The 211,702-nt window shown below is 63.9% G+C and carries 215 protein-coding genes and 7 tRNA genes; 84 read left to right on the top strand and 138 right to left on the bottom strand.

Translation table 11 applies throughout. The annotated features are described in order from the left end of the window. Nucleotides 1-135: hypothetical protein (locus AC4OR5_RS19000; protein WP_170870959.1), on the top strand; the 135-nt coding region annotated here is incomplete at its 5' end. A 139-nt stretch (nucleotides 136-274) separates the two neighbouring features. Here AC4OR5_RS19000 and mexS read toward each other — a convergent pair. Further along, complete coding sequence (gene mexS, locus AC4OR5_RS19005) at nucleotides 275-1,294, bottom strand: oxidoreductase MexS (RefSeq protein WP_116271258.1); 1,020 nt, start codon at nucleotides 1,292-1,294, stop codon at nucleotides 275-277. Nucleotides 1,295-1,514: 220 nt separating this feature from the next. On the opposite strand from mexS, the gene mexT reads away from it, so the two are divergent. The 4 genes from mexT to oprN all read left to right on the top strand — a co-directional run bounded on the left by mexT (nucleotide 1,515) and on the right by oprN (nucleotide 8,529). Continuing rightward, the gene (gene mexT / locus AC4OR5_RS19010) at nucleotides 1,515-2,429 is read left to right on the top strand and encodes a multidrug efflux system transcriptional regulator MexT (RefSeq protein ID WP_491952835.1); all 915 of its coding nucleotides are present in this window, start codon (nucleotides 1,515-1,517) and stop codon (nucleotides 2,427-2,429) included. A 230-nt stretch (nucleotides 2,430-2,659) separates the two neighbouring features. Next, nucleotides 2,660-3,904 carry a multidrug efflux RND transporter periplasmic adaptor subunit MexE gene (gene mexE, locus AC4OR5_RS19015; protein ID WP_031636099.1) on the top strand — a complete coding sequence of 415 codons (1,245 nt, stop codon included), beginning with the start codon at nucleotides 2,660-2,662 and terminating at the stop codon, nucleotides 3,902-3,904. Nucleotides 3,905-3,925: 21 nt separating this feature from the next. Beyond that, entirely contained in the window at nucleotides 3,926-7,114 is a 3,189-nt protein-coding gene (gene mexF, locus AC4OR5_RS19020; RefSeq protein ID WP_022580472.1) for a multidrug efflux RND transporter permease subunit MexF, read from the top strand. Then, nucleotides 7,111-8,529 (top strand): multidrug efflux RND transporter outer membrane subunit OprN, encoded by a 1,419-nt coding sequence (oprN, locus tag AC4OR5_RS19025; protein ID WP_058160307.1) that lies wholly within the window; start codon nucleotides 7,111-7,113, stop codon nucleotides 8,527-8,529. The genes mexF and oprN overlap by 4 nt, the downstream gene beginning before the upstream one ends. A 158-nt stretch (nucleotides 8,530-8,687) precedes the next feature. On the opposite strand, the gene AC4OR5_RS19030 is transcribed toward oprN, so the two are convergent. Then, complete coding sequence (locus AC4OR5_RS19030; protein ID WP_031692884.1) at nucleotides 8,688-9,203, bottom strand: DinB family protein; 516 nt, start codon at nucleotides 9,201-9,203, stop codon at nucleotides 8,688-8,690. A gap of 58 nt (nucleotides 9,204-9,261) precedes the next feature. Continuing rightward, nucleotides 9,262-10,140: a LysR substrate-binding domain-containing protein gene (locus AC4OR5_RS19035; protein WP_003089840.1), complete on the bottom strand. Its 879-nt coding sequence runs from the start codon at nucleotides 10,138-10,140 to the stop codon at nucleotides 9,262-9,264. A gap of 127 nt (nucleotides 10,141-10,267) precedes the next feature. Between AC4OR5_RS19035 and AC4OR5_RS19040 the strand changes: the two genes are divergently transcribed. Genes AC4OR5_RS19040 through AC4OR5_RS19050 form a run of 3 tightly spaced genes read left to right on the top strand, consistent with a single transcriptional unit; the run spans nucleotide 10,268 to nucleotide 12,596 of the window. Then, on the top strand, nucleotides 10,268-10,900 hold the full coding sequence (locus tag AC4OR5_RS19040) for an ankyrin repeat domain-containing protein (protein ID WP_003109549.1): 633 nt from the start codon (nucleotides 10,268-10,270) through the stop codon (nucleotides 10,898-10,900). Between the two features lie 17 nt (nucleotides 10,901-10,917). Beyond that, the gene (locus AC4OR5_RS19045; protein WP_023106585.1) at nucleotides 10,918-11,373 is read left to right on the top strand and encodes a nucleoside deaminase; all 456 of its coding nucleotides are present in this window, start codon (nucleotides 10,918-10,920) and stop codon (nucleotides 11,371-11,373) included. Further along, nucleotides 11,370-12,596: a CynX/NimT family MFS transporter gene (locus AC4OR5_RS19050; protein WP_058160306.1), complete on the top strand. Its 1,227-nt coding sequence runs from the start codon at nucleotides 11,370-11,372 to the stop codon at nucleotides 12,594-12,596. Before AC4OR5_RS19045 ends, AC4OR5_RS19050 begins: the two co-directional genes overlap by 4 nt. A gap of 43 nt (nucleotides 12,597-12,639) precedes the next feature. Here AC4OR5_RS19050 and AC4OR5_RS19055 read toward each other — a convergent pair whose 3' ends face one another. Beyond that, the gene (locus tag AC4OR5_RS19055; RefSeq protein ID WP_003089849.1) at nucleotides 12,640-12,807 is read right to left on the bottom strand and encodes a hypothetical protein; all 168 of its coding nucleotides are present in this window, start codon (nucleotides 12,805-12,807) and stop codon (nucleotides 12,640-12,642) included. A 103-nt stretch (nucleotides 12,808-12,910) separates the two neighbouring features. Further along, nucleotides 12,911-14,251 (bottom strand): leucine-rich repeat-containing protein kinase family protein, encoded by a 1,341-nt coding sequence (locus AC4OR5_RS19060; protein ID WP_015502838.1) that lies wholly within the window; start codon nucleotides 14,249-14,251, stop codon nucleotides 12,911-12,913. A gap of 117 nt (nucleotides 14,252-14,368) precedes the next feature. On the opposite strand from AC4OR5_RS19060, the gene AC4OR5_RS19065 reads away from it, so the two are divergent. Further along, nucleotides 14,369-15,622 carry an SMI1/KNR4 family protein gene (locus tag AC4OR5_RS19065; RefSeq protein ID WP_058160305.1) on the top strand — a complete coding sequence of 418 codons (1,254 nt, stop codon included), beginning with the start codon at nucleotides 14,369-14,371 and terminating at the stop codon, nucleotides 15,620-15,622. Between the two features lie 3 nt (nucleotides 15,623-15,625). On the opposite strand, the gene AC4OR5_RS19070 is transcribed toward AC4OR5_RS19065, so the two are convergent. Together AC4OR5_RS19070 and AC4OR5_RS19075 are read right to left on the bottom strand one after the other, a co-directional pair. Continuing rightward, nucleotides 15,626-16,243, bottom strand: a complete 618-nt coding sequence (locus AC4OR5_RS19070; protein WP_003089860.1) for an immunity protein Imm33 domain-containing protein — start codon at nucleotides 16,241-16,243, stop codon at nucleotides 15,626-15,628. A 251-nt stretch (nucleotides 16,244-16,494) separates the two neighbouring features. Further along, nucleotides 16,495-17,841, bottom strand: a complete 1,347-nt coding sequence (locus AC4OR5_RS19075) for an OprD family porin (protein ID WP_022580469.1) — start codon at nucleotides 17,839-17,841, stop codon at nucleotides 16,495-16,497. Nucleotides 17,842-18,203: 362 nt separating this feature from the next. Here AC4OR5_RS19075 and AC4OR5_RS19080 point away from each other — a divergent pair, with 362 nt between their 5' ends. Next, nucleotides 18,204-18,422 carry a hypothetical protein gene (locus AC4OR5_RS19080; RefSeq protein ID WP_003089862.1) on the top strand — a complete coding sequence of 73 codons (219 nt, stop codon included), beginning with the start codon at nucleotides 18,204-18,206 and terminating at the stop codon, nucleotides 18,420-18,422. A gap of 157 nt (nucleotides 18,423-18,579) precedes the next feature. Here AC4OR5_RS19080 and catA read toward each other — a convergent pair whose 3' ends face one another. From catA to AC4OR5_RS19095, 3 genes are read right to left on the bottom strand one after another with little or no spacing between them, the layout of a single operon-like run. Continuing rightward, nucleotides 18,580-19,512 carry a catechol 1,2-dioxygenase gene (gene catA / locus AC4OR5_RS19085; protein WP_058160304.1) on the bottom strand — a complete coding sequence of 311 codons (933 nt, stop codon included), beginning with the start codon at nucleotides 19,510-19,512 and terminating at the stop codon, nucleotides 18,580-18,582. 44 nt (nucleotides 19,513-19,556) lie between these two features. Then, the gene (gene catC, locus AC4OR5_RS19090; RefSeq protein WP_003089864.1) at nucleotides 19,557-19,847 is read right to left on the bottom strand and encodes a muconolactone Delta-isomerase; all 291 of its coding nucleotides are present in this window, start codon (nucleotides 19,845-19,847) and stop codon (nucleotides 19,557-19,559) included. Nucleotides 19,848-19,878: 31 nt separating this feature from the next. Further along, nucleotides 19,879-21,000, bottom strand: a complete 1,122-nt coding sequence (locus AC4OR5_RS19095) for a muconate cycloisomerase family protein (protein WP_003139111.1) — start codon at nucleotides 20,998-21,000, stop codon at nucleotides 19,879-19,881. A gap of 161 nt (nucleotides 21,001-21,161) precedes the next feature. Here AC4OR5_RS19095 and AC4OR5_RS19100 point away from each other — a divergent pair, with 161 nt between their 5' ends. Further along, nucleotides 21,162-22,034: a LysR family transcriptional regulator gene (locus tag AC4OR5_RS19100; protein ID WP_003089870.1), complete on the top strand. Its 873-nt coding sequence runs from the start codon at nucleotides 21,162-21,164 to the stop codon at nucleotides 22,032-22,034. Between the two features lie 8 nt (nucleotides 22,035-22,042). Here the strand turns inward: AC4OR5_RS19100 and AC4OR5_RS19105 are convergent, their stop codons facing one another. Continuing rightward, nucleotides 22,043-23,044 (bottom strand): AraC family transcriptional regulator, encoded by a 1,002-nt coding sequence (locus AC4OR5_RS19105; protein ID WP_003089872.1) that lies wholly within the window; start codon nucleotides 23,042-23,044, stop codon nucleotides 22,043-22,045. A 316-nt stretch (nucleotides 23,045-23,360) separates the two neighbouring features. Here AC4OR5_RS19105 and antA point away from each other — a divergent pair, with 316 nt between their 5' ends. Genes antA through antC form a run of 3 tightly spaced genes read left to right on the top strand, consistent with a single transcriptional unit; the run spans nucleotide 23,361 to nucleotide 26,284 of the window. Next, entirely contained in the window at nucleotides 23,361-24,755 is a 1,395-nt protein-coding gene (gene antA, locus AC4OR5_RS19110) for an anthranilate 1,2-dioxygenase large subunit (RefSeq protein WP_003089876.1), read from the top strand. Then, nucleotides 24,752-25,243: an anthranilate 1,2-dioxygenase small subunit gene (gene antB, locus AC4OR5_RS19115; protein ID WP_003109540.1), complete on the top strand. Its 492-nt coding sequence runs from the start codon at nucleotides 24,752-24,754 to the stop codon at nucleotides 25,241-25,243. The genes antA and antB overlap by 4 nt, the downstream gene beginning before the upstream one ends. 18 nt (nucleotides 25,244-25,261) lie before the next feature. Beyond that, the gene (gene antC / locus AC4OR5_RS19120; RefSeq protein WP_003109538.1) at nucleotides 25,262-26,284 is read left to right on the top strand and encodes an anthranilate 1,2-dioxygenase electron transfer component AntC; all 1,023 of its coding nucleotides are present in this window, start codon (nucleotides 25,262-25,264) and stop codon (nucleotides 26,282-26,284) included. Between the two features lie 5 nt (nucleotides 26,285-26,289). Here antC and AC4OR5_RS19125 read toward each other — a convergent pair whose 3' ends face one another. The 8 genes from AC4OR5_RS19125 to AC4OR5_RS19160 form a co-directional block, all read right to left on the bottom strand. Continuing rightward, nucleotides 26,290-27,051 (bottom strand): 1,6-dihydroxycyclohexa-2,4-diene-1-carboxylate dehydrogenase, encoded by a 762-nt coding sequence (locus tag AC4OR5_RS19125; RefSeq protein ID WP_003089880.1) that lies wholly within the window; start codon nucleotides 27,049-27,051, stop codon nucleotides 26,290-26,292. 25 nt (nucleotides 27,052-27,076) lie between these two features. Beyond that, a complete protein-coding gene (benC, locus tag AC4OR5_RS19130; RefSeq protein ID WP_003109537.1) occupies nucleotides 27,077-28,090 on the bottom strand; it encodes a benzoate 1,2-dioxygenase electron transfer component BenC in 1,014 nt (337 codons plus the stop codon). Between the two features lie 33 nt (nucleotides 28,091-28,123). After that, nucleotides 28,124-28,612: a benzoate 1,2-dioxygenase small subunit gene (gene benB, locus AC4OR5_RS19135; protein WP_023875245.1), complete on the bottom strand. Its 489-nt coding sequence runs from the start codon at nucleotides 28,610-28,612 to the stop codon at nucleotides 28,124-28,126. Then, nucleotides 28,609-29,976 carry a benzoate 1,2-dioxygenase large subunit gene (gene benA, locus AC4OR5_RS19140; protein WP_003139108.1) on the bottom strand — a complete coding sequence of 456 codons (1,368 nt, stop codon included), beginning with the start codon at nucleotides 29,974-29,976 and terminating at the stop codon, nucleotides 28,609-28,611. Before benA ends, benB begins: the two co-directional genes overlap by 4 nt. Nucleotides 29,977-30,092: 116 nt before the next feature. After that, complete coding sequence (locus AC4OR5_RS19145; RefSeq protein WP_003109534.1) at nucleotides 30,093-31,049, bottom strand: AraC family transcriptional regulator; 957 nt, start codon at nucleotides 31,047-31,049, stop codon at nucleotides 30,093-30,095. A 206-nt stretch (nucleotides 31,050-31,255) separates the two neighbouring features. Then, nucleotides 31,256-34,411, bottom strand: a complete 3,156-nt coding sequence (locus AC4OR5_RS19150; RefSeq protein WP_003139106.1) for an efflux RND transporter permease subunit — start codon at nucleotides 34,409-34,411, stop codon at nucleotides 31,256-31,258. 22 nt (nucleotides 34,412-34,433) lie between these two features. Further along, nucleotides 34,434-35,888 carry an efflux RND transporter periplasmic adaptor subunit gene (locus AC4OR5_RS19155; protein WP_003109532.1) on the bottom strand — a complete coding sequence of 485 codons (1,455 nt, stop codon included), beginning with the start codon at nucleotides 35,886-35,888 and terminating at the stop codon, nucleotides 34,434-34,436. A gap of 52 nt (nucleotides 35,889-35,940) precedes the next feature. Continuing rightward, nucleotides 35,941-37,227, bottom strand: a complete 1,287-nt coding sequence (locus AC4OR5_RS19160; protein WP_003113317.1) for a TolC family protein — start codon at nucleotides 37,225-37,227, stop codon at nucleotides 35,941-35,943. A 512-nt stretch (nucleotides 37,228-37,739) separates the two neighbouring features. On the opposite strand from AC4OR5_RS19160, the gene AC4OR5_RS19165 reads away from it, so the two are divergent. Then, complete coding sequence (locus AC4OR5_RS19165) at nucleotides 37,740-38,414, top strand: heavy metal response regulator transcription factor (RefSeq protein WP_003089900.1); 675 nt, start codon at nucleotides 37,740-37,742, stop codon at nucleotides 38,412-38,414. Further along, on the top strand, nucleotides 38,411-39,829 hold the full coding sequence (locus tag AC4OR5_RS19170; RefSeq protein WP_058160303.1) for a sensor histidine kinase: 1,419 nt from the start codon (nucleotides 38,411-38,413) through the stop codon (nucleotides 39,827-39,829). Before AC4OR5_RS19165 ends, AC4OR5_RS19170 begins: the two co-directional genes overlap by 4 nt. Nucleotides 39,830-39,837: 8 nt before the next feature. Here AC4OR5_RS19170 and AC4OR5_RS19175 read toward each other — a convergent pair whose 3' ends face one another. From AC4OR5_RS19175 to muxA, 5 genes are all read right to left on the bottom strand, one after another. Further along, the gene (locus AC4OR5_RS19175) at nucleotides 39,838-40,092 is read right to left on the bottom strand and encodes a hypothetical protein (RefSeq protein ID WP_058160302.1); all 255 of its coding nucleotides are present in this window, start codon (nucleotides 40,090-40,092) and stop codon (nucleotides 39,838-39,840) included. Between the two features lie 112 nt (nucleotides 40,093-40,204). Continuing rightward, on the bottom strand, nucleotides 40,205-41,704 hold the full coding sequence (gene opmB / locus AC4OR5_RS19180; protein ID WP_003120075.1) for a multidrug efflux RND transporter outer membrane subunit OpmB: 1,500 nt from the start codon (nucleotides 41,702-41,704) through the stop codon (nucleotides 40,205-40,207). Further along, nucleotides 41,701-44,811 carry a multidrug efflux RND transporter permease subunit MuxC gene (gene muxC / locus AC4OR5_RS19185; RefSeq protein WP_003089914.1) on the bottom strand — a complete coding sequence of 1,037 codons (3,111 nt, stop codon included), beginning with the start codon at nucleotides 44,809-44,811 and terminating at the stop codon, nucleotides 41,701-41,703. Before muxC ends, opmB begins: the two co-directional genes overlap by 4 nt. Further along, nucleotides 44,808-47,939: a multidrug efflux RND transporter permease subunit MuxB gene (gene muxB / locus AC4OR5_RS19190; RefSeq protein ID WP_058160301.1), complete on the bottom strand. Its 3,132-nt coding sequence runs from the start codon at nucleotides 47,937-47,939 to the stop codon at nucleotides 44,808-44,810. Before muxB ends, muxC begins: the two co-directional genes overlap by 4 nt. Beyond that, on the bottom strand, nucleotides 47,936-49,216 hold the full coding sequence (gene muxA, locus AC4OR5_RS19195; protein ID WP_003111498.1) for a multidrug efflux RND transporter periplasmic adaptor subunit MuxA: 1,281 nt from the start codon (nucleotides 49,214-49,216) through the stop codon (nucleotides 47,936-47,938). Before muxA ends, muxB begins: the two co-directional genes overlap by 4 nt. 256 nt (nucleotides 49,217-49,472) lie before the next feature. On the opposite strand from muxA, the gene AC4OR5_RS19200 reads away from it, so the two are divergent. From AC4OR5_RS19200 to ptaA, 3 genes are all read left to right on the top strand, one after another. Continuing rightward, nucleotides 49,473-50,906, top strand: coding sequence for a TldD/PmbA family protein (locus AC4OR5_RS19200; protein WP_033989200.1), 1,434 nt, complete (start codon nucleotides 49,473-49,475; stop codon nucleotides 50,904-50,906). Beyond that, nucleotides 50,906-52,231, top strand: coding sequence for a TldD/PmbA family protein (locus AC4OR5_RS19205; protein ID WP_003120068.1), 1,326 nt, complete (start codon nucleotides 50,906-50,908; stop codon nucleotides 52,229-52,231). The genes AC4OR5_RS19200 and AC4OR5_RS19205 overlap by 1 nt, the downstream gene beginning before the upstream one ends. A 196-nt stretch (nucleotides 52,232-52,427) precedes the next feature. Continuing rightward, the gene (gene ptaA / locus AC4OR5_RS19210; protein ID WP_031692873.1) at nucleotides 52,428-53,552 is read left to right on the top strand and encodes a pyoverdine biosynthesis transaminase PtaA; all 1,125 of its coding nucleotides are present in this window, start codon (nucleotides 52,428-52,430) and stop codon (nucleotides 53,550-53,552) included. A gap of 149 nt (nucleotides 53,553-53,701) precedes the next feature. On the opposite strand, the gene tpx is transcribed toward ptaA, so the two are convergent. From tpx to AC4OR5_RS19225, 3 genes are all read right to left on the bottom strand, one after another. After that, nucleotides 53,702-54,199 (bottom strand): thiol peroxidase, encoded by a 498-nt coding sequence (gene tpx, locus AC4OR5_RS19215; RefSeq protein WP_058160300.1) that lies wholly within the window; start codon nucleotides 54,197-54,199, stop codon nucleotides 53,702-53,704. Nucleotides 54,200-54,333: 134 nt separating this feature from the next. Next, entirely contained in the window at nucleotides 54,334-55,683 is a 1,350-nt protein-coding gene (locus AC4OR5_RS19220; protein ID WP_003089954.1) for an alanine/glycine:cation symporter family protein, read from the bottom strand. A gap of 154 nt (nucleotides 55,684-55,837) precedes the next feature. Beyond that, nucleotides 55,838-56,749 carry a LysR family transcriptional regulator gene (locus AC4OR5_RS19225; protein WP_003120066.1) on the bottom strand — a complete coding sequence of 304 codons (912 nt, stop codon included), beginning with the start codon at nucleotides 56,747-56,749 and terminating at the stop codon, nucleotides 55,838-55,840. Between the two features lie 118 nt (nucleotides 56,750-56,867). Here AC4OR5_RS19225 and AC4OR5_RS19230 point away from each other — a divergent pair, with 118 nt between their 5' ends. Next, nucleotides 56,868-57,863: an aldo/keto reductase gene (locus AC4OR5_RS19230; protein ID WP_058160299.1), complete on the top strand. Its 996-nt coding sequence runs from the start codon at nucleotides 56,868-56,870 to the stop codon at nucleotides 57,861-57,863. A gap of 188 nt (nucleotides 57,864-58,051) precedes the next feature. Here AC4OR5_RS19230 and AC4OR5_RS19235 read toward each other — a convergent pair whose 3' ends face one another. The 9 genes from AC4OR5_RS19235 to AC4OR5_RS19275 all read right to left on the bottom strand — a co-directional run bounded on the left by AC4OR5_RS19235 (nucleotide 58,052) and on the right by AC4OR5_RS19275 (nucleotide 70,292). After that, a complete protein-coding gene (locus AC4OR5_RS19235; protein WP_003089962.1) occupies nucleotides 58,052-58,987 on the bottom strand; it encodes a phosphatidate cytidylyltransferase in 936 nt (311 codons plus the stop codon). Nucleotide 58,988: 1 nt separating this feature from the next. After that, nucleotides 58,989-59,618: a lysophospholipid acyltransferase family protein gene (locus AC4OR5_RS19240; protein WP_023091706.1), complete on the bottom strand. Its 630-nt coding sequence runs from the start codon at nucleotides 59,616-59,618 to the stop codon at nucleotides 58,989-58,991. An 11-nt stretch (nucleotides 59,619-59,629) separates the two neighbouring features. Further along, nucleotides 59,630-60,082: a hypothetical protein gene (locus AC4OR5_RS19245; RefSeq protein ID WP_003089966.1), complete on the bottom strand. Its 453-nt coding sequence runs from the start codon at nucleotides 60,080-60,082 to the stop codon at nucleotides 59,630-59,632. Further along, entirely contained in the window at nucleotides 60,075-61,424 is a 1,350-nt protein-coding gene (locus AC4OR5_RS19250) for a phosphatase PAP2/dual specificity phosphatase family protein (protein ID WP_058160298.1), read from the bottom strand. The genes AC4OR5_RS19245 and AC4OR5_RS19250 overlap by 8 nt, the downstream gene beginning before the upstream one ends. Beyond that, on the bottom strand, nucleotides 61,424-63,184 hold the full coding sequence (locus tag AC4OR5_RS19255) for a bifunctional alpha/beta hydrolase/class I SAM-dependent methyltransferase (protein ID WP_009314144.1): 1,761 nt from the start codon (nucleotides 63,182-63,184) through the stop codon (nucleotides 61,424-61,426). Before AC4OR5_RS19255 ends, AC4OR5_RS19250 begins: the two co-directional genes overlap by 1 nt. Before the next feature lie 89 nt (nucleotides 63,185-63,273). Next, nucleotides 63,274-63,909 carry a CDP-alcohol phosphatidyltransferase family protein gene (locus AC4OR5_RS19260; protein WP_009314143.1) on the bottom strand — a complete coding sequence of 212 codons (636 nt, stop codon included), beginning with the start codon at nucleotides 63,907-63,909 and terminating at the stop codon, nucleotides 63,274-63,276. A 134-nt stretch (nucleotides 63,910-64,043) separates the two neighbouring features. Beyond that, nucleotides 64,044-67,709, bottom strand: coding sequence for a translocation/assembly module TamB domain-containing protein (locus AC4OR5_RS19265; protein ID WP_023125863.1), 3,666 nt, complete (start codon nucleotides 67,707-67,709; stop codon nucleotides 64,044-64,046). After that, nucleotides 67,706-69,445 carry an autotransporter assembly complex protein TamA gene (locus tag AC4OR5_RS19270; protein ID WP_003122638.1) on the bottom strand — a complete coding sequence of 580 codons (1,740 nt, stop codon included), beginning with the start codon at nucleotides 69,443-69,445 and terminating at the stop codon, nucleotides 67,706-67,708. Before AC4OR5_RS19270 ends, AC4OR5_RS19265 begins: the two co-directional genes overlap by 4 nt. A gap of 133 nt (nucleotides 69,446-69,578) precedes the next feature. Next, complete coding sequence (locus AC4OR5_RS19275; protein ID WP_003139068.1) at nucleotides 69,579-70,292, bottom strand: GNAT family N-acetyltransferase; 714 nt, start codon at nucleotides 70,290-70,292, stop codon at nucleotides 69,579-69,581. A gap of 144 nt (nucleotides 70,293-70,436) precedes the next feature. Here AC4OR5_RS19275 and xthA point away from each other — a divergent pair, with 144 nt between their 5' ends. Next, nucleotides 70,437-71,249, top strand: coding sequence for an exodeoxyribonuclease III (gene xthA, locus AC4OR5_RS19280; protein WP_003089983.1), 813 nt, complete (start codon nucleotides 70,437-70,439; stop codon nucleotides 71,247-71,249). Between the two features lie 109 nt (nucleotides 71,250-71,358). Here the strand turns inward: xthA and AC4OR5_RS19285 are convergent, their stop codons facing one another. Further along, complete coding sequence (locus AC4OR5_RS19285) at nucleotides 71,359-71,790, bottom strand: VOC family protein (RefSeq protein WP_003131260.1); 432 nt, start codon at nucleotides 71,788-71,790, stop codon at nucleotides 71,359-71,361. Nucleotides 71,791-71,884: 94 nt separating this feature from the next. Between AC4OR5_RS19285 and AC4OR5_RS19290 the strand changes: the two genes are divergently transcribed. The 4 genes from AC4OR5_RS19290 to AC4OR5_RS19305 all read left to right on the top strand — a co-directional run bounded on the left by AC4OR5_RS19290 (nucleotide 71,885) and on the right by AC4OR5_RS19305 (nucleotide 75,595). Next, on the top strand, nucleotides 71,885-72,799 hold the full coding sequence (locus AC4OR5_RS19290) for a LysR family transcriptional regulator (protein WP_078451349.1): 915 nt from the start codon (nucleotides 71,885-71,887) through the stop codon (nucleotides 72,797-72,799). Between the two features lie 60 nt (nucleotides 72,800-72,859). Continuing rightward, nucleotides 72,860-74,254, top strand: coding sequence for a substrate-binding domain-containing protein (locus AC4OR5_RS19295; RefSeq protein WP_079382116.1), 1,395 nt, complete (start codon nucleotides 72,860-72,862; stop codon nucleotides 74,252-74,254). 149 nt (nucleotides 74,255-74,403) lie between these two features. After that, nucleotides 74,404-75,447 carry a TerC family protein gene (locus AC4OR5_RS19300; RefSeq protein WP_003104462.1) on the top strand — a complete coding sequence of 348 codons (1,044 nt, stop codon included), beginning with the start codon at nucleotides 74,404-74,406 and terminating at the stop codon, nucleotides 75,445-75,447. Next, complete coding sequence (locus AC4OR5_RS19305; RefSeq protein WP_003089995.1) at nucleotides 75,404-75,595, top strand: hypothetical protein; 192 nt, start codon at nucleotides 75,404-75,406, stop codon at nucleotides 75,593-75,595. The genes AC4OR5_RS19300 and AC4OR5_RS19305 overlap by 44 nt, the downstream gene beginning before the upstream one ends. A 42-nt stretch (nucleotides 75,596-75,637) precedes the next feature. On the opposite strand, the gene AC4OR5_RS19310 is transcribed toward AC4OR5_RS19305, so the two are convergent. Continuing rightward, the gene (locus AC4OR5_RS19310; RefSeq protein WP_058155687.1) at nucleotides 75,638-76,867 is read right to left on the bottom strand and encodes an acyl-CoA dehydrogenase; all 1,230 of its coding nucleotides are present in this window, start codon (nucleotides 76,865-76,867) and stop codon (nucleotides 75,638-75,640) included. Between the two features lie 173 nt (nucleotides 76,868-77,040). On the opposite strand from AC4OR5_RS19310, the gene AC4OR5_RS19315 reads away from it, so the two are divergent. Then, on the top strand, nucleotides 77,041-77,973 hold the full coding sequence (locus AC4OR5_RS19315) for a LysR family transcriptional regulator (RefSeq protein WP_003090000.1): 933 nt from the start codon (nucleotides 77,041-77,043) through the stop codon (nucleotides 77,971-77,973). Between the two features lie 117 nt (nucleotides 77,974-78,090). Here AC4OR5_RS19315 and AC4OR5_RS19320 read toward each other — a convergent pair whose 3' ends face one another. The 6 genes from AC4OR5_RS19320 to AC4OR5_RS19345 all read right to left on the bottom strand — a co-directional run bounded on the left by AC4OR5_RS19320 (nucleotide 78,091) and on the right by AC4OR5_RS19345 (nucleotide 85,935). Then, nucleotides 78,091-79,218 carry an acyl-CoA dehydrogenase family protein gene (locus AC4OR5_RS19320; RefSeq protein WP_003090001.1) on the bottom strand — a complete coding sequence of 376 codons (1,128 nt, stop codon included), beginning with the start codon at nucleotides 79,216-79,218 and terminating at the stop codon, nucleotides 78,091-78,093. 28 nt (nucleotides 79,219-79,246) lie between these two features. Continuing rightward, a complete protein-coding gene (locus AC4OR5_RS19325) occupies nucleotides 79,247-80,437 on the bottom strand; it encodes an acetyl-CoA C-acyltransferase (protein WP_058155689.1) in 1,191 nt (396 codons plus the stop codon). 17 nt (nucleotides 80,438-80,454) lie between these two features. Continuing rightward, nucleotides 80,455-81,222: a 3-hydroxyacyl-CoA dehydrogenase gene (locus tag AC4OR5_RS19330; protein WP_003090005.1), complete on the bottom strand. Its 768-nt coding sequence runs from the start codon at nucleotides 81,220-81,222 to the stop codon at nucleotides 80,455-80,457. Between the two features lie 19 nt (nucleotides 81,223-81,241). Further along, nucleotides 81,242-82,909 (bottom strand): acyl-CoA synthetase, encoded by a 1,668-nt coding sequence (locus tag AC4OR5_RS19335; protein WP_023097536.1) that lies wholly within the window; start codon nucleotides 82,907-82,909, stop codon nucleotides 81,242-81,244. Between the two features lie 177 nt (nucleotides 82,910-83,086). Continuing rightward, nucleotides 83,087-84,172 carry an AraC family transcriptional regulator gene (locus AC4OR5_RS19340; RefSeq protein WP_009314135.1) on the bottom strand — a complete coding sequence of 362 codons (1,086 nt, stop codon included), beginning with the start codon at nucleotides 84,170-84,172 and terminating at the stop codon, nucleotides 83,087-83,089. Nucleotides 84,173-84,240: 68 nt separating this feature from the next. Beyond that, nucleotides 84,241-85,935, bottom strand: a complete 1,695-nt coding sequence (locus AC4OR5_RS19345; RefSeq protein WP_058155693.1) for an AMP-binding protein — start codon at nucleotides 85,933-85,935, stop codon at nucleotides 84,241-84,243. A gap of 220 nt (nucleotides 85,936-86,155) precedes the next feature. Between AC4OR5_RS19345 and AC4OR5_RS19350 the strand changes: the two genes are divergently transcribed. Both AC4OR5_RS19350 and AC4OR5_RS19355 read left to right on the top strand, forming a co-directional pair. Then, nucleotides 86,156-86,848 (top strand): MgtC/SapB family protein, encoded by a 693-nt coding sequence (locus AC4OR5_RS19350; RefSeq protein WP_003102512.1) that lies wholly within the window; start codon nucleotides 86,156-86,158, stop codon nucleotides 86,846-86,848. Between the two features lie 136 nt (nucleotides 86,849-86,984). Beyond that, nucleotides 86,985-87,131, top strand: coding sequence for a PSPA7_2676 family Cys-rich small protein (locus AC4OR5_RS19355; protein ID WP_023091698.1), 147 nt, complete (start codon nucleotides 86,985-86,987; stop codon nucleotides 87,129-87,131). Between the two features lie 39 nt (nucleotides 87,132-87,170). Here the strand turns inward: AC4OR5_RS19355 and AC4OR5_RS19360 are convergent, their stop codons facing one another. Beyond that, nucleotides 87,171-87,713: a DUF4946 domain-containing protein gene (locus AC4OR5_RS19360; RefSeq protein WP_023106557.1), complete on the bottom strand. Its 543-nt coding sequence runs from the start codon at nucleotides 87,711-87,713 to the stop codon at nucleotides 87,171-87,173. Between the two features lie 318 nt (nucleotides 87,714-88,031). On the opposite strand from AC4OR5_RS19360, the gene srfA reads away from it, so the two are divergent. Beyond that, nucleotides 88,032-88,262, top strand: coding sequence for a stress response facilitator SrfA (gene srfA, locus AC4OR5_RS19365; protein ID WP_003090022.1), 231 nt, complete (start codon nucleotides 88,032-88,034; stop codon nucleotides 88,260-88,262). A gap of 74 nt (nucleotides 88,263-88,336) precedes the next feature. Here the strand turns inward: srfA and plzR are convergent, their stop codons facing one another. After that, nucleotides 88,337-88,624, bottom strand: a complete 288-nt coding sequence (gene plzR, locus AC4OR5_RS19370; protein WP_003102510.1) for a type 4 pili assembly inhibitor PlzR — start codon at nucleotides 88,622-88,624, stop codon at nucleotides 88,337-88,339. A gap of 168 nt (nucleotides 88,625-88,792) precedes the next feature. Between plzR and ctpH the strand changes: the two genes are divergently transcribed. Further along, complete coding sequence (ctpH, locus tag AC4OR5_RS19375; RefSeq protein ID WP_073665946.1) at nucleotides 88,793-90,499, top strand: methyl-accepting chemotaxis protein CtpH; 1,707 nt, start codon at nucleotides 88,793-88,795, stop codon at nucleotides 90,497-90,499. Between the two features lie 124 nt (nucleotides 90,500-90,623). Here the strand turns inward: ctpH and AC4OR5_RS19380 are convergent, their stop codons facing one another. Next, nucleotides 90,624-91,118 (bottom strand): anti-virulence regulator CigR family protein, encoded by a 495-nt coding sequence (locus tag AC4OR5_RS19380; RefSeq protein ID WP_031639814.1) that lies wholly within the window; start codon nucleotides 91,116-91,118, stop codon nucleotides 90,624-90,626. 349 nt (nucleotides 91,119-91,467) lie between these two features. Between AC4OR5_RS19380 and AC4OR5_RS19385 the strand changes: the two genes are divergently transcribed. Continuing rightward, entirely contained in the window at nucleotides 91,468-92,955 is a 1,488-nt protein-coding gene (locus tag AC4OR5_RS19385) for a SulP family inorganic anion transporter (protein ID WP_023106555.1), read from the top strand. A 163-nt stretch (nucleotides 92,956-93,118) separates the two neighbouring features. On the opposite strand, the gene AC4OR5_RS19390 is transcribed toward AC4OR5_RS19385, so the two are convergent. Beyond that, the gene (locus tag AC4OR5_RS19390; protein WP_058151939.1) at nucleotides 93,119-93,328 is read right to left on the bottom strand and encodes a hypothetical protein; all 210 of its coding nucleotides are present in this window, start codon (nucleotides 93,326-93,328) and stop codon (nucleotides 93,119-93,121) included. 256 nt (nucleotides 93,329-93,584) lie between these two features. On the opposite strand from AC4OR5_RS19390, the gene AC4OR5_RS19395 reads away from it, so the two are divergent. Beyond that, entirely contained in the window at nucleotides 93,585-95,348 is a 1,764-nt protein-coding gene (locus tag AC4OR5_RS19395) for a cyclic di-GMP phosphodiesterase (RefSeq protein ID WP_034025959.1), read from the top strand. 58 nt (nucleotides 95,349-95,406) lie between these two features. On the opposite strand, the gene AC4OR5_RS19400 is transcribed toward AC4OR5_RS19395, so the two are convergent. From AC4OR5_RS19400 to AC4OR5_RS19420, 5 genes are all read right to left on the bottom strand, one after another. Continuing rightward, nucleotides 95,407-95,814 (bottom strand): hypothetical protein, encoded by a 408-nt coding sequence (locus AC4OR5_RS19400; RefSeq protein WP_058160296.1) that lies wholly within the window; start codon nucleotides 95,812-95,814, stop codon nucleotides 95,407-95,409. 118 nt (nucleotides 95,815-95,932) lie between these two features. Beyond that, entirely contained in the window at nucleotides 95,933-96,274 is a 342-nt protein-coding gene (locus AC4OR5_RS19405) for a hypothetical protein (protein WP_003120049.1), read from the bottom strand. Nucleotides 96,275-96,546: 272 nt separating this feature from the next. After that, a complete protein-coding gene (lecA, locus tag AC4OR5_RS19410) occupies nucleotides 96,547-96,915 on the bottom strand; it encodes a PA-I galactophilic lectin (RefSeq protein ID WP_003102492.1) in 369 nt (122 codons plus the stop codon). Nucleotides 96,916-97,330: 415 nt separating this feature from the next. Continuing rightward, nucleotides 97,331-97,417 (bottom strand) — tRNA-Leu (locus AC4OR5_RS19415). Nucleotides 97,418-97,530: 113 nt separating this feature from the next. Beyond that, nucleotides 97,531-98,943: an ATP-binding protein gene (locus tag AC4OR5_RS19420; RefSeq protein WP_024008260.1), complete on the bottom strand. Its 1,413-nt coding sequence runs from the start codon at nucleotides 98,941-98,943 to the stop codon at nucleotides 97,531-97,533. A 76-nt stretch (nucleotides 98,944-99,019) separates the two neighbouring features. Between AC4OR5_RS19420 and nosR the strand changes: the two genes are divergently transcribed. Next, the gene (gene nosR / locus AC4OR5_RS19425) at nucleotides 99,020-100,363 is read left to right on the top strand and encodes a response regulator c-di-GMP phosphodiesterase, NosR family (protein ID WP_003090053.1); all 1,344 of its coding nucleotides are present in this window, start codon (nucleotides 99,020-99,022) and stop codon (nucleotides 100,361-100,363) included. Between the two features lie 10 nt (nucleotides 100,364-100,373). Here the strand turns inward: nosR and AC4OR5_RS19430 are convergent, their stop codons facing one another. Further along, on the bottom strand, nucleotides 100,374-101,981 hold the full coding sequence (locus tag AC4OR5_RS19430) for a methyl-accepting chemotaxis protein (RefSeq protein WP_058161005.1): 1,608 nt from the start codon (nucleotides 101,979-101,981) through the stop codon (nucleotides 100,374-100,376). A gap of 111 nt (nucleotides 101,982-102,092) precedes the next feature. Further along, complete coding sequence (gene alkB1, locus AC4OR5_RS19435) at nucleotides 102,093-103,241, bottom strand: alkane 1-monooxygenase AlkB1 (RefSeq protein WP_003090058.1); 1,149 nt, start codon at nucleotides 103,239-103,241, stop codon at nucleotides 102,093-102,095. A 346-nt stretch (nucleotides 103,242-103,587) separates the two neighbouring features. Between alkB1 and AC4OR5_RS19440 the strand changes: the two genes are divergently transcribed. Continuing rightward, nucleotides 103,588-104,190 (top strand): nitroreductase family protein, encoded by a 603-nt coding sequence (locus tag AC4OR5_RS19440; protein WP_003090061.1) that lies wholly within the window; start codon nucleotides 103,588-103,590, stop codon nucleotides 104,188-104,190. A gap of 64 nt (nucleotides 104,191-104,254) precedes the next feature. Here AC4OR5_RS19440 and AC4OR5_RS19445 read toward each other — a convergent pair whose 3' ends face one another. Then, nucleotides 104,255-105,154 (bottom strand): DMT family transporter, encoded by a 900-nt coding sequence (locus tag AC4OR5_RS19445; RefSeq protein WP_019371712.1) that lies wholly within the window; start codon nucleotides 105,152-105,154, stop codon nucleotides 104,255-104,257. 132 nt (nucleotides 105,155-105,286) lie between these two features. On the opposite strand from AC4OR5_RS19445, the gene AC4OR5_RS19450 reads away from it, so the two are divergent. Further along, the gene (locus AC4OR5_RS19450) at nucleotides 105,287-105,724 is read left to right on the top strand and encodes an Lrp/AsnC family transcriptional regulator (protein WP_003090065.1); all 438 of its coding nucleotides are present in this window, start codon (nucleotides 105,287-105,289) and stop codon (nucleotides 105,722-105,724) included. Nucleotides 105,725-105,738: 14 nt separating this feature from the next. Further along, on the top strand, nucleotides 105,739-106,299 hold the full coding sequence (locus AC4OR5_RS19455) for a GNAT family N-acetyltransferase (RefSeq protein WP_057385208.1): 561 nt from the start codon (nucleotides 105,739-105,741) through the stop codon (nucleotides 106,297-106,299). A gap of 31 nt (nucleotides 106,300-106,330) precedes the next feature. Here AC4OR5_RS19455 and kynA read toward each other — a convergent pair whose 3' ends face one another. After that, nucleotides 106,331-107,197 carry a tryptophan 2,3-dioxygenase gene (gene kynA, locus AC4OR5_RS19460; RefSeq protein WP_003090069.1) on the bottom strand — a complete coding sequence of 289 codons (867 nt, stop codon included), beginning with the start codon at nucleotides 107,195-107,197 and terminating at the stop codon, nucleotides 106,331-106,333. Between the two features lie 324 nt (nucleotides 107,198-107,521). Then, the gene (gene mdaB, locus AC4OR5_RS19465) at nucleotides 107,522-108,112 is read right to left on the bottom strand and encodes an NADPH:quinone oxidoreductase MdaB (protein WP_003108797.1); all 591 of its coding nucleotides are present in this window, start codon (nucleotides 108,110-108,112) and stop codon (nucleotides 107,522-107,524) included. Between the two features lie 423 nt (nucleotides 108,113-108,535). Here mdaB and AC4OR5_RS19470 point away from each other — a divergent pair, with 423 nt between their 5' ends. Both AC4OR5_RS19470 and AC4OR5_RS19475 read left to right on the top strand, forming a co-directional pair. After that, nucleotides 108,536-109,576 (top strand): hypothetical protein, encoded by a 1,041-nt coding sequence (locus tag AC4OR5_RS19470; protein ID WP_058161004.1) that lies wholly within the window; start codon nucleotides 108,536-108,538, stop codon nucleotides 109,574-109,576. A gap of 669 nt (nucleotides 109,577-110,245) precedes the next feature. Then, nucleotides 110,246-110,761, top strand: coding sequence for a hypothetical protein (locus AC4OR5_RS19475; RefSeq protein WP_224791580.1), 516 nt, complete (start codon nucleotides 110,246-110,248; stop codon nucleotides 110,759-110,761). A 20-nt stretch (nucleotides 110,762-110,781) separates the two neighbouring features. Here the strand turns inward: AC4OR5_RS19475 and AC4OR5_RS19480 are convergent, their stop codons facing one another. The 6 genes from AC4OR5_RS19480 to AC4OR5_RS19505 form a co-directional block, all read right to left on the bottom strand. Further along, on the bottom strand, nucleotides 110,782-111,045 hold the full coding sequence (locus AC4OR5_RS19480; RefSeq protein ID WP_058161003.1) for a hypothetical protein: 264 nt from the start codon (nucleotides 111,043-111,045) through the stop codon (nucleotides 110,782-110,784). After that, nucleotides 111,042-111,410 carry a hypothetical protein gene (locus tag AC4OR5_RS19485; protein WP_058161002.1) on the bottom strand — a complete coding sequence of 123 codons (369 nt, stop codon included), beginning with the start codon at nucleotides 111,408-111,410 and terminating at the stop codon, nucleotides 111,042-111,044. The genes AC4OR5_RS19480 and AC4OR5_RS19485 overlap by 4 nt, the downstream gene beginning before the upstream one ends. Further along, on the bottom strand, nucleotides 111,407-112,036 hold the full coding sequence (locus tag AC4OR5_RS19490; RefSeq protein ID WP_058161001.1) for a glycoside hydrolase family 19 protein: 630 nt from the start codon (nucleotides 112,034-112,036) through the stop codon (nucleotides 111,407-111,409). Before AC4OR5_RS19490 ends, AC4OR5_RS19485 begins: the two co-directional genes overlap by 4 nt. 79 nt (nucleotides 112,037-112,115) lie before the next feature. Continuing rightward, the gene (locus AC4OR5_RS19495) at nucleotides 112,116-113,372 is read right to left on the bottom strand and encodes an O-antigen polymerase (protein ID WP_116271311.1); all 1,257 of its coding nucleotides are present in this window, start codon (nucleotides 113,370-113,372) and stop codon (nucleotides 112,116-112,118) included. Nucleotides 113,373-113,436: 64 nt separating this feature from the next. Next, nucleotides 113,437-115,119, bottom strand: a complete 1,683-nt coding sequence (locus AC4OR5_RS19500; RefSeq protein ID WP_071536204.1) for a glycosyl hydrolase family 28-related protein — start codon at nucleotides 115,117-115,119, stop codon at nucleotides 113,437-113,439. 39 nt (nucleotides 115,120-115,158) lie between these two features. Continuing rightward, nucleotides 115,159-117,021: a host specificity factor TipJ family phage tail protein gene (locus AC4OR5_RS19505; RefSeq protein WP_224791582.1), complete on the bottom strand. Its 1,863-nt coding sequence runs from the start codon at nucleotides 117,019-117,021 to the stop codon at nucleotides 115,159-115,161. A gap of 192 nt (nucleotides 117,022-117,213) precedes the next feature. Here AC4OR5_RS19505 and AC4OR5_RS19510 point away from each other — a divergent pair, with 192 nt between their 5' ends. Beyond that, nucleotides 117,214-117,462, top strand: a complete 249-nt coding sequence (locus AC4OR5_RS19510; protein ID WP_058160792.1) for a site-specific integrase — start codon at nucleotides 117,214-117,216, stop codon at nucleotides 117,460-117,462. 98 nt (nucleotides 117,463-117,560) lie between these two features. On the opposite strand, the gene AC4OR5_RS19515 is transcribed toward AC4OR5_RS19510, so the two are convergent. From AC4OR5_RS19515 to AC4OR5_RS19525, 3 genes are all read right to left on the bottom strand, one after another. Continuing rightward, nucleotides 117,561-117,634 (bottom strand) — tRNA-Cys (locus AC4OR5_RS19515). A 290-nt stretch (nucleotides 117,635-117,924) separates the two neighbouring features. Next, the gene (locus AC4OR5_RS19520; protein ID WP_058160794.1) at nucleotides 117,925-118,458 is read right to left on the bottom strand and encodes a ProQ/FINO family protein; all 534 of its coding nucleotides are present in this window, start codon (nucleotides 118,456-118,458) and stop codon (nucleotides 117,925-117,927) included. A 90-nt stretch (nucleotides 118,459-118,548) separates the two neighbouring features. Next, entirely contained in the window at nucleotides 118,549-121,527 is a 2,979-nt protein-coding gene (locus tag AC4OR5_RS19525; RefSeq protein ID WP_058160796.1) for a response regulator, read from the bottom strand. 830 nt (nucleotides 121,528-122,357) lie between these two features. Between AC4OR5_RS19525 and AC4OR5_RS19530 the strand changes: the two genes are divergently transcribed. Then, nucleotides 122,358-123,218, top strand: coding sequence for a fimbrial protein (locus AC4OR5_RS19530; RefSeq protein WP_224791583.1), 861 nt, complete (start codon nucleotides 122,358-122,360; stop codon nucleotides 123,216-123,218). Nucleotides 123,219-123,945: 727 nt separating this feature from the next. Here the strand turns inward: AC4OR5_RS19530 and AC4OR5_RS19535 are convergent. From AC4OR5_RS19535 to pqsH, 5 genes are all read right to left on the bottom strand, one after another. Further along, nucleotides 123,946-124,021, bottom strand: a tRNA-Gly gene (locus AC4OR5_RS19535). A gap of 68 nt (nucleotides 124,022-124,089) precedes the next feature. Next, nucleotides 124,090-124,650 carry a CDP-diacylglycerol--glycerol-3-phosphate 3-phosphatidyltransferase gene (gene pgsA / locus AC4OR5_RS19540; RefSeq protein WP_003090349.1) on the bottom strand — a complete coding sequence of 187 codons (561 nt, stop codon included), beginning with the start codon at nucleotides 124,648-124,650 and terminating at the stop codon, nucleotides 124,090-124,092. A 33-nt stretch (nucleotides 124,651-124,683) separates the two neighbouring features. Then, a complete protein-coding gene (gene uvrC, locus AC4OR5_RS19545) occupies nucleotides 124,684-126,510 on the bottom strand; it encodes an excinuclease ABC subunit UvrC (RefSeq protein WP_031638071.1) in 1,827 nt (608 codons plus the stop codon). Then, a complete protein-coding gene (gene gacA, locus AC4OR5_RS19550) occupies nucleotides 126,511-127,155 on the bottom strand; it encodes a response regulator transcription factor GacA (protein ID WP_003090351.1) in 645 nt (214 codons plus the stop codon). Between the two features lie 341 nt (nucleotides 127,156-127,496). Then, nucleotides 127,497-128,645 carry a 2-heptyl-3-hydroxy-4(1H)-quinolone synthase gene (gene pqsH, locus AC4OR5_RS19555; RefSeq protein ID WP_058160800.1) on the bottom strand — a complete coding sequence of 383 codons (1,149 nt, stop codon included), beginning with the start codon at nucleotides 128,643-128,645 and terminating at the stop codon, nucleotides 127,497-127,499. Nucleotides 128,646-129,259: 614 nt separating this feature from the next. Between pqsH and AC4OR5_RS19560 the strand changes: the two genes are divergently transcribed. Next, a complete protein-coding gene (locus AC4OR5_RS19560) occupies nucleotides 129,260-130,288 on the top strand; it encodes an AraC family transcriptional regulator (protein ID WP_019485641.1) in 1,029 nt (342 codons plus the stop codon). A 15-nt stretch (nucleotides 130,289-130,303) separates the two neighbouring features. Here AC4OR5_RS19560 and AC4OR5_RS19565 read toward each other — a convergent pair whose 3' ends face one another. The 3 genes from AC4OR5_RS19565 to vqsR form a co-directional block, all read right to left on the bottom strand. Next, entirely contained in the window at nucleotides 130,304-131,518 is a 1,215-nt protein-coding gene (locus AC4OR5_RS19565) for an MFS transporter (RefSeq protein ID WP_058160802.1), read from the bottom strand. A gap of 10 nt (nucleotides 131,519-131,528) precedes the next feature. Beyond that, the gene (locus AC4OR5_RS19570; RefSeq protein ID WP_034030657.1) at nucleotides 131,529-134,183 is read right to left on the bottom strand and encodes a TonB-dependent receptor; all 2,655 of its coding nucleotides are present in this window, start codon (nucleotides 134,181-134,183) and stop codon (nucleotides 131,529-131,531) included. 119 nt (nucleotides 134,184-134,302) lie between these two features. Next, on the bottom strand, nucleotides 134,303-135,109 hold the full coding sequence (gene vqsR, locus AC4OR5_RS19575) for a transcriptional regulator VqsR (protein WP_023106460.1): 807 nt from the start codon (nucleotides 135,107-135,109) through the stop codon (nucleotides 134,303-134,305). 152 nt (nucleotides 135,110-135,261) lie between these two features. Between vqsR and AC4OR5_RS19580 the strand changes: the two genes are divergently transcribed. From AC4OR5_RS19580 to AC4OR5_RS19590, 3 genes are all read left to right on the top strand, one after another. Further along, complete coding sequence (locus tag AC4OR5_RS19580; protein WP_031639241.1) at nucleotides 135,262-136,365, top strand: polyamine ABC transporter substrate-binding protein; 1,104 nt, start codon at nucleotides 135,262-135,264, stop codon at nucleotides 136,363-136,365. Between the two features lie 209 nt (nucleotides 136,366-136,574). After that, entirely contained in the window at nucleotides 136,575-137,147 is a 573-nt protein-coding gene (qteE, locus tag AC4OR5_RS19585; RefSeq protein ID WP_003090369.1) for a quorum threshold expression protein QteE, read from the top strand. Between the two features lie 505 nt (nucleotides 137,148-137,652). Beyond that, nucleotides 137,653-138,165, top strand: a complete 513-nt coding sequence (locus tag AC4OR5_RS19590) for a hypothetical protein (RefSeq protein WP_016852782.1) — start codon at nucleotides 137,653-137,655, stop codon at nucleotides 138,163-138,165. A 3-nt stretch (nucleotides 138,166-138,168) separates the two neighbouring features. On the opposite strand, the gene AC4OR5_RS19595 is transcribed toward AC4OR5_RS19590, so the two are convergent. The 6 genes from AC4OR5_RS19595 to AC4OR5_RS19620 form a co-directional block, all read right to left on the bottom strand. Further along, complete coding sequence (locus AC4OR5_RS19595; protein ID WP_012614041.1) at nucleotides 138,169-138,432, bottom strand: hypothetical protein; 264 nt, start codon at nucleotides 138,430-138,432, stop codon at nucleotides 138,169-138,171. Between the two features lie 35 nt (nucleotides 138,433-138,467). After that, nucleotides 138,468-138,731: a hypothetical protein gene (locus tag AC4OR5_RS19600; protein ID WP_116271305.1), complete on the bottom strand. Its 264-nt coding sequence runs from the start codon at nucleotides 138,729-138,731 to the stop codon at nucleotides 138,468-138,470. Next, a complete protein-coding gene (locus tag AC4OR5_RS19605; protein WP_491952836.1) occupies nucleotides 138,728-139,096 on the bottom strand; it encodes a hypothetical protein in 369 nt (122 codons plus the stop codon). Before AC4OR5_RS19605 ends, AC4OR5_RS19600 begins: the two co-directional genes overlap by 4 nt. Continuing rightward, a complete protein-coding gene (locus AC4OR5_RS19610) occupies nucleotides 139,093-139,527 on the bottom strand; it encodes a lysozyme (protein WP_031629681.1) in 435 nt (144 codons plus the stop codon). The genes AC4OR5_RS19605 and AC4OR5_RS19610 overlap by 4 nt, the downstream gene beginning before the upstream one ends. A gap of 67 nt (nucleotides 139,528-139,594) precedes the next feature. After that, entirely contained in the window at nucleotides 139,595-139,762 is a 168-nt protein-coding gene (locus tag AC4OR5_RS19615; protein WP_153274559.1) for a hypothetical protein, read from the bottom strand. A 94-nt stretch (nucleotides 139,763-139,856) separates the two neighbouring features. Continuing rightward, complete coding sequence (locus AC4OR5_RS19620) at nucleotides 139,857-140,189, bottom strand: HIRAN domain-containing protein (protein ID WP_019395862.1); 333 nt, start codon at nucleotides 140,187-140,189, stop codon at nucleotides 139,857-139,859. A 696-nt stretch (nucleotides 140,190-140,885) separates the two neighbouring features. On the opposite strand from AC4OR5_RS19620, the gene AC4OR5_RS19625 reads away from it, so the two are divergent. Further along, nucleotides 140,886-141,746, top strand: coding sequence for a BRO-N domain-containing protein (locus AC4OR5_RS19625; protein ID WP_031641571.1), 861 nt, complete (start codon nucleotides 140,886-140,888; stop codon nucleotides 141,744-141,746). Between the two features lie 72 nt (nucleotides 141,747-141,818). On the opposite strand, the gene AC4OR5_RS19630 is transcribed toward AC4OR5_RS19625, so the two are convergent. After that, nucleotides 141,819-142,211, bottom strand: coding sequence for a type III secretion system chaperone family protein (locus tag AC4OR5_RS19630; protein WP_123789280.1), 393 nt, complete (start codon nucleotides 142,209-142,211; stop codon nucleotides 141,819-141,821). A gap of 209 nt (nucleotides 142,212-142,420) precedes the next feature. Here AC4OR5_RS19630 and AC4OR5_RS19635 point away from each other — a divergent pair, with 209 nt between their 5' ends. Next, nucleotides 142,421-142,732, top strand: a complete 312-nt coding sequence (locus AC4OR5_RS19635; RefSeq protein ID WP_023464626.1) for a type II toxin-antitoxin system RelE/ParE family toxin — start codon at nucleotides 142,421-142,423, stop codon at nucleotides 142,730-142,732. Then, nucleotides 142,725-143,003 carry a helix-turn-helix domain-containing protein gene (locus tag AC4OR5_RS19640; RefSeq protein ID WP_031299284.1) on the top strand — a complete coding sequence of 93 codons (279 nt, stop codon included), beginning with the start codon at nucleotides 142,725-142,727 and terminating at the stop codon, nucleotides 143,001-143,003. Before AC4OR5_RS19635 ends, AC4OR5_RS19640 begins: the two co-directional genes overlap by 8 nt. A gap of 195 nt (nucleotides 143,004-143,198) precedes the next feature. Here AC4OR5_RS19640 and AC4OR5_RS19645 read toward each other — a convergent pair whose 3' ends face one another. The 46 genes from AC4OR5_RS19645 to AC4OR5_RS19870 form a co-directional block, all read right to left on the bottom strand. Further along, nucleotides 143,199-145,202 (bottom strand): SGNH/GDSL hydrolase family protein, encoded by a 2,004-nt coding sequence (locus tag AC4OR5_RS19645; protein WP_491952837.1) that lies wholly within the window; start codon nucleotides 145,200-145,202, stop codon nucleotides 143,199-143,201. Between the two features lie 59 nt (nucleotides 145,203-145,261). Continuing rightward, a complete protein-coding gene (locus AC4OR5_RS19650) occupies nucleotides 145,262-147,991 on the bottom strand; it encodes a host specificity factor TipJ family phage tail protein (RefSeq protein WP_491952838.1) in 2,730 nt (909 codons plus the stop codon). Beyond that, entirely contained in the window at nucleotides 147,963-148,370 is a 408-nt protein-coding gene (locus tag AC4OR5_RS19655) for a hypothetical protein (RefSeq protein ID WP_491952839.1), read from the bottom strand. Before AC4OR5_RS19655 ends, AC4OR5_RS19650 begins: the two co-directional genes overlap by 29 nt. Before the next feature lie 4 nt (nucleotides 148,371-148,374). Then, nucleotides 148,375-148,866 carry a DUF1833 family protein gene (locus AC4OR5_RS19660; RefSeq protein ID WP_031672236.1) on the bottom strand — a complete coding sequence of 164 codons (492 nt, stop codon included), beginning with the start codon at nucleotides 148,864-148,866 and terminating at the stop codon, nucleotides 148,375-148,377. Beyond that, nucleotides 148,850-149,329 carry a hypothetical protein gene (locus AC4OR5_RS19665; RefSeq protein WP_033936236.1) on the bottom strand — a complete coding sequence of 160 codons (480 nt, stop codon included), beginning with the start codon at nucleotides 149,327-149,329 and terminating at the stop codon, nucleotides 148,850-148,852. Before AC4OR5_RS19665 ends, AC4OR5_RS19660 begins: the two co-directional genes overlap by 17 nt. Beyond that, complete coding sequence (locus AC4OR5_RS19670) at nucleotides 149,326-151,695, bottom strand: BAR domain-containing protein (protein WP_269590602.1); 2,370 nt, start codon at nucleotides 151,693-151,695, stop codon at nucleotides 149,326-149,328. Before AC4OR5_RS19670 ends, AC4OR5_RS19665 begins: the two co-directional genes overlap by 4 nt. 49 nt (nucleotides 151,696-151,744) lie before the next feature. Continuing rightward, the gene (locus tag AC4OR5_RS19675; RefSeq protein ID WP_020989321.1) at nucleotides 151,745-152,017 is read right to left on the bottom strand and encodes a phage tail assembly protein T; all 273 of its coding nucleotides are present in this window, start codon (nucleotides 152,015-152,017) and stop codon (nucleotides 151,745-151,747) included. Nucleotides 152,018-152,022: 5 nt separating this feature from the next. Further along, nucleotides 152,023-152,382 carry a phage tail assembly chaperone family protein, TAC gene (locus AC4OR5_RS19680; protein WP_033866892.1) on the bottom strand — a complete coding sequence of 120 codons (360 nt, stop codon included), beginning with the start codon at nucleotides 152,380-152,382 and terminating at the stop codon, nucleotides 152,023-152,025. A 9-nt stretch (nucleotides 152,383-152,391) separates the two neighbouring features. Beyond that, nucleotides 152,392-152,913 carry a phage tail tube protein gene (locus AC4OR5_RS19685; RefSeq protein ID WP_012614028.1) on the bottom strand — a complete coding sequence of 174 codons (522 nt, stop codon included), beginning with the start codon at nucleotides 152,911-152,913 and terminating at the stop codon, nucleotides 152,392-152,394. A gap of 74 nt (nucleotides 152,914-152,987) precedes the next feature. Beyond that, complete coding sequence (locus AC4OR5_RS19690; RefSeq protein ID WP_033866891.1) at nucleotides 152,988-153,353, bottom strand: DUF3168 domain-containing protein; 366 nt, start codon at nucleotides 153,351-153,353, stop codon at nucleotides 152,988-152,990. Then, complete coding sequence (locus tag AC4OR5_RS19695; protein ID WP_023102128.1) at nucleotides 153,353-153,835, bottom strand: HK97-gp10 family putative phage morphogenesis protein; 483 nt, start codon at nucleotides 153,833-153,835, stop codon at nucleotides 153,353-153,355. The genes AC4OR5_RS19690 and AC4OR5_RS19695 overlap by 1 nt, the downstream gene beginning before the upstream one ends. Next, a complete protein-coding gene (locus AC4OR5_RS19700) occupies nucleotides 153,828-154,445 on the bottom strand; it encodes a class I SAM-dependent methyltransferase (RefSeq protein WP_023102129.1) in 618 nt (205 codons plus the stop codon). Before AC4OR5_RS19700 ends, AC4OR5_RS19695 begins: the two co-directional genes overlap by 8 nt. After that, on the bottom strand, nucleotides 154,442-154,627 hold the full coding sequence (locus AC4OR5_RS19705; protein ID WP_015648614.1) for a hypothetical protein: 186 nt from the start codon (nucleotides 154,625-154,627) through the stop codon (nucleotides 154,442-154,444). The genes AC4OR5_RS19700 and AC4OR5_RS19705 overlap by 4 nt, the downstream gene beginning before the upstream one ends. After that, nucleotides 154,624-155,457 carry a glycosyltransferase family protein gene (locus tag AC4OR5_RS19710; protein ID WP_015648613.1) on the bottom strand — a complete coding sequence of 278 codons (834 nt, stop codon included), beginning with the start codon at nucleotides 155,455-155,457 and terminating at the stop codon, nucleotides 154,624-154,626. The genes AC4OR5_RS19705 and AC4OR5_RS19710 overlap by 4 nt, the downstream gene beginning before the upstream one ends. Before the next feature lie 3 nt (nucleotides 155,458-155,460). Then, nucleotides 155,461-155,820, bottom strand: a complete 360-nt coding sequence (locus tag AC4OR5_RS19715) for a Gp49 family protein (RefSeq protein WP_003140666.1) — start codon at nucleotides 155,818-155,820, stop codon at nucleotides 155,461-155,463. Between the two features lie 61 nt (nucleotides 155,821-155,881). Beyond that, nucleotides 155,882-156,382, bottom strand: coding sequence for a KilA-N domain-containing protein (locus AC4OR5_RS19720; protein WP_023102130.1), 501 nt, complete (start codon nucleotides 156,380-156,382; stop codon nucleotides 155,882-155,884). Nucleotides 156,383-156,499: 117 nt separating this feature from the next. Beyond that, entirely contained in the window at nucleotides 156,500-156,856 is a 357-nt protein-coding gene (locus AC4OR5_RS19725) for a phage head closure protein (protein WP_042948808.1), read from the bottom strand. Next, nucleotides 156,857-157,177, bottom strand: coding sequence for a head-tail connector protein (locus AC4OR5_RS19730; RefSeq protein ID WP_023102131.1), 321 nt, complete (start codon nucleotides 157,175-157,177; stop codon nucleotides 156,857-156,859). After that, entirely contained in the window at nucleotides 157,158-157,562 is a 405-nt protein-coding gene (locus AC4OR5_RS19735) for a hypothetical protein (protein WP_174484884.1), read from the bottom strand. The genes AC4OR5_RS19730 and AC4OR5_RS19735 overlap by 20 nt, the downstream gene beginning before the upstream one ends. Before the next feature lie 358 nt (nucleotides 157,563-157,920). Further along, a complete protein-coding gene (locus tag AC4OR5_RS19740; RefSeq protein WP_049307217.1) occupies nucleotides 157,921-159,108 on the bottom strand; it encodes a phage major capsid protein in 1,188 nt (395 codons plus the stop codon). Then, a complete protein-coding gene (locus AC4OR5_RS19745) occupies nucleotides 159,105-159,995 on the bottom strand; it encodes a head maturation protease, ClpP-related (protein ID WP_049307216.1) in 891 nt (296 codons plus the stop codon). Before AC4OR5_RS19745 ends, AC4OR5_RS19740 begins: the two co-directional genes overlap by 4 nt. A gap of 3 nt (nucleotides 159,996-159,998) precedes the next feature. Then, nucleotides 159,999-161,390: a phage portal protein gene (locus AC4OR5_RS19750; RefSeq protein WP_449051117.1), complete on the bottom strand. Its 1,392-nt coding sequence runs from the start codon at nucleotides 161,388-161,390 to the stop codon at nucleotides 159,999-160,001. Then, nucleotides 161,383-161,547 carry a hypothetical protein gene (locus AC4OR5_RS19755; RefSeq protein ID WP_003088450.1) on the bottom strand — a complete coding sequence of 55 codons (165 nt, stop codon included), beginning with the start codon at nucleotides 161,545-161,547 and terminating at the stop codon, nucleotides 161,383-161,385. Before AC4OR5_RS19755 ends, AC4OR5_RS19750 begins: the two co-directional genes overlap by 8 nt. Continuing rightward, nucleotides 161,544-163,235: a terminase large subunit gene (locus AC4OR5_RS19760; protein WP_049307213.1), complete on the bottom strand. Its 1,692-nt coding sequence runs from the start codon at nucleotides 163,233-163,235 to the stop codon at nucleotides 161,544-161,546. The genes AC4OR5_RS19755 and AC4OR5_RS19760 overlap by 4 nt, the downstream gene beginning before the upstream one ends. Nucleotide 163,236: 1 nt before the next feature. Next, the gene (locus AC4OR5_RS19765; RefSeq protein ID WP_012614015.1) at nucleotides 163,237-163,617 is read right to left on the bottom strand and encodes a hypothetical protein; all 381 of its coding nucleotides are present in this window, start codon (nucleotides 163,615-163,617) and stop codon (nucleotides 163,237-163,239) included. 212 nt (nucleotides 163,618-163,829) lie between these two features. Beyond that, a complete protein-coding gene (locus AC4OR5_RS19770) occupies nucleotides 163,830-164,144 on the bottom strand; it encodes an HNH endonuclease (protein WP_031299274.1) in 315 nt (104 codons plus the stop codon). Further along, nucleotides 164,137-164,397 carry a hypothetical protein gene (locus tag AC4OR5_RS19775; RefSeq protein ID WP_121402077.1) on the bottom strand — a complete coding sequence of 87 codons (261 nt, stop codon included), beginning with the start codon at nucleotides 164,395-164,397 and terminating at the stop codon, nucleotides 164,137-164,139. Before AC4OR5_RS19775 ends, AC4OR5_RS19770 begins: the two co-directional genes overlap by 8 nt. A 247-nt stretch (nucleotides 164,398-164,644) precedes the next feature. After that, nucleotides 164,645-164,863 (bottom strand): hypothetical protein, encoded by a 219-nt coding sequence (locus AC4OR5_RS19780; RefSeq protein WP_491952840.1) that lies wholly within the window; start codon nucleotides 164,861-164,863, stop codon nucleotides 164,645-164,647. A gap of 117 nt (nucleotides 164,864-164,980) precedes the next feature. Beyond that, complete coding sequence (locus tag AC4OR5_RS19785; RefSeq protein ID WP_003101053.1) at nucleotides 164,981-165,265, bottom strand: phage holin family protein; 285 nt, start codon at nucleotides 165,263-165,265, stop codon at nucleotides 164,981-164,983. Further along, on the bottom strand, nucleotides 165,258-165,626 hold the full coding sequence (locus AC4OR5_RS19790; protein ID WP_023104105.1) for a putative holin: 369 nt from the start codon (nucleotides 165,624-165,626) through the stop codon (nucleotides 165,258-165,260). Before AC4OR5_RS19790 ends, AC4OR5_RS19785 begins: the two co-directional genes overlap by 8 nt. A gap of 74 nt (nucleotides 165,627-165,700) precedes the next feature. Then, nucleotides 165,701-166,915: an RNA-guided endonuclease InsQ/TnpB family protein gene (locus tag AC4OR5_RS19795; protein ID WP_491952841.1), complete on the bottom strand. Its 1,215-nt coding sequence runs from the start codon at nucleotides 166,913-166,915 to the stop codon at nucleotides 165,701-165,703. A 119-nt stretch (nucleotides 166,916-167,034) separates the two neighbouring features. After that, nucleotides 167,035-167,110, bottom strand: a tRNA-Thr gene (locus tag AC4OR5_RS19800). A gap of 4 nt (nucleotides 167,111-167,114) precedes the next feature. Further along, a tRNA-Asn gene (locus AC4OR5_RS19805) sits at nucleotides 167,115-167,189 on the bottom strand. 12 nt (nucleotides 167,190-167,201) lie between these two features. Further along, nucleotides 167,202-167,277, bottom strand: a tRNA-Gly gene (locus AC4OR5_RS19810). Nucleotides 167,278-168,093: 816 nt separating this feature from the next. Then, complete coding sequence (locus AC4OR5_RS19815; RefSeq protein ID WP_216578774.1) at nucleotides 168,094-168,672, bottom strand: hypothetical protein; 579 nt, start codon at nucleotides 168,670-168,672, stop codon at nucleotides 168,094-168,096. A gap of 67 nt (nucleotides 168,673-168,739) precedes the next feature. Further along, nucleotides 168,740-169,057 carry a hypothetical protein gene (locus AC4OR5_RS19820; RefSeq protein WP_491952842.1) on the bottom strand — a complete coding sequence of 106 codons (318 nt, stop codon included), beginning with the start codon at nucleotides 169,055-169,057 and terminating at the stop codon, nucleotides 168,740-168,742. Continuing rightward, nucleotides 169,057-169,641, bottom strand: a complete 585-nt coding sequence (locus tag AC4OR5_RS19825; RefSeq protein ID WP_491952843.1) for a recombination protein NinG — start codon at nucleotides 169,639-169,641, stop codon at nucleotides 169,057-169,059. The genes AC4OR5_RS19820 and AC4OR5_RS19825 overlap by 1 nt, the downstream gene beginning before the upstream one ends. Next, nucleotides 169,638-170,108, bottom strand: a complete 471-nt coding sequence (locus AC4OR5_RS19830; RefSeq protein WP_024007938.1) for a hypothetical protein — start codon at nucleotides 170,106-170,108, stop codon at nucleotides 169,638-169,640. Before AC4OR5_RS19830 ends, AC4OR5_RS19825 begins: the two co-directional genes overlap by 4 nt. Then, nucleotides 170,101-170,307, bottom strand: a complete 207-nt coding sequence (locus AC4OR5_RS19835) for a TraR/DksA family transcriptional regulator (RefSeq protein WP_491952844.1) — start codon at nucleotides 170,305-170,307, stop codon at nucleotides 170,101-170,103. The genes AC4OR5_RS19830 and AC4OR5_RS19835 overlap by 8 nt, the downstream gene beginning before the upstream one ends. A gap of 1 nt (nucleotide 170,308) precedes the next feature. After that, nucleotides 170,309-170,791: a hypothetical protein gene (locus AC4OR5_RS19840; RefSeq protein ID WP_174217263.1), complete on the bottom strand. Its 483-nt coding sequence runs from the start codon at nucleotides 170,789-170,791 to the stop codon at nucleotides 170,309-170,311. Nucleotides 170,792-170,930: 139 nt separating this feature from the next. After that, complete coding sequence (locus tag AC4OR5_RS19845) at nucleotides 170,931-172,331, bottom strand: DnaB-like helicase C-terminal domain-containing protein (RefSeq protein WP_023102148.1); 1,401 nt, start codon at nucleotides 172,329-172,331, stop codon at nucleotides 170,931-170,933. Next, nucleotides 172,321-173,169, bottom strand: a complete 849-nt coding sequence (locus AC4OR5_RS19850) for a hypothetical protein (RefSeq protein WP_023102149.1) — start codon at nucleotides 173,167-173,169, stop codon at nucleotides 172,321-172,323. The genes AC4OR5_RS19845 and AC4OR5_RS19850 overlap by 11 nt, the downstream gene beginning before the upstream one ends. Beyond that, nucleotides 173,162-173,908, bottom strand: a complete 747-nt coding sequence (locus AC4OR5_RS19855; protein WP_010792320.1) for an HNH endonuclease — start codon at nucleotides 173,906-173,908, stop codon at nucleotides 173,162-173,164. Before AC4OR5_RS19855 ends, AC4OR5_RS19850 begins: the two co-directional genes overlap by 8 nt. Nucleotides 173,909-174,098: 190 nt before the next feature. After that, nucleotides 174,099-174,563, bottom strand: coding sequence for a YmfL family putative regulatory protein (locus AC4OR5_RS19860; RefSeq protein WP_491952845.1), 465 nt, complete (start codon nucleotides 174,561-174,563; stop codon nucleotides 174,099-174,101). A gap of 336 nt (nucleotides 174,564-174,899) precedes the next feature. After that, nucleotides 174,900-175,244 carry a hypothetical protein gene (locus AC4OR5_RS19865; RefSeq protein WP_003140701.1) on the bottom strand — a complete coding sequence of 115 codons (345 nt, stop codon included), beginning with the start codon at nucleotides 175,242-175,244 and terminating at the stop codon, nucleotides 174,900-174,902. 32 nt (nucleotides 175,245-175,276) lie between these two features. Next, a complete protein-coding gene (locus AC4OR5_RS19870) occupies nucleotides 175,277-175,456 on the bottom strand; it encodes a Cro/CI family transcriptional regulator (RefSeq protein ID WP_023082532.1) in 180 nt (59 codons plus the stop codon). Between the two features lie 89 nt (nucleotides 175,457-175,545). Here AC4OR5_RS19870 and AC4OR5_RS19875 point away from each other — a divergent pair, with 89 nt between their 5' ends. From AC4OR5_RS19875 to AC4OR5_RS19890, 4 genes are all read left to right on the top strand, one after another. Further along, nucleotides 175,546-176,379, top strand: coding sequence for an XRE family transcriptional regulator (locus tag AC4OR5_RS19875; RefSeq protein WP_031657199.1), 834 nt, complete (start codon nucleotides 175,546-175,548; stop codon nucleotides 176,377-176,379). Nucleotides 176,380-176,507: 128 nt separating this feature from the next. Continuing rightward, on the top strand, nucleotides 176,508-176,996 hold the full coding sequence (locus AC4OR5_RS19880) for a hypothetical protein (protein WP_126585035.1): 489 nt from the start codon (nucleotides 176,508-176,510) through the stop codon (nucleotides 176,994-176,996). A gap of 78 nt (nucleotides 176,997-177,074) precedes the next feature. After that, entirely contained in the window at nucleotides 177,075-177,749 is a 675-nt protein-coding gene (locus AC4OR5_RS19885) for a DUF1828 domain-containing protein (RefSeq protein ID WP_158025314.1), read from the top strand. A 196-nt stretch (nucleotides 177,750-177,945) separates the two neighbouring features. Then, complete coding sequence (locus tag AC4OR5_RS19890; protein ID WP_033945903.1) at nucleotides 177,946-178,524, top strand: hypothetical protein; 579 nt, start codon at nucleotides 177,946-177,948, stop codon at nucleotides 178,522-178,524. A gap of 52 nt (nucleotides 178,525-178,576) precedes the next feature. On the opposite strand, the gene AC4OR5_RS19895 is transcribed toward AC4OR5_RS19890, so the two are convergent. Beyond that, nucleotides 178,577-178,903, bottom strand: a complete 327-nt coding sequence (locus AC4OR5_RS19895) for a DUF1654 domain-containing protein (protein ID WP_023120648.1) — start codon at nucleotides 178,901-178,903, stop codon at nucleotides 178,577-178,579. 921 nt (nucleotides 178,904-179,824) lie between these two features. Between AC4OR5_RS19895 and AC4OR5_RS19900 the strand changes: the two genes are divergently transcribed. From AC4OR5_RS19900 to AC4OR5_RS19940, 9 genes are all read left to right on the top strand, one after another. Beyond that, entirely contained in the window at nucleotides 179,825-180,031 is a 207-nt protein-coding gene (locus tag AC4OR5_RS19900; RefSeq protein WP_058343443.1) for a hypothetical protein, read from the top strand. A 285-nt stretch (nucleotides 180,032-180,316) separates the two neighbouring features. Then, entirely contained in the window at nucleotides 180,317-180,481 is a 165-nt protein-coding gene (locus AC4OR5_RS19905) for a hypothetical protein (protein ID WP_153574973.1), read from the top strand. 385 nt (nucleotides 180,482-180,866) lie between these two features. Further along, entirely contained in the window at nucleotides 180,867-182,000 is a 1,134-nt protein-coding gene (locus tag AC4OR5_RS19910) for a DUF7666 domain-containing protein (RefSeq protein WP_491952846.1), read from the top strand. Between the two features lie 182 nt (nucleotides 182,001-182,182). Then, the gene (locus AC4OR5_RS19915; protein WP_079456173.1) at nucleotides 182,183-182,446 is read left to right on the top strand and encodes a DUF551 domain-containing protein; all 264 of its coding nucleotides are present in this window, start codon (nucleotides 182,183-182,185) and stop codon (nucleotides 182,444-182,446) included. A 16-nt stretch (nucleotides 182,447-182,462) separates the two neighbouring features. Further along, nucleotides 182,463-182,762, top strand: coding sequence for an XkdD/Y8K6 family phage-associated protein (locus tag AC4OR5_RS19920; RefSeq protein ID WP_023106488.1), 300 nt, complete (start codon nucleotides 182,463-182,465; stop codon nucleotides 182,760-182,762). A gap of 32 nt (nucleotides 182,763-182,794) precedes the next feature. After that, nucleotides 182,795-182,971, top strand: coding sequence for a hypothetical protein (locus tag AC4OR5_RS19925; protein ID WP_023106487.1), 177 nt, complete (start codon nucleotides 182,795-182,797; stop codon nucleotides 182,969-182,971). Nucleotides 182,972-183,258: 287 nt separating this feature from the next. Further along, nucleotides 183,259-183,501 (top strand): hypothetical protein, encoded by a 243-nt coding sequence (locus AC4OR5_RS19930; RefSeq protein WP_003140716.1) that lies wholly within the window; start codon nucleotides 183,259-183,261, stop codon nucleotides 183,499-183,501. Nucleotides 183,502-183,541: 40 nt separating this feature from the next. After that, nucleotides 183,542-183,835 (top strand): hypothetical protein, encoded by a 294-nt coding sequence (locus AC4OR5_RS19935; protein ID WP_023106486.1) that lies wholly within the window; start codon nucleotides 183,542-183,544, stop codon nucleotides 183,833-183,835. Next, the gene (locus AC4OR5_RS19940) at nucleotides 183,832-184,197 is read left to right on the top strand and encodes a hypothetical protein (protein WP_023106485.1); all 366 of its coding nucleotides are present in this window, start codon (nucleotides 183,832-183,834) and stop codon (nucleotides 184,195-184,197) included. Before AC4OR5_RS19935 ends, AC4OR5_RS19940 begins: the two co-directional genes overlap by 4 nt. Before the next feature lie 34 nt (nucleotides 184,198-184,231). Here the strand turns inward: AC4OR5_RS19940 and AC4OR5_RS19945 are convergent, their stop codons facing one another. Further along, nucleotides 184,232-185,377, bottom strand: coding sequence for an RNA-guided endonuclease InsQ/TnpB family protein (locus AC4OR5_RS19945; protein WP_023106484.1), 1,146 nt, complete (start codon nucleotides 185,375-185,377; stop codon nucleotides 184,232-184,234). A gap of 130 nt (nucleotides 185,378-185,507) precedes the next feature. Here AC4OR5_RS19945 and AC4OR5_RS19950 point away from each other — a divergent pair, with 130 nt between their 5' ends. The 12 genes from AC4OR5_RS19950 (at nucleotide 185,508) to AC4OR5_RS20005 (ending at nucleotide 193,561) form a co-directional block, all read left to right on the top strand. Further along, a complete protein-coding gene (locus tag AC4OR5_RS19950) occupies nucleotides 185,508-186,038 on the top strand; it encodes a hypothetical protein (RefSeq protein ID WP_116271286.1) in 531 nt (176 codons plus the stop codon). Further along, complete coding sequence (locus AC4OR5_RS19955) at nucleotides 186,035-186,367, top strand: hypothetical protein (protein ID WP_199266414.1); 333 nt, start codon at nucleotides 186,035-186,037, stop codon at nucleotides 186,365-186,367. The genes AC4OR5_RS19950 and AC4OR5_RS19955 overlap by 4 nt, the downstream gene beginning before the upstream one ends. A gap of 106 nt (nucleotides 186,368-186,473) precedes the next feature. Beyond that, a complete protein-coding gene (locus AC4OR5_RS19960) occupies nucleotides 186,474-186,611 on the top strand; it encodes a hypothetical protein (protein ID WP_162838918.1) in 138 nt (45 codons plus the stop codon). A 172-nt stretch (nucleotides 186,612-186,783) separates the two neighbouring features. Then, on the top strand, nucleotides 186,784-187,851 hold the full coding sequence (locus tag AC4OR5_RS19965) for a hypothetical protein (protein WP_033942971.1): 1,068 nt from the start codon (nucleotides 186,784-186,786) through the stop codon (nucleotides 187,849-187,851). 8 nt (nucleotides 187,852-187,859) lie between these two features. Beyond that, nucleotides 187,860-188,474, top strand: a complete 615-nt coding sequence (locus tag AC4OR5_RS19970) for an AP2 domain-containing protein (RefSeq protein WP_023081937.1) — start codon at nucleotides 187,860-187,862, stop codon at nucleotides 188,472-188,474. A gap of 10 nt (nucleotides 188,475-188,484) precedes the next feature. Further along, entirely contained in the window at nucleotides 188,485-189,243 is a 759-nt protein-coding gene (locus AC4OR5_RS19975; RefSeq protein WP_116271285.1) for an ERF family protein, read from the top strand. Continuing rightward, a complete protein-coding gene (locus AC4OR5_RS19980; protein WP_023085147.1) occupies nucleotides 189,240-189,884 on the top strand; it encodes a lambda exonuclease family protein in 645 nt (214 codons plus the stop codon). The genes AC4OR5_RS19975 and AC4OR5_RS19980 overlap by 4 nt, the downstream gene beginning before the upstream one ends. Continuing rightward, nucleotides 189,881-190,243 (top strand): hypothetical protein, encoded by a 363-nt coding sequence (locus AC4OR5_RS19985; RefSeq protein WP_023085146.1) that lies wholly within the window; start codon nucleotides 189,881-189,883, stop codon nucleotides 190,241-190,243. The genes AC4OR5_RS19980 and AC4OR5_RS19985 overlap by 4 nt, the downstream gene beginning before the upstream one ends. A gap of 210 nt (nucleotides 190,244-190,453) precedes the next feature. After that, a complete protein-coding gene (locus AC4OR5_RS19990; RefSeq protein ID WP_031299590.1) occupies nucleotides 190,454-190,660 on the top strand; it encodes a hypothetical protein in 207 nt (68 codons plus the stop codon). Then, a complete protein-coding gene (locus AC4OR5_RS19995; protein ID WP_116271284.1) occupies nucleotides 190,657-192,177 on the top strand; it encodes a hypothetical protein in 1,521 nt (506 codons plus the stop codon). The genes AC4OR5_RS19990 and AC4OR5_RS19995 overlap by 4 nt, the downstream gene beginning before the upstream one ends. A gap of 78 nt (nucleotides 192,178-192,255) precedes the next feature. Further along, nucleotides 192,256-192,492: a DUF4224 domain-containing protein gene (locus AC4OR5_RS20000; protein WP_003116724.1), complete on the top strand. Its 237-nt coding sequence runs from the start codon at nucleotides 192,256-192,258 to the stop codon at nucleotides 192,490-192,492. A gap of 1 nt (nucleotide 192,493) precedes the next feature. Continuing rightward, complete coding sequence (locus tag AC4OR5_RS20005) at nucleotides 192,494-193,561, top strand: tyrosine-type recombinase/integrase (protein ID WP_016852955.1); 1,068 nt, start codon at nucleotides 192,494-192,496, stop codon at nucleotides 193,559-193,561. A gap of 116 nt (nucleotides 193,562-193,677) precedes the next feature. On the opposite strand, the gene AC4OR5_RS20010 is transcribed toward AC4OR5_RS20005, so the two are convergent. Then, nucleotides 193,678-193,767 (bottom strand) — tRNA-Ser (locus AC4OR5_RS20010). 129 nt (nucleotides 193,768-193,896) lie between these two features. Here AC4OR5_RS20010 and AC4OR5_RS20015 point away from each other — a divergent pair. From AC4OR5_RS20015 to AC4OR5_RS20045, 7 genes are all read left to right on the top strand, one after another. After that, nucleotides 193,897-194,565, top strand: coding sequence for a Bax inhibitor-1/YccA family protein (locus tag AC4OR5_RS20015; protein WP_003090386.1), 669 nt, complete (start codon nucleotides 193,897-193,899; stop codon nucleotides 194,563-194,565). Between the two features lie 110 nt (nucleotides 194,566-194,675). Continuing rightward, nucleotides 194,676-195,071 carry a sulfurtransferase complex subunit TusD gene (gene tusD, locus AC4OR5_RS20020; protein WP_003090387.1) on the top strand — a complete coding sequence of 132 codons (396 nt, stop codon included), beginning with the start codon at nucleotides 194,676-194,678 and terminating at the stop codon, nucleotides 195,069-195,071. Next, nucleotides 195,068-195,427: a sulfurtransferase complex subunit TusC gene (gene tusC / locus AC4OR5_RS20025; protein ID WP_003090389.1), complete on the top strand. Its 360-nt coding sequence runs from the start codon at nucleotides 195,068-195,070 to the stop codon at nucleotides 195,425-195,427. The genes tusD and tusC overlap by 4 nt, the downstream gene beginning before the upstream one ends. Then, on the top strand, nucleotides 195,427-195,732 hold the full coding sequence (tusB, locus tag AC4OR5_RS20030; protein WP_003090391.1) for a sulfurtransferase complex subunit TusB: 306 nt from the start codon (nucleotides 195,427-195,429) through the stop codon (nucleotides 195,730-195,732). The genes tusC and tusB overlap by 1 nt, the downstream gene beginning before the upstream one ends. Continuing rightward, entirely contained in the window at nucleotides 195,729-196,064 is a 336-nt protein-coding gene (locus tag AC4OR5_RS20035) for a TusE/DsrC/DsvC family sulfur relay protein (RefSeq protein WP_021264897.1), read from the top strand. Before tusB ends, AC4OR5_RS20035 begins: the two co-directional genes overlap by 4 nt. Next, complete coding sequence (locus AC4OR5_RS20040; protein WP_003108776.1) at nucleotides 196,061-197,044, top strand: glycosyl transferase family protein; 984 nt, start codon at nucleotides 196,061-196,063, stop codon at nucleotides 197,042-197,044. The genes AC4OR5_RS20035 and AC4OR5_RS20040 overlap by 4 nt, the downstream gene beginning before the upstream one ends. A gap of 87 nt (nucleotides 197,045-197,131) precedes the next feature. Then, nucleotides 197,132-198,106: a glutathione S-transferase family protein gene (locus AC4OR5_RS20045; protein WP_003108775.1), complete on the top strand. Its 975-nt coding sequence runs from the start codon at nucleotides 197,132-197,134 to the stop codon at nucleotides 198,104-198,106. A gap of 4 nt (nucleotides 198,107-198,110) precedes the next feature. Here the strand turns inward: AC4OR5_RS20045 and cysG are convergent, their stop codons facing one another. From cysG to ftsK, 5 genes are all read right to left on the bottom strand, one after another. After that, nucleotides 198,111-199,508, bottom strand: coding sequence for a siroheme synthase CysG (gene cysG / locus AC4OR5_RS20050; RefSeq protein WP_003108773.1), 1,398 nt, complete (start codon nucleotides 199,506-199,508; stop codon nucleotides 198,111-198,113). 1 nt (nucleotide 199,509) lies between these two features. Further along, entirely contained in the window at nucleotides 199,510-200,790 is a 1,281-nt protein-coding gene (serS, locus tag AC4OR5_RS20055; RefSeq protein ID WP_003097631.1) for a serine--tRNA ligase, read from the bottom strand. Between the two features lie 121 nt (nucleotides 200,791-200,911). Then, nucleotides 200,912-202,237: a replication-associated recombination protein A gene (locus tag AC4OR5_RS20060; RefSeq protein WP_003138947.1), complete on the bottom strand. Its 1,326-nt coding sequence runs from the start codon at nucleotides 202,235-202,237 to the stop codon at nucleotides 200,912-200,914. 9 nt (nucleotides 202,238-202,246) lie between these two features. After that, on the bottom strand, nucleotides 202,247-202,873 hold the full coding sequence (lolA, locus tag AC4OR5_RS20065) for an outer membrane lipoprotein periplasmic chaperone LolA (RefSeq protein WP_003090414.1): 627 nt from the start codon (nucleotides 202,871-202,873) through the stop codon (nucleotides 202,247-202,249). Between the two features lie 25 nt (nucleotides 202,874-202,898). Continuing rightward, nucleotides 202,899-205,334: a DNA translocase FtsK gene (gene ftsK, locus AC4OR5_RS20070; protein ID WP_003131123.1), complete on the bottom strand. Its 2,436-nt coding sequence runs from the start codon at nucleotides 205,332-205,334 to the stop codon at nucleotides 202,899-202,901. A gap of 227 nt (nucleotides 205,335-205,561) precedes the next feature. Here ftsK and trxB point away from each other — a divergent pair, with 227 nt between their 5' ends. From trxB to infA, 4 genes are all read left to right on the top strand, one after another. Further along, on the top strand, nucleotides 205,562-206,512 hold the full coding sequence (gene trxB, locus AC4OR5_RS20075; protein ID WP_003090421.1) for a thioredoxin-disulfide reductase: 951 nt from the start codon (nucleotides 205,562-205,564) through the stop codon (nucleotides 206,510-206,512). Nucleotides 206,513-206,549: 37 nt separating this feature from the next. Further along, on the top strand, nucleotides 206,550-207,230 hold the full coding sequence (gene aat / locus AC4OR5_RS20080; RefSeq protein ID WP_023125797.1) for a leucyl/phenylalanyl-tRNA--protein transferase: 681 nt from the start codon (nucleotides 206,550-206,552) through the stop codon (nucleotides 207,228-207,230). A 54-nt stretch (nucleotides 207,231-207,284) separates the two neighbouring features. Continuing rightward, nucleotides 207,285-207,992, top strand: coding sequence for an arginyltransferase (locus AC4OR5_RS20085; RefSeq protein WP_003108766.1), 708 nt, complete (start codon nucleotides 207,285-207,287; stop codon nucleotides 207,990-207,992). A 104-nt stretch (nucleotides 207,993-208,096) separates the two neighbouring features. Next, a complete protein-coding gene (gene infA, locus AC4OR5_RS20090; protein WP_002553999.1) occupies nucleotides 208,097-208,315 on the top strand; it encodes a translation initiation factor IF-1 in 219 nt (72 codons plus the stop codon). A gap of 81 nt (nucleotides 208,316-208,396) precedes the next feature. Here the strand turns inward: infA and clpA are convergent, their stop codons facing one another. Continuing rightward, nucleotides 208,397-210,673, bottom strand: a complete 2,277-nt coding sequence (gene clpA, locus AC4OR5_RS20095) for an ATP-dependent Clp protease ATP-binding subunit ClpA (protein ID WP_003090432.1) — start codon at nucleotides 210,671-210,673, stop codon at nucleotides 208,397-208,399. 27 nt (nucleotides 210,674-210,700) lie between these two features. Then, entirely contained in the window at nucleotides 210,701-211,069 is a 369-nt protein-coding gene (gene clpS / locus AC4OR5_RS20100) for an ATP-dependent Clp protease adapter ClpS (RefSeq protein WP_003097649.1), read from the bottom strand. A gap of 225 nt (nucleotides 211,070-211,294) precedes the next feature. Between clpS and cspD the strand changes: the two genes are divergently transcribed. Continuing rightward, nucleotides 211,295-211,567 carry a cold shock domain-containing protein CspD gene (gene cspD / locus AC4OR5_RS20105; protein ID WP_003090435.1) on the top strand — a complete coding sequence of 91 codons (273 nt, stop codon included), beginning with the start codon at nucleotides 211,295-211,297 and terminating at the stop codon, nucleotides 211,565-211,567. Nucleotides 211,568-211,702: the final 135 nt, after the last annotated feature.

Consider the following 211,702-nt stretch of genomic DNA (forward strand, 5'->3'; position numbering starts at 1 on the left):
ATGATCGAGCTGCTCAACGCCCTGACCGCCTACGCCAGCGCCGAGGACCAGCACATCCGCGCCCTCGGCAACTGGCAGACCTCGCGCCTGCGACTGGCGGCGAGCCTCGGTCGCCTGGGGCTTCAAATGATCTGAAGCCGGATTACAGATATTTTCAAGAAGAGTCGAACTGTCCCTTTGCTCTCCTAACGCGCTGGCGACCAGAGCCCAGAGACCTCTGCCCCCCACGAAAAAGCCCGGCTCGATGGCCGGGCTCTTTCGCTGCGGGTGGTCCTCAATCGGCGACGTGGATCACCACCCGGCCGCGCTTCGGACAGGTTTCCATGTAGCGGTGCGCCTCGACCACCTGGTCGAACTCGAATACCCGGTCGACCACCGGTTTGAGCAGGCGATCGCGGGTCAGTTGCTCGATGTGCGCGAGGGCCTTGCTCACCGACTCGTCGTTGCGTTCCAGGCCCATCTCCGGATGACCGGTGAAATCCATCAGGCAGTGGCGATAGAACTGCAGGTGCTTCTTGAACGCGGCGCAGGCCGGGAACGCCGACTCGTTGCCGCCGTTGCAGCCATACAGCACCAGCTTGCCGCGGGTGGCGGAGACATCGCCGAGCAGGGTCATCTGCGGGCCGCCCAGTTCGTCGAGGATGACGTTGACGCCCTTGCCCTCGGTGAAGCGCTCGACTTCCAGGACCAGGTCCTGCTCGTCGGTCACCACCACCTTGTCGGCGCCCTGCTCGCGGAGGAACTCGCGCTCCTCGGCGGACTTGGTGGAAGCGATCACCCGCGCGCCGAGAGCCTTGGCCAACTGGATCGAGACCGGCCCGTACATGCGCGCCGCCTCGGTGATCAGCACGGTCTGCCCAGCCTTCAACCCGGCCAGGTCGACCAGGCCGAAATAGGCCACCAGCAGGCCGGTGTAGTAGACGCTGGCCTCCACCGGGGTGAGTACCTCGGGGTAGACCGCCAGGGCCGCGCGTGGCGTCAGCACCACGTCGCCATAGGCCGGATAATGATCGGGGGTATGGGCGGGGAAACTGGCCACGCGGGAACCCAGCGGCAGGTCGCCGACGCCGGCGCCGACCGCCAGCACCTCGCCGGCCAGCTCGAAGCCGAGACCGGACGGCAGCGCAGCCTGCTCCGGGGCCAGGTTCTGACGCCAGAGCACATCCTTCCAGCTCACGCCGATCGCCTGGACACGCACCAGGACTTCCCCTGCGGCCGGCGCCGGGGTCGGCAGCTCTTCGCATTTGAGGACCTCTGGCGGGCCAAACTGATGAAAACGGATCACTCGGGACATCGCAAACCTCTGCAGTGCATCACGGGGTGAATAACCTCATGGGTTGTGACTGTATCCGCCCATGCCTGACAAAACCACCCGTCGTTATTGATAATGGCTATGCCTGTCAGTGATCCTATGCCCCTCCGGCACCTCGCCAGGCCCCGCCCCGTCTCGCACGCAAGGCTTGACGGCGAGCCCCCGCGGTTGCAGCCTCTAGCCCCTGGAAACGAGGAACGCCATGAACCGAAACGACCTGCGCCGCGTCGATCTGAACCTGCTGATCGTGTTCGAGACTCTGATGCACGAACGCAGCGTGACCCGCGCCGCAGAGAAACTGTTCCTCCGCCAGCCGGCCATCAGTGCCGCGCTGTCGCGCCTGCGCACGCTGTTCGACGACCCGCTGTTCGTCCGTACCGGACGCAGCATGGAGCCCACCGCGCGAGCCCAGGAAATCTTCGCCCACCTGTCGCCGGCGCTGGACTCCATCTCCACCGCCATGAGCCGCGCCAGCGAGTTCGATCCGGCGACCAGCACCGCGGTGTTCCGCATCGGCCTTTCCGACGACGTCGAGTTCGGCCTGTTGCCGCCCCTGCTCCGCCGCCTGCGCGCGGAGGCGCCGGGGATCGTCCTCGTCGTGCGCCGCGCCAACTATCTATTGATGCCGAACCTGCTGGCCTCGGGGGAGATCTCGGTGGGCGTCAGCTACACCGACGAACTGCCGGCCAACGCCAAGCGCAAGACCGTGCGCCGCAGCAAGCCGAAGATCCTCCGCGCCGACTCCGCGCCCGGCCAGCTGACCCTCGACGACTACTGCGCGCGACCGCACGCGCTGGTGTCCTTCGCCGGCGACCTCAGCGGCTTCGTCGACGAGGAACTGGAGAAATTCGGCCGCAAGCGCAAGGTGGTCCTGGCGGTGCCGCAGTTCAACGGCCTCGGCACCCTCCTCGCCGGCACCGACATCATCGCCACCGTGCCCGACTACGCCGCCCAGGCGCTGATCGCCGCCGGCGGCCTGCGCGCCGAGGACCCGCCGTTCGAGACCCGCGCCTTCGAACTGTCGATGGCCTGGCGCGGCGCCCAGGACAACGACCCGGCGGAACGCTGGCTGCGCTCGCGGATCAGCATGTTCATCGGCGATCCGGACAGTCTCTGAGCCCTCCGGCGGCTACCTGCACGAGGCGTCGCAACGGGGAAATCGATCGCGCACCGCGAGCCTGTGGCTTATTCCATCGAAAGCACTGTCCATAACCATCGACTGTTACAGAAAACGAAAAACCATGTATCACTGTTCGTGATAATCAAAATCTCATCGTTCGATTAGTTCCCTGCCGGAGCAGCCCGCAGACTTCGCCAATCCCGAAAAACCGACTGGCGGAGTCAAGCATGGAACAGTCATCCCACTTCTCCTGGCGCTACCCCCTCGCACTCGCGGCCGTACTGGTCCTGAGCGCCTGCGGCAAGGCCCCGGAAACCACCCAAGGCATGGCGGCGCCCAAGGTCAGCGTCGCCGAAGTCATCGAACAACCGCTGAACGAGTGGGACGAATTCACCGGCCGCCTGGAAGCCCCGGAATCGGTGGAGCTGCGCCCGCGGGTATCGGGCTACATCGACCGCGTGGCCTTCCATGAAGGCGCCCTGGTGAAGAAAGGCGACCTGCTGTTCCAGATCGACCCGCGCCCGTTCGAGGCTGAGGTCAAGCGCCTCGAAGCCCAGCTGCAACAGGCCCGCGCGGCCCAGGCGCGGAGCGTCAACGAAGCCCAGCGCGGCGAACGCCTGCGCGCCAGCAACGCGATCTCCGCGGAACTCGCCGACGCCCGCACCACCGCCGCCCAGGAAGCCAAGGCGGCGGTCGCCGCGACCCAGGCGCAACTGGACGCGGCGCGCCTGAACCTGAGCTTCACCCGGATCACCGCGCCGATCGACGGTCGCGTCAGCCGCGCCGAGGTCACCGCCGGCAACCTGGTCAACTCCGGGGAGACCCTGCTCACCACCCTGGTCAGCACCGACAAGGTCTACGCCTACTTCGACGCCGACGAACGCGTGTTCCTCAAGTACGTCGAGCTGGCCCGCCAGGCCGGTCGCGACACGCGCAGCGAGAGCCCGGTGTACCTCGGCCTGAGCAGCGAGGACGGCAACCCGCACCTGGGCCGGCTGGACTTCCTCGACAACCAGGTCAACCCGCGTACCGGCACCATCCGCGGCCGCGCCGTGTTCGACAACGCCAAGGGCGAGTTCACCCCGGGCCTCTATGTGCGCCTGAAGCTGGTCGGCAGCAAGACCTACGCCGCCACCCTGATCAAGGACGAAGCGGTCGGCACCGACCTGGGCAAGAAGTTCGTACTGGTCCTGGATGGCGACAACAAGACCGTCTACCGCACCGTCGAGATGGGACCGAAGCTGGAGGGCCTGCGCATCGTCCGCAGCGGCCTGAGCAAGGGCGAGCGGATCGTCGTGAATGGCCTGCAGCGGGTCCGCCCGGGCATGCAGGTGGAACCGCAGAAGGTCGAGATGGCCAGCGCCGACACCCTGGCCACCCTCGCGCGCCTGCGGCAGTCGGTCGGCGACAGCGAACCACCGAAGGTGGCGGCGTCCAAGGACAACGCCACTCGCAACGAGCCGCGCGGCTGAGCGCGGCGATAGGAAGAACCGATGAATTTCTCCCAATTCTTCATCCAGCGGCCGATCTTCGCCGCGGTGCTGTCGCTGCTGATCCTGATCGGCGGCGCGATCTCCCTGTTCCAGCTACCCATCAGCGAATACCCGGAAGTGGTGCCGCCGACCGTCGTGGTCCGCGCCAACTTCCCCGGCGCCAACCCGAAAGTCATCGGCGAGACCGTCGCCTCTCCCCTGGAACAGGCGATCACCGGGGTGGAGAACATGCTCTACATGTCCTCCCAGTCGACCTCCGACGGCAAGCTGACCCTGACCATCACCTTCGCCCTCGGCACCGACCTGGACAACGCCCAGGTGCAGGTGCAGAACCGCGTCACCCGGACCGAGCCGAAGCTCCCGGAAGAAGTGACCCGGCTCGGCATCACCGTCGACAAGGCCTCGCCCGACCTGACCATGGTCGTGCACCTGACCTCGCCGGATAACCGCTACGACATGCTCTACCTGTCGAACTACGCGGTGCTCAACGTGAAGGACGAACTGGCCCGCCTCGACGGCGTCGGCGACGTCCAGCTGTTCGGCCTCGGCGACTATTCGCTGCGGGTCTGGCTGGACCCGAACAAGGTCGCCTCGCGCAACCTCACCGCCACCGACGTGGTCAACGCCATCCGCGAGCAGAACCGCCAGGTCGCCGCCGGCACCCTGGGCGCGCCGCCGGCGCCGAGCGCCACCAGCTTCCAGTTGTCGATCAACACCCAGGGTCGCCTGGTCACCGAGGAAGAGTTCGAGAACATCATCATCCGCGCCGGCGCCAACGGCGAGATCACCCGCCTGCGCGACATCGCCCGGGTCGAGCTGGGCTCCAACCAGTACGCCCTGCGCTCGCTGCTGAACAACAAGCCGGCGGTGGCGATCCCGATCTTCCAGCGTCCCGGCTCGAACGCCATCGAGATCTCCAACCTGGTGCGGGAGAAGATGGCCGAGCTGAAGCACAGCTTCCCGCAGGGCATGGACTACTCCATCGTCTACGACCCGACCATCTTCGTCCGCGGCTCCATCGAGGCGGTGGTGCACACCCTGTTCGAAGCCCTGGTGCTGGTGGTGCTGGTGGTGATCCTGTTCCTGCAGACCTGGCGCGCCTCGATCATCCCGCTGGCCGCGGTGCCGGTGTCGCTGATCGGCACCTTCGCGGTGATGCACATGCTCGGCTTCTCGCTCAACGCGCTGTCGCTGTTCGGCCTGGTGCTGGCCATCGGCATCGTGGTGGACGACGCCATCGTGGTGGTGGAGAACGTCGAGCGCAACATCGGCCTCGGCCTCAAGCCGGTGGAAGCCACCAAGCGTGCCATGCGCGAGGTGACCGGGCCGATCATCGCCACGGCGCTGGTGCTCTGCGCGGTGTTCATCCCGACCGCGTTCATCTCCGGCCTCACCGGGCAGTTCTACCGCCAGTTCGCCCTGACCATCGCGATCTCCACGGTGATCTCGGCGTTCAACTCGCTGACCCTGTCGCCGGCGCTGGCGGCGGTCCTGCTCAAGGGCCACCACGAGCCGAAGGACCGCTTCTCGGTGTTCCTCGACAAGCTCCTCGGCAGTTGGCTGTTCCGTCCGTTCAACCGTTTCTTCGACCGCGCCAGCCATGGCTACGTCGGCACGGTGAACCGGGTCCTGCGCGGCAGCTCGATCGCCCTGCTGGTCTACGGCGGGCTGATGGTGCTGACCTACTTCGGCTTCTCCAGCACGCCGACCGGTTTCGTCCCGCAGCAGGACAAGCAGTACCTGGTGGCCTTCGCCCAGTTGCCCGACGCGGCCAGCCTGGACCGTACCGAGGCGGTGATCAAGCAGATGTCCGAGATCGCCCTGGCGCAGCCCGGCGTGGCGGACTCGGTGGCCTTCCCCGGCCTGTCGATCAACGGCTTCACCAACAGCCCGAACAGCGGCATCGTGTTCACCCCGCTGAAGCCGTTCGACGAGCGCAAGGACCCGAGCCAGTCGGCCGGGGCCATCGCCGCCGCGCTGAACGCCAAGTACGCCGAGATCCAGGACGCCTACATCGCGATCTTCCCGCCGCCGCCGGTACAGGGGCTGGGGACCATCGGCGGCTTCCGCCTGCAGATCGAGGACCGTGGCAACCAGGGCTACGAGGAGCTGTTCAAGCAGACCCAGAACATCATCACCAAGGCCCGTGCGCTGCCTGAGCTGGAACCCAGCTCGGTGTTCTCCAGCTACCAGGTCAACGTGCCGCAGATCGACGCCGACATCGACCGCGAGAAGGCCAAGACCCACGGCGTGGCGATCAGCGACATCTTCGACACCCTGCAGGTCTACCTCGGCTCGCTGTACGCGAACGACTTCAACCGCTTCGGCCGTACCTACCAGGTCAACGTCCAGGCCGAGCAGCAGTTCCGCCTCGAACCCGAGCAGATCGGCCAGCTGAAGGTGCGCAACAACCTCGGCGAGATGGTCCCGCTGGCGTCCTTCATCAAGGTCAGCGACACCTCCGGTCCGGACCGTGTGATGCACTACAACGGCTTCATCACCGCCGAACTCAACGGCGCCCCGGCCGCGGGCTACAGCTCCGGCCAGGCGCAGGCGGCGATCGAGAAGCTGCTGAAGGAGGAACTGCCCAACGGCATGACCTACGAGTGGACCGAGCTGACCTACCAGCAGATTCTCGCCGGCAATACCGCGCTGTTCGTCTTCCCGCTCTGCGTGCTGCTGGCCTTCCTCGTGCTGGCCGCCCAGTACGAGAGCTGGAGCCTGCCGCTGGCGGTGATCCTGATCGTGCCGATGACCCTGCTGTCGGCGATCACCGGGGTGATCCTGGCCGGCAGCGACAACAACATCTTCACCCAGATCGGCCTGATCGTTCTGGTGGGGCTGGCGTGCAAGAACGCGATCCTGATCGTCGAGTTCGCCAAGGACAAGCAGGAGGAAGGCATGGACCGCGTCGCCGCGGTGCTGGAAGCCTGCCGCCTGCGCCTGCGGCCGATCCTGATGACGTCCATCGCCTTCATCATGGGCGTGGTGCCGCTGGTGATCTCCACCGGCGCCGGCGCCGAGATGCGCCATGCGATGGGCGTGGCGGTGTTCTCCGGGATGATCGGGGTGACCTTCTTCGGCCTGCTGCTGACGCCGGTGTTCTACGTCCTCATCCGCCGCTTCGTGGAGAACCGCGAAGCGCGCCGCGCCGCCAACGACAAAGGCCTGCCAGAGGTGCATGCATGATTCACGCGCAGTCGATCCGGAGCGGGCTCGCGCCCGCCCTGGGTCTGTTCAGTCTGCTGGCGCTCAGCGCCTGCGCGGTGGGTCCGGACTACCGGACCCCCGACACCGCGGCGGCGAAGATCGACGCCACGGCGAGCAAGCCCTACGACCGCAGCCGCTTCGAAAGCCTGTGGTGGAAACAGTTCGACGATCCGACCCTGAACCAACTGGTCGAGCAGTCGCTGAGCGGCAACCGCGACCTGCGCGTGGCCTTCGCCCGCCTGCGCGCCGCCCGCGCCCTGCGCGACGACGTGGCCAACGATCGCTTCCCGGTGGTCACCAGCCGCGCCAGCGCCGACATCGGCAAGGGCCAGCAACCGGGAGTGACCGAGGACCGGGTCAACAGCGAGCGCTACGACCTTGGCCTGGATAGCGCCTGGGAACTCGACCTGTTCGGGCGCATCCGCCGCCAGCTGGAATCCAGCGACGCCCTCAGCGAAGCGGCTGAGGCCGACCTGCAACAACTGCAGGTCAGCCTGATCGCCGAGCTGGTGGACGCCTACGGCCAGCTGCGCGGCGCGCAACTGCGCGAGAAGATTGCCCTGAGCAACCTGGAGAACCAGAAGGAGTCGCGCCAGCTCACCGAGCAACTGCGCGACGCCGGGGTCGGTGCCGAACTCGACGTACTGCGCGCCGATGCGCGCCTGGCGGCCACCGCCGCCAGCGTGCCGCAACTGCAGGCGGAAGCCGAGCGCGCCAGGCACCGTATCGCCACCCTCCTCGGCCAACGGCCGGAAGAGTTGACGGTGGACCTTTCGCCGCGCGACCTGCCGGCGATCACCAAGGCCCTGCCGATCGGCGATCCCGGCGAACTGCTGCGCCGCCGGCCGGACATCCGCGCCGCCGAACGGCGCCTGGCCGCCAGCACCGCCGACGTCGGCGTGGCCACCGCCGACCTGTTCCCGCGGGTCAGCCTCAGCGGCTTCCTCGGCTTCACCGCCGGGCGGGGCTCGCAGATCGGCTCGAGCGCTGCACGCGCCTGGAGCGTCGGCCCGAGCATCAGCTGGGCCGCCTTCGACCTCGGCAGCGTGCGTGCCCGCCTGCGCGGCGCCAAGGCCGACGCCGACGCCGCGCTGGCCAGCTACGAACAGCAGGTGCTGCTGGCCCTGGAAGAATCGGCGAATGCCTTCAGCGACTACGGCAAGCGCCAGGAGCGCCTGGTCTCGCTGGTCCGCCAGTCGGAATCCAGCCGCGCCGCCGCGCAACAGGCGGCGATCCGCTACCGCGAAGGCACCACCGACTTCCTGGTGCTGCTGGACGCCGAACGCGAGCAACTCTCCGCCGAAGATGCCCAGGCCCAGGCCGAGGTCGAGCTGTACCGCGGCATCGTGGCGATCTACCGCTCCCTCGGCGGTGGCTGGCAACCCAGCGCCTGAACCGGCTATCCCCGGCCGATGGAAATCGGCCACTCCAGCCCCGCGATTGCAGCTCCTGGTCGCGGGGCTTTTTTATGCGCCGCGCGGGGCGGACGCTCGGTCGAGCCCCACGTCGTTTCTCGGCGATGGCGTAGAGGCTCGGCGGCCATTGCCGCGGGCTATTCCCGCCGCTCCGGCTGCGCGGAGTGGATATACAGGGTGTAGGTATCCGCCGGCCGGGGCGCGCCCGCCAGGTCGAGGGCATGACCGATGGCGCCGCGATGGTAGGTGCCATGGTTGACGATATGGAAGAGGATCTCCTGGCGCGTCATGCCGCCGTCGCGGCCATCGGCGAAGCGGAAGCGCAGCCATTCGCCGCGACGCTCCAGCGGCAGCTCGGCGACATAGCCGGCGAACCAGGCGGCCGAATCCTCCAGCCGGTGACGCAGGACGTCGTAGCCAGGCACCACCTCGCTGTTGGTCTGTTGGTGGGGCGCCGGCTCGCCCAGCAGGCGCGCCCTGAACAGTTCCTCGACGATCGCCATGTGATTGAGCTGTTGCAAGGCGAAGGCCAGCGAGGCCGGGAACGCCTCGGCGTCGATCCGGGCGATGGCATCGAGGGTGCGGCGGTCGGACCAGGCCTTGTAGTTGAAGGACTCGACCAGCAGGTCGACTTGCAGGGTGGGTCGGGACATGTGGCGGGCTTCCGTGTCCATTCGCTGAGGGAGCCGGATCATAGCCCGGAGGCAGCGCTCAGCGCTCGCCCTGCAACCCTTCCAGGCGTGCATCGCAGAGGTCGCGCAGGCGGTCGCGGAGAGTGCGCCCGGCGCTGTCCAGCTCGGGCCGCGCGTAGAGCGCCAGCTCCAGGCCAGCGATGGGCGGGAAGCCGGCCTGCGCGCCAAGCAGGCGATGCTCGGGCCCGACGCAGCCCAGCGGCAGCAGGCTGACCCCCAGTCCGGCGCCGACCGCGGCCACCAGGCTGGCCAGGCTGGCGCTGGAATAGCCGATGCGCCAGCGACGCCCGATGCTCTCCAGGGCATGGATCATCTCCTGGCGATACAGCGCGCCGACCGGGAACACCACCAGCGGCACCGGCTCCTCCGGCGAACCCTCGCCGAACGGCCGCGCGGCGCTGCCGAACCAGCCCAGCGGCTCGGCCCAGCGCGCATGGCAGTCGCTGTCGGCCCCCCACTGCTTGACCAGCAGCAGGTCCAGCTCGCCGCTGCGGTAGAGGCGCAGCAGGTGATGGCTGAGACCGCTCTCGACCTCCAGGCGCAGTCGCGGACGCTCTTCGGTGAAGCGCGTCAGCACCGGCATCAGCACTTCGCCGGCGAGGTCTTCCGGCACGCCGAGGCGCAGCACGCCGTCGCCATGGGCCGGGCTGAGGGCCTCGCTGGCCTCGTCCGAGAGCCGCAGCAGGCGCCGCGCGTAGCCAAGCAGGCGCTCGCCTTCCTCGGTCGGCAAAACCTGCCGCTGGCTGCGGTCGAGCAGGCGGCAACCGAGGTTCTGTTCGAGGCGGATGACCTGCTGGCTGACGGTGGACTGGGTCAGGTGCAGGTGTTCGCCGGCGCGGGTGAAGTTGCCGGTATCGACAACGCTGACGAAGGTACGGAGCAGGACCAGATCGAGCATGCACACTCCCACTGAAAGGCATTCCATCATTTAATTTCAGCATACATGACATCGACGCCATACTTTTCGCCAACGCCTATCGGAGCCCATCGACATGTCCCTGGCCAATCTATGCAGGAGCGGAGCCATGCTGGTCTGCGCAGCATTCAGCGGAGGCGCCGGCGCGAGCGACGCCGGAGCATTGCTCGAAGCCGCGCGTCGCGGCGATACCGCGCAGGTCGCCAGCCTGCTCGAACGCAAGGTCGAGGTCGACGCGCCCAGCGCCGACGGCAGCACCCCGCTGCTGCTGGCCACCGCCAACGACCACCTGGCGGTGGCGCGCCAGTTGATCGAGGCCGGCGCCGACGTCAACCGGCAGAACAGCCGGCTCGACAGTCCGTATCTGCTGGCCGGCGCCGAGGGCCGCCTGGAAATCCTGCGCCTGACCCTGCTCCACGGCGCCGACCTGAAGAGTACCAACCGCTATGGCGGCACCGCGCTGATCCCGGCCTGCGAACGCGGCCATGTGGAAGTGGTGAAGACGCTGCTGCAAGCCGGGGTCGATCCCAACCATGTCAACAAGCTCGGCTGGACCGGGCTGCTCGAGGCGATCCTGCTCAGCGACGGCGGTCCGCGCCACCAGGAGATCGTGCGCCTGCTGATCGACGCCGGCGCCGACGTCAACCTGGCCGATGCCGACGGCGTCAGCCCGCTGGCCCACGCCCGCCAGCGCGGCCAGGGCGGGATCGAGCGGTTGCTGCTGGCCGCCGGCGCCCAATGAAAGCGAAGGAGAAAGACATGTCCGATGAAACCTTCATGCGCGAGGCCATCGCCCTCGCCCGCGCCAACGTCGAGGCCGGCGGCCGCCCGTTCGGCGCCGTGCTGGTGCGCGACGGGCGGGTCCTGGCCCGCGGCGTCAACCAGATCCACGAGACCCACGATCCCAGCGCCCACGCCGAGCTGCAGGCGATCCGCCAGGCCAGCCGGGTGCTCGGCAGCCCGCGCCTGGACGGTTGCGTGATCTACGCCAGCGGCCATCCCTGCCCGATGTGCCTGGCCGCCATGCATCTCTGCGGCATCCAGGCGGCCTGGTTCGCCTATTCCAACGAGGACGGCGAAGCGTTCGGCCTGTCCACGGCCACGCTCTACGCCGAGATGGCGCGCCCGCCACAGCGGCAGAGCCTGCCGCTACGCGCCCTGCGTCCTGCCGGCGAAGAGGGTCTGTACCGGCAATGGCGGCAACGCCAGGCATGAGCGCGCGAATCCCTTCCGGCGGCCAGGCCGCCACCGGCGTCGGCGCGGCGGAGGTCAGTTGGGTCGGCCTGCTGGTGATCTTCTGCCTCGGCATCAACCTGCGACCGATCCTCACCGGCATCGGCCCGCTGCTCGAGGAAATCACCGCCGGCACCGGTCTCGGCTTCCAGGGTGCGTCGCTGCTGACGGTGTTGCCGGTGCTCTGCATGGGCCTGGTGGCGCTGTTGCTGCCCTGGCTCGGGCGCTGGCTGGCCGAACACCGCGGCATCGTCTGCGGACTGCTGGCCATCGCCGCGGCCTGCCTCTGGCGCCTGGAACTGGATAGCGGGCTGGCGCTGATCGCCAGCGCCGCGCTGGCCGGCAGCGGCGTAGCGATCATCCAGGCGCTGGTACCGGGCGTGGTCAAGCGCTGGTTCCCGAGGCGGGTCCCGGCGGCGATGGGCCTCTACTCGGCCTCGCTGATGGCCGGCGGCGGAACCGCGGCGGTGCTCAGCCCGCGGATCGCCGAACACTTCTCCAACTGGCAGGCCGGCCTCGGCGCCTGGGCCGTACCGGCCCTGCTGGCGCTGCTGCTGTGGATGTTCGCGCGGCCAAGGGAGGTGCTGCCGAGCGCTGGCGAGGGGCCGGTCCGGCACTTCTTCGGCAATCGCCGTGGCTGGCTGCTGGCGGTGTATTTCGGGTTGATCAACGGCGGCTACACCAGCATGGTGGCCTGGTTGCCGGTGTACTACCGCCAGCTCGGCTGGAGCGCCCAGGACAGCGGCGGGCTGGTCGGGATCATGACCATCTTCCAGGTGCTCGCCGCGCTCAGCGTGCCGCTGCTGATTCGCCGCAGCCTCGACCGCCGGCCCTGGCTGCTGGCCGCGCTGCTGGTCCAGCTCGGCGGCTTCTGCGGCCTGCTGCTGATGCCGCTGCAGCACGCGGCACTGTGGGTGGCGCTGATCGGCTACGGCCTGGGCGCCTGCTTCGCCCTCAGCCTGACCCTGACCCTCGACCACCTCCACGAGCCGCGTGCGGCGGGAAGCCTGGCGGCCTTCGTGCAAGGCATCGGCTTCATCATCACAGGCATCGTGCCCTACCTGACCGGCTGGCTGCGCGACGCCACCGGCAGCTTCCAGGCCTCCTGGCTGCTGCTCGCGGCGAGCGTGGTGGCGATGTTGCTGGTGACCCTGCGCTTCGCCCCGTCCGGCTATGCCCGGGCCATGGGCGATACGCGCGACTGAGCGGCGGACCTCCGCGCCCGCCATTGCGGGCGCGGGTGGCGCTTCAGTAATGGGTGGCGATATAGATGCGGTAGCTGATGATGGCCAGCATGCAGATCACCCCGACCCACATGAGGAACAGGCCGAACGGCGTGTCGCGCTTGGTGAAACCCGTGCCGATGAAGAGCATGCCCAGCACGATGATTGCGAAAGTGACGCCGTAGGAATCCATGTTTACCCTCGTTGGCCGCGTTCCTGACATACTTGTCAGTCTAGCTCCAAGCCCGCTAGAACTGCGTTGATATTTATCAGCCTGCGGTCAATCTCGGGCAAATTCATCGAACTTGAGGAAACGCCTGGCTGCGAGCGGCAAGGTCGCGCAAGATCGCCTGGATCTCGCCGAAGTCCGGCCGCTCGCTCACCCGTGGCAGCGCGCAACGTCGCTGCAACTCGACCAGCGCCGCACGTAGCGAGGCCTGCCCCGGCAGCGCCTCGCTGCGCTCGAGCAACTCTTCCAGCAGGCAGGCGAAGGCACGCACTTCCAGGCGCCTCAGGGCGCCGGCGAGCACGGCGTCGTCCGGGAGGAAGGACGCGGCGCCGAAATCGCCGAGCAGGCAGGCACCCTCCTCGCGCCAGAGGATGTTATGCGCATAGAAGTCGCCATGGCTGATGCCGCGTCCATGCAGATGGGCCATCAACCCGGCGAGCGAGGCCGCCAGGCGCAGCGCCGTGGCCAGCTCGAAGCGCAGTCCCGGCGGATAGACGTCGCGGGTACAGGACTCCAGGCTCGGCGGCCCCGCCAGGTTGCGATAGGCGTCGTCGAGCAGCTCCAGCACCAGCCCGTCGCGCCCTTGCGGATGCCCGGCGAGCCGGCCGAGCACCTCGATCAATTGCGCATGGCGCCCCGCCGCCAGGCAGGCGGCCATCTCGCTGGCAGGGGTGCCATCGCTGGTCACTTCGCCCTTGAACAGCTTCAGCGCCACCGTGCGCGTCGAGCCGTCCGGCTGGCGCCAGCCGGCGCGATGGATGACCCCGGAGGCTCCTTCGCCGATCAGCCCTTCCAGGCTCAGCTCGCTCCAGTCCAGCGCGGCGATGCCGCTGTCGGCCAGCGCCGGCAGGCGGCACAACGGGTTGCCGGCGTAGGCCAGCCAGGCCAGGCGCGGCAGCGTCGCCAGCCAGGCCGGCAGGCGCTGGAAACGGTTGGCGGCGATCCGCAGCAGTTCCAGGCCTTCGCAAGCGGCCATGCTCTCGGGCAAGGCCTCCAGGCGGTTGCCGGCCAACATCAGCTTCTGCAACGGCCGGCGGCCCAGTTCCTCGGGCAGCGTGGCAATCCGGTTGTCGGTGAGGATCAGCCAGCGCAGCGCTGGCGGCAGGGCTGCGGCCGGCACCCGCTCGATGCGGTTGGACTTGAAGCCGACCATGCTCAGCGCCGGACAGTCGCCCACCGCCGCCGGCAATTCGGCGAAGTCGTTGGCGGAACAGAACAGCACCTTGAGACGATGCAGCCGGCCGAGGTCGTCCGGCAGGCTGTCCAGGGCGTTGCCGCTGAGGTTGAGCACCTCCAGGGAGTCGGCCAGTTCGAAGATTTCCCGGGGGAACTCGCGCAGGCCGCAGGACAGGTCCAGGCGCGTGGCGCCGGCCAGTTCGCCGCTGCGCAGTTGCTGCAAGGTGTGCATGGTTCGACGGACTCCGGCCAGGGCGGATGGAAAGCCGCGCATGATAGCCAAGGCGTTGCGGAACGCGCACCCTCGCCGTGCTAGAGTGGCCGCCCCGAATCGACAGGACCACAGAGAATGGAACTCTCCCCCGCCGAACGCCAACTCCTGCTGGCCCATCGCCTGGCCGTGTTCGACGGCTGCGTGGTATACGACGCCCAACCGCCGGTGTCCGCCGAACACGTCCAGCGTCTTGCCGAAGGCCTGGCCGGACCGATTCCAGAAGACCTGCTACGCCTCTGGCGCACCTGTTTCGGCGGGCGCCTCGGCTATGACCTGGAAGTCGACTACGACGGCCACCGCCACCCGTTCTCTTTCAGCGAACTGTTCTATCCGGACAGCGACGGCTACCACGACCTCTGGGGCTGGATCGAACACGAGCGCGAGCTGGCGGCGGAAGCCGCGGCAGAAGAAGGCTGCGACTGGAACGGCAAGCTGGCCTACCTGCCGTTCGGTGGCTTCGAGTATCTGGAGCGGCTCTACGTCTGCGTCGAACCCGGCCCCGAGTATGGCGCGGTAATCGCCTGGAGCCACGGCCTGCCGCCGGCCTGGGCCGGACGCCTGCACCAGGATTCGCTGACGCGCCTGGCCGACGACGTCGGCGGGCTGTTCCGCCTGCTGTCCTTCGAACAGGACCCGTTCGACGCCGAGAACGCCTGCGGCGTGGCCGACGAGCTGCTGGAAGCGCTGGACGCCCTGGAGGCCGCCGGGGAGCCCGGCAAGGCGCTGAAGGGCCGCCTGGAAGTCCTGCTGCGCCAGCGCATCCTCGACTGGCGGCCGGCCCTCGCCGACGGCAGCCTGGCCGCCGAGCCAAGGCTGCGTCAACTGGCCCTGGCCGAAGCTGCGCAAGACGGCGACATCGACCTGCTGCAACGCCTGCGCGATGCCGGCTGCGACTTCGCCGAAACCTTGCGCGGACGCGGCGGCGTGCTGGAGGCCTGCCTCGCCCGCGGGCGCCTGGAGGCCGCCGGATGGCTGCTCGACCAGGGCGTCGCGGTGCACCAGGACAGCCTGCAGATTGGCGCCGCGCACCTCGATGCGCTCCTGGCCGAACGCCTGTTGCGGCTCGGCGCGATCTCCGAGCCGAATACGGTGCTCCTCGCCCTGCAATACGGCGACGCCGACGCCGCGCGGATCATGGCGCGACCGCTGCTGGAGGAGTCGCCGGCGCGGGCCAGCGCCCTGCGCCTGGCCCTCGCCAGCCGCGCCGAGCGCGAGCGCAGCGACGCCAGGCGGGTCAGGTCGGGAAAGATGGGCAGCAACCGCAGTCCCGACGACTACCTGGCCCTGGCCGAGCGCCTGGAGCGCTTCCTCGCCGAGCTGCCTGGCTGAGGCTCAACCCTCCGGTCCCTGCACCTCGATGAAGGAACCGTCGGCCAGTCGCTCGAACGCCCGTCCCGGCGGCGCGTCGAGCAGCGGCAGGATGCTGTCGTCGGCGTTCAGCACCGAGCCCAGGCTGACGTAGGCGGTGGTCCCGGCGGTATTCATGTAGTCGTCCGACTCGTCGCCGGCCATCAGCCGCCAGCCGCTGTCGTTTTCCTCTTCCGGCGCCTCGCGGTAGAGGTAGCCGACCGCCTTCCCCTCGTCTATCACCCGGCGCGTCACGAAGCAGCGCCGGGCATAGCGCGAGATCGGCGTTTCCCGCGGGTCGTGCTCGGTGTTGATGATGTGCCGCGCCTCGAAGACGATGCGCTCGCCCAGCGACAGGTCGCGGATGTATTGCGGATAGTTGTCCAGGCGGCCGCTGAAGGCGCCATCCGCCTCGATGCCCTCGACCGTCACCCAGAGCCGCTCGGCGCGCGGCGCATCGGGGTTGTCGGTATCGAAGGCGAAGATCAGCTTGACGCTTTCCCCGGCGGCGACCCGGTCGATGGTCTCCGCGTCCGGTTTGTAGAAGGTGTAGGGATGGCGGACAGCGATCGCGCTGGCGTCCACCAAGGTCCACGAGGCCATGTCGACTCCCGCTTGGCTGGCTACGCGGCGCCCGTAGCCTGGGCTGCCACGGGCACGCCGGTGCCCGGGCGGCATGGGTGGAATGGCGTGGCCGAGGTTCGGGTCGCGGCGCCCACCGGCAGGCCGAAGCCATGCCCGGCCAGGAACCGCCCTTCGGCCCGCCTACCCAGAGGAAAGTAGCAGCGCCGCCGCGCAGCCGCCAGCAACGGGCTGTCGCAGAGCGCCGCCCCGGACGGGGCGGCGGCGCGCCTTCAGAGGACTTGCAGCGGGTATTCGACGATCAGGCGGACTTCGTCGAGGTCCGACTCGAAGCTGTCGGAGCGCACCGTGGCCTGGCGCACGCGGAACGCCAGGTCCTTGGCCGCGCCGCCCTGCACCACGTACTTGACCTCCACGTCGCGTTCCCAGCGGCCCTGGTTGGTCAGCGGGTTGCCGTTGGCGTCGGTGCGCATGTAGACGCTGTTGGCATTCGAATAATCGGCGTCCCAGCCCTTGCCATAGCGGGTCATGAAGCTCAGCCCCGGCACGCCGAAGGCGGCCATGTCGAGGTCGTAGCGGAGCATCAGCGAGCGTTCCTTGGGCGAGTTGAAGTCGCTGTACTGGATCGAGTTGTCCAGGTAGATGGAGTCGGTCTGGCGCAGGTAGTCGAAGTCGTCGTCGCCGTTGTTGCGCTGGTACGACAGCAGCACCTGGTGCGGGCCGTAGGCGAAGCCGCCGCGCACGCTCCAGATGTCGTTGTCGAGTTCGCCCATCACCTGCCTGCCCTGGTCCTTGACCTTGTAGTAGTTGGCGCCGCCGAGCAGGGACAGCTTGTCGTCCAGCGGATAGTTGAAGCTGGTGCCGGCGTAGTACTGGTCCCAGGCGTCCTTCTGGCGGCTGCCGTAGAGGCTGACGCTCCAGTGCTCGGTGGCCTGGTAGTCGCCGCCGGCGTAGGCGACCCACGGCGAGTCGATGCGCCGGCCGGTGTAGAAGCTGTAGAAGTCGTCGCTGCCGCTGGTGCTGTTCGGCTGGGTCATCGAGTTCAGCTTGCCGGCCTGCAGGGTCAGGCCCTTCGCCAGGCTGTCGTTGACCAGGGTGAAGCCGCGGAAGCTGGAGGGGAACAGCCGGCTGTTGCCGTACTGGATCACCGGGGTTTCCGGGAACACGTCGCCGACCCGCAGCACGGTGCCGTACCAGCGCAGCTTGACCGCGCCGCCGGCTCGCGAATAGTCGTCCTGCGGCCGCCCCTGGTCGTCATAGGGCAGCAGGTCGACGCTACCGCCGGCGCCGGAACGCCCGCCGCCGCTGTCCAGGCGCACGCCGAGCTGGGCGAAGGCGTCGATGCCGACGCCCAGCGTGCCCTGGGTGAAGCCCGAGGAGAAGTTGGCCATGAAGCCCTGCACCCATTCCTCGGTGTAGCCGCCGCCCGCCGGGCTCGATTGGCCCTTGCGGAAGTCGCGGTTGAAGTAGAAGTTGCGCAGCAGCAGGTTGACCTCGCTGCCCTCGATGAAACCTTCCTTGCTCCGCTCGGCGTTCTCCTCGGCGACGGCCGAGGCCATCACTCCAGCGCCCAGCAGCAGTGGAAGCGTCCACAGTCGTTTCTTTCCATCCCCTTGCATGGCGATTGCTCCAGATCGGTTCATGTCTGTTTTTCTTCTGCGGCCATGCCTTGCGACGCTGGCTGTGCGTGAACTTCTGGTCGATCGCGCCCCCGCGCAGTCCTGCCGCAACCGGCATTGACCGTGGGGCTGATTCTGGAACCGGGGAAATGACGCAGACATGAGGCGGGGATTACTTTTCCGCAATCTTAACTCGCACTTAATGCGCTTCGCGCAGACTCCTTCGCCATGCAACGGAGCATCGCCGAAGTTATCGGAAACGTAATTTTCCACTCACCCTCGGGTAATCCGTCCGCTCTTACTCTTTGCTCAAACGGGACGAATACCTCGCCCCGGCGACGAGCCAACCCGAGAGGTTTGCCATGAAGATCATCCCGATGCTGCTGGCCGCCCTGCTGGCGACCGGCGCCGCCACTGCCCAGGCCCAGGACGGCAGCGAACGCTCCTGGCAGTACAACGCCGAATTCCGCGCCGCGCAGAAAGAACTGCGCGAGAAGCGCCTGCAGAAGCAACAACTGGAAGCGCAAGCGCAGAAGACCGACCGCAGCAAATGCGCCGAGCGCAAGAACGGCAACGGCTGAGCAGCCTTTCACCGAGCAATACACTTGTCCTTTTTGGGTTGCTCCTTTGGACAAGTCCTGAGGCGCCAGTCATGGCGCCTTTTTTTATCCGCCGTCGCGCCTGGCGGAAGAAGGCGGCATGGTCGCCAGCGACCAGCCGCCCTCCCCGCTCCCCGCCTTACCCCTGCAATGCCCGCGGCCGCTGGCTGCGGCGCTCGGCGGCGGGTGCCGGGCTGGCCTGGAGCTGGAAGTCGAAATCCAGTTCGGCGAAGCGTCCGCCCTCCACGCCGCGGTCGCGGGCCGCGGCGGGGTCGTCGTTGAAGCGCAGGTCGCCGATCAGCCCATCGCGGGTGGCATAGGCGAAGTCGTCCCACAGGTAGCGGTCGCCCGCCAGGTTGATCTGGGTGGTCAGGTGGCGATGGCCGGGCGCCGAGACGAAGAAGTGGATGTGCGCCGGCCGCTGGCCGTGGCGGCCGAGGCGGTCGAGCAGCTCCTGGGTCGGGCCGTCGCTCGGGCAACCGTAGCCGGAGGGCACGATGCTGCGCGCACGGTAGCGGCCGTCGGCGTCGGTGCGGATGCGCCGGCGCAGGTTGTATTCGGACTGACTGCTGTCGAAGTAGGAATAGGTGCCTTGGGTATTGGCGTGCCAGACGTCGACGATGGCTCCGGCCAGCGGCTGGCCGTCGGGACCGCTGACGCGGCCCTGGAGGAACATCACGGTGCCGGGGTCGCGGCCGTCGTCCATCCGTGCCTCGCCGTCGCTCAGCGGCGCGCCGGCGACGTACAGCGGCCCTTCGATGGTGCGCGGCGTGCCGCCGGTGAGGCCGGCCTCGGCGTCCTGGGCGTCGAGCAGCAGGTCCAGGTAATGCTCCAGGCCCAGCCCGGCGGCCAGCAGGCCGGCCTCCTGGCGGCTGCCCAGGCGGTTCAGGTAGTCCACCGCTTTCCAGAATTCGTCGGGCGTGACCTGCATCTCTTCGATCAACTTCGCCGTGTCGTCGAGGATGCGCCGCACCAGGGTCTTGGTGCGCGGATCGCCGCGTTCGTTGAGCTGGCCGCTGGCCTCTTCGAAGAAGCGCTGGACGTCGGCAGTCTGGGAAATCTTCACGGTCATGGCGTTTGCCTCTGCTTGTTGTTGTCGGGCGTGGGAAGGGAATCTCAGCGGTCGTCGGCATGGATCGACGAGGGATGCCGGCAAAGCCCGTCGATCTCGATGTCCATGTAGGGAAACAGCGGCAGCCGGGTCAGGGTGTCGTGCAGCGCCTCGACGCTGGGCAGGTCGAACAGGCTGTAGTTGGCGTAGTGCCCGGCGATTCGCCAGAGGTGCCGCCAGCTGCCCTCGCGCTGGAGGCGCTGGGCCATTTCCTTCTCCTCGGCCTTGAGCCGCTCGGCCTGTTGCGGGTCCATGTCGACGGGCAACTTCACGGTCATCTTCACGTGGAACAGCATCGGTCGTTTCTCCTCTGTCTGCGGAATGGCTTCAGCGCCGGCGGAAGCGCGCCAGGCGCTCCTCGTCGAGCGCCAGGCCGAGACCCGGCGCACGCGGCACGTGCAAGTGGAAATCCTGGTAGCGCGGCGACTCGAGGAGGATGTCCTCGGTCAGCAACAACGGGCCGAACAGTTCGCTGTGCCAGGCCAGGCGGTCGAGGGTGACGAAGGCGTGGGCGGCGGCCAGGGTGCCGATGCCGCCCTCGAGCATGGTCCCGCCGTACAGGCCGATCCCGGCCGCCTCGGCGATCGCCGCGCTACGCAGCACCGCGCGCGGTCCGCCGTTCTTGGCGATCTTCAGGGCGAACACCGGGGCGGCGCCCTCGCGAGCCAGGTGGAAGGCATCCTCGACGCTCTCGATGGCCTCGTCGGCCATGATCGGCGCGCCGCCGCGGCTGCTCAGGCGCGCCAGGCCGATGCGGTTGTGGCGGGCGATGGGCTGTTCGATCAGGGCGATGCCGTTGTCGCCGAGCGTCGCGCAGGCACGCTGGGCAACGCCTTCGTCCCAGGCCTGGTTGACGTCCACCCGCACGCTGGCGCGCTCGCCAAGGGCGCGCTTGATGGCGATCGCGTGGGCCACGTCGGCATCCACCTCACCGGCGCCGATCTTCAGCTTGAAGTGCCGGTGGCGGCGCAGGTCGAGCATCCGCTCGGCTTCCTCGATGTCGCGGCCGGTGTCGCCGCTGGCCAGGGTCCAGGCCACCTCCAGGCTGTCGTGCAGGCGGCCGCCGAGCAGTTCGCTGACGGCCAGGCCGAGGCGCTTGCCATGGGCGTCGAGCAAGGCGGTCTCGACCGCCGAGCGGGCGAAGGTGTTGCCCCTGATATGCCGGTCCAGGCGCTGCATCGCGGCATTCACGTTGTCCGCCGGCTGGCCCAGCAGCAACGGGGCGAAATGCGCGTCGAGATTGCTCTTGATGCTCTCCGGGCTCTCGCTGCCGTAGGCCAGGCCACCGATGGTGGTGGCTTCGCCGAGGCCCTCGATGCCGTCGCTGCAACGCAGGCGGAGGATCACCAGGGTCTGCCGGTTCATGGTGTGCATGGCCAGCTTGTGCGGGCGGATGGTCGGCAGGTCGACGATGATCGACTCGAGGCTTTGGATCACGGCTTGGCTCATTCTCGGGGGTCCACCAGGGTTGCGGTCGGGTTTTCGACGGTTCGCCGCTCAAGGCTCGCTCGATACCGAGCAGGTTTCGCCGTCGTTTCGGCCAAGCATCCATCGCCTTCTTCACTGGGGTCCAATATCATCTTCCTCTCGAACCATACCCTGGAGGTATCATGGAGCTTCGTCACCTGCGCTACTTCCAGGCGCTGGCCCGGACCCTCAACTTCACCCGCGCCGCCGAGCAACTGCACATCGCCCAGCCACCGCTGAGCCGGCAGATCCAGCAACTCGAGGAAATGCTCGGGGTGGCCCTGCTGGAGCGCGGCCGGCCGCTGCGCCTGACCGAAGCCGGGCGCTTCTTCCACGAACAGAGCGCGACGCTCCTGGACCAACTGGAGAGCATCTGCGACAGCACCCGGCGGATCGGCCAGGGCCAGCGCCAGTGGTTCGGCATCGGCTTCGTGCCCTCGGCGCTGTATGGCGTGCTGCCGGAGCTGATCCGCCACCTGCGCGGCGACCCGGAGCTGGAGCTGGGCCTGCTGGAGATGACCACCCTGCAACAGGTCGAGGCGCTGAAGAGCGGGCGCATCGACATCGGTTTCGGACGCATCCGCATCGACGACCCGGCGATCCGCCAGAGCGTGCTCAGCGAAGAGCCGCTGGTCGCCGCCCTGCCCGCCGGCCACCCGTTGCTCGGCCAGCCGCTGAGCCTGGAGCGCCTGTCGCGCGAGCCGTTCGTGCTCTACCCCGGCCAGCCGCGGCCGAGCTACGCCGACCACGTGCTGGCGTTGTTCGCCACCCACGGCCTGAGCCTGCGCGTGACGCAATGGGCCAACGAGATGCAGACCGCCATCGGCCTGGTCGCCGCCGGACTCGGTGCGACCCTGGTGCCGGCCTCGGTGCAGTTGCAGCACCGCGACGACGTCGCCTACCAGGCCCTGGCCGACGCCTCCCTGACCTCGCCGATCATCGTCAGCCGGCGCCAGGGCGACGGCTCCCCGCACCTGCGGCGCTGCCTGGCGCTGATCGGCCGCGAGGACGCCTGAGTGCCCTCTCAGGAGCGCCGCGCGGCGCGGCGCTGGGTCATGCTCGGGGTTTCCTCGAAGCGCTTGCGGTAGTCCACGGAGAAGCGTCCGAGGTGGCTGAAGCCCCAGCCCAGGGCGATCGTCGAGATGCTGCGGGCGCCGCCGCTGGCGAGGATCTCCTCGCGCACCGCGGCGAGTCGGTAGTGCTTCAGGTAGCTCATCGGCGATACCCCGAAGTAGCGACGGAAGCCCTCGAACAGCTTGAACCGCGAGACCCCGGCGGCGCGTTCCACGTCCTCCAGGCTCAGGGTCTCGCGGGCGTTGGCCTGGAGAAACTCGCGAGCGCGCAGCAGGTAGTGCGGCGGGCGCCCGCCAAGGCCCTGCTGCAGGGCCTCGCTGTAGTTGTTCGGCTGGGCCAGGATCAGTCCCTTGATCAGCGCGCGTTCCAGGTCGCTGCTGAAAAACGCCTGGGCGTAGAGTTCGCTGCGCGCCATCTCCTCGCTGATGTGCCGCACGGTGCGCCACCAGGACGCCGAGGCGCCGTCCAGGGCATCCATCTCCGGATCGAAGCGCAAGGGCGTATCGATCGGCCGCTGCAACATCTCCTCCAGGACCTTGCGCATCGCCGTGCGGCCGATCACCACCTGCAACTTGCGGCAGTCCCCGGCGATGCTCAGCTCCTGGCGCTCGTTGGGCGCGATGATCACCCCGCGGCGGACGTCGGAGAGCAGGCGCAGCCCGCCCCGGCACAGCTCCTGCTCGCCGCTGAGCGGCAGGCTCAGGCTGTAGGCGTTGAACGCCGCGGCATCCTCGACGGTGATGGTGACGTCGGTGCCGTAGCCGATGTAGCCGAGGGTGGTGCACATCGACTTCAGCACGTTGCCGTGGTGCTGGAACTGCACCAGTCCCGGGCTCGCCGCTTCGAGCCGGTGCGGCCCGCAGACCTTCGACATCCAGGAACGGGCGGCGGCCAGGTCCAGGTGGTCGGCATGGAGATCGCCACGATCGGCGACGGGATGGCTCCTCATCATGGTTCGGCACTCGACACGGCAAGGCTGGGGGTGCGCTCTGCTGGCGCTCTGTTTTCAGCAAAATGCAAGGCATGTGCCGGCGCAAGGCCGACTCCCCGCATCCTCCACTATCCGGATAGCGTTCGCCGACTTTCCGGACAAAGCGTCCGCCGCAAGCGCCGCTCGAACCCGGAACGAGCCCTCCGCGAGGCCCTCGGCCGCTCCTCGGCGGCCGCACATTTTCGGGATGCGCATCGTCGACTAAGCGGATAGCCCGCCCCCGCTCGCGGCCGTTGAATGGGTCACCCATAACGACAACGCACAAGGGTGAGAACGCATGAACGCTAACCGCAGAAGCCTGGAACAGTGGCGCGACTATGTCGGCGGCTGCCTCGACTTCCGTCCCGAGGAAGGCATCTTCCGCATCGCCCGGGACATGTTCACCGAACCGGAGCTGTTCGACCTGGAGATGGAGCTAATCTTCGAAAAGAACTGGATCTACGCCTGCCACGAAAGCGAACTGGCCAGGCCCCACGACTTCGTCACCCTGCGCGCCGGACGCCAGCCGCTGATCGTCACCCGCGACGGCAACGGCCAGTTGCACGCGCTGGTCAACGCCTGCCAGCATCGCGGCGCGACCCTGGTGCGGGTCGGCAAGGGCAACCAGTCGACCTTCACCTGTCCGTTCCATGCCTGGTGCTACAAGAACGACGGCCGGCTGGTGAAGGTCAAGGCGCCGGGCGAATACCCGGAAGGCTTCGACAAGGCCACCCGCGGCCTGAAGAAAGCGCGCATCCAGAGCTACAGGGGCTTCGTCTTCGTCAGCCTGGACGTCGCCGGCGAGGACGACCTGGTGGACTTCCTCGGCGACGCCCGGGTGTTCCTCGACATGCTGGTGGCGCAGTCTCCCAGCGGCGAGCTGGAAGTGCTGCCCGGCACCTCCACCTACACCTACGAAGGCAACTGGAAGCTGCAGAACGAGAATGGCCTGGACGGCTATCACGTCAGTACCGTGCACTACAACTACGTAGCCACCGTGCAGCACCGCCAGCAGGTCGAGGCCGAGCGCGGCGGCGCGGCCGCCACCCTCGACTACAGCAAGCTCGGCGCCGGCGACGCGGCCACCGACGACGGCTGGTTCTCCTTTGCCAACGGCCACAGCGTGCTCTTCAGCGAGATGCCCAACCCCGCCGTACGCCCCGGCTACGCCAGCGTGATGCCGCGGCTGGTGGCGGAATACGGCCAGGCCCGCGCCGAGTGGATGATGCATCGCCTGCGCAATCTCAATCTCTACCCCAGCCTGTTCGTCATCGACCAGATCAGCTCGCAGCTGCGCATCGTCCGCCCGCTGGCCTGGAACCGTACCGAGATCGTCAGCCAGTGCATCGGCGTCAAGGGCGAGTCGGACGCCGACCGGGAGAACCGGATCCGCCAGTTCGAGGACTTTTTCAACGTCTCCGGGATGGGCACGCCCGACGACCTGGTGGAGTTCCGCGAAGCCCAGCGTGGCTTCCAGGCCCGCCTGGAGCGCTGGAGCGACATCTCCCGCGGCCACGGCAAGTGGCTCGAAGGCGCGACGCCGAACAGCCAGGCGCTGGGTATCGCGCCGCTGCTGACCGGCACCGAGATCACCCACGAAGGCCTCTACGTCAACCAGCACGCGCATTGGCGGCGCTTCCTCCTCGACGGCCTGGAGCGCCTGGCCCTGCGCGCGAAGGAGGTGACCCCATGAACGCCGGACTGCAGTACCGCGTCGAACAGTTCCTCTACCGCCACGCCGAACTCTGCGATGCCCAGGACTGGGACGGCTACCTCGCGCAGTTCGACGAACAGTGCGAGTTCCACCTGCCGCAGTGGGAGTCCGAGCACCGCTACACCCGCGATCCGAAGCGCGAGATGTCGCTGATCTACTACCCCAGCCGTGCCGGCCTGGAAGACCGGGTGTTCCGTATCCGCACCGGCAAGGCCGCGTCCACCGTGCCGATGCCGCGCACCCTGCACCAGATCGGCAACGTGCGCATCGCCGAGGAAGGCGAAGGCCTGCTGCGAGTGCGGGTCAACTGGCAGACCCTGTTCCAGCGCCTGGACCAGACCGGCAGCTTCTTCGGCCATGCCACCTACCGCCTGAAACCCCATGGCGAGACCTGGCTGATCGCGCGCAAGCACATCGTCCTGCTCAACGACCGGATCGACTCGGTCCTCGACTTCTACCACCTCTGAACGGCGGGCCCCGTCACGATGAATCACAAAGTCGCCCTCAGCTTCGCCGACGGCAAGACCCTGTTCCTGCCCGTCGGCCACGACGACCTGCTCCTCGACGCCGCCCTGCGCCACGGCATCAACCTGCCGCTGGACTGCCGCGAAGGGGTCTGCGGCACCTGCATGGGCCGCTGCGAGGCGGGCAGCTACAGCCTGGACTACGCCGACGAGGACACCCTCTCCGCCGCCGACCTGGAGCAGCGCAAGGTGCTCGCCTGCCAGACCCGGGTGCGCTCCGACGCGGCCTTCTACTTCGACTTCGCCTCGACCCTCTGCCACGCCGCCGCGGCCCAGGCGCACAGCGGCGTGGTGCGCGAACTGCGCCTGCTCTCCGAGGACACCGCGCTGCTCCGCCTCGACGCCGGCGCCGCGGGCCGCCAGTTGGACTTCCTGCCCGGCCAGTACGCGCGGCTGCAAGTACCCGGCAGCGACTGCCGGCGCGCCTACTCCTTCGCCAACCGGCCGAATCCGCAGAACCACCTGCAGTTCCTCATCCGCCTGCTCCCGGGCGGCGCCATGAGCGACTACCTGCGCCAAGGGTGCCGGGTCGGCGACGAGATCCGCTTCGAGGCGCCGCTGGGCACCTTCTACCTGCGTCAGGTGGAGCGCCCGTTGCTGCTGGTGGCCGGCGGCACCGGCCTGTCGGCGTTCCTCGGCATGCTCGACGAACTGGCCGAGCGCGGCTGCGAGCGGCCGGTGCATCTCTACTACGGGGTACGCCGCGCCGCCGATCTCTGCGAATTGCAGCGGATCGCCGGCTACGCCGAGCGGCTTCCCGGCTTCCGCTTCGTCCCGGTGCTCAGCGAGGCGGACGCCGACTGGGACGGCCGGCGCGGCTACCTGCACGAGCATTTCGACGCCGCCCGCCTGCGCGACGAAGCTTTCGACCTCTACCTGTGCGGGCCGCCGCCGATGGTCGAGGCGGTCCGCCAGTGGCTGCGCGAGCGCTCCCTGGAGCATCTGCGGCTGTACCTGGAGAAGTTCACCGAAAGCGGCGACTGATGCGCTCAGCCGAGGTCGCCGCCAGCTACCGGCAGGGTCACGCCGGTGATGTAGGACGCCTCGTCGGAGGCGAGGAAAAGGATCGCCGCGACCTGCTCGTCGATGCTGCCGTAGCGCTTCATCAGGCTGCTGTCGAGGGTCTGCTCGACGATCTGTCGATACCAGCGCCGCTCCTCCTCGCTCTGCGCCGCGGCGTTGCGCGGAATCCTTCGCGGCGGCGCGTCGGTGCCGCCCGGCGCCACCGCGTTGACGCGGATGCCCTGGTCGGCGGTCTCGAACGCCAGGCAGGCGGTCAGCGCGTTCACCCCGCCCTTGGCGGCGCCATAGGGCACCCGGTTGACCCCGCGGGTGGCAACCGACGAGACGTTGACGATCGCCCCGCTACCCTGCCCCAGCATCGCCGGCAGCGCCGCGCGGCAACACCACAAGGTGGGCAGCAGCGAACGCCGCAGCTCGGCCTCGATCTCGTCCTCGGCGTAGTGCTGGTAGGGCTTCGCCCAGAGGGTGCCGCCGACGTTGTTGACCAGGATGTCCAGCCGGCCGAAACGCTCCAGGGTCCGCTCCAGTGCCCGCTGGCATTCGGCGTAGCGCTCCAGGTCGGCGGTCAGGCACAGGCAGGCGTCGCCGGCCAATTCGTGGACCAGCTCGGAGCGGTCCACCGCCACCACCCGCGCGCCTTCCTCCAGCAGGCGCCGGGCCACGCCCAGGCCGATGCCCTGGGCGGCGCCGCTGACCAGGGCGACCTTGTCGCGGAATCTGTCGTTCATGGGAATCTCCTTGGCTCGCTCGGGTTCAGGCCGCGCTGGCGGCGAACTTTTCGTAGTAGAAATTCGCCGGGCGCACGCCCTGCTCGCGCAGGTAGCGCTCGACCGCCTCGACCATCGGCGGCGGCCCGCACAGGTAGATGTCGACGTCGCCCTCGTGCAGGTGCTGCGCGGCGATGTGCTCGGTCACGTAGCCCTTGCGCGGATAGTCGCTGTCGGCGCTGGCCACGCAGGCGCTCCAGGTGAAGCCGGGAATCCGTTCGGCGAACGCCTCCAGGCGCTCGAGCCCGACCAGGTCGACGTCGTGGGTCACCCCGTAGACCAGGTGCAGCGGGTGCGCGCTGCCCTGCTCGGCGATCCGTTCGAGCATCGCGGTGAACGGCGCCAGGCCGGTGCCGCCGGCCAGCATCAGCAGTGGCCGGTGAATCTCGCGCAGGTAGAAACTGCCCAGCGGGCCGTCCATCGCCAGGCTGTCGCCGGCCCTGGCCGTGCCACTGAGGAAGCCGCTCATCAGCCCGCCGGGGACGTTGCGGATCAGGAAGCTGACCTCGCCATCCTTCGCCAGCGAGCTGAAGGAGTAGGCGCGGCGCTGCTCGCTGCCAGGCACCTGGAGGTTGACGTACTGCCCGGGCAGGAACGCCAGGCTGGCCAGCGCCTCGCCGCGCAGCGACAGGCCGATGGTGCTCGGCGACAGTTGCCGGACTTCGCTGATGCGCGCCTCGTAGCGCGCCTGGCCGGTCCTGCACAGGGTCGAGGACGCCGGCACGCGCAGCACGCAGTCGCTTTCGGCGCGCATCTGGCAGGTCAGCACGTAGCCGCGGGCGGCTTCCTCGGCGCTGAGGGCATCGTCGATGTAGTCCTGGCCCAGCGCATAGCGCCCGGCCTCGGCCAGGCACTTGCAGGTGCCGCAGGCGCCGTCGCGGCAGTCCAGGGGGATGTTGATGCCCTGGCGGTAGGCCGCGTCGGCCACGGTCTCGCCGGGCGCGGCATGGATGAAGCGGGTCACCCCGTCTTCGAAGTTGAGTGCGATCCGATGGTTCATGGCATGTCCCTCGACAGCCCGCCGGCGCGGGCGTCAGACGTGGTAGACGTCGATCAGCTGGCGAACGTAGTCGTTCTTCAGGATCACTTTCTTGGCCTTGATCAGCGGACTCTCGCCGCGTACGTCGAGGTCGTAGAAGGTGGTGCCGAAGTAGCTATCCACGGTCTTGTAGCGATAGCTCAGGGTGTGCCAGTTGCAGCGCGCGCGGCAGATGCCGTCGTCCTCACCGAGCAGTTCGATGTTGCTCAGGTTGTGCGAGGTGCGGGTGTCCGGCAGGGTCGCGCTGGAGCGCTCGGTGCGGATGCGGAATACCCGGTCCTCCAGACCGCCGCGGTTGCCGTACCAGATCAGCGAGATTTCCCGCTGCGGGTCCTCGGTGAGGTGGTCGCGGTCGTCCCAGGACGGCATCCAGAAACTGGCGTCCGCGGCGTACAACGCCAGCCAGGCGTCCCAATCCTTGTCGTCGAGATAGCGCGCCTCGCGGTAGAGGAAATCGCGCAGGGCGTCGTAGCCCAGGCTCATGACGCCACCTCCCGCAGCGCCACGCGCTGCGTCCGTTCGCGCTCCAGGGCGGCGAGCAGCGCCTCCTGCCAGTAGCGATGCTGCAATACGAACAGCCCTTCGTCCTCGGTGCGCACGCCGCTCAGGCGCGGCCGCAGGTCGATGGCCGCGGCCGCCGCGTCGGCGCCCTCTATCCAGTGTTCGGCGCCGCGCGACAGGTCGTTCCAGCCGACCACGCTGCCCTGGTAGCCCTGCTGGCAGGAACGGAACTCCTCCAGGTCGTCCGGGGTGGCCATGCCGCTGACGTTGAAGAAGTCCTCGTACTGGCGGATGCGCCGGGCGCGCGCCTCGGCGCTCTCGCCTTTCGGCGCGATGCAGTAGATGGTGATTTCCGTGCGGTCCACCGACAGCGGCCGGGCGATGCGGATCTGCGAGCTGAACTGGTCCATCAGGTAGACGTTGGGGTACAGGCAGAGGTTGCGCGAGTTCTCGATCATCCAGTCGGCGCGGGCCTCGCCGAAGTCGCGGGCAAGCTCGGCGCGGCGCTCGAAGGCCGGCCGGTCCTCGGGGTTGGCCCAGCGACTCCAGAGCAGCATGTGGCCATGCTCGAACGAGTAGAAGCCGCCGCCCTGCCGGGCCCAGCCGGCGGCGCTCATGGTCCGCAGCTGGTCCGCGGCGTCGCGCTGCTGGCGCTGGCTCTGGGTCGCCGCGTAGTTCCAGTGCACCGAACTGACGTGGTAGCCGTCGGCGCCGTTCTCGGCGGTAAGCTTCCAGTTGCCTTCGTAGACATAGCTGGAAGAGCCGCGCAGCACTTCGAGGCCTTCCGGCGACTGGTCGACGATCATGTCGATGATCTTCGCCGACTCGCCCAGGTGCTCGGCCAGCGGCCTGACATCGGGGTTGAGGCTGCCGAACAGGAAGCCACGGTAGGACTCGAAGCGCGCCACCCGGGTCAGGTCGTGCGAGCCCTCGCAGTTGAAGCCCTGCGGGTAGCCGGCCTCGGCCGGGTCCTTGACCTTGAGCAGCTTACCGGAGTTGTTGAAGGTCCAGCCGTGGAACGGACAGGTATAGCTGCTGCGATTGCCGCTCTTGTGCCGGCAGAGCATCGCGCCACGGTGGCTGCAGGCGTTGATGAAGGCGTTGAGCTGGCCGTCGCGGTTGCGCGCGATGACGATCGACTGGCGGCCGATCTGGGTGGTCAGGTAGTCGTTGATTCCGGCAACCTGGCTTTCGTGGGCGAGATAGACCCAATTGCCCTCGAAGATGTGCTTCATCTCCAGTTCGAACAGGCGTGGGTCGGTGAACATCTCCCGCTTGCAGCGGTAGACGCCGCGCTCGGGGTCTTCCTCGAGCAGAGAACGCAAGTAATCGCTACCCAGGGACATGGCCGGGGCCTCCGTTGTTATTGTTCAGGCCCGGTCAGGTTAGGTAGCGCGTACTGCTGGGGATATCCGTTGCCTGCGGATCGCTGGCCGATTCCTGCACGCCGTGGCGGTCGGCGCTAGGCGCGCCGGCGCAGGGTTTCCGAAGGCAGCTCGCCGAACTGCCGGCGATATTGCTCGGCGAAGCGGCCGAGGTGGGCGAAACCGAAGTCCAGGGCCAGTTCGGTGAGGTTGCGTACCCGGCAGCCGGGGTCTTCCAGGCAGGCGCGGATGCGCTCCAGGCGCAGCCGGCGAATGTATTGCCGAGGGCTCTCGCCAAGCTGGCGCTCGAACAGCGCGTACAGCGAGCGAGTGCTCATGTGCGCCTGCTCGGCCAGCGCCGCGACCTCGATCTCGCTCTGCAGATGGCGGCGGATGTAGGCATCGAGGCGGGCGAAGACGACCTGCGCATCGCCGGGGTCCTCGCGGCTGACGTTGGTCTTCAGCAGGGTCAGCAGCTTGCTGCCGAGGATCTGCTCGAAGTGGCTGTCGACCCGCGCCAGCCGCTCGCCGGACTCGGCCTCGCGGCAGACCAGGGCGAGCAGGCCGACGAAGCCTTCCAACTGGTCCAGGCGATAGCGATGTTCGAGGAAACGCACGCCGCGTGCCGGATGGCTCCAGCGCTGCTCGGCGCAGATCGCTTCGAGCAGCGCGCAGGGCAGCTTGACGATGAATTTCTCGCAGTCCGCCGAATAGGTCAGGTCGACCGGATCGTCCGGGTTGATCAGCAACAGCTCGCCCGGCGCCAGGGCGTGTTCCTGCCCGCCGCCGCGCCACAGGCAGTGGCCGCGCAGGAGGATCTGCAGGTGGAAGATGCTCTCCAGCGCCGGCGAGGTGACCCGTACCGCCGCGCCGTAGCTGATCCGGCACAGGTCGAGGCTGGCGAAGGTGCGGTGGTCGAGGCTGGCTTGCGGCCTGCCGGCGGCCGGCAGGCGTATGCAGTGCGTACCAACGTGCCGGTTGACGTAGCCGGACACCGCATAGGGGTCGGCACGTTCGAACACCCGGCTGCGCTCGCTGAGCAAGGAGGCATTCATGGGCAGGACACTCAGGCTGCTATCGTTGTTGTTATCGCCGCGCGGCGCCAAGCGCCGGGCGCGGAACGTCCACCCACACTACGCAAGCCCCCCGCCGGCGACAATCTGGGCCGGCAATCGCGTGCGGTAATCGAACGGAATCCGTCCAACGGCCAACGAAAAAGGGCCGTCAGGGTTTCCCCTGCCGGCCCGCTTGCGCGCCCGCTTCAGCCGGCCGCCGGCGTCTCCTCGCGCGGACCGGCGTCACGCCCGTGGGTCCAGCGATAGAGCACCGGCAGCACCAGCAGGGTCAGCATGGTCGAGGACAGGATGCCGCCGATCACCACCGTCGCCAGCGGCCGCTGCACCTCGGCGCCGGTGCCGGTGGCCAGGGCCATCGGCACGAAACCGAGGGAGGCCACCAGGGCGGTCATCAGCACCGGACGCAGGCGGGTGATGGCGCCCTCCCACACCGCCTGGTCGAGGCTGCGTCCTTCCTGCAACAGGTTGCGGATGAAGGAGATCATCACCAGGCCGTTGAGCACCGCCACCCCGGACAGGGCGATGAAACCCACCGCCGCCGAGATCGACAGCGGTATCCCGCGCAGCCACAGGGCCAGCACCCCGCCGGTGAGGGCGAAGGGGATGCCGGTGAACACCAGCAGGCCGTCCTTGACGTTGTTGAACATGGCGAAGAGCAAGGTGAACACCAGCAGCAGCGCCACCGGCACCACTACCTGCAAGCGCTTGGCGGCGGACTGCAACTGTTCGAACTGGCCGCCCCAGGTGGTCCAGTAGCCGGCCGGGATCTTCACCCCGTCCTGCAGCTTCTGTTGCGCTTCCAGCACGAACGAGCCGATGTCGCGGCCGCGCACGTTGGCGCTGACCACGATGCGCCGCTTGCCGTTCTCCCGGCTGATCTGGTTCGGTCCCGGCGAGAGGTCGAGGCGCGCCACGTCCGACAGCGGGATGAAGTCGATCCGCGCCAGGTTGTTCGGCGGCAGCGGGATCAGCAGGTTGGACAGTGCCGGCAGGTCGGCGCGCAGGGTTTCCGGCAGGCGGATGACGATGTCGAAGCGGCGGTCGCCCTCGAACAGGGTACCGGCATTGCGTCCACCGAGGGCGGTGGCCACGGTGTCCTGGATGTCGCCGACATTGAGGCCGAAGCGTGCCGCCTTGTCGCGGTCGATGTCCACCGTCAGCACCGGCAGGCCGGTGGTCTGCTCGACCTTCACCTCGGAGGCGCCGTCGATGCCTTGCAGCACCTTGGAGATCTTCTCCGCGGTGTCGTTGAGCACCTGCATGTCGTCGCCGAAGACCTTCACCGCGACGTCGCTGCGCACCCCGGAGATCAGTTCGTTGAAGCGCAACTGGATCGGCTGGGAGAACTCGTAGACGCTGCCCGGCACCTCAAGGGCCGCGGCCTGCAATTCTTCCAGCAGCGCCTCCCGCGACTTCTTCGGGTCCGGCCACTGGCTCTGCGGCTTGAGCATCACGTAGCTGTCGGAGGCGTTCGGCGGCATCAGGTCGGAGGCGATCTCGGCGGTCCCGGTGCGGGCGAAGACCCGCTCGATCTCCGGGAACTTGCCCATCAGCTTCTTCTCCAGGGTCTGCTGCATCTCGACCGACTGGGTCAGGCTGGTGCCCGGCACCCGCAGGCCCTGCATGGCGAAGTCGCCCTCGCTGAGGCTGGGAATGAACTCGCTGCCCATCCGCGAGGCCACCAGCGCGGTGAGCAGGATCGCGCCGAGGGCGCCGCCGACCACCAGCGCGCGGTGTCCGAGCACCCAGCGCAGCGCCGGTTCGTAGGCCAGACGCGCGCGGCGCATGACGAAGTTCTCCTCCTCCTTGACCTTGCCGGTGATGAACAGCGCGATCGCCGCCGGGACGAAGGTCACCGAGAGGATCATCGCGCCAAGCAGCGCGGTGACCACGGTGAACGCCATCGGGTGGAACATCTTCCCCTCGACCCCGGTGAGGGCGAAGATCGGCAGGTACACCACCATGATGATGATCTGGCCGAAGATCAGCGCCCGGCGCGCCTCCCTGGACGCGGCGAAGACCTCGTGGAAACGTTCCGCGCGGGTCAGCTGGCGGCCGTGGTGGGCCTGGGCGTGGGCCAGGCGGCGGATGGCGTTCTCGACGATCACCACGGCGCCGTCGACGATGATGCCGAAGTCCAGCGCGCCGAGGCTCATCAGGTTGGCGCTGACCCTGTTGCCGACCATCCCGGTGAAGGTGAACAACATCGACAGCGGGATGATGGTGGCGGTGATCAGCGCCGCGCGGATGTTGCCGAGGAACAGGAAGAGCACCGCGATCACCAGCGCCGCGCCTTCCACCAGGTTCTTCTTCACCGTGGCCACGGCCTTGTCCACCAGGGTGGTGCGGTCGTAGACGGTGATCGCCTTGACTCCCTTGGGCAGGGTCCGGTTGATCTCCTCCAGGCGCTGGCCGACCGCCTGGGCCACTTCCCGGCTGTTCTCGCCGATCAGCATGAACACCGTGCCGAGCACCACTTCGCGGCCGTTCTCGGTGGCCGCGCCGGTGCGCAGCTCCTTGCCCAGGCCGACCTCGGCGACGTCGCGGATACGGATCGGCACGCCGTCGACGTTGGAAACGATGATCCCGCGGATATCGTCCATGTCCTTGACCTGGCCCGGCGCGCGGATCAGCAACTGCTCGCCGCGCCGCTCGATGTAGCCGGCGCCGACGTTCTCGTTGTTGCGCAGCACGGCGTTCTGCAGGTCGCCGAGGGTCAGCTTGTAGGCCGCGAGCTTCTTCGGATCCGGGGCGATGAGGAATTGCTTGGCGTAGCCGCCGATGGTGTTGATCTCGGCCACGCCCTTCACGTTGCGCAACTGCGGACGGATGATCCAGTCCTGGATGGTGCGCAGGTCGGTGGGCGTGTAGGCGCTGCCGTCCTCCTTGGTCGCGCCCTCCTCGGCCTCTACCGTCCACAGGTAGATCTCGCCGAGACCGGTGGAGATCGGCCCGAGGGTCGGCGAGATGTCTTCCGGCAGTTGCTCGCGCGCCGTGCTCAGGCGTTCGTTGACCTGCTGGCGGGCGAAGTAGATGTCGGTGCCTTCCTCGAAGATCACCGTCACCTGGGAAATCCCCGGCCGCGACAGCGAACGGGTTTCCTGCAAACCCGGCAGGCCGGCCATGACGGTCTCCACCGGGTAGGTGATCCGCTGCTCCACTTCCAGCGGCGAGTAGCCGGGGGCGGCGGTATTGATCTGCACCTGGACGTTGGTGATGTCCGGGACCGCGTCGATGGACAGCTTCTGGTAGCTGCCAATGCCGACCCCGGCCATCCCCAGGACCGCCAGCAGGACCAGCCAGCGTTGCTCGATGGCGAATTGGATGATGCGTTCGAACATGCGAAGACTCCTGGAGCGGGACTCAGTGACCGTGTTCCGCCGAGCCCTTGCCCAGTTCGGATTTGAGGATGAAGCTGCCGCTGGCGGCGACCTGGCTGCCAGCGCGCAGGCCCTCGAGGACCTCGACGCGCTGGCCGTCGCTGATGCCCAGCTTGACCGGCTGGACCACGAAGCCGTCGGCCACGCGGACGAACACCACGTCCTCGCCGTCGACGTTCTGCACCGCGCCGTCGGCGACCGTCAGGACTTCCTTGCGGGTCGCCTCGGCCACCTGCACGGAAACGAACAGGCCCGGGCGCCAGGTGCTCTCGGGGTTGCTCAGGGTGACCCGGGCGGTGGCCGCGCGGGTCTGCTCGCCGAGCAGGTCGCCGATGTAGGACACGGTGCCCTCCACCTCGCTATCCAGCGCCTGGGCGAGCACCTTGACCTTACTGCCGACGCGGACCTGGCCGAGCAGTTGCGCGGGCACGTTGAAGGTGGCCCAGACCGAGGACAGGTCGGACAGGGTGAAGACGTTGGCGGTGCCGTCCACCGGCTCGCCCTGGGTCAGGTGCTTTTCCACCAGCACCCCGGCGAACGGCGCGCGCAGCTCGTAGCGGTTGCCGCCCTGCAGGCTGGGATTGCCGCCGAGCGCGGCGATCTTCGCCCGCGCGTTGTTCAGCGCGATCTCGGCTTCCTGCAAACCCTGGCGGGCGAGCAGGAATTCCTGCTCGGCGGAGATGCCCTCCTTCCACAGCTGCTGCTCGCGCTTGTAGGTGCTCTGCGCCAGGCTCAGGCGGCGCTGGGCGGCGGCGAATTCGCTGCGCTGGTCGGACAACTGCGGGCTGCTGATCACCGCCAGCAGCTCGCCCTGCTTCACCGCCTGGCCAAGATTGGCCGGCACGCTGTCGACGATCCCCGGCAGACGCGGGACGATATGCGCGGTGCGGTCCTCGTTGAAGCGGATCTCGCCGGGCAGCGAGACCACCTGGGCCAGGCTGATCGTCCGCGCCGTATCGAGGGTGATGCCGGCGGCCTCGATCTGCTCGGCATCCAGCTCCAGCTTGCCCTCCTCGCGGGTGAAGGCGAAGTCGTAGCCCTGCTTGCCGGCCATCAGCTTGAGGCGCGCGGTGAAGGCATGCGGCTCGGCGATCCCGGCATTGGCCACCAGGCCATCGCCGCTGGCCTTGAACAGCAGGTCCTCGACCTCGCCGGTGGCGCGCTCGACGTCCGCGCCGAGGACCACCTCCTGCGGCGCCAGCGCCTTGCCGCCGCGCTCGACCCAGGCCTTGAGCGGGCTGCCGTCCTCCGGCACCAGCAGTTCCAGGGTCAGGTCGCCCTGGCGCAACAACATGCCGCCACGCGGTCCGCTGCCCTCGCCCTCGGCGGCCGCTTCGCCGGCGCCGGCCGGCGCCTTGCCGCCCAGCTCCAGGTAGGCGCCGCCGCCCAGGCCGAGCAGTGCCAGTGCGGTCACCGCGATAATCGTCTTCTTGCCCATTCTGTTCTCCCGAACCGTTCGGGGGGCGCGCCGGCGGCCCGCCCCGGAAATCTCACTGGCCGAGGTGGCCGATGTCTTCGCCGAGCAGGCGCTCCATGCTCACCCGCGCCTGCGCCGCGGCGTCCAGCGCGCGCACGTACTGGGCACGGACGCCGACCAGGGTGCGCTGGGCGTCGAGCACGTCGAGGAAGTTGAACTTGCCCATCTCGAAGCCGCGGGTCATCGAGTCCAGCGCGCTCTGTGCGCCGGGCAGCAGGTCGCGGCGGACCAGCGCCAGCTCCTGTTCCGAGGTGCGCAACTGGTCGTAGGCCTGCACCGCTTCGCTGCGCAGGCGCAGCAGGGTCGCGCGCTGCAGGTCGCGGGCCTGGTCGGCGCGGCTCTGGGCGGCGTAGATGTTGCCCTGGTTGCGGTCGAACAGCGGCAGCGGCATCGACAGGCCGATCAGGTTGACCCGTTCGCCACGTCCGTCGCGGGCGGTCTGGTCGTACTTGCTGCCGATGCTGACCGTCAGGTTGGGGATGCGCTGGCGCTTCTCCAGGTCGACCTGGGCCTCGCCGCGCGCTACCTCCTGGGCCGCCAGGCGCAGGGTCGGCGACTCGTCGAGATGGCGCAGCAAGGCGCCACGAGTGATGCTCGCCGGCACCGCGTCGAGCGCGCCGCCGACCCTGGCGAAGCCTGGCTGCGGCTCGTCCCAGGTGCTCGACAGCTGCACATAGGTGCGCTGCTGCTCCAGCTCCGCCTGGCTCAGGTCGAGCTGGGCGTTGTCCGCCAGGACCTGGGCGCGAACCCGTTCCACCGAGGAGATGCTGCCGGCCTTGACCCGTCGGTCGGCGGCCTGCAGCGCGCGCCTGGCCAGGTCCAGGGAGGTCTTCGCCAGGCGCACCCGCTCCTGCGCGGTCAGCGCCGCGTAGTAGGCGCCGCGGACCTGGGCGCGCAGTTCGGCGCGACGGACTTCCAGTTGGGTCCAGGCGATCTCGCTGCCGCGTTTCGCCACCTCCACCCGCGCGCCGCGCTTGCCGCCCAGCTCCAGCGGCTGGGCGATGCTGACGCTGGTCTGGCGATTGCCCTGGCGGGTGTCCTCGACGCTCCAGGACAGATCCGGGTTGGGGATCAGCCCGGCCTGCTGCCGCGCGCCGCTGGCGATCTCGGTCTCGCGCCCCACCGCCGCCAGCTCGGGGTTGCTCCGCAGGGCCCGCTCCAACGCCTGCTCGAGGCTGATCGAAGTGCCGTTGAAACTCACCGGCGCCTCGTTCGCCAGGGCCGGCAGGCCCAGGCAGAGTCCCATCAGTAGCCAGCAGGCGCGTTTCCCCGCGCTGGCCAGTGGCCGAAGTATCGGCATGTTCCGCTCCTCGTCTGCTGATCGTCGTCGGCGACGGCGATCCATTACCGGCCCGGAACCACGCAACCGTTCATCGGCGATATCTCGCCGGCGATATTCGAAGTTGCACTTCCGGGATGCGGCAGATGTTAGGTAGCGGGGCTTATCGGCAAGGTGACGGAAGAATTACAAGTCGGTAATGAATATTCTCCACGGACAATTAGCGGTTACACTTCGGCAACCTTCGAAGAGACTGGCAATAGTTGGATGAAACATAGGGACAAAAGCAACATGCGCTTACAAAAGGCATTGCCCCTCACGCCCATCGGTGCTTGCGCCGCGGACATTTCCAAAGTTCTCAGGCGGACTCCCGGGAGAACTACCCGGTCATTCGATAATTATCATCGAAGCAGCGCAACGATATGAAATTACATTTCCAGGATTCTATCCAGGCAACGCCCGCAATGTAACTTTATAGCAATGCACTTAAACATTTACTTGCAAATGAATCCATACTTTATATAGGGGCGAACATGCGCATCCTTATTATCGAAGATGAAGTCAAGACTGCCGACTACCTGCACCAGGGCCTGACCGAAAGCGGCTACATCGTCGACCGCGCCAACGATGGCATCGACGGCCTGCACATGGCCTTGCAACACCCTTACGAACTGGTGATCCTCGACGTCAACCTGCCCGGCATCGACGGCTGGGACCTGCTCCGCCGCCTGCGCGAACGCAGCAGCGCGCGGGTGATGATGCTCACCGGGCATGGCAGGCTGACCGACAAGGTGCGCGGCCTCGATCTCGGCGCCGACGACTTCATGGTCAAGCCGTTCCAGTTCCCCGAACTGCTGGCGCGGGTCCGCTCGCTGCTGCGCCGCCACGACCAGGCACCGATGCAGGACGTCCTGCGGGTCGCCGACCTGGAGCTGGACGCCAGCCGCCACCGGGCCTTCCGCGGCCGGGTGCGGATCAACCTGACGACCAAGGAGTTCGCCCTGCTGCACCTGCTGATGCGGCGCAACGGCGACGTCATCACCCGGACGCAGATCATCTCGCTGATCTGGGACATGAACTTCGACAACGACTCCAACGTGGTGGAAGTCGCCATCTGCCGCCTGCGGGCGAAGATCGACGACGGCTTCGACCTCAAGCTGATCCACACCATTCGCGGCGTCGGCTACGTCCTGGAAGCGCGCCGATGACGCCACCAGGCCGACTGTCGCTGCGCCTGGCCCTGCTGGTCGGCGCCCTCGGCGCGCTGCTGGCCCTGGCGCTCGGCGCGATGGCGCACTGGAACCTCGGCCGCGAGCTGGAAGCCCGCGAGCGGGAAAACCTGCAATTGAAGCTGGAGCAGATCCGCCACAGCCTGGAAGACGATCTCGACCTGCGCAGCGACCCGGCCGTACAGGCGCATGCCCTGCAGGACCAACTGGTGGCCCACAGCGGCCTGCACCTGAGCATTCTCGACAGCCGCAGCGGCCAGCCGCTGATGAGCTTCGGCGACCAGGCCGCGGCCAGCGTCGCGGCCAACCGCGCGCTTCTCGCCCGCTTGCAGGCGGATGCCCGCCAGCCGGTGTTCCAGAGCTGGAGCACCGGCAACGACCAGCGCCTGCTGAGCATCGGCGCTTCCATGCGCATGAAGAACGGCACCCCGGTACAGGTGTTGCTGAGCAGCGAGCGCAACGCCGACGAGCGCCTGCTCGACGGTTTCCTCCGCGCCACCCTGCTGGCCCTGCCCTTCCTCCTGCCATTGATCGCCCTGGCCGCCTGGTGGGTGGTGCGTGCCGGCCTCGAACCGTTGAACCGCTTCCGCCGGGTGGCCGCCCAGGTCAGCCCGCAGGATCTCTCCTACCGCATCCCCGAGCAGAACCTGCCGCGCGAGCTGGACAGCCTGGCCCGCAGCTTCAACCACATGCTCGCCCGCCTCGAGGATGGCGTACGCCAGCTCTCGCAGTTTTCCGACGACCTGGCCCACGAACTGCGCGCGCCGATCTGCAACCTGCTGGTGCGCAACCAGGTGCTGCTCAGCCAGCATCGCGACAGCGCGGCATACCGCGAAGCCCTGGAGTCCAATGCCGAGGAACTGGAGCGGCTGTCGCGGATCGTCACCGACATGCTGTTCCTGGTGCAGGTGGACAACCCGGCGATCCAGGCCCAGTTCGGCTGCGTCGCCCTGCACGAGCAGGCGGCCAAGGTCATCGACCTGTACGAGATGGTCGCCGAGGACAAGGGCGTCGAACTGCGCCTGTCCGGCAGCGGCTTCGCCCACGGCGACAACCTGATGATCCAGCGCGCCATTTCCAACCTGGTGTCCAACGCCGTGCGCCACACCCCGCAAGGCGGGCGCATCGACGTGCGGATCGGGGAGCGCGCGGGGCACACCGAGGTGAGGGTCAGCAACGACGGCCCGGGCATCCCACCGGAGTACCTGCCGCACCTGTTCGAGCGCTTCTACCGCCGCGCCGGACGCCAGAGTGGAGCCCAGGCCGGCACCGGCCTGGGACTGGCCATCGTGCAATCGATCATGGCCTACCACGGCGGCCGCGCCGAAGCGGAAAGCGTACCGCAGCAGAAGACCCACCTGCGCCTGCTGTTCCCTTCGACGGGCGCTTCCTGACGCCGGTTTCAGCAACCGGCGCGGCGCCGCCACAGCCGGTACTCGCCGCAGAAACCGGCGAGGAACAGCGCCAGGCCGAGCGCCAGCAGGGTCCAGGGCATCCGCAGCGGGGCGCGCTGGAGCGGCGGATCGCCGTGCAGCAGGACGAAGCATTGCAGCAGCGCCCAGAACATCGCGGCGACGCCGCCAAGCATGGCCAGGCGGCACAACCAGCCGAGCCAGTAGCCTCGGCGCGAGGGCTTTTCCGGAAACTTCCCCGACACGTATTCACCTCCACATCCGCCGCCGCACTCTAGCCGAGACGCGGACGGCGGTGTGTCATGCAAGCGCAATAGCGGGGAAAGGCATTCGTCAGGAACAGGCAGCGAGAAGAACTCAGGGCGAAGGCGGCAGGCCCTCCTCGACCCGGCCGAGCCGCTCGTCGGTCCGCTCGATGTCGGCGCTGTCCCAGCCGCCGCCCATTGCCGCGATCAACTGGACGCTGGCGGTCAGGCGGCTGCCGAGCAGGGTCAGCACGGTGCGTTCGTTGCTCAGCGCGGTGGCCTGGTTGGTGACCACGTCGGTGTAGTCGACGGTGCCGGCCTTGTACTGGTTCTCGGCCAGGCGCAGTGCCTCGCGGGCCGACTCCAGGGCTTCGCGCTGCACCCCGCTCTCCTCGTCGAGGACGCTCAATTGCACCAGGTAGTCCTCCACCTCGCGGAAACCGTCGAGCACGGTCTGCCGGTAGGTCGCCACGGTCTGGTCGTAGGTCGCCTCGGCCTGGTCCACCTGGGAGCCGATCAGGCCGCCGTCGAACAGGGTCATGGCGAACTGCGGGCCGATCGACCAGAAGCGGTTCGGCGTGCTGATCCAGTTGCTCAGGCTGCCGCTGCGGTAGCCGCCGGCGGCGCTCAGGGTGAGGTCGGGGAAATAGGCGGCCTTGGCCACGCCGATCTGGGCATTGGCGGAAATCACCTTGCGTTCCGCCGAGGCGATGTCCGGCCGTCGTTCGAGCAATTGCGACGGCACCACTGCCGGCAGGTCCGGCAGCTTCGGCACGCTCGCCACCGGCGGCAGGTTGAATTGCGCCGGCGGCAGGCCGACCAGCACGGCGATGGCGTGCTCCAGCTGGGCGCGCTGGTACTTCAGGTCGATGGCCTGGGCCTGGGTGCTTTTCAGCTGGGTGCGGGCCTGGGCCACGTCGGCCCTGGTGACGATGCCGGCGCGGTATTTGTTCTCGGCCACCTTCAGCGAACGCTCGTAGGCCGTCACCGTGTCGTTGAGCAGGCGGATCTGTTCGTCCATCACCCGCAGTTGCAGGTAGTTCTGCGCCAGTTGCGACTGCTGGCTGAGGCGCACCGCGGCGAGGTCGGCGGCGCTGGCATGCAGGCTCGCCTGGTTGGCCTCCAGTTGCCGGCGCAGCTTGCCCCAGAGGTCGACCTCCCAGCTGACGCCGAGGCTGGTCGAGTAACTGTTGCTGATCGCACCGGAGCCACCGCCGCTGCTCACAGTGGAGCCGTCGGGAAGGCGCACGGTGCTGTCGCCGCCGCCCTGGCCGCTGCGGGTCTTGCCCACGTTGCCGGTGATCGACGGGAAGAACGCGGCTCGCGCGCCGCGCACCAGCGCCTCGGCCTGGCGGAACTGCGCCACCGACTGGGCCAGGGTCTGGTTGGAACGTTCCAGGTGCATCTGCAGGTCGTTCAGGGTCTGGTCGCCGTACAGCTCCCACCAGGCGCCGCGCTGGAACACGTCGCGCGGCTCGGCGCGGCGCCAGCCTTCGGCTTCCTTGAATTCGGCGGGCACCGCCAGGTCCGGTCGCTGGTAGTCGGGGCCGATGGCGCAGCCGCCGAGGGCGGCGACCAGGGCCAGGGCGAGCAACGAGGGGGTGTGTTTCATAGGGGTGTCTCCAGCGCACCGTCCGTGCGTACGCCGCGTTTCTGGTTGACCCAGTGGCGCAGGCGGTCGAGATAGAGGTAGACCACCGGGGTGGTGTACAGGGTCAGCAACTGGCTGCCGATCAGCCCGCCGACAATGGTGATGCCCAGCGGCCGGCGCAGCGCGGCGTCGCCGCCGATGCCGAAGATCAGCGGCAAGGCGCCGAGCAAGGCGGCCAGGGTGGTCATCATGATCGGCCGGAAGCGCATCATGCAGGCCTCGAGGATCGCCTCGCGCGGGCTCAGGCCGTGGTTGCGCTCGGCCTCCAGGGCGAAGTCGATCATCATGATCGCGTTCTTCTTGACGATGCCGATCAGCAGGATGATGCCGATCAGCGCGATCAGGCTCAGCTCGCTGCGGCAGAGGATCAGCGCGAGCAGCGCGCCGACCCCGGCCGAAGGCAGGGTCGAGAGGATGGTCAGCGGGTGCACGTAGCTCTCGTAGAGGATGCCGAGGACGATGTACACCGCCAGCAGCGCCAGGAGGATCAGCCAGGGCATCTGGTTCTGCGTGTCCTGCACCGCGCCGGCGTTGCCCTCGAAGCTGGTCTGCACGTCCACCGGGATGTGCAGCGGCTCCAGGGCCTGCATGATGGCCTCGCGGGTCGGGCCGATCTGCGCGCCCGGCGCCAGGTTGAAGGACAGCGTGGTGGCGGCGAACTGGCCCTGGTGGTTGACCTCCAGCGGTGCCCGGCTCGGTTCGTAGTGGCTGAACGCGGACAGCGGCACGCGCTGGCCGTCGTTACCGATCACCTGGACCTGGCGGAGGATCTCCGGGCTCTGCTGGTACTGCTGGTCGACCTCCATCACCACCCGGTACTGGTTCAGCGGGTTGAAGATGGTCGACACCTGGCGCTGGCCGAAGGAGTCGTTGAGCACCGCGTCGACCATTTCCACGTTGATCCCCAGGGTCGCCGCACGGTCGCGGTCGATCACCAGGCGGGTCTGCACGCCCTTGTCCTGGGAGTCGCTGTTGACGTCCACCAGCTGCGGCAGCTTGCGCATCGCCGCCTCGACCTTCGGCGCCCATTCGCGGAGCAGGGTCAGGTCGTCGCTGCGCAGGGTGAATTCGTACTGCGCGTTGCTGTCGCGGCCGCCCAGGCGCACGTCCTGGCCGGCATTGAGATAGAGCGCCGCGCCGGGCACCTTGGCGATCCGCTCGCGCAGCCGGGTGAGGACCTTCTCCACCGGGTCGCGTTCGCCGATCGGCTTGAGGGTGACGAAGAACGAACCGGTGTTGCTCGACTGCCAGCGGCCGCCGCCGATGAAGCCGACCACGTTTTCCACCGCCGGATCGGAAGAGAGGATCTTGCGGTACTCGCCCATCTTCGCGCTCAGGGACTGGAACGAGATGCTCTGGTCGGCCACCGCGTAGCCGCGCAGGCGCCCGGAGTCCTGCTGCGGGAGGAAGCCCTTGGGCACCACCACGAACAACCAGAGGTTCATGGCGATGCAGGCCAGCATGATCACCACCATCAGCCGCGAGTGCTCCAGCGCCCAGCCCAGGCTGGCGCGGTAGCGCAGCATGAAGGCGGCGAAGAAGCGATCGCTGCGCCGCGCCAGGGAAGCGCCTTCGGGCCGTTTCAGCGGACGCAGCAGACGCGCGCAGAGCATCGGCGTGAGGGTCAGGGATACCACCAGGGACACCAGGATCGCCGCCGAGAGAGTCACCGCGAACTCGCGGAACAGCCGCCCGGTGAGCCCGCCCATGAGCAGCAGCGGGATGAACACCGCGACCAGCGAGAGCGTCATCGACAGCACGGTGAAACCGACCTGGCGGGCGCCGGTGATCGCCGCCTGGATCGGCGGATCGCCCTCCTCGATGCGTCGGGCGATGTTTTCCACCACCACAATGGCGTCGTCCACCACGAAGCCGGTGGCGATGATCAGCGCCATCAGCGACAGGTTGTTCAGGCTGAAGTCGCACAGGTACATGACCGCGAAGGTGCCGATCAGCGAGACCGGCACCGCCAGGCTGGGGATCAGCGTGGCGCGACCGTTGCGCAGGAACAGGAAGACCACCAGGATCACCAGCGCCACCGAGATCAGCAGGGTCAGCTCGGCCTCTTCCAGCGACGCGCGGATCGACGGGCTGCGATCATCCATCACGTTCAGCTTGACCTGCGGCCCGAGCAGTTCCTGCAACACCGGCAGTTGCGCGTGGATGGCGTCGGTGGCCTCGATGATGTTGGCGCCGGGCTGGCGGGTGACGATCAGCAGCACCGCCGGCAGGTCGTCGGAGAAGCCGGCGTTGCGCACGTCCTCCACCGAGTCGCTGACCTTGGCCACGTCGCCGAGGCGCACCGCGGCGCCGTTGTCGGCGTTGTAGTGGATCACCAGCGGCTCGTACTCGCGGGCCTTGCGCAACTGGTCGTTGGCGTCCACCTGCCAGTGCTTGTCGTCCTTCTCGACGGCGCCCTTGGGGCCGTTGCTGTTGGCCGCGGCGATGGCCGTGCGCACGCTGTCCAGGGACAGCCCGTACTGGCTCATGGCATCCGGGTTGAGGTCGACCCGCACCGCCGGCAGCGAGCTGCCGCCGATGCTCACCTGCCCTACCCCCTGCACCTGCGACAGCTTCGGCGCCAGCACGGTCGAGGCGAGGTCGTACATCTCGCCGCGACTCTGGGTCTCCGAGGTCAGGGTGAGAACCATGATCGGCATGTCCGAGGGGTTGGCCTTGCGGTAGCTGGGATTGTTCGGCATGCCGCTGGGCAGCAGGCTCATCGCGCCGTTGATCGCCGCCTGCACCTCGCGGGCGGCGCCGTCGATGTCCTTCTCCAGGTCGAACACGAGCACCACGGTGGTCGAGCCCAGCGAACTGCTGGAGGTCATCTCGCTGATCCCGGCGATCCGTCCCAGCGAGCGCTCCAGCGGCGTGGCCACCGACGAGGCCATGGTTTCCGGGCTGGCGCCCGGCAGGCTGGCGCTGACCACGATGGCCGGGAAGTCGACGTTGGGCAGCGGCGCCACCGGCAGCAGACCGAACGACAGGGTGCCGGCGAGCAGCAACGCCAGGGTCAGCAGCGTGGTGGCGACCGGGCGGCGGATGAAGGGCGTGGACAGGCTCATCGCCCGGCATCCCCGTCGAACCCGGCCTCGGTGTTCAGGTCCAGCCCGCGCTGCTTGCGCCAGGCCGCCCAGCGACGGGCCAGGCGGTCGAAGTAGAGATAGATCACCGGGGTGGTGAACAGGGTCAGGACCTGGCTCAGCAGCAGGCCACCGACCATGGTGATGCCCAGCGGCTGGCGCAGCTCGGCGCCGGCGCCGCCGGCGAGCATCAGCGGCAGCGCGCCGAGCAGCGCGGCCATGGTGGTCATCAGGATCGGCCGGAAGCGCAGCAGGCAGGCCTGGTAGATCGCCTCATGGGGCGGCTTGCCTTCGTTGCGCTCGGCGTCGAGGGCGAAGTCGATCATCATGATCGCGTTCTTCTTGACGATGCCGATCAGCAGGATGATGCCGATGATCGCCACGATGCCGATCTCCTGCCCCGCCAGCATCAGCGCCAGCAGCGCGCCGACCCCGGCCGAGGGCAGGGTCGAGAGGATGGTCACCGGATGGATGAAGCTCTCGTAGAGGATGCCCAGGACGATGTACATGGTCACCACCGAGGCGAGGATCAGCAGCAGCGTGTTCGACAGCGAGGCCTCGAAGGCCAGCGCCGCGCCGCGGAAGCTGCCCTGCATGCTCAGCGGCAGCTCCAGGCTGGCCTCGACGCCACGGATCGCCTCGACCGCCTCGCCCAGGGAGTAACCCTTGGCCAGGTTGAACGACAGGGTCGCCGAGGGGAACTGGGCGATATGGTTGATCGCCAGCAGGGTATGCCGCTCCTCCACCTTCGCCAGGCTCGACAGGCGCACCTGGGTGCCGTCGCTGGACGGCACGTAGAGCTGCTCCAGGGCCTGCGGGCCGAGCTGGAACTGCGGCGCCACCTCCAGCACCACGCGGTACTGGGTGGCCTGGGTGAAGATGGTCGAGATCAGCCGCTGGCCGAAGGCGTTGTAGAGCACGCTGTCGATGTCGGAGAGCTTCACGCCGAGGCGCGAGGCGGTGTCGCGGTCGATGTTCAGGTAGGCCTGCAAGCCCTTGTCCTGCCAGTCGCTGGCGACGTCGGCGAGCTGCGGCAACTCCTGCAGCCGCGCCACCAGCTTCGGTACCCACTCGGCGAGCACGTCCGGGTCGGCGTCCTGCAAGGTGAACTGGTACTGGGTGCGGGCGACCCGGTCCTCGATGGTCAGGTCCTGCACCGGCTGCATGTACAGCTTGATCCCGGGCAGATGGTCGAGTTCGGGCTGCAGGCGCTGGATCACTTCGCTGGCGGTGACGTCGCGCTCGCTGTGCGGCTTGAGGTTGATCAGCAGGCGGCCGGTGTTGAGGGTCGGGTTGCTGCCGTCGACGCCGATGTAGGAGGACAGGCTGGCCACCGCCGGGTCCTTCAGCACCACCTCGGCAAGGGCGCGCTGGCGCTCGGACATGGCCTGGAAGGAGATCGACTGCGGCGCTTCGGCGACGCCCTGGATCACCCCGGTGTCCTGCACCGGGAAGAAGCCCTTGGGCATGGCCAGGTAGAGCAGCGCGGTCAGCGCCAGGGTGGCGATGGCTACCAGCAGGGTCAGCGGCTGGTGCCGCAGGACCACCCGCAGGGCCTTGGCGTATTGTGCGATCAGGCCATCGATGACCCGCCCCGCGGCGCGCGCGAAGCGGCCCTGCTGGTCCTCGTCGACGTGGCGCAGCAGCTTGGCGCTGAGCATCGGCGTAAGGGTCAGGGAGACGAAGCCGGAAATCAGGATCGCCACCGCCAGGGTGATGGCGAACTCGCGGAACAGCCGCCCGGCGACGTCGCCCATGAACAGCAGCGGGATCAGCACGGCGATCAGCGAGAAGGTCAGCGAGATGATGGTGAAGCCGATCTGCTTCGAGCCCTTGAGTGCCGCTTCCAGCGGCGAGTCGCCCTGCTCCAGGTAGCGGGCGATGTTCTCCACCATGACGATGGCGTCGTCGACCACGAAGCCGGTGGCGATGGTCAGCGCCATCAGGGTCAGGTTGTTGATCGAGAAGCCGGACAGGTACATCACGCCGAAGGTGCCGATCAGCGACAGCGGCACGGCGAAGCTGGGAATCAGGGTGGCGTAGACGTTGCGCAGGAACAGGAAGGTGACCATCACCACCAGCGCCACCGCCAGCGCCAGCTCGAACTGCACGTCCTTGACCGAGGCGCGGATGGTGGTGGTGCGGTCGGTCAGCACCTGCACGTCGAGATTGCCCGGCAGGGTCGATTGCAGCTGCGGCAGCAGCGCCTTGATCCGGTCGACCACCTCGATCACGTTGGCTCCCGGCTGGCGCTGGATGTTCAGCACCACCGCCGGCAGGTTGTTGGCCCAGGCGGCCAGGCGCACGTTCTCGGCGTCGTCCTCGACGCTGGCGACGTCGCGGATGCGCAGCGGCGAGCCGTTCTTGTAGGCGATGATCAGGTCGCGGTAGGCGTCGGCCGAGCGCAACTGGTCGTTGGCGTCCAGGGTCGAGGCGCGGGTCGGGCCGTCGAAGCTGCCCTTGGGGCCATTGAGGTTGTTGCTGGTCACCGTGCTGCGCAGGTCCTCCAGGCTCAGCCCGGCCGCCGCCAGCGCCGTCGGGTTGGCGCGCACCCGCACCGCCGGGCGCTGGCCGCCGCTGATGCTGACCAGGCCGACCCCGGAGATCTGCGAGATCTTCTGTGCCAGGCGGGTATCCACCAGGTCCTGGATCTGCGGCAGCGGCATGCTGTCGGACATCACCGCCAGGGTCAGGATCGGCGCGTCCGCCGGGTTCACCTTGCTGAACACCGGCTGGTTCGGCAGGTCGTTGGGCAGCAGGCTCTGCGCGGCGTTGATCGCCGCCTGGACCTCCTGCTCGGCGACATCGAGGTTGCTCTGCAGGCTGAATTGCAGGGTGATCACCGAGGCGCCGCCGGAACTGCTGGAAGACATCTCGTTGAGCCCCGGAATCTGCCCGAGCTGGTTCTCCAGCGGCGCGGTGATCGACGAGGTCATGATCTCCGGGCTGGCACCGGGGTACAGGGTGACCACCTGGATGGTCGGGTAGTCCACTTCCGGCAACGCCGAGATCGGCAGGAAGCGGTAGGCGATCAGGCCCGAGAGCAGGATCGCCACCATCAGCAGGGTGGTCGCGACCGGCCGCAGGATGAACGGGCGGGACGGGTTCATTCAGCGCTCCCGCTACCCACCGAGTCGCCCTGGAGGCCGCTGGGGCGGCCAGTCTGCGGTTTCTGCGGCTCGCCCTCGAGGACCTGCGGGGAGGCCTCGGCGACACGCACTTCCATACCGTCGCGCAGGCGGTCGGTGCCTTCCACCACCACCTGCTCGCCGGCCTTCAGGCCGCTTTCCACCACCACCCGCTCGTTCTCGCTGGTGCCGATGGCGACACTGCGCTGGCTGACCTTGTTGTCGGCGCCGACCACGTACACATAGATACCGTTGGTGCCGCGCTGCACGGCGTTGGCCGGAATGGTCAGCACGCCCTTGAGGGTCTGCGCCAACAGGCGCACGTTGACGAACTGGTTGGGGAACAGCTTGCCGTCGGCGTTCTCGAAGCGTGCCTTGAGCTTGACCGTGCCGGTGGTGGTGTCGATCTGGTTGTCCAGGGTGGTCAGGGTGCCTTCGGCGAGAACCTTGTCCTGGTTGCGGTCCAGCGCGGTGACCGCCAGCTTGCCGGGGCCGTTCATCTGCTCGACGACGGTGCCGATCTGCTGCTGCGGCAGGCTGAACACCACCGAGATCGGCTTGACCTGGGTGATCACCACCAGCGGCGTGGTATCGCCGCTGGTGACCAGGTTGCCGATGTCCACCTGGCGTAGGCCGAGGCGCCCGGAAATCGGTGCGCGGACCTCGGTGAAGGTCAGGTTGAGGCGGGCGTCGTCGACCTGGCCCTGGTTGGTACGGATGGTGCCCTGCAACTGGCGGACCTGGGCTTCCTGGGTATCCAGGGTCTGCTTGGCGATCGAGTCCTCGGCGTACAACCCCTTGTAGCGCTGCAGGTCGATCTCGGCGTTCTTCAGTTGCGCCTGGTTCTGCATCAGCGTGCCCTCGGCCTGGGCCAGCGCCGCCTTGTAGGTACGCGGGTCGACCACCGCCAGCAGGTCGCCGGCCTTGACCTCCTGCCCCTCCTGGAACAGCACCTTGACCAGCTCGCCGTTGACCCGCGGCTTGACGTTCACCGTGTTGAAGGCGGTGACGGTGCCAAGCGCGTTGAAATGCAGCGCCAGGTCGCCCTGCTCCACCCTGGCTACGCCGACGGTGAGCGCGTTGGCCTTGGGCAGCGCGGCGCCCGGCTTGCCGCCGCGACCGGGTCGCCCGTCGGAGGACGGCGCCGAGGCGGGCGCCGCCAGCCACATCACCAGGCCGATCACGGCGGCGAAGGCCAGGGCGGTGATCAGCCACGGGCGCAGGGTACGGAACTTGGATTTACCGGTCGTTGGAGTCATGGTTCTTCTTCAGGCTTAGAACGGAGGCGCTTTTTCCAGGCTGCACGATAAGCATTGCGGGGGCCCAGGCAAAGCCTCTTTACCCGCTATTTACCCTTGCTTTACCGATAGTTAGGCATTCCGCCCGCATGCTTCGGCGAGCCACCCGCAGCCTGGCACCAGGCTATGACAACAAACGGCTTGCTCCGTTACGGGCGAAGGCTTGAAATAGAGCGTCCTGCACTCGCCCACTCCGCAATCGGCCAGGGACGCACAGATGATCGACCCGTTGAAACACCGCTTCGCGGCGCTCCGCAGTCGCGCCGAATTCCACTCCTTGCGCTACGTCCAGCGTAGCGGCGAGTACCTCTCGGTGCGCCGCAACGTCAGCGAACCGCCGCACTTCAGCCAGGACCGCGGCGCCATGCTCTGCGTACGGCTGAACGGCGTGGAAGCCTACGCCGCCACCAACGATCTCTCCGCGGCCGGCCTGCAGGCCGCCCTGGAGCAGGCCGAGCGGCAAGCCGAGCGGATCGCCCGACACGCCCTGTTCGACGTCCGCGGATTGCCGCCGGCAAGCGGCCGCTCGCAGTATCGCTCGCCGAACCAGGACGCCCCTTTCCCCTCCCTCGCCGAGTGCTACGAACTGCTCGCCGAGGAGTCCGCCAAGGTGCCGCGCGACGAGCGCCTGGTGAACTGGAGCGTATTCCTCGAAGTCAGCCGCCAGGAACAGCTCTACCTGAACAGCGCCGGCGCCGAGCAATACCACGAGCAGCGCTTCGTCTATCCCGGCGCCAGCGTCACCGCCTACGACGGCCATGACAGCCAGACCCGCAGTTTCGGCGGCCACCATGCCGGCCAGCAGGGCGGCGCCGAAGTGATCGAGCGCCTCGGCCTGGTCGGCGCCGCGCCGCGCATCGCCGACCAGGCCCTGCAACTGCTGGCGGCGCCGAACACCCCGAGCGGCCGCTGCGACCTGCTGCTGATGCCGGACCAGATGATCCTGCAGATCCACGAGTCGATCGGCCACCCGCTGGAGCTGGATCGCATCCTCGGCGACGAGCGCAACTACGCCGGGACCAGCTTCATCAAGACCGAGGACTTCGGTCGCTACCAGTACGGCTCCAGCCTGCTCAACGTCAGCTTCGACCCGGAAATCCCCGAGGAGCTGGCCAGCTACCGCCAGGACGACGACGGCAGCCCCGCGCGCAAGGAATACCTGATCCGCGAAGGCCGCCTGCTGCGCCCGCTCGGCGGCGCCCTGTCGCAACACCGCAGCGGCCTGGAGGGCGTCGCCAACAGCCGCGCCAGCAGTTGGAACCGCGCGCCCATCGACCGCATGGCCAATCTCAACCTGGAGCCCGGTGACAAGAGTTTTGCGCAGTTGGTGGCCGGTATCGAGCGCGGGGTGCTGATGTCCTACAACCGCTCCTGGTCGATCGACGACGCACGCAACAAGTTCCAGTTCGGCTGCGAATGGGGCCAGTTGATCGAGGACGGCGAACTCAAGGGCGTGGTGAAGAACCCCAACTACCGGGGCATCTCCGCGCAGTTCTGGCGCAACCTCAGCGCGGTGGGCGACGCCGGCACCTTCGAGGTGCTCGGCACCCCCTACTGCGGCAAGGGCGAGCCGAACCAGGTGATCCGTGTCGGCCACGCCTCGCCGGCCTGCGTATTCAGCGATGTGGACGTATTCGGGGGAGACGCCTGATGCACCAGAGACAGCATTTCGAAGCCCTCGCCGAGGACCTGCGCCGACACCTGGCCGAGGGCGAGGACTTCACCCTCTGGTACAGCGCCGAGGACTCCGAGTTCATCCGCTTCAACCGGGCGCGGGTGCGCCAGGCCGGTCGGGTGCGCCAGGCCAGCGCGCTGCTCCGGCTGATCCGCGACGAACGCCAGGCGAGCCTCGACCTGACGCTCTCCGGCGCGCCGGAAGAAGACCGCCAGCGTCTGGCCGAAGGCCTTCGGCAACTGCGCCAGAGCCTGGCCTGGATTCCCGCCGATCCCTATCTGCTGCTCGACACCACGGCCTGGCAGCGAGAGAACCAGGACCTCGGCGCAGCGCCCGACAGCGGCGCGCTGCTGGCCAGCCTCGAACGCCAGGCGCGCGACCTCGACCTGGTCGGCATCTATGCCGCCGGACCGCTGTTCCGTGGCTTCGCCAACTCCTGGGGCGCCTTCGGCTGGCATGCCGGCAGCAGCTTCAACTTCGACTGGAGCCTGTTCCACGGCAACGGCCAGGCGGTGAAGGCCGACTACGCCGGCCAGCGCTGGGACGACGAAGCCTTCGCCCGGCGCTTCGAACAGGCCCGGGAGCAGCTCGGCCACCTGGGCAAGCCGCTGCGCCAGTTGCGCCCCGGCGACTACCGCGCCTACCTGGCGCCGGCGGCGCTCGAAGAAGTCATGCAGATGCTCTGCTGGGGCGGTTTCTCCGCGCGCGCCCTGGCTACCGGCGAAAGCCCCCTGCAACGCCTGCAGAACGGCGACGCCCTGCTCAGCCCGCTGCTGAACCTCGCCGAGCGCCCTGCCACCTCGCCCTCCCCGGCATTCAGCGCGGAAGGCTCGCCGCGCGCCGAGGTCGAACTGGTCGGCAACGGCCGCCTGAGCGGACGCCTGGTGAGTTCGCGCAGCGCCCGCGAATATGGCCTGGTAGCCAATGGCGCCGGGGCCAACGAGGCGCCCACGGCGCTGGACATGGCCGGCGGCAGCCTGGAGCAGGCGCGCATCCTCGAGGCCCTGGATACCGGCCTGTACATCGGCAACCTGTGGTACCTGAACTACTCGGACATGCCCGCCGCACGCCTGACCGGAATGACCCGCTTCGCCACCTTCTGGGTGGAGAACGGCCAGATCCGGGCGCCGGTCAGCACCATGCGCTTCGACGACAGCCTGTACAGCTTCCTCGGCGCCCACCTGGAAGACCTCAGCCACGAGCGCGAACTGCGCCTGTCCAGCAATACCTACGGCGAACGCCAGACCGACTCGATGCACCTGCCGGGCGCGTTGACCGGGCGCTTCACCCTCACGCTCTGAGCCCGCGCGGCGCTCCCCGGCGGTTCGCCGCCCGGGAGCGCCGCGTGCGCAATCCGAAGAACACCCGCCGATATTCTGGCGCCATTATCACGCCACCATAAACGGACCGGCTCCCTCCTCGTTCTCCACTCTGGTGACACACGCCCGAGAGGAACCCACCGCACGCATATCCCATTCGGTACACGGAGGTGAAGCTATGCCCGCTTTGAGTCGTCGTTCGTTCGTGACCCTGACCGCCCTGGCCTCCAGCAGCATCCTGCTGAGCCCGCGAGCCTTCGCCGGGAGCGGCGCGACAAGCGCCGCCGGGAAGCCGCAAGAGACCTTCCTGGATTTCAACGAAAGCCCCTACGGCCCCTCCGCCAAGGCCAGGGCCGCCATGCAGCAGGCGGCCGCGCTCTGCGGCCGCTACGACTACGACGCGCAGGACGCCCTGGTCGGCCTGTTCGCCAAACAGAACGGCATCCCCGCCGAATGCGTGCATGCCTACTGCGGCTCGCGCCAGCCGCTGCAATACGCCGTCGCGGCGTTCACCGGCAAGGAGCGCAGCCTGGTCATGGCCGACCCCTCCTACGACTCCGTGCTCGGCGCCGCCCAGGCCCAGGGGGCGAAGGTCGCTGCCGTGCCGCTGGACGCCGAGGCGGCCCACGACATCGAGCGCATGCTCGCCGCCGCGCAACGGGACGCCGGGCTGATCTATATCTGCAACCCGAACAACCCGACCGGCACCCTCACCCCGCACGAGCGGATCGTCAGGGCGATCGAACGCAAGCCCGAGCGCAGCGTGGTGCTGGTCGACGAGGCGTATATCCATTTTTCCGACGCACCCAGCGTCGTCGGCCTGGCCGTCCAGCGCCAGGATGTGCTGGTCCTGCGTACCTTCTCGAAACTCTACGGGATGGCCGGCGCCCGGCTCGGCCTGGCCATCGGGCATCCGCAGTTGCTGGCGCGGCTGGAGCGCTTCGGCGGCTACAACGTGGTGCCCTCGCCGACCGCCCACGCCGGGCTGGAAAGCCTGCGTGACGACGACCTGGTGCCACGGCGCAAGCAGCAGAACGCAGAGGTCCGCGAGCGCACCATCGCCTGGCTGCGCCAGCAGGGCTTCCGCTGCACCGCCTCGCAGTCCAACTGTTTCATGGTGGATATGCGCCGTCCCGCCGAGCTGGTCATCGCCGAACTGGAGAAACAGCGGGTGCACGTCGGCCGCCCGTGGGCCTCCTGGCCCAACTGGGTCCGTGTGACGGTAGGCAGCGAGGAAGAGATGCAGGCGTTCCAGAGCGCCTTCGCCAGCGTCAGCCGACGCCACCAGGTCGCCATGCGCTAGCGCTGCGTCTCTGCGACGCAGGGCGGATGACCGCGCTGCGATTATCCGCCCTGCTCATGGCCCGAGGCGAGCAGCCAAGGGAATCGGGTTCGCCCGTTACCAGCCAGCCTGGCCGACGGTCATGGGACGAAGCGGGTTGGCCGTGGGGCTCAGAGAACCGCCAGGGCCGCCGCGTAGTTCGGCTCGTCGGCGATTTCGCCGACCAGTTCGCTGTGCAGCACCTTGTTCTGCTCGTCGAGCACCACCACGGCGCGCGCGGCCAGGCCGGCCAGCGGGCCGTTGGCGATGGCCACGCCATAGTTCTCGAGGAACTCGCGACCGCGCAGGGTCGACAGGTTGACTACGTTCTCCAGGCCTTCGGCGCCGCAGAAGCGCTTCTGCGCGAACGGCAGGTCGGCGGAAATGCACAGCACCACGGTATTGGCCAGCTTGCCGGCCTCGACGTTGAACTTGCGCACCGAGGTGGCGCAGGTCGGGGTGTCGACGCTGGGGAAGATGTTCAGCACCTTGCGCTTGCCGGCGAAGTTTTCCAGGGTCACGTCGGCGAGGTCGCCGCCGACCAGGCTGAAGGCCGGAGCCTGGGCGCCTTTCTGCGGGAGCTGGCCATCGACGTTGACCGGGTTGCCCTTGAGAGTCACTTGAGCCATTGCGTTGATCCTTCTAGTCAGTGAGAAGCCGCCGGCCCTGTGGCCGGCGGCGGAAGCATTCGGGGCCGGCGACGATGCTAGCACGCTTTACCCGAGCGAAAACCTCGGGTTTGAGCGTCGCCGTCCCCCGAGGCTCAACTCCTGGCCTTGGCGAAATACTCCCGGGTCAGGCGGAACACCACCGGACTCAGCAGCAGCAAGGCGATCAGGTTGGGAATCGCCATCAGCGCGTTGAGGGTATCCGCCACCAGCCAGGCGAAGTCCAGCTGGGTCATGGCGCCGAACGGAATCGCCAGGGTCCAGACGATCCGGAACGGCAGGATCGCCCGGGTGCCCACCAGGTACTCCCAGCAGCGCTCGCCGTAATAGCTCCAGCCGAGGATGGTGGTATAGGCGAACACCACCAGGGCCAGCGACAGGATGTAGTGGCCGACGCCCGGCATCGCCGCCTCGAACGCCGCCGAGGACAGCGCCGCGCCGCTGGCGCCGCTGGTCCAGACGCCCGAGGTGATGATCGCCAGGCCGGTCAGGCTGCAGATGATCAGGGTATCGATGAAGGTGCCGAGCATACCGATCAGGCCCGAACGCACCGCGCTATGGGTCGTGCCGGCGGCCTGGGCGATGCCGGCGGTGCCGAGGCCGGCCTCGTTGGAGAAGATCCCGCGTGCGACGCCGAAACGGATTGCCGCCATCACCGCTGCGCCGGCGAAGCCGCCGGTGGCGGCGATCGGCGTGAAGGCGTGGGTGAAGATCAGTTGGAACGCGCCGGGAATCGCCTCGGCATGGACCACCAGGACGATCACCGAGGCGACGATGTAGCCGACGCACATGAACGGCACCAGGGCTTCGGCGACCTTGCCGATACGGCGGATGCCGCCAAGGATCACCAGCCCGGTGACGAGCATGGTGGCGACCCCGGTGACCCAGTCGGGCACGCCGAAGGAAACCTCCAGGGCATCGGCCATGCTGTTGACCTGGACCATGTTGCCGATACCGAAGCCGGCGAGCCCGCCGAACAGCGCGAAGGCCGCGCCGAGCCAGGCCCAGCGCTTGCCCAGACCGTTCTTGATGGCATACATCGGACCGCCGACGTGTTCGTTGCGCTCATCCTTCTCGCGGTAGTGCACCGCCAGCACCACTTCGGAGAACTTGGTGGCCATTCCCACCAGCGCGGTGCACCACATCCAGAACAGCGCGCCCGGGCCGCCGAGGAAGATCGCCGTGGCCACCCCGGCGATGTTGCCGGTACCGACGGTGGCCGCCAGGCAGGTCATCAGCGCCTGGAACGGGCTGATCTCGCCGCTGCTCTCGTCATCCTTGCTACGCCCCTGCCAGAGCAGGCGAAAGCCGACTCCCAGGCGCACCAGGGGCATGAATTTCAACCCCAGCATCAGGTACAGGCCGGTGCCGAGAATCAGCACCAGCATCAACGGCCCCCAGACCACGCCGTTCAGGTCGACCACCCACTTCTGCAAGCTTTCCATCAGCGATCCTTATTCTTGTTCGAATGAATGCGGCCTGGCGGCAGTGGGCATCCGGAACTCGGACGAACATCCCTGCTCGACAGGCCAAGGCTGCCGATCCTAACGAGGTTATCCCGGCGAAATCGAGAAAAATCTTCACCAGGAAGCCTGCGTCTCATTGCGTCTCGCCGGCCGCCTGGCGACCGAACAGTTCCACCAGCCAGTCGACGAACACCCTCACCCGCGGCGACAACTGGCGCTGCGAGGGATACACGGCATGCAGCGGCAGCGATGGCGGCAACCATTCGCCGAGCACTTGTCGGAGGCTGCCGTCGGCCAGGCCGGCGGCGACGTGATAGTGCGGCGCCTGGATCAGCCCAAGCCCGGCCCGGCAGGCGGCGACGTAGGCATCGGCGTTGTTGACGCTGACCCGGCTGCGCATCGGCAACGTGCGCAGGCGCCCGTCGACGCTGAACTCGAAGTCGAAGGTACGCCCACTGGAAGGCGACTGGTAGTTCACCGCGAGGTGCCCGCCGAGTTCGGCGAGCTGCCGCGGATGGCCATGACGCTCCAGGTAGGCGGCGCTGGCGCAGGTCACCTGCGGCAGGTCGGCCAGGTGCCGGCCGACCAGGCTGGAATCGTGCAGCTCGCCGACCCGCAGCACGCAGTCCGCCCCCTCGCGCAGCAGGTCGACCAGGCGATCGTTGCTGCTCAACTGCAGCTCCAGTTCCGGGTAGCGCTCGCAGAACTCCGGCAGGAACGGAATCACCCGCATCCGCCCCAGTGCGCCCGGCAGGTCGACCCGCAAGCGCCCGCGCGGGTTGTTCAGGACGCGTGGAAAGCAGCTTTCCGCCTCCTCCAGGTCCGCCAGCAGGCGCACGCAACGCTCGTAGTAGGCCTGCCCGTCGAGGGTCAGGCTGACCTGGCGGGTGGTGCGCTGCAGCAACTGCACGCCAAGGTGCGCCTCCAGTTGCTGGATCGCCTGGGTCACGCTGGCGCGCGGCAGCTCCAGGCTGTCCGCGGCCTTGCCGAAGGCGCCCAGCTCGACAATGCGGGTGAAGGCCTGCATGGCCTGGAAACGATCCATCGGACGTCCTCGATTATTTGGAAAATACGAATGGTAAAACCGTAATTATGGGCTTTATCCAGGCCAATGCGGAGCGAAGAATGACGGCGTTTTCCTTCCCTCCCGCGAGGCTCGTCCCATGAAAACCCGTCAACTCGGCCACAACGGCCCTTCCGTCTCCGCCATCGGCCTCGGCTGCATGGGCATGACCGACTTCTACACCACCGGCGGCGACCGCCAGGAGGCCATCGCCACCCTGCATCGCGCCGTGGAACTCGGGCTGAACTTCTTCGATACCGCCGACATGTACGGCCCGCACAGCAACGAGGAACTGCTCGGCGAGGCCCTGCGCGGCAAACGCGAGCAGGTGTTCCTGGCCAGCAAGTTCGGCATCGTCCGCGACCCTGCCAATCCCCAGGCGCGCGGCGTCGACGGCAGCCCGGCGTATATCCGCCGCGCCATCGAAGGCAGCCTGAAGCGCCTCGGTACCGACCGCCTGGACCTTTACTATCAGCACCGCATGGACCCGCAGGTGCCCATCGAGGACAGCGTCGGCGCCCTCGCCGACCTGGTGAAGGCCGGCAAGATCCGCCACATCGGCCTCAGCGAAGCCTCGGCGGAAACCCTCGAACGTGCCCACCGGGTGCACCCGATCAGCGCGTTGCAGAGCGAGTACTCGCTGTGGACCCGCGATCCGGAGGACACCGGGGTGCTCGCCGCCTGCCGTCGCCTGGGCATCGCCTTCGTCCCCTACAGCCCGCTGGGCCGAGGTTTCCTTACCGGCACCCTGAAGCGCCCGGAAGACTTCGCCGCCGACGATTACCGTCGTTTCAGCCCACGCTTCCAGGGCGAGAACTTCGCGAAGAACCTGAAGCTGGTGGACAAGGTCGGCGAACTGGCCGCGGCCAAGGGCGTGAAACCCTCGCAACTGGCGCTGGCCTGGGTGCTGGCGCAGAGCAATGACCTGATCCCGATTCCCGGCACCAAGCAGCGGCGCTACCTGGAGGAGAACGTCGCCGCGACGGAACTGCGCCTGAGCGCGGCGGAACTGGCCGAGCTGGATGCGATCTTCCCCGCCGAGGCGGTCGCCGGCAGTCGCTATAGCGAGGAAGGCATGCGCCTGGTCAATCTCTGAGACAGTGAAGCTGCGGTCACGTCTCCATATGCCGGAGCCTGGTTGTAGGGCGAATCACCGCTTGCGGTTATCCGCCACTTATCCGGGGTATCGGCGGATACCGCCTGTGGCGGTATTCGCCCTACGGGTCTCTATCGCTCGCAATTTCCTGGCTGCCTACACGGCGGGGAAACGGCGACGGGCGAACCTCAGGGCGTCCACCAGTAGCGCACCACGTGGAAGAAGATCGGCGCGGCGAAGCACACCGAGTCCAGGCGGTCGAGCATGCCACCGTGGCCTTCGATCATGTGCCCCCAGTCCTTGACCCCACGGTCGCGCTTGATCGCCGACATCACCAGGCCGCCGAAGAAGCCCAGCAGGTTGATCAGCAGCGCGATCAGCGCCGCCTGCCAGAGGTTGAACGGGGTGATCCACCACAGCGAGGCGCCGATGGCGGTGGCCAGGGCGATGCCGCCGACGAAGCCTTCGACGGTCTTCGACGGCGACAGGTTGGGAGCGATCTTGCGCTTGCCGAACAGCTTGCCGCAGATGTACTGCATCACGTCGGAGAGCTGCACGACGATCACCAGGTAGGCGATCAGCAGCAGGTTGCGCCCCTCGAAGCCGGGGATGTCGAGGGTCAGCAGCGCCGGCACGAAGGAGATACAGAACACCGCCAGCATCAGGCCCCACTGCACTTTCGAGGCGCGCTCGAGGAAGTGCTTGGTGTCGCCGCCCAGCGAGGCGAGGATCGGCAACAGCAGGAACACGTACACCGGGATGAAGATCGAGAACATGCTGTACCAGTCGATGTAGATCAGCAGGTACTGCATCGGCAGCACGAAGTAGAACGCCGCCACCAGCGCCGGGTAGTCGCTGCGCCGGGTCGGGGTGAGGGTGATGAACTCGCGCAGGGCGTAGAACGACACGCCATAGAACAGCAGGATCACCGCCGCCTGGCCGAGCCAGAAGGCGAAACCGATCACCAGGACCATCGCCCACCAGGCGTTGATCCGCGCGTTCAGGTTGTCGATCACCGCGTTCGGGCCGGGACCGGCGCGCCACTTGAGGACGAAGCCGACCAGCGAGGCGAGCAGCAGCAGCGCGCCGATACCGCCGAAGAGCATCCAGGTCTGTTCGTTCATCTCAGGCCTCCTCTTCCGGCGCCAGGTCCAGCAGGGCCATGCGCGCTCGTTCGAGGAACGCCTCCTTGCCTTCTTCCGCCGTGGCGACCAGCGGCTTGCCGAAGCTCAGGGTGCAGAGCAGCGGCAACGGCAGCATGCGGCCCTTGGGCATGACCCGGTTGAGGTTGGCCAGCCAGACCGGCACCAGCTCGACCTCCGGGTGGGCCAGGGACAGGTGGTAGATACCGCTCTTGAATGGCAACAGCTTGACCTCGTCGTCCAGGTTGCGGGTGCCCTCGGGGAAGATGATCAGCGAATCGCCGCCGTCCAGGGCGCGGTCGAGGGGCTCGAGCGGATTGGCATTGGCCTCGCTGCGCTGGCGGTCGACCAGCACGCCGTTGAACACCTTGTTGATCACGTAGCTGCGCAGGCCGGCCTTGTTCCAGTAGTCGGCGCCCGCCACCGGCCGGGTACGCCGCCGCACCTCCGGCGGCAACGAGGCCCAGAGCAGGACGAAGTCGCCATGGCTACTGTGGTTGGCGTAATAGATGCGTTGCTTGGGGATCGGCGTGGTGCCCAGCCAGAGGCTGCGCAAGCCGGTGATGGCGCGGGCGCCGGCGATGATGCCATAGGCGACGACTGATTCGAGCATGGGAAGACTCTTCAGGTTTGAGCGTTGAATAGAGGGATCGACAACAGGCACGACAAGGCCAGCAGGAACTGGGCGCCACAGGCCAGCGCCTGCCAGCGTAGCAGGCGCAGGGCGCCGCGGCTGCGCTGGTTCCAGGTGCGCCCCGCGGCGTCCGCGCGGGCCAGGCCGAGGTCGGCCAGGGCCCGGTCCAGGTCTTGGGTCTGCGCCTCCAGCCTGTCGCCGGCGCGGCTGAAACGTTCGAACAGTTCGGCGTCCAGGGCCACTCGCAGCGCCCAGTACTTCTGCCACAGGCCGAGCATGGCGATCGCCAGCATCGCCGCAGCGAAATAGCGCCAGCCGATGCCCTGCACGGCCTGGTACAGGCCCAGCCCGATGGCCAGCAGGGTCAGTGCGGCGGACAGCCGGTCGATCTCGCGGCCACGGCGCAGCAGCGCCGCCACCAGGGCCAGGGATTGCTCAGGCATGGCGCACCTCGCCCAGTTCCGCCGACGGCTCCGGCACGCTCCCGCTCAGCGCCGCGAGGGTCCGCCGCTGGGCCTCGCCCAGCAGCACTTGCGGTCGCGCCCGGCGTAACACCGCCACGGCCGACTCGACGTCCGCCGCGCGGCCGCTGAGCAGCAGCCAGGCGGCGACCAGCGTGGCGCTGCGCGAATAGCCCAGGGCACAGGCCACCAGCAGCGGCCCTTGCGCCAGCAGTTCGTCGATCAGCGCGGCGGCGCGCCGGCAGTCCTCGACGTCCGGCGCGACCAGGTCGAGCAACGGCAGGCTGCGATAGGCCAGCCCCTGCGGCTCGCAGGAAAGTTCGGCGGTAGCGTCGAGCAATGCGCGGAAGCGGCCGTCGGCCAGTTCCGCGGACGACGGCAGGCGCCCCAGCCAGAGGCCCGGCAGCACCTCGTCCGGCTGCGGCCGGCGACGGGTCCAGAGCCAGGCGTTGATCCGCGCGCCAAGCAGATATGGCGCCAGCAGCCAACGCGCGGCGGCGCTCAGGCGGCCAGTGCTGCCCTTCTGGAAGCCGGCGGCGCCGAACAGCAGGTAGTTCAGCGCCACCAGCGCCAGCGCCAGCGCCGGCCAGCACAGCCACAACGCCGCACCGCCGACGGCAAAGGCGACGGCGGCGCAGGCCAGCGCGCCGAGGCCGTAGCGAGCAGCCAGCCGCCGCCGTTGCCGGTCGCGGCTCAGGCTGGCGCGGGCGAACGGCGCGGGCTGCGCCTGCGGCCACAGCCAGACGCACAGCCAACCGGCCAGCGCGCCGGTGGGCACGTCGATGAAATGGTGCTGCCAGGTGGTCAGCACCGACAGCCCGATCAGCGCGAACCAGCCATGCAGCAGCCAGCGCCAGGCGCCGCTGGCGTAGCGCGCGTAGCAGACCCAGAGCACTACCAGCAGGGCGATGTGCAGCGACGGTGCCTGGTTGTACGGTTTGTCGAACCCCATCAGCACGTCGAACAGCCAGCCGAACACGCCGCCCAGTTCCGGCCGTTCGAAGGTGAAGCGCAGGGGGAACAGCAGGAAGCAGGTCACCGACAGCACCTGGGCGCTGAGCAGGCGCAGGCAGTGGGTGTCCAGCTCGCGCTTGTCCCGCGGCAACAACAGCGACAGGCCGTAGAGCAGGTCGATCGACCAGTACGGCAGGATTGTCCAGGGCCACAGCGGCATCCCGCGTTCCCAGTCGAAGACCAGGCTGCCGACGTCGCCGCGCTGGCTGGTCAACCAGTTGGCCAGGCCATAGCTGGCGAAGAAGAACGGGCCGAGGAACAGCAGCCAGAGCACCGCCCGCTTCAGTACCCCCGGCTCGCGCGGCGCCATCAGCGGGCGACCTTCTGCGCCAGCGATACGCTGAAGATGCCCCACTGGTCGACCCGCTGGGTGATCTTGCGGAAGCCGGCGGCGGCCACCAGTTGGTCCATTTCCGCCTGGGTCCGGCGCCGCATCACCCAGGCCTGGCCCTGGCGGTGGCTGGTCAGCGCGCGGGCGATCAGTTCCAGCTGCGGGTGCCAGGGCTGTCCGGTGTAGACCAGGTAGCCGCCCTCCTCCAACGCCTCGCCGAGGCCGGCGAGGGAGTCGCCGACCATGCGGTTGTCGGCGAACAGCTCGTAGAGCCCGGAAACCACCCCGAGGCTCGGCTTCGGTTGCAGCGCCGCCAGGTCGGCGCGATCGAAGGCATCGCCCTTGACGAAGCGGGCGATGCCGGCGAGGCCCTTGCTTTCGATCAGGGCGCTGCCGTCACGCACGTTGATCTCGCTGTAGTCGCGCAGGAGGATGCTTTCCGGCAGCGGCTCGACGCCTTGCAGGGCTTCGAGGATGTAGCGGCCGTGGCCGGCGGCGATGTCGACGATGCGCACCTCGCGCTGCTCCTCGCGCAACCGCTGCATGGCCAGGCGCAGCAGCTCCTCGGCGTGCAGCTTGCGCTGGCGGATGCCGCGCCAGCCGATGGAGTCCAGGTAGTTGCGGTCGATCAGGCGACCCAGCGGGCCGCTGCCGCTGGGCTGGTTGCGGTAGACATAGTCGAGGGTGCTGCCGGAATCGAAACCGGTGTCGAAGCCCAGCTTGACCCCGTCCGACCACAGGCTGCCCAGGCGCAGGCCGGCACGGGTGGCGCGCCAGTAGAGATCGCGCGGCGAGTTCTTCGGCAACGGCGCGGCCAGCGCCTCGGCCTCGGCGCAGGTATGACCCAGGCGGTCGGCATCGAGCAGGCTCGGTCGTTCGGGGACCGTGGCGAATGCCTCGAGGAGGAAGCGCCGGGCACGGCCGACGGCCAGGTGACGATCGCGCTCGCCAAGGGTGTCGTGGAAGAAGCCGGGCAGGATGTGCTTTTCCTTGCGCAGGCTGCCGAGACGCTCGAAGAAGCGCTCCTGCGGCGCACGATGGACGACGAAGTCGGCCCCGGAAATCAGCAGTTGGGTGGGAATCTGGATCGCCTGTGCGTCCGCTACCACCCGCTCGGCAGCTTCGTAGAGGCCGAGCAGGACGTTCACCGAGATCGCCTTGGCGATCAGCGGGTCGCTGTCGTAGGAGGCGATCCGCTGCGGGTCGTGACTGAGGAAGCGTGCCTTGACATAGCTGTTGACGAAGAAATTGCCGCGCCACAGGCGCATCAGTTTCAGCCCGCTGCGGGCGAACGGCACGTAGAGCTTGACCTGGAACGCCGGCGAAGCCAGCACCAGTGCGCGCACCTTCGGCGCGTAGTCGTGGGCCCAGGTGGCAACCAGCACCGCGCCGACGCTCTGCGCCACCACCGCCATCCGCTCTTCGGCGATACCGTGGACGGCCTGGATATGGTCGACGAAGGTCTGTACGTCGCGCACGCTGGTGGCGAAGCTCGGGCTGTCGCCGCGGGCGCCTGGCGAGAGGCCGTGGCCACGGGCGTCCCAGGCGAAGAAGTCGTGTTCCGGCAGGTCGAGTTCGTCGACCAGGTGGGCGATCCGCCCGGAGTGCTCATGGCCGCGGTGGAACAGCAACACCGCCTGGCGCGTGCCGTCCGGCGCCGGGCGGCTGGCCGGCCAGTGGCGGTAGAAGAGCTCTACCCCGTCGTGGGTGGTGAAACGCAATTCCTGTACGTCGCGCATGTGATGTCCCTATGTCGTTGCCCCGGCCGGGAACCCGGCGGGGTTGCTTCCTGCGGGCGCCCACCTCCATGGTGCTCGCCCATTCCCGCTCAGGCCTGGTCGTCGCGGCCCCGCCGACTCGCGGCCAGCTCGGCCAGGCCCTGGCGCACACGGTTGCCGATGGTCAGCAGCAGCAGGGCCGCGATCAGCAACATCAGCCAGTCGATCCAGGCCAGCGGCAACAGGCCGCTGGCCACCCCGGCGCCGATCACGCCGAAACACAGCGCCCGGTCGCTCTTGCCCATCGGGCCGTCGTAGCGGCGCGAAGCGCCGACCATGGTGCCCAGCGCACCGGCATATTCGCTGATCACCGCCAGCAGCACCACCAGCACCACCCACAGCGGATTGACTCCCGGCAACAGGGCGAACGGCAGGTACAGGCCGCTGTCGGCGATCACGTCGGTGAGTTCGTTGAGGTAGGCGCCCAGGTCGGATTTCTGGCCGAACTCGCGGGCGAGCATGCCGTCCACCGCGTTCAGCGCCATGCGCAGGAACATCCACAGCGGAACGAGGGCGAACAGCCAGAGATGGCTGGCGAAACCGGCGACCAGCGCGCCGACCAGCAGCGACAGCAGGCAGGCCGCCAGGGTCACCTGGTTGGCAGTGATGCCGCGCTGGTAGAGGCGCTGCACGCCGGGACGAAGAAGATTCTGAAAGCGCGGTTTGAGTTGATAGACGGAAATCATGTCAGCCAGTCCTTGTGCCGAGTTGCTTCGGGCACCGACCTGGCGGTCGGCGCCCGCTCCATTCTACGACGTCGATGCGCCGCTAAAAGTGACACACTTTTATGCGTTACGCATGGTCCGTATCAGCGCATCCGTCAGAAATCGCGCTTGAAGAACAGGTCCAGCGAACTGGCCAGGCCGCTCGCCGCTTCGAGATAGAGGCGTTTGGTCAACTGGTAGCGCAAGGCGATGGTATTTGCCGGTTCGAACACTCCAACACCATAGCGCAGGCTGAGCTTGTCGGTGATATTCCCGCTGGCGACCACGCTGGTGCTGTTGCCGGTGCCCTCGGTGTCCAGCTGGAAGTCCTGGATGCCGAGCTGCTTGGCGATTTCCCCGGTGAGCGGTGCGCTACCGGCCAGGCCCAGGGCCAGGGCCGCCTCGCCGAGCATGTTGCTGTCTTCGCCGGTGCTCATCGGCCGCCCCAGCACCAGGTAGGACAGCGCCTGTTCCTGGCTCATCGCCGGTTCGGAGAATACCGCGCTGGTCGGCTGCTCGGCGCTGCCGGTCAGGCGCAGGCCGGCGACCACATCGTCGACCCGGCGGATCGCCTCGATATCCAGGTACGGCTGGTCGATCGGTCCGGCGAAGAACAGCCGCGCCCTACGGATCGTCAGGCGCTGGCCGTAGGCACGATAGCGGCCCTTGTTCAGGTTCAGCTCGCCGCGGGTATCCAGGTTGTCGCCGATGTGCAGGTGGCCGGCCAGTTCGGCGCTGAGGCCGAAGCCGGAGAACGCCAGCTTGTCCTGGCCGACCTCGACATCGATGTCCATCTTCATCTTCAGCGGCTGCTGCTCGGGCTGCTCGGAGCCGACGATCACCGCGTCGTCGGAGACCTTGACCGTCGATGGCGGCAACTGGCGGATGGTGATGTCGCCACGCGGCACCAGGACCTTGCCGGAGATCGCCAGCTCCTGGCCAGCCATGCCGATCTTCAGGTCCGGTTCAACCTCCAGTTGCGCATAGGGATCGACCACCACCGGCAGGCGGTTGCCACGAATGTTCAGGGCGACGTTCAGCGCCTCGCCCCAGCTCAGGTTGCCGGACAGGCTGCCCTGGCCGTACCTGCCGCTGCGCCAGCCGCCGCCGAGTTCCAGGCTTTCGCCAGCGATGCGAGCATCGAGGGAAAGGTTCTCGAAGCTGGTCGGCAGCTCGCCGCCGCCGATGTTGCCGTCGCTCAGCGTCACCCGTCCGTCGACCCGCGGCGCCAGCAGGCCGCCGGACAGCCGGCCGCTGCCGTTCAGCCTGCCTTGCAGTTTCTCCACCATCGGCACGAACGGGCGCGCCACCGACAGGTCGAGGCCGGCCAGGCTGAACTCGCCGCTCAGCGGCTTGCTCGCCGGGCGCGGGTCGATCTGCGCCTGCACCCGCAGCTCGCCGAGCTTCGGTCCGCGGAAGTCGAGGGAGGTATCGACGCGGTTGGGCGCCAACCGGCTCTCCAGGCGCAGGCTGTCGTAGCCGACGTCGACCCACTGGCCCTGGTCGCGCAGGCGCAGCGTACCGCTGCCGGCGTCCAGGCTGACCACGCCGCTCGGGCCGCGGGCCGGAACGTCCAGTTGCAGGTCGCCGTTCAGCTTGCCCTGCCAGGCGAAATCCTCGGGGAACCATTGCTTCAGGCTGTCCAGCGGGAAGTCGCGCAAGGTGTAGCGCAGCCGCGGCTCGGGCAGCAGGCGCTGCTCGCCGCCGCAGAGGCTGGCAGCGCCGGATACCCAGCAATGTGCGCCGAAATTGACCTTGCCGTCGGCCAACCGCTCCAGGCGCGCCGGCTGCTGTAGCTTCCAGTCCTGGCCGCCGCTGCTCAACTCGCCGCGCGCCAGGCGACCGCGCCAGTTGCCGCGCTCCAGTTGCCCGTCGAAGGCCAGGCCGAGCTTGAGCAAGGCACCTTGCAGGTCCAGTTCCAGTTGCTGGCGGCGTTGGTCGCCGCGGGCATTGGCCTTGAACAGGCCGAGATCGGTTTCGCCGCTGCGCAGGCCGGAAGCGACCAGCGCCAGGGTGCCGTTCTGCCGGGCATCGAGGTTCGCCTGCAGGTCGAGGCCGGCGATGCGCTGCTCGGCGTAGGCGATCTGCTGTCCCTTGAGGTTCAGCCTGCCTTGCGGCGCCGCGAGGCTGCCAGCCAGGTCGAGGCGTCCGTCGAGGCGACCGAAGAGTTGCGGCCAAAGCTGGCCGAGACGGTTCAGGGCGATGTCCAGGCGGCCTTGCAGGCGCTGGTCGAGCGCCCCGCTGCCCTGCACCTTGTTATCCCCCAGGCGCAGGTCGAGGTTGCCCAGCGTCCAGCGCTGCCCCTCGCCTTCGGCGCGCGCCTGGAATAGCGCCGGCTGGCCGCGCAGGCGGCCCTTGACGTCGAGATCCACGCCCAACGCCAGTCGCTCGTCGCGAACACTTCCCTGGCTGCGCAAGGGACCGGCCAGTGAACCCGGCAGCTCGGCGACCCAGTACGCCGGGTTCAGTTCGCTGAGCTGCAGGGCGGTATCCCAAGCCACGCCATTGTCGAAACGCAACGTCACCCGGCCCTCGGCCTGGCCTTGCCCGGCACGGAGCTGCAGCGACGGCAGGTTGAGCTGGACGAGGTCGCCGGACACCGGGCTGGCCAGCGTGAAGTCGCCCGCCGGACCGCTCGCCGCCGCGCTGAAATTGCCCAGGTAGCGCTGGTCCTGGTAATGCACTTCCGCCTTGAAGGTCTTCAGCGTCACCGGCGGCGGCTCCGCCAGCGGATACAGGCGCAGCCAGGGGAAATCCTTCCAGTCCAGGGTCGCGTCGGCGGCCAGGCTTTCGCGCCAGTCCAGGCGTCCGACCAGCTCCAGGCGCTGCTCGCCGCCAGCGTCCAGGCGCAGTTGGCGGATATCCGCGCCCTGGGCGTCGACCCGCCCGTCCAGGCTCAACGCCACCGCCCCGCCCTCGCCCGGCAGGCTGGCGCCGCCGCGGATCAGGTAACCGCTCTTGAGATCGCCGCCGGCATCGAGCTGGATGGCATTCAGGGTCAAGGTGTCCGGTAGTCCGGCCGCACCCTTGAAACCGTCGGCGCGGATCAGCAATCGTGCCGGCAGGTTTTCCGCCAGCGCCTGCAACTGTCCCTCCAGGCTGCCGTCCAGGTAACCGCTGCTGCGGCCTTTCAGGGTCAGCGCCTGCTGCAGCTCACCGCCGACCTGGACGGCCAGCTTCCACGGCTTGCCTTCGGGAGCGGGCAGGCCGAGCGTGGCTTCGGCCTGCAAGGGCCAGTCGCCGCTCGGCTGCAAGCGCCCCTGGAGCGCCAGGTCCAGGCCGAAGCCCCGCGCCGTCAGCGAGTCGATGTGCAGGCCGTCGGCCAGCCAATGGGCCGCCAGCTTGAGTTCGGCGATCTGCTGGTTGCCGTCGAGCAGGAAGCTGCCGACCGCCACTTCGCCGAGTTCGATGCTCAGCGGCAGTTTCAGCGTCGGCAGGCTGATCGGCCCGCTGTCGGCGCTGTCGCCGCTCGGCGGCAGGTCCAGCGCGATCCGTTCGGCGGCCACCCGCTGCAGGCACAGGCGCAGCCCCGCCAGGCAGGCCGGCGACCAGCGCAGTTCAGGCCGCTCGACGACCAGTTGCGTACCGTCCTGCGCCCAGGACAGCCGCTGTGCCTGCCAGGCGCCACCGAGGCGACCCTCGAAGCCGCTGACCTGCAGGCCCGGCACGCGGCCGAGCAGCCAGGCGCTGCCGGCCTGGGTGCCGAGCAGCGCAGCGAGTCCCAGGAGCAGCGCGAGGAGCAGCCCGACTATGGCCAGCAAGGTGATCTTCAGCGCCTTCACAGTTCTGGCCCCATGGAGAAGTGCAGGCGGAAACCGCCGTCGTCGTCGAGCGCATGGGCCAGGTCGAGGCGCAACGGGCCGACCGGCGAGACCCAGCGCACGCCGAAGCCGACCCCGGTCTTGATCGACGGGAAGTCCAGCGAGTTGAAGGCGTTGCCCTGGTCGACGAAGGTCGCCAGGCGCCAGCGCTCGGCCAGCGGATATTGATACTCGACGCTACCGGCGATCATGTAGCGGCCGCCGATCTTGTCGCCATCGGAATTCTCCGGCGACAGCGTCCGGTAGTCGTAACCGCGCACGCTCTGGTCGCCGCCGGCGAAGAAGCGCAGCGAGGGCGGGATCGACTTGTAGTCGTTGGTGGCGATTCCGCCTACCTGCAGGCGGCCGAGCAGGCGATGGCCGCCGGCGAAGCTGGTCAGGCCCTTGGCCATGGCGTCGACATGGAGTACGTCGGCGTCGGCCAGCAGGCCTTCCTTCGCCCCCTTGACGTTGAACTGCAGGCGGTAGCCATGGCTGGGGTCGACCTTGTTGTCGGTCTCCAGCAGCGAGTAGCCGATCCCCGGCATCAGGAAGCTGCTCAGCCCGGAGTCGTCGCCCAGCTTGTACTCCTCGCGCATCCAGTTCAGCGAAACCACCCGCTGCCAGCCATCGGGCTGCTTGCTGTGCCATTCGCCGCCAAGGGTCAGCAGCTTGCTCTCGGTGTCGACCAGGTCTTCGAACTGGTAGCCGCTGGTGAAGCGCAGCTTGTCGGTGAGCGGCGGATCGAGGGGAATCTCGTACCAGGCGCCGACGTTCTGCCGCGGTGCGGAGATTTCCGACTCGAATCCCAGGCTATGTCCTTCGGCATTCACCCAATGGCGGGTCCAGTTGAACCTCGCGCGCGCCCCGACGTCGGTCGAGAAACCGAGGCCGACGCCCATGGTCCGGGGCTTGCGCGCCTCCAGCCGGACCGCTACCGGGATTGCCTGGCGCGCGCCGTCGGCCTGCGCCTGGGTCGGCGCGGCGTCGACCCGCACGCCCTCGAAGTAGCCGCTGGATTGCAGGTTCTGGTTGAGTTCGGCGATCAGTTCGGAGTCATAGGGTTGGCCGGCCTTGAACGGCACCATGCGGCGCAACAGTTCTTCCTCGATGATCGAATCGCCGTCGAAACTCACCTTGCCGAAGGTGTAGCGCTGGCCGCTGTCGTAGACCAGGTCGATGTCGGCGATGCCGGCGCGCGGATCGATGCTCAGGCGCTGGGTGCTGAAGCGGCCCTGGAAGAAGCCGTAGCGCGAGGCCTGGTTCTGGATCAGCCGCTTGGCGTCCTCGTAGACACCCTGGTTCAGCTTCGCGCCCGGTTTCAGTTGCTTGCCCGACGGCAAGCGGAAGCTCTCCAGGCTGGCGGCCTCGCCGAGCACCTGGATGTTCACCTGGCGCAGGCGCACGGGCTCGCCGGGCACTACCTTGAGCGTGAGCTTCGGCGGCTTGCCGTCCTTCACCTCGCTGTCGATCTGCGCCTGGAAGTAGCCGAGCGCCTGGGCCGCCTTTTCCGCCTGCGCCTCGGCATTGCGGCGGAAACGCTGCAACGCCGCCTCGTCCCGCTCGCCGAGGCTACCCACGTAGGCCTCGATATTGGCCTTCAGGGCGGCATTGGCGGGGGTGACGCGCACGCTAAGCTGGCTCTCCGCGAAGGCGGCCGTACTCAGGCACAGCAGCCCGGCCAGTGGGAACCGGAACAATCCTTGAGTCAGTCTCATGGCGCGGATGCTACGCAGGCGGGTGGCGCGCGTCCAGATTTGCGCGGACGCCGCCGACCACCTCCTGACATTCGGGTTTTATGACGCCAAGCGCCTGACAGGCATGGCTTTTCTCGCGCGTCCGGGGGAACGCTCAGGTCGCCGCCGGCGTCTCGCCAGGATGCAGGAGGACGTGCTCGCGCACCGCTCCCAGCGTCACCTCGCCGATCTCGCGGTAGCCGTGCCGCTGGTAGAAGTCCAGGTAGCGCGCATTGCCGGTATCCAGGACCAGCCCCTGCGAAGCGGAGTCCTCGGCGCACCAGCGCTGCACGGCCGCCAGCAACTGCTCGCCGATCTGCCTGCCCTGGTATTCGGGATGCACGCCGAGCATCGGCAACTGGTGATGGGGGCCGACCGGCAGGCAGGCCTGCACCGCCCGGTGGTAATCCAGGTAGCGCCGGGTCGCGGCCAGGCCGACGCTGAACAGCATGCGCAGGCGCCAGCTCCAGCTCTCGGTGATATCCAGGCGCCGCTGCGGCGGCGTGATCAGGGCCGCCGCGACCAGCCGATCGTCGATGAACAGGCCGATGGCCGGCAACTCTTCGCCCAGATGGCGCTCGACCATCTCCCGGACGCAGGCACGCACGCGCTGGTCATAGCCGGCGCGCTGCGCATCCATCAGGTAGGCGAAGGTCGGTTCGTGGCGGTAGGCGTGGTAGAAAAGCGAGCGGACTTCGCGGCTATAGCCGTCGTCGAGCAGACGGACATCGGTGACCTGATCAGGCATGGAACGCATTCCTTGTCGGCCGCCGGCGCAGCGACACGCACGCTTCGCCACGGCGATTGGTCGAGCGGATGGCCTGGCCATCCCCGTCCGCGGCAGACCACAGGGCCGGCAAAGCGCCAAGCCACACAGCCATCGGGTACCCGGCGGACACTAGCACAGCGCCTCCAGGGTCGCCAGGCATCCCCCGGCTGGGCTAGCATTCCTGTTTTTGCCAGGACGCCCACCATGAAAATCGTCTCTTTCAATATCAACGGTCTGCGCGCCCGGCCGCACCAGCTGGCGGCGCTGATCGAGCGGCACCAGCCCGACGTGATCGGGCTGCAGGAAACCAAGGTCGCCGACGACCAGTTTCCCCAGGCCGAGATCGAGGCGCTCGGCTACCACGTCCACTACCACGGGCAGAAAGGCCACTACGGCGTCGCCCTGCTCTCCCGCCAGGCGCCCCTGGAACTGCACCGCGGCTTCCCGAGCGACGGCGAGGAGTCCCAGCGGCGCTTCATCTGGGGCACCTTCAGCGACGCCCAGGGCAACCCGATCACCGTGATGAACGGTTACTTCCCGCAAGGCGAGAACCGCGAGCATCCGACCAAGTTCCCGGCCAAGCAGCGCTTCTACGCCGATCTCCAGTCGCTGCTGGAGAACAGCTTCAAGCCCGAGCAGGCCCTGGTGGTGATGGGCGACATCAATATCTCGCCGGAGGACTGCGACATCGGCATCGGTGAGGAAAACCGCAAGCGCTGGCTGAAGACCGGCAAGTGCAGCTTCCTGCCGGAAGAGCGCGAATGGCTGGCTACCTTGAAGAACTGGGGCCTGGTCGACAGCTTCCGGGCCCTGAATCCGGAGGTGAACGACCGCTTCAGCTGGTTCGACTACCGCAGCCGTGGCTTCGAGGACACCCCCAAGCGCGGCCTGCGCATCGATGTGATCCTGGCCAGCCGGGTGCTGCAGTCGCGCTTCAAGGACGCCGGCATCGACTACGACCTGCGCGGCATGGAGAAACCCTCCGATCACGCCCCGATCTGGCTGGAACTGGCCTGAGGCGCAGCCCAAAGTGAAGGCTCATCCCCGGATGAGCCTTCAGGCGGTCACTGCCTGGCCCGGGCGATCTCGCCGACGCCACCCGCCTATCCGGTGCGCGACCTTTCCCTCAGGCAGGATTGTCCACCCGCGGCCCCTTCAGCTCCACTCGATTGCCGTCCGGATCGAAGAAGTACAGCGACCAGCCGTCGCCCTCGGCGCCGAAGCGGATTTCCGCGGGAACCTGCGGGACCAGGCCGAACCCCTCGAGATGGGCGATCAGCGCGGCCTCGTCGAACGGCTCGATGCGCACGCAGAAATGGTCGACGTTGCGCCCTTCCCCACCCGGCGCCGCACCGCCCTCCCGGCCGAGCGACCCGGACACCGCGACCAGATCGAGCATCGACGTGCCCAGGCGCAGATGGGCCAGCTCCAGGTCGTCGCGCCACTTCACCACCACGCAACCGAGGACATCGCGATAGAACGCGATGCTGCGTTCCAGGTCGCGGACCCGCAGGACGATGTGATCGAGACGTTCGACGACGAAGGGTTGCATGGTCATTCACCTCTAGGACCGTGGACTATGGCGAGACTTTAGCCAGCACACCCCGGGTTGATAATGCTTTAATCCCTGATTCATTGATTACTGACAGTGAATTATCCCCGTGGATCACCTCACCGCCCTCAAGGTCTTCCGCGCCGTGGCCGCGAATGGCGGCTTCGCCGCCGCGGCCCGGCAGATGAATCTCTCGCCGGCCGCCGTGAGCAAGAACGTCGCCGAGCTGGAAGCGCACCTCAAGGTGCGCCTGATCAATCGCACCACCCGCAGCATGAGCCTGACCGAGGCCGGCGAAGTCTACCGGCAGCGCCTGGAGCGCATCCTCGACGACCTCGAGGCCGCCGACGCCGCGCTCACTTCGATGCAACAGGGACCCAGCGGCCTGCTGCGGGTCAGCGCCCCGCTGACCCTCGCCCTCACCTGCCTGACCCCAGCCATTCCGGCTTTTCTCCAGCGTTATCCGGACCTGCGCCTGGAACTGCTCCTGCAGGACGGCCGCCAGGACCTGATCGCCGAAGGCATCGACCTGGCCCTGCGCGGTAGCGACCGGGTTGCGGACTCCGGCCTGGTCGCCCGCCCGCTGCTAGTCTTGGAGCACGTGCTCTGCGCGGCGCCGGCCTACCTCAGTCAGCATGGCCAGCCGCTGCGGCCGGAGGCCCTGCGCGAACACGAGTGCATCCGCTTCAGCCTCTCTGGCCATGCCGACCGCTGGACCTTCCGCAAGGAGCGCGAGTGCATAGCGGTGCCTATCGCCGGGCGTTACCGGGTGTCCTCCAGCCTGGCGGTGCGCGATGCCCTGCTCGCCGGCTTCGGCTTGAGCCTGATCCCACGGCTGTACGTACAGGCGGAACTGGCCGAAGGCCGCCTGGTTGAATTGCTGGCCGGCTGGAAGGCCGACGAGACGGCGATCCACGCGGTCTATCCATCGCGCCAACTGGCCGGCAAGACCCGGGTGTTTCTCGACTTCCTGACCGAGACAATGGCGCAGGGCCATGATTCCCCAACGCTGTAACCTTAGCGTCACCCGTCTGACTTAATCTCGCCGGCAAATTCCCTTCCCCCATAGAAGACGATGCCCGCGATGCCACACCGCCAGCGCGCCAGTGACAAAGACCTCTGGAGCCGTACCCTGAGCCTGGTTTTCCTCGGATTCCTCTGTTACGCCTTCCCCTGGACGGTATTCGCCGCCCCCTTGCCGATCCCCTCGGACGACACGCCGGCGCTGCGCATCCAGGGTTCCAACACCATCGGCGCGAAGCTCCTGCCGGCCCTGGTCGAGGGCCTGATGGAAGAGGAAGGCCTGGAGGATATCCGCCGTACCCCCGGAGAACGGGAAAACGAACTCCATCTGCTCGGCAAGAGCCGCGACGGCCGCCTGGTGAGGGTGGAGCTATCCGCCCACGGTTCGAGCACCGGCTTCGCCGCCCTCCTCGAACGCCACGCCGAACTCGCCGCGGCCTCGCGCCCCGTCAAGGACAGCGAAGTTCGCGCCCTGGCCGGCTTCGGCGACCTGCGCAGCCCATATGCCGAGCAGGTGATCGCCATCGACGGACTGGCGATCATCCTGCATCCGGACAACCCGCTGGCCTCGCTGGACACCGCGCAACTGGCGGCGGTGTTCGCCGGCGAGATGCGTACCTGGGAAGAACTGGGGGGCAAGGGCGGCGCCATCCGCCTGTACGCTCGCGACGAACAGTCCGGCACCTACGACACCTTCAAGGAACTGGTGCTGGCCAGTCACGGCAAGAGCCTGGCCAGCGACGCCCGCCGCTTCGAATCCAACGATCGGCTGGCGGCCGCGGTGAGCGCCGATCCGCACGCCATCGGCTTCGTCGGCATCGCATCGGTGGGCCGGGCACGCGCCTTGGCCATCGCCGACGGCGAATCGCTGCCGATGGCGCCCCAGGAAAGCCTGATCGCCACCGAGGACTACCCGCTGTCGCGCCGCCTGTTCCTCTACCTGAAGCCCGGCGAGAAGAACCCCTGGGCCCAGGCCCTGGTACGTTTCGCCCAGGGCCCGCGCGGCCAGACGATCGTCACCCGCAGCGGCTTCGTCGCGCAGAAGATCCAGGCGGTGCAGATCGCACCGCGCCCGCAGATGCCCGCCGAATACCGCAAGCTCGCGGAACAGGCGCGGCGCCTGACGGTGAACTTCCGCTTCCAGGAAGGCAGCGCGCTGCTCGACAACAAGGCACTGCTCGACGTACAGCGTTTGCTGGACTACCTGCGGCAAAATCGGAAGTTGCAGGAGCGCACCGTGCTGGTGGGCTTCGGCGATCCCAAGTCCGACGCCGAGCGTTCGGTCCTGCTTTCGCGCCTGCGCGCCATGGCCGTGCGCCGCGAACTGGCCCGCGGCGGCGTGAGTTTCCGCGAGATCGCCGGCTTCGGCGACGAGTTGCCGGTCGCCAGCAACGACCAGGAACTGGGCCGACAGAAGAACCGACGGGTGGAAGTCTGGGTCTACTGAACGCTGTAGCACTTTGTAACTTCGCCGCTTTGCCGGCGCCCGGAGCCTGGTTTATTTTTTCCGAGTGACTGCGGGCCCCTCTGACGGTAAGCAATTGCCGCCATGTCGGAGTCACATGACCATCCGACAATTCGAAGCGAGGGGGCCCAATGGCAGCTCTGCATGCATTTCTCACCGAACCGTTCCTCGGTACGGCTACCTGGTTCTGGCTGGCCTTCCTGGCCATCGTCATCGTTCTCCTGGTCCTCGACCTCGGCGTGCTGCAACGCGACCACCACGAAATCGGCGTGCGCGAAAGCCTGCTGCTGTCCGCCGGCTACTTCGCCTGCGGCCTGGCCTTCGGCGGCTGGGTCTGGTACGCCTTCGGCCCCACCAGCGCGGTGGAGTACTACACCGGCTTCCTGGTCGAACAGTCGCTATCGATGGACAACGTGTTCGTCATGGCGATGATCTTCAGCTTCTTCGGCATCCCCCGCCGCTACCAGCACCAGGTGCTGTTCTGGGGCATCCTCGGCGCCATCGTCCTGCGGGCCATCATGATCGGCCTGGGCGCCGCGCTGGTGAAGGAATTCGACTGGATCATGTACGTGTTCGGCGCCTTCCTGCTGTTCAGCGGCGTGAAGATGCTGTTCAACAAGCACGAGGAAGAACCCGACCTGGAGCACAACCCGGTGCTGCGCTTCCTGCGCAAGCACATGCGGGTGACCAAGGAACTGCACGAGCATCACTTCTTCGTCCGCCTGCCGGACGCCAGCGGCAAGCTGGTGCGCTACGCCACCCCGCTGTTCTTCGCCCTGGTGCTGATCGAGCTGGCCGACCTGGTGTTCGCGGTGGACAGCGTGCCGGCGATCTTCGCCATCACCCAGGACCCGTTCATCGTCTACACCTCGAACATCTTCGCCATCCTCGGCCTGCGCGCCCTGTACTTCTCGCTGGCGGCGATGATCCACCGCTTCGTCTACCTGAAATACGCCCTGGCCCTGGTGCTGGTGTTCATCGGTGCGAAGATCATGCTCCACGGTGTGATCGGCAAGATTCCCGCCGGCCTCTCGCTTGGCGTAACCTTCGGCCTGCTGGCGGGCGGTATCCTGCTCTCCCTGCTGAAGACCCGCACGCCGAAAGCCACCGTCGAGGACAAGGCCGAACCGAATGCCGAACACGCTCTGGATCGAACGTCTGGACACCCACGCTGAACCTTTCTGGCGGGTCCGCCTCGGCACGCGTGGGATCTGCTTCCGCAACGAGCGGGCGGCCCGCGAGTTCGCCGCCCTGCTGCACAGCCGTCGCGCGTGGCAGCTGGAACGCAACGCCGAGGAAAAAGGGGCGGACTCCCCGGAATGAAAAAGGCCCGCATCCGCGGGCCTTTCCCCTATACCACAGCCGTCAGCGGCTGCTGCGCAGCATCTCCCTGGGCACGTACTTGCCCAGCTCGAACTTGCCGATCGCCGCGCGGTGCACCTCGTCCGGACCGTCGGCCAGGCGCAGGGTGCGCTGCATGGCGTACCAGTAGGCCAGCGGGAAGTCGTTGGAAACCCCGGCGCCACCATGCATCTGGATCGCCCGGTCGATCACCTTCAACGCCACGTTGGGCGCCACCACCTTGATCTGGGCGATTTCGCTCTGGGCAATCTTGTTGCCCACGGTATCCATCATGTAGGCGGCCTGCAGGGTCAGCAGGCGCGCCATGTTGATCTCCATCCGCGAGTCGGCGATGTGGTCGATGTTGCCGCCCAGGCGCGCCAGCGGCTTGCCGAACGCGGTACGGCTGACCGCGCGCTTGCACATCAGTTCGAGGGCGCGCTCGGCCATGCCGATGGAGCGCATGCAGTGGTGGATGCGGCCCGGGCCGAGGCGCCCCTGGGCGATCTCGAAACCGCGGCCCTCGCCGAGGATGACGTTCTCGTAGGGCACCCGCACGTTCTCGAACAGCACTTCGGCATGGCCATGCGGCGCGTCGTCGTAGCCGAACACCGGCAGCGGACGGAGGATCTTCACCCCGGGGGTGTCGACCGGTACCAGGATCATCGAGTGCTGCTGGTGGCGCGGCGCGTCCGGGTTGGTCAGGCCCATGAAGATCAGGATCTTGCAGCGCGGATCGCAGGCGCCGGAGGTCCACCACTTGCGTCCGTTGATCACCCAGTCGTCGCCCTGGCGCTCGGCGCGCGCCTCCATGTTGGTGGCGTCGGACGAGGCCACGCCCGGTTCGGTCATGGCGAAGGCCGAGCGGATCTCGCCGCTCAGCAGCGGTTCCAGCCAGGTACGCTTCTGCTCCTCGCTGCCGTAGCGCACCAGCACCTCCATGTTGCCGGTATCCGGCGCGGCACAGTTGAAGGGTTCCGGCCCGATCAGCGAACGGCCCATGATTTCCGCCAGCGGCGCGTATTCGTGGTTGGCCAGCCCGGCACCGTACTCGGACTCGGGCAGGAACAGGTTCCACAGCCCTTCGGCCTTGGCCTTGGCCTTCAGCTCTTCCATGATCGCCGTCGGCTGCCAGCGGTCGCCCTCGGCGACCTGGCGCTCGAACACGGCTTCGGCGGGATAGACATGCGCTTCCATGAACGCGCTGATGCGTTCACGCAGCTCCTGGACCTTGGGGGAATAGGCGAAATCCATGGGGGATACCTTCTGACGGGTTGGCAGGCGAGGCATCGGACAAAGGCGCTGGTAACGATGCCGGAACAGGGCTTAAGATTTGCCCAGTCTATTTTTTCCGTCCATGAACATTCATGATCCATATGGGGGTCATCCAAGCCCCCAATAACAAGAAAAGTCGCGGAGCCAGTGCCATGAACCTGAACAAAGTCGACCTGAACCTGTTCATCGTGTTCGATGCGATCTATACCGAAGCCAACCTGACCCGCGCCGGGCAGATCGTCGGCATCACCCAGCCAGCCGTATCCAACGCCCTTTCCCGCCTGCGCGAGACCTTCAACGACCCGCTGTTCGTGCGCACCGCCCAGGGCATGGTGCCGACCCCGATGGCGCAGAACATCATCGGCCCGGTGCGCAACGCGCTGCAGTTGCTGCGGGTTTCGGTGCAGGAGAGCCGCAGCTTCGATCCGCAGCAGGCGAACAAGACCTACCGCATCAGCATGACCGACCTCACCGAAGCGGTCATCCTCCCCCCGCTGTTCCAGCGCTTACGCCGCCTGGCGCCGAACGTGCATATCGAGAGCTTCCTCGCCAAGCGCCGCGAAACCACCAAGGAACTCGCCGCCGGCCGCCTCGACTTCGCCGTCGACGCGCCGCTGAACACCGATCCCCAGGTGCGCCACGTCAAGCTGATGGAGGACCGCTACGTCTGCGCCATGCGCCGCGGCCACCCACTGGCGGGCAAGCCGAAGCTGGCCCTGGACGATTACCTGGGCCTGACCCACATCCATATTTCCAGCCGCCGCAGCGGCCTCGGCTACATCGACCTGGCGCTGGGCAAGATGGGCATCCAGCGCAAGATCGCGCTGCGCTCGCAGCACTACCTGATGGCCTCCACGGTGGTCCAGCAGACCGACATGGCGATGACCGTGCCGGAACGCTTCGCCCGTCACCACGACCTGCACTACGCGGTGCTGCCGGTGAGCGACGTGCCGAAACTGGAAACCCACCTGTACTGGCACGAGAGCACTGACCAGGACCCGGCCAACCGCTGGATGCGCGAACAGATCATCGAGCTGTGCCAGCAGGTCACCGCGCGCGAGAACAAGGCGGCACAGCCGGCGTGAGCGCCTGCCAAGGGGCGTAGGGCGAACGAGGCCACAGTCGTTTGCTTCCGAGGTGCCTCAGCGCGCCCTCTCCCTGAAGGGAGAAGGCGCCGTTGCGGAAACGACGGATAGTCGCCGCTACAGGCTGCGCGCGATCACCAGGCGCTGCACGTCGCTGGTGCCCTCGTAGATCTGGCAGACCCGCACGTCCCGATAGATGCGTTCCACCGGGAAGTCCTTGAGGTAGCCATAGCCACCGAGGGTCTGGATCGCCGCAGAGCAGACTTCCTCGGCCATTTCCGAGGCGAACAGCTTGGCCATCGAGGCTTCGGTCAGACACGGCAGGCCGGCTTCGCGCAGGCTGGCGGCGTGGTGGACCATCTGCCGCGCCACGGCGATGCGGGTAGCCATGTCGGCCAGGCGGAAGGCCACTGCCTGGTGCTCGATGATCGGCTTGCCGAAGGTTTCCCGCTCGTGGGCGTAGTCGCGCGCCGCCTCGAACGCCGCGCGCGCCATGCCGACCGCCTGGGCGGCGATGCCGATACGGCCGCCTTCGAGGTTGGCCAGGGCGATGCGGTAGCCCTCGCCCTCCTCGCCCAGGCGCAGCGTGGCCGGGATACGCAGGTCGTTGAAGGCCAGCTGGCAGGTGTCCGAGGCGTGCTGGCCGAGCTTGTCCTCGATCCGCACCACCTCGTAGCCGGGCGTGTCGGTGGGCACGATGAACGCGCTGATGCCGCGCTTTCCGGCATCCGGATCGGTGACCGCGAAGACGATCACCATCCCCGCGTGGCTGCCCGAAGTGATGAACTGCTTGGCACCGTTCAGCACGTAGTGGTCACCGTCGCGGCGGGCGCGGGTCTTCAGGAAGCTCGCGTCGGAACCGGCCTGCGGCTCGGTCAGGGCGAAGGCGCCGAGCATCGAACCCTGGGCCAGCGGACGGAGGAAGCGCTCCTTCTGCTCGGCGCTGCCGAACTTGTGGATCGGCATGCAGCCGACCGAGTTGTGCACGCTCATGATGGTCGAGCAGGCGCCGTCGCCAGCGGCGATCTCCTCGAGGGCCATGGCGTAGGCCAGGTGCCCGGTCTGCGCGCCGCCCCACTCCTCGGGCACCAGCATGCCGAGGAAGCCGAGGTCGGCCATCTCGCGAATCGCCTCGGCCGGAAAACGGTGCTCGCGGTCCCAGTCGGCGGCGAACGGTTTCAGCCGTTCCTGGGCGAACTGCCGCGCCATGTCACGGATCTGGATCTCTTCTTCGCAGGGAATCATCGCGGGTTCCTCTTCTTCACTGCCTGCATCAGCGCAAGCGCTCGACGGCGATCGCGGTCGCCTCGCCGCCGCCGATGCAGACCGCCGCCACGCCGCGTTCCAGGTCGTACTGCTGCAGGGCGTTGAGCAGGGTCACGACGATCCGCGCGCCGGACGCGCCGATCGGATGGCCCAGCGCACAGGCGCCGCCGTGGACGTTGAGGCGCTCGTGGGACAGGTCGAGGTCGCGCATTGCCGCCATGCCGACCACGGCGAAGGCTTCGTTGACCTCGAACAGGTCGACCTCGCCCAGCGACCAGCCGGTACGCTGCATCAGGCGCTTCACCGCACCGACCGGCGCGGTGGGGAACAGGTTCGGCGCGTCGGCGAACGAAGCATGCCCACGAATCGCCGCCAACGGCGCGAGCCCGCGTCGCTCGGCCTCGGAAAGGCGCATCAGGACCAGCGCGGCGGCACCGTCGGAAATCGAACTGGAGTTGGCCGCGGTCACCGTGCCGCCTTCGCGGAACGCCGGCTTCAGGGTCGGGATCTTGTCCAGCCGGGCCTTCGGCGGCTGCTCGTCGCTATCCACCAGGCGCTCGGTCTTGCCGGCGGTGACCGTCAGCGGCACGATCTCGGCCTGGAAGCGCCCGTCGCGCATGGCTTGCTGCGCGCGGGTCAGCGAGGCCACGGCGAACTCGTCCTGTGCTTCGCGGGTGAAGCCGTAGGCCTCGGCGCAGTCCTCGGCGAAGGTGCCCATCAGGCGGCCTTTGTCGTAGGCGTCTTCGAGGCCGTCGAGGAACATGTGGTCGAGCACCTTGCCGTGGCCCATGCGGTAGCCGCTACGGGCGCGCTCCAGCAGGTAGGGCGCGTTGGACATGCTTTCCATGCCCCCGGCCAGCGCGACCCCGGCGCTGCCGGCGAGCAACGTGTCGTGGGCGAGCATCAGCGCCTTCATGCCCGAGCCACACATCTTGTTCAGCGTCGAGCACGGCGTGCCGCGCGCCAGTCCGGCGCCAAGCACCGCCTGGCGCGCCGGCGCCTGGCCCTGGCCGGCGGCGAGCACGCAGCCGAGCACGGCCTCGTCCACTTCGTCGGCTTGCAGGCGCGCCCGCTCCACCGCGGCGCGCACCGCCGCGGCGCCGAGGGTAGCGGCGCTGACGTCCTTGAAGTCGCCGAGGAAGCCGCCCATCGGGGTGCGGACGGCACTGACGATGACGATCGGATCTTCGCGGGTCATGGGATCTTCCTCCTGTATTAGCGGGCGGCCATGCGGATGGCGCCGTCGAGGCGAATCACTTCGCCGTTGAGCATGCTGTTCTCGATGATCTGCCGGACCAGCGCGGCGTATTCGTCCGGACGCCCCAGGCGCGGCGGGAACGGCACGCTGGCGCCGAGGGAGTCGCGCACCTCCTGGGGCATGCCGGCCATCATCGGTGTCTCGAAGATGCCCGGGGCGATGGTCATCACTCGGATGCCGAAGCGCGCCAGCTCGCGGGCGATGGGCAGGGTCATGCCGACCACCCCGCTCTTCGAGGCGGAATAGGCGGCCTGGCCGATCTGCCCGTCGAACGCCGCCACCGAGGCGGTATTGACGATCACCCCGCGCTCGCCGCCCTCGTCCGGCTGGCCCTGGGACATGGCCTCGGCGGCCAGGCGCAGCATGTTGAAGCTGCCCACCAGGTTGATGTCGATGACCCGGCGGAAACTCTCCAGGGCATGGATGCCATTGCGCCCTAGGACCTTCTCGGCCGGCGCCACGCCCGCGCAATTGGCCAGGCCATGGAGGCCGCCGAAGGCCTCCAGTGCAGTGGCCACGGCCTGGCGGCCGTCGGCCTCGCTGGCGATGTCGGCCCTGACGAAGCGCGCCTGGGCGCCAAGCTCGGCGGCCTTGGCCGCGCCGGCCTCGGCGTTGATGTCGGCCAGCACCACCTTGCCGCCCTGCTCCACCAGCATCTTCGCGGTGGCGGCGCCGAGCCCGGAGCTGCCGCCGGTGACCAGGAACACTCGATTTTCGATACGCACGTCGTTTTCTCCTGCTGAATCAGTTCGCGGCGGCCGCCTGTGGGGCCGCCTCGCGTTGCCGGGCGATCTCCTGGTTGCGCAGGAGAAAGCGCTGGATCTTGCCGCTGGGGGTCTTCGGCAGTTCCTCGAGGAACTCGATCTCCCGCGGGTAGGCGTGCGCCGACAGGCGCTGGCGCACGTATCGCTGCAGTTCGTCCGCCAGTTCCGGCGTCGGCCGGTGGCCGGCGCAGAGCACGACGAAGGCCTTGACCAGTTCGGTGCGCTCCGGGTCGGGCTTGCCGATCACCGCCGCCTCCATCACTGCCGGGTGTTCGATCAGCGCGCTCTCCACATCGAACGGGCCGACCCGGTAGCCAGAGGTGGTAATGACGTCGTCGGCGCGGCCGACGAAGCTGATGCTGCCGTCTTCGTTGAGTTCGACGGTATCGCCGCTCAGGTAGTAGTCGCCGACGAAGGCTGCGGTTTCCAGGCCCTGGTAGCCGGGGAACCACATCAGCGGCGAACGCCGCCGGTCGAGGGCGAGGATGCCCGGCTGGCCGGGCGGCAGTTCGTTGAGATCGTCGTCCAGCACTACCACCCGGTGCCCGGGACAGGCGAATCCGGCGGCGCCGACCCGCACCGGATGCGCCAGGGCATGGTGGTTGCACAGCACCATGCCCAGCTCGGTCTGCCCATAATGGTCGTGGATGGTGGTGCCGAGCCTGTCGGCGAACCAGCGGATCACCTCCGGCGTCAACGGCTCGCCGGCGCTGCTGACCGCGCGCAGGCGCCCTTTCAGCGCAGTTTCCGCGGCCGCGCCGGCGGCCATCAGCAGGCGATAGGCGGTGGGCGATCCGGCGAGGTTGGTGATGCCGTAGTCACGGATGATCCGGCAGGTGCTTTCCACGCTGAACGGCCCTTCGTAGAAGGTGGTCGGATGGCCCATGGCGAGGGGACCGGCAACCGCGTAGTAGAGGCCGTAGGCCCAGCCCGGATCGGCGAGGTTCCAGAAGGCGTCCTCGGGGCGCAGGTCCACCGCCTCGCGCAGGTAGCCGACGAAGGCGAGGATCGCCTTGAGCGGCACCGGCACCGGTTTGGCCAGGCCGGTGGTGCCGGAGGTGAACATCATCAGGAACGGATCCTCGCCGCTGCGCGGAACCGGCTCGAATTCGACCGGATAGCGCTCCAGCTCGGCCCAGAAGCTGAAATCGCCGCGACGGATGCCCTGCCCCTTCGGTCCGCCGACGGTGACGGCCAGAGGCGGATCGGCGAGTTCGTCGAGCTTGTCGCGATTGGCCGCATCGGTGACCAGCACCTTGCTGCCGGCGGTCGCCACGCGGTGTTCGATGGCCTTCGGGCCGAAGGCGGTGAACAGCGGCTGGTACACCGCGCCCAGGCGCCAGGCGCCGAGGATGGTGACCAGCAGCTCGGGCGTGCGCGGCAACAGGCCGGCGACGCAATCGCCCGGGCGTACGCCCTGGGCCTGGAGGAAATTGGCGAAACGTCCGGAGAGCGCTTTCAGCTCGCTGAAGGTATAGCTGGCGCGACTGCCATCCTTGCCCTCCCAGAACAACGCGATCCGACCCGGCAGGGCATGCCGGTCGCAGCATTCGACGCAGGCGTTGAGCGCCTGGAGCGTGCCGGAAAGCGTGGCGGCGGCGGTCCGCTGCAAGTCGAACCCGGCGGCAGTGGTGGCGTAGTCGCGCATTGCAGAACTCCTCGGCTTGTTTTTGTATGGAGTAGCCGGAATCTTCACGCCGTGGCTGGCGCGGGGCAATGTCGAAAGGCTTCAATCTGCCTGAGCGGTTTGGACAATCCGTGCTGGCCGCCTGCCCCGCCGAACCGTTCGCGACATACGGCGGATGACGCTGCGCGGGCATTCACCCTATCGATGGCCGAGCGTTTCGGACAAGACGCCTGACGACTCGGCCGACGCGGTTTCCGCCGCGACCTGCGTCCGGTACTGCCCGGGGGTCGAGCCGGTCCACTTCTTGAACGCCTTGTGGAACGCGCTGCCATCGGCGAAGCCCAGCTCCAGCGCCAGTTCGGCGAAATTCGCCGCGCCGGCGTCCAGCCGCGCGATGGCCAGGTCGCGGCGGACCTGGTCCTTCAGCGCCTGGTAGCTCTGCCCTTCCAGGGACAGCTTGCGGCGCAGGGTCGAGGGCGCCATGAAGAAATGCCCGGCGAGCGCGTCCGCGTCCGGCCAGCGTCCCGGCCGCAGGCTGCGCAGGTAGGCCTTGATCCGCGCCGCCAGGCTCTGCGGATCGCGATAGCGGACCAGGATGTTGGCCGGCGCGCCGAGCAGGAAGCGCCGCAGCTCCCGCTTGTCGCGGCGGACCGGCAAGGCCAGGCAGTCGGCATTGAACAGCAGACGGCTGAGGGGACGGGAGAAACGCAGGTTGTCGCTGAACATCACCCGGTAGTCCTCGATGTAGTCCGGCTGCGGACAGCGCAGGTCGATGGCCAGGATCGGGATGCGCCGGCCGACCAGCCAGCAGGCCAGGCCATGGGTGATCATCCACAGGGTGAAGTAGGACAGCGCTCGCCCGTACCGGCCCGGCGCCTCGTCGAGGACGATTTCCGCCAGGCCGCCGCGGCGCTGCAGGCGCGGCTGGAAGTCGTCGAACTGCAGGCAGAGGAATCGCAGGATGCCGGTCAGCGCCGGCTCCAGGGTCTGCTCGTGAATCGCACAGCGGCTCATGAAAGCGAAGCTGCCACTCTTCAGGCGCCGCGCGTCCATGCCGAAGAACTCGTCGTCCATGCGCCGAGCGAGATCCAGCCAGAGCCGCGAATAGGCGTGCGAGGTGACCCGCGCGTAGGGTTTGCCGAGCAGCTGCGGATCGATACCGGCGGCCTGGAGGACCTCCCCCTCCTCGCCGCCCTGCCGGCGCCACTCCACCAGCGCCTCGCCGACCAGGCGCACCGAGATGGTGCCCTTGGTGCTCGCCTGAGTCTCGCCGTCGTTCTTCACCCGCCCCTCTCGCCTCGCTGCGCGCCGCCCGCCACCTTAGCGCAGGAGCGGGGCGCGGCTCCATCCTCTCAATCGCGCCCCTGGCGCAGCGCGAGTAGGCGAATCTCTTCGATGCTGATCTCGCGCATGCGGAACTTCTGGATCTTGCCGGTAACGGTCATCGGGAACTCGTCGACGAACTTGAAGTGGCGCGGGATCTTGAAGTGAGCGATACGCGCCTTGCAGAACGCCCGCAACTGTTCGTCATCGGCGTGGTGGCCCGGATGCAGCTTGATCCAGGCGACGATTTCCTCGCCATAGCGCTCGTCGGGGATGCCGATCACCTGCACGTCGGCCACCGCCGGGTGAGTGAAGAAGAACTCCTCCAGTTCGCGCGGATAGATGTTCTCGCCGCCGCGGATGATCATGTCCTTGCTGCGCCCGACGATCCGCACGTAGCCGTCGTCGTCCATCACCGCCAGGTCGCCGGTGTGCATCCAGCGCGCCGGGTCGATGGCCTCGGCGGTGGCCTGGGGGTCGTTCCAGTAGCCGAGCATCACGCTGTAGCCGCGGGTGCACAGCTCGCCGATCTCGCCGCGCGGCACCACCCTGCCCGTCTGGTCGACGATCTTGCTCTCCAGCCTCGGCTGGGTGCGTCCGACAGTGGTCACGCGCAGCTCCAGGCCATCGTCCGGACCGGTCTGCAGCGACACCGGGCTGGTCTCGGTCATGCCGTAGGCGATCTGCACCTCGGCCATGTGCATGTCGCCAATGACCCGCCGCATCACCTCGATCGGGCAGGTGGCGCCGGCCATGATTCCGGTGCGCAGGCTGGAAAGGTCGAATTCGCGGCGGCGCGGATGATCCAGCTCGGCGATGAACATGGTCGGTACCCCGTACAGCGCGGTGGCGCGCTCCTCGGCCACGGCCAGCAGGGTCGCCTCGGCGTCGAAGCTGGGCGCCGGGTAGATCATGGTCGAGCCGTGGGTGACGCAGCCGAGGTTGCCCATCACCATGCCGAAGCAGTGATACAGCGGCACCGGGATCACCAGGCGGTCTTCCGCGCCGAGTCCGAGGCTTTCGCCGACCATGTAGCCGTTGTTGAGGATGTTGTAGTGGCTGAGGGTGGCGCCCTTGGGGAAGCCGGTGGTACCGGAGGTGTACTGGATGTTGATCGGCTCGTCGAACTGTAGCGAGGCCTGGCGCTGGCGCAGTTCCTCGGCGCCTACCGCGGCGGCCAGCCCCGGCAGGCCCTGCCAGTGCAGGAAGCCCGCCGGCGCCCGCTCGGCCAGGCTGATCACGCCGCGCAGCTCCGGCAGGCGCTCGCTGGCCAGTTCGCCCGGACGTGCCCGCGCCAGCTCCGGCAGCAGGTCGCCGAGCATCGCGTGGTAGTCGCTGGTCTTGAAGGCGTCGGCGCAGATCAGCCAGTTGCAACCGGACTGCTTGAGGGCGTACTCCAGCTCGCTGCTGCGGTATGCCGGGTTGATGTTCACCAGGACCGCGCCGACCTTGGCGCTGGCGAACTGGGTAATGCACCATTCGGCGCAGTTCGGCGCCCAGATCCCCAGGCGCTCGCCGGGGCGCAGGCCCAGGGCGATGAAGGCGCGGGCGTAGGTATCGACCCGCTCCGCCAGTTGCCGCCAGCTGTAGCGCAGGCGTTGATGCCGCACCACCAGCGCCTCGCGCTCGGCATGATGCGCGACGGTGGCATCGAAGGCGTCGCCGACGGTGGTCGCCAGCAAGGCGACATCCTGGCGACCCGAGGTATAGCTCGGCTGATTCATGGCTTTCCCTTGTTGTGGTTGTTCTGGGAATGTCGCTGAACCGTCGTCCTGCGCCGCCGGGGCGCTACGACGGACACCGGCGAACGGTGTCGGTGAAGTCGATGAGCATGTTTACGTTAACGTAAAGGTAAACGCAAGAGGCTTGCCCGCCCGGGGCCGCTGGTCCCGGCGTGAACCAGCGGAACGGCGTACAATGGGCGGTTTTTCACAGGAGCACAGCATGACCCCGGAAATCGCCATCGGCCTGGTGACGGCCCTCGGCCTCGGTGCGCTGGTCGGTCTCGAGCGGCAATGGCGACAACGCTCTTCCGGCATGGCCACCCACGCGATGGTCGCACTCGGTGCGGCCAGCTTCTCGATCCTGCCGCTGTTGCTCGACAACGAGGTCAGCGTGACCCGCATGGCGGCCCAGGTAGTCAGCGGCATCGGTTTTCTCGGCGCCGGCGTGATCATGCGCGACGGCCTCAGCGTACGCGGCCTGAGCACTGCGGCGAGCATCTGGAGCACCGGCGCGATCGGCGTACTGGCCGGCAGCGGTTTCATCCTGGCGGCCTGCATGACGACCGCGCTGATCGTCATCGCCAACCTGTTCCTGCCCGCTCTCGGCCGGGTGGTGGACCGCCACACCTCGGGCGAGGCCGAGCAGGAGCGCTTCTACCAGATCAGCGTGTCCTGCGAGGCGCGCAACGAAGCGCTGGTGCGCATGCAGTTGCTGCAACGCATGGGCGACAACCGCCTGAATCTGCAGAGCCTGGAAAGCCACGCGCTGAAAGGCAGCGGCAACGTGGAAGTGAACGCCGTGGTGTTCACCCTGCACAAGGAGGATTCGCTGGTGGAACAGATGGTCGGCGAGCTGTGCCTGGCACCGCAGGTCACCGCCGCCAGTTGGGTGATGAATCCCGCCGCGGAATGAACCGGCGAATTTAGGTTGCCCATTCTAGACGCTTCGCCGCAGTCTTTTCCCACCTCCAGACAAGAACAAGCCGGAGTGAACCACACCACCACTGCCTGTTTCGTGGACGGGGCGAGCCGCCCCGCGGGGAGGAGTCATGCGCTTGCGTTGTTTCTTGCGAGGTTGCCGCTGGGACGAAGGTAGCCTGGTCACGGTAGGCCCCGACCTGATGCTGCGCCAACGTTGCCGGCGTTGCGGTGCCCATCGCTATCTCAGCGTCGAGGCGCAGCCCGAGGAAGCCTGAGCGACGCCGGTCGCGTCCAGGCGTCGAGCGGCTGGCCCTTCAGCGCAGGACCAGGCTGGCCCGGGTGCGCAGGTAGCTCTGCCGGTAGACCACGCTGTTGGCCGGACTGGCGGTATATACCAGGGAGTACATCGCGCGCTGTCCCAGGGCCATCGCCACGATCTGGGTCAGCAGCACCTCGTTGCCCTGGCTGATCCGGCAGTGGGTCTCCAGCGATGCCAGGCCGCCGAGGTTCGAGCGGATCGGCGTGGTGCAGCGCGAGCCCAGCCCGGCCTTGCGGTAGCCCGACTGGACGACGTCGAAGACGCTCTGGAACTGGCCGTCGATCTCCACCGACTCCTCTTCCATCATCTTCAGGCTGAGCAACTCGATGCTGGCTTCCTTCTCACCTCCCGGCCCGAGCTTGGTCGCCAGTTGCCGGGAGCCCAGTTGCTCCACGTCGCTGGCCTCGGGCGGGATGCTCTCGGTGATCACCTGCCAGCCGGCCGGCCAGTCGACCTCGGGCTGATAGCCACTGCTGGCGCAACCCGCCACAAGCCCCGCCACTACCACCAGCGCCAAGCCGGACGCCCTGCTTCTCATAGCATTTCCTTACTCGCAAAACCCATCGGAGGGAAAGGTCGGACCTGTCGCCATGGCGCCGTCCGCGCAGTCTCCGAGCCCATGGCGACAAGGTTCCCAGCTTACCGGAGAGACGGCGCGCGCCAAGGCGCAAGCCTGAACAAGCTAGCCGACTTGGCGAGGAACGCACAAATTTCATCGGCTGGCGTACAGGTATGGGACATCGGTACCAATAGCGAAGTCGCGCAATCCGTCAGTTTTTTTTGAATTTTTGCCATTGGAAAAAGTCTGTTCAGCGCAGCGTTTTTCCAAGTCCCATCCGGCCCGCAAGGAGAACCCATGGCTGAACCCCAGGACAAGTACACCCGGCGCACAGGTAGGACCTGGGCGGACGACCAGGCGACCTACAACCGTCTGCGCGAAGAAGCCGACGCCGCTCGCCAGAAGCTGCGCGAAAGCGGCTACAGCGGCGCCGAGTACGACCAGTTGCGTCAAGCCGCCTTCGATCTCAACCGCAAGGCCAACCAGTACTGGGAGCAGATGCTCAGCGACCTGCGCCAGGAAGACTGATCAGCGCCACGCCGGGAGACTGCCGCTCTCGGCCCGCACACCCCCTCCACTCTTTGCGTGCTCCTGGCGTCGGCTCATTCGGGCGCATCCGGGTATTGCACCTCGTCCAGCAGGCGAAACCCCACGTTGTCGGCGTCCAGCGCGCTGAGCAGCTCGATCTGTCGATCGATGTCCTGGTTGATATTGGCCAACTGGCCGATGAAGGCATTGGCCGCCTGGCGGGTGCCAGGGTCGGAGCTGCGCGACAGCTCGAAGCCGAGCTGGGTCAGGGCGGCAGCCAGGTGAGCGAGATTGCGCACACTCAACGAGTGCAGTTGGCGGGAAACGGCCTGTTCATCCTGAACGGTGGGAGGGACATCCATGAGTCAGATCCTTCGACTGGCACAATGTGACATTCGTCACAGAGATTAACCGAAGCCCCGCAGAACATCCATGCCAGCTATTTCCCTTCGTCGGCTCTGGCCCGGCCCCTGCGTCGTCCTCAAGTTGTCAGATCCGCTGTCGATACTCTGCGAGCCGGAACACGCGCCATGCCCGCCTCGCCGGGCCACAGGGACGTCCTCGGCTGCCTCGTCGCAGCCTGCGTGCCGGTCCAACCTGGCAATCCATCGAGGCGTTCCATGCTGCAACAATCCCTACGTGCGCAAATCCTTGTCCTGCTCGGCGGCAGCCTGGCGGCGCTGCTACTCATAGCCCTGGCCTGCTTCGGCTCGCTGACCGGCGACGTACGCGCCTACCGCGAGTTGCTCGGCGGCCCCGTGCGGGCGGCGCAACTGATCGACGAGGCCAACCTGCAATTCCGCGGCCAGGTCCAGGAATGGAAGAACGTCCTGCTGCGCGGACGCCAGGCAGAGGCCCAGACGAAATACTGGAGCCAGTTCGAAGCCCAGGAACGAGCGGTGCAGGACATCCTCGGGCGCCTGGGCAGCGTGGCCGAAGGCGAGTTGAAGGATCGTGTCGAGCGTCTGCGCGAAGAGCACCGGCGACTCGGTACGGCTTACCGACAAGGCAGGCAACGGTTCCTCGAGGCGGGCGCCGACCCCATCGCCGGCGACCAGGCGGTGACCGGCATCGACCGCGCCACCACCGCGCAGATGCAGGCCTTGCGTGACGAACTGCACCAGGCCAGTGATCTCCGTTCCGCCGCCATCAGCGCGGAGGCCCGGCGCACCATGCTGCTCGGCAGCCTGGTGCTGATCGGCGCCAGCCTGGCCGTCGCCCTGCTCAGCCTGTGGCTGGTCAATCGCAACCTGGTCCGTCCGGTGCAACGCCTGATCGAGCACATCGCCCAGCTCAGCCATGGCGACTTCGGCGAGCGCATCGAGATCCGGCGCAAGGACGAACTCGGCAAGCTGGCCCTGGCCGCCAACACGCTGCGCGACTTCCTGGTGGACATCTTCGAGCGGCTGCGGCGCAGTACCCGCGACCTGGACAGCGCCAGCGGCTCGCTGAACGCGATCGCCAGCCTGATGGCGGCCGGTACCCGCGAGCAGTTCAGCCGCACCGACCAGGTCGCCACGGCGATGCAGGAAATGTCCGCCACCGCCCAGGAAGTGGCGCGCTACGCCGGCGACGCGGCCAAGGCCGCCGACGAGGCGGACGATTCCGCCCAGCGCGGCGAAGACGTGATGGAAGAAACGATTCGCAGCATCGGCGAGATGCGCAAGGAGATCGACCATACGGTGGAGGTCATCCGCCAATTGGAAAGCGATAGCGGCAGGATCGGCAAGGTCCTCGATGTGATCCGCGGCATCGCCGAGCAGACCAACCTGCTCGCCCTCAACGCGGCCATCGAAGCCGCCCGCGCCGGCGATGCCGGCCGTGGCTTCGCGGTGGTCGCCGACGAGGTCCGCACCCTGGCGCAGCGCACCGCCGAGTCCATCGCCGAGATCCACCAGATCATCGATACCGTGCAGAACGGCGCGGTGAATGCCGCGCGCGCCATCGAAAGCGGGCAGTCGCGCAGCGAGGCCGGCGCCGAGCAGGTTGCCAACGCCGGCGCCATGCTGCGCCAGATCACCGCCTCGGTGGAGGCGATCCGCGACATGAACCGCCAGATCGCTACCGCCGCCGAGGAGCAGACCGCCGTGGCCGAGGACATTTCCCGCAACCTCACGGAAATCGCCTCGATCGCCTCCAGCAACCAGGAACAGGTGGAGCAGACCGAAGCCGCCAGCCGTGATCTCCACAGCCTCTCCGCGCAACTGGGCGATGCCCTGCAACGCCTGCGGGCCTGACCTGGGGTAAGAAAAGGACTTCCACGAGGTAGGGCGGACAAGCGCAACGCGGTTATCCGCCACTCCAACGGGGCCCGGCGGATAGCGCCTATGGCGCTACCCGCCCTGCACAGCCAAGGCCCGCTCAGTCGAGAGCGTTGTCCAGCACTTCGTAGATCAGCCCGGTCGCCACCGCCACCAGCAGCAGGTCGGTGCCGGCCTGCATCCACTCGTAGCCGTCGTAGTGCGGCAGCCGGCCGAGCAGGCGGCCGTCGAGTTTCCTGGCGATGCCGGGCGGCAGCGGCTTGCCGCGTGCCAGGTTCTTCTGGATGCCGGGCGGCAGGGCCGGCCCCGGGTTCCAGTAGCCGCGGTTGTCGCCGAGGATCACCCGTACCCCGCCGACGTCGATGCGCGGCCCCGAGTCCCGGTTGCCGCCGCCGTTGCCCTTCTGGCCGGCGCCGCCGCCCTTGTTGCCGGGGCCGCCCTGGTTGCCTTTGTTGCCCTTGTCAGCCTTTCCGCCGTCCACCTGGTTGCCATGCGGATTGCCCTTGCCATTGCCCGGGTCGGCCAGGACGGCAGGCGTACCGCCGAGCAGAGACAGGCTCATGACCAGCGCCAGCACAGAACGAGTGTTGAACATGATGATGTTCTCTCCATGCAAGGACGATCCCTCGATAGCTTAGAACCGTTTCGCCTGTTTGATTCAGCGCCACCGATTGCGCCCCCAGGGAATGTCCGGAGTAGAGCTTGGTCGGGCCTATCGAATCGGCTATGCTGCCGCTCCCTGCAAGCGACCACCCGCACTCCCCGATGACCTGGCTGCCCACTCCGCCATAGCCATGCCTGCCCCTTCCGGCAACGGTCCGAGCGACCGCGGCCAGCGTTCGTTCGCCTGAACGCCTGTCGTCATCCCTTGTTTTTTCAATGCCATCCCACGGCCCGCACCGTCGACCGACGGCCCGGGCCGCGCCTCGTCCCTGGGTATCCCGATGCTACAGACGCTGAAACAGAACTGGTTCTCCAATATTCGCGGCGACCTGCTCGCCGGCCTGGTCGTCGCCCTGGCGCTGATCCCCGAGGCCATCGCCTTCTCCATCATCGCCGGGGTCGACCCGAAGATCGGCCTGTACGCCTCCTTCAGCATGGCGGTGGTGATCGCCTTCGCCGGCGGCCGTCCGGGAATGATCTCCGCCGCTACCGGCGCCATGGCGCTGCTGATGGTCAACCTGGTGAAGGACCACGGCCTGCAATACCTGCTGGCGGCGACCCTGCTCTGCGGCGTGCTGCAGATACTCGCCGGCTACCTGCGCCTGGGCTCGCTGATGCGCTTCGTCTCGCGCTCGGTGGTGACCGGTTTCGTCAATGCCCTGGCGATCCTCATCTTCATGGCCCAGCTACCCGAACTCACCGATGTCGGCTGGCCGGTCTACGCGATGACCGCTGCGGGCCTGGCGATCGTCTACGGCTTCCCGCACCTGCCACGGATCGGCCGGCTGCTGCCCTCTCCGCTGGTATGCATCCTGGTCCTCACCGGCATATCCATCTACCTGGGCCTGGACATCCGCACCGTCGGCGACATGGGACAGTTGCCCGACAGCCTGCCGCTGTTCCTCTGGCCGGACGTGCCGCTGAACCTCGACACCCTGCTGATCGTCCTGCCCTACTCCGCCGCCCTGGCGGTGGTCGGCCTTCTGGAGTCGCTGATGACCGCCACCATCGTCGACGAGATGACCGACACCGGCAGCGACAAGAACCGCGAATGCAAGGGCCAGGGGCTGGCGAACATCGCCACCGGCCTGCTCGGCGGCATGGCTGGCTGCGCGATGATCGGCCAGTCGGTGATCAATGTTAAATCCGGCGGGCGCAGCCGGCTCTCGACCCTGGTCGCCGGCGTCGCGCTGCTGCTGATGGTGGTGTTCCTCAGCGACTGGGTCGGGCGGATTCCCATGGCGGCCCTGGTGGCGGTGATGATCATGGTGTCCATCGGCACCTTCCGCTGGGAGTCGATCCGCAACCTGAAGCGCTACCCGCTATCGACCAACCTGGTCATGCTGGTGACGGTCGGCGTGGTCCTCGCCACCCACAACCTGGCCTTCGGCGTGGTCGCCGGCGTTCTCCTGGCCTCGCTGTTCTTCGCCAACAAGATCGGGCACTACCTCGATATCGACAGCGAACACTCCGCCGACGGCACCCGCCGCCACTACCAGGTGAGCGGGCAGGTGTTCTTCGCGTCGTCCGGCAGGTTCATCGCCGCCTTCGACCTGAAAGAGACGCTGGAGCATGTGCTCATCGACCTGCGCCACGCCCACCTGTGGGACGTCACCGCCGTCGCGGCACTGGACAAGGTGGTCCTGGGCTTTCGCCAGCGCGGCGCGCAGGTCGACGTGCTGGGCCTGAACGCCGCCAGCGCGACCCTGGTCGATCGCTTCGGCGCCTACGACAAGCCCGGCGCCGTGGACATTCTCCCCGGTCACTGAGCGAAGCGCCGCTCAGCAAGCAGGCTGGCGCGTTGTAGCGATCCGGCGATTCGGAAGCTTCCTCCGGGTCAGTGGCTGGCCTGCGAAGACTCTCAACGTATCAGTGCCGACAGGGGGCAGCACGGGGATACAGCGCTGCATCGGTGCCTGCGCGCCCGGAGGCCTAGCGCCCGGAGCGGGAGAAGGCGCGAAAGGTGTCGAACGCCAGCACCAGGAACAGCATCGGCATGAGCAACGGAACGAATGCGGACATGGCGTCCTGGTAAGGCCGCCCCAGCCACCGCAGGTAGAGGCTGGTGCCGCCGATCAGCAGGACGACCAGAAGGATGACGAACTTGCAGAGGCGCGAGGCAAAGGAGAGCGTGTCGGACATGTCTTTTCTCGGTGGAAGCATGTGCGACCGTTTTAGCGAGCGGTGGTGCCGGTCGATATAGGAAGCGTCTGATTGGCAGGTAATCGGTTTCGCAGAGCTGGCGTCGGCGTCGAAGGCCCTACCGGCATGACCGCGATCAACCCCCATACCCTTTCAGCGCTGCAATCTGGGAAAAGAGCCCGCGCTCCATGAAATAAAGGCACAATGACATCATTGCTTGCCGATGCCCGACATCGCAGTAGCCCAGGAGTCCAGCATGGCAACCCCACCCTATCCCGAGGACGAGCACTCGAGACAAGCCTACGTCGACCAACTCGGTCTGCTGGAAGAAGGCGCGGACGAGGTATTCGAGGAAATCCTCGCCGCCGCTACGTCTTACTTCCAGACGCCCATCGCGCTCATTTCCATCCTCGACCACCAGCGCCAGTGGTTTCGCGCGAGCATCGGCCTCGATATCCGGCAGACGCCGCGACGGGATTCGTTCTGCGCCTATGCGATCCTGGGCAAGGGAGTCTTCGAGGTGGCCGACGCCACCCTCGACCCGCGCTTCCGGGACAATCCCTATGTGCAAGGCGAACCGCGCATCCGCTTCTACGCCGGGGCTCCGCTGGCCACCGCGGAGGGTCTCAACCTCGGCAGCCTCTGCGTCATCGACCGGGAACCACGCGGGCCACTGACCGAGCAGGACATCGCCATGCTCGAGCATTTCGCCCGGCTGGTGATGGCCCGTATCCATACGCTGCGCTCGACCAACTACATCGACGAGCCAACCGGTCTGTACAACCGTCTCCGCCTGCAGGAGGACGTTTCCCTGCGCCTGCAGCGCGACGGCGCCCTCACCGTGATCGCCGCCGACCTCCTGCCCCTCGCCCTGCTGAATACCATCATCCGTACGCTGGGCTATCCCTTTTCCAACGACCTCATGCTCGAGGCGCGCGACCGCATCCGTGCGGAACTGCCGGATTTCACCCTCTACAAGATCAGCCCGACGCGCTTCGGACTGCTCCTGCCACGGCAGCAACAGGAAGAAACCGAGTCGGTCTGCCTCCGCTTGCTGCGGGCCTTCGAAAGCCCCGTCGTATGTCGCGGGATCCCGATCAAGGCCAACGTGGGACTCGGCGTACTATCGCTTGCCGACGATCCCCTCGACGGCGACCAGGACTGGCTGCGCCTGGTGGTCAGCGCGGCCGACGACGCCCGCGACCGCGGTGTCGGCTGGGCCCGCTACAACCCGCCGCTGGACCAGGCCCAGCAGCGAGCCTTCACATTGCTGACCTCGCTGTCCCAGGCGATCGGAACCGAAGAAGGCTTCCATCTGGTGTATCAACCGAAAATCGACCTGCCGACAGGCAGGTGCACGGGCGTGGAAGCGCTGCTGCGCTGGCGGCACCCGCAACTCGGCTTCGTCAGCCCCGCCGAATTCGTGCCCCTGGCGGAGAAAACCGCACTGATGCGCCCCCTCAGCGACTGGGTGCTGCGCCATGCCATGGCCCAACTGGCGCAATGGAACGCACGGAACATCCCGCTCAGGCTGGCGATCAACGTATCGGCATCGGACATGGAAGACAGCAGCTTCCTGGAAGAGGCCGTCAGACTCGCCAAAACCTACGACATCGACCTTTCCGCCCTCGAGTTGGAATTCACCGAAAGCGTACTCATCCGCGACGCCTCGGCGGTCGGCTCGGTGCTGCTGCGTGCCCGGGAGCTTGGCATGGGCATCGCGGTGGACGACTTCGGCACCGGCTACAGCAACTGGACCTACCTGCGCGACCTGCCGGTCACCGCCATCAAGCTCGACCAGTCGTTCACCCGCGACCTCGCCGGCTCGCCGAAGGCGCAGAGCGTCACCCAGGCGGTGATCGGCCTGGCCAGCCAGTTGGGTTATCGGGTGGTCGCGGAAGGCATCGAGACCCACGACACCTTCCACCTGCTGCAGGCCTGGGGCTGCCACGAGGGCCAGGGCTATCTGATCGCCCAGCCGATGCTGCCGGAGCAACTGGAGGACTGGCTGCGGCGCTAGCCGACGCAGGCACGTGGAATGGGCCGTACCAGCATGCTCGCCAGCCTCAGCGCGTCGATCAGGGACTGGCGAGCAAGGCCCAGACCAGATAGATCGAGTAAAGGGTCAGGAGTATCAGTGCCGACAGCACCGCCCTGCTGGCATGGCGCGCAGCCACCCAGCGGGAGTTGCGCCCGCAGCGCCAGACCACGACGAGGCTGAGGCACAGGTAGGCCAGCCTCACCAGCTCGACACCGATCATTCCCCACAAGGTCAGGGCCACCGCATGTTCGCCGGGAGCTTCCTGCATCAGCGGATCGACAATGGCCACCATCGCCTGCCTGGCGGCGACACTGAGCAATAAGAAACCCGCAGCGAAGAACAGCCAGAATGCCTTCCACAGCGGCTGCCCACCGGAAAGGAAACCTCTCGCAGTCAGCTTCTCGTCGGCCAGGTCGGCCTCTGGGCTCTTGTATGGGTGCTCCATGCCCTGGGTCCTCCCTGCAAACGGGCACCCTAGCACATCCCGATCCGCTCGCCTTCTTCAGCGGGCGGCAGACCGTCCGTTGCGCCTCGCGATGTTTCCAGCGCTCGGCCGAGCGTCTCTAGCGCGGGCAGGAGACCTGCGTGCCTTCCACCTTGCGGATGTGATCGCGATAGGAGCCGGAAACCAGGATCGATTGCGTGCCGCCCTTCTCGCTGAGAATGCCATCGCAACTGTAATCGCAGCCAGCCTCGATGCTGAGGCATACGTCCTGTCCCTCGAAACGGTACAGGTTGGCAGGCCACCCCGTGCAATCGTACAGGCCTGCGCCAGGGCATTCGACGGCCTCGAGTCTTCCGGCAACGACGATGGTCGAACCTGCCATGTCCTTGAGTTCCTCCGCGGCGCCAGCGGCAATGGAGAAGAGAGCGGGAAATACAACCAGGGAAAGTCGGCAGGGCATCGGCTTCGGTACTGTCTACTATGTGGACGGAATTCTGAATCGGGTCAGGAATCGATATTCCCGTTCAGACCGAAGCGTGTTGAAGCAGTTCCCCGCCCCCACTCGCTCGGTTTCCCACGACCGCGGCAGCCCCAGGAGTTCGATACCCTTGTCATTGGTAGTCGCAACTGCGAAGCGCTGCCTGTCCGTTCATAACGGCCACACGGGCAACTTCACTTTATTTGTATTTAAAAAAAGAGCCCATTCGGGCCCTTTTTTTCAGAGACAAGTTATCAGGACTGATCCTTTCCAATATTGACGCTGAACGAGCCGGAGTTATTGCCATAGGTTCCGGGCACGTCGTTGTAGATAAGAGTGATGGCGCCCTGGACATTATTGGGTGCAACCCAACGGAACAACCCGGTATTGACCGGAATGGTTCCGCTGTTGCCAATCTTCATGACCAGCGCGCCACAAAACGCATCGTGGCAGATCAGCCCTTGGTCCGGATGCTCCCGATCGCCCTGCGGCCCCCATTTCTGGGTAGGTCCGTAACTGGCCCAACCGGCGGCGACGATGGTAATGACATCGCCCGGATTGTAGATAATCGACGTTACCTGCCCTGCTTCGTTATTAGCCAGAACCTCACCTTTCCAAGCCATGATTGATCTCCGATATATGAATTCCTGTTCATAAACGAAAGAGGCGAAAAACCCTGATTCGCGATCCTTCCCTGTCAGCAAAGCACAGCAGCGAGAAAGTACCGCCTATCAATTCATGCAGGAGAAAACACAATAATTCCGCCAGTGAATTGAATATATTCGGAAAGGAAATTAAAAAGCAGGAGCAGAAGATAACGACAAAAAAACAAACTTCCAAAGACAACTACTTCAAACTGAACAAACACTCCCGCTCGCCAGCCAGGGCGAACCCTATACGGAGCCGTACTAGAATGAAACGCCTCCAAGGCCGAGGAGGGAAAGAAGGCAACGTCGACTCGTTGACTGCCGCGCGATTGCGGGCCAGAAGAAAATCGGGGAAGGAGCGCAGAAGTCGGCTGAACGCCAGGAAACACGATGGTGCCCGGAGCCGGGGTCGAACCGGCACGGGGTTACCCCCGAGGGATTTTAAGTCCCTTGCGTCTACCGATTTCGCCATCCGGGCAGGATCTCGCTTCAAGTGAGCCGGCAATGGGAACCAAACCGGCATCCCAACCCGAGACCCACCCCAAACGGTAGATAAATCATTGTCTTACGTTACCTTAAGCGGCGCAACAGTTAATTTCCGTGGGCTCCGCCCAGGTTGCCAGGCGATTCCAGGGGAAGCACGATCCGGAAAGCGCTGCCGACTCCCGGCTGGCTGCGTACCTCGATGGTGCCGCCGTGTTTCTGGACGATGCCGTAGGAGAGTGACAACCCCAGGCCGGTCCCCTTGCCTACCGGCTTGGTGGTGAAGAACGGATCGAAGATGCGCGGCAGGATCTCGGGGGAGATACCCTGCCCCGAGTCTTCCACTTCGATCCAGGCATGCTCCAGGGTATGCCCCGTGCGAATCACGATGCGACCCCGCTCCGGCCCCATCGCCTGGGCCGCGTTCATCACCAGGTTCATCACCACCTGGTTGATCTGCGACGGCAGGCACTTCACCTCGGGCAGATCGCCGTATTCGCGGACCACGTCGGCCCGGTACTTCAGTTCGCTGGCGACGATATTGAGGGTCGACTCGATCCCCTGGTGCAGATCGGTCCACTGCCAGTCGTCCTCGGCGTCGACGCGGGAGAAGTTCTTCAGGTCCTGGACGATCTTGCGCACCCGCCCTATTCCCTCCCTGGATTCGCGCAGCAACACAGCGACATCCTCCTTGACGAAGGCCAGTTCGACCCGCTCGCCGAGCTGCTCCAGGCGTCTTGCCAGCGCCTCGTCGCGGATCGCGGGGCGAGCCTCTTCATAGGCTTCAAGTACCTCCAGCAAACGCCTGACGTGCTCCTCCAGGGTGGTGTAGTTGGAGGAAACGTAGCTGATGGGGTTATTGATCTCATGGGCGACGCCGGCGGCCAGGTGGCCGATCGAGGCAAGCTTCTCCGTCTGCACCAGTTGGCTTTCCAGCTCCTTGCGCTCGCCGATCTCTTTCTCCAGCGCCTCCTTGGCCTGGCCGACTTCCTGGGTGATCTCCTGGATGGCAGCCTCCATCCGGCTCATCTGCAATTGCAGGTGAGCCGTCACGTTCCACTTGGCGCTGAGATTGCCGGCCATCTGGCGGACCTCCTGTCCCTGCAAAGGCAGGCCGAGAAGCAGCAGGCGCTCTTCCGCGGCCCATGGCGCCAATAGCGGAAAATCGGCGGGAGGCGCATGCACCACGACCTGCAAGCGGGAGTCGAGACGCCAGAACCGCTCGAGAACGGGAATATCCGCGCCTACCGACGACATCCCGAGAAACACCACGGCATACGGCGCATCGGCCTGGAGGGCCGAGCGTATCCGCCCCAAGGCCTCCTCGGCGCTTCCCGCCGTATCCACCTGGTAGCCCCGCTCAGGCGCCACGGGAGGCGATTCGGCCTCTCGGGTTCCCTGCAACAACCCGCATACACGGTCTCGATCCGCCTGCCGCTCATCGATCACCAGCAAGCGCCGGTTCCTGATGGGTAACGCCTCCATGATCCGCACCTCCGCTCGCCCTGTCGCCGCGTGCATGCCCCTCGTCCAGGCCAGACTCGGACTATGCTTGCCTGAAGCACTCAGGCAAAACTCACCCGGTGGACAGACACTCATGAACGATAGCGCACCTCCTTCCAACGAGACGGAGATCCGCTTCAGCGTACTGCTGGTCGACGACGAGCCGCTGATCCTCAGCAGCCTGCGCCGGCTGCTACGCAACCAGCCCTACGACCTGTTGCTGGCGGAAAGCGGCGAACAGGCCCTGCAACTGCTGGAAAGCCGGCCCGTGGACCTGGTGGTGTCCGACGCCCGCATGCCGAACATGGACGGTGCCGCCCTGCTCGCGGAAATCCATCGCCGCTTCCCGGAAACCATTCGCATCCTGCTCACCGGCCATGCCGACCTGCCGACCATCGCCAAGGCCATCAACGAAGGGCGCATCCACCATTACCTGAGCAAGCCGTGGAACGACGACGAGTTGCTGCTGACCCTGCGCCAGTCGCTCGAATACCTGTATTCCGAGCGCGAGCGGCGGCGCCTGGAGCGACTTACCCAGGAGCAGAACGACCGCCTCCAGCAACTCAACGCCACGCTGGAAAAGCGCGTTCAGGCGCGCACCGCCGAACTGCAGCAGACCGCCGACATGCTCGACCTCGCCTATGAGGAGCTAAAGCGTAGCTACGTGGTCGGCACCGAGGTCTTCTCGCTGCTGGTCAACCAGCGCCTGCCCAAGGACAAGCAGACCAACCAGCAGATCATCGAACTGGTCCGCGCCTGCTGTGCCAGCGGTCTCGTCGACGAATCGGATGGTCGCGACCTGGCGATGGCCGCGGCGCTCTACAACATCGGCAAGCTGAGCTGGAACGACACCCTGCTCCGCTCGCCCTCGGACCTGCTCTATCACCACGACCGCGATCGTTTCCGCGGCTACCCGGAACTCAGCGAGTCGCTGCTGATGTCGCTGGAGCCGATGCAGGACGCCGCCCGCCTGATTCGCCATCACCAGGAGCACTGGGACGGCAGCGGCTATCCGGACCACCTCAAAGGCGAGTCCATCCCCCTGGGCTCGCGCCTCTTGAAGCTGGCGGTGGATTTCGTCGAGTTGCAGCGTGGGCTGATCCTCGAACGGCGCATGAATCGCGACGAAGCGCTGATCTACATCCGCAAGTACGCCGGCCGGCTGTACGACCCCGAGCTGATCGAACCGTTCATCCAGGTCTGCGCGACGACCCTTGCCGACGTCACCCTGGCCGATCCGCAAGTCCGTGCCCATGGCACCCGCGACCTGGTTCCGGGCATGGTGCTGGCGCGCAACCTCACCGCCAACAACGGCATGCTGCTGCTCAACGCGGGCAAGGTCCTGAACCTGGCGCTGATCGAGAAGCTGATCGCCTTCGAAGCGATCGAAGGCGCACGCTACACGCTGTTCGTGCGCCTCCCGGAGTCGACGACCTAGGCGGCCCCCGTCAGATCTTGAAGCGCTCCACCGACGAGCGCATGGTCGCCGCAACCTCGTTCAGGCGCCTGGCGGTGGCGGCCATCTCGTGCATCGCCTGGGTGTTCTGCTGCGAACGCTGGGCGATGAGCTCCACGCGCTGGGCGATTTCATCGCTGGCGCGCGACTGTTCGCGGATGGTCTGGGAAATTTCGTCGACCACCGACGCGGCATGACGGGTTCCATCGAGGATCTCGTTGATCGATACCCCAGCCTGACGAGCGAACGACACCCCCTCGTTGACCCGGCTCACGCCGGCCTCCATGCTGTTGATCGCCTGCCCCGTGCTGGCGCGGATGCGCTCGATCATCGCGGTGATTTCCTGGGTCGACTGGGTGGTCCGCGCCGCCAGCCCGCGCACCTCGTCGGCGACCACGGCGAAACCGCGCCCGGCCTCTCCGGCCCGCGCCGCCTCGATGGCGGCGTTCAATGCCAGCAGGTTGGTCTGCTCGGCGATCCCCTTGATCACCTGGATGATCGAATGGATCTCGTCCGACGAATGACCGAGAGCGGTGATGCTGGTGGAGGACTGGTTGACCACGTCGGCGATGCGGCTCATCCCTTCCACCACGTTGAGGATCACCTGCCCGCCACTGCTGGCCAGCTCCTCGGACTTGGCCGAGATCACCCTGGCGTTGTCGGCGTGGTCGGAAATCTGCGAGATATTGGTGATCATCTCTTCCATGCTCGCAGCCATGCTGGTGGCGCTGTCGGCCTGTTGGCTGGCGCCGTGGACGATCGACTGCGAGGTCTGGCCGATGGATTGGGAGGTGTCGTGGAGTTCTTCGCTTTCCTGGCGGATGATGGTGATCATCTGCCGCAGGTTCTCCTGCATCTCGCCCAACGCCCGCTGCAACTGGCCGGCCTCGTCATTGCTGTCGACGCCGATCGGCTCCTGCAGGTTGCCCTGGGCGATCACCCGGGCCGATGAGACCAGTTTGCGCAGCGGCTGCAGGACGGCGCGCAGCAACTGGCGACAGAGCTGTCCGAGGACCAGGCAGGCGACCAGGATGCCGCCCGCGAGCATCCAGGCGGAATAGCGCATGCTGTCTTCGCGCGCCCGGTTGGTCTGCTCGACGTGTTTCTCGATCAGGCTGCTGAGCGCTTCGTTGCGCCCTTCCAGATCCTTGAAGGCCTGGACGAACTGCGGCAGCTCGGCCCGCGCCGCCACGGGATCGAGTAACGCCTTGCCGACGATGCTCTCAGCGGCGCCGATGTAGGCTTCCAGGTCGGGCCGCAACTCGACCAGCGCCTGGTGGATGGCGTCGTTGAGAGGCAGCCCCTGGTTCTGCTCGACCACCTTGCGAAACCACTGGCTGTGCTCCTGCAGGTCCTCGCGGACCTGCTCGGCCGCCGCGCCGTCGCCGGGCTGGACCACGAACGCCGCCAGGACGTCGGCGCGCAAGGCGTCGTGCATCATGTCGCCTTCCATGTGGTTGCGCAGCGCATTGACGCTCAGCTCGTTCTCCGTCAGCGCCTTGCCCAACCGCAATTGCCCCCAGAAGCCGACCCCGCCGAGCAGCACCACAGCCACGATGCCGATGGCGCCCGAAGCGAGGATCCTCTGCCGAATGTTCATCCCTGGGCTCCTTTCCATGCGAGATATCGCTAAGGATAGCCAACCCCCGGCAAGGCGGAATTACCCGAACGAAGAGCTATCCGGGCACGGAGCGGGAGGCATCGGCGATGCTCAGGAGGCCGCCGGCCGCTCGCTCTGTTCGGCCGTCAACTGGAACTCTTCGCCCGCATAGTAGGCCCGCACCTTGGGGTCCATGACCGCCCGCCACAGCGGCGGGATCAGCGCCAGCACCACCATCCCGGCGTAACCGCTGGGCATCTGCGGGCTATCGTCATAATGGCGGAGGGCCTGGTAGGGGCGTTTGGCGAAGGCATGATGGTCGGAATGCCGTTGCAGATGGAACAGGACCAGGTTGGTGAAGACGAAGTTGCTGTTCCAGGAGTGGGTATGGTTGGTCCGCTCGTAGCGCCCGTCCTCGCCCTTCCGCCGATGCAGGCCGTAGTGCTCGACGTAGTTGATGATTTCCAGCAGGGTCACCGCGACGAACGCCTGGCCAAGGAAGAAAACCATCCCCAGCCAGCCGAACGCCCAACCGAAACCGACCAGCAACGCCAGGCTCAGCAGGTACCACCAGATCAGTTCGTTCTGCCAGCCGAACACCGGCAGGCCCTTCTTGCGCAGCCGCACCGCTTCGAGGCGCCAGGCGTTAAGGAAGTTGTACTTGTAGGCATGCGGCAGGAACTGGTAGACCGACTGGCCGAAACGCGCCGACGAAGCGTCCTCCGGGGTGGACACATGCACATGGTGGCCGCGCACATGCTCGACCTTGAACCCCGCGTAGCACACGGCGGCCAGCAGGATGCCACCGGCAGCCTGCTCCAACGCCGAGTCCTTGTGGATCAGCTCATGGGCGACGACGATCCCCACCGCTCCCATCACCGTGCCCATCGAGAGGATCCAGCCCAACCGGCCGAGCCAGCCCCATTCCTGGAAAGCGACGAACACGCCAGCGGCCCAGACCAGCGTGCCGATGAGCACCGGCACCGTGGCCAGGGTCAGCAATACGTAGTAGCCCTGGCCGAGCAACTGCGGCGTCTGGGTTTCCTCGTCTGGGTTGGCCGGGTCACGGCCGAACAGCATGTCCAGCAATGGCCCGATGCCGAATACCGCAATCACCAGGGAAAATGCCCAGAAGGCCGGATGCGCGCTGTCCTGGGCCATCCAGTAGTTGAACGGCATGGACAACGCCAGCAGCAGCCAGAGCCAATAGGCGTACTTCTTGATGGCCAGCATGGTGGTGGGAGAGAAATTTTCAAACATCGTGCGCTCCAGTTTTTGTCCGACAATCCTACAATCGAACCATCACCGAGCCGGGCCGCCGGGTCACCATCACTAAAGGTTGGCCGCCTCCCTGGCCTCCACCCTGCTTGACCTGAATCAACGGTCAGGTCCTCGCGGGTTTATGCCCATCGACTTTCTCGATATTCCGATTTCATCCGTACTCGCCATCCCTCGCTGCCGGCCTCGCTGGACTGCTGATACCCGGCTTTCCTGGGGAAACAGGACATCCATCGCATCAGTCGATAGGAATCACCGGTTATTTCCCATTGATCTCATCGAGGCCGTCGCTAATATCGAATCCAACTTCCAAACAAGGAGCCTCACGATGTCTGACGCATTCCTCTCCTCCATCAAGAACCGCCGCACCATCTACGCCCTGGACAAGCAACTGCCTATCTCCCAGGAGAAAGTCGTCGAACTGGTCAAGGAGGCCGTCTCGCACAGCCCTTCCGCGTTCAACTCGCAGACCTCGCGGGTGGTCGTGCTGTTCGGCGCCGAGCACGAGCAGTTCTGGAACATCGCCAAGGACGAGTTGAAGAAGATCGTTCCCGCCGACGCCTTCGCCGCCACCGAAACCAAGCTCAACTCCTTCGCTGCCGGTGCCGGCACCGTACTGTTCTTCGAAGACCAGACGGTAGTGCGCCAGCTTCAGGAGCAGTTCGCCCTCTACGCCGATAACTTCCCGGTGTGGTCGGAGCAGGCCAGCGGCATGGCTCAGTTCGCGGTCTGGACCGTCCTCGCCGAGCACAAGGTCGGCGCCAGCCTGCAGCACTACAACCCGCTGGTAGATGCCCAGACCCACAAGACCTGGAACCTGCCGGAAAGCTGGAAGCTGCGCGCACAGATGCCTTTCGGCGCCATCGCCGCCCCGGCGGGCGAGAAAGCCTTCATCGCCGAAAGCGAACGCTTCAAGGTCTTCGGCAACTGATCGGCCGAGATCGCTGTAGAAAAGCCCCGCCCCCGTCGCGGGGCTTTTTCTTTTCCCCGCCGCCTCAGCCGCGCCGCACTGCCGGCCCCGGCAGGCGCACGCTCCAACCCTGCTGCATGCCCGCCGCGGCAAGCAGGATGGCGGCCACGCCAAGCCACTGCGCCAGGCTCAGGCGATGTTCGAAGACCAGCCAGTCCACCAGGATCGCCGCGACCGGATAGATGAAGGACAACGCACCGGTCAGCGCCGTCGGCAATTTCTGAATGGCGCCGTAGAGCAGCACGTACATCAGCCCGGTATGGACGATTCCCAGGGTCGCCAGGCTGGCCCAGGGAGCAACGCCCCGGGGCAGTTCGGCAAGGTTCGCCAGCGGTGCGAGCATCAGCACGCCGGTGCCCACCTGGATCAACGCGATAAGATGCGGCGGCGTGCCTTGCAGGCGCTTCACGATCAGCGCGGCAAAGGCATACAGCAGCGCGGCAGCGAGCGCCAGGAGGATACCGAACAGGTAGTCCCCGCGCGGGGCGTCGCTGTCGCCGTGGGCGCTGACGATCGCCAGCATGCCGGCGAACGAAAGCCCCAGCCAGCCCAGCTTGCGCGCCGTGACCTTCTCGCCGAGAAACGCCGCGCCTAGCCCCACCAGCATGAACGGCTGGACGTTGTAGACCGCGGTACCGATGGCGATCGAAGCCCGTGAGTAGGATGCGAACAGCAACACCCAGTTGCCGACGATGAACACCCCGCTGAGGAGCGCCAGCAGGAACGCCTCGCGCCCCAGGCTGCCGCGGCGCAGGAAGCCCAGCGCGGCACAGGCGACCAGCAGGGCGGCGAAACCGAATACGCAGCGCCAGAACACCACGTCCAGCACGGGCTGCCCGGAGAGCAGCACCAGCCAGCCAATGGTGCCGCAGATCAGCATGGCCGAAGTCATTTCCAGCGTACCGCGACGGATCGGATCGTTCATGAGCGCTCTCCCGCAAGACAGGCCTATGATTATCCAAAGCCGTCTTCCAGCCCTCCATCGCATTACTCAGGCAAAAACCCGTGACGACCTTTTTTATCAGGGCTATTTTGAAAAAAAACTTTCGAGGCCGACATGACCGACGACATCGACCAACGCCTGATCAACGCCCTCATGGCTGACTCGCGACTGTCCCTCAAGGCCCTCGCCCAGGTCAGCGGACTATCGGCCCCGAGCGTCGCCGAACGCCTGCGCAAACTGGAAGAACGCGGCGTGATCCGCGGCTACACCCTGGATGTCGACCCCCGCTGTTTCGGCTACCAGTTCCAGGCGATCGTGCGCATCCGCCCCCTGCCCGGCAAGCTGCACGAGGTCGAGCGACAGATCCAGGACATCGCCGAGTTCACCGAGTGCGACAAGGTCACCGGTGACGACTGCTTCATCGCCCGCCTCCAGGTCCGTTCGATGGAACAGCTCGACACGCTGCTGGACAGGATCAACGGCTACGCGGAAACCAACACCGCCATCGTCAAGAAGTCCCCGGTTAAACGCCGGCTCCCCCCGATGACCTGAGCGAGGCACTCCGCATGCCCACACCCGGCACGGGTTCCGTCCCGGACCTGCAACTCGTCCCGTTCCAGCTGGAACACTTCCCCACCCTGCAACGCTGGTTCGCCACGGAAAAGGAGCTGGTGCAATGGGCCGGCCCCGCCCTGCGGCATCCGCTGAGCCTCGAGCAGATGCATGAAGACCTCGCGGAAAGCCGCCGGCAACCGCCGCTGCGCCTGCTCTGGAGCGCTTGCCTGGATGGCCAGGTCATCGGCCATTGCCAGTTGCTGTTCGACCGCCGCAACGGCGTCGTCCGCCTGGCTCGCATAGCCCTGGCGCCAAGCGCGCGCGGCCAGGGCCTGGGGCTGCCGATGCTGGAGGCGCTGCTCGCCGAGGCTTTCGCCGACGCCGACATCGAGCGCGTTGAATTGAACGTGTACGACTGGAACGCTGCCGCCCGTCATCTCTATCGACGCGCGGGGTTCCGCGAAGAAGGCTTGCGCCGCTCCGCCACCCGGGTCGGCCGGGAACGCTGGAATGTCGTTCTCATGGGGCTTTTGCGGCAAGAGTGGGCGGCGGGAGGCGCCGGCAACGACTGAGGCGCAGGCGGATGCTGCGCCTCATCCGGTACTACAGGTTGGAACGGAGCCGCCACAGTTCGGGGAAGAGGATGGTATCGAGCATGCTACGCAGATACCCCACTCCCTCGGTTCCGCCCGTGCCGGGTTTGAAACCGATGATGCGCTCCACCGTGGTCACGTGACGGAAGCGCCACTGGCGGAACGAATCCTCCAGGTCGATCAGTTTTTCCGCCAGCTGATACAGGTCCCAGTAGCGCTCCGGCGCCTGGTAGACCTGTCGCCACGCCGCCTCCACCGAGGCCTCGTAACAGGTGCCGGCCGCCGCGTCCCGGACGAGCCGCTCCTGGCTTACCGGCAACCCCTGGGCGGCCATCAGGCGGATCGCTTCGTCGTATAGCGACGGCGTATGCAGGGCCTGCTCCAGGGCCGCCAGTAGCTCGGCGCGGTGAGCATGGGGCTTGAGCAGGGTGGCGTTCTTGTTGCCGAGGATGAATTCGATCTCGCGGTACTGGTAGGACTGGAAACCGGAAGACTGGCCCAGGTACGGGCGGATGGTGTTGTACTCGGTCGGCGTCATGGTGGCCAGCACCGCCCAGGCGTGTACCAGTTGGTCGAAGATCCGCGAGACCCTGGCGAGCATTTTCAGCGCTGGACCGAGCTTGCCTGACTTGACGTGCTCCCGGGCGGCCCGCAGTTCGTGGAGCATCAGCTTCATCCATAGCTCCGAGGTCTGGTGCTGGATGATGAACAGCATTTCGTTGTGGTCGGGCGAAAGCGGGAACTGGGCGTCCAGGACCTTGTCCAGCTTCAGGTAATCGCCGTAGCTCATCGCATGGGTGAAGTCCAGGGCGGCGTTATGCCACTCAGCCTCTCCGTCCGTTTCTCCCTGGGCCTGGGAGTGAGGGCAAGGACACATGTGAATCTCCTGAATTCGGCGGCAGGCGTCGGAAGTCGATGAGCGACCTGCCGGCAACGTTGTCGGGGGTGGCTTCGACGCGGTCGAAGCGCGCTCATTTTACGATGCGCCCATTCGAATATTCGTGCAAAGCATCCTTTCCTCCCCGTCCCCGATGAAATCTAATTCGACGGATCGATGGAAAAATCGAATTTCGGATCACTCGCGGGTCGTGGCCGACAAAAGCCCGGATAGCAGATCCGTGACCGTTAGGCCTCGTCCCGAGAGACTGGATTTCGATCCGCCACTCCATCCAGCGAAGCGACACGAGGCCCGCCGTCGAACTCAGCCGGCGCGCCCGAACACCCTGTCCAGGTGCGCCTGGTAGGCAGCGACGGCAGCCGGGACGTCCGGGCGCTTCATCACATCCACCGCGAGGAACGTCGGCAGGCCGGACATGCCGAGGAACTGGTTGGCCTTGTGGAAGGGGAAATACACCGCATCCACGCCTTTCCCTTCGAAGAAGTCGCTCGGATCGTCGAACGCCTGCTGCGGCGCATTCCAGGTCGCCGAGATCATGTAGCGCTTGCCCTGCACCAGACCGCCGCTGCCATATTTCTGCGTGCTGTCGGAGCGGGTACGGCCGTCGTTGGCATAGAGGCTGCCATGACCGGCCGTGAAGACTTCGTCGATGTAGCGCTTCACCGTCCACGGGGCGCCCATCCACCAGCCGGGCATCTGGTAGATCACCACGTCGGCCCAGAGGAACTTGTCCACCTCCGCCGGGATGTCATAGCCGCCGTCGATGAAGGTCTGGCGCAAGTCGAAGCCACGGCGGTCCAGATGGGCCAGGGCGGTTTCGTGCAGGGTCTGGTTGAGGCGACCGTCGGAATGGGCGAAACGCTTTCCGCCGTTGAGCAGGAGAATGTTTTTCATGGTGTTCCGTACATGCTGGAACCGCAGCGGAGATGCCTGCCGATCCCGGGTTGAAGAGAGCGGCAGGTTAGATAGGCGCAGGGAACGGAAAAAGTCGTACGGCGGTAAAACAGATTTGATCCGCACTCACGAATCGCCAGAAGAGCTGGGATCCGCGTCTTCATTGCGCTCCCACGCAGCCAGCCCTCGATGACCGGCACGAACTCTACCCGCAGCGAGCCATCACCAACGCAGTACGCACTGGCTCGCCAGCATTCGCACGCATGTGAGTACCCAGGATTGCAGCAACAGGCTGTGACGCGCTCGACTCAAACGCTCCTTCCTACGCGCGGGACGAACGCTCCTTGGGAATCCGCAAGGAGTAGATTAGGATTCTTCCCGCACTCGCCTTAAGTCATTGGCCCGTATAGATAAGGATATCTCATGAAAACCATCGCTCGGCGTCTGAGCCCCTTCGCGATCCTGCTCCCGGCAAGCCTGTTGTCAGCCTGCGCCTCCCTAGGCAACGCCGGACTCGGCGGCTCCCAGCAGAACCCCACCAACCAGCTCCTGAACATGATCGATGAGGCTACCCGCGAAGGCATGTCCGTGGTGCTGGTACCGGCGCTCATGCCCAACAAGAGCGTGACGGACCTCTCCAGCTACTCGCATCGGGTCATATTCAAGAACAAGGACGTGCCCGGGATCGCCTACATGCAGGCCTTTGCCAACAACGACCTGGAGAAGATCAAGGAAGCCGTCTATCTGTGGGACTTCCTCGAGGTCAACATCATCCCGCCGGGAACCTACCTGCTGTCCGGAGGGATCGACTACAAGATCGACAGCACCCTTGCCCAGATCAAGGCGCCAAAGGGGCAGCCGGCTGCCAGCCCACTTGGTTCGGTGAACCTGTCCGCCGTGCTGTATCGTCGGTTCGTGAAGGAGAACTACTGGCGCGACGCCTCCTATGCAGACAAAACCTACACACAGAATGTCTGCAGCGCCGTGCACATGGCCTCCGGCCAATGCGTGGGCTGGAGCGAGCAGCAATACAGCCAGCGGGAAATGGTCTCGGATGCCGGTTGGGCCGAAGGCACGAAGATCGAGGATGTCCCCTCCATCAAGCTGCAAGCGCAGATACCCGACGCCTATGCCCCGCTGTCCTTCACCATTCAGCCTGGGCAGATCCTGCTCAGCGATCGGTTCCACTTGAAGACCCCGGCCGTGAGCTATGACAGGAAGACCTGCAAGGCCGTGGACACGCAAAACATCAAGTGCACCTTGCAGGATATCCAGGTCTTCATGAGGCCAGCGCCCATGGAGCTGACGAAAAGGTTCATCGATCGCGAGCAGCCAAGGCTTGATGAAACGGGCCGCCAGGTGCTCGCGCGGATCCAGCCGATGAAAACCGAGATACTCGGCGAAGCAGGCATGGAAGACCTGACCTGGGGCCTGCCGGTTTCCTTGAAACGCAAGGCAAGATGAAACGGGCCCTCCGCCAAGCGCCTTCCGCTCGCGGTCGCCACAACGGTTGATCGATAGAGGCCCGGAAGGCAGGCGGCAGGACAGACCGGCTCGGCTGGTCATGTTCGATGACGACCAGCCGATGACCGACCCAGACCGGATCTTGCGTCCAGATAAAAGCCGCGCACGGGGCTGGATTGCAGGCAACGGCCGAAAACGTGACAGGTGCTGGGGTACTCCTCGGACACTCCGGGAAAGTAGTAATTACGGAGCGGCTTATCGGGAGAGGGAGGCGGTTGCGAGGCCGTAAAAGTATGAAAGTGTTATAGGGGCACCCCAAGGAACTTGCTTCAGCAATACCGGACAGGAAAGAAAAAAGCCCCGTAACTCACTGAGCTACGGGGCTTTCCTGTTGGAGGCTGAGGTCGGAATCGAACCGGCGTTCACGGATTTGCAATCCGAGGTAAAACCCAACAATTTCAAATGGTTAACGGTGGATAATTTCCGCATCATAGCCGTATTCGTGTCTCTGGAGGCCGCTGATTAGTTGGAGGGAGAACATAGATGCGGAAATGATTTCAGCCCCTTCCATGGCATTCCTATGCGCCACTCTCCGCTCGTCGGCCGCCCTCGAATACTGGATATTCATACAGCATAATTTCCGGCCCACTCGCCCGCCGGAGATTTCCTATGTCCTACTCCGCCCCCCGCATCTGCCACCACCAGCGCGTCACCCAATGGCTCGCCGCGATACGGCAGCATGCCGCCTGGCTGTACGCCGCGGATGAGCAGTACCTGTACCTTGTGGCCGAGGCCAACGAGCTATACCAGTGCGGAATCGTGGGCCTGCAGGACCGCCACGACATGGTCACCGACGCCTTGGGGATGTACGGTTGGGCGATCGAGCACGGCATCACGCGCGAGACGCACTACTGCGCGGACTGCTGCTACGACGTAATCGACGGCGATCCATCCATCTGGCGAGTGCGCGGTGTCGCAGATCGATACGTCCACCGTCTGGCCTTCCTTGGGCTCGGCCGGCAGGATTGCCGCAGTGCGCCGGAGGTCGTTCGAAGACGGCGCGAAAGTGCTTTCAGAGCAGTGGAATGCCCATATCCCGTGTTTGCCGGAACTGCCTATCTGCCTGTCGAGCTTCAGCGTCCACTTCCCCGCCAACCGAATCACCAGCATCGCCCTGCTCCGTAGGAAAAGGCCGTAGTCTACTCCTAATTCTGACAGGCCTGGTTCGCAGCCAAGAGTTGCGCCTCGTAACCAATCCGCTGCCGCCGCTCGGCCAGCAGCGCACGGACCTTGGTCTGTAGGTCGTCGTCTTTCCGCTGCCCAGCCGCTGCCCATGCCGGCACCTCCACCGCCGGCACCCGGCACGGCACCGCTAGCGGCACTTCTACGCGCACCGTGCGCGGCTCAGGCTCAACCTGGCCGGCGCATCCCGCCAGCGCAACCATCACCAGCATCAGCACCACCCTCATAGCCCCAACTCCTGATCGATGACCACCTCGGCTGCCAGGCACTGATCACCAGCGGAGCGCTCACGCAACAGGCGCTGTGCCGCGGCATACTGCTCCGCGGCCTGCTGCCGTCCCCGCTCCACCGCCTGGGCTGCATCCCGGGCCCGCTGTTCGCCGGCCAGGCGCAACGCGGCAACCTGTCGGACCTGCTCCGTTACCGCGGCCTCCAGCTCTCCCCGGGAGGCACGGCAGGCGACCAGATCCGACCGTGCAGCATCGAGCTGCGGCCGGTAGTGACGCGCGCCGAGCCAGACACCGCCGGCGGCGCCGAGGCCGACCAGTAGCAGGCAGGCCAGCGCGATCGAAATCACGCGGGCCGAGATCACGACAGCACCGCCTTGGCCCGCTCCCACAGCGCCAGGCGCTCCGCCTGGCCGTTCGTGCCGCCGTTGATGCGCCGAGTGATGGCGGCGAACTCGCCGCGGTCGGCCAGGTCGTTCAAGCCGTGACTGGCCCACCACCAGGCCGCCGACAGCGCAGCGAACTCCGGCTGCTCGAGAAGCTCGGGTTCCTGCTCCAGCGGCTGGCCCAGCCCGGCGCCGGCGGCGCGGTAGTTCGCCCGGCCGGTGATCTGCAGCAGCCCGCGCCCGCGGTAGCACCAGCCATCGCCGGACGCCTCGTCGCCATTGCCGTTGCGCGAGGCGTAGGCGTTGTTGGCGATGGCTCGGGGGTTGCGCGCCAGGCGCTGCGCCAGGGTGTTGGGCTGGCCGTCGGCGCCGAGGTACCGGCTCGGCCAGGTCGCAGCCAGGCCGCGGGCGCTGTAGTTGAGGTTCTCCACCAAGCGGGTCAACTGGCCGCTTTCGTGGCCAACTTGGGCGAGAAACGCGGCGACTCGCACAGGCGACGTGATACCGAAGCGCGTCATCCCGCGGTTCAGCGCACCAACAAAAACGCCGGCTCGAGGGCCGGCGTTCGGGAGGACATGCAGCAACTGCTGCTCAGTGATAGGCATACGCTCTCCTGAAATAAAAAAGCCCGCTTAATGCGGGCCTTTAAACTCTCGGATTACGATTCACATAAAAGATACGAAATCATTTAGCCGCCTGTGGCATCCGTATTACAAACATTCGTTCTCGCTTGAACACAAAGCATAGTAACCCAAGAATTATCGTCATCTTGACGTAGAACCACCATGACGTTGATATCTGGTCACTGAACAGGGAAAACACGATTGCAGAAAAGAAATACGAGGAAAGAATTGTGAAATACAGACTACCCTTCTTGGCTTTACAGTATGCATACGAACAAACCATCCCATAAGCAGCCATGAAGAAAACAACACCTAAAGCACCATAGTGAGGGTACATAGAGAAGAATACTGAGTATACGTTTCCAAGCTCACCGGGAGCATAAGCGTAAAAATCTAGATGCTGAATCGGCTTCTCACACAAGCCCAATATATAACCCATACTGCAGAGCCCGTTAAAAGGCGACCAATGCGGTTCAACCTGAATCAATCCCTGATAGTACCTATCAAATAAAACGGGCCCTTGCAGGGCATATCCAGCCACGTGGCGGTAAAGCTCAACTAGCAAAGTAGAAATTCCATCACCTTCGTGAAACTGGATCTTAGATGTTGCAACAGCGCCAACAGCAATGACCAAGAACATTGCCACACCTATTACAAAAATGCTCTTGATGGATGGACGACCCTTTACCAGAACATAGATAAAGAACAACCCGACAAGCATCTGCATAAGAGACGACCTCCCGCTTGCCAGAAGTATGACAGCCATCCATGGGACAGAAACAGCCAGCATACCTATAGCCCCACACTTACCGCGCAGATAAAGCAAGACCACAAGAGGTATTACTGTTTGACCAAGCTGGAGATAGTTCAGAGACAACGAACTAAGTAGTGGCTCCCCTGATACTGATTGCGCACGAACAATATATGCCGCCTCACGAAGCGTGGGAGCAATAGAGGACAAATCCCTGTAGATTACTGTGAGAAAAAACAGGTGTGCTACACAAAAGAAAAAAACTAGAAATTTAGCTCGAAGATCTCTATCGAAAAGCATGTTATAGCTATATGGAGAAGTGTATGAATTGTAGATGAAAGAGAAAATAGCGGACGAGAGTGAAAACGAAAGGACACCAGCGAGGAAAATAAGCAGAGCGTCGGACTCGACAGGGTAGAAACCTATCATAGATGCTAGGCTGACCCCGAGAAGGCCTAACCCCCAGGTGACCGGCATAGCGACCGAAGGATGTACGGCGCTACGCGCTAGAAGCCTTGCAAGCACTGAAAAAATGAGCAGGGTTACCCCGGTGAGCATCGCGTACATGGCGTCCTCCAGATTGACAGGCGCCGATTGTAGCCGATAGCCACATCCCTGTGGCGATTCGAACCTACCTAACCATGTACGAAAATGAGCACTGCAAGGTGTCTCCATTTGCCCATGTCATGGGCGAAGACGCCCTAACCTGCTGTCCTCCGAAAGAGATCGTAAACTCTGAAGAGCCGGCCGGAATACTGGCCCACCCAGTAAAATCCGCCCCAGCACTCGAATCATAGATTCTTACAGGGAATCCACGCTGGTTAAACGACAGATGCCCCGGGAAGGGTAGCGAAAATCTATAAGCTGAGGCACTGTCTCCAAAGGTGGTGGTGGATCCAGCAATAAGCTCAAGTTGGAGGTGGCACATATGACCAGATCTAACGAAATTCCCGGTAAGAGTACCATTACCTATAGATGGTGTAGCAGTAGACTGCGTCCACGCTGGAGTGTAAGTCCGACGCTGGATATAGACAGCGTTGTATTGTGAGTTTACTTCGGTGAAGTTGTTATTTATCCCACAGGATGGTCCAAAATTAATCCCTTGGGCAGAGTCAAGAGTCAATGGTCCAGGGAATGCAACTCCATCAATGGAGTGGTCAAAACCCCTAATAGTTGTAGATGGAGTAGAACACCTTCCATTTGAAATATGGAAAAGCGTAGATGTCGGATCAAATACGAAAGTCCTGATGTAGAACTCAGATAGACTCCCACCATTGCCACCGCCGGGGCCGAGCGCGAAGTTTGCACCGCTTAGCCAAATCCCACGGAAAAATCGAGGATGAGCCCCGGTATCACCAGCAATCTGGATTCCTGCATAGGCATCTGGATCTACGGGATAACCTTCAAAGCATGTCACATTAGCCCCGCCACCTGCGTCGACATCGAACCACATGGGGTTACCGCCCATGTTTACCGCACGACACCGGGTGATCGTTTGGCTAAATCCAGAGACGATACGGAACCCCTTACCTGTATAGGTAGCACCAACGCCTTCCAGGTTGATGTCAAGAATTGGGGATAGCGTACCTACTACCACCATGTCGATGCTGGCGCCCTTCTTGATAGTGGTCCCTCGTTGTCCGCCCCTGCCAAGCCAGCGCTGTCCAGTCAGGGAGGTGAGCGTAGAGGTGATCAGGTAGGTTCCAGACGGGAATACAACATCTGAATACGGCCCTGCTGCTGCAATGGCAGCCTGAATCGCTGCCGTATCATCAGTCGTTCCGTTGCCAGTGGCACCGTAATTAGTAACTACGACAACCTTGAGCGCTCTGAGGGTATTTACCTCGTAGCCGATTGTATCTGATGGGTACGTTTCCGCCGGATCGTAACCCATCATTCCGGCGCCACCCGGAGCTCTCAACTGCTGACGCAGCGAGCGGTCGATCTGGGCAACCAGCAGACTCTCGTCGGTGGCCCAATTCCCGCTGAGGCTGACCGGGAAATCTGCTGGAAGTTGAACGCTATACAGGTTCCCGTCACGCTGAATCAGTTGAGTCGGGCGATCAACAATCAGCGGAGAGCCGTCGACATATTCAAGGGGGGTCGGTTCAAATCCCTGAGCGGCCAGCCACTGCATGACATACTGCTCGATTCCCCACCAGGTCCATCGTGCAACCGGAGGACGCTGAGGCCCACGGTCCATCCAGCGATCTTGATTCAGCGAGTTCATTGCCAAATCGAGATGCTCAGCGTTTTCGTACAGAACGCGAGGGTCCTTCGAGCCGAGCGGAAGGTCGCTGGTGTCGTAAGTCATACTTTTCTCCAAGCATGAAAAAGCCCGCTCTATGGCGGGCTATGGTTTTTCGTGTGCGGTCAGTTTGGGGCGCTGGCGTTGTCGTAGGTGTAGACCCTGGGGTCGTAGTTCACCGCACGAACGGATGCCGAGGTATTGCCGTTGGGATCGATGGAACTGATCAGGGCCGGGTATGGGTTTCCCAGCAGCAGGTTCGATCTCCCAAGAAACATCAGGGATGAAATCGATGCTGGGAATGCTCAGCCGGTAGTCGTCGATCCTCGACGCCGGATATCCACCGGAAACCGTTCCGTCTGGGCGCCGCAGGTAGAGCGCTGGCGAGTTCAGCAGCGACCAGTCAAGTGGCTCACTGGACTCGATCAGCACCGAGCTTCCAGAGATCACGAACGATTTCAGGTATGCGCTCTGCGCCAGTCCTGGGCCGGGAACATCGCCGGCAAGGGCCACGTAATCCCAGAAGTCGCTGTTCAGCGCGTCGAGGCCGGTATCGAACGAGTGCTCAGTTCTACGGTATCGCTGAGCCATCCGGCGGCGCATCCCGTAGCGCCAGGCGCGATCGCGGTTTGTGACACCGACAGCCGTGATCTTCTCGACCTTTCTGCCGACATCGCCGGGCAGGCGGCACTGGACGGTATCTTCTATCCAGCCGTTGGCATTGACGAACTCCACATCGACTCCGTCATAGTCGTCCTCAGACGGAGCGCTGATGCTGATCCTCAGCGGACCATCCATGTTCTGCGGCGAGTACATGTGCCCGAATGTGGTCCTTGGTTCGTCTCGGGCTGCGGAGATCACGCCGCGCTTGATCGTCTTCTCCGCATACCCGGCGGCAAGCACGTCGTCCATGACCTGCGCGACCGTGACCTTACCGTCCTCGTAGATCATGTCGAACGTGTCGCCGCGGTCCTTCCAGATGGCGTCAAGCCGATCGAGCTCTTCTAGGTCGAGGTCGGCGTCTGTGTAGCCGCGCTCTTTGGCGATGTAGCAGAGGAACGGGACGATGTCTCGCGTAGCGATCTCGCTCGTCCATGCACCGTTCTGTCGAGTCGGTAGCATGCGAGTAGCTTCCACCGAAACGCGGCTTTCGGTCTGCGCTGCGATACGGTCAGACGACCGATACCTGACGGCCATGGTCGTGACGCCGGCGTAGGACGATGGAGCCTGGAGGCGCGCGCGCATCCCGTACCACTGGGTGCGGTCTCGGTACTCGGATGTTGAGTTGCCGCCCTGGTTGACGAACACTTTTCTGATGCGAAACTCGGGCCGCATCATGTACGGCAGCGGGATGCCGTCCGTAAAACCCTGCTGGTCGAGAGAACTGCCGGCATGGTTCTTACTGACCGTCGTCCATGCGCCGCCGATGGCCATGTCTCGCCACTGGATGTCGTAATAAGTGCGGATCTGGTAGATCTGCCCTTCTCTGCCTACACCGCAAAGCCCTTCCGGGCAAAATACGTCGATCTCGACGAAGTTGGTCTTCTCCGACACAGGGCACGCCGGGAAGGGACCGCGCCAGCCCCCTTCTAGGCTGGTCGGATCGATGGTGACTCGGGACGTAGACGAGTTGAGAGCGGTGAATCCTGGCCAGTCAACATCGACACCGCCCGCACTGGTCAGCCGCTCGACTGTGAGCTGCTGCGCGCTGTACGCCGTGATCCGATAGCGCAGGCCGCGCGGGCCGATTGCTGCATTGCCAGAGCCGGTCTGCAACGCATTGGCCGGCGAACCGTTGCTGTAGTTGAGCGTCATCGACGTTGAGGTGATGTCGTTCACCATGTAGAGGCCGCCGTTGGTGCCGACAACCTCGATCTCATCGCCAACATCCAGCCCGAGCTGAGCGATATCCCCCGTCACGACGTCGCGATTCGTGCCGCCGCCATCGTTCACCGAATAGGGGTACATCGCCTCAACCCGCAGGATCGTCCCCGCAACCCAGTCAGAGGGGAACGACCCGGCTCCGGCAGAAATGATGATGTTCGTTCCGGAAAACGTGAACGTAGTTGCCGACGGGTTCGGGGTGAGATTGGAGCTCTCGGTCAGGTCCAGGCCGGCATTACCAGTTCGCGCCTCATTACGAACCCATCAGGCCTCCGCATGAGCTACGCCATGATGCGAAATCGCTGGGACGAGGCGCGAGCAGAAGCCGCCGCCCAAGCAGTGGCCGCCCGAGACGAGCCGCTTGCTGAACGAATCAAGCAGTTCCGCTTCAGCGATATTCGCCCCAAGGCAGCCAGCGAAATCGAGAACCTGGCCGATGCAAGCAAGCTGCTTGGCCACACAAAGGAACAGATCACGAAGAACGTTTACCGACGCGTCGGCGAGGTGGTAAGCCCGACGAAGTGAGGATGAGTTGCGGAAATGATCGGAGAATTGCGGAAATGATCCGCTTTCCTAGGCAAGAAAAAAGCCCCGTAACTCACTGAGCTACGGGGCTTTCCTGTTGGAGGCTGAGGTCGGAATCGAACCGGCGTTCACGGATTTGCAATCCGGTGCATAACCACTCTGCTACTCAGCCTTTGAGCGAAGCGACATGCGTTTGGCATATCGCTGAAATCTCTTTCCTGGTGCGATTTTGAACTTATAACCCTTTGATTTCAAAAGATTTTTAGCTCACCCATCGCTGGAATGGACGCAATTATGGACGGATTCGCCGGGCTTGGCAAGCGCTCTACGAAAAAAACTTTGCAGATCAGGCTATTGCGTAGCACAAGCCGGGAGAAACGGGCCCAGACGTCCGCGAAATGGGCCCCGCGGCGACCGGCAACCGAAGAGCGCGCCAGGATCCGACGCGCCCTGCCCCGGCGATCAGTTCGCCTCGGGACTCGCTTCGGTTGCGGGCGCTTCAGGCGTCGGCGCCTCCGTGGCGGCCGGCGCTTCGCCACCCGCCTGGGCACGCTTGGCGCGCTTCTCGCGCATCTGCTCGCGCTGCCGGCGAGACGCCTGCCGCCGCGCATACACCGCCTGCTCGGCGGTTACCTTGCCGGCAACCTGGCCTTGCAGATCCAGTCGCGGCGCATCTTCCACCATGCAACTCCAGTAGCGGCTGCCCTGGCACCAGGTGGCGATGGCCTGTTTCAGTTGTTCGGCGGTGATTCCCAGTAGCTTGAGGTGCTGCTGCGCATCCTGGAGGATGCCCTGCTTGAGCGGAACCTTGGCCGCGGGGCTTTTCGGAAACGCCAGCGGGAAATGCCGTTGCAGCCTCCAGATAGCCTCGACTCCCGGCTCGACGGCTTCACGTTTCTTCGCGCGTCCCGCGGAGCTTTTGGTTTGAGCCGGTTTCGCCTGCGCCGCCTGTGCGCGCAGACGGTCTCTCAGCTCGGCAAGTTGTTCAAAACCCATCGTTCGCTTCACTAGTGCTGGTTCATTTCTGCGAGAGATTACCCGATACATCCGCTCGCGGCACGCAAAACGGCAACCACTCGGGCACTTTCATTGCGAATCGACGCTCGTAGGCATGACCGGCTCTCCCCCGTTCAGCGCCCGAGCGAGCTCATCGAGCGTAGTCGGCTTGAACAGGACCCGGTCCATGCCGGCAGCCAGGCAACGCTCCAGCGCATCCTTCTCGGCGCTGGCGGTAAGCGCTATCACCAAGCAGCGACGCCGACCGCCAAGGGCTTCTTGCGAGCGGATCCGTCGCGCCAGCTCGTAGCCATCCATCCGCGGCATCATGCCGTCGGTAATCACGACGTCGAAGTCTTCGCCCTGCCAACGTTCGAATGCTTCCTCGCCATCTTCCGTGGAGGTCACCCGGTGCCCAAGGCTTTCCAATTGCATGGTCAGGGTCAGCCGATTGAACGGATGGTCTTCCGCAAGCAATATCGAGAGCGCCCTTGCCTCTTTCCGCTCCTCGACCTCGGCAACTCCGGAACGCGCTTCGCTCGACTCGCTGGGCGGAGGTTCGGTCAGCGGAAGATCGAACTCGACCGAGAAGCAGGAGCCGTTGCCCAGCTCGCTGCGCAGGCTGATCTGGCCGCCCATCAGGTGTACCAGGCGTCGGCTGATGTACAACCCCAGGCCGCTGCCGGACGCCTGGCCAAGCGCAGGCGAGCCGACCTGCGAGAATGGCCGGAACAGCCTGGCCTGGTCCTCCTCCGAAATACCGAGGCCGGTGTCGCTTACCTCGAGCAGCAAATGAAGCCTCTCCGCCTCGCGCCGCCCCACCGCCCGCACCGTTACCCCACCGCGCTCGGTGAACTTGATGGCGTTGCCCAGCAAGTTGAACAACACCTGCTTGAAATGCAGGGGATCCACCAGCACCCACTGCTCGAGATCCCCGTCGAGTTCCAGTGCCAGGGAAAGATTCTTCTGCCGCGTCAGCCCGCCAACCAGCGGCAGGATTCCTCTGATCAACTCGCCAGGAAGCACTGGTTCGGGAGCGGAATCGAACCGACCGGATTCGATCCGCGACAAATCGAGAATATTGCCCAGCAGAAGCAGCAACCCCTGGGCAGCTTCCTGGGCGATGCTCAGCGAATCGAGATCCAACACGCCCTTCTCGCCCTTTTTCAGCACCAGCTCCTGCAAGCCGATGACCGCGTTCAATGGCGTGCGGATCTCGTGACTCATCGTCGAAAGAAACACGCTCTTGGCACGGTTGGCAGCGTCAGCTTGCTCTTCTGCCTGGCGGGTCTTGCGCACCTGGCGCATCAGGTAGAAACCCCAGATGAGAGAGATGGAAATCAGTACGCCGAACAATCCGCCGATCTGCAGAATCTTGCTCCGGTGATCGCGCCAGAAGTCCGTCCCTCCCTTGGCGAAGCGAGGCTCCCAGCGGTGGAGGATTTCCGCCACTTCTTCCGGAGCGATCGCCAGCTGCGCCTTCTCCAGGATGCCCTGCAGCTCGGGCTGGTTCCTCGCCACACCGATGCTGATCGGAATGGAGAGATCATCGAGGATACCGACGACCTGGATCCGGTTGTCGAAATGCTGGGCGGACAGATAGCGACCGGTATAATCGCTGCTGATAGAAGCCTCGCTCTGTCCGGCATCGACGCTTTGCATCGCGGCGAGAAAGGTCGGATAGACCTGGAGCTTGATCTCAGGGTGATCGCGCCGAATGGTGTCGTTGAGGAAATAGCCAACCGTCGTGGCCAATCGCTTGCCGTCGAGATCCGCGAGGCCATGGACACGCTCCAGCCGTTCGCCCCGGCCGCCCCGGCTGGCGCTCATCAGCACCGTGGTGCTACGCAGGTAGGGAGTCAGGACCTCGAGGCCGGAATCGAGACGCTCCGTCGAGGGCATGGTCGGCGTAACCAACGCTTCGCCCGCATCCAGTCGACGTTTCGCCTCGACGAAGTTTCGGGCTCCGCTGAAGGAAAACTGCAGGCCGCTGCGCTTGCCGATCAGGTCCAGATAGTCACGCCCGATACCGCTCAGCCGCCCCTCGCTATCCAGTTGCCCGAGCGCGCCAAGGGAATGGTTGATCACCACCGGCACGACCGGATGCGTGGAGAGCCAACGCTGTTCCGCCGGCGCAAGCGTCACCCTGGGCTCGTCGAAACGCAGGCGCCGCCCGGCGCTCCAACTGCGCAACAGTTCGTCGCCGTAGCGCCCATTGATACGCGGCAGGGCTCGATCGAGGACCGCGAGCAGAGGCTCATCCCCCGGCCGGAGCAGGAAACGGAAACCCTGGCTGTCGATGGGCGCGAAGTTCTCGATACGCAAGTTCAGCAGGTAATGGGTCTGGATGAGATAGTGCGCAGAGACGGCGTCACCCAGCACGCCATCGACGTCCCCCATGCTCAGCGCTTCCAGGGCAAGCTGCGGCGAGTCGAACCAGATGACCTTGCTGTGCGGATAGGCGGCCTTGATACGTTCGGCGGGAAGATAACCCTTGACCGTGGCCAGCCAGGACTCCGCCTGCGAATCGAACGGGGCGCCGCTGGAAGACACCAGTACCGGCCGGTCGGAAAGATACGCAGCGGATGCCAGCAATCCGTGTTGCCGGGCCTCGACCTCGCTACCGACACCGAGCAGATCGATCTCTCCCCGCGACAACGCAGCGATTGCCGCCTGCCGCGACGGAAAGTCCCTGACGCGCAACGGCCGCTCGAACACCAGGGCCAGGTAATCGGCCGTGAAGCCCTTGTAGGAACCTGCGTAGAAGATGGATAGCGGCGGATAGTCGGGAGAAACCACGCCTATCGTCAGCGGCTCCCGGGCATCCAGCCACTGCCTGGCTCGTTTGTCGAGCCAGGGGCGCGTCGTTGTCGTCATACGACCATCGAGCAGGATGGATTCGGCCGCGACGGGCAGCGGCTGCAGGATGATCGGCAACAGGCAAAAGACCGCGGACAGCAACGACCTTGTCAGCATGTCGAGTCTTCGATGGCAAAGTTCTCCGGCCGGATAGAGGGCATGGCATCCGCGCCCCAGAGCCTGCGGACACATCGGCACCGATGTCGCCATGTTAGCAGGTGAACGGGTATTTTTCCCAGACAGCCGTGGCGGAAACGAGCGGCTGCCGGTGTTTTTACGCTGATACGAAAAAAGGGCCTCTCGATCCTTTTCGAGGTTCTGCAGAACTTGGTGAAATCTGCATATCGATATCCTGGAGCGGGAAACGAGCCTCCATGATACTGACTCCAAAGGAGAGCCTTGCACTCACCTCGGATCGATGGACTGAATTAAGGACTAGTCTTCGAGACAGGACAGGCAGGCACAGTCGAGGAACGCCAGGCAGCCATTGCGTGGCCCTTCCCATGAGTTCCTTTCCCAGCCTCCGCGCCACGGCTTTTCCCGAAGCCGCTCCACGAACGCTTCATCCTGCGGCCGCAGCTCCTGCCCCATAGCATCGCAGGAAGACCGCCTTGCGATGAATCCGCCGACAGGATGCGAGGCACTACGCCTGGCAAGCATTCCCGCCAGAGACCTGCGCAACCTCAAGTGTTATGGCTGGTTGAGAGGATCAGATTCCAGCGTTACTTCCAATCAGAAAGTTAAGAAATTTCATACAAGCCCCCCGGACCGGTCCTGTCTCAGTTGAAAGACCAGGGATGGAATAATCAGCGTGAGCAAATCATCCTACGAGTTCAAGGGTTCCCGTGAAAAAGCCAGCTCCCGCACACGTCAAGCTACTCTTCTGCATTGGTATATCGACCGCTGGATGCCTTTGGTCGCTCTCCTCGGTGGCCTATTGCGGCAAGCCTGAACTACCTACCAAGACCCCCCTGCCGATACAGAGCCTCCAATCCGTTTTCACCTTGAAGCACGCACCGATCGGTAAATCGATGGGAACAATGACCGTGCAAGTCGGCTCAGGAGAAACTCTAGGTGGCTGGGCGTGGTGCGGAAGTGACGGAAAGCCCGGACAATTCGGTTTTACAGCTCCCAAAACGACGCTCATTCCAATAGATGGAAATGGCCTCTATGAGTCTGGAGTGCCAGGGGTCGGTATCAGAATTGGACACCGAGCACGCTACAACTGGACCGAACCGACAGCAGCTCCCGCCACCTACCCCACGGGCAACATCGGCACCATTCGCTATATGCCCACTGTTCTCGTAGTTGATTTCATCCGAACCGCAATGGGAGTAGGAAAGGGAGACATCACCCCTTTTAACTACTCAACCAATTTTTTCATCGATACCAACTACACAAATCCATCCAGGGCTGAATTCACCATAGAGGGATATAACCTTCGCGCAACGCTTAAACATAACGCCTTCTTCACCACGTGCAGCACACACAAGTCGACCATTGATGTCAACACGGGGCGCCCAACGGCCTATGACATCAAAAGAGGGGCTGCGCCAGATCATGGCTTTTCACTGGATGTTGTATGCGAAGGGCTCAATCCGAGCATCAAACCTCCTGTGAAGGTCTACTTTGAAGGAAACTCGATCCAGGATGGCCTGTTGAACCTCACAGGCAGAGGAGAAGCCGGTGTAGCCCAAGGAGTCGGCATTTCGTTGATGTCCAGTAAAGGAGCGGCATTGCCATTCACCCAAGCCAAGGCCCTGCCCCTGGACTGGCTGGCCAGCGGTGCTGGGACGGAGATGTACCGCTTTGTGGGATCGGCTCGCTATGTCGCCACTGGCGGAAAAATCACCGCGGGTAAAGCTGACTCCATTTTGACCTACATCCTGGAGTACAACTAACCCAGCAGAACCGGTCGGCCGAAGCGAACCGAACCCGGCCCACACTGCGGTACAACCAACGCATCGATGAGGCGACGCCGATGCCCACCAGCTTCCGGAATGAGAGCCTCCCCGTCGGCTCCGCCTAAGTTGAATACTTAGAGATAAGGGGGCTCGCTCTGCGCGTAACTCATCGACCGCATGAACGGGTCAAATCGCGGGAACCGACCCAATGCCGGGTCGTCGATGCGACAGGGCATTCCGATGACTCGGTAGATGTATCTTCGAGAAGGCGCCCCTTCCACACACCGGGCTTCCCGGCACTCCTATGTTCGTTGCTCGCAAGAGCCGAGCGCATGCGATCAATTCGCGGACACGACGCATCGGCAGCGAGCCTCTTTGAGAGCGACTTCAGGATAGCTGCCCGACCAAGCGCCTTTTGCTTGTCCTTCCAGCGATAGGGGAAATGCCGGCTCTTGCCATCCTCGGGCGAAACAGCCAGGCAAAGACCATCGATGACCAAGGCTATATGGACCTTGCCGTTGGCCTTCGACTGCCGAATGGCAGCGCACCATGCTCAATGCTCTATTGCGCGGATCAAGGGATAGACGATCTGTAGCCGCCGCCCAGCACTGATGCACTAAAGAATGGACTAGAAGATGCTGGCTGATGGAACCCGCCGAAACGAAAAAAGGGCCCTGAGGCCCTTTTTTTCAATGATCTACAGGTGAGCCTGTAGATCTATATCTGGAGCGGGAAACGAGACTCGAACTCGCGACCCCGACCTTGGCAAGGTCGTGCTCTACCAACTGAGCTATTCCCGCATCGTCTTGGTGACGGGCGCCATTCTATAGCATCGCGGCGCCGTGTCAACTCCTTGATTCAAAAAAGTTTATTTCTCTTTCGGGGTGGTCGACAGATGCGGCCACGCGGCCAGCAGGTAGTGCACCATGGACCACAGGGTCAGCGCCGCGGAGATGATCAGCAGCACGTAGCCGAGAATCACCCAGAAGGTCATCAGCGGCGGATTCGCCAGGAGAATGACCAGCGCCAGCATCTGCGCCGCGGTCTTCCACTTGCCCAGGTTGGACACCGCCACCTGAGCCCTCGCCCCCAGTTCGGCCATCCACTCACGCAAGGCGGAAACCACGATCTCGCGGCCGATGATGATCACCGCCGGCAGGGTCAGCCACAGGTTGGCGTGCTCTTCCACCAGCAAGACCAGCGCAACCGCCACCATCAGCTTGTCCGCGACCGGGTCGAGGAAGGCGCCGAACGGCGTGCTCTGGCCGAGGCGCCGGGCGAGGTAGCCGTCCAGCCAGTCGGTGGCGGCGGCCAGGGCGAACACGGCACTGGCGGTCAGGTAGCTCCAGGACGTCGGCAGATAGAACAGCAGAATGAAGATCGGAATGAGCAGGACGCGCAGTAACGTGAGCAGATTGGGGATATTCATCGGACCATCTAGGCTGCGAGGTGAGCCGGCATTCTACTCGCTGTGCAGGACGGCATAAATCTGCTCGGCAAGCTTTTTACTGATACCGGGGGCTTTGGCCAGTTCATCGATACTCGCCCGCGACAATTCCTGCAACCCGCCGAAATGCTTGAGCAGATCGCGCCGACGTTTCGGGCCGACGCCAGGGACGTCCTCCAGCGTCGACGTCCGCCGTGCCTTGCCGCGCCGCGCACGGTGGCCGGTGATGGCGAAACGGTGCGCTTCGTCACGTATCTGCTGGATCAGGTGCAGCGCCGGCGAATCGGCCGGCAGGGTGAACTCGTGGGAGGCATCGTTCAGGTAGAGGGTTTCCAGCCCCGGCTTGCGGGTCACGCCCTTGGCCACGCCGAGCAGGATCAGACCGGCGACCGCCAGTTCCTGGAGCACCTCCTGGGCCATGGCCAATTGCCCCTTGCCGCCATCCACCAGGAGAATGTCGGGCATCTTCCCCTCGCCGTCCTTCAGGCGACTGAAGCGGCGGGTCAGCGCCTGGTGCATCGCCGCGTAGTCGTCGCCAGCGGTGACGCCTTCGATGTTGTAGCGGCGATAGTCCGACTTCAGCGGCCCTTCCGGGCCGAACACCACGCAGGAAGCCACGGTGGCCTCGCCGCTGGAGTGACTGATATCGAAGCACTCCAGGCGTTGCGGCGGCTCCGCCAGGTCGAGCGCCTCGGCAAGGGCTTCGAAGCGTGCCGCCACATGCTGGCGGTTGGCCAGGCGTGCGCCCAGGGCCTGTTCGGCGTTGGTCACCGCCAGTTGCTGCCAGCGGGCGCGGGTACCACGTACCCGGTAGCTGATCTCCAGTTCGCGGCCTCGCGCTTCGGCGATCGCCGAAACCAGCACCGGGAAATCCTCGTGCGTCACGTTGACGATCAACTCCGCCGGCAGGTCGCGCTCCTGGTGGCTGAGATAGTACTGACCAAGGAACGCCAGCAGCACTTCGCCCACCTCCTCCTCGATCGCGACCTGCGGGAAGAAGTTCTTGCTGCCCAGCACCCGCCCGCCGCGTACGCTGATCAGGTGTACGCAAGCGCCGCCAGGGGTGACGATAGCGGCGACGATGTCGACGTCGCCGTTGCCACCTTCCATGCTCTGCTGGTCCTGGACCCGCCGCAGGATCGCCACCTGGTCGCGCAACTCCGCCGCCTTCTCGAAGTCCAGGCGCATCGCCGCCTGCTCCATGCCGACGTTCAGCTCGTCGGCCAGCGCGTTGCTCTTTCCTTCGAGGAACATCACCGAGTGGCGCACGTCCTCGGCATACTCTTCAGGGCTGACCAGCCCCACGCAGGGCCCCTTGCAGCGCTTGATCTGGTACTGCAGGCAGGGCCGCGTACGGTTGCGGAAATAGCTGTCCTCGCACTGGCGGACGAGAAACGCCTTCTGCAGCAGGTTGAGGCTCTCGCGGATCGCTCCCGCGCTCGGATACGGACCGAAGTAACGCCCCTTGCGCTTCTTCGCGCCGCGGTGCAGGGACAGCCGCGGATACTCGTCCTCGCTGGAGAGGAACACGAAGGGATAGGACTTGTCGTCCCGCAGCAGGATGTTGTAGGGCGGCCGCCACTCCTTGATCAGCGTCTGCTCCAGCAGCAACGCCTCGGTTTCGTTGGCGGTGATGGTGGTTTCCACCTGGGCGATCCGCGCCACCAGCGCGGCGGTCTTCGGCGCCAGGCCGGACTTGCGGAAATAGCTGGCCAGGCGCTTCTTCAGGCTCTTCGCCTTGCCCACGTAGAGAAGCTTGGCCTCCGCATCGAACATGCGGTAGACGCCTGGCCGATTGCTGCAGGTAGCGAGGAAAGCGCTCGCGTCGAAAACAGCGCTCATCTAGCTGGCGGCATCGACCATGCCGTGGCGGACGGCGAGCAGCGCCAGTTCCACGTCGCTGGTGATCGAGAGCTTCTCGAAGATGCGGTAGCGATAGGTATTCACGGTCTTCGGCGACAGGCACAGCTTGTCGGAGATGCTCTGCACCTTGTGGCAGTTGGCGATCATCAGGGCGATCTGGATCTCGCGCTCGGACAGCGAATCGAAGGGGGAATCGTGCTGCTGCGGCTGGAAGGACTTCAGCGCCAGTTGCTGGGCGATCTGCGGGCTGATGTAGCGCTGGCCGGCGAAGACCTGGCGAATCGCCTGGACCATTTCCTCCAGCCCCGCGCCCTTGGTCATGTAGCCGGCGGCGCCGGCCTGCATGAGGCGGGTGGGGAACGGGTCCTCTTCGCAGACGGTGACTACCACGACCTTGATGTCGGGCTGGCTGCGCAGCAGCTTGCGGGTCGCCTCCAAGCCGCCGATACCGGGCATCTTCACGTCCATCAGGACGACATCCGGCTTCAGCTCGCGGGCCAGTTTCAGACAGTCTTCACCGCAGTCGGCCTGGCCGACCACTTGCAAGCCTTCGATGTCGGCCAGCATGCGGGTAATACCGGTGCGTACCAGATCGTGGTCGTCGACCACCAGCACCTTAATCACGCTGCACCTCGTCGCGCATTAGCAGACAACCGCCCACACGGGCCCCCTGGGGATTTCGGCAACCTTAACAGAAAGCCATCCCATGACCTAGCTTGGCGCAAAGGCGTCATAAATCAAGCGTCATGGAAACATCATTCGACGGCATCGAACGGGCGCTGCGAAGTATACCGCCAGCCCCCGGCGAGCGGCAGGCCGGATCGCAGCAAGAACCGGCGAACCCGTGGAGAGCCCAGCGAAGCGGGGCTTGGCAAAGCACAAGCGCCCTCACCGCCCGGAACTTCTCCATAGCGACCATCGCCGAAGTCGAAAACAGGCGCCCAAGACGCCACTGGCATCGGCGGCTACTGTGCGGCCATCTCACCGACACCGGTGAAAAGACGCTGGTGCAGGCGCCTGCGACTGGCATTCGGCACCAGGCGAACGAGGGTATTCCTCAGCCAGACGCTCCAGGGCGATTCCCACTGACCAAGGCGGCCGACGATCCAGGATTGCTTCCTGATGAACTCGATCCGCGCCTCGCGTTGCTGCTGGAACAGGATCAGCGTCTCGGCGCGCGGCGCCAGGCACCACAGGCGCGCCAGCAGGAAGGCGTCCTCCAGGGCCATGGCCGCGCCCTGCCCCAGGTTCGGCGTCATGGCGTGTGCGGCGTCACCGATCAGCACTACCCGTCCGCGGCACCAGGAGGCTCCGGCCAACTCCTCGAGGTCGTTGTGCACCAGCGTGGTGGCGCTCGGTATGAGCCGGGCGATGCTCGCGCCGATGCCGTCGAAGTCCGCGTAGTGGGCGGCCAGCCGTTGCGGGGTGACGAAGCCCTCCTCGTCCTCGGGCTCCTCCCGGCGCACCTTCAGGGTCGCGTAGACATACATCTCGCGCGGGCTGATCTGGATGAAACCGAGGCGCTTGCCGTGCCCCCAGACCTCTCCCGCCTGCTCGGCGTCCTCCAGCCGATGGGGAACGACCAGGCGCCAGCAGGTTTCGCCGGAATGACGCAAGGTCGCCTCCGGCCAGACATAACGTCGCACGCTGGAACGAATGCCATCCGCACCGACCACCAGCGAACAGTCGTGGACAGTGCCGTCGCTCAGGGTCACGCGTTCGTGGTCGAGTCCGTCGAGGATCTGCACGATGGAGACCCCGACCCGAATGCACGACTCATCCAGCCCCTCCAGCAGCGCCGCATGCAGCTCGTGGCGCTGCAACGCCAGGCCGCCGCGGGAATTCCCACCCAGGCTGGAAGGCATCGACATCAGCATCGAACCGTCGTGGGCGTATACGTTGATGCCGGCCAACGGCATGCCACGGCGGAACAGCCGGTCGAGATCCAGGGTGCTGGACAACGCCGTCAACGCATTGCTCGCCAGGGTGATGCCGGTACCGATGGGCCTGATCTCGCTGGCTCGCTCGACCAGCAGCCAGTCGATGCCAGCCTTGGTGAATTCGCGCGCCAGCGCCAGGCCGGCGATCCCGGCCCCCTGGATAAGAACGGTCATCCGTTGCTCCTTAGCGGCGTCCGTCGCGACTTCGCGCGGTCGCGACAGGCCTGCCCGAGACGATGAAAATGTCCATCCTAGCCGCCCCGGACAGCCCACCGACCCTATCAGAAGATCGAGTTGACCCTGCTCGCCGACACCTCGCCGCTCGCTTTTCCTGCCCTCCAGGCCATCGGGAGTCCGGCGCGCCAGGAAGGCAAGCGTGGCCCGGGCACGGCACGCGTGGCCGGAAATCCCCGCTAGCCGCCGCCCGACGCGGCGCTACGGTTTTCCTTGGCCAGCAGCCTCCCGAGCGCCGGCAAGCGGCGATGGCGCCTGAAGCTCACGGCGATCGGCCCGTGCCACCATCGCCCAAGACGATCATCCAGGCGCAGCCACCCCGGCGAGAGTGGCCGGGACGGCAGCGTTCGGCCGGGCCACGGCGAGCATGCACGACCGATCGGCACGGCGTCGCGGAGGCGCGACTATACGCAGACCCCGCTCCTGTCAACCCCTTACGCAAGGTAGTGATTGCCGGAAGCCCAGCGTACGAAAATCAACCGAAACGACATCCGCATGGAATAACGAAGCCCTGACGCCTTCAGGGCGATAGCATCGCGTGCAAGAGGTAACCGATGAGCCCGTCCGAAAACATCCAGTACGATTTCGAGTGGCGACCACTCAACAACTACCTCGCCGTGCAACGCATCACGCCTCCGGACATGCGCCAGGGTTCGGCTGCCGAGCCGCGCCTGCCCAGCGAAGCGCTCTACGAGTGGATCGTGCTGAACGGGCGCTCCCCCCTGGAAGGCCTGAGCCTGGGGGAGCACTACCGCCTTTCCGACTATGGCGTCGCCGGGCTGGCGCTGCAGAGTGCCGGCACCGTGGGCGAAGCCTTGCAACTGATCAAGACCAACATGCTGCTGTTCCGCAAGGACATCCGCGGGATCGCGGTGAGACGTTCCAGTTGCGACACCGTGGATGTGGATATCGACCTGCAGGACAAGCCGGACTGGCCGCAGTCGGCCCGGTTGTACCACGCCAACGTCCTGGCGTCGGCCGCCTACGCGGTGTTCCGCGACCTGCTGCTGGGCGATCTGGAACTGGTCCGCCTGCGCCTCCCGGAAAGGAACGGCGACGTGCGGGCATACGAGGAGTATTTCCGGGTGCCGGTGTATTTCGCCGGCGAAGGCATCACCTTCACCCTCCCCGAGGAATTGCTCGAGGCCGAGATCGCCACTGCCAACTCCGCCGTGTTCCAGGCCTCGCTGGCGCTCGGCAGCAAGGCTTTCAACACCCGCGTCACCCGCGAGATGGGCGGCTACCGCCAACGCATCGTGGCACTGCTGGAGGTGCTACAGGACCGCTACCCGAGCATCGCCTGGGTCGCCCGGCAGTTGAAGGTCACCGAGCGGACGCTGCGCCGACGGCTCGCCGACGAGGGCACCAACTACCGGGAAGTGCTCGACCTGGTCCGCCACGACAGGGCGCGCCAACTGCTGCGGGACGAGCGACTGCGCATCGAGGAAGTCGCCGAGAGGCTGGGCTACATGGATACCTCCAGTTTTCGCCACGCCTTCCGCCGCTGGACGGGACAGTGCGCCAACGACTATCGCCAGACCCGCCTCGCCGGCAAGACCGCGCGGCGCCAGGGCGAACGCTAGCCGGCATGATTCCCCTCAGGGCAATTTCTGCGGATAGGGGCGAAAGGCGAACAGGCTGCACGCAGCCAGGGAAAAAGCCGCGAGCAGCACCCATTCGGCCGTCCCGTAGCCTTCGGCGCGGTCGTACAGCCAGCCCAGCAGGTAAGCACCGAGACTGATCGACAGGGCGAAGGTGAACGGCTGGATCGAACCGTAGATCACACCGAAGCTGCGCAGGCCGAAGTAGCGCATCAGCAGGTACTTGGTGGTGCCGCTTTCCCCTCCTCCGCCCAGGCCGACCAGGAACACCGCCAGCCATAGACCGCTCGGTGTGTCGCCCACCAGGAACCAGGCCATGCCGAGCACCGCCGCCAGGGCGAAGGGCAACGCCACCCGCGGCGTCGCCACGCGGTCGAGAAGCCAGCCCATCAGCGGCTGCGACAGCATCATGCCGACCCACAACGCCGACAGCGCGGTGCCCGCCTCGCCCCGGGACAAACCGCGCTCCACCAGCATCGGCACACCATGGGTCATGATCCCGGACATCACGAACACCGCCAGCACCTGGTTGCCCAGCACCAGCCAGAAACTGGCGCTGCGCCAGGCCTGGGGCGCCGTCGATCCGCTCAGCGCGGTTTCCGGTACGGCCGTGCCGGCGGCCACGCCAGCGCCCGGCGCTGGCTCGCGGAACAGCCAGGCCAGCAGCGGCAGCGCCAGGCCCAGTTCGAGCACGCCGTAGACCAGGAAAGCGCCGCGCCAGCCCCACGCTTCGAGGCTCTGGTGGCCGACCAGCAGGCCCAGCGGCCCGCCCACCCCGAAGCCCAGGCCGAGCAGGCCGTAGGCCACGCCCAGGCGTTGGCGGAACCAGAGTCCGAGGATACGTCCGTAAGGCAGGTTGCCTGGCGCCAGCAGGCCGATCAGCAGGAACAGCGCGTAGAGTTGCCAGACGGCATTCACCGCCGCCAGGCCGAGCAGCGGCAGCGACAGGGCCGCGGTCAGCCCGAGCATTACCCGCCGCGCGCCCCAACGGTCGATCAACCAGCCCTTGAGCGGGCTGGTGATGGCGACCGCCAGTCCGAACAGCGTCACCAGCAACGACACCTCGGCGCGGTCCCAGACGTACTCGGCGCTCATCGGTGCGATGAACAGACCGAAGGTGTTCAGCAGGATGCCGGTGGGCCCGAGCATGATCGCCACCACCGACGCCAGCAGCACGCCGCCGCTGGTCGCGGAAAATTCTCGTTGCGCCACGCCTGGCCCTCTAGAAGCGGTAGGCCGCGCGCAGGTAGTAGAAGGCGCCGTTGAAGCCGATCTGCGAGGCATAGGTGTCGTAGCGCAGCACGTCGCCATAGGTGGTGTTCTGCGCGGGCAGCTTGTCCGGACGGACGTCGAACAGGTTGTCGGCGCCGGCGGTCAGCGTCAGGTCAGCGCTGAGCCGGTAGCGCGCGGCGATGTCGGTGATGTACTTCGGGTCGTTGACGAAATGGTTGAATTTCTCCGTCGACCAGGCGTCCGGCCCTACCGTGTAGTCGAGTTCCGAGCTGGTCCGGCCGTAGCGCGTCAGGCGCAGGCTGACCTCCCAGTCCTGGCGGCTCCAGGTGCCGCCGAGGGAAACCTGGCTGCGCGGGGTGGAGCTGGTGATCCAGGCGACCTGCTGCGCATTGAGTAGCGGCTCGCCGTTGGCGCCTCGATGGTTCTTGCGCAAGGTGGTGCGGTTGAAGTTGGCCGACAGTTCCCAGTCGACCTGCCCGTACTCGCCAAGCGCGACGAGGTAGTGACCGGTAATGTCGACACCGCGGGTACGGGTGTCGGCACCGTTGGCCAGGTAATGGGTACTGACCGCACTGGCGCTGGCCGGCAACGAGATCCCCGCCGCGGCCAGGGCATCGATGGCTTCCTGGCCGGAATAGGTGGCGCTGTCGACGATGCGGTCGCGGATGCTGATCTGGTAGGCGTCGATGTTCAGCCCGACGTTTTCCCAAGGGTTGAGTACCAGGCCAAGGTTGAAGCTGGTCGACTTCTCCGGTTGCAGTTCGTCGGCGCCGAGCATCTTCGCTGCCGGCGAGTTGGCCGCCAGCAGGCCGAGGGCGATGGTCGGGCCGACGCTGAGGCCGGTGTAGTGCTCCTGGACCAGGGACGGCGCGCGGAACCCGCTGCTTACGCTGGCGCGCAGCGCCACCCGCGGATCGAACTGGTAACGGGTGGCGAACTTGCCGTTGGTGGTGCTGCCGAAGTCGCTGAATTTCTCGTGGCGCACCGCCACGTCGACCTCCCAGGTTGGGGTCAGGGAGGTGCCCAGGTCCAGGTAGGACGCCCAGGCGTGCCGCGACCATTGCCCCTCGCTGAGCGGCGAGAGGCCAGCCAGGGATTCCGCTCCGCCGCTGTAGTAGGACGCCGGGTCGCCGGCGTCGATGCGGTAGCTTTCCCGCCGGTATTCCGCACCCAGCGACAACGCCAGCGGAGCAGCGAGGAAATCCAATTCGAATTCCCGCCCCAGGTCCAGGTTGCTGGTCCATTGGCTGTTGCGGTAGCGCGCCAGGTCGAAGCTTCTCGGGCTGTTGCCGGTTTCACGGTAGATCGCCGCGTTCACCGACTGGGTCATGCCGATATCGGGACGGTCGGCGCCGTAGCCACTGCTCAGGTCCCAGTGCCAGGCATCCAGCAGACGCTCGCCGCGCACCCCGGCGAGGAACGCATAGTCGTCCTCGTCGCTGTTCGGGCGCGGCGTGAAGCCGTGCGGATACAGCGTCGGCGCCACCGAGGCCAGGCGATAGTTGGCCGCCGAGGAGGCCTTGCGCCGGGTATAGGTGCCGAAGCCGTACACCTCGATATCGTCGCCCAACCCGAAACCCGAGTTGAGCGCCAGCGATTGCCGGTGGAACGCGGGATCGCCCATGGAAATGTTGTCGCGCCGACCGGTGCGCTCATCGATGCCGCTGCGCATCGTGCGCTCCTGCTCGCGATATTCGGCGGTGAGGTTGACGAAGCCGCTATCGCCGAAGGCCAGTCCGATGTTCCCCCCGCCGCCATGGGTGAAGCCGTCGCCGTCGCCGGTCTGCCCGACGTCAGCGGCCGCCGACCCGCCGCTGTCGGCGGACTTGAGGATGACGTTGATCACCCCGGCGATGGCGTCCGAACCGTACTGCGCCGAGGCGCCGTCGCGCAGCACCTCGACCCGCTCGATGGCGTTGATCGGGATGGTGTCCAGATCGACGCCGGTGGAGCCCTTCTCCAGCCCCCCGCTGATATTGAGATTGGCCGTTTCGTGGCGACGCTTGCCGTTCACCAGCACCAGCACATGGTTGGGGCTCAGCCCGCGCAGCGACTGCGTGTGGGTCAACGCCGAGGCGTTGAACGGCTGGGCCTGGCGGGTCAGCGAGGGCAGCAGTTTGACCAGTGCATCGCGCAGGTCGACCGCGCCGCTGCTACGTAGCTGGGTAGCGCTGACCACGTCGATCGGGCTCAGGCTGTCCTGCGCCCTCACATCGCTCTTGCGCGTGCCGGTGACCACCACGGTGGACAAGGTCGGTGCCACCGCCGCACCTCGCGTCTCCTGCACAGGCGCCTGTCCGCGGCGCAGGACGAAGGCACCGCTTTCGTCCTGCGCGTATGCCAGCCCGCTGCCGGCCAGGGCACGCCGCAAGGCATCCTCGACACTGAGCCGGCCGCGGATATCCGGTCCGCGCAACCCCGCCACCAGGCGCTGGTCGAAGGCGATCGGCACGTGTCCCTGGCGCACGATGTTCAACAACACCTCGGCCAGTTCGCCGGGCGCTATGTCGAATACCCGGGGCGCCGTGGCCGCGTCGCGCGGCCCACCGTCGGCGGCCTGCACCTCGCCCTGCAGCGCGCAGGCGAGCCCCACCGCACAGAGCACGGGGGTCAACGAACGAGAGGAAAGACGTACATCGGGCATGGTCGAATCGTCCTGGATGGAATTCGCCCATGAGTGCAATCCGACGCCGGCTTTTTCAGCGTCGGGCAATATGAATTTCGCATAACCTTATGCGCCCGGGTTCCTCCGCAGGCGGCGCACTAGCGTGCGTCGGCGAGCCGCGGCGCGGGCGGGTTGATCAATAGCGCGAATATCTCGGAGTGGGACTTCACGTTCAGCTTCGCGTAGATGTGCCGGCGATGCACCTTGATGGTGGCGATCGACAGCGTCAGCCGATCCGCTATTTCCTTGTTCGAGTATCCATCCAGCATCAGGCGGATGACATCCGACTCCCGCGCGGTCAGCGGCGATATCAACCCTCTCCAGGGCTGGACTTCCACCTCCGCCGCTGCGATCGGTTTCGCCTCCTCCCTGACCGCATCCTCGAAGTGGATGCGTTTTTTCATCAGCGCGATGACCCACGGGCGAAGCAGCTCGAACAGCGCGATCTGCTCGGCGCCGAAGCGGCTCTCGCTGCCCAACGACAGGCACAGGGTTCTTTCACCATCCAGCGGGACGTTATATTGAACTTCGTCCGTCACCACATAATGCGCAAAGTACGTATTGTAATATTCGGTCGTTTCGAAATCTTCGGAGACGATATCCGCAAGATGAAAAAGCCCGCCGCGCCGACAGTTTCTGGATACCTGGTAGAAAGGATCTTGCAGATAGAGTCCGGTTATATATCGACTGATCAGCGGGTCCGGCTCGATTTCTTCTATCTCCTCCTCCATGAAGGAAAGAATCAAGGGGCTGGAGTCGCTGAATATCAGGGCCGCCCAGTTGTCGACGGGGGCGAACTGGCCGAGGGTCTGCGCCAGGAACCGCCAGAAGAACGGCCGGTCCAGCGCTTCGAGCAACTTTCCCAGTGACTCGTGCCAGGCGCCGCCGTGCAATGCGATATCCACACAACTACTCCTCTGGGATTAGTCACTCGGCGTTATGTCATGAAGAGTTCCAATGTGCATAATATCGATGCCTTCGAGGATAGCCACAGGTCAGAACTACCAGTTCTGGTAGGTGCAAAATCCAACTTGTTTCGTTTCGGAAAGGAAATCCAATGAAAAAAGTTTGTGCACTGGCGTTATCGATCCTGACGACGATCGGTGCGACAGCAGCGGACAGTGCGTGGGCTGCGCAAACCAGCGTCCATCTTTACAACTGGTATGACTTCATCGCCCCGGAAACGCCCAAGGCTTTCCAGAAGGAAACCGGCACCCGTGTCGTCCTCGACACCTTCGACAGCGCCGAGACCGCGCAGGGCAAACTGATGGTCGGCCGCTCCGGCTACGACGTGGTGGTGATCACCTCCAACATCCTGCCCGGACTGATCAAGGCAGGCGTCCTCCAGGAACTCGACCGCGACCGGCTCCCCCACTGGAAAAACCTCGACGCGGACATCCTCGGGAAGCTTCAGGCCAACGATCCCGGCAACCGCTATGCCGTACCTTATCTCTGGGGAACCACCGGGATCGCCTACGACGTGGACAAGGTCCGCAAACTGCTCGGCCCCGACGCGCCGGTCGACTCCTGGGACCTGATCTTCAAGGAGGAGAATATCTCCCGCCTCAGCCAGTGCGGCGTGGCCACGCTGGACTCCTCCACCGAGCTGGTGTCCATCGCCCTCAACTACCTGGGCCTGCCGCACAACAGCCAGAATCCCGAGGACTACCAGAAAGCCCAGGAACTGTTGCTGAAGGTTCGCCCCTACATTCGCTATTTCGACTCCTCCAGAGTCGACACCGACCTCTCCAACGGCAACGTCTGCGTGGTGGTCGGCTGGCAGGGCACGGCCTACATGGCCCAGGTCAACAACGAACAGGCCGGGAACGGTCGCCATATCGCCTACAGCATTCCCCGGGAAGGCTCGCTGGTCTGGGCCGAGAACATGGTGCTGCTCAAGGATGCACCGCATCCGCAGCAAGGTTATGCGCTGATCGACTACCTGCTGCGTCCGGAGGTCATCGCCAGGACCTCCAACTACGTGGGCTATCCGAATGGCAACCAGGCGGCGCTGCCGCTGGTGGAGCGGAAGCTGCGGGAAAACCCGGCGGTTTACCTGAGCAAGGAAACCATGGCGACCCTCTTCCCGCTGGAAACCCTGCCACTGAAGGTCGAGAGAATCCGTACCCGGGTCTGGAGCCGAGTCAAGACCGGGAGCTGACACCCGTCCGAGACGCCCCTGGAAGCACGGGAGCGCCCGGAACCAGAAAAATCCAGCGAGGTCCGCCAGGACCGGCGTTCGCGCCCTTCACCGGGCGAGGCTCTGCCTCGTCCGTCAGGACGCGGCTTGCCGTCTGACCCGCGACCGATCGATAGAGATACCTCTCCCCCTGGGCGGGAAAGCCCCGGGCATGCCTGATGGAGAAAACCATGCTTATCCATTTCTGCCCCAGGCTGCTGACGCCTGCGGGGTTCGACCTGCCGTGCGAGCTGATCGACATCCGCATCAAGGAGTTCGACCTGCACCTGCTTGGCGGGCGCGACGTGGTGGCGCGTCACCCCCTCCCCGACAAGCGCTACCACGTGGCCTGCCGCAAGTCCGGCTGCAAGGCGGTGAATGGCCTGCTGGTGGACGTGGAAAAGCACGTTCCGCTGTTCACCGTGGACACCCGCTGGAGCATCGACGCCGAAGTGGTCCTGCGCCACCGCGTCGAGTACGTGGTGCTCGACGCCGAGCACGATGCGGTGAGCGACTACATGCTGCTGTGGTGCGACGAGGTGCCCAACTACTTCCTCGGCCAGAGCACCCCGGCCATGCAGGTTCCGTTGATGGAGCTGATGCGCGGCAATGCGTTGCAGACCGAGCGGCAGGATGTGTTCCGCCTGCCGACGCTGAGGTCCGAACGCCTGCGCCAGGGCAACGCCGATGCCAACCAGCATCTTCCGAGCCGTGAGCAGGCGTTCCACGTCAAGGCCGAGCAGATCAGCTATGGGCTGGCCTGAAGGACACGTGCCAGCGGCAAGCCTAACTGACGTGGCAGCCAGACCGCCCGGGGGCGCATCCACGGGCTGGGCAACAGTCCCGGGCTTGGCCTGCTCAACGGTAGCCACATCGTGATTGCCCCACAACAGCCCCAGTACGTCGGCCGGAGGGTCTTGAGCCAATGCCCCAGAAACGCAAAAGCCCCGCTCGGCGGGGCTTCTCAGTACGCGGATATGGCGGAGGCGGTGAGATTCGAACTCACGGAAGAGTCTCCCCTTCGACGGTTTTCAAGTCTATCGCTGAATTCAATGTTTACGCGGGTTTCGGCTGGATTTCGTTTCCGCAATTTAGCCATTTCTCATTCTCTGGATGCCGCTTGCTGCCTGGGTCAATGAATAAATTGCGGAAATGATTTCAGCCCCCTCCATGGCATGCCCGAGCATAACTCTCCGCTCGTCGGCCGCCCTCGAATACTGGATATTCATACAGCATAATTTCCGGCCAACCCGACTGCCGGAGATTTCCATGTCCTACTCCGACCCCAGGCATTGCCACCACCAGCGCGTCACCCAATGGCTCGCCGCGATGCGGCAGCATGCCGCCTGGCTGTACGCCGCGGATGAGCAGTACCTGTATCTGGTGGCCGAGGCAAACGAACTCTATCAGTGCGGAATCGTTGGCCTGCAGGACCGCCACGACATGGTCACCGACGCGCTCGGCATGTACTCCTGGGCGATCGAGCACGGCATAACGCGCGAGACGCACTACTGCGCGGACTGCTGCTACGACGTGCTCGACGGCGGCCGTGCTGTCGGGACGGTGGACAGCGAGGGGATCTACCACGGGCCCGCACCCGCACGACAGCGCCTGGGCTACATCAGCCGGGATCCGCTCGACGGGATAACATACCTCCGCCTGGGCCAGGCGCTCGAGCGCGCCGGCGTTGTGCGCGGTCTGGAGATCGAACTCGACGCCGGCGGCACGCTGCAACTCGCCGAGCAGATCCCTGATGACTTCCGGCCCTGGCGGTGGGCCTGACTTTCAGCGCTCGGCCTCATAAGCCGCGACGCCGGTCCCTACCGCCCGCCATTCGTCCTGCGGCATACGCGAATCACAGATGAATACCTCGACCTCCCCGCCTTCTTTCGGCTCCGCAGGCCGAATAGCAGCATGCCGGAGAATCGTCTCCATGTCCGGTACGTAGCTGCTCTCCGAGCCGTGGAACGACCAGATGCCATGTTTCCCAGCGCTGCCCACCTGGTGGTCGAGTTTCACCGACCAGCCCTTGAATCGAATGACCAGCATGCCCTGCCCTCGTAGGAAAAGGCCGTAGTCTACTCCTAATCCTGACAGGCCTGATTCGCAGCCAGGAGCTGCGCCTCGTAACCAATCCGCTGCCGCCGCTCGGCCAGCAGCGCACGGACCTTGGTCTGTAGGTCGTCGCTCTTCTTCAGCCCAGCCGCTGCCCATGCCGGCACCTCCACCGCCGGCACCCGGCACGGCACCGCCACCGGCACTTCTACGCGCACCGTGCGCGGCTCGGATTCCTGCCGGCCGGCGCATCCCGCCAGCGCAACCATCACCAGCATCAGCACCACCCTCATAGCCCCAACTCCTGATCGATGACCACTTCGGCTGCCAAGCACTGATCACCAGCGGAGCGCTCACGCAACAGGCGCTGTGCCGCGGCATACTGCTCCGCGGCCTGCTGCCGTCCCCGATCCACAGCCTGCGCGGCATCCCGGGCGCGCTGCTCACCAGCCTGACGCAGCGCGGCAATCTGCCCGCCCTGCTCCACTACTGCGGCCTCCAGGCTCCCACGAGCGGAACGGCAGGCAGCCAGATCCGCCAGCGCAGCATCGAGCTGCGGCCGGTAGTGCCGCGCGCCGATCCAGACACCGCCAGCGGTGCCGAGGCCGACCAGCACCAGGCAGGCCAGCGCGATGGTTACCCAGCGCCAGGGGATCACGATAGCGGCTCCAGGAACAGGACACGTTCCGCCGCTCGGCGCTTTACCAACCCCTCCAAGCGCTTACCACCCGCATTCACCCATCGCGGGAACTGGTCCGCTGCTCCCTGGTAGTCACCCTTGTTCAGCAGCTTGAGCAGAGTGGACGACGCAAGATTGGCTGCGCCCAGGTTGTAGACGAAGCTCATTAGGGCATCCCACTGATTCTGGTTCAGTGGCGCCTTCACCAGCCTGTCTAGCTCCGGCTCGAAGCGCCGAAGGTCGTTCGACAGCATCCGCTCGGCCTGCTCGACGGTGATCGTCATGTAGCGGGTGACGCCCCGCGTTGTGCCGTAGCCAATGGTCCAGACACCTACCGAATCCTGGTAAGCGGACAGGCGCAGGCCCTCGAAGGATTTGATGAGGTCTATGCCTCGTTGGGATGTACGCATTTACGGGTCTCCAAAAACGACGAAGCCCGCGCAAGGCGGGCTTATCTTCGTCGGAAAGGTGTTCGGGTCAGCTACCGGTCAGGATCGCCAGCAGCACAGGAGACGACAGCCAAGCGGCGGCTCCACAGGCGAGGATCAGCAGGCTGACCCCGATGCAAAAATTCAGGAAATGACTCGTTGGCATTTTGACCTCCAGCCAGTCTTTAACCTTCAGCAAGATTGGTCTACGATTCACGTATGTTCTGCTCCTTGTCCTTCCCAAGGGGTGGAAATAAAAACCCCCGGCACGCTGTGAACGTCCGGGGGTTTTGCTTTTCTGTCTTGCGCGACTACCAGTCGGTTTCGATGCTCAGAGAAACCCTTGGATGGTCGAGTTCGGTATACATGCTTTTCACTGTTGCCTTTGTGATCCGCCCACCCGCCTTCATCTTTCGGGTGAAGAACGCGGCCCGATCTCTCTTGATGTAGCCGATTTGTACGTCAGTCGGGAGGAACAGGGTGAACCAGCGCCGAACATGCACGTAGACGGCGATGGCATTGGGGTCGTGCGGGTTGTCCGGTTCTGGCACTAGCTTGACTTCCATTCCGGGGCGCACAGCCAGGCGTATTCTGCCGCTACGACCTTCGAATCCTGTGCCCGTGACAATCACGCTGTACTGCATGGCAATCCCTTATTGATCAGTTGTCAGCAGGTCACGACGCTATCAATCGCCCGTGCATGACGCCAGACCTCGAGGTCACAGTTCTCTTGTCCAGTCGCCGAGCCCCTTCGCCTTCATCTTTTCGAAAGTCTGGCGCGCACGCTCAACCAGCATGGGAGCCAGGGGGACACCCTGCTCGTCTACGAGAACCTCAACGAGTGAGCACCTGCATCCCTCTGAATTGCCATCACGCGCATACCACTCCCTTACCTGATCAGCAGTGAAAAGCTTTCCATGCCTTGCTGCGTGAGAGGTTCGGGTATCTGGACGAAGGGCCGATAGATGCATAAACAAAGTCCTGCAACCGTAGCTGCTGGACGCGCTATTCAGCTTAGCCATTCGATTCGCATGGATGCTCGCTGAGTCGATTTCCTTTTTAGCCACCCCAGCCCCTCATGAACGTTGACGAATGCTGGCGTTTATTCCATATTCCGCCTGCCGCTGCAAATTCAGCGGTCGGGCTTGGCCGCCCGAATCGGTAAGGCGCACAGCGCCGCAGGGCGTTTTTTTGTGCCCTCGCTTTATGGCGGGCTGTGCGTGGGACACCTTCGGGTGTGCCGGGAGCCTTACCCCCGGTCGGCCAACCCGCGTACAGTTCGCCTCCCTCTTCTTGGTCGCAGAGATGGCGAACTCCCAAACAGGTAAGGAGTCCTCATCATGCAAACCGCTCAAGTAATTCCGTTCCAGTTCGACGCTCGCGAAGTCCGCACCATGCTGATCGACGACCAGCCATGGTTCGTTGCTGCCGATATCGCCTCTGCTCTCCAGTACCTGACTGCAAAGGATATGGCGCGGAATCTGGACGATGACGAAAAGGGTAGGCAGATTCTGCCCACCCCTGGCGGCGATCAGGAAATGCTGGTCATCAACGAGTCTGGGCTGTACTCGGCGATCCTGCGCAGCCGCAAGGCCGAGGCCAAGCGCTTCAAGAAATGGGTGACCGCCGAGGTGCTTCCTGCGATTCGCAAGTATGGTCGCTATGAGGACTCCAGCAACAAGATGGCAACCCTGGTTGGCGAAACCATAGGTACCGACGGCTTCCACATGCTCGGCTCGTTGATCAAGGGCAAGGTCGCCGCCCTCCCCGTCGAAGTCCGCCGCCGCGCCACCGCGAAAATCTGGTCACAGACCCATGCCGCATTCGGGGTTCGGTCTGCCACAGACATCCCCGCCAATCAGTTGGATGCGGCCCGCAACTTCGTCGCCGCCTACAGCGTTCACGAAGGCGAATGGCTGCCGAAGCCTGAAAAACGCTGCGGCACCATGCTCAACGACCACCAACTCTACGACGTGTACTTCGTCTGCCACCACTTCCAGTACCTGTTCGAAATCTTCAAGCGCCACAGCCTCTACAGCTTCCTTGGGCAGCACGGCTCCCGCGCGGGCGTAGAGATGATCGACCACTTCAAGGATGGCTACATGGGAGTCTGGAAGCTCAGGAGGGATTTCGATGGTGAATTCGATGCAGTACAGAGGCGACTGAGGATCAACCGGTACTCTGATTTCAGCATCAGATAGCGGCTTGCACAGCTACACTCTCCTGAAATAAAAAAGCCCGCTTCTTAGGCGGGCCTCTATTTATCTGAAAAATTACTTCGTCATATAGTTAAAGTTTATAGCCAATGAGCATCCTTTAGACCATTTAAATGGATACTCAGATGAAACGTCCTTTCCATTTACTTGAATATTAAGCATTTTAGTTTCTGGATCTATAAATGCATAGGCGGTGAAATCTTGCTCTGAATTACTGTCATACAAATGAGCTAAGAATCCTCCTTGGCGTATGTCAGGTATTTCACTAACAGGAAGGACAAATCGCCAAGGTAAAGAATCGAGAAACTCTGTTCTATCCCCTGCCTCAAAGACGATCTGAACATGACATGATCCATAGCCCAATGAATAAATGCCCTCCGCAACGCCGTCTCTTACAGAAACGCCCCAATCGCTAGGAGTGAAGGAAAATGACTCAGCAAGTCCGCTCATAATTCACCATAAGATAAGTTGATGGAAGGTCGCATCATACCAACCATGCGAGCAGAAACGCGAACTCAAGCGAAGCGAAATGGATTGCGACCGATATTCCATGATCGCCCGGCCAGCCGGGACGCGCAGTCCAGCGCCAGGACCGCCTGATCCCGCCCCATTTCACCATCCAGCTTGCCAGCCATACGGCAGTGCCGTATATTCATGACATGCGAACAGTCATCGAAACCGAGATTTTCAAGCGCTATGCAGGCGGCATCTGGAACGATCCCGAACGGGAGGAGTTCATTGCGTGGATTGCAGCCAACCCCTTGGCCGGAGATGTGATCCCAGGATCGGGTGGGCTTCGCAAGGTTCGCTGGTCTCGCCAAGGCATGGGTAAGCGCGGCGGCGCGCGCGTGATCTACTACAACGCCGAAGAGTCGCAAGCCATCTGGCTACTGATAGCCTACACAAAGTCGAAGTTAGATAACCTACCAGCATCCACCTTGAGCAAATTGAAAGAGGCTATGAATGGATAAGGAACTTGAAACCTTCGAGGCCGATCTCCTCGCCTCGATTGACGAAATGAAGAAGGGGAAGGCCGCCCGTTCGACGCAGGTCGAACTTTCTCCGATTGCAGAGATTCGTGCAAAGGTTGGAATGGCGCAATCTGAGTTCGCACTCCTCCTGGGAGTTAGCGTTCGTACTCTACAGGAATGGGAGCAGGGTAGAAGGTCTCCTTCTGGAGCAGCGAAAACCTTAATTAAGGTTGCAAGCAAGCATCCAGAAACGCTTCGTGAACTGCGCTAGCTTGGTTACGTCGAAATCTCAACTGGATAATTAAAATGAAAAACAAATCAGCAAGAACTTTAGACGAGTATACGAATGCCATGTTCAATATCCGCACCGATGAAACAGAAAAAATATCAACAGAGATAATCAATCTGCTCATCGGCACAGCTTTTTTTATCGCCATTGCAATGGCATCCGAATATTTTAGCGAGCCTAGTAAATCACACCATCAACAAACGGTCGCTCCCCACGTGCAACGCTAACAACAAACCGATGAGTGCTTTTAGTGTTCGATGAATTTGGCGTTATTGTTATTCCTGCCTGAGAGATACTTACAACTCCGGAACTTGCCCCATTTGTCTCAAGCTCCATCTGTCCAGTCACTGGAAGGTCAACGAACACGCCAGAGTCAGATGAGTATGTTCCAGAGAAAGCAACAGCAGACGTACCAGAGACGCCAGAGACATAAAATCTAAACAGAACATTCGCGCCATTGTTTCGAGTTGCAGTTATCACCCTGCTTGGAGGAATCGAACCAAAGTCCGCATTTTTTATTGTCGTGCTTGTGATTGATATCGGCATCCACCAATCATGGTAGTCGAGCGCTTGTTTTTTCGAGCTAACTGAAAGGCCGAGTTTCTTAGCAATAGTCTCCGCTATATACTTATGCCCATGAACGTTTGGATGGGAACCATCCGAAAAGAGCTTAAGAGTATTTACAAGATAATTTGCATCTGCTGACTGCGATCCTTTTCTAAAGAAATCGGCAAACGGTATGTATAGCCCCTGAGTCTCGTCAGCGAGTCGCTTTAGCTGCTTCCTTGTATTGTTTGTATCTGGGTAACTCCACAAAAAATCAGGCACCACTACAGGTACGCTATTTTGATTTGAATAGCTTATCAGCCAATCAATTCTTTTTACGAACTCTTCATAGTACGCCGTATCAGACTCATTGTCTGACGCGTCATTGACACCTAGTGCCATGATGAATAGAGAGGTTCCTGCCATCATCGAACTGATGACGGACTCATCCACCCAGCGAAGCCTACGGCCAGAATTTGAAAAATTATGAAGAGCCGACTGACTATAGGCGTTAGCATATGAAAAACCAGAAAATTCAACAGTTGCGGCAGATGTAGTAACAACCTCGATTACACATTTCCCAAACCCATTATCTTTCAGGGTTACAGCCTGGCCTTGCAAAGCGTTTACAACTGAGGCCTGTGTATTCACACTAGCTACTACCGATCCATTAACTTTTATGTCAAACGTTCCCCCTCCAGGCCTTGCGACGTAGTAAACCGTGCATGCATCCTGAAATGTTGGAATTGTCGACCTTATAATATTGCCAACCTCATTTGACACCCACGATAACCCTTGAGGAACATATGATCCGCTTTCATTTGATCTATAAACCCAAGAGTGGGTTCCTGATGTTTTTGCGAAATCGATAGAGTGGATTTCATTAGAGGTATTTCCAGCTCCGTCAACGAGAGACATCAGCGGCGTGAATCCATAAGTTAGAGTGCCGATCTCGTTGTAGAGCATTCTTCGCAGAAGATTCACCCAGCCATTCCGGTATATTCTCCCGGCAAAAGCCCCATGAGAAATAGAATCACCAAGCACATACATAGTTGGGGCGCCTGATATTCTCGCTCTTACTCTGGTTAGCATCTGCGCGTTACCAAATGCGCCAGTCATCGCTAAGTTAGATGCTTCCTCAGCCTTTCCATCAATATCTTTTATTGCGTACCCAACCGTATCTGATGGGTACGTTTCCGCCGGATCGTAACCCATCATTCCGGCGCCACCCGGAGCTCTCAACTGCTGACGCAGCGAGCGGTCGACCTGGGCAACCAGCAGACTCTCGTCGGTGGCCCAGTTCCCGCTGAGGCTGACCGGGAAATCTGCTGGCAGTTGAACGCTATACAGGTTCCCGTCACGCTGAATCAGTTGAGTCGGGCGATCAACAATCAGCGGAGAGCCGTCGACATAGTCGAGAGGGGTTGGCTCAAAGCCCTGAGCGGCCAGCCACTGCATGACATACTGCTCGATTCCCCACCAGGTCCATCGCGCAACCGGAGGACGCTGAGGCCCACGGTCCATCCAGCGATCTTGATTCAGCGAGTTCATTGCCAAATCGAGATGCTCAGCGTTTTCGTACAGAACGCGAGGGTCCTTCGAGCCGAGCGGAAGGTCGCCGGTGTCGTAAGTCATACTTTTCTCCAAGCATGAAAAAGCCCGCTCTATGGCGGGCTATGGTTTTTCGTGTGCGGTCAGTTTGGGGCGCTGGCGTTGTCGTAGGTGTAGACCCTTGGGTCGTAGTTCACCGCACGAACGGATGCCGAGGTATTGCCGTTGGGATCGATGGAACTGATCAGGGCCGGGTATGGGTTTCCCAGCAGCAGGTGTGGAGGTTCGATCTCCCAAGAAACATCAGGGATGAAATCGATGCTGGGAATGCTCAGCCGGTAGTCGTCGATCCTCGACGCCGGATATCCACCGGAAACCGTTCCGTCTGGGCGCCGCAGGTAGAGCGCTGGCGAGTTCAGCAGTGACCAGTCGAGCGGCTCGCTGGACTCGATCAGGACCGAGCTTCCAGAGATCACGAACGATTTCAGGTATGCGCTCTGTGCCAGGCCAGGGCCGGGAACATCGCCGGCAAGGGCATCGTAGTCCCAGAACTCGCTGTTCAGCGAGTCCAGGCCGGTATCGAACGAATACTCTGTTCTCCGGTATCGCTGAGCCATCCGGCGGCGCATCCCGTAGCGCCAGGCGCGATCGCGGTTTGTGACACCGACAGCCGTGATCTTCTCGACCTTCCTGCCGACATCGCCGGGCAGCCGGCACTGGACGGTATCTTCGATCCAGCCGTTGGCATTGACGAACTCCACATCGACTCCGTCATAGTCGTCCTCAGACGGAGCGCTGATGCTGATCCTCAGCGGACCATCCATGTTCTGCGGCGAGTACATGTGCCCGAATGTGGTCCTTGGTTCGTCTCGGGCTGCGGAGATCACGCCGCGCTTGATCGTCTTCTCCGCATACCCGGCGGCAAGCACATCGTCCATGACCTGCGCGACCGTGACCTTACCGTCCTCGTAGATCATGTCGAACGTGTCGCCGCGGGACTTCCAGATGGCGTCCAGCCGATCAAGTTCTTCTAGGTCGAGGTCGGCGTCTGTGTAGCCGCGCTCTTTGGCGATGTAGCAGAGGAACGGGACGATGTCTCGCGTAGCGATCTCGCTCGTCCATGCACCGTTCTGCCGAGTCGGTAGCATGCGAGTAGCCTCCACCGAAACGCGGCTTTCGGTCTGCGCTGCGATACGGTCAGACGACCGATACCTGACGGCCATCGTCGTGACGCCGGCGTAGGACGATGGAGCCTGTAGGCGCGCGCGCATCCCGTACCACTGGGTGCGGTCTCGGTACTCGGATGTTGAGTTGCCGCCCTGGTTGACGAACACTTTTCTGATGCGAAACTCGGGCCGCATCATGTACGGCAGCGAGATGCCGTCCGTAAAACCCTGCTGGTCGAGAGAACTGCCAGCATGGTTCTTGCTGACCGTCGTCCATGCGCCGCCGATGGCCATGTCTCGCCACTGGATGTCGTAATAGGTGCGGATCTGGTAGATCTGCCCTTCCCGGCCTACACCGCAAAGCCCTTCCGGGCAAAATACGTCGATCTCGACGAAGTTGGTCTTCTCCGATACAGGGCACGCCGGGAAGGGACCACGCCAGCCCCCTTCTAGGCTGGTCGGATCGATGGTGACTCGGGACGTAGACGAGTTGAGAGCGGTGAATCCTGGCCAGTCAACATCGACACCACCCGCACTGGTCAGCCGCTCGACGGTGAGTTGCTGCGCGCTGTACGCCGTGATCCGATAGCGCAGCCCACGCGGGCCGATTGCTGCATTTCCGGAGCCGGTCTGCAACGCATTGGCCGGCGAACCGTTGCTGTAGTTGAGCGTCATCGACGTTGAGGTGATGTCGTTCACCAGGTAGAGGCCGCCGTTGGTGCCGACCACCTCGATCTCATCGCCAACATCCAGCCCGAGCTGAGCGATATCCCCCGTCACGACGTCGCGATTCGTCCCGCCGCCATCGTTCACCGAATAGGGGTACATCGCCTCAACCCGCAGGATCGTCCCCGCAGCCCAGTCAGAGGGGAACGACCCGGCTCCGGCAGAAATAATGATGTTCGTTCCGGAAAACGTGAACGTAGTTGCCGACGGGTTCGGGGTGAGATTGGAGCTCTCGGTCAGGTCCAGGCCGGCATTACCAGTTGAGCTCGCACCAACTTCCTCAACCAGGTGCCACCAGACCGATGCCGGGTGCCCGCTGACGTTCTGCCCTGGTTCGAAAATCTGGAATGAGGCATCAGCGCCCAGTGCCAGGAACGACGTGTCACCGATTTTCGCTGCCCCTTCGGCGATCTGGAACCGACCACGGCCAATACACAGGAGCATTTCGGTCCACTGCTCACGCGGACCGGCGAAATACTTCCGGGGCGGCAGGATGTAGTCTGGATAAATCAGACGACGGCCAGCGACTTCGCGGATCGCATCGCCGAGTTTTACCTTGTTCCCGCGCGCGCTGGTTTCAGAGAGCGACGCGCCCTGCCCGGGGTTCGTCGGCATGCCGGGCAATTGAGGCATGAGCATCCGAAAAACGGATTGCGCACCTTTGAACAGCGCTGCCGTGATCGTGAACGGATCGGTCCCGCGCGGCAGCTTGTAGATCCGGACGATATCGCCACGGTCGATGATGCGCTCGGCCCACTCACCGGGATGGATGAACTCCTCATGGGCCTTTTTTTGCTTGTCGGTCAGGTCACCGCAGAGCGCAACCTCGGCGGGGACAACACCGATGGAGAACGGGTGGACGTCGTGGCAGCGGTACCCAGGCGAATTCGCGGTCAGCCAGGAATGAATCGTCATCCTGCGGCCGATCGGATGCCGCTCCAGCGGTTCTCCGTCAAGGAGCGATGGGTAGATTTCGATCACGGTAGAAGACCACCTTGGAGTATTTGTCGGAGAACTTCTGGAGCGGGGTGAGTGAAACCCCGCTTCCCGGGTTGATTTCGAGAACCCGGAGGCGTCCATCCACTTCGAGCAGCAGACCTACGTGATCGAGCAGCCGCCCTCTGTAGGCCGCGGCGATGACCCCAGGTCCTGGCTCGCATTGCTCGAGCGCGCGCTGGATCTCCGTATCGCACGCCCTTTGCATCGAAACCGGGGTGCGCCGCGTGACACCGCCGAAGTCGGTCAGCATCGGCAGCCCGAACAACTCAACCCGCGCGATGAGCGTCAGGCCCCAGCAGTCAAGGCACGGCAGGGCCCGGCCGCCCTCGGTATAGATGGCGGTGAGGTATCTGTTCGGCATGGGATCAGGGCCAGTATTTGAGGCCAGGGAACTCGCTAACGTTGTAGATGTGGCGCAGCGCGGCTGTGTTGATGAGGTCGTAGTAGCCGGCCTCCACCTGGACAGTGAGACCTTCGAAACCCGGCGTCTTGACCCTCATCCGGTACGGACGCTCAGCAGGTGCTGTGAGATCGCTCTCCAGGTACATCCGCAGGATCAGGGTTACATACTCGCCCGCCTCCAAGGCTTCGTTGATACGCTGCTGGGCGAATCCGGTCACGTTGTCGATTGCAAATCCAACGTTCTGGTTTCCGCTGTTGTCTCGCTTCGGAATCGATACGTCGATCGCACCGGCGATGAACGTCAGCAGCCGCCCGTCTTCAGTCATGCAGGTGATGTCGTCATAGCCCTGACAGATGAGGATAGGCTCGGGCCACGCCGGGCATGACAACTCGATCGTGGCGAGCTTCAGGTCCTCACCGCCTGAGGCATAGAACCGCTCAAGAGCCGTCGCCATGTCGAGGCCACTCCCTGTTCATTGCGATGTCGAAGATATCCGCGAGGAGGATGTACTCGGGCAGAATCTCGGCCCACCCAGCATCGATGACGGGGCGCTCACGCAACTCCAGTGTGGCGGTGAAATCCCAGAGCGAGATACTGCCGCTGACCAGCTTTGGACCGTCATAGATGTCGGTGAATCTGGCGGCATACGCACGCAAACCATCAGGAGTCTCCGGCGTCTTTAGCGGGCATTCGAACCAGTGGTAACCATCCACTAGAACGTCGCGGAACCAGGCCTCAAACAGCATTGCCTCGCTGTCGTTCAGCCGCCACCGGACGCTTGCCATCGTTGGAGTAGCTGTAAAGTGACGCCTCTGCCTTGCCCTGCCTGTCTGCATCTCCGTTCGGATTAGAGGGCTAACAGGGGTAAGCCCATAGCCCTCCCGCTGCGGCGGGCAGATATTGGGGTACTGCTTCATGTACCGCTCCTGCGAATTCCGAACGAACTTCCGATAGCTTTCGACGAACGGCCATCGCCGAATAGGTCGGCCACCACAACATCGATGATGTACTGGTCATCCTGGCGACGAGTATTGACCTGCCCCGCGCGGCTTCGGTCCTCGATCAGGTTTATGGTTGGAGCCCCTGCGCTTGCCTGATTACGCCGTACGTCATCAAGCGTCCGGTCTAACTTTGCACTTGTCTCTGCCGTCGTTACCCTCTCGCCCTTCTTGAGGTTCCAGGTCCCGTCCTCAGGGACGGACATAATGCCGTCATGGGCCTGACCAGAGAGATTGACGTTCTTCACTGCTGCTACCTGTGCCAACTGAGCTGTAACCGCAGCAGCCGCCGCTGCAATACCAAGCGCAGGGCCAATGACAGGAATTCCCGCCATGGCCGCATAGGCATCAGATGCAGTCTTCGGAGCGTTCAGCAGGGTCTTCGCTATCGCATATGACTTCTCGGCAACGAATGCTGCCTTGTAGAGGCCGGATTGCTCTCCGAAGAAGCTCTTGGCCAAGCCGCTCAGATTTCCAAAGAACTGCTCATTGGCGCTCAACGTCACCTGCTGACGGGACCGCTCAATAGCGGCCAGAGCCTCTTCGTGTTGTTGCTTTAGCTTCAATTCCTGCTCATCCCATTGAGCAGTCAATTCAGCTTTAGCCTCTCGATTTGCATTCAGAAGATCGAGTTGGGATTGATACCACTTCTCAAGCTCTTCCTCTGCTTTGTCGATCTTGTCGAGTTCACCCTGAGGACCGGCGACTACAGCATCTGCGCCGCCGAAAGAGGGCGGAGCGGAGAACGAGTCAGAAACGATTCGCGAAGCGACACGATTTCTTTCCTCGTCGCTCAGCCCCTGCATTGCGTCAAGAACCGCAAGACGCTCTTTCGTTGTATCAAGTAGCCGCTCTTCGTCAGTCCTCAGGTCCTGGACAAGCTTCTTGTAGTCTTCCTGTGCCTTTTGCTGTTTTTTGAAGGACTCAACCGTCTCAATCGCTGCCTTTGCTTGCGCCAACTGCGAGGCAGTTGCCCCATCCAGCTCAAGGCGGTAGAGCTTCTGCTCGTCGGCGGTCATGCCAACAGTGGCAGCCTCCAGTTGCAGGGACGAAATAAGACTGGCGACCGCCTGTTGTCGACGCTTTGCAGCAGCCTCGGCTTCTTTCCCCGGCGCCTCGAACGTCCCGGTCTTGTTCTTTTTCCTAAGATCATCGAGGAGCTTGGCTAGCTCTTTCACCCGGCCATTAACGTCACCAGTCCCGGCGTTACCAATGAACTCAAGAACTTCGACGATCTTCTTGCCGGAGCCGACCATGTCTTCGGCAAAAACCGAAGTGCTTGCTTTCACTCCGTCCAGATTCTGAACGAATCTCTTCGCCCACCCAGCCGGCCCAGAGGCGATCTCAAGCCATGTAATCCCCTCGAATGCAGAAGAGGCTACTGCCGCAGCACCGGCAATCGACTTGCCTACAAGCTGGAAGGCTCCAACAGTGGCTACCGCCGCTCCGGCAACGAGCTTCAGCGTAGTGACAAGAAACTCCCCAACGGCGACCATCGATGTCCCATCCTTTGAAACATCGAGTAGCTTCGTGGCGAAGTCGCTCAGCACAGGAATCAGCGCAGACGTAAGTTGGTTCTTGAGGCCCGTGGTGCTCTGTTCTACAAGCCAAGTGGCCGCCCGAAGTTCGCTAGCCGACTTAATCGTCTTCTCGTCGAGAATCGCGCCAGCGGCCTGGGCGGCGTCACCAAAGGTCTTGAACCCCTCGGCGTTATTTCGAAGCAGCGGGAGCAGCGCAGTAGCATCGCTCGCAATGGCTTCAAGATAGAAGGTCATGTCCGACTGGCTGACCTTGGCCTTTTCCAGGCTTGAGACGTACAAGCCAAGGGCCTGGGGACCGCTCAGGTTCCGGAACTGGTCTGCGGTCACGCCAACTTTAGGCGCTACGTTCTCGAAGAAATCGGCAAGCGCGCCACCGCCGGTATTGAGGAAGTCGCCTACCTTGTCGTTCACATCCTTGAAGATGTCAGCAAGCTTCTCTTGCTCAATGCCGACCAACTTTGCGCCGGCCGCATACTTCTGAAACTCAGTCGTGCTCGCATTGGCAACGCTAGCAAGGTTTGCGATTTCATTGGCATTGCGAACGGTGGAGACAGTGAGAGCAGCAAGCGCGGTGATTCCTGCCGCAGTGGCAGCGCCAATCGCAGCCCCCACCTTTGCCGCATTTTTCTCGACCTCTTTGCGCCACTTTTCCGACCGGCGCTCGGCGGCATCCATGCCGGCCACGAAGCCGCCAACCTTGGCGATGAGATCAAGCGTAAGCGTCCCTAGGCTGCGTGATGCCATTACCGGGCTCCAATGAAAAAGCCCGGAATGATCCGGGCAAAACGAAGGACTAGGCCCAGGTCTCGAGGGCCTGATCTAGACTGATTACGGGTTCTTCTTCATGCGGCATGAAGTCGTACAGCTTGTACGACTCCTTGCTGTGCGTATTGGCGTAGAGCGCGGCGAGCAATGCCGATCCACGCTCTACCCTCATGCCGATATGGAGACTCCCGCGCTTGCTCCGGAACTTGCACCAGCTCAGGAACTCCCGGTAGGTGAGACGCGACTTGGCTTCTGCGATGGTTCTGCCGCCAATCCCGCACATCACCAGCTCATGCCACACCTCATCTAGTTCGCTGAGCTGGTCGTCTTTCCCAGGTTGTTCACCTCGGCGATAACGGTGAGCAAGGCGATGGTCAGGTTTCCATCCAAAGCGCCGCGACCGGGGTCGGCCTCGCCGGTGATATCTGCCGGCGTGAACACCGGCCGCCCCTCTTCATCCACGATTGACGCAGCGATTCGACCCGCTACGCCATCCACCTTGCCATTCATGGCCAGAAGGTCAGAAACAGCAGTGCTGTACGACAAGGGCCGGACGTACACGGTTGCAGTCAGTTCCTTGTCGCCCTGCTTCCAGGTGATCTCTTTTTCGATGGGGGCGCCGGTGAAGGCGCCAGCTTCTTTTAGGGAATCAATCGACAGATGCATGACCACTCCTTAAGCGGATTTGCGAATCCAGGCGGAACCGCCGGAGCGCTGAATGGTTGCGGTAGAGGTCACCACAGCGTTGGCTGCGAAATCGAACGGGAAGTCGCTCACATAGCCGCGGAAGACGAACCAAGTGCGCGTCGGTGGCAGAACGAAATCCCAATCACCGTTGCTGTCCTGAGCCTCGGTGGGTGCAATGCCGATTCCGTCAGACCAGCCAACCGCGAAAGCGATGTCCTGATCGATCTGGTCGTCAGACTCGGACAATTGGTAGAGGCGGATATGGGAGCTGTTGCGCGGGTCAGCGTTGAGGGTCAGCGAAGCCTGTCCCGGCGTGCGCAGTCCGCGCAGGTAGCGCCGAACAGTTTCACTGAGGCATGTGGTTTCGATCTGGTCGGCGGGGTTGCCGCCGGGGTTGAACGCGGTTGCGCACTCGACCTCGATTACTTCGTAATCACCAGTCGGGCTGCCGCTAGAATCTCTGGACGGAACCAGGGCATAGATCTGGGTTCCTTGAGCCAAAATTGCCATTGTGTTTCTCCTGTGGCGGGTTTCTTGGAGCACAAAAAAACCCGCTCAAGGCGGGTTGGTCGGTATTGGTTGGTCTATCGCTGGACTATCCAGTCGATGTCAAAGCTGACTCGGTAGGTCTTGGTATCAGGGTCAACAGATTCCCCTCCCCAGCGGACTACATAAGCTGATAGCTCAATGGCGTCCCTGATGGCCTTTGCTGCATCTCTGGCTTCCGCAGCGGTGGCTGAGAAAATGTCCACCTGGATGGTGAAACCATCGGCGTCAGGACGGCCCCACAGGTAGTTCTCTGGCGACCCCGATATGGTCTGCCATGTTGCGTACGGTTTAACGACGAGCTGGGGGGCCAGGCCAAACTGATACATCCTCAGCGGGGACGCGCCAAGGATCGCGGTAACAGCGGGACTACTTGAGCAGACCTTAAAGATTGGCGGGTACATCACCCCTCCAGAATTTTGTCTATTTGCTTTTCTAGCTCGATGGCAAACGCATTCGTCGCTTCCTGAACGGTGGTCTCAAGCGCTGGCCGCATGAACGGCTTCGCCCGCGTTCTTTCTGTGCCAAACTCAACCAGCCGCCAGTACCAGGTATCGCCCCCGGGATTGTTCCTACCCTCCCCGCTGAGTTCTCCGTACTCGCTCATATCCCGAGCGCCGCCGCGGACTCCGATTCGATAGCCAAGGTCGCCGGTCTGGCGATTCATCCTGGTCATCCACTGCATCGCAATGTTCTTGGCGATCATCTCGCGAGTGGTTTTATCGTCAATCCCTCTCGCATTCTGACGCGCCTGAGCGCGGACTATTGAGGCTGCTCTTGCCAGGGCACGACGGCCGCCTTTCTTCTTCACCATCGGCGACATTTGGCTCAGCTTCTCGATGACCTCATCCATCCCGGTCATGCTGAACTCAACGGTATCAGCCATGGAATCTCCGGAACGCAAAGCTGGTGATCCCTTCTCGGCCGAGGTCGGATTCGCGCTCGTTGATCTCGACGCACCCGAAGTTCATCTTTGCAAACCAGCCGATTAGGCCGCGCACGCTCCAATAGTGGAGGTGTTCGCCTGGCTTGAAGTGCTTCGACTTCAGGCAATCGGCCTGGTCCTTGTAGACGGGCATGGAGACGAACAGCCACTCGCCAACATGGTCGAGCAGCTTCTCCGGCTCGGGAATGTGTTCCAGGCTGTCCCAGCAGGTCACAGCCTCTGCGTGGTGCTGGTACGGGTCGTAGTAGCGCTCCTGCGCCCTCAGCCAAGCCACCGCTTCCGGATTCACGTCAAAGCCCATCGCGCCGGACTCTGTGACGAAACGGCCTCCGCCGATACCGATGTCTACCACCTGGCCGGCAAAGTGACGGCGCACCAGATCAATACGAGCCTGGGTCAGCGCAGCGCCCATCGGGGTAGCGTCAAGCAGCTGGTACTTCTCGAAATACGGTCCCGTGTAGTCCATCGGAGGGCGCGGGTGGAAGCCCATGCCAAGCTCTTCAGACCAGAGCAGGCAGTCGGTCAACACAGGCGGCAAAGCGTGCGTCATGCCTGGCCCTCCTGCTCACTTTCGAACAAGCGGAAGAAGTGCTGTTTGAGTCGTTCGTAACCTGCTTCTGTCAGGCAAAGGTCAACATACTCCCGACCGTCAACCAAATAGGAAGAGAGCGATTCGAGGTCAACAGTCGGGATCAATCCCTCATCGGAGCCGAGAGCGTATTTCGTGGTCATGGTGTCATCTCGATTTGAAGTGCGTCAGCCCACTTCGAAAATTTTCTTTCGTAGTCGGTGATTCTCTTGTCGCAGTTGTGTTCTTTGAGGGTGCAGCGGCAGAACCTGTCGGGGACCGCGAAGGTGATGCGGGACAGGTCCATGCACTTGTCGGTGATGTGTTCCGGCGAGTTGTAGCCGCCCTGGCCGCCGCAGATGATCCAGGCCGGCACCTTGGCGGCGATGCTGGCCGGAACGATCCAGCCGATGCCGCCAATCACGGCATCTGCGTGCTGGAGTAGCGCCAGCAGTTGTTCAACCGGCAGTTCGCCCTTGTGGAACTGGATGTCTGCCGGCGGGAGTGGATCAAGCGCCCATTCCTTGCCCGGCTCTAGGTCTGCCACGGAAACCACTTTCCAGCCCCTGCGGCGCATCTCTGAGGCAGCGCTGGCGATGTACTCGGGCAGTGGGTTGCGCGTGTCTGCGCGCCACTCAGCGCGAACCGTGGCTGGGCGAACCAGCACATAGCGCCCATCGACTGGCGGAGGACCAAAGTCCGGCAGGTCGAACTCGCCGGGTTCGCAACGGAACGCCTTGCGCAGCCCCTGAATGATCGGGTCTCGGCCGTAGGCGATGCGCATTTGGCCGCCGCCGACAGGGCGGTGCCAGTCGTGCTCGCGCTGGATGTTCTTGGCCTGGGTTCTCAACTGCGTCGCCGGGCGAACGCACTTCACGTCGAGGTCGAGGTAAAGCTCTGGCCAGGGTGTTTCGAGGAATGCGCCTGGGTACTTCCTCAGGAATGCCCTGGAATAGATCGAGTCGCCGAGGCCGAGCATTCCACGGATCAGCATGGATCAGTCAGCCAGTCTGCTACGCAGTTCGTAGCCCATCAGTGGCCAGATTTTGGAGACGGCATTCTGCCGGGAGATTTTCCGGCCGATCTCCGCGTCGAAGTTCGCCGGGCTCGCACAGGCCGACTCGCCGGTGACGGTGAAGCCGTTCTTCAGTACCAGTACGCAGAAGGTCAGCAGGCCGAGCGATCCATGTACGCCCGCAACCACGGCGTCAGGATTGCAGTCAGGCCTCTGATTCACACCATCAGCCGCAGTGAAGTAGTACTCGCCAGCGATATTCGCCTCGATGTCTGCCGGCGTGATGCGTGGCGCAGTCAGGCCCTTGGCTTGGATTTCTTGTTCGATTGCTTCGTCGGTCATTTCATGATCTCCAGAAACGACGAAGCCCGCTCAAGGCGGGCTTTCGTTCGTCAGGGCGGGGTTAGGCGGCTTCTAGCCCAAGCACCATTTGTAGGCGGTCTCGCATTTCGTCAACGCGATGCTCCAGCACAGGTTTCTTGAATTTCCAATCCGCCAGGCCCTTACCGTGCATGCTGGCCAACTGGCGACCATCCTCAAGCTGCTTACACGCCCGGTCGAACGCTTGTTTCTCTGTAAGCTCGCCGCGCAGCAGTGCATCAATGTGCAGGTCTGCCCAGACAGCAAAGTCAGGCGATACCCAGCGACCGAATGCCACTGCCAGCTTCGGGTGAAGCCAGGTGCCACCACCGCGCCCGCGCTGACCACGAATCAAATCCCTCGAATCTGAGGTATTTAGATGGCGCGCCAGTGCCTCGATGTAGGCCTCTGTTTCCTTGTTGCGTAGCCAGTTGTCCAGTCGCATGCCGTGAGCCGCCGCAATGTCGGTTGCGTTGATCCAGCCTTCGCTGTTGAAGCGCACAGGTTGGCCTTGGTAGTGAAACGGAATGACGTTGCTGCTCATATCGTTACCTCGCTCATCAGACGAATAGAAACGCAGCGGGGCGGACGGATGAGCGGACATCCGCCGTTCGGCTGTACGGGCCTAGCTGCGTGTTGAGCGCCCTTTCGGGCCAAATAGTTACCGTCCGTCCGTCAATCCATCAGAACAGCGCAGACGCCACTCACGGCGAGCGGTGACATCGGTCTCTGCGCTGGTGATGTTGTAGACTCGGCCATCCCAGATGACCCGCCAGGTGTACAGTTCCAACCGTTCTACGGGGAACCACCGACAATTGATCCTGGCAGTGGTCTCCGCCTGCGTAGCGTCGGCAGCGATCAACTCGCGACCCGGCCCAGTCAGAACCTCTGCGGGCAGGTCGGCGTGACCGGAGAACAGAACCGTCTCCCAGGTCGTCGTCTCTTCCCCCGTGTCAGGGTCTTGTGTGTGGACCTGCCGCTGAAACTGAATGCGGTGACGCATTCGATAGGTCAGCATTCAAACCCCCAGGCCGCATCGGTACGGCATCAGCTTCACTTCGGCCGCCTTGCGCAGCGTTGCGATTTCATCGGGAGCAGCCTGATAGCTGGCCTGAAGCAAAAGGAGCACTCCGATGACCACGCTAGGCGGAATGCCTGGCTCGCTGCTGACTACCTCACTGCTCTCTTCGCATTTACAAAGGCCATCAAGAGACTGGCGCCACATGAATTGGCAGGCCTCGTCTTCGGCCCCGTCCAGCAGCAATTGGAGCTTCGCGTCATCCCATTCATGGATCACATCAAGGAAGGACTTTGCTGTATCAAGCGGGATCAGGCTCATTCAGCACTTCCTCCAGCGGGCGTCGAGCGAAGCAGGTCAGCGCTGTTTCGCGAGTGCAATTGATGATCTCGATTGTCGGGTTGTTGCGCTTCAGGCGCTCGAACTCGGACGGCCATTCGGCGATCTTGCCGGCGCTCCCGAGCCCTTTCGGGTGGTCGCCGTGCCAGTGCGATTGACCATTGGTTTTCTGCATGTCATAGCCCAGCAGGATGATGCGTTTAGCACCCCTGGCGATGGCCAAGGAAACTGCGCCGCCGCCTGAGTTCCTGTAGTGCTCGATGCGCGCCGTCTTTATTCCGAAGGGATTGGCGCTGAGTGTCAGAAGCTCACCACAGAAGTTTGCTTTAGCCTCGGCGGCGTATCTCTCCCACCAGGCCTTATCCATTGCCCACAGCGCATCAGCCCAGGGGGTCAGTCGGAACGTTGTGTTCGTGCAGATGGCCGCCCTCTGCGGCGAGGAGTCCCGCCATTCTCTGACTCGTTCGCAGTCTTCTGCTGTGAGGCTGGGGCCACTTGCGAGGCAGACAGCGACTCGCCAGCCACAGGCTTTGGGATCTCTGATTCCACAATCTGGCACAAGCCTCGGGCCACCAACTGGCGCGCCAGGTGCTCGGATGCGAGGTATGCATCACCGCCGGCCTTTCTCACGCGACCGCCGTCCAGGTATGAACGAACTGGCTTGATCATTACGTCAGGCATAGTCACCTCAAAGAAAGAGGGGCCGGGAGACCGGCCCCTTCCAGTCAGCTGGCGGTCAGCGAACCAGTCACGAAAGCCTCGGGGCGATAGACCGCGAAGGCCAGCCGCTCCTCAGCGCGGATGGTGACCATGTTGTTCTCGAAGTCCTTGTCGTTCTCGGTGGAAACCAGAACCTCGATGTCCATGCGGTCGAAGATCTGGGCGCCGAGAGAGAACGCACCGGTCAGGAACTCGTCCTGAGTGATGGCCTGGGTTTCCACCACCGGCAGACGCCAGAGGGTCGGAGTGGTGCCGTTCTGCGGGCTGCCGATGATGTAACGGTTCTCGGCGTCCTTGGTCAGCTCGATCAGCGCCCAGTCGATGGGGTTGAGCACGATACCGCTGGCCGGGAACTCGGCCAGTTGCGCCTGAAGGATCGCCAGGCGGATGCGGTCGATTCGCTGCTCGGCGGTTACCACTACGCCACTCGGCGGCGCGTAGGCCTGTGCCTGCGGAATGATGCCGTGCAGATTGGCGCCGGTCCCGTTCCCGTAGAGCAGTTGACCTTCTTCGACCAGCATCAGGCCGTAACGAGCGCGCGCATCGATGTAGCTCTGCAAGGCCGAAGCGTCGTCCAGGATCTGGCGACTTGCCTTGAACAGGTGGGCGATAGTGCGAACCGGCGCGTTTTCCAGCTCGAAGGTGAGGTCGGAGTACGGCTTCTGGGTGCCTTCCGAAACAGGAGCGGCGTTGTTGACGAAGCCGGTCTCGCGGACGTACTCGACGGAGTTCGACTCAGTGGTGCCAGGCGCAACCAGGTCGCGGATGGTCAGTCGACGCTGCGGAGCGGCAACGACACCGGGGCGACGATCAGGAGCAACCAGGGCGCCGCCAGAGCTGTCGATGGAGGTGATGGCCGAGCGCGGCATGGATACGCGATGCGAACCGCGCAGGGAACTGGTAACACCCTGCTCTTTCAGGCTCTCTGCGACCATTTGGCCGGCGGTCTTCGGTGCTTCTTCGCCGCCGTCACGCTTCTCGTTGGCCAGCATGGCTTGTTCCGCGGCGCTCAGTCGTGCTTGCAGTTCGCCCTGAGCAGTCAGCAGTTCGTCGACCTTGGCGCGGGTTTCCTTGTTCATCTCGCCGAAGTTGGCGATCTGGGTGTTGACCTGTTCGGCCTGGGTCTTGATCTGGTCACCGACCTGCTTGAGGCTGGCGTTCAGTTCGCCGATTTGTTTTTCGAAGTCGCTCATTGCGATTCTCCTTGGAGGAATTTGGTGATGTCTTGTGCTGCCCGTAGTGCAGCGGAGAGGTCAGGAGCGACAGCGCCAGGCATATCGGTCGGGGTGTCAACACCCCCGCCAGCAGCGCCAAGCATGCTGGTCTTGAAGTCGTTGATGAGTTCATTGCGCTGGCTTCGCGGCATGCCGCTGCGAGCCAGGGCGGCATCCATCCGGCGCTTGGCCAGGATGGCTTCGCTGCGGTTGCTGGGAGCGCTGGAGATCTCGTCGGACTCCAGGAAGGCATCTGCCCACCCTTTGTCGACGGCTTCGCGCCCGCCGATCCAGGTCTCGGCGTCCATCTGCTTCACGATGTCGTCGATGTCGATTCCCGTGCGCTGTGCGTAAATGTCAGCCAGCGTCATGTCGAATGGCTCCAGCCAATCGGCTATCTCACGGAGATCATTCCGATTACCCATGGCGATCAGCCAGGCGTTATGGATCATCAGGAAGGCGGCGCGGCCGATGCGGATTTCATCCCCCGCCATGGCGATGAAAGAGGCGGCAGAGGCAGCCAGGCCGATGATGTTCACCGTGACCTTGCCCTTGTGCTCGCGCAGCAGGTTGTAAATGGCCAGGCCTTCGAACACATCGCCGCCGGGGCTGTTGATATTCACGGTCACATCGACATCGCTGCCTATGGCGCGCAGAGCGCCAGCAATGCGTTTTGCCGTGACACCTTCACCGGTCCACCAGTCGTAGCCAATCGGCTCGTAGATGGTGATCGTGGAGTCCGGGTTATCGCCAGAAGCTGCTCGAAGCTCAGGACGCCATGCATCTAGCGCTTTGGGCGCCAGGTCGCACTGGACGCCCGAGCGCGGGCGAGCCTCCGGCGCTGCCGGAAGATTTCGCAGAGTCATGGGTTACTCCTGTGTTTCTTCGAAGTCGGGCCCAGGAACTTTCAGTCCTGCACCATGCTGATTTACGAGCTGCCGCGCCTCGTCGGCGGTGATCATCTTCCCAACGCCGAGGTAGGCCTTTTGAACCGCCTCTACGGCGGAGAGCTTTCTTTCGTTGCCCCCCCCCAGTTGATCGAGGGGGACCAGGTTGGATTGGACGGTGAGAATGTCGCCACCGGGAAGCTCTGGAAGGTTCTCTTTCCGGCGACCTTCGTTGCGGGTCATGAAGCCGTTTTGCGCCATGGTGCTGTACCAGGCAGCGCGACCAGCGCTATCAGCCTTCAGGAACCCCTCAAGTGAGAACTCGGCGTAATAGCGAATCCGCTCGGGCGCAGTTAGCAGTCGCTTGTTGACGCACTGCTGAATCTGATTGGTGATCGAACTGATCGAGAATGTCAGGAACGCGAGCATCTGCTGTTCAAGCCCTGTCCCCCAGTTGCTCCCCTTGTCGGTCTGGCCAATCATCCAGGGCGGCACCCCAAACCATCTGCAAATCTCGATCACGCCATGCTCTCGCGTCTCCAGCAACTGAGCATCGACCGGATTGATGCCGATGGTTTCAGGGGTAATCCCCTGCTCCAGAACCGGGGATCTTCCGGAGTTCATCGCGCCCGATACGGACTTCACATACTCCCTGAACTCCTCCCGCTGCGCAGGCTGGAGAATGCGATCAACCTTGAAGGCGACCGTGGGTAGAAGTCCGTTCTTGAATGTGCCGTTGGCTGCGTCCTCCGCCGACATGACCGAGCCGAAGACATCAACTCCGTACCTGATTGCAGAGAGACCAATTCGACCATCCAGCGTGAACGCCGGGATGTGCAGCATGTTGGTACGCTCGATCTCTCTATGAGCACCCTTCTTTGGCGTATAGAAGTACTTCAGCCGACCGTTGTCATCACACTCCAGGTCGATCCTCGATGGAAGCAGGAAGTCCAACGCAGCCGGTCTGCCAGCAGCGCGGCGAATCTCCGCGTATGCGTTACCCCAAAGCAGCATTGATGCGACCATGGCCTGCCAGAACTGGAAGGCCGTCATGTCGTCATTGGGGCTGTTGTGAACAACATCGTAGAGCGGGAACGACCGAGCATCGACTCTGCTCCCGTCCGCTTTCCGCTCGTACACTCCCAGCGGAAGACCGGCGACAGAAGTAGAGATCAAGCGAACGCAAGCCCATACCGCAGACAGCTTCATTGCCTTGTCGACAGTGACCTTTTTCCCGCTAGACGACTCTCGCCCCAGGAACTGCGACCAGAACGCGCCATCTGTCAGGCGGATGGTCTTATCCTTCCAACCGAACAATGAAGACCTGGGCGCAGACGTAGCACTGCTCAGGACTTTTCCGAGACTCTTACTCACTGGTCAGCCCCTTGCGAATGAACGCCGCTATGGCGAACGCCGACGCCGCACCGGAAATGAGCGCCCAGCCGAGCCCCAGCAGCACGAAGGTTCCGGCTACGAAAAGAGCCAGACCAAGGACGCCAAAGAAGAGGTAGAGGCCAGTAGCGATGTTCATGCGATGATCGGGTTCCGTATGGCGTTCATGAAGTCGTCGCCGTCATCAACGCCGGCAACCAGGGCGCGCCCCATAGCCATGATCAAGGTCACTGGACCGTCGATCTTGCAGTTGGGGTCGTTGTCGTTTTCCTTGCGTGGGTAGATGTTTTCCTTGGCATCGATCTTTGCCGCCACATTTCCCATCATCCAGGTCATGACTGGGTTTCCGTCATGCCAGAGCGTCCGCGCTATCACCCTCGCCTCCACCTCCTTCATCGGGTCGCTCATGTTCTTGACCGTCTGGTTGAAGTCCACGACCGGGATTGAGGTGTTCGAGAGGCGTGTAATCAGGTAGTTGGCCTGCCAGTCGTCGAAGGCGGCATCCTGCAGGTCGATCTGTTTTGCCAGGTCAAGGATGTCTGCCTCGATAAAGGCGTAGTCCGTCATGCTCCCGGGCGTCAGGATCAGGTGACCTTCAAGTGCGAAGTTCTGATACTTCTCGTTTTCCTCGGCAGCAGCTTCAGGGGCATAGAACCGCGGGATGCAGTAGAACTGACCAGCTTTCTCGAACAGCATTACCAGGGCGGCCACGTCTTTCTTACTCGCCAGGTCCAAAGCCATCCAGCAGCGGCAGCCGGCCATGTCCGCAATCGTGAAGTCGCGCTTCTGCCGCTGCCAGGCCAGCATGTTCATCCAGACCGTCCTAGCTCCCACCCACTGGTTCAGGTGCTTGGTGCGGAAGGCGTTCTGCTTCGACGCCGAACGCTTGGCCTGCTGGAGCTGGGCCAGGAGGAAGTCAGGGAATACCGACACTCCGTAATTCGGATTGGCCTTGATCAGGCTGGCCGGGTCATCCCACGGGTCATCCTCGTCGATCGTGTAGATGATCCCGAAAATCGTCTCATCGATCGTCTGACCCTCGAGAATGCGGATCACGTCCCGTCGCTTCTCGTAGCAGGGTCCGCCGAGATTCGATCCCGCCGTCGTGATGATCGACAGCAATGGCTGTTCTCGTGCCCCCATGCCGGTCTGCATGGTGTCAACCAGGGCATCCGTGTCGTGTTCGTGGTACTCGTCCACCAGGGCCGCATGGGGACTTGCACCGTCCCCTGGGTTGCCGATCACCGTCTCGAACTTCGACATGTCCTCCATGACGAACATGGGGCCAGGGTTCTTCTGGTTGCCAGAAAGCTCGATACCGAATCGGTTACGCAGGTTCTCCAGCTTGTGCGCCATCATCCACGCTGGACGGAAAACCTCGAAGGCCTGCTTCTCGGTGGTGGCGCCGGAGTAGACCTCGGCTCCCGACTCGCCATCTGCGGCGAATAGGTAAATGCCTCGTGCGGCAAGACGGGCCGACTTCCCGTTCTTCCTGGGAATCTCTTCGTAGGCCTCGCGGAACCTGCGCTTGCCGGTGTCCTTCTTCACCCAGCCGAAGATGTTGGCCTCGATGAATACCTGCCAAGGCTCGAACACTAGCTTCGACTTCGAAGCGCTCCATTTGCCTTTGGTGTGAGGCATGAGCTGCATGAACTTGACAGCACGATCTGCCTTGGCCTCATCGAAAACGTATGGCCAATCGTCATCGCCCTGCCGGTCCAAGTCATTCAGGAAACGCTGGCATGCAAGTTTCACATACCGGCACGCAACGACCTCCCCTCCAACGACATCGCTAGCGTACTGTCGCGCAATGTCGCTGGGGGTCATCTCAGAAATCCTCGAACTCGTCCTTCTCCTTCGGCTTTTCCAGGCCGAACTTCTGGCGGTCGGACGGCGTTAGTCCAAGCCGGGCCAGGTTTCCGATTAGGTGGGTGTACTTGCCAACCGCGAACTCAGTCGGATTGGCGCGGTATTCAGCAAGTAGGTTCGCGGTGACCTCGAGGATGATCCGGTCCGATCCCGTCAGAACGCCCTTGATCGACTGAGCGCACAACTCTTTCCATGCGAGGCGAGCTGGTCCTTGCAGATGGATGGGCGCTTCGCCGACCTCCCCCTCTCCCTTTGCCGGCTCCTGCCGGTAGCGCTGGGGGTTTTTCTTGTCGGCGCCTTTGAACTTGGCGACGACATCTGGCTGTTTGTGTCGTGCCATCTTGAAACCTAAATTCTGTGGAAATGGAAAGTGCTTTGGTGGCGCGGTGTCCTAACGAAAGGTTCTAAGGTTTTGACCCGCCCCACCCCTATAAATGAGACTTTTTCTCATTTAACTCGATTTTTCGGTCAAACCGCACGCATACAGTGAAAACCACTACCATTATTCGTAAATATCTAGAATCGTCGTGTTCTCGTGCTGCGAAAACCCGACTATCCCCTAGATGCCGCCGACTCCCTTGCCGTCTTCCTCGCATGGCAGGGGTATCCAGCAATAGCCATCAGGTTCGAGTCATCATCAGTGCCGCCTTGGCTCAGCGGGATGATGTGGTCCACCTCTGTGGCGATCCTCTTCACTCCCTTGCACTCTGCACACTGGCACATGTAGCCATCCCGCTTGAGGATGCGCTCACGCTTGCGGCGCCACGGCCTGCCACCACGCCCATTCCCCCATGCCTTGTCCTCTACCTCGTGCTTGGTCACTCCCTTGGCCTTGGGCTTGGTGTGACGCTGAGGGAGGTCAGGCACTTCCGGATACCTGATTGCAGGCCGCCTGATCCGGAGGATTCCAGCCTTGCCGCCTAGCTTGTGCCGGTCTGAGGAACGAGAGCTTTCCGCCTTGCCATTCATCAGGATGGAGCGCCAGCAGTCCGGAGCGCAGCAGAGGCTCGAGAACCTTCATGGCACTCACTACCTCGCCGCTGTACCCAGCAATATCATCAGGCGTCCAGGGCCGATTGGGGTTGACCTCGACTCCTGCAGGGATCGGGTGACTCTTCATGTGGGCTTTCCTTCATCAGACATACCGATGAGCTTCGCGACCAGCAGGGACTCTGCGAGATCATTTGCGTTAGCGTCTCGCCATGGGGAGAGCCCGCATACGTGGTAGATCAGCTCCCGGCCAGGGAGTGGGCTTTCGGGGCGCTCTATCTTGTAGCGAACCTGGACAACCAGCTTGCCGAACCATCCGCGACGGACTCGAACAGCAGCTATCTGGGTTTCCCTAGCGGAGCCCATAAACGTCGACATCATCGTTCCCCTGGCGGCGTTGCCAAAAGGCTATTACTGCGTACCGGCTGATGCCCTTGGATCGGTGTTCCATCCAGATAGCTGGTTGGCATGGCGTCAGGATCCTCGCCATCTTCGGCCAGAGCCTGGATCAGCAGGTTCAGCAACTGGTTAGTCAAGCGCTGCTCAACGAGGAGATCGCGCAGGATGACCCGAACCTCTTCCTCGGCTTCAGTCATCGCTTGCTCCAGGACGCTTCGGCTTGGCGGTCATAGCAGAGGCCGCGCGCTCTACCGCGACACGAGCCCACTTCTTCGCCCATTCGCGTGTCTTGTTGCAAAAGGTGCACTTGGTCATCAATACACTCTCAGAATGTGGGCCAGGTTCCCCCGTGCACGACACACAAGGCCGAGCAGGATCGCCAGCACCAGGGTCAGCCAGGGGGAGACAGGATTCAGTCTGTAGCCGTGGAGTGCATCAAGCATCACGCTCAGGGCAAAACACCCGCTGCCAACGCACAGCAGGTATGCGAGCCAAGACACTCCCCGGCGATACCTCGCGCCTTGCCGGCGGTATGTCGCCAGCCGCATGCAGATGGCGCCGCAAATCATCGCGGCTACCAGAGTCCAAGGGTCAACCATTACGACCTCCAAAGCGGTCCGCTATGAAGCGGAGCCAACCAGGCGTCTTCCCCCCCTGCACCCACTCCAGCAAGCTGGTGCCCACTGCGACGCAGAACAATGCCCCACCAAAGGCAACCAGGCCCGATGTTCTTGCCCACTCCCGCCCAATGACTTCGCCGGCGACGTAGTAGCCAACGATCCAGGACGCAGCGAAGTAACCAAGGCGAGCCCAGGCCGAGATGTCCTTGGCATACACCACGAAGAAGATAGCCCCAGCAAAAGCACCGATCACCGCATTGGCATCAATGCCAGGGATCAATGCAGACGCACCAATACCGACCAGGCCGGCGACTGCTACCGCACCACTCGGCTCGGCCATATTCACGTACTCCAGATGCAGAAAAGCCCAGTTGACATCCTCCCCTCCCTAAAGTGAGGGGATTCCTACCGTGTTCAGCCCGGATGGACTAACTCACTTCGGCGGGTTCCTGCTGCTGGCGGCATTACCTCACCACTCACTTCACAGGCGAACCGGGCGTGCCCCGCCCTTAGAATATTGATCGCGCCCACCACGTCGGCATTTTCCTCGAAACCGCATTCCACACACTCGAACCGGGCCTGCGTCTGGCGATTATTCGCCGACACATGGCCGCAACATGGGCAAGTGCGACTGGTGTTCTGCGGCGGCACAGCGATGAGGTATCCGCCGTTCCACGCCAGCTTATAATCCAGTTGGCGGCGGAACTCGAACCAGCCTTGATCGAGGATGGCTTTGTTCAGGCCAGACTTGACCCGAACGTTTCTTCCCGGTGCCTCTGCTGTGCCTGCCGCCGACTTGGACATGTTCCGCACCTGTAAATCCTCGATACACACCATCGCGTGGTTTTGGCTGATCGTGGTCGTGGTCTTGTGCAGGTAGTCGCGGCGGGCATTGCCGATGCGGGAATGGACTTTCTGGACGCGGGTCTTGGCCTTCTTCCAGTTGTTACTGAATTTGGTTTTGCGGCTCATCGACTGTTGCGCCTTGCGCAATGCGGTCTCATGCCGCTTGAAGCTGTTGAGTGGAGTGTAGAACGTGCCGTCCGAGAGTGTGGCGAAACGGGCTATACCCATGTCGATCCCGACACTGCTAGTAGCCTGCGGTACGGGCTGCTCGATCTCGCGGGCCGTCTGGATAGACACGAACCATTTGCCGCCGCTCAGGCTGACCGTGACGTTGCGCAACTCTCCCAGCACGTCCCGGCTGTTGCGATAACGCAGCCAGCCGAGTTTGGGCAGAAATATCCGGCTGTTGGCTTGGTCGAGCTTGATCTGCTTTGGGTCGGGATAGCGGAAGCTGTCGCGCTGGCCTTTCTTCTTGAAGCACGGCAAGTCGGCCCGCTTGGCGAAGAAGTTGCTATAGGCCCGTTCCAGATCCTTGAGCGTCTGTTGCAGCGGATGCACGGGCGCATCCTTTAGCCACGGCGTTTCAGGCCCATTGCGCCACGCCGTGAGCTTCTTGCACAACCCGGCATAGGCCAACTTCTTCTCGCCTTGCTCGTAGCGCTCCTTCTGCAACGCCAGCGCCTTGTTGAAAACGAACCGGCAGGAGCCAGCGAAGCGGCGCATCTGGCGATGCTGTTCGCCGGTCGGCATCAGTTCGTATTTGAAGGCTTGGAGGCGCTGCATGGGAATGCTGTCTATCCGTACAGATCGAGTATAGGGACGCTACGCGTCCCGCGCTATCCTTCCACGCCCTGAATGGCGGGGCTTGCCGCGCACCAGGTCATTGCCTGGGCCTTGTAGTGTGGTGCCGGCAGCAGGAGTCGAACCCGCAACCCTCTGATTACAAATCAGCAGCGCTCCCTGTTGCGCCATACCGGCTTATTGGCTGACGCGGATGGGATCGAACCATCGACCAATCGGGTAACAGCCGACCGCTCTACCTCTGAGCTACACGTCATTGAATCGAGTTTGGAGCGGCTCGCGGGACTTGAACCCGCAACATCTGACTTGGAAGGACAGCGCTCTGCCAGTTGAGCTAGAGCCGCGGAATAGGTGCCGGACTAGCCGGCGTCACGCCCGCAGAGCAAGTAGCCGGGACTTTCGCCTTGATCACCAGTGGTGACCCTTGCTTTCTTCTGCCGCATGCGTGAATGCCGGGGTTCCACCGGCTCCCACTTCACTTTAAAGCCTGCGTGTCCAAGGCGATCCCGGAGTATTAGTCGCGGTAGGGCCGGGCACCCACCTTTGACCATCCTCGGCCGCGTAGTCGCAACCCGAAGGGATTTGGTAGCAAGGGCTGACTCATGCGCTAGGTGCTGGTTTGTGGCGGCGCGCATGCGTCCTGATTCGGTGGCAGTTTGCACAGACTAGATCGCATTTCGCTATTTCCTCTAACAGCTTTTTCATGCTGTGAGGGCTGGCAACAAGATTCGCAACATTATCAGTCTTCAACTCACCTTCGCGGTGATCGAAGTCCATCACGAATGGCGGGAAGCTATGGCCGCAATCGCCGCACGGATGGCTTTTAAGGTCGTCAACCAGCTTTCTAAAATCATCCTTGAGTGCTGACTTTCTGGCTTTCGCCCGTCGCACATACGCCTCTTTATTTCTCTGGTAGTGCAGCTTTGTAGCGAAAGCCTTACAGGCGTTGCATTGGGAATGCCGACGACCTTCACCTCTGAGAGGGAATTGGGCCAATGGTTTTAGGGTGCCGCACTTGGTGCACTCCTTCTCCATCTACCACTTCTCCACCCTGCGTCGAAACAAAAAGCCCCGGCAGATGCCAGGGCCTCAAAGCCGCCAATCCTCAAACGCGCAAGATCAGCAGGATGGGAAAAGTTTGTTGCATTGTTGCGCCACTGTCAAGCCACATCTGCAATCAAAATGCCTTCTCTTCGTAGAATATTCTCAGAATCATTAAGTGCCTCGTTGATCATTTCATCCAGGGTTCGCTCGACACCTTTCTTCCACCTCCAGTAGGTAGTCCTGTTCAACCCCTGGGAATCCCAAGAGTTGATGTCATAGAACTGCTGAGGCAGGACGATCATGTCACTGGAACGTTTCCCATCGACTCCCTTCAACTGCGGGATAGCCCAGGCAGTTACGGCTTTCATCACGAACAATTGAGGCGCGTGGCTTGCGATAACTGGCACCAGCGCACTGATGGACTCGACCTTCTTGGCCTTGTGAGTGCTGTACTTCGCCACAAGTGCGTTCCAGTGCCGCGGCTTGAGCTGGCTGTGCAGCCGGGCGTGCACCCAGCAATCAGCGTCGATGCGCTTGATGCCTGAAGTGTTCGAGCCCCTGATCAGCCCAGCTAAACCCTCACTGTCGGCATACCCCGGCTGGTAGAGCTTCTGCCAGGCTTGCTTTGCAGTGTTGTCGATGGTTTCCGCCGCCAGGGCGGAGACGACCGCTGACAGAATGCTGGTGTAGATCATGCTTCCCCCTTAATCAGCCCATATTCACGAAGGATTGCCCACTGCTGGGCGATGTATTCCGCCAGCGTCATGCAGGTTTCGCTTGCTTGCTGAACGCGAAGCCGAGGATGAAGGCCTGAACCATGAACGAAGAAGCCGCGAGAAGCGGATGACCACTGAAGATCAGGGCATAGAGGTAGAAAACCGAAGCCGGGATTCTGATCCATACCCCCTTCCGAATTTTCTCTGCGACGTCGTATTTGACCTGACCGGTGAGAACGACAATCCAGGACAGCACATTAGCCGCGGCGCACACGTAGAAGGCGAACTGCGACAACTGCACCACTCCCGAGATCAGGGAGAAGCTCAGAGCTAGGCTGATAACGATCGAAATGATGGTTTTCATTAGGCGATCTTCCTCTTCAGTTCTCGCACCCAGGCCCGGAACTTGGCCTTCAGTGCTTTGATTTCTTCAATGGTCAGTTTCAGTGGCTCATGATGGCCTTCCAGCCACTCAACTTTCTCGGCGCCGATCTTGCGCACCAGGTTGATCCGGTAGTTCACGATGTCGCCTGACTTGTGGTTGTTGCATGGGGCGCATTGTTTGTTCACGTTGAGCGGCTCGAAGCGCAGCTCAGGGCTGGCGGCAACCGTCCTGTAATGCCCGGCGTGGTACTGCCCATCGTGGTGGCGGCCACAACTGATGCACGGCTGGTCGGCGTCGCGCAGGCGAATGAACTCGTTGAACGCCTGCTGAGCCTCGCGCAGGTGATCCGCCCGACTCTTCAGCCTCTCCTTCCGAACCTTGATCTCCCTCCGCTCGCGGTCAGCGATGGCCTTCCGCGCCGGCTTGGCGTGCTTGTCCTTGATGGCCAGGGCGCAGGCTGGCGAGCAGACCTTTTGCGTGCTGCTGAAGCGAGGGGTGAACTCCTGGCCGCATGCAGGGTTCTGGCACTTCCGCAGCTTCGCTTGGCGAGTTGGGAGCGTCATGCTGCGTCCTCGCTAAGCAGATCGTTGAAGAAAACACCCTTCTCCGAGAACTCAGCAACGATGGCATCGGTGTAGGCGATGCCCTGGGCTCGGTTGAAGAGCCTGGTCACGGGGAAGCCATCCGGTCCGAACATGGCGCAGGCGCCCATCAGGCGGATCTTGGTTTCGTAGTCCAGGTGCAAGAACAGGCGGTTCCAGCCATCGCGGAAATCGGCATCGGCTGCTCGCATGATCGGCACACCGAAATGGAGCTTGCAGTACCGGCGAGCGTCCTCTACGTCATCCATTCCGGTCATCTGGGCAATTCGCTGGTAGAGCGCGAACCATAGGGCGTTCTGGTCCAGTGTTCTGTCCTTCCCGGGGCGAAGGGAAACCACGACGTACTTTTTCTCGCGGTACATCGCGGTCAGGCGGGTGATCGCCTCGGACAGGCGCGCGGCGCTGTTTACGGCGATTCGATCAGCCACGGCTTGCCCTCCGCTCAGCCAGTTCCGCGCATTCCCGGCACTTACGAACCCCGGGAACGATCGAGCGCCGCGCTACCGGAATCTCCTCGCCGCAGTCTTCACATTCGTACAGGCTCTCGCCGACGTACTTGACTCGGGAGTACAGGCGGTCAGCGAGTTCACGCTCGGCGTAGTCGTTGGCGATGTCTACGATATCCACGTCACTCGCCCTCCCCTTGCAGGCTCTTCAGCAGTGCCTTGAGTTGGCGATAGCTTTCCATCGACTTGGCGCTCGATTCGCGCTCCTGCTCGACTGCCAGCGCGACGTCCTCGATGCGATCAGACAGGCGCTTCATGTGCTCGGCCATGCCGGCGAGCTCGTTTGCCAGCTCTCCCAACATCTCCAGCGGGGAGGCGGAGCGCTTCGGCTCGGACTGGGTTTCGATCTTCTTCGCGGGCTCGCCCATCTTCGGCTCCTGAGGCTTGGTCTTTTTCTCGACTTGGATTCGTTGGTAGTGGTCAGTACCAGTGCGGCGGATCAGTCCGGAATCGACCAGATCGCGCAGACAGCCCTGGACAATCCGAACGTCCGGCGTGCTTCCGGTCATGTTGCGGAGCGCGGTGAGCACCTGGAACGAACGCCAGGGCTCAGAGATCGGTACGCACTCATAGACCTTCTTCGCGATGCCGGTCTGTCCCTGCATGAGGGACTCCTGTTTTGCGGGCGTCACTGCTCGATCCTCCCTTCAGGCCAAATGCTCTTCACGACCTCTACCGGGTCGCAGTCCTCCAGCAGAATCATCGTGAAGCGCTTGGCGCCTACGACTACGGTCAAGGAGCGTTTCATTGGGCACCTCGCGGCTTGAAGTCGGCGACCATTGATCGCGCGGAAGGACGCTGCGGACGAACCGTCTGCTCCTGCTGCTCTTCCCGGTCCTGGGCGCAACTGACGAAGCGCGCGAACTCGCCCTGGAACTGCAACAGGCAGAAGCCGGGCTTTGCGTGGCGACACTTCACGACATCAAGCTCGGTGATACCGTTCTGTCCACGCTCAGTGCTCATGTCCCGGTGAGCCATGATGATCACGTCGGCGTCTTGTTCGATCTCGCCGGAATCGCGCAGGTCGCTCATTTTTGGCTTGGCGTCGGCCCGGGTTTCGATGCTCCGATTGAGCTGAGCAAGCGCGACAATTGGAATGCCAAGCTCTTTGGCGAGAGCCTTGAGCCCTCGGCTTATGGCGCCAAGTTCTTGGTTTCGGTTCTGATGACGGTGACTCGGATCGGAGGTGATAAGCCCGAGATAGTCGATGACGATCAGGCTCAGCGGCTTTGCTCGATGCTGGAATCGGGCGATGGCGCAGATCCGACTGAAAGTCAGTCCTCCCTTGTCGCAAATTCGCACATCACCCCTGGAGACTTGGTCCACTGCGGCAGTCATGCGCGCAATAGAGTCCTGGCACTCCAGCGCTTTTCCTGAGTCGATCGCCGCTTGCGAAACACCAGAAAGCGATGCGAGCGAGCGCTTTGCAAGTTCGGCTTGAGACATCTCCAGCGAGAAGATCAACGCGGCGCCCCGGTTGCGAACGGCAATTTCGTCAGCAATCCCCACGCCGAGAACCGTCTTGCCCGTGCCAGGCCGACCAGCGATGATTGCCAGGTTTCCGGGCCGCAATCCCTGGATAACGGCATCGAGGTCTGGCAGGTTGAACTTCAGTCCGACCGACTGAGTTCCCTTCCAGCGAACTTCCATTTCGTCGAAGACTGGGAGCATTGCCTCGCGCAGTGTCACCACGTCAGGAGTGTCGTCCTGGGCGTTGAGATCAAGAACGATGCTCTGCGCTTCAGCCACCTGGTCCGGGATTTTCCCTCTCTGAAGGGCGATGTTCATGATCCGTTCGCCCGCTTCGTACAGCTCCCGAGCCTTTGCACGCTCGACGACAATCCTGGCGAAGTTTTCGGCGCTAGCTGTGCTTGCAACTTCGCGCCATAGATCGTTGGCGTATGCAAGCGTAAAGGCGCCACTTGGAAGCTCCGACCTAGCCTCCGCCAGAGAAAGCGGATCAGGCACGATGGCCTTCGAATGACAGGCAAGGATCAGGCTGTAGATCACCGAGTTGTCGGCATGGCTGAAGTCGGTCGGGGAAAGGAAAGCCCCAACAACCTCGCACAGTTCCGGTTTCTTCATCAGCGCGCCAAGCACACCCTGCTCAGCTTCCATCGCTACCAGCGGACGCTCATGCGGCATCGTACTTGCCCTCCATGAAGCGCTGGATCTTGCTGGCGGTTGTCAGGAACTCGAAGTCTGCGCGCCACCCCCGGTTGTTGTTGCCCAGCATGAAGGGGCAATCCAGAACGTCGTTGAACAGCCCTTCCCAAAACGACAGTCCACCGTCACGGACTGGGAACCCACCATCGAGCTTGAGGTTGTACGCTGCGCGGATGTGCTTTCGGTGAGCCTCCGTCACTCCCATGCAGCGCTTGAGCTTTCCGCCGAGGATCTGGTTGTACAGGTCGCGGATCTTCTCGTAAGGGATGCGATCAATCTGGAACAGCTGTGCGGTCTGGCCGGAGCCAGGCTCTTGCTCTGCTGCTTGCTGCGGAGCGGAATGGGTCGAGGCGTCAGCGTCGACATGCTCTTCCTCTGGAATCAGAGAATCCGGAATCAGAGAATCAGGCGATCTTGGCGATTGCTCAGCACAGCCTTGGTTGTGACCAGGCACTTCCTTGGTTGTGCCTTGTTCTCTCTTTGGGTGTTCTGCGTCAACGCCCGGGAGAGAACTGGCCTGCTCACGGACATGAGGTGTCTGATGCTTGGCAAAGTTAAGAACCTGAATCAGCTTGACCCCGGCAGCCTCATAGCGATGGATGAACCCTGCCTTGGCCAGATCATCCAGCATCAAGTCAGCGTCTACGTTGTCGTAGGGAAGTGCCTCGGCCTTGATCCGTTTCGGGCGATCCTCAAGGCGCCCTTCCCGATCGGCCAACATCCAGAGGTAGATGAACAGCAGGCGAGCGAGAGGATCTAGCTCTGCTAGGTCTTCGTTTGCCATGATTCCGGGTTTGATGTTGCGGGCCCTAGCCATTTGCGATTTCCTCCATCTCTGCCCGGAATTCGGTCCAGTTCTTCACTTGTTTCGCAAATTCGATCAGCTCTTCCACCTCGAGACCCGCCTCGATGGCCTTGGCCATCAGCGGCATGACGTGAGCTTCGTTGACATAAATCCGGCGGCGCAGGATTCCTCTGGCGTAGAGCATTTTCTGCTTTGCTTCGGGAAGGCGCCGGGTGACGCAAATGCGAGGAATGGCATCGAAGCACTCCAGCACTTCCTCCTGATCGGGCGCAGTGCTGAGCTTGTCGGCGGCGATATCCAGGGCGTCCAGGATCTCCTCGACGGAGAACTTCTTGATCCATTTGCGGATTACCGTCTTGCCGTGCTCGTTGACCGAGTGGCCGACCATGCGCGCGGTGATGCGATCGGCAATCAGCTGTACGGTCTCTTCACCGAAAGACTGGAGCTCATCGCGCCAGGCCAGCATCATTTCCAGCTGCTCGCGGCGCTCGTTCAGGTCTTCCAACTGGGCCCGCTGACGATCCAGCATTGAGGTGTCCGACAGCAGACGATCCGACTTGCCGAGATTGCAGGGCAGGCAGGCGGTCACCAGGTTGATGATCTCGTTGTCGCCGCCCTTGCTCACCGGGTTGATGTGATCGACATGCAGGACCACGTCAGGCGCCTTGGCGCCGCAGTACTGGCAAGTGAAGTTGTCGCGCTTGAACACCTCAAAGCGCACGGACTTGCGAATGCTCTCTCTGTAACTCATACTCAGGTCTCCACGTATTGCTATACGCGCAAGCCAGCTGCAACTGGCTTGCGCACCGACAAAGCCCTGTAGTAGTCGCTCAGGGCTTTGTTGTATCTGCGCCTCCACTCACTCGAACCCATTCCCGCCAGCTCTTCAGCAGCGCTAGCCATTGCGGCGTAGTCAGAGTTCGTGAGACGAGGGCGCATAGTCACTTCGCCCTGTACAGTTCGAGCACGGCCCGAACCTCTTCATGCCTGGCGGCCATGTGCTTGGCATCCAAGGCCAAAATCTCTTTCGCTTCGTCAGCGCTGATCTCCCCGTCCTCCAGGGCCAGAGCGATCATCTGATCAACCCGGCCACGCTTAACCGCTGTACGCAGCGAACGGTGGTGCAGGTCTACGTTGTCCAGATCGCCCGCTTCCGGCGTCCGCACAAACACTCCCCCGTACATCGCGCAGATGTAGTCAGGCAGATAGGAAGTACCCATCTCCTGCTCCAGGACGTACAGGTCGCCGTCGCTAAGGGGCTTCACGCCCGCCGTTTCGTACATCTGGTTCTCCAGGCGCTTCAGCGGAATCCCCAGCCGCGCGGCAGCGCAATCGCGACCGCCCGGATAGGCATTGGCTACCGTGGTCATTACCTTTCTGCGGGTCTCTAGTACGGGCGTTTTCATGCTCTAGTTCTTCCCTTGAGGTCGGTGCTATACGCTGTCAGCCGTGAATTGAGGGAACGGCGAAAGCCAGCGCTTCGAATGTGGAGTCCGGCGCATCCGTGATAGCTTTCTGCTTCCACACGGAAAGGCCACGGAGGCCGGGCATGACTGATGAAATCGACAAGATCGTTGCGACGATCAACGCGCAGAAAGGCGAACTGATGGGTATCAACGCCTTCCTTATGGCAATGGCACGCTCGCTAACACCTGCGGAACTCGGGAGGGTTCTCGACGGGTTCGATAACGAAATTGCGCACATGCGATCGTTCTTGGCGTACTCGCAACTGCCGGACGAAGTCATTGGGGGTCTCGAGGGTTATGTGAAGACTTGGAACGCGATTCGAACGAGGCCAAACCAGTCTTGAGAGACTGCGCCCAGAAAGCGTCTCGGCTCTCCTCGTCATCCTTCAGCGCATTCTCGGCAGTCACTTTCTCTGGCCCGGCCAGAACCATTTCGCGGGCCAGCTCAAGGAAGCGCAGCGCATCCTCTTGGCTCATGCCTGAGTCGAACTGGATGTAGGCCGTTGGCCACTTGTCGATCAGCCGGATTTCACTGGAGCTCTTCCTCGACGAGGTGGCGCCCAGGAAGTAGGCCATCGCCAACGAGGTCCCAAAGATCAGGATTTGCATGAATTCGGTCATGGCTGGCCTCCCGGCCGGTAGATTGGATCGGGTTAGGCGGCGGACTGCTCAGTAGCGACCTTCAGGGCGCCTTTCGTAATGCGCTCAATCTCGTACTGGCGGAGTTTTGGAATTTCTTCTGGCCACTGGCGCACCGCCTCATAGGTAATGCCGAGGGCTTTGGCTACCTTCGAAACGCCGCGGAAGTGGCTGATCACTTGGGTCTTGGTCATAGGCGACTCCAGTTCACTCGCACCAATTCAAGCATGCTTGCAATTACAAAGCAAGCATGCTTGGCAAGCTACCTTGTAGATTTCTCAACATGAAAACCACAGACCGGATTACCAAGCTCGTACTCGCCAGAAAGCCGGAGATCGGCCCCCGCGGGGTAAAGCGAGATATCGCCAACACGTGCGGCATCAGCTATGAGGCCGTGAGGCAATGGTTTGCCGGCGACACTGAAAACATCAGAAATGAAAATTTGACCGCTCTGGCCGAGGGCTATGACACGACGGTGGACTGGCTTCTATCTGGTTCAGGAGAGCCACCTAGACGAAAAGCAACGAGCAGTGCGGCAGAGAAGTTCCTTCAAATGTTGCAAGGCAAAAAGCTTCGTCCCGATCAGCAGCAGCGCTTGGAGCAGGCAGTGCTAGACACTCTGGATGATCAGCCCGTGGTGGAGGCCGCAGACAATGTGATCATCGCCGACTTCTCCCGCAAGCCACTGGTGGGCGATGAGATTCGCATCGCTCATTACGATGTTCAGGGGGCGATGGGCAATGGAAAGGTTGTTCAAGATTTCCCAGAGATGTTCCGCGATGTCACGGTCAGCCAGCAGCATCTGCGCGAACTTGGCGTTAAGTACAAGGATCCATCACATCTGAAGATAATCACTGGCGACGGACAGTCGATGGCCCCGACCATCCAGAACCTAGATCCGCTAATCGTCGATGCCAGCATTCGCGAGTTCACCGGCGACGGTATCTACGCGTTCACCTGGCAGGGACTCTTCTATATCAAGCGCCTACAGTTGAAAGGGTCAGACCACTTCAAGATGATCTCGGACAATACAAGCCACCCTCCAGAGGATATTCGAGTGGATGAAACCTACATCCAGGCCAGAGTGTTGCTGGTCTGGAACGCGAAAAGGCTGTGATGGGCAGAGGCACCGCATCATAGGCAAGGTCATCTGGCGGGGTGGGGATTTGTAGCTATAGGCGGGTCATAAGGGAGTGATGGAGCAATTGAAGGGATCGGTTGTCAGATAGCCGAAGGAGCAAGGGAGTGAACAAGGCCACTTGGCTTGATGAGTGCCGGGATTGGTGCAAAAAGATCAAATACCTTTCCGAAGAGCTGGAATGGGGAGAGCGGCCAAATCACAGTGGATGGCTTGAAGCGACCAGCGCTTTACTGGACGAAAGCCGTGTCACTCTGCCTCGTTTGCTATTCAAGGGAGAATATCGCCCTGGAAGGATGGGCGACCGGATCAGCTACGGTCTCATGTATCGAGAACAGCGAGAGATGCGCAGGGTCTTCATGCTAGAGATCTATCCCAAACATGAGCGCTCGCATTCAGAGAATGGAGTGGTTTTCTTCGGACCACACATCCATTTGGGCGATCCGCGGCTCGATCAGATCACACGTATTGTCCATGCCAATTTAGATGGGCCGACCGTCAATCGGTGGATTGAGCGATTCCGCAGACACGCTAGAATCCTGGACAATGACCACCGTCAGTTGTGCGCTCCGTTCACTGATGATTTGTTTGGGTGATCCATGGCTACTCTCGGCTGCTCAACGTTCTTCACTAAAGCTGGATGGCACTGTCAGGCAGTCCAGGCCGGCGGAGCCATGGCCACCTATATCAGCACTCCGATCGTGCTCCCTGGTGGTAAACCTCTGGATTTCTACCTAATACCCCGCGGAGAACTGGTTGAGTTCACTGACGATGGGATCACCATGTTCGCTCTCAGCGGCCTGGGGTATCAGCTCGGTGATAAGCGAAACTGGAAAGGTCTAGAGAATCTAGCCATCAAGCATGGGTTTAGCCTGACCGAGTCGGGATCGTTTGAGGCTGTGTTCCTCCAATCGGATATGGCCGAATGGGGCGGCCGCATCCTCAAACTCTTTGCGGCTATCGCCGCCTGGGAAGACGAGCGTTTCAGTGAGGGCGATACTGACTTCTCTCTCACGTCAGAGATTGAGATGCTGCTCCGCGCCAAGGCGCCAGAGAAGCAACTGGTCAGGAACGCTACCGTGTCCATTGGGAAGAACGAGATATCCTTCGACTTCCTGTGGGGAGATACTTATGTTGATGCAATCCGACCTGTGGCGCAGTCGGTGAACGCTCGACTTAGGAAAGCCGTTCTCATTAACCGCAGCGAAGATCCGCTTAAGTTGCTGTTTATCGTCGATGATCGAGGTCAAGAAGAGCGGGCCGAAGCAGAAATCAGCGTACTAGGAGACATCGCCAGCACGATACGACTGACGGATTTCGAGAAGCACTACAGCCCAGCGCTACATTGATCAAAGCCCCGCACCCGCGGGGCTTTTCGTTCCCGCCCTTCCCTTCCGGCTCTGCGCTGAGTTGACGACAGCCCTGCCCCAGCGCTGCCCCTCCCGCCTGACACCGAATCCTGAGCCTACCTGAGCAGGTCCGCGCCCGCGTGATGGCGACGAGCCAGGGTGGTAGGATGGCGGTTCAATTCACAGGGAGGTACCTATGAAGTCAGCAGTCATCCTTGCAGTTATCCTCGCATCAGGTTCGGCCTTTGCCGCAAAGCCATCCGCAAAGGCATGGACCCATGAGCCATCAAGTTTCCTTGGTCTGACCTTCGAAAGTAGCAGCATCATGGCGCTCCCTCAGTGCGCGCCAGGCGTGATTGGTTTCCAGCAGACACAGCTTTGCCGGGAAAAACCATATGGCAATCTTTACACGATTGAGGGAAAGCCCTCGATCGGTCTTCGATACAACTACCACCTTTCCGCCAAGCTGAACGAAAGCCAGGTGGAATACTTCATGCTTACGGGTAATACCGATGATTTCGATAAAGTGACCGAGCTTTTCACCGAGAAATACGGAAAGCCCACATCCCGCACCGCACCATCAGTGAAAACCAAGGCCGGGGCATCCTTCACCAACGACACTCTGGTATGGGATGGTGCGCGCGTCAGCATTACGCTTGAGCGATTCTCGACAGACATAAATACCTTCGGCGCAATAGTGCTCAACAAGCCGGCCGCAGAGGCCAACTCTCGGGCCGCCGCTGAAAAAACCAAGAGTGATGCCTCCAAGCTCTAGCCTCCCCTGAACGTGATCGCGCAGCCCGCTTAGCGCGGGCTTTTTCATGGAATCAGAATGGGGTCTCATCCTCTTCCGCGCCCTCTTCCACAGGCTCAACCTCGGGACAGATAGCTTGATGCTCACCCTCGTTCCTAAGCGCCCACCGCAAGGTCACTGAGCCATCATCGTTGAAAATCAGCTCAACTCCATCCTCCTCCGCAATCAGCTCCATCACGGCCTCCCACGCCTCGTCCGTATCAGTATCTAGCCGGTGAACAGTCACCGCGCGTTCTAGCTGCGCCTTCGGCGCATTGATCATTGCCGATACCCTCAGTCCTAGGCGATCCGCAGCCGTGAGTTCCTGCTGGAGTTGCTGCGCTTTCTTCTGCTTGGCCATAAGCCCCTCCTTGTACTGTTCATTCATACAGTATTAAAAATCATCACAAGATTGCTTGCATTCTAAAAACAAGCATGCTTTTATAAATGCAAGCCGGCTTGTGAACAGCACAAGCAATACAGCGAAGGCGCAACACCGCTGGCCAGGCCACCGAGCCGACCGCTCTTTCGACAATTTGGGAACCCTCTGCTGCGCCAACGTCGCGAGACGCTGGGAGAGGCAAAAGACGCAGCCCGAGCTGGGCCGGACAGTCCAGCCGTGCAAGCCCATGCGTTGCACGCGACGTCGCTCAAGTCACCTGCCAATAGACCAAAGAAGCAAACGCAGGAGTGGGAACGAACCCCGACAAGGAGAAGCGACCGAGATGACACCAATAGGAGGAAACAGCCAATGCAGTACTAAGCCCAGCCGATGTTCGGGTCGGCAATCCGCGCATACGTGCCCCACTCAACGGGCCGCCGGGCTGCACTCAAGCGCGGAGTAACACTGATACCCCATGACCAGCGCTGTATGCCGATTGAAGGCGTTGCGAGGGAAGCCCAAGGCCAAACACATCGAGTCCGAGCTGCTATCGGCAGTGGTGAGGACACACCACCCGCGGGTTGTAGAAGCCCAGCAGGCGAACGCGGGAGAAACACCGATTTCTCAGATGCCCTTCGCAAGAGGGGCATCGAAGAAGTCAACACGCCCTGGAGGGCAAGACGATGAATGAAAAGGCCTTACTGGCTTTACGTCAGTCTCTTCGAATCATCCGCAGGGAGAACGACGTACACCGAGCGCGCATCGAGTACTACGAAACGGTCGGGATGTTGCGCGGATTGCACTACGGCGGAGCGATCGATTCCTGGCAGCTGGTAGCTCTAACCGAGCTAGCAGGAAGCGCATACATCAACGCTGGCAAACCCTATTAAGGAGACTGAAATGGCTCAATTCAATATCGATTCCCACCTGAGCGACGGCAAGAGCCTGCAATGGCTTGCCTTGCCGGACGCCGGTGAACAGCCTCTGGACGTTGAGGTGAAGGTTCGCCAGGCCGCCATGAAGAAGTTCGGCGACCTCATCTGGTTCAACCGATGGGACCACGTTGTTGCCAGCAACGGCTACATCACCGTGCGGATGCACGCGTGAGGTACCAGTTCTTCAAGCCGATGCGGGGCTGCCGCATCTTCGCCAGTGAGCAGCACATGACCAAGCCAGCCGGCGAGCTGATCGGTTGGTGCGAGAAAGTCGACGGGAATATCTGCATTTTCAAACCGCCATGTTCGCATGAGCTTGACCGATTCATCTGGAGGCACAAGGACGGTTTAAACCCTTGGTATCTCTACTCAGCATAAACCCATGAATCAACGATTTCTCAGATGCCCTTCGCAAGAGGGGCATCGAAGAAGTCAACACGCCCTGGAGGGCAAGACGATGAAAACTGTTACCCGCTACGAAATCCGCGAATACAAGGGCGCCAGCTACAGCACCAGCATGAGCCGCAAACTGCGCGATCGTAAGGCGGCAAAAAAGCTGGTCAAGCGCTTGACGAAAATGGGTCACGACGCCTTTGCAGCACCGCTGAAGGTGCTGGCGTAATGAGCCTCACATATGAGCAGATCGAAGCAATAGCCGACCACATGAGGTCGGCGGGCTTTGACCCGTCAGAGCTAGACAACGATCAAATCGCTCTTCTGGCTGCCTGCGTATTAGAGGCGCTTGGAATTGAAATCGCAGAGTAAGCACCGCCCCGGTACGCCGGGGCATCACCAAAGGAGACACCAACATGCAAAGCCTTCGTGACCGCTACGAAATCTACGTCCGCTGCGCCACCGACCTCGGCTGGACGGTGAAGACCTTCGAGGAGTGGCTGAACTCTTAACCCGCCGCCCTGCCGGTAGCAGGGCATCACCAGCTCCAACCCATTTGCCCATCCGGGCGCCCTATCGCCCAGCCCAGGGCAAACCTAAAACGGAGAATTGCGATGGCGAGCAAGAACAAGGCTGCGTCCGAAGAGGTCGTGACCGCTTACAAGGGATTCAAGCAGGACCTGACCTGCCGCGGCTACCAGTTCGAGATCGGCGGCACCTATAAGCACGAGGGTGAGGTAGAGGCATGCGCTTCGGGCTTCCACTCCTGCGAGTATCCCCTTGATGTCTTCGGCTACTACGCCCCAGGCGACAGCCGATTCGCCATCGTGAAGGCTTCGGGACAACTGAGCCGTCACGACGATGACAGCAAGATCGCCAGCGCAACCCTGGTGGTGGAGGCGGAAATAAACATGCCGACCATGATCTCGAGGGCCATCGACTGGATCATGAGCAAGGTAGATAAGTCGGTTGAGCAGACGGTGGTGGGCGAAACAGCGTCGAACACCGGCTACCGCTCGGCAGCGTCGAACACCGGCGACCACTCGGCAGCGTCGAACACCGGAAACTACTCGGCAGCGTCGAACACCGGAAACTACTCGGCAGCGTCGAACACCGGAAACTACTCGGCAGCGTCGAACACCGGCTACCGCTCGGCAGCGTCGAACACCGGAAACTACTCGGCAGCGTCGAACACCGGCGACTACTCGGCAGCGTCGAACACCGGCGACCACTCGGCAGCGTCGAACACCGGAAACTACTCGGCAGCGTCGAACACCGGAAACTACTCGGCAGCGTCGAACACCGGAAACTACTCGGCAGCGTCGAACACCGGCTACCGCTCGGCAGCGTCGAACACCGGCTACCGCTCGGCAGCGTCGAACACCGGAAACTACTCGGCAGCGTCGAACACCGGAAACTACTCGGCAGCGTCGAACACCGGAAACTACTCGGCAGCGTCGAACACCGGCGACTACTCGGCAGCGTCGAACACCGGCGACTACTCGGCAGCGTCGAACACCGGCTACCAATCGGCAGCCGAGGTCAGCGGCAAGGAGTCCGTCGCCGCATCCCTGGGCACCGAAGGCCGCGCTCGCGCATCTGCTGGTAGCGCCATCGTCCTATGTCATCGTGACGACGAGGGGCGCCTCATCCATATCCGCGCCAGCAAGGTCGGCGAGAACGGCGTAAAGCCGGACACCTGGTACCAGTTGAGTGCCGAGGGCGAGTTCGTCGAATTCGACGAGTGAGCCGCCATCGAACAGCGAAAGAGTCGAGGGGCTAGCGCAGCCAGACCTGACGCATCCGGGGAGGCGCCCGGCGTTCGCTCCATTTGCCCTGATACGGCAAGAGAGGAATCCATGCCAGACCTTGGCGAGTTCGCAGCGCTGTTCGTGGTGCTGTTTCTGACTATGTATTGGTGAGGTGAGAGATGAGTGAGTGGATAAAGTGCAGCGACAGGCACCCAGAGAACTTGGGTGAAGTCATGGTCTGGAGAAAGTGGCCGGGATGGGACTGCTTCGCTCCCGAGTTCGACCGCTGGGAAACTGACGAAAGCTCGGATGAAGGCGGTTTCTGGATGGTGGCTGAGGACTCTTGCCAGCACATCGAAACCTGTGCCGATGGACCTGGCCATGTAAAACGGCCTGAAACCACCCACTGGATGCCCCTACCCGCACCACCGCAAGACGCCTGACAGGCAGGAGGACAGAATGAGCAAGCATACGCCGGGGCCTTGGTTCGTCAATGGCCGTGAGAGCTACACCAAATACATCGAGGCGCGCATCGGTGGCGGTTTGCTTCAGGAAGTCGCAGCCTGCGGACCTACCGAGCAGCAAGAGCAACAGGAAGCAAACGCCCGCCTGATCGCTGCGGCGCCGGACCTGCTGGAGGCCCTGATAGCCATGGAGCGCGAGAAGTCCGACTACATGACCCGGAACAATCTTGGCGACCCTGCGATAGAGACAACGAACAAGTTAGCGCGCGCCGCAATCGCCAAGGCCACCGCCTAACCGCGCCCTGGCGCATACACATTGGAGGAGAGATGAGCGACCAAATCACAGCGCTCGAATACGTTGAGCGACGCAAGGCGGAACTGGACCAATTTGCCAGATTCTGGCTGCAGAACCAGGGCGCTCCCGGCTGGCCCGAGAAGTTGGCCGAAGGCGAGTGGTTTGAACAAGAGGCAGCTTGGGGATCATATACCGAGCGCCACGACTGACTCCCCGGCAAGGACGCCACCCTTCAATGGGGATGATGCTCAAGCGAGCAGCGCGGCAGCTTCTGGATGCTTCTCTAGCCTAGTAGCTATAGGTGGCGCCACCGAATCCGACGCAGAGAGAAACTGCGCAGCGAACGTGCCGAATATGCCGTAAAGCCAGATGCCGGGTAGCGCCGGCCATCCCCACCCTACCCCTCATTAGCCCGGCAAGTCCGGGCATTTTTTCGCCTGTATGACGGGAGCGATTCGGAACGCTGCCGCATACGCGCGGCAAAGAGGTCAGAGAGATGAGCATTCAAACCAAAGCGGCGACGATCTATTTCGCCCCTACTGCTCGGAAAAGTTTCATCACGAAACGCGCGGCTATCAACGCCGAGGCCAGGGCGATCATCAATAAGCACTTCCCTATTGAGCGCGGCTGCTCCTGCGGCTGCGGCGATCCTGGCTGGCGGCTTGAAGAGGCCAACCCCGAGCGCTTCGCGCGCTACTACCGGCTGCTTACCGTAGCGCTCAAGAGGACCATTCCATGACCGCAATCCGCCGCATGCACGCGAACGCGAGGTGAACATCATGTCATTCCAAACAAAGGAAACGCGCAAGGCTCGCCGCCGACACCTGTGCGAATGCTGCTACCGCATTGTGAATGCAGGTGAGCGATACGTGAAGGTCGCCGGCCAGAACGAAGGTGACTTCTACAGCGCCAAGACGTGCTTGGCCTGTGACAGCCTCATACAACTGGTATGGGAAACGGCAGGCCCATACGACTACCCGGATGGTCTGGCATTCGATGAGTTCTATCAAGCTGCCGAAGACCTAGATCTAGCCTGCCGGATTCCGCAGGAAAACAGGAGGGTAGCCGCATGAACACCGCATTGAAATACGCCCAGGAACGCTGGGACAACGCGCTACCGCCCGACGATAACGGCGACCGCGAGTATGTCACTGAGCAAGTCGGCAAGCTTCTGAACTGCGAGGACGGTGATTGCGTGCCGTTCCATGATCGGAAAGAAAGGCCCTTTATCGGCCCTGAGTTTACGGTCTACGGATTCGCCGGATTCGTCCCGGAGTGGCTAGCGGAAGTCGACAGCAAAGAGTGCCCGATGACTCAGCTACTCCTAGCCGTCCGCCGAGGCGACCTGGAACTGGCCCAACGCATCTGGTTCCGCGCATTCGAAGCAACGCTGATCGAGAACGCCGAGAAGCTGGTTAGGGAGAGACGAGTTTGACTGCTCCCCTCCCTGAAGGAAGGGGATTCCCAATTCACAGAGAACTGGACAGCGGTACTTGACCGATGCCGCTTACATTCTCTCCAAGGGCTAACACCGCCAGCCCGGCGGCTCTAATGTTGATCGCTGCGTTCACGTCGCGGTCATGTTCGGTGCCGCATTCCTGGCATGTCCAGCTACGGATATCCAAGGGTAAGCGCACAAGGGTATGGCCGCAGCAGGAACAGCGCTTCGAACTGGGATACCAGCGGTCGATGGCGACGACCTGTCGGCCAGCCCATTCACCTTTGTACTCCAATTGTCGCGCAAACTCTCCCCAGCCGACATCGGCAATGGATTTACTCAGTCTCGGATTGCGGATCATGTTCTTTACGGCTAGGGATTCGACGCAGACCACTTGGTTCTCGTTAATCAGTCTGCGGGACAGCTTGTGCAAGCGGTCCATGCGGCAGTCGGAGATTTTTGCGTGAATACGGGCCACTTTCAGCCGGGCCTTGGAGCGGTTCTTCGAGCCGAGCTTCTTCTTGCTAAGCCTACGCTGCGCCTTAGCTAGGCGAGCTGCGTATTTCGCGGTATGGCGGGGATTGCCGATCCGTTCGCCATCGCTGGTGACGAACAGGTCTTTCAGGCCCAGGTCGATACCGATCATCTTCGGCGTGACGGGCAGAGCCTCGAACTCGAACTCGCAGAGGCAAGACACATAGTAGCGGCCTGCGGAGTCCCTCGAAACGGTGACGGTGGAAGGCTCGCTCGGAAGCGGTCTGCTCCAGCGTATATCAAGAGGAGTCCTGGACTTGGCCAGGTACAGCTTGCCGTCCCGGTAGCTGAACGCCGACCGGGTGAACTCAGCGGACTGCCGATGCTTCTTGCTTTTGTACGCAGGGTACTTCGTGCGGCCTGCAAAGAAGTTTTTGAAGGCGGACTGCTGGTGGCGAAGGCACTGCTGCAAGGGGACGCAGGAGACCTCGTTCAGCCACGGAAACTCGCCGGAGCGCTTGAGCCTGGTGAGTGCCGCGTTGGCCTCCAGATACCCGACCTTCTCCTGCCGCTGGAAGAACGCATCGGTTCGCCAGCGTAGGACATAGTTGTAGACGAAGCGCGTACAGCCGAACGTCTGAGCTAGCAATTGCGCCTGCTCAGAAGTCGGATAGAAACGGTATTTGTACGCACGGTTAGCCATGCGTCACATTTTACCATCGTTAATGTAAAGGTAGTCACGACGAAACGGAGGAGGCGGGAACAGGGGCGCTCTGCGAGCGCCGTGCTATCCCTACCCCGCACTAGAAGTACGGGGTTTCCCGCGAAAACTGATGAGCATTGACTGGAACAAGGCACCAGAGGGTGCGACGCACTACAACCAAAAACTCGCCTACCCGTGGCTGAAGGATGGCGAGATACCGATGTACTTCTGCCCTCCCTTTTGGATGAGGTATTGCAACCCAGAAGAAGGCAAGTCCCTCATTGAAGATTCCGTTCCGCGGCTTGTGCCTACCTCATGGGACGGCCAAGGCTTTCCTCCGATTGGCATTGAGGCCGAGGCCATCTGGGACGGCGCCGATATTGCGTACTTTCGAGCCAAGATACTCGCTCACGACGAGGGCCGTGTCGTATTCCGTTGGTGCGAAGGCAAAAGAAAGGGGCAGTACGGGTCATATGCCGTTTTGAAATTCGGATCTCTTCCTGCTTTCCGCCCGCTCCGAACCACTGAGCAGATCGCCGCCGAGGAGCGGGAGAAGGCAGTCGGTGATATGGCTATGTCAATTCAAGGAGTTCCATATCAGTACCCTACGCTTTACGCGCTATTTGACGCCGGCTACCGACGCCAGGAGGAAGGGAAATGAAAACCCCTATCAGTGATGAGCAGTTGGCGGAGATCGAGCGCGACATTTTGGCTCAAGCTCAAATCATGTCCGGCCAGTGCGAAGGCGGTGTATGGCTTCGCGGCGGTGACTGTCCTAAGTGCCAAGCAACACGCCATGATCGCTGCCAATTCCCTCTTCCTCAGAGCTACGCAATCCCCTCTAACGTAGAGGCTCTGATCGCCCGCCTGCGCGCTGCTGAGGCTGATACGAAGCGCCTTGACTGGCTCTCAAAGAAGGGGGCGGAAGAAGATCCGTCGCAAGGAGACGTGCGACCCTACATCGACGCCGCCATGGAGCGCACGCCATGACCATCACCATAGACCTGACCAAGGCCGCCCAAGTCCTGATCTTCGGCGGCTTTTTTGTGGGCAGCGTGTTCATGTTCGCCGTGGCGTTTGTTGAGGTGGCAGGGCTATGAACACCAGACGCACAGCAATCTGGCTAGGCAGCCTCTTCGGCGGCCTGCTGTACCTGTTCATTCTCGCAGCCGGCCCGATCTGGGGCGGGATCATCACCGCAGAATCTACGCACCTGTCCGCAGCAGGCCGGTAATCCGGATAACTGCGGCTTCCCCAGCGGGCGGTGGGCGGCATGAAGAAAACACCCGCAGCAGCGGCTTCTAGCGCAATGCTATTCATCCCGCAGGGGTGACGCTGCCGAGTGGCGCCGTAAGCGCCTTTCCCCTTCCCTTTCAATCTCTGCCCTCGGGCGGATCGGAGAAATCATGTCCGCAGAAACCCAACTGGTCGAAGTGCCGGCCAAAGAAACCGCCCTCCAAGTCTACTCGGCCGCCAATGGCCTTGACCCGTTCCTGGCCAAGATTCGCGAAGAGATCGACGGCTTCGTGCCGGATGTGACCACTCGCAAGGGCCGAGAGGCAATCGCTTCCATCGCCTACAAGGTAGCCCGCTCCAAGACGGCGCTGGACAACGTGGGCAAGGAATTGGTCGCTGAGCTGAAGGAGGTTCCGAAGAAGATCGATGCCGAGCGTAAGCGGATGCGCGATCTGTTGGATTCCTGGCAGGCCGAAGTGCGAAAGCCGCTGACGGAGTGGGAAGAAGCTGAGGAAGCGCGGGTTTCCAAGCACAAGGCGGGAATCGAATGGTTCCGCTCGCGTCCTGACGAGCATCGTTACTCAGACAGCGCACAAATCCGTGCCGCAATCGCCGAAGTACAGGCCGTCAAGATCGGGGATCCATGGCAGGAGTTTGAGGCCGAAGCATTACGGGCAAAAGCCAATGCGCTGGAAGCCTTGTCGGGCCACCTTGCCTCCCGCGAGAGGCACGAAGCGGAGCAGGCCGAACTCGCACGTCTGCGCGCCGAAGCAGCAGCACGCGAGCAGAAAGAGCGCGAGGAGCGCATTGCCCGCCAAGCAGCAGAGCAGGCACGGCGTCAGGAAGAGGCCAAGGCCCAGGCAGAACGCGACGCCGCAGTACGCCGTGAAGCCGAAGCACAGGCAGCAGCCGAGCGTCGCGAATTAGAGCTGAAGCTACAAGCTCAGCAAGCGGAGCGCGAAAAGCTAGAAGCCCAACAGCGCGCCGAACAGGCAGAGCGTGATGCGCAACGACGTGCTGAAGAAGCCGCAGCGCAAGAGCGTCAGCGCCAGGCCGACGAGCGGGCCCGCATCGAACGCGAGGCTGCTGCACGCGAAGCCGACAAGGCGCACAAAAAAGCTATCAACAACGAGGCGCTGGCGGCGTTCGTCGCTGGTGGCATGGATGAGTCATCCGCGAGACGGGCGGTCACATTGATAGCCCAACGGAAAATTCCTGGCGTCCACATTTATTATTGAGGTCGCGAATGAACAACAGATCTGTTCTGGTTAGCGGAGTAGGAATAAACGACGCCGATTACACAGTAACGATAAATGAAACGGTCTCTGGTCGAAAAAAACAGGTGTGGGTTTGCCCGATTTATTCGACATGGAAGCATGTTATCGAGCGCTGCTACAGCAGGGAGTTCCAGAAGAGATGTCCGACATACGCGGGCTGTGAGGTTGTTCCCGAATGGAAAGTTTTCTCAGGGTTCCGGTCATGGATGATGACGCAGGACTACGCAGGGAAGCAGCTAGATAAAGATCTTCTTGTCCCTGGAAACAAGATATATGGGCCAGACACATGTGTGTTTCTGCCTTCCGAAGTCAACTCATTTCTGACCGAAAACAAATCAAGCCGAGGACCCTGGGCGGTAGGTGTTTGCTGGAATAAGTGGCGAAAAAAATTCCATGCGCGCTGCAAAAACCCATTCAGCGGGAAGACTGAAAATCTCGGTTACTTCGACAGTGAACACGAAGCTCACTCAGCATGGAAGGCTAGAAAGAATGAGCTGGCATGCGAGTACGCCTCGATTGAGAAAAACCCCATCGTAGCTCGTGCACTGCGGACTAGATACGCAAATTCATATTTAACTTCCTAATGAGGTCGACATGAACCAGATCGCCAAACGCCAAGAGTCGGCGCCAATCGTTCAGGCAGGAGAGTCTGCCACCATCTTGCAGGTTATCCAGCGTGCCGCTGCTGACCCTGCGTGCGACATCGAGAAGATGGAACGCCTGCTGGCCATGAAGGAGCGGATGGACGCCAAGGCCGCAGAGATCGAGTTCAATGACGCACTGTCCCGCGTACAGGCAAACATGGGGCGCGTAGCTGCCGACGCAACGAACAACCAGACGCGCAGCTCCTACGCCACCTACGGCAAGCTGGATAAGGTACTGCGACCCATCTACACCGCCGAAGGCTTCTCACTTTCCTTCGGCACCGAGGATGCTCCTGAAGGCATGGTCGGCATGATCTGCTTCGTGAGCCACCGGGCAGGCCATACCCGCCAGTACCGTGCGCACGTCCCTTCTGACGGCAAAGGTGCAAAGGGCGGCGACGTGATGACCAAGACGCACGCCTTCGGCTCCGGCACCTCCTACGGCATGCGCTACCTGCTGAAGATGATCTTCAACGTCGCCATCGGCGAGGAAGACGACGACGGCAATGCTGCTGGCGACGACAGCTTCCGCAACGCGGTGCTGGACGACCTGATTGCGAAGGCAAAGGCCGCACCGAGCAGCGCCGAACTCCAAGCCGTATGGCAATCGGGCCTCAAGACCCTGCAGGCAGCGAAGGATGTGGCCGGCGCCGATGAACTCCGCGCCGCAGTCACTGCCCGCAAAGCAGAGTTGGAGGACACGAAATGATCCTCATCGAATGTGATCAGGGCTCAGAGCGCTGGCATGCAGCGAGGGCCGGGGTCATAACCGCCAGCATGTTCGGCGATGCCCGGGCAAAGCTGAAATCCGGACCGAATAAGGGCCAGCCCACATCGGCGGCCTTGGACTATGCCTTCAAGCTCGCCGTCGAGCGCATTAGCGGCGAGCCCTTGGATGGCGGCTTTGAAACCTGGCAGATGAAGCGCGGCCACGAATTGGAACCCATGGCCAGGATGGAGCACGAAATCCAGACCGCCCTGATGATCCAGCGCGCCGGCTTTGTGACTACCGACGATGGCTGTTTCGGTGCCAGCGCTGATGGACTGATTGGTGAGGACGGTGGTAGCGAGTACAAGTGCTTCCTCGCCCCGGAGAAGCTTCGTGCCTTCCACATCGACAACGACGCCAGCGGGATCATGGATCAGGTTCAAGGATGCATGTGGATAACGGGGCGCAAGTTCTGGCACGTCGGCATGTACTGTCCTGCTCTAGAGCCTGTAGGCCGTCAACTCTGGTGGCGAGAGTTCAAGCGCGACGACGACTACATCGAAGCTCTGGAGGAAGACCTGTGGCAGTTCAAGCTGCTGGTCGACGAGTACGAGGCAAAGCTTCGGGAGAAGGCGGCATGAGCCAGATCGACTTCAGCCGTCATCCTGTAGATGTGCATCGAGACGAAATAGCCAGCCAGGTAGATGCGTTCCTGGCGGGCGGCGGAAAGATCGCATCCATCCCAATCGGCATGTCGGGAGACAGGGACGCCAAGCCGAACAGCAGACCGGCACGAAAAGCTAAGCCGGGTCAGACCGACGCCGCACACTCCGCATTCGAACGCAACCGCCGAGAGAATCGCAGGCTGCTATCGCAAACAGTCCGTTACTGCGCAGACAAGGGGATGACTATCTCCGCCACCGCAGACGCAATGGACCTCGACCGCGCTACTGTCCGCAAGATCGCCGCCGAGCACGGCATCAGGTTCGGGCATCGTTAGCGCCGCGACTCTCTCTCCGAACAGGAATAACCCCATGCACCAGCTAACAGCGAATCACCGCCCTTGCGGTGTGACGGTCACCGGCTGGCCTGAAGAAAGCCAGCTTATGACATCGGACGACATTCTGCGCATCGCGAGAGCGGTTAAGCAGATGGCGATCAACCAGTCCCAGGGCGCCGATGGCGTTCGGGTCTACCCGGAGGATGAGCCATGCCATTCGACGAAAGCCCCGCAGTCCGCCGCATAAACGCCCTCTGCTCCCCCGCGCCAGCACGCTACCTGCACATTCCCACCGGCATTCACTGGGTCGTCATCGACAGCCTGGGCAATGTCCTGCAACTCGAAAACATCGAGCGCCGGCGCCGACTGATAACCGTTTCTGACCTCGATAGCGAGACCTGGAGAAAGCTCCCATGACCGAATCAAAGATTTGCACCTGCCCTTCCGGCGATGGCTCCCTCCGCCATCCCTGCCCGGCACATCCTGCGGTAGAGCAGGCAGGCGGGGATGAGCGCGACTTCCAGGCAAAGGGCGCACAGGAGGTTCCATCGCCAGTCTCAAAAGAGTATGACCGACATTTGATCGGTCTTTTGCGTAAAGGTGAGGCACTTCCTGGCCACCAGGAGGAGGCCGCTGACGAGATCGAGCGCCTGCGCGATTGGAATGATCACCTGAACAACACCGTTCTACCCAACATACTCAATCCAAATTTCCTGATGCTCATGAAGGGTGGCGAGAGGCTGCTTGACCTGTGCACGAAGGACGGCAAGTTCATTGGCGTATCGCTGAATGACATGAAGGACGTGTTTGATTGGATGGTCACGCACGCTCGAATTGCACCTGATCACGCCGCCCTGGCGCAACCCTCCCCGGCGTCGGACCTCGACCCGCTCAACCTAGCCCCGCATGCGGAAGCGTTCAACGAAGCTCCCGATGAAGCTCTCAGGCCTGAGCAGGCAGAGGCGGAGCGGCCGGAGGTTGTGGCGTGGCAATACCGCGTCACCGCAGGACCGCAAACTGGCTGGAGTCTCTGGCACCCAGGAAAAGGCGAGGAGTTCGAACGCTCCTACACCGTCGAACGCCGGCCGCTTATGACCATCGCCCAGCATGAGTGCATCGTCGGGGAACTGCGGGCGGTGATAGCCCAGCTCCGCCAGCACAAGAACGATTACATGGATTCCGGCCAGGAAACCTACCGAGCCTTGCAGAACGAAATCCGGGAACGGGAAGCGGAAATTGCTCGTCTTGATGGTCTGGTTTCGGGCCGCATGGCAGAGCGCGACGCCGCCCTGGCCAGGGTCGCGGAGGTGGAGGCGAAGCTGGCCGATCTGGAGAAGCAGGAGCCGTTCTACTACTTCGCCGACTGCGACGATACCGACCACTCGGGCCTTCACAACACGCTGGGCGATGCCCTGACACAGGTCGCCGACCACGGCGGGAGCGTGGTCGAGCTGTACCGGAAGCCGCCCGCCCAGGCTCAGCACAGCGTGCCGGTAGCGCGAGAGCAGTTGGAGCGGCTGGTTCGAATTCTCGACGCCCACAACTACGCAAAAGATGCTGAAGCACTAATGGCTCTGCTCGCCGCCGCGCCCGGCAAAGAAGTGCCGCAGGCCTGGCTCGACGTGCAGGCAGAGCGCCGCCGGCAAGTGGAGGCCGAGGGCTGGACGCCGGAGCACGACGACGAGCACGCCGATGGACAGATGGCCCGCGCCGCCGCCTGCTACGCCCTGGCCGGCTCCAGCGCTCCGAACGATGGAACCGCCGCCCTGCTGGTGTCGCTGGCATGGCCCTGGGATGAACAGTGGTGGAAGCCGAGTACCGCACGACGCGACCTGGTAAAGGCCTGCGCCCTGGCGCTGGCCGAGATCGAACGTCTCGACCGGGCATGCATATCGCAAAGTCCCCAGCCGGGAGCCACCACGGCCTCTTCCTGAGGCCAGTCCCGGCTGGGGCGAGAATCCTAACACTCAATTTCGGTCCCGGGCGATCGCCTGGGCGGAGAGGCATTGCCCATGGAAACCCCATCTGAGTTCCTCTCGAAGGAGGAGTTGGAGGCCATGATCGGCGCCAAGTCATCGAAAAAACAGGTCGAGTGGCTGGCATCTCATGGCTGGAAGTACGAATTGAATGCTGCGCAGCGACCCGTCGTCGGGCGGATCTATGCCCGCCTGCGGCTGGCCGGAGTGAAACCGAACGGAACGGTCGCTGTACAGGAACCGTGGACGCTGGATCTGTCGAAGGTGAGTTGAAATGCGGCCGAAGCAGCCGAAGAACAGGGATCTCCCACCCCGGATGATTCGCCGGACCAGGAAGCTGAAAGGAGGGAAATTGTGGGTTGGATACTACTACGACGGCCGCGGCGAGGATGGAAAGAGGAAGGAAATCCCGCTCGGCACCGACCTGGACCTGGCAAAGCTGGAGTGGGCGCGGCTGGATGCCAGTCCGGCTCCGAAGACCCTGCGCAAATGGGGTGACGTGTTCGACCGGTACGAAAAAGAGATCATCCCCGGGAAAGCGCCACGCACCCAGAAAGACAACCTCCTCTCGCTGACGCAACTGCGAAAGGCGTTTTCAGAAGCGCCGGTCGAGGCGCTCACCCCCCAAGTGCTGGCACAGTACCGGGACAAGCGGTCCGCGAAGGTTCGGGCGAACAGGGAGCTCTCCCTCTTCTCCCACATTTTCAACATCGCCAGGGAGTGGGGGATCGTCACGACTGAAAACCCGGTGAAGGGGGTTCGCAAGAACCGCGAGACGCCGCGCGACTTCTACGCCAGGGCCGAGGTCTGGAACGCGGTATACGGCGCGGCTCCACCGGAACTCCGCGACGCAATGGACCTCGCCTATCTCACCGCCCAGCGGCCGAGCGACGTACTGATCATTCGGGAGGCGGACATTCAGGATGGGCACCTGCAGATCGCCCAGGGCAAGACGTCGAAGAAGTTGCGCATCATGCTCGATGTCGACGGCAGCCCGACGGCGCTTGGAGAACTCGTTGCGCGGCTGTGCGAGCAGCGGCGCCAGCGCGGCGTAGCCGGCCCGTACCTGATCACTACGCCCGATGGGCGCCGGATGACATCCTCCATGCTGCGCATTCGCTTTGACGAGGCACGGTCGGCCGCCGCCGGCGCGGCGCTTGAGGACCTCGACGAGACGCTGGCCACCGCAATCCGTCAGTTCCAGTTCCGGGACATCCGCCCGAAAGCAGCCTCAGAAATTGCTGACTTGGGCCGGGCATCCAGGCTGCTTGGACACACCGACAAGCGCATCACCGAGACCGTCTATCGTCGCGTCGGCGAGATCGTGGAGCCAACGAAGTAAGGAAGAGTTGCGGAAATGACAGATATGTTGCGGAAATGGTCAACGTCTCCGCGCAGCGGTAGGGAGACGATCCAGAAATGCAAAAGCCCCGGCTCACGGGGCTTTTAGCGATGAAATGGCGGAGGTGTAGAGATTCGAACTCTAGGATAGGTCTCCCCATCGACGGTTTTCAAGACCGTTGCCTTAAACCACTCGGCCACACCTCCGCATCGCGGGGCGCCATAGTACCGGATAGCAACACACTGTCAAACTCTATCGATTGGCCCTGGCAGAGGCTTTGCTATCATGCCCATCAGTACGTCATGGACCCGTTCCCGTTAAGGAGTACCCACACCATGCAAGAACAGCAATATCAGCTGAACTCCGCCGTCGCGGAACAGCGTGAAGTCAGCGGCGTTCTGCGCAATACCTACGGCCTGCTGGCACTCACCCTGGCCTTCAGCGGCCTGGTGGCCTACGTTTCGCAGCAGATGCGCCTGCCCTATCCGAACGTGTTCGTGGTGCTGATCGGCTTCTACGGCCTGTTCTTCCTCACCGTGAAGCTGCGCAACAGCGCCTGGGGCCTGGTCAGCACTTTCGCCCTGACCGGCTTCATGGGCTACACGCTCGGCCCGATCCTCAACATGTACCTCGGCCTGCCCAACGGCGGCAGCGTCATCACTTCGGCGTTCGCCATGACCGCCCTGGTGTTCTTCGGCCTGTCCGCCTATGTGCTGACCACCCGCAAGGACATGAGCTTCCTGTCCGGCTTCATCACCGCCGGCTTCTTCGTCCTGCTGGGCGCCGTGCTGGTATCGCTGTTCTTCCAGATCAGCGGCCTGCAACTGGCGATCAGCGCCGGCTTCGTCCTGTTCTCCTCGGCGATGATCCTCTACCAGACCAGCGCGATCATCCACGGCGGCGAACGCAACTACATCATGGCCACCATCAGCCTGTACGTGTCGATCTACAACCTGTTCATCAGCCTGCTGCAGATCTTCGGCATCGCCGGCGGCGACGACTGATAGAAAGCGCCTCCGAAAAAGCCCGTCCCCGCGACGGGCTTTTTCATTTGCGGACCGGCAAAACACAGGCATTGGTTTATCATTCGAAGAAATCCTTCGCGTATCGCAGCATGAAATTCGCCATCGCCCTATTCGACCCTCCCCACTCCCCCGCCGCCCGCCGCGCGCTGCGCTTCAGCGAAGCCGCGCTGGCCGGCGGGCACGAAATCGTCCGCCTGTTCTTCTACCAGGACGGCGTGCACAGCGCCTCGGCCAACGTCGTGAGCGGCCAGGACGAGTTCGACCTGCCCGCCGCCTGGCGCGAGTTGGTCGAGCGCAACGGCCTGGACGCCGTGGTCTGCATCGCCGCCGCCCTGCGCCGCGGCGTGCTGAACGCCGAGGAAGCCGAACGCTACGGCCGTCCCGGCGCCAACCTCGGCGCGCCATGGGAACTGTCCGGACTCGGCCAGTTGCACGAGGCGGCGCAAAGCGCGGACCGCCTGGTCTGCTTCGGAGGCGACCGATGAGCCAGTCGCTGCTGATCATCAGCCGCCAGTCGCCCTGGTCCGGCCCGAGCGCCCGCGAGGCGCTGGACATAGCCCTGGCCGGCGGCGCCTTCGATCTACCGGTCGGCATGCTGTTCCTCGACGACGGCGCGTTCCAGCTGGCTCCCGGCCAGCATCCTGCGCACCTGCAGCAGAAGGACCTGCAGGCCAACCTGCAGGCCCTGCCGATGTTCGGCGTGGACGACCTCTACGTCTCGGCCCGCAGCCTGCGCGAGCGTGGCCTGGCTGAAGAGCGCCTGGCCCTCGCGGTCGAGGTGCTCGACGACCAGGCCCTGCGCGACCTGCTGCAACGCTACGACCAGGTGATTACCCTCTGATGGCCACGACCCTCCACGTACTGTCCCGCTCGCCGTTCAATGACGGCCGCCTGGGCAGTTGCCTGTACCTGCTCAACCCCGGCGACGGCCTGCTGCTCTGCGGCGACGCCGTGCACGCCCTGCTGGCCGGCAGCCACGCCTGCCAGGCTCTGGAACTGATGCCGGCGGAAATCGAACTGTTCGCCCTGCTGGAAGACCTCCAGGCGCGCGGTATCGAGGACGTCCCCGCTCGCCTGGTGGCGGTGGACTACCCCGGCTTCGTCGAACTCGCCACCCGCTTCGACAAGGTCAACAGTTGGCTATGACGCTCCTTACGCTGGAAGGCCGGGAAATCCGGCTGGACAAGGACGGCTACCTCGCCGCTCTCGACGATTGGTCGGAGCCGGTGGCGGAAGCCCTGGCCGCCCGCGAGGAGCTGGCCCTGACCGCCGAGCACTGGGAGATTCTCCAACTGCTCCGCGAGTTCTATGCGAAGTTCCAGCTGTCTCCGGCCAACCGCCCGCTGATCAAGTACGTCGCCCAGCGACTGGGTCCGGACAAGGGCAACAGCCTGCACCTCAACCACCTGTTCAAGGGCGCCCCGGCCAAGCTTGGCGCGAAGCTGGCCGGCCTGCCGAAACCGAGCAACTGTCTATGACTCTCTCGACTCCCGCCGAACATCCGTTCGCCCAGTTCGTCCGCATCCTCGGCAAAGGCAAGCGCGGAGCGCGCAGCCTGACCCGGGAGGAAGCCCGCGAGGCCCTCGGCATGATCCTCGACGGCAGGGTCGAGGACACCCAGCTGGGCGCCTTCCTCATGCTCCTGCGGCACAAGGAGGAAAGCAGCGAGGAACTGGCCGGTTTCACCGAGGCGGTGCGCGAGCGCCTGCAAGTCCCGTCCTTGCGCGTCGACCTCGACTGGCCCAGTTACGCCGGCAAGAAGCGCCACCTGCCCTGGTACCTGCTGGCCGCCAAGTGCCTGGCCGGCCATGGCGTGCGCATCCTCATGCACGGCGGCGGCGCGCATACCGCCGGACGCCTGTACAGCGAACAGTTGCTGGCGGCGCTGGAGATCCCGCTCTGCCACGACTGGCTGCAGGTAGAACAGGCCCTGGAGCGCGGCCACCTGGCGTTCATTCCGCTCGGCGCCTGGATGCCGGTGCTGCAACGTATGATCGATCTGCGCAATACCCTCGGTCTGCGCTCGCCGATCCATTCGCTGGTTCGCCTGCTCAACCCCCTGAATGCGGATTGCATCCTGCAGAGCATCTTCCACCCCGGTTACCAGGAAACCCACCGCGAGGCCAGCCGCCTGCTCGGCGACCGGGCCATCGTCATCAAGGGCGAAGGCGGCGAGATCGAAGTCAACCCGGACGTCGTCGCCCACCTGTATGGTTGCGACCAGGGCGAAGCCTGGGACGAGGAATGGCCGGCATTGTCGACGCACCGGCACATGAAGCCGGAACAGCTCGACCCGGGTTTCCTTCGGGCCGTCTGGGACGGCCGCGAAGGCGACGCCTATGGCCACCTGGCGGTGCTCTCCAGCATGGCCCTGGCGCTACGGGCCCTTGGCAAGAATCGCGAAGAAGCCTTCAAGGAAGCCGCACACTACTGGGCGACCCGAAACGAATCGATCTGATCGATACGAATAGCCCTTTATTTATATAAATTTATCGATCGACCGACACTAGACTGTTCCTCCAACGACGTATGGAGGAACCCGCTCATGGGACAGTTGATCGATGGCCGCTGGCACGACCAGTGGTATGACACACAGAAAGACGGCCGCTTCCAGCGCGAAAACGCCCAGCGCCGCCATTGGCTGGGCGAGCCGGCGTTCCCCGCCGAGGGCGGGCGCTACCATCTCTATGTCTCGCTGGCCTGCCCCTGGGCCCATCGGACCCTGATCGTGCGCAAGCTGAAGGGGCTGGAGTCGCTGGTGGATGTTTCGGTGGTCAGTTGGCTGATGCGCGAGAACGGCTGGACCTTCGACCCCGCCCACGGCTCCACCGGCGATCGCCTCGACGGCCTGGCCTTTCTGCACCAGCGCTACACCCGCGACGACCCGCACTACAGCGGCCGGGTCACGGTGCCGCTGCTGTGGGACAAGCGGGCGCAGAAGATCGTCAACAACGAATCAGCCGATATCGTCCGCATCTTCAACAGCGCCTTCGACGCCATCGGCGCCAACGCGCTGGACTTCTACCCGGAGCCGCTGCGCGAGGAGATCGAACGCCTCAACGGACGCATCTATCCTGCGGTCAACAACGGCGTGTACCGTGCCGGCTTCGCCACTCGCCAGGACGCCTACGAGGAGGCCTTCGTCCAGTTGTTCGAGGAGCTGGACTACCTGGAAGGCTTGCTCGGCGAACGCCGCTACCTGGCCGGCGAATACCTGACCGAGGCCGATATCCGCCTGTTCACCACCCTGGTGCGCTTCGATGCGGTGTACCACGGACACTTCAAGTGCAACCTGCGGCGCATCGAAGACTACCCGAATCTCTCCGGCTGGTTGCGCGAGCTGTACCAACGCCCGGGCATCGGCGAGACAGTGGACTTCGAACATATCAAGGGGCACTACTACGCCAGCCACCGCACCATCAACCCGACCGGGATAGTACCGCTGGGCCCGCGTCTCGACCTGGCGCGCGCGCCAGGCCGGGAACGACTTCCCGGCAAGGGCATCTGGGGAGAAGGCTGAAGGCTCAGGCGTCCTCGCGGGCGCCTTCGAACCAGGCCAGCTTGTCGCGCAGTTGCACGACTTCGCCGACGATCACCAGGGTCGGCGCATGCACTTCGTGCTCGGCCACCAGTTGCGGCAGGTTTTCCAGGGTTCCGGTGAATACCCGCTGCTGGGCGGTGGTCCCCTGCTGGATCAGCGCCGCCGGGGTCTGTGCGGAGCGACCGTGGGCAACCAGTTGCTCGCAGATCACCGGCAATCCCACCAGGCCCATGTAGAACACCAGGGTCTGGCCAGGCGCTACCAGGTCCTGCCACGGCAGGTCGGTGGTGCCGTCCTTCAGATGACCGGTGACGAAACGAACCGATTGCGCATGATCGCGATGAGTCAGTGGAATCCCGGCGTAGGCCGCGCAGCCGCTGGCCGCGGTGATTCCCGGCACGACCTGGAAAGGTATGCCGTGGGCAGCCAGTTCGTCGATTTCCTCACCGCCGCGGCCGAAGATGAATGGGTCGCCGCCCTTCAGGCGCAACACGCGTTTGCCCTGGCTGGCCAGCTCCACCAGCAGGCGGTTGATCCGATCCTGCGGCACCGCATGTTCGGCGCGGCGCTTGCCGACGTACAGACGTTCGGCATCGCGGCGGCATAATTCGAGGATCGAAGGCGCCACCAGGCGATCGTAGAGCACCACGTCGGCCTGCTGCATCAGGCGCAGGGCACGGAACGTCAGCAGGTCCGGATCCCCCGGCCCGGCCCCGACCAGATATACCTCGCCCGTGGCTATGTGCGCGAGGCCACCGGCCAGGCGCTCTTCCAGGAGACGCTCGGCTTCCGCCGGGCGGCCGGCCAGGACACGTTCGGCGATCTCGCCCTGGAACAGGTTTTCCCAGAACACCCGGCGCTGCTGCAGGTCGGGTAGCAATTCCTTGACCCGGTGGCGGAAGCGGCTGGCGAGTCCGGCCAGTTGCCCGTAGGTCGAGGGAATCCAGGTTTCCAGCTTGGCCCGGATCAGCCGCGCCAGCACGGGTGCGTCGCCGCCGCTGGAGACCGCCACCACCAGCGGCGAACGGTCGACGATAGCCGGGAAGATCACGCTGCACAGGGCCGGCGCGTCCACCACGTTGACCGGTATCCCGCGCGCATTGGCCGCTCGCGACACCTCGGCGTTCAGCGGTTCGTCGTCGGTGGCGGCGATGATCAGGGCGCAGCCGGGCTGGTCGCCGTCCTGGTAGTCGCGTTCGAGCAGCTCGCCGCCGCCCTGCTCCACCAGATGCCGCAGTTCGATGTGGATCTGCGGCGCGACCACGCGCAGGCGCGCGCCGGCGTCGGCCAGCAGGCGCGCCTTGCGCAGGGCGACTTCGCCGCCGCCGACCACCAGCGCGAGGCGCCCTTGCAAGGAGTGGAACAGCGGCAGGAAATCCATGTCAGCCGATCACCTCGATGCCAGCCATGTAGGGCTTGAGGACTTCCGGCACACGGATCGAGCCGTCCGCCTGCTGGTAGTTCTCCAGTACCGCCACCAGGGTGCGACCGACGGCCAGGCCGGAGCCGTTGAGGGTGTGCACCAGCTCGGGCTTGCCGGTTTCCGGATTGCGGTAGCGGGCCTGCATGCGCCGGGCCTGGAAGTCGCCGCAGTTGGAGCAGGAGGAAATCTCGCGGTACTTGTCCTGGCTGGGAACCCAGACTTCCAGGTCGTAGGTCTTGGTCGCACCGAAGCCCATGTCGCCGGTGCACAGCGCCAGCACCCGATACGGCAACTCGAGCAGTTGCAGGACGCGCTCGGCGTTGGCGGTCAGGCCTTCCAGCGCCTCGTAGGAAGTGGCCGGATCGACGATCTGCACCATCTCCACCTTGTCGAACTGATGCTGACGGATCATGCCGCGGGTATCGCGCCCGGAGGCACCGGCCTCGCTGCGGAAGCACGGGGTATGGGCGACGAACTTCAGCGGCAATTGCTTGGCGTCGAGGATCTGCCCGGAGACGATGTTGGTCAGCGAAACCTCGGCGGTCGGGATCAGGTAGAGGTCAGCTTCGCCGTCGCGGCCGATCTTGAACAGATCCTCCTCGAACTTCGGCAACTGGCCGGTGCCTTGCAGCGCCGGAGCCTGGACGAGATAGGGGGTGTAGGCCTCCTCGTAGCCATGCTCGGCGGTATGCAGGTTGATCATGAACTGCGCCAGGGCGCGATGCAGGCGGGCGATCGGGCCGCGCATGAGGGCGAAGCGCGCGCCGGAAAGCTTGGCGGCGGTCTCGAAATCCAGCCAGCCGTGCCGTTCACCGAGGGCGACATGGTCCTTGACCTCGAAATCGAAGGTCTTCGGCGTGCCCCAGCGACGCACTTCGACGTTGGCGTCCTCGTCGGCACCGACCGGCACCGACTCGTGCGGCAGGTTGGGAATGCCCAGCAGCATGGCATCCAGTTCGCCCTGGATGGCGTCCAACTGGCGCTTGCCTTCCTCCAGTTCGGAGCCCATGCGGTCGACATCGGCCAGCAGCGGCGCGATGTCCTCGCCACGCTGCTTGGCCTGGCCGATCGCCTTGGAGCGCGCGTTGCGCTCGGCCTGCAGTTGCTCGGTACGGGTCTGTACCGACTTGCGCTGCTCTTCCAGCGCTTCGATGCGCGCGACATCCAATTGGAAGCCACGGGTGGCCAGGCGGGCAGCCACTTCTTGCGGCTGGGTGCGTACCAGTTTGGGATCGAGCATGCTCTTTTCTCGTCTCGTGTCGGTTATCGGCGGTTCGTGGCCCGGTTGGCGCTTCGCCGGCCCCGGCGACGTCATCGACGCCGTCACGGAAGCCTGGCTAGCTCCGCCGAGCCCATACCGCTCAGGATTTTCTGCGTTGGCGGGGGCTGGTGCGATCCAGCTCGGCCAGGTGTTCCAGCTTGTCGCGGATCTTCAGTTCCAGGCCCCTCGGCACCGGTTGATAGTAACGCCGCGGCTCCAGATCCTCGGGGAAATAATCCTCTCCGGCGGCATAGGCATCCGGCTCGTCGTGGGCGTAGCGGTATTCCTCGCCATAGCCGAGGCTCTTCATCAATTTGGTCGGCGCGTTGCGCAAGTGCAATGGCACTTCCCGCGAGCCGCTTTCGGCGACGTCGCGCATCGCCGCGTTGAACGCGCTGTACACCGCATTGCTCTTCGGCGCACAGGCCAGGTAGACGATGGCCTGGGCCACCGCCAGCTCGCCTTCGGGGCTGCCCAGGCGCTCCTGCACGTCCCAGGCCGACAGGCACAGGCCGAGGGCGCGAGGATCGGCGTTGCCAACCTCCTCGCTGGCCATGCGTACCACCCGCCGGGCGATGTACAGGGGATCGCAGCCGCCGTCGAGCATGCGCGCGAACCAATAGAGTGCCGCGTCGGGATTGGAGCCGCGCACCGACTTGTGCAGCGCGCTGATCTGGTCGTAGAACGCCTCGCCGCCCTTGTCGAAACGCCGGCGGGTGTCGCCGAGCAGATTCTGCAGCAGTTCGGGACTGATCTCGCTGCCGTCCTCGGCGAGGTCGGCAGCGTTCTCCAGCAGGTTCAGCAGGCGCCGCCCATCGCCGTCGGCGGCGGCCAGGAGAACCTGGAAGCTCTCCTCCGGCAGGCTCAGCTTGCGCTTGCCGAGGCCCTTGTCCTCGTTCAGCGCGCGGCCCACCAGCTTGCGCAGGGCGGCTTCGTCGAGGCTCTTGAGGACATACACGCGAGCCCGCGAGAGCAGCGCGTTGTTCAACTCGAAGGACGGGTTCTCGGTGGTCGCGCCAATGAAGATCAGCGTGCCGTCTTCCACATAGGGCAGGAAGGCATCCTGCTGGCTCTTGTTGAAGCGGTGCACCTCATCGACGAACAGGATGGTCCGGCGCCCGTATTGCGCGGCGTGCTGCTTGGCCACCTCGACCGCCTGGCGGATCTCCTTGACCCCGGACAGCACCGCGGAAATGGTCTCGAAATGAGCGTCCGACACCTGCGCCAGCAGCCGCGCCAGGGTGGTCTTGCCGACTCCCGGCGGGCCCCAGAAGATCATCGAGTGCAGCGCGCCCTGCTCCAGCGCCTCGCGCAAGGGCTTGCCGCGGGCCAGCAGGTGTTCCTGCCCCACGTACTCGTCCAGGTTTGCGGGCCTCAGCCGTGCCGCCAGGGGCTGCGCGACGGGCTCGCTGCGGAACAGATCCACGGCTTGCGCTTACTCCTGGATCACGTCGACGCCCGGCGGAACGTCGAAGGTGAATTGCTTGGCATCCAGCGCCTCGTTCATCTTCACGTCGAAGAACAGGATGTTGGTGCGCTGGCCGACGCCATCGATCATCTGCATGTCGTTCACCTTGCCGCTGCGGAACGACAGGCGCAAGGTGTCGAAGAGGGTGTCCTTGGTCTTCGGCTTGAGCACGAAATCGACTACGTTGCCGCCTTCCTTGTAGGTGATGGCGAAGCTTTCGCTGATCTTCGAGATGTCGCCGGAGAGCAGCAGCGCCGGCGTCTGGGTCAGGCGCTGATCGAGCTTCTGGATGGTCACCTGCTCCAGGTCCGGGTCGTACAGCCAGACCTTCTCGCCGTTGGAAATGAGCAATTGCTCGTTCGGCGCATCGGTATGCCAGCGGAACAGTCCCGGCCGCTTCAGGCTCAGTTGGCCGGCGGTTTCCTGCAGGCGCGTGCCGCTACCGTCCAGGGTCAGCTGGGAAAAACGCGCGGTCAGGGTCTGGGCCTTGTTCAGCAGGCCGGTCAGGCGCTGGACGGCGGCGCTGTCGTCGGCATGGGCCAGCGAAGCGCCCATGGCCAGGGCGGCAACGAACAACGTGCGGATCAGTCGCATCGGAATCCTCTAAAACCTGTCGGGTTCAATCACGAACCGGCGCCGGCGCGATGACTTCGCGGGAGCCGTTGGTATTCATCGGGGTGACCACGCCGGCCATCTCCATCGCCTCGATCATCCGCGCGGCGCGGTTGTAGCCGATCTTCAGCTTGCGTTGCACGGCGGAGATCGATGCCCGGCGACTCTCGGTGACGAAACGTACCGCCTCGTCGTAGAGCGGGTCGTCCTCGCTGCCTTCGCCGGAGCCGTCGCCGCCATCGAAGGAACCGCCACCGCCGCCGCCTTCGTCGACGCCAGCGAGGATGTCCTCGATGTAGTCGGGCGCGCCGCGCAGCTTCCAGGCCTCGACCACCCGGTGCACCTCGTCGTCGGAAACGAAGGCGCCGTGTACGCGAATCGGCAGGCCTGTGCCCGGCGGCAGGTAGAGCATGTCGCCGTGGCCGAGCAGTTGTTCGGCGCCCCCCTGGTCGAGGATGGTGCGCGAGTCGATCTTGCTGGAGACCTGGAAGGCGATCCGGGTCGGAATGTTGGCCTTGATCAGGCCGGTGATCACGTCCACCGACGGCCGCTGGGTCGCCAGGATCAGGTGGATACCGGCCGCCCGCGCCTTCTGCGCGATACGGGCGATAAGCTCCTCGACCTTCTTGCCGACGATCATCATCATGTCGGCGAATTCGTCGACCACCACCACGATGGTCGGCAGGGTGCTCAGTTGCGGCGGCTCGTCGTCCGGGCTTTCGCGACGGAACAGCGGGTCGGTCAGCGGCGTGCCGGCCTCCTCGGCGTCCTTCACCTTGCGGTTGAAGCCAGCCAGGTTGCGCACGCCCATGGCCGCCATCAGGCGGTAGCGCCGCTCCATCTCCGCCACGCTCCAGCGCAGGGCGTTGGCGGCTTCCTTCATGTCGGTGACCACCGGACAGAGCAGGTGCGGGATCCCTTCGTAGATCGACAGTTCGAGCATCTTCGGGTCGATCATGATCAGTCGCGCCTCGCTCGGCGTGGACTTGAACAGGATCGACAGGAGCATGGCGTTGACCCCCACCGACTTACCGGAGCCGGTGGTACCGGCCACCAGCAGGTGCGGCATCTTCGCCAGGTCGGTGATGATCGGCCGACCGCCGATGTCGTGGCCCAGGGCCAGCGGCACGGTGGACTTGTGCTCGTCGTACTCCGGCGACGACAGCACTTCGGAGAAGCGCACCATCTGCCGGTCTTCGTTGGGAATCTCGATGCCGACGGTGGTCTTGCCGGGAATCACTTCCACCACCCGCACGCTGATCACCGCCAGCGAGCGCGCCAGGTCCTTGGCCAGGTTGGAAATGCGGCTGACCTTGACCCCCGCCGCAGGCTGGATCTCGAAACGGGTGATCACGGGGCCCGGATGCACCGAATCCACGCTGACCTCGACGCCGAACTCCTTCAGCTTGATCTCCAGCAGGCGCGACATCGCCTCCAGCGACTCGGGCGAGTAGCTCTTCTGCTTCACTTCCGCCGGGTCGAGCAGCGACAGCGGCGGCAGGGTGCCCTCCACCGCCGTATCGACGAACAGCGGCGCCTGCTTCTCTTTCAGCACGCGCTTGCTCGGCTCCGGGGCCTTCGGCGGCGGTGGCGGATCGATCTTCGGCGGCGGGCGCTTCTCCCGCTCGCTCATGTGCTTGGCCAGGGCCTCTTCGCGTTCCAGCAGGCGCTCCTTGGCCTTGGACTGTTCGCGGCGGTCCGGCACGCTCGGCGCCACCACCTCGGCGACACGCTCGTCGACCTCGCGCAGTTGCGCGACCAGTTGCTTGCGCTCGGCGCGCGCGCCCATCCAGCGATTGAAGGCGTTCTGGATCAGTTCGAAGAAGTCCAGGGTGATCTTGCCGGTGACATCCATCACCTTGAACCAGGAGAGGTCGGCGAACACCGTCAGGCCGAAGAGGAACAGGGCGAAGAACACCAGCGTGCTGCCCTGCACGTTCAGCGCATCCACCGCGACGCGCCCTAGGCTCTGGCCGATGGCGCCGCCGGCCGAGGCGCTGGCCGGCATGTGGCCGCTGGCGTGGAAATGGATGTAGGCCAGTGCCGAGCCGGCCAGGATCAGGAAGATCAGCCCGACCAGGCGCCAGGAAAACAGCCAGGTGTTCCATTCCCACGGCAGGTTGCGGCGGCGGAATACCTGCCAGGTCTTGATGCCCAGCAACAGCGGAAAGAGGTAGGCGAAGTAGCCGAGCGTCATGAACAGGATATCGGCGGATACCGCACCGAGCCGACCGGCGGCATTCTGCACCTGGTCAACCTGGCTCGAGTGACTCCAGCTCGGATCGGCCGGGTCATAGGTGAGCAGAGCCATCCACAAGTAGAGGCAGAGCGCGCCCAGCGCGATCAGGACCCCTTCCTTCAGGCGGGAATGCAGTTGCTGACGCCATGCGGCGGCATGGCTCGCGGTGGTCGAATCCTTCAAATCGCTATTTTTCCTGCGCACGGCTGGTGCTTTAGAAGCTGTCTTGGTCAAAACGCGCCTATTGTACGGCTTTAGGGAAACTCTGAAAAATCACACCCGAAATCAGCGGCAATCCGTGCGTGGCTGATCCCGGCCCCGGGGTTTTGCCGGCCTTTTGCGGATAGGTGTAGCATAGCCGGCAGAACTCTTCAGGCGGCTCCATTGGAGCACGCATTTTCTTATGTGACAAAGGCTTATGGAGTCTTTTTATGAGTGAAGTCAAGCATTCGCGCCTCATCATCCTGGGCTCCGGTCCGGCCGGCTATACCGCCGCCGTGTACGCCGCACGCGCCAATCTCAAGCCAGTGGTGATCACCGGCATCCAGCCAGGCGGCCAGCTGACCACCACCACCGAAGTCGACAACTGGCCGGGCGACGTCGAAGGCCTTACCGGCCCGGCGCTGATGACCCGCATGCAGCAACACGCCGAGCGTTTCGACACCGAGATCGTCTACGACCACATCCACACCGCCGAGTTGCAACAGCGCCCCTTCACACTGAAGGGCGATAGTGGCACTTATACCTGCGATGCATTGATCATTGCCACCGGTGCCTCCGCGCAATACCTGGGCATGTCGTCGGAAGAAGCCTTCATGGGCAAGGGCGTTTCCGCCTGCGCCACCTGCGACGGCTTCTTCTACCGCAACCAGGTGGTCTGCGTGGTCGGCGGCGGCAATACCGCCGTCGAGGAAGCGCTGTACCTGGCCAACATCGCCAAGGAAGTCCACCTGATCCACCGTCGCGACAAGCTGCGTTCGGAGAAAATCCTCCAGGACAAGCTGTTCGACAAGGCCGAGAACGGCAACGTGCGCCTGCACTGGAACACCACCCTGGACGAGGTGCTGGGCGACGCCAGCGGCGTCACCGGCGTACGCCTGAAGAGCACCATCGACGGCAGCACCAGCGAACTGTCGCTGGCCGGCGTGTTCATCGCCATCGGCCACAAGCCGAACACCGACCTGTTCCAGGGCCAACTGGAAATGCGCGATGGCTACCTGCGGATCCACGGCGGCAGCGAAGGCAACGCCACCCAGACCAGCATCGAAGGCGTGTTCGCCGCCGGCGACGTGGCCGACCACGTCTACCGCCAGGCCATCACTTCCGCCGGCGCCGGCTGCATGGCCGCGCTGGATGCCGAAAAATACCTCGACGACCATTGATCGGACCCGGGGGAGGCCCGCCCTCCCCTACCCCGCCATGCTGACCTGGCTTTCCCGCACCGACTTCGACTTTCCGCCCCTCGACAAGGCCCTGCAGGAGCCCAACGGGCTGCTCGCGGCCGGAGGCGACCTCAATCCGCAACGCCTGGTCGCAGCCTATCGCCACGGCTGCTTCCCCTGGTACCAGGATGGCCAGCCGATCCTCTGGTGGTCGCCCGACCCGCGCACCGTCCTGTTCCCCGACGAACTGCACGTTTCCCGCAGCCTGGCCAAGTGCCTGCGCCAGCAACGCTTCGAAGTCACCTTCAACCGTGACTTCCGGGCGGTGATCCAGGCTTGTGCCGCGCCGCGCGACTACGCCGACGGCACCTGGATCACCACGCCGATGCAACTGGCCTACCAGGAGCTGCACCTGCGCGGCATCGCCCACTCCGTGGAAGTCTGGCAGGAGCGACAACTGGTCGGCGGCCTCTACGGCCTGGCAATGGGCAGGCTGTTCTTCGGCGAATCGATGTTCAGCCGCGCCGACAACGCTTCCAAGGTCGGCTTCGTCACGCTGGTCCGCCATCTGCGCGACGCCGGCTTCGTCCTCGTCGACTGCCAGATGCCGACCCGCCACCTGCACAGCCTGGGCGCCCGCGCCATCGGCCGGGGGGAATTCGCCGACTACCTGCAACGCTATCGCGACCAGCCTCCTACCGGCGACCTGGATTTTTAGGCGAGTTTCCGTGCCTGGCATAAACTTGCTTATGGGTCCCTGCTGGAGTTCACCATGACCGAACTCGCCCGACTGAAGTTCTACGCGACGCAACCGCACCCGTGCAGCTACCTGCCCGAGGAGCAGGCAACCACCCTGTTCCTCGATCCCAGCCAGCCCATGGACACGCAGCTGTACGCCTCGCTGTCGGAAGTCGGCTTCCGCCGTAGCGGCGACCATCTCTATCGTCCGCACTGCCAGCATTGCACCGCCTGCATCGCCGCGCGCATACCGGTCGCCGACTTCAGCCCGAACCGCCAGCAGCGGCGCATCCTCAAGCGCAATGCGGAACTGCAGGTGATCCGCAAGCGACCGAGCTTCAACGAGGAGTACTACGACCTCTATCGGCGCTACATCGAGCAACGCCACGCCGACGGCGACATGTATCCGCCCAGCCGCGACCAGTTCGCCACCTTCCTGGTCCGCGACCTGCCCTTCTGCTGCTTCTTCGAGTTCCGCCTGCATGGCCGCCTGCTGGCCATAGCCGTGACGGACGTGCTGCCGAACGGACTCTCGGCCGTCTATACCTTCTACGATCCCGACGAAGAGCAGCGCAGCCTGGGACGCTACGCGATCCTCTGGCAGATCGCCGAGACCGAACGCCTGGGCCTGCAGGCCGTCTACCTGGGCTACTGGATCAAGAATTGCCGCAAGATGAACTACAAGACCCAGTACCGGCCCATCGAACTGTTCGTCAACCAGCGCTGGGTCGCCCTCACCTGATAGCCGTGTGGCGCTATTGTCGATTTTCTGGCACAATGCACGCCGCTTTTCACGGCCCACCTCTCATTGAAAGGGCCACCCATAGATACCGAGGGCTCTACTGCATGTCGAAAGAAGACAGCTTCGAAATGGAAGGTACTGTCGTCGACACCCTGCCCAACACCATGTTCCGTGTGGAGTTGGAAAATGGGCACGTCGTCACCGCGCACATCTCCGGCAAAATGCGCAAGAACTACATCCGCATCCTCACCGGCGACAAGGTCCGCGTGGAACTGACGCCCTACGACCTGAGCAAGGGCCGCATCACCTACCGCGCCCGCTGAGTCGACACGAGCCGCTGCGGCTCGCCGATTGCAAAAGAAAACGCCCGGCATCTGCCGGGCGTTTTCGTTGCCGCGCTCGGATCAGGCGGGCTCCGCCGCCGTGATCTCGAACTCGAAGGCCAGCTCGTCGCCCTTCAGGTCGACATGCACCAGGCCGCCATGCTCGGCCAGCTCGCCGAACAGGATCTCCTCGGCCAACGGCCGCTTGATCTTGTCCTGGATAAGCCGCGCCATCGGTCGCGCACCCATCTGCACGTCGTAGCCCTTCTCCGCCAGCCAGCCGCGCGCCGCATCGCTGACCTCGAGCTGGACGCGCTTGTCCTCCAGCTGCGCCTGCAGCTCGGTGAGGAACTTGTCGACCACGCTCTTGATCGTCTCGGTGCTCAGGCGGCCGAACTGGATGATGGTATCCAGGCGGTTGCGGAACTCCGGGGTGAAGCTCTTCTTGATCACTTCCATCGCATCGGTGGTGTGATCCTGCTGGTTGAAGCCGATCGACGCGCGCGCCGCCACTTCCGCGCCGGCGTTGGTGGTCATGATCAGGATGATGTTGCGGAAGTCCGCCTTGCGCCCGTTGTTGTCGGTCAGGGTGCCGTGGTCCATCACCTGCAGCAGCAGGTTGAAGACCTCCGGGTGAGCCTTCTCGATCTCGTCGAGCAGCAACACGCAGTGCGGGGTCTTGGTGATCGCCTCGGTGAGCAGGCCGCCCTGGTCGAAGCCGACGTAGCCCGGAGGCGCACCGATCAGCCGCGACACGGTATGCCGCTCCATGTACTCGGACATGTCGAAGCGCACCAGTTCCACGCCCAAGGCCTTCGCCAACTGCCGCGCCACCTCGGTCTTGCCCACGCCGGTGGGACCGGCGAAGAGGAACGAGCCGACCGGCTTGTCCGGCGCCTTGAGCCCGGCCCGGGACAGCTTGATCGCGGTGGACAGCGACTCGATGGCGTCGTCCTGGCCGAACACGGTCAGCTTGAGGTCGCGCTCGAGGTTGCGCAGCAACTCCTTGTCGGAGGTGGTGACGTGTTTCGGCGGGATCCGCGCGATCTTCGCCACGATATCCTCGACCTGCGCCACCTCGATGCGCTTCACGCGCTTCTCTTCCGGCTGCAGGCGCTGGTAGGCGCCCGCCTCGTCGATGACGTCGATGGCCTTGTCCGGCATGTGCCGGTCGTTGATGTAGCGCGCCGCCAGCTCGGCCGCGGCGCGCAGCGCCTCGTCGCTGTACTCGATGTGGTGATGCTGCTCGAAGCGCCCCTTGAGACCCTTGAGGATGCCATAGGTGTCTTCCACCGACGGCTCGGTCACGTCGACCTTCTGGAAGCGCCGCGCCAAGGCCCGGTCCTTCTCGAAGATGCCGCGGAACTCCTGGAAGGTGGTCGAGCCGATGCAGCGGATCTCGCCCGAGGACAAGACCGGCTTGAGCAGGTTGGAGGCGTCCATTACCCCGCCGGATGCCGCACCGGCACCGATGATGGTATGGATCTCGTCGATGAACAGCACCGCGTGCGGGCGCTTGCGCAACTCGTTGAGCAAGGCCTTGAAGCGCTTCTCGAAGTCGCCGCGGTACTTGGTACCCGCGAGCAAGGCACCCAGGTCGAGGGAGTAGACCACGCTGTCGGCCAGCAGGTCCGGCACCTGGCCATCGACGATGCGTTTGGCCAGGCCCTCGGCGATGGCCGTCTTGCCGACCCCCGCCTCACCTACCAGCAGCGGGTTGTTCTTGCGCCGACGGGCAAGGATCTGCGCCACCCGCTCGACTTCATGCTCGCGCCCCACCAGCGGGTCGATCCGCCCCTGGCGAGCCAGTTCGTTGAGGTTGCTGGCATAGGCGTCCAGCGGATGGTTGGACGTGGCCGACTCGCCACCTTCCTCATCCTGCATATCCTGCTCCCCATCCTGCGGATGTTCGGCATGCCCGGGCACCTTGGAGATGCCGTGGGCGATGTAGTTCACCACATCGATACGCGCAATGCTCTGCTGCTTGAGCAGGAACACCGCCTGGCTTTCCTGTTCGCTGAAGATCGCCACCAGGACATTGGCCCCGGTCACTTCGCGCTTGCCGGAACTCTGCACGTGGAACACCGCACGCTGCAGGACGCGCTGGAAGCCCAGCGTCGGCTGGGTTTCGCGCTCGTCGTCGTGCTGCGGGATCAGCGGCGTGGTGGAATCGATGAATTCCTGCAGGTCGCGCCGCAGCTTGTCCAGGTTGGCACCGCACGCACGCAATACCGTTGCCGCCGCCTCATTGTCCAGCAAGGCCAGCAGCAGGTGCTCAACCGTCATGAATTCATGGCGTTTGGCCCTCGCCTCCTTGAAGGCGAGATTGAGGGTGACTTCGAGCTCTCGATTCAACATGGCTTCACCTCGCTCCCAAACATCCGATCAACTGTCTTTCTCTATCTCGCAGAGCAATGGATGCTGGCTCTCCCGTGCATACTGATTGACCTGCATCGCCTTGGTTTCGGCCACGTCCCGGGTAAACAAGCCGCAGACCGCCTTACCCTGAGTATGTACCGTCAACATGATCTTGGTGGCTTTTTCCCGGTCCATGTTGAAGAACACTTCCAGCACTTCAACAACAAAGTCCATCGGCGTGTAATCGTCGTTGAACAGTACCACCTTATACAACGGTGGCGGCTGTAATACAGGCTTCGACTCCTGTACCGCGAGCCCCGCCCCTTCGTCCTCGTGTTCATGAGGCTCGGGATGGTCCTGATTGAATGTTAGTCGAATCTGGCTAGGTGCATGCATGAGGAAAAAAAGCTTTGCCTTTCTGGAAAGTTATGGACCGACATGATGTTGATCCGTTTCTCAGGCGTATGGTTCAGCGCCTTGACTAACTGCAAAAGGGTGTTACAAACAATGGAATACCCCTACAGGGTATCAGGGGTTCCGCACCCGTCTCGACCCAGGTCGGACGCGGGATCGTAGTGGATGATACTCCAGCGTTGGAGTCCTTTGCAGAGGGATATGAGCATGCTCAGCGGTAAGGTCAAGTGGTTCAACAACGCCAAGGGCTACGGGTTCATCCTGGCCGAGGGCCGAGATGAGGACCTGTTCGCCCATTACTCGGCCATTCAGATGGACGGTTACAAGACACTCAAGGCGGGCCAGCCGGTCAATTTCGAGATCATCCAGGGACCGAAGGGACTGCATGCCATCAACATCAGCCCCGCCACCGCGACAACCGCCGCACCCTCCGCCCCCGCCCCGCAGGAAGAGCCGCAGGCGACGCCCATCGAAGCCTGACCCCAGCGCGGATGCGGTGTCTAGTCCTGAAATAGGTTTACACCTGCTCAGGTAGGCCGATAGGTCTCAAAGCGCCCGATGCACCGCATCGGGCGTTTTGTTTTTCAGGGCCATGTGAGGCCGCTCTGTGTTGTA

The organism is Pseudomonas sp. YA1, from assembly GCF_058680555.1.

Coding starts and splice junctions, on each gene's coding strand:
- AC4OR5_RS19225 (WP_003120066.1), bottom strand. CDS start 56,749: ATGGATCGTTTCCAGGCCATGCAGGCCTTCACCCGCATTGTCGAGCTG.
- ptaA (WP_031692873.1), top strand. CDS start 52,428: ATGCCCGCTTTGAGTCGTCGTTCGTTCGTGACCCTGACCGCCCTGGCC.
- AC4OR5_RS19270 (WP_003122638.1), bottom strand. CDS start 69,445: ATGAGACTGACTCAAGGATTGTTCCGGTTCCCACTGGCCGGGCTGCTG.
- AC4OR5_RS19900 (WP_058343443.1), top strand. CDS start 179,825: ATGGCTCAATTCAATATCGATTCCCACCTGAGCGACGGCAAGAGCCTG.
- AC4OR5_RS19475 (WP_224791580.1), top strand. CDS start 110,246: ATGTCCTACTCCGCCCCCCGCATCTGCCACCACCAGCGCGTCACCCAA.
- AC4OR5_RS19315 (WP_003090000.1), top strand. CDS start 77,041: ATGAACCTGAACAAAGTCGACCTGAACCTGTTCATCGTGTTCGATGCG.
- AC4OR5_RS19165 (WP_003089900.1), top strand. CDS start 37,740: ATGCGCATCCTTATTATCGAAGATGAAGTCAAGACTGCCGACTACCTG.
- AC4OR5_RS20005 (WP_016852955.1), top strand. CDS start 192,494: ATGCGGCCGAAGCAGCCGAAGAACAGGGATCTCCCACCCCGGATGATT.
- AC4OR5_RS19320 (WP_003090001.1), bottom strand. CDS start 79,218: ATGATTCCCTGCGAAGAAGAGATCCAGATCCGTGACATGGCGCGGCAG.
- oprN (WP_058160307.1), top strand. CDS start 7,111: ATGATTCACGCGCAGTCGATCCGGAGCGGGCTCGCGCCCGCCCTGGGT.
- AC4OR5_RS19490 (WP_058161001.1), bottom strand. CDS start 112,036: ATGCCTATCACTGAGCAGCAGTTGCTGCATGTCCTCCCGAACGCCGGC.
- AC4OR5_RS19905 (WP_153574973.1), top strand. CDS start 180,317: ATGAAAACTGTTACCCGCTACGAAATCCGCGAATACAAGGGCGCCAGC.
- tusB (WP_003090391.1), top strand. CDS start 195,427: ATGGCCACGACCCTCCACGTACTGTCCCGCTCGCCGTTCAATGACGGC.
- benC (WP_003109537.1), bottom strand. CDS start 28,090: ATGAACCATCGGATCGCACTCAACTTCGAAGACGGGGTGACCCGCTTC.
- AC4OR5_RS19170 (WP_058160303.1), top strand. CDS start 38,411: ATGACGCCACCAGGCCGACTGTCGCTGCGCCTGGCCCTGCTGGTCGGC.
- AC4OR5_RS19560 (WP_019485641.1), top strand. CDS start 129,260: ATGAGCCCGTCCGAAAACATCCAGTACGATTTCGAGTGGCGACCACTC.
- AC4OR5_RS19820 (WP_491952842.1), bottom strand. CDS start 169,057: ATGAAAACCATCATTTCGATCGTTATCAGCCTAGCTCTGAGCTTCTCC.
- muxB (WP_058160301.1), bottom strand. CDS start 47,939: ATGAACCCGTCCCGCCCGTTCATCCTGCGGCCGGTCGCGACCACCCTG.
- lecA (WP_003102492.1), bottom strand. CDS start 96,915: ATGGCTTGGAAAGGTGAGGTTCTGGCTAATAACGAAGCAGGGCAGGTA.
- AC4OR5_RS19480 (WP_058161003.1), bottom strand. CDS start 111,045: ATGAGGGTGGTGCTGATGCTGGTGATGGTTGCGCTGGCGGGATGCGCC.
- AC4OR5_RS19495 (WP_116271311.1), bottom strand. CDS start 113,372: ATGTACGCGATGCTCACCGGGGTAACCCTGCTCATTTTTTCAGTGCTT.
- AC4OR5_RS19055 (WP_003089849.1), bottom strand. CDS start 12,807: ATGGATTCCTACGGCGTCACTTTCGCAATCATCGTGCTGGGCATGCTC.
- AC4OR5_RS19850 (WP_023102149.1), bottom strand. CDS start 173,169: ATGGCTAGGGCCCGCAACATCAAACCCGGAATCATGGCAAACGAAGAC.
- AC4OR5_RS19890 (WP_033945903.1), top strand. CDS start 177,946: ATGAAGTCAGCAGTCATCCTTGCAGTTATCCTCGCATCAGGTTCGGCC.
- AC4OR5_RS19635 (WP_023464626.1), top strand. CDS start 142,421: ATGCGAACAGTCATCGAAACCGAGATTTTCAAGCGCTATGCAGGCGGC.
- muxC (WP_003089914.1), bottom strand. CDS start 44,811: ATGAGCCTGTCCACGCCCTTCATCCGCCGCCCGGTCGCCACCACGCTG.
- muxA (WP_003111498.1), bottom strand. CDS start 49,216: ATGACTCCAACGACCGGTAAATCCAAGTTCCGTACCCTGCGCCCGTGG.
- AC4OR5_RS19780 (WP_491952840.1), bottom strand. CDS start 164,863: ATGACTGAAGCCGAGGAAGAGGTTCGGGTCATCCTGCGCGATCTCCTC.
- AC4OR5_RS20085 (WP_003108766.1), top strand. CDS start 207,285: ATGACCGAACTCGCCCGACTGAAGTTCTACGCGACGCAACCGCACCCG.
- mexT (WP_491952835.1), top strand. CDS start 1,515: ATGAACCGAAACGACCTGCGCCGCGTCGATCTGAACCTGCTGATCGTG.
- AC4OR5_RS19845 (WP_023102148.1), bottom strand. CDS start 172,331: ATGCCGCATGAGCGTCCGCTGGTAGCGATGGAAGCTGAGCAGGGTGTG.
- catA (WP_058160304.1), bottom strand. CDS start 19,512: ATGACCGTGAAGATTTCCCAGACTGCCGACGTCCAGCGCTTCTTCGAA.
- AC4OR5_RS19630 (WP_123789280.1), bottom strand. CDS start 142,211: ATGAGCGGACTTGCTGAGTCATTTTCCTTCACTCCTAGCGATTGGGGC.
- AC4OR5_RS19285 (WP_003131260.1), bottom strand. CDS start 71,790: ATGACCATGCAACCCTTCGTCGTCGAACGTCTCGATCACATCGTCCTG.
- AC4OR5_RS19505 (WP_224791582.1), bottom strand. CDS start 117,021: ATGTACCCCTATTCGGTGAACGATGGCGGCGGCACGAATCGCGACGTC.
- AC4OR5_RS19855 (WP_010792320.1), bottom strand. CDS start 173,908: ATGAGTTACAGAGAGAGCATTCGCAAGTCCGTGCGCTTTGAGGTGTTC.
- AC4OR5_RS19145 (WP_003109534.1), bottom strand. CDS start 31,049: ATGAATGCCTCCTTGCTCAGCGAGCGCAGCCGGGTGTTCGAACGTGCC.
- AC4OR5_RS19305 (WP_003089995.1), top strand. CDS start 75,404: ATGCCGAACACGCTCTGGATCGAACGTCTGGACACCCACGCTGAACCT.
- AC4OR5_RS19980 (WP_023085147.1), top strand. CDS start 189,240: ATGATCCTCATCGAATGTGATCAGGGCTCAGAGCGCTGGCATGCAGCG.
- AC4OR5_RS19595 (WP_012614041.1), bottom strand. CDS start 138,432: ATGCTGGTCATTCGATTCAAGGGCTGGTCGGTGAAACTCGACCACCAG.
- AC4OR5_RS19990 (WP_031299590.1), top strand. CDS start 190,454: ATGCCATTCGACGAAAGCCCCGCAGTCCGCCGCATAAACGCCCTCTGC.
- AC4OR5_RS19420 (WP_024008260.1), bottom strand. CDS start 98,943: ATGCACGCGGCGACAGGGCGAGCGGAGGTGCGGATCATGGAGGCGTTA.
- AC4OR5_RS19300 (WP_003104462.1), top strand. CDS start 74,404: ATGGCAGCTCTGCATGCATTTCTCACCGAACCGTTCCTCGGTACGGCT.
- AC4OR5_RS19100 (WP_003089870.1), top strand. CDS start 21,162: ATGGAGCTTCGTCACCTGCGCTACTTCCAGGCGCTGGCCCGGACCCTC.
- AC4OR5_RS19815 (WP_216578774.1), bottom strand. CDS start 168,672: ATGATCTACACCAGCATTCTGTCAGCGGTCGTCTCCGCCCTGGCGGCG.
- AC4OR5_RS19400 (WP_058160296.1), bottom strand. CDS start 95,814: ATGGAGCACCCATACAAGAGCCCAGAGGCCGACCTGGCCGACGAGAAG.
- AC4OR5_RS19200 (WP_033989200.1), top strand. CDS start 49,473: ATGATCGACCCGTTGAAACACCGCTTCGCGGCGCTCCGCAGTCGCGCC.
- AC4OR5_RS19395 (WP_034025959.1), top strand. CDS start 93,585: ATGGCAACCCCACCCTATCCCGAGGACGAGCACTCGAGACAAGCCTAC.
- AC4OR5_RS19335 (WP_023097536.1), bottom strand. CDS start 82,909: ATGCGCGACTACGCCACCACTGCCGCCGGGTTCGACTTGCAGCGGACC.
- AC4OR5_RS19080 (WP_003089862.1), top strand. CDS start 18,204: ATGAAGATCATCCCGATGCTGCTGGCCGCCCTGCTGGCGACCGGCGCC.
- mexE (WP_031636099.1), top strand. CDS start 2,660: ATGGAACAGTCATCCCACTTCTCCTGGCGCTACCCCCTCGCACTCGCG.
- AC4OR5_RS19250 (WP_058160298.1), bottom strand. CDS start 61,424: ATGGCGCCGCGCGAGCCGGGGGTACTGAAGCGGGCGGTGCTCTGGCTG.
- AC4OR5_RS19220 (WP_003089954.1), bottom strand. CDS start 55,683: ATGGAAAGCTTGCAGAAGTGGGTGGTCGACCTGAACGGCGTGGTCTGG.
- tusC (WP_003090389.1), top strand. CDS start 195,068: ATGAGCCAGTCGCTGCTGATCATCAGCCGCCAGTCGCCCTGGTCCGGC.
- AC4OR5_RS19740 (WP_049307217.1), bottom strand. CDS start 159,108: ATGAGCGACTTCGAAAAACAAATCGGCGAACTGAACGCCAGCCTCAAG.
- AC4OR5_RS19790 (WP_023104105.1), bottom strand. CDS start 165,626: ATGGCCGAGCCGAGTGGTGCGGTAGCAGTCGCCGGCCTGGTCGGTATT.
- AC4OR5_RS20000 (WP_003116724.1), top strand. CDS start 192,256: ATGGAAACCCCATCTGAGTTCCTCTCGAAGGAGGAGTTGGAGGCCATG.
- AC4OR5_RS19160 (WP_003113317.1), bottom strand. CDS start 37,227: ATGCCGATACTTCGGCCACTGGCCAGCGCGGGGAAACGCGCCTGCTGG.
- antC (WP_003109538.1), top strand. CDS start 25,262: ATGAATCACAAAGTCGCCCTCAGCTTCGCCGACGGCAAGACCCTGTTC.
- AC4OR5_RS19985 (WP_023085146.1), top strand. CDS start 189,881: ATGAGCCAGATCGACTTCAGCCGTCATCCTGTAGATGTGCATCGAGAC.
- AC4OR5_RS19155 (WP_003109532.1), bottom strand. CDS start 35,888: ATGGGCAAGAAGACGATTATCGCGGTGACCGCACTGGCACTGCTCGGC.
- AC4OR5_RS19755 (WP_003088450.1), bottom strand. CDS start 161,547: ATGAACATCGCTACTGGCCTCTACCTCTTCTTTGGCGTCCTTGGTCTG.
- AC4OR5_RS19680 (WP_033866892.1), bottom strand. CDS start 152,382: ATGCATCTGTCGATTGATTCCCTAAAAGAAGCTGGCGCCTTCACCGGC.
- cysG (WP_003108773.1), bottom strand. CDS start 199,508: ATGGATTTCCTGCCGCTGTTCCACTCCTTGCAAGGGCGCCTCGCGCTG.
- AC4OR5_RS19970 (WP_023081937.1), top strand. CDS start 187,860: ATGAACAACAGATCTGTTCTGGTTAGCGGAGTAGGAATAAACGACGCC.
- AC4OR5_RS19945 (WP_023106484.1), bottom strand. CDS start 185,377: ATGGCTAACCGTGCGTACAAATACCGTTTCTATCCGACTTCTGAGCAG.
- AC4OR5_RS19875 (WP_031657199.1), top strand. CDS start 175,546: ATGAAAACCACAGACCGGATTACCAAGCTCGTACTCGCCAGAAAGCCG.
- antA (WP_003089876.1), top strand. CDS start 23,361: ATGAACGCTAACCGCAGAAGCCTGGAACAGTGGCGCGACTATGTCGGC.
- AC4OR5_RS19725 (WP_042948808.1), bottom strand. CDS start 156,856: ATGCTGACCTATCGAATGCGTCACCGCATTCAGTTTCAGCGGCAGGTC.
- AC4OR5_RS19670 (WP_269590602.1), bottom strand. CDS start 151,695: ATGGCATCACGCAGCCTAGGGACGCTTACGCTTGATCTCATCGCCAAG.
- AC4OR5_RS19570 (WP_034030657.1), bottom strand. CDS start 134,183: ATGCCCGATGTACGTCTTTCCTCTCGTTCGTTGACCCCCGTGCTCTGT.
- AC4OR5_RS19240 (WP_023091706.1), bottom strand. CDS start 59,618: ATGCTCGAATCAGTCGTCGCCTATGGCATCATCGCCGGCGCCCGCGCC.
- AC4OR5_RS19035 (WP_003089840.1), bottom strand. CDS start 10,140: ATGCTCGATCTGGTCCTGCTCCGTACCTTCGTCAGCGTTGTCGATACC.
- clpS (WP_003097649.1), bottom strand. CDS start 211,069: ATGCATGCACCTAGCCAGATTCGACTAACATTCAATCAGGACCATCCC.
- AC4OR5_RS19075 (WP_022580469.1), bottom strand. CDS start 17,841: ATGCAAGGGGATGGAAAGAAACGACTGTGGACGCTTCCACTGCTGCTG.
- AC4OR5_RS19925 (WP_023106487.1), top strand. CDS start 182,795: ATGAGCGACCAAATCACAGCGCTCGAATACGTTGAGCGACGCAAGGCG.
- AC4OR5_RS19070 (WP_003089860.1), bottom strand. CDS start 16,243: ATGGCCTCGTGGACCTTGGTGGACGCCAGCGCGATCGCTGTCCGCCAT.
- AC4OR5_RS19040 (WP_003109549.1), top strand. CDS start 10,268: ATGCTGGTCTGCGCAGCATTCAGCGGAGGCGCCGGCGCGAGCGACGCC.
- AC4OR5_RS19660 (WP_031672236.1), bottom strand. CDS start 148,866: ATGGCGACGGCTCTTGAGCGGTTCTATGCCTCAGGCGGTGAGGACCTG.
- opmB (WP_003120075.1), bottom strand. CDS start 41,704: ATGAAACACACCCCCTCGTTGCTCGCCCTGGCCCTGGTCGCCGCCCTC.
- AC4OR5_RS19150 (WP_003139106.1), bottom strand. CDS start 34,411: ATGTTCGAACGCATCATCCAATTCGCCATCGAGCAACGCTGGCTGGTC.
- AC4OR5_RS19050 (WP_058160306.1), top strand. CDS start 11,370: ATGAGCGCGCGAATCCCTTCCGGCGGCCAGGCCGCCACCGGCGTCGGC.
- AC4OR5_RS19275 (WP_003139068.1), bottom strand. CDS start 70,292: ATGGCCAGGCCATCCGCTCGACCAATCGCCGTGGCGAAGCGTGCGTGT.
- AC4OR5_RS19705 (WP_015648614.1), bottom strand. CDS start 154,627: ATGACCACGAAATACGCTCTCGGCTCCGATGAGGGATTGATCCCGACT.
- AC4OR5_RS19510 (WP_058160792.1), top strand. CDS start 117,214: ATGAGCTACGCCATGATGCGAAATCGCTGGGACGAGGCGCGAGCAGAA.
- AC4OR5_RS19390 (WP_058151939.1), bottom strand. CDS start 93,328: ATGTCCGACACGCTCTCCTTTGCCTCGCGCCTCTGCAAGTTCGTCATC.
- mexF (WP_022580472.1), top strand. CDS start 3,926: ATGAATTTCTCCCAATTCTTCATCCAGCGGCCGATCTTCGCCGCGGTG.
- AC4OR5_RS19360 (WP_023106557.1), bottom strand. CDS start 87,713: ATGAGAAGCAGGGCGTCCGGCTTGGCGCTGGTGGTAGTGGCGGGGCTT.
- xthA (WP_003089983.1), top strand. CDS start 70,437: ATGAAAATCGTCTCTTTCAATATCAACGGTCTGCGCGCCCGGCCGCAC.
- plzR (WP_003102510.1), bottom strand. CDS start 88,624: ATGGATGTCCCTCCCACCGTTCAGGATGAACAGGCCGTTTCCCGCCAA.
- AC4OR5_RS19885 (WP_158025314.1), top strand. CDS start 177,075: ATGGCCACCTATATCAGCACTCCGATCGTGCTCCCTGGTGGTAAACCT.
- AC4OR5_RS19825 (WP_491952843.1), bottom strand. CDS start 169,641: ATGACGCTCCCAACTCGCCAAGCGAAGCTGCGGAAGTGCCAGAACCCT.
- AC4OR5_RS19620 (WP_019395862.1), bottom strand. CDS start 140,189: ATGCAGTACAGCGTGATTGTCACGGGCACAGGATTCGAAGGTCGTAGC.
- AC4OR5_RS19840 (WP_174217263.1), bottom strand. CDS start 170,791: ATGCAGGGACAGACCGGCATCGCGAAGAAGGTCTATGAGTGCGTACCG.
- AC4OR5_RS19125 (WP_003089880.1), bottom strand. CDS start 27,051: ATGAACGACAGATTCCGCGACAAGGTCGCCCTGGTCAGCGGCGCCGCC.
- AC4OR5_RS19935 (WP_023106486.1), top strand. CDS start 183,542: ATGTCATTCCAAACAAAGGAAACGCGCAAGGCTCGCCGCCGACACCTG.
- benB (WP_023875245.1), bottom strand. CDS start 28,612: ATGAGCCTGGGCTACGACGCCCTGCGCGATTTCCTCTACCGCGAGGCG.
- AC4OR5_RS19520 (WP_058160794.1), bottom strand. CDS start 118,458: ATGGGTTTTGAACAACTTGCCGAGCTGAGAGACCGTCTGCGCGCACAG.
- alkB1 (WP_003090058.1), bottom strand. CDS start 103,241: ATGTTTGAAAATTTCTCTCCCACCACCATGCTGGCCATCAAGAAGTAC.
- antB (WP_003109540.1), top strand. CDS start 24,752: ATGAACGCCGGACTGCAGTACCGCGTCGAACAGTTCCTCTACCGCCAC.
- AC4OR5_RS19995 (WP_116271284.1), top strand. CDS start 190,657: ATGACCGAATCAAAGATTTGCACCTGCCCTTCCGGCGATGGCTCCCTC.
- AC4OR5_RS19295 (WP_079382116.1), top strand. CDS start 72,860: ATGCCCGCGATGCCACACCGCCAGCGCGCCAGTGACAAAGACCTCTGG.
- AC4OR5_RS19715 (WP_003140666.1), bottom strand. CDS start 155,820: ATGACCGACGAAGCAATCGAACAAGAAATCCAAGCCAAGGGCCTGACT.
- uvrC (WP_031638071.1), bottom strand. CDS start 126,510: ATGAGCGCTGTTTTCGACGCGAGCGCTTTCCTCGCTACCTGCAGCAAT.
- AC4OR5_RS19580 (WP_031639241.1), top strand. CDS start 135,262: ATGAAAAAAGTTTGTGCACTGGCGTTATCGATCCTGACGACGATCGGT.
- AC4OR5_RS19230 (WP_058160299.1), top strand. CDS start 56,868: ATGAAAACCCGTCAACTCGGCCACAACGGCCCTTCCGTCTCCGCCATC.
- AC4OR5_RS20035 (WP_021264897.1), top strand. CDS start 195,729: ATGACGCTCCTTACGCTGGAAGGCCGGGAAATCCGGCTGGACAAGGAC.
- AC4OR5_RS19700 (WP_023102129.1), bottom strand. CDS start 154,445: ATGACGCACGCTTTGCCGCCTGTGTTGACCGACTGCCTGCTCTGGTCT.
- pgsA (WP_003090349.1), bottom strand. CDS start 124,650: ATGAATATCCCCAATCTGCTCACGTTACTGCGCGTCCTGCTCATTCCG.
- srfA (WP_003090022.1), top strand. CDS start 88,032: ATGGCTGAACCCCAGGACAAGTACACCCGGCGCACAGGTAGGACCTGG.
- AC4OR5_RS19310 (WP_058155687.1), bottom strand. CDS start 76,867: ATGGATTTCGCCTATTCCCCCAAGGTCCAGGAGCTGCGTGAACGCATC.
- catC (WP_003089864.1), bottom strand. CDS start 19,847: ATGCTGTTCCACGTGAAGATGACCGTGAAGTTGCCCGTCGACATGGAC.
- AC4OR5_RS19860 (WP_491952845.1), bottom strand. CDS start 174,563: ATGAAAACGCCCGTACTAGAGACCCGCAGAAAGGTAATGACCACGGTA.
- AC4OR5_RS19350 (WP_003102512.1), top strand. CDS start 86,156: ATGACCCCGGAAATCGCCATCGGCCTGGTGACGGCCCTCGGCCTCGGT.
- AC4OR5_RS19440 (WP_003090061.1), top strand. CDS start 103,588: ATGTCTGACGCATTCCTCTCCTCCATCAAGAACCGCCGCACCATCTAC.
- pqsH (WP_058160800.1), bottom strand. CDS start 128,645: ATGACCGTTCTTATCCAGGGGGCCGGGATCGCCGGCCTGGCGCTGGCG.
- AC4OR5_RS19735 (WP_174484884.1), bottom strand. CDS start 157,562: ATGGATAAGGCCTGGTGGGAGAGATACGCCGCCGAGGCTAAAGCAAAC.
- AC4OR5_RS19865 (WP_003140701.1), bottom strand. CDS start 175,244: ATGACCGAATTCATGCAAATCCTGATCTTTGGGACCTCGTTGGCGATG.
- AC4OR5_RS19960 (WP_162838918.1), top strand. CDS start 186,474: ATGAACACCAGACGCACAGCAATCTGGCTAGGCAGCCTCTTCGGCGGC.
- tpx (WP_058160300.1), bottom strand. CDS start 54,199: ATGGCTCAAGTGACTCTCAAGGGCAACCCGGTCAACGTCGATGGCCAG.
- AC4OR5_RS19710 (WP_015648613.1), bottom strand. CDS start 155,457: ATGCTGATCCGTGGAATGCTCGGCCTCGGCGACTCGATCTATTCCAGG.
- AC4OR5_RS19095 (WP_003139111.1), bottom strand. CDS start 21,000: ATGAGCCAAGCCGTGATCCAAAGCCTCGAGTCGATCATCGTCGACCTG.
- AC4OR5_RS19430 (WP_058161005.1), bottom strand. CDS start 101,981: ATGAACATTCGGCAGAGGATCCTCGCTTCGGGCGCCATCGGCATCGTG.
- AC4OR5_RS19045 (WP_023106585.1), top strand. CDS start 10,918: ATGTCCGATGAAACCTTCATGCGCGAGGCCATCGCCCTCGCCCGCGCC.
- AC4OR5_RS19450 (WP_003090065.1), top strand. CDS start 105,287: ATGACCGACGACATCGACCAACGCCTGATCAACGCCCTCATGGCTGAC.
- AC4OR5_RS19720 (WP_023102130.1), bottom strand. CDS start 156,382: ATGAGCAGCAACGTCATTCCGTTTCACTACCAAGGCCAACCTGTGCGC.
- AC4OR5_RS19255 (WP_009314144.1), bottom strand. CDS start 63,184: ATGCGCGACGTACAGGAATTGCGTTTCACCACCCACGACGGGGTAGAG.
- AC4OR5_RS19105 (WP_003089872.1), bottom strand. CDS start 23,044: ATGATGAGGAGCCATCCCGTCGCCGATCGTGGCGATCTCCATGCCGAC.
- AC4OR5_RS19920 (WP_023106488.1), top strand. CDS start 182,463: ATGAGCAAGCATACGCCGGGGCCTTGGTTCGTCAATGGCCGTGAGAGC.
- AC4OR5_RS19065 (WP_058160305.1), top strand. CDS start 14,369: ATGGAACTCTCCCCCGCCGAACGCCAACTCCTGCTGGCCCATCGCCTG.
- trxB (WP_003090421.1), top strand. CDS start 205,562: ATGAGTGAAGTCAAGCATTCGCGCCTCATCATCCTGGGCTCCGGTCCG.
- AC4OR5_RS20015 (WP_003090386.1), top strand. CDS start 193,897: ATGCAAGAACAGCAATATCAGCTGAACTCCGCCGTCGCGGAACAGCGT.
- AC4OR5_RS19610 (WP_031629681.1), bottom strand. CDS start 139,527: ATGCGTACATCCCAACGAGGCATAGACCTCATCAAATCCTTCGAGGGC.
- AC4OR5_RS19345 (WP_058155693.1), bottom strand. CDS start 85,935: ATGAATCAGCCGAGCTATACCTCGGGTCGCCAGGATGTCGCCTTGCTG.
- AC4OR5_RS19785 (WP_003101053.1), bottom strand. CDS start 165,265: ATGGTTGACCCTTGGACTCTGGTAGCCGCGATGATTTGCGGCGCCATC.
- AC4OR5_RS19235 (WP_003089962.1), bottom strand. CDS start 58,987: ATGAACGAACAGACCTGGATGCTCTTCGGCGGTATCGGCGCGCTGCTG.
- mdaB (WP_003108797.1), bottom strand. CDS start 108,112: ATGAAAAACATTCTCCTGCTCAACGGCGGAAAGCGTTTCGCCCATTCC.
- AC4OR5_RS19910 (WP_491952846.1), top strand. CDS start 180,867: ATGGCGAGCAAGAACAAGGCTGCGTCCGAAGAGGTCGTGACCGCTTAC.
- AC4OR5_RS20040 (WP_003108776.1), top strand. CDS start 196,061: ATGACTCTCTCGACTCCCGCCGAACATCCGTTCGCCCAGTTCGTCCGC.
- AC4OR5_RS19765 (WP_012614015.1), bottom strand. CDS start 163,617: ATGGCACGACACAAACAGCCAGATGTCGTCGCCAAGTTCAAAGGCGCC.
- AC4OR5_RS19600 (WP_116271305.1), bottom strand. CDS start 138,731: ATGAGGGTGGTGCTGATGCTGGTGATGGTTGCGCTGGCGGGATGCGCC.
- AC4OR5_RS19930 (WP_003140716.1), top strand. CDS start 183,259: ATGAGCATTCAAACCAAAGCGGCGACGATCTATTTCGCCCCTACTGCT.
- lolA (WP_003090414.1), bottom strand. CDS start 202,873: ATGCGACTGATCCGCACGTTGTTCGTTGCCGCCCTGGCCATGGGCGCT.
- AC4OR5_RS19730 (WP_023102131.1), bottom strand. CDS start 157,177: ATGAGCCTGATCCCGCTTGATACAGCAAAGTCCTTCCTTGATGTGATC.
- AC4OR5_RS19455 (WP_057385208.1), top strand. CDS start 105,739: ATGCCCACACCCGGCACGGGTTCCGTCCCGGACCTGCAACTCGTCCCG.
- cspD (WP_003090435.1), top strand. CDS start 211,295: ATGCTCAGCGGTAAGGTCAAGTGGTTCAACAACGCCAAGGGCTACGGG.
- AC4OR5_RS19530 (WP_224791583.1), top strand. CDS start 122,358: ATGACCGTGCAAGTCGGCTCAGGAGAAACTCTAGGTGGCTGGGCGTGG.
- AC4OR5_RS19870 (WP_023082532.1), bottom strand. CDS start 175,456: ATGACCAAGACCCAAGTGATCAGCCACTTCCGCGGCGTTTCGAAGGTA.
- aat (WP_023125797.1), top strand. CDS start 206,550: ATGCTGACCTGGCTTTCCCGCACCGACTTCGACTTTCCGCCCCTCGAC.
- AC4OR5_RS19965 (WP_033942971.1), top strand. CDS start 186,784: ATGTCCGCAGAAACCCAACTGGTCGAAGTGCCGGCCAAAGAAACCGCC.
- AC4OR5_RS19775 (WP_121402077.1), bottom strand. CDS start 164,397: ATGAAGAGTCACCCGATCCCTGCAGGAGTCGAGGTCAACCCCAATCGG.
- benA (WP_003139108.1), bottom strand. CDS start 29,976: ATGTCCCTGGGTAGCGATTACTTGCGTTCTCTGCTCGAGGAAGACCCC.
- AC4OR5_RS19355 (WP_023091698.1), top strand. CDS start 86,985: ATGCGCTTGCGTTGTTTCTTGCGAGGTTGCCGCTGGGACGAAGGTAGC.
- AC4OR5_RS19470 (WP_058161004.1), top strand. CDS start 108,536: ATGAAAACCATCGCTCGGCGTCTGAGCCCCTTCGCGATCCTGCTCCCG.
- AC4OR5_RS19260 (WP_009314143.1), bottom strand. CDS start 63,909: ATGATTTCCGTCTATCAACTCAAACCGCGCTTTCAGAATCTTCTTCGT.
- AC4OR5_RS19655 (WP_491952839.1), bottom strand. CDS start 148,370: ATGCCGAACAGATACCTCACCGCCATCTATACCGAGGGCGGCCGGGCC.
- AC4OR5_RS19245 (WP_003089966.1), bottom strand. CDS start 60,082: ATGCCTGAGCAATCCCTGGCCCTGGTGGCGGCGCTGCTGCGCCGTGGC.
- AC4OR5_RS19895 (WP_023120648.1), bottom strand. CDS start 178,903: ATGGCCAAGCAGAAGAAAGCGCAGCAACTCCAGCAGGAACTCACGGCT.
- AC4OR5_RS19760 (WP_049307213.1), bottom strand. CDS start 163,235: ATGACCCCCAGCGACATTGCGCGACAGTACGCTAGCGATGTCGTTGGA.
- AC4OR5_RS19640 (WP_031299284.1), top strand. CDS start 142,725: ATGGATAAGGAACTTGAAACCTTCGAGGCCGATCTCCTCGCCTCGATT.
- clpA (WP_003090432.1), bottom strand. CDS start 210,673: ATGTTGAATCGAGAGCTCGAAGTCACCCTCAATCTCGCCTTCAAGGAG.
- AC4OR5_RS19940 (WP_023106485.1), top strand. CDS start 183,832: ATGAACACCGCATTGAAATACGCCCAGGAACGCTGGGACAACGCGCTA.
- AC4OR5_RS19385 (WP_023106555.1), top strand. CDS start 91,468: ATGCTACAGACGCTGAAACAGAACTGGTTCTCCAATATTCGCGGCGAC.
- infA (WP_002553999.1), top strand. CDS start 208,097: ATGTCGAAAGAAGACAGCTTCGAAATGGAAGGTACTGTCGTCGACACC.
- qteE (WP_003090369.1), top strand. CDS start 136,575: ATGCTTATCCATTTCTGCCCCAGGCTGCTGACGCCTGCGGGGTTCGAC.
- serS (WP_003097631.1), bottom strand. CDS start 200,790: ATGCTCGATCCCAAACTGGTACGCACCCAGCCGCAAGAAGTGGCTGCC.
- tusD (WP_003090387.1), top strand. CDS start 194,676: ATGAAATTCGCCATCGCCCTATTCGACCCTCCCCACTCCCCCGCCGCC.
- ctpH (WP_073665946.1), top strand. CDS start 88,793: ATGCCCGCCTCGCCGGGCCACAGGGACGTCCTCGGCTGCCTCGTCGCA.
- AC4OR5_RS19950 (WP_116271286.1), top strand. CDS start 185,508: ATGAGCATTGACTGGAACAAGGCACCAGAGGGTGCGACGCACTACAAC.
- AC4OR5_RS19030 (WP_031692884.1), bottom strand. CDS start 9,203: ATGTCCCGACCCACCCTGCAAGTCGACCTGCTGGTCGAGTCCTTCAAC.
- AC4OR5_RS19695 (WP_023102128.1), bottom strand. CDS start 153,835: ATGGCTGATACCGTTGAGTTCAGCATGACCGGGATGGATGAGGTCATC.
- AC4OR5_RS19645 (WP_491952837.1), bottom strand. CDS start 145,202: ATGACTTACGACACCGGCGACCTTCCGCTCGGCTCGAAGGACCCTCGC.
- AC4OR5_RS19525 (WP_058160796.1), bottom strand. CDS start 121,527: ATGGCGACATCGGTGCCGATGTGTCCGCAGGCTCTGGGGCGCGGATGC.
- AC4OR5_RS19500 (WP_071536204.1), bottom strand. CDS start 115,119: ATGACTTACGACACCAGCGACCTTCCGCTCGGCTCGAAGGACCCTCGC.
- AC4OR5_RS19625 (WP_031641571.1), top strand. CDS start 140,886: ATGCAAACCGCTCAAGTAATTCCGTTCCAGTTCGACGCTCGCGAAGTC.
- AC4OR5_RS19955 (WP_199266414.1), top strand. CDS start 186,035: ATGAAAACCCCTATCAGTGATGAGCAGTTGGCGGAGATCGAGCGCGAC.
- AC4OR5_RS19690 (WP_033866891.1), bottom strand. CDS start 153,353: ATGTACCCGCCAATCTTTAAGGTCTGCTCAAGTAGTCCCGCTGTTACC.
- AC4OR5_RS19745 (WP_049307216.1), bottom strand. CDS start 159,995: ATGACTCTGCGAAATCTTCCGGCAGCGCCGGAGGCTCGCCCGCGCTCG.
- AC4OR5_RS19205 (WP_003120068.1), top strand. CDS start 50,906: ATGCACCAGAGACAGCATTTCGAAGCCCTCGCCGAGGACCTGCGCCGA.
- AC4OR5_RS19380 (WP_031639814.1), bottom strand. CDS start 91,118: ATGTTCAACACTCGTTCTGTGCTGGCGCTGGTCATGAGCCTGTCTCTG.
- AC4OR5_RS19445 (WP_019371712.1), bottom strand. CDS start 105,154: ATGAACGATCCGATCCGTCGCGGTACGCTGGAAATGACTTCGGCCATG.
- AC4OR5_RS19975 (WP_116271285.1), top strand. CDS start 188,485: ATGAACCAGATCGCCAAACGCCAAGAGTCGGCGCCAATCGTTCAGGCA.
- AC4OR5_RS19060 (WP_015502838.1), bottom strand. CDS start 14,251: ATGCACACCTTGCAGCAACTGCGCAGCGGCGAACTGGCCGGCGCCACG.
- AC4OR5_RS19685 (WP_012614028.1), bottom strand. CDS start 152,913: ATGGCAATTTTGGCTCAAGGAACCCAGATCTATGCCCTGGTTCCGTCC.
- AC4OR5_RS19590 (WP_016852782.1), top strand. CDS start 137,653: ATGTCCTACTCCGACCCCAGGCATTGCCACCACCAGCGCGTCACCCAA.
- AC4OR5_RS19795 (WP_491952841.1), bottom strand. CDS start 166,915: ATGCAGCGCCTCCAAGCCTTCAAATACGAACTGATGCCGACCGGCGAA.
- mexS (WP_116271258.1), bottom strand. CDS start 1,294: ATGTCCCGAGTGATCCGTTTTCATCAGTTTGGCCCGCCAGAGGTCCTC.
- nosR (WP_003090053.1), top strand. CDS start 99,020: ATGAACGATAGCGCACCTCCTTCCAACGAGACGGAGATCCGCTTCAGC.
- AC4OR5_RS19325 (WP_058155689.1), bottom strand. CDS start 80,437: ATGACCCGCGAAGATCCGATCGTCATCGTCAGTGCCGTCCGCACCCCG.
- kynA (WP_003090069.1), bottom strand. CDS start 107,197: ATGTGTCCTTGCCCTCACTCCCAGGCCCAGGGAGAAACGGACGGAGAG.
- AC4OR5_RS19915 (WP_079456173.1), top strand. CDS start 182,183: ATGAGTGAGTGGATAAAGTGCAGCGACAGGCACCCAGAGAACTTGGGT.
- AC4OR5_RS19665 (WP_033936236.1), bottom strand. CDS start 149,329: ATGAAGCAGTACCCCAATATCTGCCCGCCGCAGCGGGAGGGCTATGGG.
- AC4OR5_RS19405 (WP_003120049.1), bottom strand. CDS start 96,274: ATGCCCTGCCGACTTTCCCTGGTTGTATTTCCCGCTCTCTTCTCCATT.
- AC4OR5_RS20045 (WP_003108775.1), top strand. CDS start 197,132: ATGGGACAGTTGATCGATGGCCGCTGGCACGACCAGTGGTATGACACA.